At 66.0% G+C, this 226,195-nt stretch carries 203 protein-coding genes, 1 tRNA gene and 1 pseudogene (1 of these 205 running past the window's edge); 115 read left to right on the forward strand and 90 right to left on the reverse strand.

The genetic code is table 11. The features are described 5' to 3' along the window. The 9 genes in view from ACQR1D_RS18010 to ACQR1D_RS18050 are tightly spaced (at most 39 nt apart) and all read left to right on the forward strand, a layout consistent with a single transcriptional unit that may run on beyond the window. On the forward strand, positions 1-351 hold the 3' portion of the coding sequence (locus ACQR1D_RS18010) for a (2Fe-2S)-binding protein (RefSeq protein ID WP_434838935.1). Its footprint begins 129 nt before the window's first position; the window shows 351 of its 480 coding nt (coding positions 130-480); its start codon lies beyond the left edge, outside the window; the stop codon is at positions 349-351. 12 nt (positions 352-363) lie between these two features. After that, on the forward strand, positions 364-1,938 hold the full coding sequence (locus ACQR1D_RS18015; protein WP_434838936.1) for a xanthine dehydrogenase family protein molybdopterin-binding subunit: 1,575 nt from the start codon (positions 364-366) through the stop codon (positions 1,936-1,938). Position 1,939: 1 nt separating this feature from the next. Then, positions 1,940-2,962, forward strand: coding sequence for a xanthine dehydrogenase family protein molybdopterin-binding subunit (locus tag ACQR1D_RS18020; RefSeq protein WP_315802958.1), 1,023 nt, complete (start codon positions 1,940-1,942; stop codon positions 2,960-2,962). Between the two features lie 6 nt (positions 2,963-2,968). Further along, positions 2,969-3,850, forward strand: coding sequence for an AAA family ATPase (locus tag ACQR1D_RS18025; protein WP_434838937.1), 882 nt, complete (start codon positions 2,969-2,971; stop codon positions 3,848-3,850). Beyond that, entirely contained in the window at positions 3,847-4,965 is a 1,119-nt protein-coding gene (locus ACQR1D_RS18030; RefSeq protein WP_434838938.1) for a VWA domain-containing protein, read from the forward strand. The genes ACQR1D_RS18025 and ACQR1D_RS18030 overlap by 4 nt, the downstream gene beginning before the upstream one ends. Then, positions 4,962-5,849 carry an amidohydrolase family protein gene (locus ACQR1D_RS18035; protein ID WP_434887624.1) on the forward strand — a complete coding sequence of 296 codons (888 nt, stop codon included), beginning with the start codon at positions 4,962-4,964 and terminating at the stop codon, positions 5,847-5,849. Before ACQR1D_RS18030 ends, ACQR1D_RS18035 begins: the two co-directional genes overlap by 4 nt. 39 nt (positions 5,850-5,888) lie before the next feature. Then, on the forward strand, positions 5,889-6,737 hold the full coding sequence (locus ACQR1D_RS18040) for an MBL fold metallo-hydrolase (RefSeq protein ID WP_315802962.1): 849 nt from the start codon (positions 5,889-5,891) through the stop codon (positions 6,735-6,737). An 18-nt stretch (positions 6,738-6,755) separates the two neighbouring features. Further along, positions 6,756-8,330, forward strand: coding sequence for an isochorismatase family protein (locus ACQR1D_RS18045; RefSeq protein ID WP_316237903.1), 1,575 nt, complete (start codon positions 6,756-6,758; stop codon positions 8,328-8,330). A 3-nt stretch (positions 8,331-8,333) separates the two neighbouring features. Then, positions 8,334-8,960 (forward strand): FMN-dependent NADH-azoreductase, encoded by a 627-nt coding sequence (locus tag ACQR1D_RS18050; RefSeq protein ID WP_434893931.1) that lies wholly within the window; start codon positions 8,334-8,336, stop codon positions 8,958-8,960. Between the two features lie 105 nt (positions 8,961-9,065). On the opposite strand, the gene ACQR1D_RS18055 is transcribed toward ACQR1D_RS18050, so the two are convergent. The 7 genes from ACQR1D_RS18055 to ACQR1D_RS18085 are packed head-to-tail and all read right to left on the reverse strand — an operon-like array spanning position 9,066 to position 17,990. Beyond that, positions 9,066-10,064 carry an FAD:protein FMN transferase gene (locus ACQR1D_RS18055; protein WP_434893932.1) on the reverse strand — a complete coding sequence of 333 codons (999 nt, stop codon included), beginning with the start codon at positions 10,062-10,064 and terminating at the stop codon, positions 9,066-9,068. Next, a complete protein-coding gene (locus ACQR1D_RS18060) occupies positions 10,061-10,618 on the reverse strand; it encodes a nitrous oxide reductase accessory protein NosL (RefSeq protein ID WP_434893933.1) in 558 nt (185 codons plus the stop codon). Before ACQR1D_RS18060 ends, ACQR1D_RS18055 begins: the two co-directional genes overlap by 4 nt. Next, positions 10,615-11,445 carry an ABC transporter permease gene (locus ACQR1D_RS18065; protein WP_434893934.1) on the reverse strand — a complete coding sequence of 277 codons (831 nt, stop codon included), beginning with the start codon at positions 11,443-11,445 and terminating at the stop codon, positions 10,615-10,617. The genes ACQR1D_RS18060 and ACQR1D_RS18065 overlap by 4 nt, the downstream gene beginning before the upstream one ends. Next, positions 11,442-12,362: an ABC transporter ATP-binding protein gene (locus ACQR1D_RS18070; protein ID WP_316180584.1), complete on the reverse strand. Its 921-nt coding sequence runs from the start codon at positions 12,360-12,362 to the stop codon at positions 11,442-11,444. The genes ACQR1D_RS18065 and ACQR1D_RS18070 overlap by 4 nt, the downstream gene beginning before the upstream one ends. Then, positions 12,359-13,750, reverse strand: coding sequence for a nitrous oxide reductase family maturation protein NosD (locus ACQR1D_RS18075; RefSeq protein WP_316180586.1), 1,392 nt, complete (start codon positions 13,748-13,750; stop codon positions 12,359-12,361). Before ACQR1D_RS18075 ends, ACQR1D_RS18070 begins: the two co-directional genes overlap by 4 nt. A 3-nt stretch (positions 13,751-13,753) precedes the next feature. After that, complete coding sequence (gene nosZ, locus ACQR1D_RS18080; RefSeq protein ID WP_316180588.1) at positions 13,754-15,679, reverse strand: TAT-dependent nitrous-oxide reductase; 1,926 nt, start codon at positions 15,677-15,679, stop codon at positions 13,754-13,756. A gap of 10 nt (positions 15,680-15,689) precedes the next feature. Beyond that, complete coding sequence (locus ACQR1D_RS18085) at positions 15,690-17,990, reverse strand: 4Fe-4S binding protein (protein ID WP_410051956.1); 2,301 nt, start codon at positions 17,988-17,990, stop codon at positions 15,690-15,692. Positions 17,991-18,195: 205 nt separating this feature from the next. Between ACQR1D_RS18085 and ACQR1D_RS18090 the strand changes: the two genes are divergently transcribed. Then, the gene (locus ACQR1D_RS18090) at positions 18,196-19,065 is read left to right on the forward strand and encodes a ferritin-like domain-containing protein (RefSeq protein WP_316180736.1); all 870 of its coding nucleotides are present in this window, start codon (positions 18,196-18,198) and stop codon (positions 19,063-19,065) included. Between the two features lie 73 nt (positions 19,066-19,138). Here ACQR1D_RS18090 and ACQR1D_RS18095 read toward each other — a convergent pair whose 3' ends face one another. The 4 genes from ACQR1D_RS18095 to gspD all read right to left on the reverse strand — a co-directional run bounded on the left by ACQR1D_RS18095 (position 19,139) and on the right by gspD (position 25,444). Then, positions 19,139-20,257, reverse strand: coding sequence for a hypothetical protein (locus ACQR1D_RS18095; RefSeq protein ID WP_434838943.1), 1,119 nt, complete (start codon positions 20,255-20,257; stop codon positions 19,139-19,141). Positions 20,258-20,500: 243 nt separating this feature from the next. Continuing rightward, positions 20,501-22,375, reverse strand: a complete 1,875-nt coding sequence (locus ACQR1D_RS18100) for an alkaline phosphatase family protein (protein ID WP_316237898.1) — start codon at positions 22,373-22,375, stop codon at positions 20,501-20,503. A gap of 245 nt (positions 22,376-22,620) precedes the next feature. Beyond that, the gene (locus ACQR1D_RS18105; RefSeq protein ID WP_434838944.1) at positions 22,621-23,169 is read right to left on the reverse strand and encodes a tetratricopeptide repeat protein; all 549 of its coding nucleotides are present in this window, start codon (positions 23,167-23,169) and stop codon (positions 22,621-22,623) included. Further along, positions 23,141-25,444, reverse strand: coding sequence for a type II secretion system secretin GspD (gspD, locus tag ACQR1D_RS18110; RefSeq protein ID WP_434838945.1), 2,304 nt, complete (start codon positions 25,442-25,444; stop codon positions 23,141-23,143). The genes ACQR1D_RS18105 and gspD overlap by 29 nt, the downstream gene beginning before the upstream one ends. Before the next feature lie 255 nt (positions 25,445-25,699). On the opposite strand from gspD, the gene ACQR1D_RS18115 reads away from it, so the two are divergent. From ACQR1D_RS18115 to ACQR1D_RS18160, 10 genes are read left to right on the forward strand one after another with little or no spacing between them, the layout of a single operon-like run. Beyond that, a complete protein-coding gene (locus tag ACQR1D_RS18115) occupies positions 25,700-27,355 on the forward strand; it encodes a GspE/PulE family protein (RefSeq protein ID WP_434838946.1) in 1,656 nt (551 codons plus the stop codon). Positions 27,356-27,363: 8 nt separating this feature from the next. Next, complete coding sequence (locus tag ACQR1D_RS18120) at positions 27,364-28,575, forward strand: type II secretion system F family protein (protein WP_434838947.1); 1,212 nt, start codon at positions 27,364-27,366, stop codon at positions 28,573-28,575. A gap of 20 nt (positions 28,576-28,595) precedes the next feature. Beyond that, on the forward strand, positions 28,596-29,078 hold the full coding sequence (gene gspG, locus ACQR1D_RS18125) for a type II secretion system major pseudopilin GspG (RefSeq protein WP_434838948.1): 483 nt from the start codon (positions 28,596-28,598) through the stop codon (positions 29,076-29,078). After that, the gene (locus tag ACQR1D_RS18130) at positions 29,071-29,535 is read left to right on the forward strand and encodes a prepilin-type N-terminal cleavage/methylation domain-containing protein (protein WP_434838949.1); all 465 of its coding nucleotides are present in this window, start codon (positions 29,071-29,073) and stop codon (positions 29,533-29,535) included. The genes gspG and ACQR1D_RS18130 overlap by 8 nt, the downstream gene beginning before the upstream one ends. After that, positions 29,528-29,926 (forward strand): PulJ/GspJ family protein, encoded by a 399-nt coding sequence (locus ACQR1D_RS18135; protein ID WP_434838950.1) that lies wholly within the window; start codon positions 29,528-29,530, stop codon positions 29,924-29,926. Before ACQR1D_RS18130 ends, ACQR1D_RS18135 begins: the two co-directional genes overlap by 8 nt. Further along, positions 29,926-30,648, forward strand: a complete 723-nt coding sequence (locus ACQR1D_RS18140; RefSeq protein ID WP_316180605.1) for a PulJ/GspJ family protein — start codon at positions 29,926-29,928, stop codon at positions 30,646-30,648. Before ACQR1D_RS18135 ends, ACQR1D_RS18140 begins: the two co-directional genes overlap by 1 nt. Further along, the gene (locus ACQR1D_RS18145) at positions 30,648-31,592 is read left to right on the forward strand and encodes a general secretion pathway protein GspK (RefSeq protein ID WP_315802983.1); all 945 of its coding nucleotides are present in this window, start codon (positions 30,648-30,650) and stop codon (positions 31,590-31,592) included. Before ACQR1D_RS18140 ends, ACQR1D_RS18145 begins: the two co-directional genes overlap by 1 nt. Continuing rightward, a complete protein-coding gene (locus tag ACQR1D_RS18150; protein WP_316216193.1) occupies positions 31,589-32,659 on the forward strand; it encodes a PilN domain-containing protein in 1,071 nt (356 codons plus the stop codon). Before ACQR1D_RS18145 ends, ACQR1D_RS18150 begins: the two co-directional genes overlap by 4 nt. Then, positions 32,656-33,219: a type II secretion system protein GspM gene (gene gspM / locus ACQR1D_RS18155; RefSeq protein WP_434838951.1), complete on the forward strand. Its 564-nt coding sequence runs from the start codon at positions 32,656-32,658 to the stop codon at positions 33,217-33,219. Before ACQR1D_RS18150 ends, gspM begins: the two co-directional genes overlap by 4 nt. After that, the gene (locus ACQR1D_RS18160) at positions 33,219-33,851 is read left to right on the forward strand and encodes a hypothetical protein (RefSeq protein ID WP_434838952.1); all 633 of its coding nucleotides are present in this window, start codon (positions 33,219-33,221) and stop codon (positions 33,849-33,851) included. Before gspM ends, ACQR1D_RS18160 begins: the two co-directional genes overlap by 1 nt. 19 nt (positions 33,852-33,870) lie before the next feature. Here ACQR1D_RS18160 and ACQR1D_RS18165 read toward each other — a convergent pair whose 3' ends face one another. Genes ACQR1D_RS18165 through ACQR1D_RS18185 form a run of 5 tightly spaced genes read right to left on the reverse strand, consistent with a single transcriptional unit; the run spans position 33,871 to position 37,516 of the window. Beyond that, positions 33,871-34,362: a prepilin peptidase gene (locus tag ACQR1D_RS18165; protein ID WP_315802987.1), complete on the reverse strand. Its 492-nt coding sequence runs from the start codon at positions 34,360-34,362 to the stop codon at positions 33,871-33,873. A 46-nt stretch (positions 34,363-34,408) separates the two neighbouring features. After that, positions 34,409-35,029 (reverse strand): HupE/UreJ family protein, encoded by a 621-nt coding sequence (locus ACQR1D_RS18170; protein WP_316180613.1) that lies wholly within the window; start codon positions 35,027-35,029, stop codon positions 34,409-34,411. Further along, positions 35,026-35,637 (reverse strand): HupE/UreJ family protein, encoded by a 612-nt coding sequence (locus ACQR1D_RS18175; protein ID WP_434838953.1) that lies wholly within the window; start codon positions 35,635-35,637, stop codon positions 35,026-35,028. The genes ACQR1D_RS18170 and ACQR1D_RS18175 overlap by 4 nt, the downstream gene beginning before the upstream one ends. A 17-nt stretch (positions 35,638-35,654) precedes the next feature. Then, complete coding sequence (locus ACQR1D_RS18180) at positions 35,655-36,635, reverse strand: HupE/UreJ family protein (protein ID WP_434838954.1); 981 nt, start codon at positions 36,633-36,635, stop codon at positions 35,655-35,657. Beyond that, positions 36,632-37,516 carry a peptidylprolyl isomerase gene (locus ACQR1D_RS18185; RefSeq protein ID WP_315803165.1) on the reverse strand — a complete coding sequence of 295 codons (885 nt, stop codon included), beginning with the start codon at positions 37,514-37,516 and terminating at the stop codon, positions 36,632-36,634. The genes ACQR1D_RS18180 and ACQR1D_RS18185 overlap by 4 nt, the downstream gene beginning before the upstream one ends. Before the next feature lie 281 nt (positions 37,517-37,797). Here ACQR1D_RS18185 and ACQR1D_RS18190 point away from each other — a divergent pair, with 281 nt between their 5' ends. From ACQR1D_RS18190 to ACQR1D_RS18200, 3 genes are all read left to right on the forward strand, one after another. Further along, complete coding sequence (locus tag ACQR1D_RS18190; RefSeq protein ID WP_434838955.1) at positions 37,798-39,822, forward strand: hypothetical protein; 2,025 nt, start codon at positions 37,798-37,800, stop codon at positions 39,820-39,822. Between the two features lie 121 nt (positions 39,823-39,943). Then, entirely contained in the window at positions 39,944-40,273 is a 330-nt protein-coding gene (locus tag ACQR1D_RS18195; protein ID WP_434838956.1) for a hypothetical protein, read from the forward strand. A gap of 93 nt (positions 40,274-40,366) precedes the next feature. Further along, the gene (locus ACQR1D_RS18200; RefSeq protein ID WP_316216197.1) at positions 40,367-40,990 is read left to right on the forward strand and encodes a 2OG-Fe(II) oxygenase family protein; all 624 of its coding nucleotides are present in this window, start codon (positions 40,367-40,369) and stop codon (positions 40,988-40,990) included. A 4-nt stretch (positions 40,991-40,994) separates the two neighbouring features. Here ACQR1D_RS18200 and ACQR1D_RS18205 read toward each other — a convergent pair whose 3' ends face one another. From ACQR1D_RS18205 to ACQR1D_RS18215, 3 genes are all read right to left on the reverse strand, one after another. Further along, positions 40,995-43,622, reverse strand: a complete 2,628-nt coding sequence (locus ACQR1D_RS18205; RefSeq protein WP_434838957.1) for a spermidine synthase — start codon at positions 43,620-43,622, stop codon at positions 40,995-40,997. Positions 43,623-43,868: 246 nt separating this feature from the next. Beyond that, positions 43,869-44,558, reverse strand: coding sequence for a tetratricopeptide repeat protein (locus ACQR1D_RS18210; RefSeq protein ID WP_434838958.1), 690 nt, complete (start codon positions 44,556-44,558; stop codon positions 43,869-43,871). Between the two features lie 178 nt (positions 44,559-44,736). Beyond that, positions 44,737-45,639 (reverse strand): LysR substrate-binding domain-containing protein, encoded by a 903-nt coding sequence (locus ACQR1D_RS18215; protein ID WP_316216200.1) that lies wholly within the window; start codon positions 45,637-45,639, stop codon positions 44,737-44,739. Positions 45,640-45,747: 108 nt separating this feature from the next. Between ACQR1D_RS18215 and ACQR1D_RS18220 the strand changes: the two genes are divergently transcribed. The 6 genes from ACQR1D_RS18220 to dusA all read left to right on the forward strand — a co-directional run bounded on the left by ACQR1D_RS18220 (position 45,748) and on the right by dusA (position 52,640). Further along, a complete protein-coding gene (locus ACQR1D_RS18220) occupies positions 45,748-46,497 on the forward strand; it encodes an SDR family NAD(P)-dependent oxidoreductase (protein WP_315802997.1) in 750 nt (249 codons plus the stop codon). A gap of 15 nt (positions 46,498-46,512) precedes the next feature. Beyond that, on the forward strand, positions 46,513-47,361 hold the full coding sequence (locus ACQR1D_RS18225) for a transketolase (RefSeq protein ID WP_316216201.1): 849 nt from the start codon (positions 46,513-46,515) through the stop codon (positions 47,359-47,361). Further along, positions 47,361-48,374, forward strand: coding sequence for a transketolase family protein (locus tag ACQR1D_RS18230; protein WP_434838959.1), 1,014 nt, complete (start codon positions 47,361-47,363; stop codon positions 48,372-48,374). The genes ACQR1D_RS18225 and ACQR1D_RS18230 overlap by 1 nt, the downstream gene beginning before the upstream one ends. Before the next feature lie 78 nt (positions 48,375-48,452). Continuing rightward, positions 48,453-49,469, forward strand: a complete 1,017-nt coding sequence (locus ACQR1D_RS18235; RefSeq protein ID WP_434889836.1) for a TRAP transporter substrate-binding protein — start codon at positions 48,453-48,455, stop codon at positions 49,467-49,469. Continuing rightward, positions 49,466-51,325, forward strand: a complete 1,860-nt coding sequence (locus ACQR1D_RS18240; protein WP_434838961.1) for a TRAP transporter large permease — start codon at positions 49,466-49,468, stop codon at positions 51,323-51,325. Before ACQR1D_RS18235 ends, ACQR1D_RS18240 begins: the two co-directional genes overlap by 4 nt. Before the next feature lie 295 nt (positions 51,326-51,620). After that, positions 51,621-52,640: a tRNA dihydrouridine(20/20a) synthase DusA gene (gene dusA, locus ACQR1D_RS18245; RefSeq protein WP_434838962.1), complete on the forward strand. Its 1,020-nt coding sequence runs from the start codon at positions 51,621-51,623 to the stop codon at positions 52,638-52,640. 75 nt (positions 52,641-52,715) lie between these two features. Here the strand turns inward: dusA and ACQR1D_RS18250 are convergent, their stop codons facing one another. From ACQR1D_RS18250 to ACQR1D_RS18275, 6 genes are all read right to left on the reverse strand, one after another. Beyond that, positions 52,716-53,252: a TIGR02281 family clan AA aspartic protease gene (locus ACQR1D_RS18250; protein WP_315717625.1), complete on the reverse strand. Its 537-nt coding sequence runs from the start codon at positions 53,250-53,252 to the stop codon at positions 52,716-52,718. Positions 53,253-53,280: 28 nt separating this feature from the next. Next, positions 53,281-53,478 carry a DUF1289 domain-containing protein gene (locus tag ACQR1D_RS18255; RefSeq protein WP_315803053.1) on the reverse strand — a complete coding sequence of 66 codons (198 nt, stop codon included), beginning with the start codon at positions 53,476-53,478 and terminating at the stop codon, positions 53,281-53,283. Positions 53,479-53,525: 47 nt separating this feature from the next. Then, positions 53,526-55,121, reverse strand: a complete 1,596-nt coding sequence (locus ACQR1D_RS18260; protein WP_315803054.1) for a sensor histidine kinase — start codon at positions 55,119-55,121, stop codon at positions 53,526-53,528. Between the two features lie 137 nt (positions 55,122-55,258). Beyond that, the gene (locus tag ACQR1D_RS18265; protein WP_315803055.1) at positions 55,259-56,689 is read right to left on the reverse strand and encodes a PepSY domain-containing protein; all 1,431 of its coding nucleotides are present in this window, start codon (positions 56,687-56,689) and stop codon (positions 55,259-55,261) included. Between the two features lie 7 nt (positions 56,690-56,696). After that, positions 56,697-59,087 carry a TonB-dependent receptor domain-containing protein gene (locus ACQR1D_RS18270; RefSeq protein ID WP_315803056.1) on the reverse strand — a complete coding sequence of 797 codons (2,391 nt, stop codon included), beginning with the start codon at positions 59,085-59,087 and terminating at the stop codon, positions 56,697-56,699. Between the two features lie 339 nt (positions 59,088-59,426). Then, positions 59,427-60,296 carry an NAD(P)-dependent oxidoreductase gene (locus tag ACQR1D_RS18275; protein ID WP_315803057.1) on the reverse strand — a complete coding sequence of 290 codons (870 nt, stop codon included), beginning with the start codon at positions 60,294-60,296 and terminating at the stop codon, positions 59,427-59,429. 259 nt (positions 60,297-60,555) lie between these two features. Here ACQR1D_RS18275 and ACQR1D_RS18280 point away from each other — a divergent pair, with 259 nt between their 5' ends. The 4 genes from ACQR1D_RS18280 to ACQR1D_RS18295 all read left to right on the forward strand — a co-directional run bounded on the left by ACQR1D_RS18280 (position 60,556) and on the right by ACQR1D_RS18295 (position 64,798). After that, complete coding sequence (locus tag ACQR1D_RS18280) at positions 60,556-61,002, forward strand: VOC family protein (protein WP_315803058.1); 447 nt, start codon at positions 60,556-60,558, stop codon at positions 61,000-61,002. Between the two features lie 132 nt (positions 61,003-61,134). Then, a complete protein-coding gene (locus ACQR1D_RS18285; protein ID WP_316180639.1) occupies positions 61,135-62,259 on the forward strand; it encodes an Mrp/NBP35 family ATP-binding protein in 1,125 nt (374 codons plus the stop codon). Positions 62,260-62,438: 179 nt separating this feature from the next. After that, positions 62,439-63,533: a TRAP transporter substrate-binding protein gene (locus ACQR1D_RS18290; protein WP_315803060.1), complete on the forward strand. Its 1,095-nt coding sequence runs from the start codon at positions 62,439-62,441 to the stop codon at positions 63,531-63,533. A 176-nt stretch (positions 63,534-63,709) separates the two neighbouring features. Beyond that, on the forward strand, positions 63,710-64,798 hold the full coding sequence (locus ACQR1D_RS18295) for a TRAP transporter substrate-binding protein (RefSeq protein WP_316180641.1): 1,089 nt from the start codon (positions 63,710-63,712) through the stop codon (positions 64,796-64,798). 99 nt (positions 64,799-64,897) lie between these two features. Here the strand turns inward: ACQR1D_RS18295 and ACQR1D_RS18300 are convergent, their stop codons facing one another. The 12 genes from ACQR1D_RS18300 to ACQR1D_RS18355 form a co-directional block, all read right to left on the reverse strand. Next, positions 64,898-66,574, reverse strand: coding sequence for a TRAP transporter large permease (locus ACQR1D_RS18300; RefSeq protein ID WP_434893935.1), 1,677 nt, complete (start codon positions 66,572-66,574; stop codon positions 64,898-64,900). 23 nt (positions 66,575-66,597) lie between these two features. Further along, positions 66,598-67,179 (reverse strand): TRAP transporter small permease subunit, encoded by a 582-nt coding sequence (locus tag ACQR1D_RS18305; RefSeq protein ID WP_315803063.1) that lies wholly within the window; start codon positions 67,177-67,179, stop codon positions 66,598-66,600. Positions 67,180-67,497: 318 nt separating this feature from the next. After that, positions 67,498-68,388 carry a cation diffusion facilitator family transporter gene (locus ACQR1D_RS18310; protein ID WP_434893936.1) on the reverse strand — a complete coding sequence of 297 codons (891 nt, stop codon included), beginning with the start codon at positions 68,386-68,388 and terminating at the stop codon, positions 67,498-67,500. 235 nt (positions 68,389-68,623) lie between these two features. Continuing rightward, a complete protein-coding gene (locus tag ACQR1D_RS18315; RefSeq protein ID WP_316180645.1) occupies positions 68,624-68,896 on the reverse strand; it encodes a hypothetical protein in 273 nt (90 codons plus the stop codon). Between the two features lie 329 nt (positions 68,897-69,225). Beyond that, positions 69,226-71,487 carry a DUF2235 domain-containing protein gene (locus ACQR1D_RS18320; RefSeq protein WP_434893937.1) on the reverse strand — a complete coding sequence of 754 codons (2,262 nt, stop codon included), beginning with the start codon at positions 71,485-71,487 and terminating at the stop codon, positions 69,226-69,228. Positions 71,488-71,705: 218 nt separating this feature from the next. Next, positions 71,706-72,092: a nuclear transport factor 2 family protein gene (locus ACQR1D_RS18325; protein ID WP_315803067.1), complete on the reverse strand. Its 387-nt coding sequence runs from the start codon at positions 72,090-72,092 to the stop codon at positions 71,706-71,708. A gap of 228 nt (positions 72,093-72,320) precedes the next feature. Continuing rightward, entirely contained in the window at positions 72,321-72,998 is a 678-nt protein-coding gene (locus ACQR1D_RS18330) for a spermidine synthase (RefSeq protein WP_434893938.1), read from the reverse strand. Positions 72,999-73,134: 136 nt separating this feature from the next. Beyond that, positions 73,135-73,956, reverse strand: coding sequence for a DUF2182 domain-containing protein (locus ACQR1D_RS18335; RefSeq protein WP_315803069.1), 822 nt, complete (start codon positions 73,954-73,956; stop codon positions 73,135-73,137). A 36-nt stretch (positions 73,957-73,992) separates the two neighbouring features. Next, complete coding sequence (locus ACQR1D_RS18340) at positions 73,993-74,625, reverse strand: DUF1326 domain-containing protein (RefSeq protein WP_316180653.1); 633 nt, start codon at positions 74,623-74,625, stop codon at positions 73,993-73,995. Positions 74,626-74,807: 182 nt separating this feature from the next. Then, positions 74,808-75,839 (reverse strand): GTP 3',8-cyclase MoaA, encoded by a 1,032-nt coding sequence (moaA, locus tag ACQR1D_RS18345; RefSeq protein WP_434846613.1) that lies wholly within the window; start codon positions 75,837-75,839, stop codon positions 74,808-74,810. A gap of 210 nt (positions 75,840-76,049) precedes the next feature. Next, positions 76,050-76,442, reverse strand: coding sequence for a hypothetical protein (locus ACQR1D_RS18350; protein WP_315803169.1), 393 nt, complete (start codon positions 76,440-76,442; stop codon positions 76,050-76,052). Positions 76,443-76,708: 266 nt separating this feature from the next. Then, positions 76,709-77,395 carry an HAD-IA family hydrolase gene (locus tag ACQR1D_RS18355; RefSeq protein WP_434838970.1) on the reverse strand — a complete coding sequence of 229 codons (687 nt, stop codon included), beginning with the start codon at positions 77,393-77,395 and terminating at the stop codon, positions 76,709-76,711. A gap of 173 nt (positions 77,396-77,568) precedes the next feature. Between ACQR1D_RS18355 and rpiA the strand changes: the two genes are divergently transcribed. The 5 genes from rpiA (at position 77,569) to ACQR1D_RS18380 (ending at position 82,490) form a co-directional block, all read left to right on the forward strand. After that, entirely contained in the window at positions 77,569-78,261 is a 693-nt protein-coding gene (gene rpiA, locus ACQR1D_RS18360; protein ID WP_434839087.1) for a ribose-5-phosphate isomerase RpiA, read from the forward strand. Positions 78,262-78,309: 48 nt separating this feature from the next. Then, a complete protein-coding gene (locus tag ACQR1D_RS18365) occupies positions 78,310-78,831 on the forward strand; it encodes a DUF2059 domain-containing protein (protein ID WP_315803073.1) in 522 nt (173 codons plus the stop codon). Positions 78,832-78,864: 33 nt separating this feature from the next. After that, entirely contained in the window at positions 78,865-80,250 is a 1,386-nt protein-coding gene (gene gorA, locus ACQR1D_RS18370; protein WP_434838971.1) for a glutathione-disulfide reductase, read from the forward strand. A 152-nt stretch (positions 80,251-80,402) separates the two neighbouring features. Beyond that, on the forward strand, positions 80,403-81,113 hold the full coding sequence (locus ACQR1D_RS18375; RefSeq protein ID WP_434838972.1) for a DUF4336 domain-containing protein: 711 nt from the start codon (positions 80,403-80,405) through the stop codon (positions 81,111-81,113). Between the two features lie 153 nt (positions 81,114-81,266). Then, on the forward strand, positions 81,267-82,490 hold the full coding sequence (locus tag ACQR1D_RS18380) for a caspase family protein (RefSeq protein ID WP_434838973.1): 1,224 nt from the start codon (positions 81,267-81,269) through the stop codon (positions 82,488-82,490). Positions 82,491-82,575: 85 nt separating this feature from the next. On the opposite strand, the gene ACQR1D_RS18385 is transcribed toward ACQR1D_RS18380, so the two are convergent. From ACQR1D_RS18385 to ACQR1D_RS18400, 4 genes are all read right to left on the reverse strand, one after another. Continuing rightward, positions 82,576-82,794 carry a hypothetical protein gene (locus ACQR1D_RS18385; protein WP_316180663.1) on the reverse strand — a complete coding sequence of 73 codons (219 nt, stop codon included), beginning with the start codon at positions 82,792-82,794 and terminating at the stop codon, positions 82,576-82,578. Positions 82,795-82,834: 40 nt separating this feature from the next. Next, positions 82,835-83,245 (reverse strand): SRPBCC family protein, encoded by a 411-nt coding sequence (locus tag ACQR1D_RS18390; RefSeq protein WP_434838974.1) that lies wholly within the window; start codon positions 83,243-83,245, stop codon positions 82,835-82,837. After that, positions 83,242-83,565 (reverse strand): ArsR/SmtB family transcription factor, encoded by a 324-nt coding sequence (locus ACQR1D_RS18395; protein ID WP_434838975.1) that lies wholly within the window; start codon positions 83,563-83,565, stop codon positions 83,242-83,244. Before ACQR1D_RS18395 ends, ACQR1D_RS18390 begins: the two co-directional genes overlap by 4 nt. A gap of 194 nt (positions 83,566-83,759) precedes the next feature. Further along, positions 83,760-85,472 carry a jacalin-like lectin gene (locus ACQR1D_RS18400; protein WP_434893939.1) on the reverse strand — a complete coding sequence of 571 codons (1,713 nt, stop codon included), beginning with the start codon at positions 85,470-85,472 and terminating at the stop codon, positions 83,760-83,762. Positions 85,473-85,800: 328 nt separating this feature from the next. Here ACQR1D_RS18400 and ACQR1D_RS18405 point away from each other — a divergent pair, with 328 nt between their 5' ends. Then, complete coding sequence (locus ACQR1D_RS18405) at positions 85,801-85,992, forward strand: hypothetical protein (RefSeq protein ID WP_316180668.1); 192 nt, start codon at positions 85,801-85,803, stop codon at positions 85,990-85,992. 42 nt (positions 85,993-86,034) lie between these two features. Beyond that, positions 86,035-86,763 (forward strand): sulfite exporter TauE/SafE family protein, encoded by a 729-nt coding sequence (locus ACQR1D_RS18410; RefSeq protein ID WP_434893940.1) that lies wholly within the window; start codon positions 86,035-86,037, stop codon positions 86,761-86,763. Between the two features lie 601 nt (positions 86,764-87,364). Here ACQR1D_RS18410 and ACQR1D_RS18415 read toward each other — a convergent pair. After that, positions 87,365-88,240: an alpha/beta hydrolase family protein gene (locus ACQR1D_RS18415; RefSeq protein WP_434893941.1), complete on the reverse strand. Its 876-nt coding sequence runs from the start codon at positions 88,238-88,240 to the stop codon at positions 87,365-87,367. Positions 88,241-88,413: 173 nt separating this feature from the next. Between ACQR1D_RS18415 and ACQR1D_RS18420 the strand changes: the two genes are divergently transcribed. The 3 genes from ACQR1D_RS18420 to ACQR1D_RS18430 are packed head-to-tail and all read left to right on the forward strand — an operon-like array spanning position 88,414 to position 91,586. Then, positions 88,414-89,802 carry a class II 3-deoxy-7-phosphoheptulonate synthase gene (locus ACQR1D_RS18420; RefSeq protein ID WP_316180675.1) on the forward strand — a complete coding sequence of 463 codons (1,389 nt, stop codon included), beginning with the start codon at positions 88,414-88,416 and terminating at the stop codon, positions 89,800-89,802. Beyond that, the gene (locus ACQR1D_RS18425) at positions 89,802-90,155 is read left to right on the forward strand and encodes a diacylglycerol kinase (protein WP_315776898.1); all 354 of its coding nucleotides are present in this window, start codon (positions 89,802-89,804) and stop codon (positions 90,153-90,155) included. The genes ACQR1D_RS18420 and ACQR1D_RS18425 overlap by 1 nt, the downstream gene beginning before the upstream one ends. Positions 90,156-90,167: 12 nt before the next feature. Further along, a complete protein-coding gene (locus ACQR1D_RS18430) occupies positions 90,168-91,586 on the forward strand; it encodes a nitrilase-related carbon-nitrogen hydrolase (RefSeq protein WP_434893942.1) in 1,419 nt (472 codons plus the stop codon). 26 nt (positions 91,587-91,612) lie between these two features. Here the strand turns inward: ACQR1D_RS18430 and ACQR1D_RS18435 are convergent, their stop codons facing one another. Both ACQR1D_RS18435 and ACQR1D_RS18440 read right to left on the reverse strand, forming a co-directional pair. Continuing rightward, positions 91,613-92,776, reverse strand: a complete 1,164-nt coding sequence (locus ACQR1D_RS18435; protein ID WP_315803087.1) for a DUF2865 domain-containing protein — start codon at positions 92,774-92,776, stop codon at positions 91,613-91,615. A gap of 153 nt (positions 92,777-92,929) precedes the next feature. Continuing rightward, complete coding sequence (locus ACQR1D_RS18440; RefSeq protein ID WP_315803088.1) at positions 92,930-93,238, reverse strand: hypothetical protein; 309 nt, start codon at positions 93,236-93,238, stop codon at positions 92,930-92,932. A gap of 390 nt (positions 93,239-93,628) precedes the next feature. Between ACQR1D_RS18440 and cysS the strand changes: the two genes are divergently transcribed. From cysS to ACQR1D_RS18460, 4 genes are all read left to right on the forward strand, one after another. Then, positions 93,629-95,038, forward strand: coding sequence for a cysteine--tRNA ligase (cysS, locus tag ACQR1D_RS18445; RefSeq protein ID WP_434838979.1), 1,410 nt, complete (start codon positions 93,629-93,631; stop codon positions 95,036-95,038). Between the two features lie 113 nt (positions 95,039-95,151). After that, a complete protein-coding gene (locus ACQR1D_RS18450) occupies positions 95,152-95,655 on the forward strand; it encodes a GNAT family N-acetyltransferase (protein ID WP_315803090.1) in 504 nt (167 codons plus the stop codon). Beyond that, positions 95,652-97,265: a citramalate synthase gene (gene cimA, locus ACQR1D_RS18455; RefSeq protein ID WP_434838980.1), complete on the forward strand. Its 1,614-nt coding sequence runs from the start codon at positions 95,652-95,654 to the stop codon at positions 97,263-97,265. Before ACQR1D_RS18450 ends, cimA begins: the two co-directional genes overlap by 4 nt. Before the next feature lie 115 nt (positions 97,266-97,380). Then, a complete protein-coding gene (locus ACQR1D_RS18460; protein WP_315803092.1) occupies positions 97,381-97,758 on the forward strand; it encodes a VOC family protein in 378 nt (125 codons plus the stop codon). Between the two features lie 3 nt (positions 97,759-97,761). Here the strand turns inward: ACQR1D_RS18460 and ACQR1D_RS18465 are convergent, their stop codons facing one another. After that, a complete protein-coding gene (locus ACQR1D_RS18465) occupies positions 97,762-98,364 on the reverse strand; it encodes a TIGR00730 family Rossman fold protein (protein ID WP_315803093.1) in 603 nt (200 codons plus the stop codon). A gap of 245 nt (positions 98,365-98,609) precedes the next feature. On the opposite strand from ACQR1D_RS18465, the gene ACQR1D_RS18470 reads away from it, so the two are divergent. From ACQR1D_RS18470 to ACQR1D_RS18530, 13 genes and pseudogenes are all read left to right on the forward strand, one after another. Beyond that, positions 98,610-100,583: an ABCB family ABC transporter ATP-binding protein/permease gene (locus tag ACQR1D_RS18470; protein WP_434838981.1), complete on the forward strand. Its 1,974-nt coding sequence runs from the start codon at positions 98,610-98,612 to the stop codon at positions 100,581-100,583. Between the two features lie 124 nt (positions 100,584-100,707). Further along, positions 100,708-101,412: pseudogene (locus ACQR1D_RS18475) on the forward strand (phosphatidylserine decarboxylase); the annotation flags it as partial. An 87-nt stretch (positions 101,413-101,499) separates the two neighbouring features. Beyond that, positions 101,500-102,390 (forward strand): CDP-alcohol phosphatidyltransferase family protein, encoded by an 891-nt coding sequence (locus ACQR1D_RS18480; RefSeq protein ID WP_315803095.1) that lies wholly within the window; start codon positions 101,500-101,502, stop codon positions 102,388-102,390. A 110-nt stretch (positions 102,391-102,500) separates the two neighbouring features. After that, on the forward strand, positions 102,501-103,220 hold the full coding sequence (locus ACQR1D_RS18485; RefSeq protein ID WP_315803096.1) for an RraA family protein: 720 nt from the start codon (positions 102,501-102,503) through the stop codon (positions 103,218-103,220). 289 nt (positions 103,221-103,509) lie between these two features. Then, on the forward strand, positions 103,510-105,699 hold the full coding sequence (locus tag ACQR1D_RS18490; protein ID WP_315803097.1) for a hybrid sensor histidine kinase/response regulator: 2,190 nt from the start codon (positions 103,510-103,512) through the stop codon (positions 105,697-105,699). Beyond that, positions 105,696-106,058, forward strand: a complete 363-nt coding sequence (locus tag ACQR1D_RS18495) for an Hpt domain-containing protein (RefSeq protein WP_315803098.1) — start codon at positions 105,696-105,698, stop codon at positions 106,056-106,058. The genes ACQR1D_RS18490 and ACQR1D_RS18495 overlap by 4 nt, the downstream gene beginning before the upstream one ends. A gap of 164 nt (positions 106,059-106,222) precedes the next feature. Further along, on the forward strand, positions 106,223-106,996 hold the full coding sequence (locus ACQR1D_RS18500; RefSeq protein ID WP_315714499.1) for a motility protein A: 774 nt from the start codon (positions 106,223-106,225) through the stop codon (positions 106,994-106,996). 36 nt (positions 106,997-107,032) lie between these two features. Next, a complete protein-coding gene (locus ACQR1D_RS18505) occupies positions 107,033-107,863 on the forward strand; it encodes a flagellar motor protein MotB (RefSeq protein WP_315803099.1) in 831 nt (276 codons plus the stop codon). 280 nt (positions 107,864-108,143) lie between these two features. Beyond that, positions 108,144-110,042 (forward strand): potassium transporter Kup, encoded by a 1,899-nt coding sequence (locus tag ACQR1D_RS18510; RefSeq protein ID WP_315803100.1) that lies wholly within the window; start codon positions 108,144-108,146, stop codon positions 110,040-110,042. A 151-nt stretch (positions 110,043-110,193) separates the two neighbouring features. Then, positions 110,194-112,116: a potassium transporter Kup gene (locus ACQR1D_RS18515; protein WP_316216235.1), complete on the forward strand. Its 1,923-nt coding sequence runs from the start codon at positions 110,194-110,196 to the stop codon at positions 112,114-112,116. 108 nt (positions 112,117-112,224) lie between these two features. Next, positions 112,225-112,554, forward strand: a complete 330-nt coding sequence (locus ACQR1D_RS18520; protein WP_315714496.1) for a rhodanese-like domain-containing protein — start codon at positions 112,225-112,227, stop codon at positions 112,552-112,554. Between the two features lie 9 nt (positions 112,555-112,563). Further along, complete coding sequence (locus ACQR1D_RS18525) at positions 112,564-113,727, forward strand: aminotransferase (protein WP_315803102.1); 1,164 nt, start codon at positions 112,564-112,566, stop codon at positions 113,725-113,727. Positions 113,728-113,739: 12 nt separating this feature from the next. Then, entirely contained in the window at positions 113,740-114,846 is a 1,107-nt protein-coding gene (locus tag ACQR1D_RS18530) for a polyamine ABC transporter substrate-binding protein (RefSeq protein ID WP_315803103.1), read from the forward strand. 102 nt (positions 114,847-114,948) lie between these two features. On the opposite strand, the gene ACQR1D_RS18535 is transcribed toward ACQR1D_RS18530, so the two are convergent. From ACQR1D_RS18535 to ACQR1D_RS18565, 7 genes are all read right to left on the reverse strand, one after another. Further along, positions 114,949-115,326 (reverse strand): VOC family protein, encoded by a 378-nt coding sequence (locus ACQR1D_RS18535; RefSeq protein WP_315803104.1) that lies wholly within the window; start codon positions 115,324-115,326, stop codon positions 114,949-114,951. 158 nt (positions 115,327-115,484) lie between these two features. After that, the gene (locus tag ACQR1D_RS18540) at positions 115,485-116,417 is read right to left on the reverse strand and encodes a lipid A biosynthesis lauroyl acyltransferase (RefSeq protein WP_434838982.1); all 933 of its coding nucleotides are present in this window, start codon (positions 116,415-116,417) and stop codon (positions 115,485-115,487) included. A 16-nt stretch (positions 116,418-116,433) separates the two neighbouring features. Further along, positions 116,434-117,708: a beta-ketoacyl-ACP synthase gene (locus ACQR1D_RS18545; protein ID WP_434838983.1), complete on the reverse strand. Its 1,275-nt coding sequence runs from the start codon at positions 117,706-117,708 to the stop codon at positions 116,434-116,436. 38 nt (positions 117,709-117,746) lie between these two features. Then, on the reverse strand, positions 117,747-118,952 hold the full coding sequence (locus tag ACQR1D_RS18550) for a beta-ketoacyl-ACP synthase (RefSeq protein WP_434838984.1): 1,206 nt from the start codon (positions 118,950-118,952) through the stop codon (positions 117,747-117,749). Then, positions 118,949-119,419, reverse strand: coding sequence for a 3-hydroxyacyl-ACP dehydratase FabZ family protein (locus tag ACQR1D_RS18555; RefSeq protein WP_434838985.1), 471 nt, complete (start codon positions 119,417-119,419; stop codon positions 118,949-118,951). Before ACQR1D_RS18555 ends, ACQR1D_RS18550 begins: the two co-directional genes overlap by 4 nt. Positions 119,420-119,428: 9 nt before the next feature. Next, positions 119,429-119,710: an acyl carrier protein gene (locus tag ACQR1D_RS18560; RefSeq protein WP_006609130.1), complete on the reverse strand. Its 282-nt coding sequence runs from the start codon at positions 119,708-119,710 to the stop codon at positions 119,429-119,431. Between the two features lie 217 nt (positions 119,711-119,927). Next, on the reverse strand, positions 119,928-120,278 hold the full coding sequence (locus ACQR1D_RS18565) for a hypothetical protein (RefSeq protein WP_315803108.1): 351 nt from the start codon (positions 120,276-120,278) through the stop codon (positions 119,928-119,930). 239 nt (positions 120,279-120,517) lie between these two features. Between ACQR1D_RS18565 and ACQR1D_RS18570 the strand changes: the two genes are divergently transcribed. After that, on the forward strand, positions 120,518-121,144 hold the full coding sequence (locus ACQR1D_RS18570; protein ID WP_315803109.1) for a ParB-like protein: 627 nt from the start codon (positions 120,518-120,520) through the stop codon (positions 121,142-121,144). A gap of 5 nt (positions 121,145-121,149) precedes the next feature. Here the strand turns inward: ACQR1D_RS18570 and ACQR1D_RS18575 are convergent, their stop codons facing one another. After that, entirely contained in the window at positions 121,150-121,734 is a 585-nt protein-coding gene (locus ACQR1D_RS18575; protein ID WP_315803110.1) for a peroxidase-related enzyme, read from the reverse strand. A 158-nt stretch (positions 121,735-121,892) separates the two neighbouring features. Next, the gene (locus ACQR1D_RS18580; protein WP_315803111.1) at positions 121,893-123,647 is read right to left on the reverse strand and encodes an ATP-binding protein; all 1,755 of its coding nucleotides are present in this window, start codon (positions 123,645-123,647) and stop codon (positions 121,893-121,895) included. Positions 123,648-124,134: 487 nt separating this feature from the next. On the opposite strand from ACQR1D_RS18580, the gene ACQR1D_RS18585 reads away from it, so the two are divergent. The 3 genes from ACQR1D_RS18585 (at position 124,135) to ACQR1D_RS18595 (ending at position 126,431) form a co-directional block, all read left to right on the forward strand. Beyond that, entirely contained in the window at positions 124,135-124,656 is a 522-nt protein-coding gene (locus ACQR1D_RS18585; protein WP_315714485.1) for an Hsp20/alpha crystallin family protein, read from the forward strand. 170 nt (positions 124,657-124,826) lie between these two features. Further along, positions 124,827-125,744 (forward strand): 3,4-dihydroxyphenylacetate 2,3-dioxygenase, encoded by a 918-nt coding sequence (gene hpaD, locus ACQR1D_RS18590; protein ID WP_315827378.1) that lies wholly within the window; start codon positions 124,827-124,829, stop codon positions 125,742-125,744. 168 nt (positions 125,745-125,912) lie between these two features. Next, positions 125,913-126,431: a hypothetical protein gene (locus ACQR1D_RS18595; protein WP_434838986.1), complete on the forward strand. Its 519-nt coding sequence runs from the start codon at positions 125,913-125,915 to the stop codon at positions 126,429-126,431. A gap of 26 nt (positions 126,432-126,457) precedes the next feature. On the opposite strand, the gene ACQR1D_RS18600 is transcribed toward ACQR1D_RS18595, so the two are convergent. After that, complete coding sequence (locus ACQR1D_RS18600; protein ID WP_315803114.1) at positions 126,458-126,613, reverse strand: hypothetical protein; 156 nt, start codon at positions 126,611-126,613, stop codon at positions 126,458-126,460. A gap of 232 nt (positions 126,614-126,845) precedes the next feature. On the opposite strand from ACQR1D_RS18600, the gene ACQR1D_RS18605 reads away from it, so the two are divergent. Beyond that, entirely contained in the window at positions 126,846-128,183 is a 1,338-nt protein-coding gene (locus ACQR1D_RS18605) for a sulfotransferase family protein (protein WP_434838987.1), read from the forward strand. A 20-nt stretch (positions 128,184-128,203) separates the two neighbouring features. On the opposite strand, the gene ACQR1D_RS18610 is transcribed toward ACQR1D_RS18605, so the two are convergent. From ACQR1D_RS18610 to ACQR1D_RS18620, 3 genes are all read right to left on the reverse strand, one after another. After that, positions 128,204-130,432 (reverse strand): tetratricopeptide repeat protein, encoded by a 2,229-nt coding sequence (locus tag ACQR1D_RS18610; RefSeq protein WP_434838988.1) that lies wholly within the window; start codon positions 130,430-130,432, stop codon positions 128,204-128,206. Between the two features lie 227 nt (positions 130,433-130,659). Further along, positions 130,660-130,733: transfer RNA gene (locus ACQR1D_RS18615), tRNA-Gln, on the reverse strand. Between the two features lie 181 nt (positions 130,734-130,914). Continuing rightward, positions 130,915-131,625: a TetR/AcrR family transcriptional regulator gene (locus ACQR1D_RS18620; RefSeq protein WP_315803117.1), complete on the reverse strand. Its 711-nt coding sequence runs from the start codon at positions 131,623-131,625 to the stop codon at positions 130,915-130,917. Positions 131,626-131,793: 168 nt separating this feature from the next. On the opposite strand from ACQR1D_RS18620, the gene ACQR1D_RS18625 reads away from it, so the two are divergent. Further along, the gene (locus ACQR1D_RS18625) at positions 131,794-134,073 is read left to right on the forward strand and encodes a sulfatase-like hydrolase/transferase (RefSeq protein ID WP_434838989.1); all 2,280 of its coding nucleotides are present in this window, start codon (positions 131,794-131,796) and stop codon (positions 134,071-134,073) included. A gap of 26 nt (positions 134,074-134,099) precedes the next feature. Here ACQR1D_RS18625 and ACQR1D_RS18630 read toward each other — a convergent pair whose 3' ends face one another. Both ACQR1D_RS18630 and ACQR1D_RS18635 read right to left on the reverse strand, forming a co-directional pair. Next, a complete protein-coding gene (locus ACQR1D_RS18630; RefSeq protein WP_434838990.1) occupies positions 134,100-137,246 on the reverse strand; it encodes a multidrug efflux RND transporter permease subunit in 3,147 nt (1,048 codons plus the stop codon). Continuing rightward, entirely contained in the window at positions 137,243-138,424 is a 1,182-nt protein-coding gene (locus ACQR1D_RS18635; protein ID WP_409997941.1) for an efflux RND transporter periplasmic adaptor subunit, read from the reverse strand. The genes ACQR1D_RS18630 and ACQR1D_RS18635 overlap by 4 nt, the downstream gene beginning before the upstream one ends. A gap of 146 nt (positions 138,425-138,570) precedes the next feature. Here ACQR1D_RS18635 and ACQR1D_RS18640 point away from each other — a divergent pair, with 146 nt between their 5' ends. The 7 genes from ACQR1D_RS18640 to ACQR1D_RS18670 all read left to right on the forward strand — a co-directional run bounded on the left by ACQR1D_RS18640 (position 138,571) and on the right by ACQR1D_RS18670 (position 145,294). Further along, positions 138,571-139,032, forward strand: coding sequence for a MarR family winged helix-turn-helix transcriptional regulator (locus tag ACQR1D_RS18640; protein WP_434838991.1), 462 nt, complete (start codon positions 138,571-138,573; stop codon positions 139,030-139,032). A gap of 375 nt (positions 139,033-139,407) precedes the next feature. Continuing rightward, positions 139,408-139,668: a hypothetical protein gene (locus ACQR1D_RS18645; RefSeq protein ID WP_316237838.1), complete on the forward strand. Its 261-nt coding sequence runs from the start codon at positions 139,408-139,410 to the stop codon at positions 139,666-139,668. A 259-nt stretch (positions 139,669-139,927) separates the two neighbouring features. Beyond that, positions 139,928-142,348 carry a TonB-dependent receptor gene (locus ACQR1D_RS18650; protein WP_434838992.1) on the forward strand — a complete coding sequence of 807 codons (2,421 nt, stop codon included), beginning with the start codon at positions 139,928-139,930 and terminating at the stop codon, positions 142,346-142,348. A 2-nt stretch (positions 142,349-142,350) separates the two neighbouring features. Beyond that, the gene (locus ACQR1D_RS18655) at positions 142,351-143,040 is read left to right on the forward strand and encodes a Fe2+-dependent dioxygenase (RefSeq protein ID WP_434838993.1); all 690 of its coding nucleotides are present in this window, start codon (positions 142,351-142,353) and stop codon (positions 143,038-143,040) included. An 11-nt stretch (positions 143,041-143,051) separates the two neighbouring features. Continuing rightward, positions 143,052-144,011: a tonB-system energizer ExbB gene (gene exbB, locus ACQR1D_RS18660; protein ID WP_316180714.1), complete on the forward strand. Its 960-nt coding sequence runs from the start codon at positions 143,052-143,054 to the stop codon at positions 144,009-144,011. A 6-nt stretch (positions 144,012-144,017) separates the two neighbouring features. Further along, positions 144,018-144,488, forward strand: coding sequence for a biopolymer transporter ExbD (locus ACQR1D_RS18665; RefSeq protein ID WP_434838994.1), 471 nt, complete (start codon positions 144,018-144,020; stop codon positions 144,486-144,488). Positions 144,489-144,502: 14 nt separating this feature from the next. Beyond that, on the forward strand, positions 144,503-145,294 hold the full coding sequence (locus tag ACQR1D_RS18670; RefSeq protein WP_316237833.1) for an energy transducer TonB family protein: 792 nt from the start codon (positions 144,503-144,505) through the stop codon (positions 145,292-145,294). 42 nt (positions 145,295-145,336) lie between these two features. Here the strand turns inward: ACQR1D_RS18670 and ACQR1D_RS18675 are convergent, their stop codons facing one another. The 7 genes from ACQR1D_RS18675 to ACQR1D_RS18705 form a co-directional block, all read right to left on the reverse strand. Next, positions 145,337-145,741, reverse strand: a complete 405-nt coding sequence (locus ACQR1D_RS18675) for a hypothetical protein (RefSeq protein WP_316180740.1) — start codon at positions 145,739-145,741, stop codon at positions 145,337-145,339. A 61-nt stretch (positions 145,742-145,802) separates the two neighbouring features. After that, a complete protein-coding gene (locus ACQR1D_RS18680; RefSeq protein ID WP_316180718.1) occupies positions 145,803-146,483 on the reverse strand; it encodes a site-2 protease family protein in 681 nt (226 codons plus the stop codon). A gap of 54 nt (positions 146,484-146,537) precedes the next feature. Then, positions 146,538-146,927 (reverse strand): GFA family protein, encoded by a 390-nt coding sequence (locus ACQR1D_RS18685; RefSeq protein WP_316180720.1) that lies wholly within the window; start codon positions 146,925-146,927, stop codon positions 146,538-146,540. A gap of 98 nt (positions 146,928-147,025) precedes the next feature. Further along, positions 147,026-147,772 (reverse strand): SDR family NAD(P)-dependent oxidoreductase, encoded by a 747-nt coding sequence (locus ACQR1D_RS18690; RefSeq protein ID WP_434838995.1) that lies wholly within the window; start codon positions 147,770-147,772, stop codon positions 147,026-147,028. Between the two features lie 126 nt (positions 147,773-147,898). Continuing rightward, on the reverse strand, positions 147,899-148,633 hold the full coding sequence (locus ACQR1D_RS18695) for an SDR family oxidoreductase (protein ID WP_434838996.1): 735 nt from the start codon (positions 148,631-148,633) through the stop codon (positions 147,899-147,901). A gap of 141 nt (positions 148,634-148,774) precedes the next feature. Next, on the reverse strand, positions 148,775-150,598 hold the full coding sequence (locus ACQR1D_RS18700) for an IlvD/Edd family dehydratase (protein WP_434838997.1): 1,824 nt from the start codon (positions 150,596-150,598) through the stop codon (positions 148,775-148,777). Between the two features lie 138 nt (positions 150,599-150,736). Beyond that, positions 150,737-151,816, reverse strand: coding sequence for a LacI family DNA-binding transcriptional regulator (locus tag ACQR1D_RS18705; protein WP_316237831.1), 1,080 nt, complete (start codon positions 151,814-151,816; stop codon positions 150,737-150,739). Positions 151,817-152,104: 288 nt separating this feature from the next. On the opposite strand from ACQR1D_RS18705, the gene ACQR1D_RS18710 reads away from it, so the two are divergent. From ACQR1D_RS18710 to ACQR1D_RS18740, 7 genes are all read left to right on the forward strand, one after another. Further along, the gene (locus tag ACQR1D_RS18710) at positions 152,105-153,166 is read left to right on the forward strand and encodes an ABC transporter ATP-binding protein (RefSeq protein ID WP_315803134.1); all 1,062 of its coding nucleotides are present in this window, start codon (positions 152,105-152,107) and stop codon (positions 153,164-153,166) included. Between the two features lie 69 nt (positions 153,167-153,235). Then, entirely contained in the window at positions 153,236-154,558 is a 1,323-nt protein-coding gene (locus tag ACQR1D_RS18715; RefSeq protein ID WP_315803135.1) for an ABC transporter substrate-binding protein, read from the forward strand. Positions 154,559-154,805: 247 nt separating this feature from the next. Continuing rightward, positions 154,806-155,762 (forward strand): carbohydrate ABC transporter permease, encoded by a 957-nt coding sequence (locus ACQR1D_RS18720; protein ID WP_315803136.1) that lies wholly within the window; start codon positions 154,806-154,808, stop codon positions 155,760-155,762. Continuing rightward, positions 155,759-156,694, forward strand: coding sequence for a carbohydrate ABC transporter permease (locus ACQR1D_RS18725; protein ID WP_316180726.1), 936 nt, complete (start codon positions 155,759-155,761; stop codon positions 156,692-156,694). The genes ACQR1D_RS18720 and ACQR1D_RS18725 overlap by 4 nt, the downstream gene beginning before the upstream one ends. Positions 156,695-156,965: 271 nt before the next feature. Continuing rightward, complete coding sequence (gene denD / locus ACQR1D_RS18730) at positions 156,966-157,949, forward strand: D-erythronate dehydrogenase (protein WP_434838998.1); 984 nt, start codon at positions 156,966-156,968, stop codon at positions 157,947-157,949. A 75-nt stretch (positions 157,950-158,024) separates the two neighbouring features. Continuing rightward, entirely contained in the window at positions 158,025-159,194 is a 1,170-nt protein-coding gene (locus ACQR1D_RS18735) for an acetyl-CoA acetyltransferase (RefSeq protein ID WP_434838999.1), read from the forward strand. Between the two features lie 168 nt (positions 159,195-159,362). Further along, positions 159,363-159,917, forward strand: coding sequence for a GNAT family N-acetyltransferase (locus tag ACQR1D_RS18740; protein ID WP_434839000.1), 555 nt, complete (start codon positions 159,363-159,365; stop codon positions 159,915-159,917). An 84-nt stretch (positions 159,918-160,001) separates the two neighbouring features. Here the strand turns inward: ACQR1D_RS18740 and ACQR1D_RS18745 are convergent, their stop codons facing one another. After that, positions 160,002-160,565, reverse strand: coding sequence for a DinB family protein (locus ACQR1D_RS18745; protein ID WP_434839001.1), 564 nt, complete (start codon positions 160,563-160,565; stop codon positions 160,002-160,004). 165 nt (positions 160,566-160,730) lie between these two features. On the opposite strand from ACQR1D_RS18745, the gene ybaL reads away from it, so the two are divergent. After that, positions 160,731-162,479: a YbaL family putative K(+) efflux transporter gene (ybaL, locus tag ACQR1D_RS18750; RefSeq protein WP_434839002.1), complete on the forward strand. Its 1,749-nt coding sequence runs from the start codon at positions 160,731-160,733 to the stop codon at positions 162,477-162,479. A gap of 768 nt (positions 162,480-163,247) precedes the next feature. On the opposite strand, the gene ACQR1D_RS18755 is transcribed toward ybaL, so the two are convergent. Beyond that, positions 163,248-163,673, reverse strand: coding sequence for a GFA family protein (locus tag ACQR1D_RS18755; protein WP_011926088.1), 426 nt, complete (start codon positions 163,671-163,673; stop codon positions 163,248-163,250). A 264-nt stretch (positions 163,674-163,937) separates the two neighbouring features. Here ACQR1D_RS18755 and ACQR1D_RS18760 point away from each other — a divergent pair, with 264 nt between their 5' ends. The 4 genes from ACQR1D_RS18760 (at position 163,938) to ACQR1D_RS18775 (ending at position 168,150) form a co-directional block, all read left to right on the forward strand. Continuing rightward, positions 163,938-165,143, forward strand: coding sequence for a CaiB/BaiF CoA transferase family protein (locus ACQR1D_RS18760; RefSeq protein WP_316216305.1), 1,206 nt, complete (start codon positions 163,938-163,940; stop codon positions 165,141-165,143). Between the two features lie 4 nt (positions 165,144-165,147). Further along, positions 165,148-166,314 (forward strand): acyl-CoA dehydrogenase family protein, encoded by a 1,167-nt coding sequence (locus ACQR1D_RS18765; RefSeq protein ID WP_434839003.1) that lies wholly within the window; start codon positions 165,148-165,150, stop codon positions 166,312-166,314. A 346-nt stretch (positions 166,315-166,660) separates the two neighbouring features. Further along, on the forward strand, positions 166,661-167,797 hold the full coding sequence (locus ACQR1D_RS18770) for a thiolase family protein (protein ID WP_434839004.1): 1,137 nt from the start codon (positions 166,661-166,663) through the stop codon (positions 167,795-167,797). Next, a complete protein-coding gene (locus tag ACQR1D_RS18775; protein WP_316216307.1) occupies positions 167,794-168,150 on the forward strand; it encodes a Zn-ribbon domain-containing OB-fold protein in 357 nt (118 codons plus the stop codon). The genes ACQR1D_RS18770 and ACQR1D_RS18775 overlap by 4 nt, the downstream gene beginning before the upstream one ends. 674 nt (positions 168,151-168,824) lie before the next feature. Here the strand turns inward: ACQR1D_RS18775 and glsA are convergent. Beyond that, on the reverse strand, positions 168,825-170,684 hold the full coding sequence (glsA, locus tag ACQR1D_RS18780) for a glutaminase A (protein WP_316237824.1): 1,860 nt from the start codon (positions 170,682-170,684) through the stop codon (positions 168,825-168,827). Between the two features lie 384 nt (positions 170,685-171,068). On the opposite strand from glsA, the gene ACQR1D_RS18785 reads away from it, so the two are divergent. Then, entirely contained in the window at positions 171,069-172,055 is a 987-nt protein-coding gene (locus tag ACQR1D_RS18785) for an IclR family transcriptional regulator (protein ID WP_434839005.1), read from the forward strand. Then, positions 171,985-173,544 carry an acyl-CoA carboxylase subunit beta gene (locus ACQR1D_RS18790; protein ID WP_434839006.1) on the forward strand — a complete coding sequence of 520 codons (1,560 nt, stop codon included), beginning with the start codon at positions 171,985-171,987 and terminating at the stop codon, positions 173,542-173,544. Before ACQR1D_RS18785 ends, ACQR1D_RS18790 begins: the two co-directional genes overlap by 71 nt. 2 nt (positions 173,545-173,546) lie before the next feature. Here the strand turns inward: ACQR1D_RS18790 and ACQR1D_RS18795 are convergent, their stop codons facing one another. The 3 genes from ACQR1D_RS18795 to ACQR1D_RS18805 form a co-directional block, all read right to left on the reverse strand. After that, on the reverse strand, positions 173,547-174,830 hold the full coding sequence (locus tag ACQR1D_RS18795; protein ID WP_434839007.1) for an MFS transporter: 1,284 nt from the start codon (positions 174,828-174,830) through the stop codon (positions 173,547-173,549). Between the two features lie 86 nt (positions 174,831-174,916). After that, positions 174,917-176,104 (reverse strand): thiolase family protein, encoded by a 1,188-nt coding sequence (locus tag ACQR1D_RS18800; protein WP_434839008.1) that lies wholly within the window; start codon positions 176,102-176,104, stop codon positions 174,917-174,919. A 137-nt stretch (positions 176,105-176,241) separates the two neighbouring features. Then, entirely contained in the window at positions 176,242-177,012 is a 771-nt protein-coding gene (locus ACQR1D_RS18805) for an enoyl-CoA hydratase (protein ID WP_316183651.1), read from the reverse strand. 154 nt (positions 177,013-177,166) lie between these two features. Here ACQR1D_RS18805 and ACQR1D_RS18810 point away from each other — a divergent pair, with 154 nt between their 5' ends. The 9 genes from ACQR1D_RS18810 to ACQR1D_RS18850 all read left to right on the forward strand — a co-directional run bounded on the left by ACQR1D_RS18810 (position 177,167) and on the right by ACQR1D_RS18850 (position 187,489). Beyond that, entirely contained in the window at positions 177,167-177,823 is a 657-nt protein-coding gene (locus ACQR1D_RS18810) for a TetR/AcrR family transcriptional regulator (protein ID WP_315803152.1), read from the forward strand. A 186-nt stretch (positions 177,824-178,009) separates the two neighbouring features. Further along, a complete protein-coding gene (locus tag ACQR1D_RS18815; protein ID WP_434893943.1) occupies positions 178,010-179,506 on the forward strand; it encodes a CoA-acylating methylmalonate-semialdehyde dehydrogenase in 1,497 nt (498 codons plus the stop codon). 202 nt (positions 179,507-179,708) lie between these two features. After that, the gene (locus ACQR1D_RS18820) at positions 179,709-180,854 is read left to right on the forward strand and encodes an isobutyryl-CoA dehydrogenase (protein ID WP_315803154.1); all 1,146 of its coding nucleotides are present in this window, start codon (positions 179,709-179,711) and stop codon (positions 180,852-180,854) included. Then, on the forward strand, positions 180,851-181,927 hold the full coding sequence (locus tag ACQR1D_RS18825) for an enoyl-CoA hydratase/isomerase family protein (RefSeq protein WP_434893944.1): 1,077 nt from the start codon (positions 180,851-180,853) through the stop codon (positions 181,925-181,927). Before ACQR1D_RS18820 ends, ACQR1D_RS18825 begins: the two co-directional genes overlap by 4 nt. Positions 181,928-181,955: 28 nt before the next feature. Next, positions 181,956-182,846, forward strand: a complete 891-nt coding sequence (gene mmsB, locus ACQR1D_RS18830; protein ID WP_434893945.1) for a 3-hydroxyisobutyrate dehydrogenase — start codon at positions 181,956-181,958, stop codon at positions 182,844-182,846. Beyond that, entirely contained in the window at positions 182,846-184,576 is a 1,731-nt protein-coding gene (locus tag ACQR1D_RS18835; RefSeq protein ID WP_434893946.1) for an AMP-binding protein, read from the forward strand. The genes mmsB and ACQR1D_RS18835 overlap by 1 nt, the downstream gene beginning before the upstream one ends. Before the next feature lie 6 nt (positions 184,577-184,582). Further along, the gene (locus tag ACQR1D_RS18840; protein ID WP_434893947.1) at positions 184,583-185,059 is read left to right on the forward strand and encodes a MaoC family dehydratase; all 477 of its coding nucleotides are present in this window, start codon (positions 184,583-184,585) and stop codon (positions 185,057-185,059) included. A gap of 132 nt (positions 185,060-185,191) precedes the next feature. Then, the gene (locus tag ACQR1D_RS18845) at positions 185,192-186,109 is read left to right on the forward strand and encodes an SDR family NAD(P)-dependent oxidoreductase (protein ID WP_315803159.1); all 918 of its coding nucleotides are present in this window, start codon (positions 185,192-185,194) and stop codon (positions 186,107-186,109) included. Between the two features lie 153 nt (positions 186,110-186,262). Then, positions 186,263-187,489, forward strand: a complete 1,227-nt coding sequence (locus ACQR1D_RS18850) for an NAD(P)/FAD-dependent oxidoreductase (RefSeq protein WP_434893948.1) — start codon at positions 186,263-186,265, stop codon at positions 187,487-187,489. Between the two features lie 239 nt (positions 187,490-187,728). Here the strand turns inward: ACQR1D_RS18850 and ACQR1D_RS18855 are convergent, their stop codons facing one another. The 3 genes from ACQR1D_RS18855 to ACQR1D_RS18865 all read right to left on the reverse strand — a co-directional run bounded on the left by ACQR1D_RS18855 (position 187,729) and on the right by ACQR1D_RS18865 (position 191,270). Beyond that, entirely contained in the window at positions 187,729-188,808 is a 1,080-nt protein-coding gene (locus ACQR1D_RS18855) for an alanine racemase (RefSeq protein WP_316182622.1), read from the reverse strand. Between the two features lie 151 nt (positions 188,809-188,959). Further along, positions 188,960-190,771 carry an ABC-F family ATP-binding cassette domain-containing protein gene (locus ACQR1D_RS18860; RefSeq protein WP_434893949.1) on the reverse strand — a complete coding sequence of 604 codons (1,812 nt, stop codon included), beginning with the start codon at positions 190,769-190,771 and terminating at the stop codon, positions 188,960-188,962. A gap of 4 nt (positions 190,772-190,775) precedes the next feature. Continuing rightward, entirely contained in the window at positions 190,776-191,270 is a 495-nt protein-coding gene (locus tag ACQR1D_RS18865; protein WP_315805062.1) for a YaiI/YqxD family protein, read from the reverse strand. A gap of 125 nt (positions 191,271-191,395) precedes the next feature. On the opposite strand from ACQR1D_RS18865, the gene ACQR1D_RS18870 reads away from it, so the two are divergent. Next, positions 191,396-192,193, forward strand: a complete 798-nt coding sequence (locus tag ACQR1D_RS18870; RefSeq protein WP_315805061.1) for a hypothetical protein — start codon at positions 191,396-191,398, stop codon at positions 192,191-192,193. A gap of 304 nt (positions 192,194-192,497) precedes the next feature. Continuing rightward, positions 192,498-194,153 (forward strand): helix-turn-helix domain-containing protein, encoded by a 1,656-nt coding sequence (locus tag ACQR1D_RS18875; protein ID WP_434889884.1) that lies wholly within the window; start codon positions 192,498-192,500, stop codon positions 194,151-194,153. A 102-nt stretch (positions 194,154-194,255) separates the two neighbouring features. On the opposite strand, the gene ACQR1D_RS18880 is transcribed toward ACQR1D_RS18875, so the two are convergent. The 12 genes from ACQR1D_RS18880 to ACQR1D_RS18935 all read right to left on the reverse strand — a co-directional run bounded on the left by ACQR1D_RS18880 (position 194,256) and on the right by ACQR1D_RS18935 (position 204,084). Next, positions 194,256-195,812, reverse strand: a complete 1,557-nt coding sequence (locus ACQR1D_RS18880) for a hypothetical protein (RefSeq protein WP_434889885.1) — start codon at positions 195,810-195,812, stop codon at positions 194,256-194,258. A gap of 178 nt (positions 195,813-195,990) precedes the next feature. Then, positions 195,991-196,713 (reverse strand): hypothetical protein, encoded by a 723-nt coding sequence (locus tag ACQR1D_RS18885; protein ID WP_434839022.1) that lies wholly within the window; start codon positions 196,711-196,713, stop codon positions 195,991-195,993. Between the two features lie 122 nt (positions 196,714-196,835). Next, positions 196,836-197,519, reverse strand: coding sequence for a hypothetical protein (locus tag ACQR1D_RS18890; RefSeq protein WP_316182633.1), 684 nt, complete (start codon positions 197,517-197,519; stop codon positions 196,836-196,838). 26 nt (positions 197,520-197,545) lie between these two features. Continuing rightward, positions 197,546-198,601, reverse strand: coding sequence for a hypothetical protein (locus tag ACQR1D_RS18895; protein ID WP_316216324.1), 1,056 nt, complete (start codon positions 198,599-198,601; stop codon positions 197,546-197,548). Between the two features lie 6 nt (positions 198,602-198,607). Further along, entirely contained in the window at positions 198,608-198,952 is a 345-nt protein-coding gene (locus tag ACQR1D_RS18900; RefSeq protein WP_315805055.1) for a hypothetical protein, read from the reverse strand. 98 nt (positions 198,953-199,050) lie between these two features. Then, positions 199,051-199,683 carry a RebB family R body protein gene (locus ACQR1D_RS18905; RefSeq protein WP_315805054.1) on the reverse strand — a complete coding sequence of 211 codons (633 nt, stop codon included), beginning with the start codon at positions 199,681-199,683 and terminating at the stop codon, positions 199,051-199,053. A 1-nt stretch (position 199,684) separates the two neighbouring features. Beyond that, positions 199,685-199,906, reverse strand: a complete 222-nt coding sequence (locus tag ACQR1D_RS18910; protein ID WP_434889886.1) for a RebB family R body protein — start codon at positions 199,904-199,906, stop codon at positions 199,685-199,687. Between the two features lie 68 nt (positions 199,907-199,974). After that, positions 199,975-200,247 carry a RebB family R body protein gene (locus ACQR1D_RS18915; protein ID WP_172108192.1) on the reverse strand — a complete coding sequence of 91 codons (273 nt, stop codon included), beginning with the start codon at positions 200,245-200,247 and terminating at the stop codon, positions 199,975-199,977. Between the two features lie 74 nt (positions 200,248-200,321). Continuing rightward, entirely contained in the window at positions 200,322-200,591 is a 270-nt protein-coding gene (locus ACQR1D_RS18920; RefSeq protein ID WP_172108194.1) for a RebB family R body protein, read from the reverse strand. Between the two features lie 72 nt (positions 200,592-200,663). After that, positions 200,664-200,933, reverse strand: a complete 270-nt coding sequence (locus ACQR1D_RS18925) for a RebB family R body protein (RefSeq protein WP_315805052.1) — start codon at positions 200,931-200,933, stop codon at positions 200,664-200,666. Between the two features lie 61 nt (positions 200,934-200,994). Then, entirely contained in the window at positions 200,995-201,285 is a 291-nt protein-coding gene (locus tag ACQR1D_RS18930) for a RebB family R body protein (RefSeq protein ID WP_315805051.1), read from the reverse strand. A 423-nt stretch (positions 201,286-201,708) separates the two neighbouring features. Beyond that, the gene (locus ACQR1D_RS18935) at positions 201,709-204,084 is read right to left on the reverse strand and encodes a xanthine dehydrogenase family protein molybdopterin-binding subunit (RefSeq protein WP_316216325.1); all 2,376 of its coding nucleotides are present in this window, start codon (positions 204,082-204,084) and stop codon (positions 201,709-201,711) included. 200 nt (positions 204,085-204,284) lie between these two features. On the opposite strand from ACQR1D_RS18935, the gene ACQR1D_RS18940 reads away from it, so the two are divergent. The 11 genes from ACQR1D_RS18940 (at position 204,285) to ACQR1D_RS18990 (ending at position 216,448) form a co-directional block, all read left to right on the forward strand. Further along, positions 204,285-205,358: a Ppx/GppA phosphatase family protein gene (locus ACQR1D_RS18940; protein ID WP_434839023.1), complete on the forward strand. Its 1,074-nt coding sequence runs from the start codon at positions 204,285-204,287 to the stop codon at positions 205,356-205,358. A 146-nt stretch (positions 205,359-205,504) separates the two neighbouring features. Next, on the forward strand, positions 205,505-206,200 hold the full coding sequence (locus ACQR1D_RS18945) for an RlmE family RNA methyltransferase (RefSeq protein WP_316182643.1): 696 nt from the start codon (positions 205,505-205,507) through the stop codon (positions 206,198-206,200). Between the two features lie 100 nt (positions 206,201-206,300). Beyond that, positions 206,301-206,579 carry a DUF3551 domain-containing protein gene (locus tag ACQR1D_RS18950; RefSeq protein ID WP_315805047.1) on the forward strand — a complete coding sequence of 93 codons (279 nt, stop codon included), beginning with the start codon at positions 206,301-206,303 and terminating at the stop codon, positions 206,577-206,579. Between the two features lie 80 nt (positions 206,580-206,659). Next, a complete protein-coding gene (locus ACQR1D_RS18955; protein ID WP_316182646.1) occupies positions 206,660-207,022 on the forward strand; it encodes a hypothetical protein in 363 nt (120 codons plus the stop codon). Between the two features lie 244 nt (positions 207,023-207,266). Beyond that, positions 207,267-208,235, forward strand: a complete 969-nt coding sequence (locus ACQR1D_RS18960) for a Bug family tripartite tricarboxylate transporter substrate binding protein (RefSeq protein WP_434839024.1) — start codon at positions 207,267-207,269, stop codon at positions 208,233-208,235. Beyond that, the gene (locus ACQR1D_RS18965; RefSeq protein WP_315805045.1) at positions 208,232-208,726 is read left to right on the forward strand and encodes a tripartite tricarboxylate transporter TctB family protein; all 495 of its coding nucleotides are present in this window, start codon (positions 208,232-208,234) and stop codon (positions 208,724-208,726) included. The genes ACQR1D_RS18960 and ACQR1D_RS18965 overlap by 4 nt, the downstream gene beginning before the upstream one ends. Further along, entirely contained in the window at positions 208,726-210,225 is a 1,500-nt protein-coding gene (locus ACQR1D_RS18970; protein ID WP_315805044.1) for a tripartite tricarboxylate transporter permease, read from the forward strand. The genes ACQR1D_RS18965 and ACQR1D_RS18970 overlap by 1 nt, the downstream gene beginning before the upstream one ends. 197 nt (positions 210,226-210,422) lie before the next feature. After that, complete coding sequence (locus ACQR1D_RS18975; protein WP_434893950.1) at positions 210,423-211,898, forward strand: HlyD family secretion protein; 1,476 nt, start codon at positions 210,423-210,425, stop codon at positions 211,896-211,898. Positions 211,899-211,909: 11 nt separating this feature from the next. Next, complete coding sequence (locus ACQR1D_RS18980; RefSeq protein ID WP_434893951.1) at positions 211,910-213,112, forward strand: hypothetical protein; 1,203 nt, start codon at positions 211,910-211,912, stop codon at positions 213,110-213,112. After that, positions 213,112-215,088, forward strand: coding sequence for a glycosyltransferase family 2 protein (locus tag ACQR1D_RS18985; RefSeq protein WP_434893952.1), 1,977 nt, complete (start codon positions 213,112-213,114; stop codon positions 215,086-215,088). The genes ACQR1D_RS18980 and ACQR1D_RS18985 overlap by 1 nt, the downstream gene beginning before the upstream one ends. Before the next feature lie 301 nt (positions 215,089-215,389). Continuing rightward, complete coding sequence (locus ACQR1D_RS18990; protein WP_315805040.1) at positions 215,390-216,448, forward strand: acyltransferase family protein; 1,059 nt, start codon at positions 215,390-215,392, stop codon at positions 216,446-216,448. On the opposite strand, the gene ACQR1D_RS18995 is transcribed toward ACQR1D_RS18990, so the two are convergent. Continuing rightward, complete coding sequence (locus ACQR1D_RS18995) at positions 216,433-217,812, reverse strand: O-antigen ligase domain-containing protein (protein WP_434893953.1); 1,380 nt, start codon at positions 217,810-217,812, stop codon at positions 216,433-216,435. The two genes, ACQR1D_RS18990 and ACQR1D_RS18995, sit on opposite strands and share 16 nt — an antisense overlap. Positions 217,813-218,030: 218 nt before the next feature. Between ACQR1D_RS18995 and ACQR1D_RS19000 the strand changes: the two genes are divergently transcribed. Continuing rightward, positions 218,031-219,206 carry a sialate O-acetylesterase gene (locus ACQR1D_RS19000; protein WP_434839030.1) on the forward strand — a complete coding sequence of 392 codons (1,176 nt, stop codon included), beginning with the start codon at positions 218,031-218,033 and terminating at the stop codon, positions 219,204-219,206. 15 nt (positions 219,207-219,221) lie between these two features. Here ACQR1D_RS19000 and ACQR1D_RS19005 read toward each other — a convergent pair whose 3' ends face one another. After that, positions 219,222-220,709: a DHA2 family efflux MFS transporter permease subunit gene (locus ACQR1D_RS19005; protein WP_315805037.1), complete on the reverse strand. Its 1,488-nt coding sequence runs from the start codon at positions 220,707-220,709 to the stop codon at positions 219,222-219,224. Positions 220,710-220,843: 134 nt separating this feature from the next. On the opposite strand from ACQR1D_RS19005, the gene ACQR1D_RS19010 reads away from it, so the two are divergent. The 5 genes from ACQR1D_RS19010 to ACQR1D_RS19030 all read left to right on the forward strand — a co-directional run bounded on the left by ACQR1D_RS19010 (position 220,844) and on the right by ACQR1D_RS19030 (position 225,839). Further along, entirely contained in the window at positions 220,844-221,092 is a 249-nt protein-coding gene (locus ACQR1D_RS19010) for a hypothetical protein (RefSeq protein WP_315749790.1), read from the forward strand. A 263-nt stretch (positions 221,093-221,355) separates the two neighbouring features. Beyond that, positions 221,356-222,843: an IMP dehydrogenase gene (guaB, locus tag ACQR1D_RS19015; RefSeq protein WP_316182664.1), complete on the forward strand. Its 1,488-nt coding sequence runs from the start codon at positions 221,356-221,358 to the stop codon at positions 222,841-222,843. Positions 222,844-223,028: 185 nt separating this feature from the next. After that, positions 223,029-224,051: an NADP-dependent oxidoreductase gene (locus ACQR1D_RS19020; RefSeq protein ID WP_434893954.1), complete on the forward strand. Its 1,023-nt coding sequence runs from the start codon at positions 223,029-223,031 to the stop codon at positions 224,049-224,051. Positions 224,052-224,194: 143 nt separating this feature from the next. Beyond that, positions 224,195-224,527 carry an MAPEG family protein gene (locus ACQR1D_RS19025; protein ID WP_316216338.1) on the forward strand — a complete coding sequence of 111 codons (333 nt, stop codon included), beginning with the start codon at positions 224,195-224,197 and terminating at the stop codon, positions 224,525-224,527. Between the two features lie 13 nt (positions 224,528-224,540). Then, complete coding sequence (locus ACQR1D_RS19030) at positions 224,541-225,839, forward strand: RsmB/NOP family class I SAM-dependent RNA methyltransferase (RefSeq protein WP_434839033.1); 1,299 nt, start codon at positions 224,541-224,543, stop codon at positions 225,837-225,839. The last annotated feature ends 356 nt before the right edge of the window (positions 225,840-226,195 follow it).

A 226,195-nucleotide genomic window follows, 5' to 3' on the forward strand; every position in this document is an offset into this window, starting at 1 on the left:
CAGGGCGGATGCGGCGCCTGCACGGTGCTGATCGATGGCGATGCTCATCTCGCGTGCCTGACCCTGGCGGAGTCCGTCGAGGGCCGTGCGGTCGAAACGCTCGACGGCATCAAGGCCGGGCCGAACCTGCATCCACTGCAGCGGGCGTTCGCCGACGGCTTCGCCGCGCAATGCGGCTATTGCACGCCGGGCATGATCATGGCGGCCAAGGCCCTGCTCGACAAGGCCCCGCAGCCGAGCCGCGAGCAGGTCGTCGAGGCCATCTCCGGCAATGTCTGCCGCTGCACCGGCTACGAGCCGATCATCAATGCGGTGTTGGCGGCGGCCGCGTCGCTGCGCGCGAACGCGTGAGGAGGTATCGCCATGCTGGAATTGCGCAAGGACATCTTCGCCGACGAGCGCGACGACAATCTCAACGAGGTCGGCAAGGGCACCCAGCGCCAGGACATGCTGGGCCATGTCACGGGAACCTCGACCTATTTCAACGATCACAAGCTGCAGGGCATGCTGCATCTGAAGGTCGTCAGATCCACGCAGCCGCATGCGCGGCTGCGCCGCATCGACACCAGCGAGGCCGAGCGGAGCGAGGGCGTGCGGCGGATCATCCGCGGCGCCGACGTGCCGCGCAATCTCAACACGCTGCTCAGCCTGATCAATTTCGGCAAGGACGACGAACCGACGCTCGCCGTCGACAAGGTGCGGTACCGCGGCGAGCCGATCGTCGCCGTGGTCGCCGAGACGCCGCGCGCGGCGGCCGAGGCGGCGGCCAGGGTACGCGTCGACTATGAGACCTTGCCGGCGGTGTTCGACGTCGAGGAGGCGCTAAAGCCGGGGGCGCCCGTCGTCAACGAGACCTATCCGAAGAACACATTCACCTATCACGAGCGCTACGATCATCAGAAGCTGCGCTTCGGCGACGTCGAGCGTGGCTTCTCCGGCGCCGATCATGTCTTGGAACAGCGCTACCAGATGTCTCCGATCGAGCATGCGCCGGTCGAGACCAACGGCTCGATCGCCGCGCCCGACACCAACGGCCGCTACGTGGTCTATACCTCGACCCAGGCGCTGTTCTTCTCGCTCGACACCTGCGCCAAGATCCTCGATCTGCCGTCGAACACATTCCACTTCATCGGCGGCACGGTCGGTGGCGGCTTTGGTGGCAAGGTCGACACGCTGACCGAGCCGCTCGCCATTCTCGCTGCGATGTTGACGGGGCGCCCGGTGCGCTACGTGCTCGGGCGAGAGGAGGAGATGCAGTTCGGGCCGCCCCGCGGCGCCGAGCGCATCTACATCAAGGACGGGGTCATGCGCGACGGCCGCATCGTGGCGCGCCAGATCCGCGGCTATTTCGACTCTGGCGCCTATACGCGGCTGTCGAGCTACGCGGTCGTCAAATGTGCCGCGCACCTGCCGGGGCCCTACACGATCCCGAACGTCCATGGCGACATCTACTGTATCTTCACCAACCGCACGCCGGCCACCGCGATGCGGGGCTTCGGCATCACCGGTATGGACTTCGCGCTCGAATGCCAGATGGACAAGCTCGCGCATCTGATCGGCATGAACCCGATGGAGTTTCGTATCCTCAACGCCTATCGCGACGGCGATATGAAGGCGCATCGCCGCGAGGCCAAGAACACCGCCCTGATCGAATGCGTCCAGGTTGCGGCCGAGAAGGCCAAATGGCCGATCCGCGAGGAATTCCGCCGCATGTCGTCGCGCAAGGACGGCGGCGGCGCGCGGGCCGCCGTTCCCTCCACGCCGCGTGAGCCGGTGAGCGCGCGGCCTGCGCCGGCGCAGCAGCGCACGAGCTATGACCGGGGGCTCCCGGTTTCTCCACCTCCTGAGCCGCCGTCACCACCCCCACAGAGCCCGGCACCGGCTCCCGCACACGGCGCGACGCGGTTCTCGTCGGTATTCGGCACGAGGAGGCGCTGACATGACCAGGCACCGCGGCCGCGGCATGGCGGCGATCAACTATCCCATCGGCATGAATCTCGGCGGCGATCCGAGCCAGGCGCTGGTGCACTCCAATCCCAGCGGCAAGTTCACCGTGGCGCTGTCTTCGATCGATCTCGGACAGGGCATGAAGTCGGTGACGCGGCAGATCTGCGCCGAGACGCTCGGCGTGCCGGTCGAGGACGTCTATGTCGACACCGCCGATTCCGACACCGGCCCGCATTGCATGGGCTCGTTCGCCTCGCGCGGCACGCATCGCGTCGGCAATGCCGTGATGGCTGCCGCCAAGGAGGCGCGCGGCGTCATGATGGAGGCGGCGGCCGAGGAGCTCGAGGTCAACGCCAGCGATCTCGAGACCGATGGCCGCGGCAACATTCACGTCAAGGGCGCGCCGCATCGCTCGATCTCGGTGAAGGACGTCGCCATCGCCGCGCAGTTCCGTCAGGGCAAGACGATCTCCGGCCGTGGCATCTTCCTGGTGCCGCTGTCGGAGGTGGATCCCGAGACCGGCGAAATGTCCCCGGCGACCTGCTACGCGCATGCGTGTCTGGTTGCCGAGGTCGAGGTCGATGACGAGACCGGCGAGGTCGGTGTGGTCAGGATGGACAGTGCCTATGAGCTGGGACGCGCGCTCAATCCCCGCCTCGTCGAGCAGCAGCTGGTCGGCGGCGCCTGGATGGGCATGAGCCACGCGCTCTACGAGACGACGGAGCCGTATTACCCGGACCCGAAGCAAGGACCGCGCGACTTCGTCGAATACCTGATGCCGGGACCTGGCGACATCTGTCCGCACGACATCGCCGTGCTGGAGCGGCCGGCGCCCGACGGGCCGTTCGGCGGCAAGGGCCCTGGCGAAATGTGTGCCAATCCGGTGCTCCCTGCCATCGCGAATGCGATCTTCAACGCCGTCGGCGTGCGCATCGACGAGCTGCCGATCACGCCGGAGAAGGTGCTGCGCGCGATCAGGGCCCAGGGCGGCGCCCGGCCACAGACGCGGCGGTGACGCAGCATGGTGGTCCGCAGCAACATCGTCGGCATCGACTCGCCGCAGGCGCTGGAAAAGGCACTGCGGGCGGCCTACTATCTCGCCGATGACGGGCTCTCGACCGCGGCCTATCTCGCCCTCGCGCTGGGCAAGCCGCTGCTCTTGGAAGGCGCACCCGGCGTCGGAAAAACCGAGGCGGCGAAGGCGATCGCTGCAGTGCTCGGCCGCAAGCTGATCCGGCTGCAATGCTACGAAGGCATCGACGCCGCGGCGGCGCTCTACGAGTGGAACTATCCGCGCCAGATGCTCGCGATCCGCCAGGCCGGCGAGGAGAGCATCGACATCTATGGTGAGACGTTCCTGATCGAGCGGCCGATGCTGGCCTGCCTGCGTGCGCCCGACTCGACGGTGCTGCTGATCGATGAGATCGATCGCGCCGACCAGGAGTTCGAGGCCTTCTTGCTCGAATTCCTCTCCGACTTCCAGATCTCGATTCCAGAGCGCGGCACAATCCGTGCCGCGGAGCGGCCGATCGTGGTGCTGACATCGAATCGGACCCGTGACCTGCACGAAGCGCTGCGCCGCCGCTGTGTCTATCATTGGATCGACTATCCCGATGCGGAGCGCGAGGCGCGGATCGTGATGATGCGCGCCTCCAGTGTGGCCGAGGCGACCGCGCGGGCCGTGGTGGCTGCAGTGGCGAAGCTCAGGCGCGAGCCGCTGAGCAAGGCGCCGGGGATCGCCGAGGCCGTCGACTGGGCCGAGGCCGCGACCTTGCTCAACCAGACCGGCGCGCGCTGGCCGGATGCGTTCAGGCGATCGATCGGCGTGGCGCTGAAGGACGAGGAGGATCTGTCCTTCATCGCGCCGCGGCTCGACGCGCTGCTCGCGGAGGCGATGACATGAGCGAGCTCCGGCTGCCACGGGCCACCGAGATTTTTGTCTCATTCGCTGCGCTGTTGCGGCGAAACGGCTTCGCGATCGCACCCGAGCAGACCACCGCCTTTCTCGCTGCGATCGAACTGCTGGGGCCGACCAGCCTCGACGATATCCGGCGGGCCGGGACGGCGACCCTGGCGCCGCCGCCCGAGCGGCTTGCGACCTACAATCTGCTGTTCGACATCCATTTCGGCGTTGCCGAGGCGACGGCCTTCGGCGAGAGCGACAGGCAGGATGATGTCGTGCGTCTCCAGGAGGAAGGGAGCGGCGCTGTCGATCCCGATATCGCCGAGGAGCAGAACGAGTCCGGTCTGGCGGCCACGCGTGCCGAGGCGCTGGTCGCGCGCCGCTTGGCTGCGACCACAGGCGGCAACGTCCTGCAGCGTCTCGCGCGCCAGGCGCGTGCCAAGCTGCCGAAGCGGCGCGGCCATCGGCGCATGCGCGTGCGGCGCGGCAGTTTCGTCGACCTGCGACGGACCCTGCGTGAGAGCGTAAGGCGCGACGGTGAGGTGCTGTCGCTGCGGCGGCTGAAGCGACGACCTCGATTGCGACGATTGCTGCTGCTGATCGACGTCTCCGGCTCGATGAAGGCGCGGACCGAGGACAACATGCGGCTCGCCCACGTGATGGTGCAGGCCGTACCCCAGGCCGAGGTGTTCACGCTTGGGACACGGCTGACACGCGTGACGCGGCCCTTGCGGCTCAAGCGGCGCGAGCAGGCGCTGCTCGCTGCCTCTCATCTCGTCAGCGACTGGGACGGCGGCACGCGTATCGGCGAGGCGCTGCAGGCCTTCCTCGCGGTGCCGCGGTTCTCGACCTACGCGCGGGGCGCCGCCGTGCTGGTCATCTCGGATGGGCTCGAGCGTGGTGACCATCACGTGCTCCGTGACGCAGTGTGGAAGCTGTCGCTGCGCGCCTGGCGCCTGAGCTGGCTGACGCCGCTCGCGACGGGGCCCGGATTCAAGCCTCAAACCGAGGCGCTGCAGGCGATCGCGCCATTCGTCGACGACATCGCAGCCGGCGGGTCGGACGAGGCCATCGTCGCGCATGTGCTGTCGCTGGCACAGAGGAGGGCGGCATGACCGGATACGTCGATGCACATCATCACATCTGGCGGCAGGCCGATCTGCCCTGGCTGGTCGGGCCGATGCAGCCGCGGATTTTTGGCCCCTACGAGCCGATCCGGCGCGACTACGCGATCGGGGAATATCTCGACGACATCGCCGGCAGCGGCGTCAGGAAGTCGGTCTATGTGCAGACCAACTGGGCGAAGGACGGCTTCGAGGACGAGGCCGCCTGGGTGCAGCGAACTTCTGAGCAGCATGGCTTTCCGCATGCGATCGTCGCCTATGCCGATCTGAGCGTCGACGATGCGCGGCCGCAGTTCGACCGGTTGGCGCGCTACCCGCTGCTGCGCGGGGTCCGGATGCAGCTCCACTGGCATGAGAACCCGCTCTATCGTTTCGCTTCGTCACCAGACCTTTGCAGCGATAACCATATCCGCTCCAACATCGCGCGGCTCGCCGACTACGGCTGGTCCTTCGACCTGCAGGTTTTCGCGCCGCAGATGGCTGGCGCCGCGGCGCTTGCCGAGAGCTGTCCGTCCGTGACTTTCATCCTTCAGCACGCCGGCATGCCGGAGGACCTGTCCGCACATGGTCGCGATCAATGGCGAGCCGGAATGCAGCGGCTGGCGAACTGCAGCAACGTCGTCAGCAAGCTCTCGGGCCTCGGCACCTTCATTCGCCGCAACGATCCGGCGCATGTTGTCGAGGTGGTGCGGGAGACGATCGGAATGTTCGGGCCCGAGCGCTGCCTGTTCGGTTCGAATTTTCCGATCGAGAAGCTCTGGACCGACTATCGCGCACTGGTGGGAGCCTATGAGGCTGCCATCCAAGACCTCGACGAGCATGCACGCGCGCAGGTCATGGGAGGGACGGCGCAGCGCGTCTATCGGCTGGGATGATACCGCCTGCAACGACAACAAAAGCAACAGGGAACGCTCATGGCGCTGGAAATCAAGATTCTCGACTATGGTGACATCGAGCTCGAATCGAGCTTCCTCGTGCTCGGTCGTGATTGCGGCCGCACCCGCCGGGTGCTGACGCTCGGCTTCCTGATCCTGGGCGGCCCGTATCCGGTCGTGGTCGATACCGGCTACCGCTCCAACCAGATCATGGAGACGCTGGGCATGCGCGGGCTGCAGTACCATGAGAACATGATCGAGAACCAATTGGCGCGCCACGGCGTCCGCATGGGCGACGTCCGCTATGTCTGCCACACCCATCTGCACATCGATCATGCCGGCAAGGACGACCTGTTCCCGATGAACACGACGGTCGTGCTCAACCGCCGCGAGCTCGAATACTCCGTCTCCGGCCTGATGCATCCGCAATATCCGGCGCCGGACATCAAGCATCTCATCGACCGGCTGCACACCAAGAGCGCGCTGCGCTTCCTCGACCTCGAGCTCACCGGGCCGGTCGAGCTGATGCCGGGCGTCTATTGCGATGCTGCGAACGCCCATACCGAGGGCTCGATGAACATCCACGTCCACACCGCCGACGGCATCGCCACCATCTGCGGCGACGTCATCTACGATTTCAACGACCAGATCGTGACGCCGTTCAACGAGATCCAGGATGGCGAGCCGCGCACCACCGGCAATCACGGCACCACCAAGCGTGCCGAGAAGGCGGCGATCAAGAAGCTGTTGTCGAGCTCGCGCTATCTGCTGCCGGTGCATGATCGTCCCGCCAAGATCGAAGGCGGCGTCGTAACGGGGCGGCTGCACGACCAGGTGCCGGGCCCGATCGTGCAGTCGCTGCCGCAGCGGCACTGGTTCCCGGCGTGATCCGCACGAGGCACAACGATGACACACGTGACCTTGCGCCCTGAGTTCGAGACCCTGGTCGACCCCTACGCGCCGGTGGCGCAGGTGGCGACCGGCTTCGAGTTCACGGAGGGGCCGATCTGGCATCCCGTCGAGCAGTTCCTGCTGTTCTCCGACATGCCGGCTGATGTCCGCCGCCGCTGGGATGCGAAGCGCGGCGTGGTCGAGATGCGGCGGCCCTCGAACAAGTGCAACGGCATGACCTATGATGCCGAGCTCAACCTGATCGTCTGCGAACACGCGACGTCGTCGCTGGTGCGCGAGCGTCCCGACGGCCGCCGCGAGATCCTGGCGTCGCATTTCGAGAACCAGGAACTCAACAGCCCCAACGACGTGTGCGTCCACTCGAGCGGGGCGATCTACTTCTCCGATCCGTGGTATGGCCGCATGCCGGTCTATGGCGTGGAACGGCCGCGCCAGCTCGGCTTCCAGGGCGTGTACCGGGTGGCGCCGGGCGGCGGGCCACCGCGGCTGCTCGTTGACCGCCATCTGTTCGACCAGCCCAACGGGCTGTGCTTTTCGCCGGACGAGAAACTGCTTTACGTCAACGACACGGTGCAGGCGGTGATCCGCGTGTTCGACGTCGGCGGCGATGGTGCGCTGTCGAACGGACGCATCTTTGCAAGCGGCATCCGTTCCGAGCTCGAGCCCGGCGTGCCCGACGGTATGAAATGCGATCAGCGCGGCAATGTCTGGGTCACCGCTCCCGGCGGCGTCTGGGTCTACGCGCCCGGCGGCGAGCTGCTCGGCAAGGTCCGCGTGCCGGAGCTCGTCGCCAACCTCGCCTGGGGCGGGGCTGATTTCCGCACGCTCTATCTGACCGCGACGCATTCGGTCTACGCGATCGCAACCAAGATCGGTCCGCGCCACGAGACGTATATGAGCGGGCGGACTGGCAGCAACGCCGCGCCGGCCACCGCGTCTTCGGCCCCGCAGCTCGCTGCTGGCGACATGCAGCTCGACCCGCGCCGCTGCGCCATGATCATCCAGGACCTGCAGAACGACGTCATCATGGACGGCGGCGCCTTTGCCGAGTCCGGAGCGCCGGGGCACGCCAGGCAGCAGCGTGTTATCGACAATGTCCGGCGGCTCGCTGAGGCCGCCCGCGCGCGCGGCGTCGTCATCATTCACGTCTGGTTCGTGGTCGAGCCCGGCGCCCCCGGCGTGACCCTGAACGCGCCGTTGTTCGAGGGTTTGGTCGACAGCAGGGCGATGGTGCGCGGCAGCTGGGGGGCCGCGCCGGTCGCGGGGCTGGAGCCGCGGAGCGGGGACTTCGTCGTCGAGAAGATGCGGATGAGCGCCTGGGAGGGCACGCGGCTCGAGACCATTCTCAAGGCCACCGGGCGCGACGTCATCATCAACACCGGCGCCTGGACCAACATGTCGGTCGAGCACACCGCGCGGACCGGGGCGGACAAGGGCTACTTCATGGTGGTGCCGGAGGATTGCTGCTCGACCATGAACGCGGACTGGCACAATGCGTCGATCAACTTCGCCATGCAGAATGTTGCTGTCGTGACCACGGCCGACGCGGTGATCAGGGCACTTGGGTGAGGCATGCCAAAGCTGCTGCATCTCGTCGCCTCGCCGCGGGCGGATTCGGAATCCAGCGCCGGCGCGCGCGCCTTCCTGGACCGCTTCAGGCAGGCGCGGCCGGGATGGGACGTCGACGAGATGAATCTGTGGCGCGAGAATCTGCCGGAGTTCGACGGTGAGATTTTGCAGGCGAAGTATGCCCGCATGGGCGGCCGCGCCTTCACCGACGGCCAGCGCGAGGCGTTCGCGGCGGCCGAACGCATGGCGGTGCGGCTCGATCTGGCCGAGCGCGTCGTGATCTCGACGCCGATGTGGAATTTCGGCATTCCCTACAAACTCAAGCACTGGCTCGACATCATCAATCAGCCGGGCCTCACCTTTCGCTTCGATCCGTCGCGTGGCTACCTGCCGCTTCTGAAGGATCGTCCGACGCTGGTGATCCTCGCCAGCGGCGGCGACTTCACCACCGGCATCAGCCGGGGGCGTACCGACCTCGCGACGCCCTATCTGCGCGAGGCGCTGCGCTTCATGGGCCTTCGCGACCTGCACTTCGTGGCGATCGGGCCGACCAGCGGGCCGGCGGCGCACACCGGCGTGGCGCGTGAGCGGGCGCACAGGCGGCTCGTCGAGATGGCCGCGCGATTTTGACGAGGCAGCCGCGCGGCGCGCATCAGGTCCTAGCAGCAAGCGGTGCAGCCTTCGACCGGCGACCGTCGTCCTCTAGCCGCGCTCTCGACCGATTCGACCGCGAATTCAACCGACAAGCTCGACTGTCGCTCCGGTCGCGTCGATCAGGTGGACACGTTCGATCTCGGTGCGGGGCAGCAGGGCGCGAATCTCAGGCTCCGACATCAGGCTAAAGGCGGTCGAGAGCGCGTCTGCCGCCGTTGCATTGCCGGCGACCGTGGTCACGCTGCGATAGCGCTGCGCACAGCCGCCGTCGTGCGGATCGAACAGATGATTGAAGCGGCCTCGCGGATCGAAGCGGAAGCCATAGGCGCCCGATGTCGATACGGCGCGATCGATGATCGGAAGCAGTGCAGCGGTCCGGTCGGGAATGTCCGGATCGGCGATTGCGATCTCCCAGGGCTGAGCGTCCGGCCGTGCGCCGATGGCGCGGGCTTCCCCCATGTCGACCAGGCTGTGCTGCACGCCCTCGCTGCGCAGGAGCTCGACGATCCGGTCCGTGACATAGCCCTGTGCGATGCCGTTAAGGGTGAGCGCCATGCCGCGCGGCATGACGATGCGATCGCGGCTGACGCTCAGCCGCTGATGGCCGACCCGCGCCAGCGCCTCTTGCACGGCCGCTTGCCGCGGCCCGTCGGGATTGGCATCCGGGCGCGAAAAATGATCGGCATAGAGCGTCCACAGCGGTTGCACCGTCGGGTCGAAGCGGCCGTCGGTCATCGCGGCGTAGCGCTGCGAGCGTGTGAGGATATCGACCAGCTCGGGCGCGGGGTCCACCAGCACGCCGGTGCGGTTCAGCGTCACCAGCGCCGATTGCTCCAGATACAGGCTGAACAGGCGCTCGAGCCGCCGGGCTTCGCCGATCGACGCCGTGATCAGCCGCTCGGCTTCGCGCCGGTCGTGGTGATGAAGCTTGATCGTTGCGACGGCGCCGAGCAGCGTGCCGCGCCATTCGACCGTTCCGCTTGTGCCGTCGGCCGCGTGCGCCCTGGAAGGAGCGACCGCGAGGCCCGCCAATGCGGCGCTGATGCGGATGAAGCGCCGGCGCGAGAGCTGATTTGTCATCGTTGCACCTCAGGCGTGTCCTTGTGGCCCGGCTCGATCGTGCCGGCGTTGTCGTCGGGCGAGCTCAGCACATAGTCGCGCGGCACCTCGGTGAAGCCGACGATGCGGCCGCCGTGCTCGGCAGCGAACCGCTCGGCCGTGGTCCGATCCGAGAACGGCACCGCCTCGTCGCTGCCCATGCCGCTCCTGACCCGGCTGCCGATCACGAACACCGCCTTGCGCGCCTCGACCCAATTGTCGGCGCCCGGATTGTCCCAGCTCGCGGCTTTGCCCATGTCGGAAACGTAGATCGCCTGGATGTCCTTGGGCTCGTCGGGCAGCATCGTGAAGGCGATGGCGTCGCGCACGGAGGAGAACCACACCGGCTCGATCAGGCTGGCGGCGAAGATCTGTCCCTTGGGGCCGGAATGCTCGAGCAGGTTCATTCCGCAATAATGCCCGATCGCCTCCGCCGTCAGCTTGACCGGCGGCGGCGGCGCGGCGGCCTGCTTGTCGTTGCAGGCGGCGAGCGCAAAGGCGACGATGAGCGCGCCGGCGTAAGCGAGGCGTTTCATAGCTCTCTCCGGGAGAAGGCCAGCGCGGCGCCTGCGAGCGGCACCAACGTCCACAGCACCAACGCGGTGAGCAGCACCCCAACCGACAGCGTACTGCTGCCGGCGAGCCCGGCCATGCCGGAGAACAGGCTGACATTGGCGAAGCCGGTCAGGTTGAGCAGCCGGTAGGCGTCGGTCGGGTTGAGCAGCAGCAGCGCGCTGAGCAGGCCGCCGGAGACGTTGCGGCCCTGGTCGATGACCAGAAGGCCGAGCAGCGCCATGTCGTAGATCAGGACGAGCGCGAGCCACAGGCCAATGCAGACACCCGCTGCGGTGCCGCGGTCGCGCACGACTGCGCTGACCAGATAGCCGATCGCGACGAACACCGCGCCAAGCAGAACGGAGGAGCCGATCATCGCGGCGAAGGCCGTGAGCCCGTCGCTGTCGAAGTGGCTGCCGGCGATCAGCAGCGCCACCGCAGCGGCGCCATAGCCGAGGCAGGTCGCGAAGGCGAGCACCGCGAGATGACCGAGGAACTTGCCGAGCAGCACCTGCCAGCGCGCCACCGGATAGCTCAGCAGCAGCAGCATGGTGCCGCGCTCCATGTCTCCAACGATGGCGTCGTGCGAGATCAGAAGCGCGATCAGCGGGATCAGGAAGATGGTCAGGCTCGACAGGCTGACGATGACGACGTCGAGCGCGCGCGCGCCCACGGTGCCGGTCGGCGCGCTGCCGAGAAAGGTCAGCGACAGCGCGAGCCCTGCCAGCAGCAGGGTCGACGCCAGCACCCAGCGGTTGCGGATCGCCTGCTGGATTTCCTTCGCGGCGATGGTGATCACGGCATTCATTGCGAACGCTCCGCGTGGCGCAGGAAATGCGCGTAGAGCTCGTCGAGGCTGGGCGGGATGAGCTCGAGATCCTGCACGGCGGCGCCCTCGGCCGTCGCACGGCGCAGCAGAGCGATCTTCTCGTCCGGCGCCGCGTCGATCTCGACAATGTGGCCGTTGATCCGACGATAGGAGGTCGCCTCCGGCAGCCACGAGGGCCGGCCGGATAGCGGCAGGTCAGCGACCTTGACCCGGATCCGAGTCGGCAGTCGCGCGAGGCGGCGCAGTTCGTCGAGCGTGCCGTCGGCGACCTTGAGGCCCTTGTTCATGATGATGACACGGCCGGCCCTCTCCTCCAGCTCGGTCAGCGCATGCGATGACAGCAGCACCGTCGTGCCCTCGGCGGCGAGCTTCTGGATCACCTCGTAGAACGTCTGGCGCAGCTCGGGATCGAGACCGGTGGTCGGCTCGTCCAGCAGCAACACGCGTGGCCGGCCGATCAGCGCCTGCGCCAGGCCAAGCCGCTGGCGCATGCCCTTCGAGTAGGTATTGACGCGGCGCCCGGCAGCGTCGCCCAGCCCGACGACATCGAGCAGCGCCAGTGCGCCGCTCACCGGCTCGCGTTTGAGGCGGGCGTAGAAGGTTTGCGTCTCGCGGCCGGTGAGCGCGGCATCGAAGGCGACGTTCTCCGGCAGATAGCCGAGCCGACGCCGCGAGGAGAACTCGCCGGCGGCCGGGTTTTCGCCGAGCAGCGCGATCGTGCCCTTGGTCGGCCGGATCAGGCCGAGCATCATCTTCATCAGCGTGGTCTTGCCGGCTCCGTTGTGGCCGATCAGGGCCACCATCTCTCCGGCCGCGAGATCGAACGACACGCCCTTGACGGCTTCGACCTTGCCGTAATGCTTGATCACGTCGGCGATATGGACGGTCGCGCTCATCGGGCGCTGCTCCCGGCGGCAGTGCGGCGCGCCGGCGGTGGCGACATCAGCGGATGGCTATCGACCACCCCGCCGGGCAGGATCGCCGGAAACTGCGCCTGCGCCCAGCGGATGACCTGCACGGCCGGGCTGTTGATCAGGACTTTGGCGGCCGGCGCCGTCCACAGCACGCGGTCGATCAGATCGTTCGGCCGGTAGGCGGTGTCGGCAACGCCGTCGCCGTTGAGGTCGAAGCCGGGATTGTCGCTCCAGTAATTGCCGCGGCCGTTCTTCGACCAGTCGAGATGGCGGGTGCCGACATATTTGATCTGGCTGGCGTTGTTGACGAAGGCATTGCCCCGGATGTCGTTGCCTTCGGAGCCGGCGGTGAAGTGCACGCCGATCTCGCAGCCCTCGAACCAGTTATTGGTGATACGATTATTGTTCGTGTTGTAGATGAACACGCATTTCTCGGGGCCGGGACGGACGCCGCCGCTCGGCGTGAACACGCTCTTGTCGGTCAGCGGCACGCCTTCGTCGGTGCCGCGGTTCTCGGCGGTCGCCCAGCGCTCCGCCGGCTGCAAGCCGCCGATCACGCTGTTGCCGGAGATTTGCGAGCCGTTGGTCGCGTTGAACAGCATGCCGCGATCGCGGTCGTGGTCTGAGACGTTGTCCTTCACGACCAGGTTCTTCGAGAACATCATCGCATAGCCGATGATGTTGCCGACCGAGACGTTGCCGGTGATCTCGCCGTCATTGGCGTACATGTAGTGGACGGCAAAGCGCAGCTCGCTGAAGCGGTTGTGGCTGAACGTGTTGTTGCGGCTGGTAATGGCGAACACGCCATCGCGGCCATAGCGGATGTCGTTGTCGATCACCTTGGCGCCCGGCGCGTTCCAGACCGAAACGCCATTGCCGGTGCCGCCGGGCAGCGTCGCGCGCAGGCCGATGATGCTGTTGTGGCGGACCATGGCATTGGCTGATCCGTGCAGATAGACGCCGAACAGATTGCCTTCGATCCGGTTGTTCTCGATCAGCGTGTCGTGCGCGCCCTGGTCGACGAAGATGCCGGAATCCATCTTCTCGAGCGAGCGGCCGGATCCTTTGAGGACGAAGCCTCGAATGACGGTACCCGGTGCCGTGACGGTAATGACGCTCCCATGCCCATCGCCGGTGATCACCGCGCCGTGCGCGCCTGTCAGTGTCAGGCGATGGGTGATCCGCAGCGGCCCACGATAGGTGCCTGCGGCCAGCGCGATCTCATCGCCGTCGGCGGCGCGATCGAGGACGCCCTGCAAGTCGGCAATATCGGCCGCGATCTGTCGTGTCGCCGCTGTTGCGCGGAAGGGCAGGCCGGCGACGACGAGCGCCGCCAGCCCCAGAGTCTTGATATGGCGCATGCGCCGCATCGCTCACGCGTTCTGCGGCGAGACCAGCATGCGTCCGCGCATTTCCATGTGCATGGCGTGACAGAACCATGTGCAGAAATACCAGTACACGCCGGGCTTGTCGGCGATGAACGTCACCGATGAGGTCTGCTGCGGATCGATCTCCATGTTGACGCCGTAGTTCACGATGCAGAAGCCGTGCACCAGATCCTCGACGTCGTCGATGTTGGTGACATAGACGGTCACCTCGTCACCCTGCTTGACCTCGAACTTCTCGAGCGCATAGGCGGGCGCGCTGGACCACATATAGACGCGCACCTTGTTGCCGTCGCGGATCACCTTGGCGTCGCTCTCCAGTGTGACGCCGTCGGCTGCGGCCTGCTTGCGGGCGTCGGCGAAGAACGGGTCGTCGCGCTTCCAGATCGAGGTCACGCGGCCCTCGAGCTTGGAGCGGTGCACGATGACGGCGTCGTGCGGCTCGGCGAAGCTCGGGCCGTCGTGCACCAGCTCCATCTTGTCGCCGGTGATGTCGATCAGCTGGTCGTTTTCCGGCTTCAGCGGCCCGACATTCAGGAAGCGGTCCTTGGAGAACTTGTTCAAGGACAGCAGCCATTTGCCGTCGGCTTCGTTGGTCTCGCCCATCGAGGCGTGGTTGTGGCCCGGCTGATAGTGGACGTCGAGCTTCTGGATGATGGGGTTGACCTTCTCGCCCTTGAAGGCTCGTTTGGCGAGATCGATGCTCCATTTGCAGACCTGGCTGTCGAGGAACAGCGTAGTGTAGGCATTGCCCCGGCCGTCGAAGGCGGTGTGCAGCGGCCCGAGGCCGAGCTCCGGCTCGGCCACGACGACGTCGCGCGGCTTGATCTTGTCGTCGAACAGGTTGTCGATCAGGCGGACGTCGATCACCGTGACCGTCGGCGCCAGCTTGCCATTGGCGACGACATGGATGCCGTCGGGGGCGGTGTTGAGGCCGTGCGGGCTGTTCGAGACCGGAACGTAGCGCGTGTAGGGCGAGCCCTTGCGGCCGTCGATGACGGGAACGCCGTTCATCTCCTTGAAGTCGCCCTTCTTGACGGCTTCCTCTATGCGCTTGATGTTGAAGATCGTCACCCAGTCCTGCTCGCTTGCCGTCATCTCGGCCAAGGTAACGCCCTTTTCCGAGTTGTAGCAGGTGGAGAAGGCATATTTGCCCTGGTAGTCGCAATCGGTGTTGTCGAGATTGCCGTCGACGATCACCTGCCAGGCAACCTTCATGGTATCGCCGTCGACGGCCGAGAACATCGACCAGTATTTAGACTTGTCGTCGAGCACCTTGCCGTCATTCGGTAGCGGCACCTCATATTCGCCGTTGCAGAACACGTAGCCGGTGCGCGGGAACTTCTGCGGCCGCATGCCGTGGATGGTGTACTGGTTCGGCAGCTCGATGATCTTGTCGCATTTCATCACGTCGGTGCGAATGCGCGCGAGGCGGGTGTTGGCCTTGTCGTTGATAAAGATGTAGCGGCCGTCATATGTGCCATTGGTGAACGACATGTGCGGATGGTGGCAGTCGCCGTTCATCCAGATGCCGAGCCTGTCCTTGAGCCGCTCGCGCGTCTCCGGCAGCAGCCCCTCGGTCATGATCTTGCGGCTCTCGTTGGTCTGGCCCCAGCCGGTGGCGCTGCACCGGTTGAAGACGGGGATGCGCATCAGCTCGCGCATCGACGGCATGCCGATGATCCGCAGCTCGCCGGTCTGGCCGCTGGAGAAGAACACGTAGTATTCGTCGAGCTCGCCGGGGGCGACCTCCGCCTTGCCGGCGCCCTGGGCCGAACGTGGTTGCGCGGCGGCCGGCGCGGTCTCGACGCTCTTGCCAAGTCCAATGCTGCCGGCTACGCCGGCCGCGCCCAGTGCGGCGGTGCCGACGATCTGCCGGCGGCTGATTTTTGTCTGGTCGTCGTCTTGCGCCATCGTCGTCTCCTTATGATGGATGGGTGAGATCGTTGGAGGGGGCCGTCGCCGCCATCGGCTGGCCGGCATGGGTGATCACGGTCTTCGGACCGGATTTCGCGGCGCGCATCGACGGCGATGACATCGCCTCGAATTTCTCGCGCTTGAGCCGGACCTGGATCATGTGCGGGCAGCGCTGATCGTCGTAGTAGAGCTCCTGGCAATGCATGCAGTAGATGCATTCATTGACGTTGATGTGTCCCTCGGGATGGATCGACTGCACCGGGCATTCCTTGGCGCAGCGCTGGCAGGGCGAGCCGCACTCCTTCCAGCGACGCAGCCATTCGAAGGTGCGGATGCGTCCGGGAATCGCCAGTGCCGCGCCCAGCGGGCAGAGATAGCGGCAGAAGAAGCGTTCGATGAACAGGCCGATGCCGAGCAGCGCCGCGGCATACAGCACGAACGGCCAGCTGCGCGAGAATTTCAGGATGATCGCGGTCTTGAACGGCTCGACCTCCGCGACCTGTTCGGCGAGCGCGACCGAATAAAGCGACAGGCCGAACAGGCCGAGGAAGATGATGTATTTGATCGGCCAGAGACGCTCATGCAGACCCCAGGGTACCGTGATCTGCGGCACCTTGAGCCATTTTGCCACTGTGTTGGTGAGCTCCTGCAGCGCGCCGAACGGACAGAGCCAGCCGCAGAACGGCCCGCGGCCCCAGAACAGCAGTCCAGCCGCCGTTGCCGCCCACAGGATGAAGATCAAGGGCGCCGCGAGGAAGAACTCCCAATGGAAGCCGGTCAGCAGCGCGTTGACGAAGGTGACGACGTTGACGACCGAGAGCTGGGCGTTGGCGTACCAGCCGAGCCAGACCAGCACGAACAGGAGATAGGCGCGGCGGACCCAGGTGTAGAGCCGGGGACGGCGCACCAGAACGTTCTGGAAGAAGAAGATCCCCGTGAGCACGGCCAGCGCCAGCGCGGTGATGCCGATGGCGACCATCTGCGAGCGCCAGATGCGCATCCATAACGGCTCTTCGGTGTCGTCGGCGACCGGTTGCGCCGTGGCCGGGGCGGGACGTGCGGTCGTCGCCTTCGCTGCCGGCACAGCGGGGCGCGTCTGCTGCTTCAAGTAGGCGTCGGGCACCGTGTAGTCGATATCGAAAGTCAGGAACGCCTTGTCGTGGCTGCCTGTGCTTCGTTGCACCAGGAGCTGGAGCTGCCATGGCTCGGTCGGGTCGAGCGTGAATTCGGGCGGCGTGACGAACAGTCCGATCTCGCGCAGGGCAGGGGCGCCGGCCGCGGCCAGCGCACCGAGGCGCATGTGGTTCTTGTCGCGGAACCGTGTGCTTCCGCCCTCCTGCAGCACCTCGATGCGGTCGAAGATGCCGCCTCGGACATAAGCGGAGCCCTTGAACGAGTAGATGCCGTCGCCGGCGACGACGATCGCCTGCTGTCCGGGCTGCAATCGCTGCTTGAGTCGCTGATAGCCCTCGTCGCCGAGCAGGCTGCGGCCGATGGTGGGCACGCTGACCATGGCCACATACAGATCAACGAAGGTGTCGCCGGCATCGCCGGGCTCCGGATTTTGCGCGGCCGCCGCATTGCCCGACTTGGCGAACGCATCGTTGACGTCGCCGATGCTGAGGTGCAGGCGCCGCACCGAGCCGTCGCCGAGCAGGCTGCTCCAGTCGCGGATCTCGCTCTTGTCGGGATCGACCGTCTTGGTCACGCCCGGCTTTGCCGCGGCGGCGCTCGCCGCAGCGCCGGCACCGATGCGGCCGCTGCGGATCAGGCGCGTGGCCGCGCGCACGATGCTGTCGTGCATCACCAGCACGGTGACCGTTGCACCTGAGACGATGTCGGCCTGCGGCGCGTGTTCTGCGCCTTGCGCAATCGGCATCATGTCCTTGCCGAGCAGGCCGTTGAGTGCGGCAACGATGCGTGGCTCGGGAATGCCGATCAGCACGATCGGCTCCTTGTGATCGACCAGCTTCAGCCCGGTGATGACGCCCTTGGGATCGATGCCGACGAGGATGTGGATCGGCTTGCCCGAATAGCCGACGGAATTGGCGAAATCGGAGTTGAGATAGACGTAACCCTTGAGCTGATCGCCGCGATACACCGGGATGATCGGCGGCTCGCCTTGCGGCACGCCGAAACGGTCCGCATTGGGGAAGAGATCGCCCGGCGTGATCTTCGAGAGGTAGGTTGCGAGATCGCCGGCCGCATGTGCTGCGCGCGGGGCCGCGATGGCGCAGAGCCCGATGAGGATTGCTACCAAGATAGCAGGCATGCGCCACCGATTGGTGGCGACATCACTCGCAACCATGATCACCTCAAGCGGAACGGCCGGCCCACGAAGGAGCCGTATTCCAGTCAGGACTGTTTCGGGAAGGAAGGATCGTCGCCATTGACAATCCCTGAAATAGAGTCAGGCTAAATTGACTCCTTATCGTGCCGGTTGTCTAGTGGGTCGCAATCCGACGGACGTTGCGCTGGATCAAACAGGCCCGGACAATCAGGCGGACTATTATATGTTGTTGTCACGCACGCTCTCGCTCAAGTCGGAACCGGCCGGGAACCTGCATTCGATCGACGAGCTGTTCGCGCTCGCGAATGCGATGGAGCAGGAGGCGGCCGATCGCTACGACGAGCTGTCCGGAGAGATGCAGCGTCAAGGCCGGCTCGATCTGGCCGACGTCTTCGCGAGGCTGGCTGCGGCCGAGCGCGAGCATGTCGACAGTGTCGCGCAATGGTCGCAAGCGCGTACGGGGCGTGCCCCCGATGCGTCGCTGGTGCGCTGGCGGCCGCCGGAGACCTTTGAGCCCGGCGCCGCGCGCGAAATTCAGGATTCGCGGTTGATGACTCCTTACCGCGCGCTGTCGATGGCGGTGCGCAACGAGGAACGGGCCTTTGCGTTCTGGTCCTATCTCGCCGCATTTAACGATGTTCCCGAGGTCAAGAGGGCGTCCGAGGCCATGGCGCGGGAGGAGCTCGGTCATGTCGCGACGCTGCGCAAGGAGCGGCGCCGTGCCTATCATCTTGAGACCGACGCCAGGCGCGCGGCGTCAGTGGCGTCGGACGCCGGCACGATCGACGCCGGCCGGCTGGAGCGTCGACTCGCCGAGCTGCTCGACGCGATGGCGGCGCGCGCCGCAGGCCGCCCGGCAGATCGCGTGGGCGAGCTTGCGCGCGAAGCCGCGGCAATGGCATCGGACGTTGCGGGCCTGTTGCGCCTGCCGGCTGGGCTCGCGCAAGCCGATGCAGCCGTGCTGGCGGAAGCGCTGGCGGACGCGTATCTGGAGCATGGGGAGCGAGCGACCGAATCGGACCGGCTCGGTCTCATGCAGCGGCTGGCGTCGCAGGCGATCGCGCGGCTGGCCTGGCTGCGGTCGCTCGGTTGAGTCCGACTGCAGCGCTGCTCGGCGAAAGACAAGGGTCGCCCAGCCAGGCTGGACGACCCGGTCATCATGAGGCTCAGTTGCGGGTCGGCGCCGGCACGGCGGTGCGGTTCGCCGGCACCGTGACGGGCTGGAAGGAGAACACGTCGCGACTGCGCGGATCGACGGTCACCTTGAGCCAGCGCACGTCGTTGTTGCCATTGCCCTGATTGTCGCCGAACGTTTCGACGCGAACGAAGTTCTCAAGCCGCTGGCCGGCAGCGTTGAGGAACGGCTGGTCGATCCGGAAGTAGTGGGAATCGCCGTGGACGTAGGCGACCGGCTTGCGGAACGCCTCGACCTCGGTACGCAGCGCAGTCAGGAAGCTGACGAAGCCATCGGGCTGCCCGTCGGTTTCGGCGAGCGTCTTGGGATCGCGCAGCGGCGCACGCGTCGGGTCGGCCTGGTCCCAGCCCGGGTTGCCCTGGGTGATGAACATCACCGCAGCGGAATTGCGCCTCTTGGCTTCAGCGAAGGTCTGCTGCATCCACAGAATCACGGCCGTATTGCGTGCATTGTATTCGTCCGGATCGGGGTTGGTGTCGCAGAGATTGTTGCAGGATCCCTGGATGTTGAGCGTCGCATAGGTCACGCGGCCGAGGGTCCAGCGGCGATTCTCGACGCAACCGACCCTGGTGCCATTGGCGCTGAGGCACAGCGGATCGGTCTGCACCTCCTGGCGCAGCTTGCGCTGGCCGAGCGAGAACGGTGTCGAGAAGAATATCTTGCGCTCGTAGTCGAGCCGGTCGCGCGAGTTGAAGCCGCCGTTCGACGGGCGATCGCAATCGACCCAGTCGTTGTCGCCCGGCGTGAACATGGCCGGTGCCTCCAGGCTGTTGAAGAAGGCGAGCGCCTGGGCGTAGAGGCCGGCATCGCAGGCGGAATTGGAGCCCTGCTTCAGGTCGCCGTCATGCGCCGTGAACTTCAGCCGGTGGGCGTTCATGTCCGCGATCAGGTTCGGGACGCCGACGGTGGCCTGCAAGGTGGAGTAGGGTAGGTCGCCCCAAAGGCCGATGGCGTAGCTGTCGTCATCGTCGTCGAAGCCGTGGTCGTGCGCGAGGCTTGGCGCGGCAGCGGCGAACGCGAGCAACGACACCGTGACCGACAATGTGAGCAGTTCGTGAAAGGCAGATTTGAATGATGATCGAAGTGACATTCTGCAAGATCCCCCAAGACCTCGGTTGTATCGCGCCGCTTCACTCAAGCGGCGGCGGGACGATGCGGAGGGTCGATAACGGGGGCGTGACGATCAGCTTACAATCCGCTGACGGATTCACGATGTTGCGGATCGGTGCGTCACTGAGAGATTGTCGCAGCTGGCGACGCAAAAAGGCCCGCCGCATCGTCTGCGGCGGGCTGTTTTTCACGGCAATGATGTCAGCCGTGGACGCTCGGTCGATCAGCGATCGTCGCCGGAGTGTCCGTCGTGGTCGTGGTGGTGCCAGCCGCCGTCATGATCGTGGTCACCATCGTCGTCGCTGAAGGCGAACAGGTTCATCAGGTCGCCGATCGCCGGACGGTTCTTCGGCACATAGCGGTGGTCATCCCGGTCATGGATCGGGTTGGGCAGCCGGTCGCGGCTGACGGCGGAGATCGTGGGCAGCCGCCAGTTGCGCTCGATGAATTTCAGCAGCGACACGTGATCGTAATAGGTGTGGTCGACATGGCCCTTCTTGGCCAGCGGCGAGACCAGGATGAAGGGGATCCGGGTGCCGTCGCCGAGAAAGTCGACCGGCTGGACATAGCCGGAGTCGTAGTAGCCGCCGCCTTCGTCGGTCGTGATGAAGATCGCAGTCTTGGCCCAGAGCTGAGGATTGGCCTTGACCCGATTGATCAGCGCCTCGAGGAATTTCTCGTAGAGATCCGTGGTCGAATCGGCGGGATGACCGGCGAGCGCCTCGAACGGACGCACGAACGACACCGCCGGCAGCGTGTTGTTCTGCACGTCCTTCACGAAGGCGCCGTAGTTCTGCAGCTTGGCTTCCTCCGCCGGGGTCTTCATGATCTTGTTGAAGCCGGTGAGCGGGTCGCAGATGCCGCAATAGGAGTGGAACAGCAGCGGCACGCCGTCGACGCTGCTGGCGAAGGTGGTGGTGTCGTCACCGCGGTCGGCGCTGTAGTACTTCCAAGAGACGCCTTTCGCCGTCATCACGTCGGCGATGGTCGGCGCGCTCTGCGGCGGCAGCACGAACTTGTCCGAGCCGAGCGCGTTCGGCTTGGCGCTGGTCTGGTTCCAGAACATGCTATAGTTGTTGACGAGGTAATAGTGGTTCGGCGCGCAGTTGTTGCTGGTGACGCCGTTCTTGAACAGCTGCTCGTTGACGGCGGCGACGCCGGGCGCGCTTGGGTCGGAGCAGTTGACGTAGGATCCGCCGCTGTAGCCGTCCTGCTTGTAGTAGTTGTTGGTGCCGGGGACGGGATCGGGATTCTCGATCTGGTTGGCGTAGGGCACGGCGGGGGTGCCGTTCAGCGTCTCGGGATTGGTGAAGAACGCAGCGTGGCCGGTGACGAGGGCCTGGAAGTTGGCCCCGGTGCCGCCCATGATCGCTTGGTGATAGTTGTCGCTGATTGCGTACTCGTCGGCGAGCTGCTTGAAGAACGGCGCGTCACCCGGCTGGGCCTTGCCGGAGGCGTCGGTGAACGGGTTCATGTTGTAGAAGCCCATCGAGATGGCGCCTTCCATCGGGTTGAACCCGCCGGACGGATAAGGCTGCCCGTTCGACCCGGTGCCGATGGTCTGCTCGACCCACACGAACTTGTCGTGCCTGCCGCCGTCGATGTCCTGCCACATCTGGAAGAAGCGGTGTACCGGATCTCCAGTATAAGAGGCGTATGAGACATATTTCGAAATCTGGTACGGCCCATTGGGAAGATTGGCCGGGAAGCGGGTGTCGAGGACGTTCTGCGGCAGGCCGATTCCATAGGTGGTGTAGGGTTGCGGCAGCGTCGCATAGGCGCCCGTGGACGCGGTCTCGGCCGTGTAGCGAACCTCGTCGCGGCCGATCCGCTGCTCCGCCTTCTTGAAATGCCGGCCCGGCGTGCCGTCTTCGTTGACGATTCCCTTGCTGAGCAGATTGTCGATCGTCTGCCCCGGCATTGGCTTGTACGTGCCGAACAGATTGTCGAACGTGTGGTTCTCGCCGACGATGATGATGACGTGCTCGATCGGTGTGCTCGTCGCCGCTCCGGCGAAGGCTGGCGCGACGCTGGTCGCGGTGAATACGGCGGTGGTCGCAAGGGCGAGCGCCTTGGATCGTGTGACTGTTCTGGTCATGAGATCTCCAGACGGAGGAGGGTGGTGGCGCGCGCATGCTGATGGACGCTTGCCTGCGACGATCTATCGCGGCAACAAATTGCAACGTGGTGTCGGTCTTGCTTCGGTTTTGTGAAATGCGCCGAGTAGTGCGGATACTGGACACGCACATCACAGCGCCAGCTTGGCAGCGCGTGTGCCGCCGGAGCTTGACTCCATTGCTATCGGGAGCCAGCTCTCGCCGAGCTATGGACCGGTGATACTGGTCAGAGCTGGCCGGGCACCCAGCTCAGCGCGAGGGCTTGGCCTTGCGCGATCTGGCTGGCCGACATTTTGGATGCGACGGCGTTGCGAAGCCGCAGGAAGTAGCTTCGCTGGGTCGACTTGGCATGTCCGGCAGCAAGGTTCAGCCATTTGTAGGCGAGCACGACGTCCTGCGGAACGCCATGTCCCTTGTCATACATCAAGCCGAGCATCGCCTGGCCGAACGGATTGCCGGCTGCCGCGGCCTGGCAATAGAGATCGCTGGCGACATCATAGGCCTGCGGCGTCCCGAAGCCGTTTTCATACATGAAGCCTAGCATCGCCTGGGCGCGCGGATCGCCGCGCAGCGCTGGCGCTGTCAGCACGCGGACGGCGCGGACGAAATCGCCGCGCGCATAGGCGATCCGTGCGGTGCTGACCGAATCTGCGCGAACCGGCGAGGCCAGTGCACCCAGCAGCAGGCTGGCTACGGTGCAGACGACGCCGACGCGCCGTATCGTCGACCGAATCACTTGGTTGGGGTTAGCGGGTGGTGCGGACACGCAAATCATCCGTGATGCTCGCTCCGACCGATCCGCGGAGCTTGGAACGGAGTTCTTCGGCCACCTGATGCGCATCGCTGCCGTCGCGAATGATTTGCGGCCGGATGAAGATGATGAGCTCGGTGCGCGTGCCCTTCTTGCCCTGATGCGAGAACGCGTCGCCAAGCACGGGGATCTCGTCGAGGCCCGGAATGCCGTTGCGATTGCCGTTCTGCTGCTCGCTGATCAGGCCGGCCAGCAGCACGGTCTGGCCGTTGGCGACGGAGATCGCGCTCTTGACCTTGCGCTGCGACACCGTCGGCGTGAGACTCGTGGCGGTCTGGGTCGCGACGTTGCTGATCTCCTGCTCGACCTCGAGCCGCACATTGCCGTTGGCGGCGATGCGCGGCACGACGCGCAGGATGATGCCGGTGTTGCGATAGTCGATGGTGTTGACGACAGTATTGCTCGACGACAGCACGGTCGCGCTGCCGGTCGAGACCGGCACGACGTCGCCGACCTGCAGGGTGGCGGTCTGGTTGTTGATCACGACCAGCGAGGGATTGGAGAGCACCTTGACGCTGGTGACAGTATGGAGTGCGTCGAGGATCATGTTGGGCGAGGCTTCGTGCCCGATCAGGAAGTTGAAGCCAGGCAGAGCGCGGTTGATCAAGGCCGTCGTCGCCGCGGATGTCGTGGCCGTGGCCACCGACGTGGCTTGCGTATTGGTGATCGACCCCTTGTCGGTCCCGAGGCCGAGCACCTTGCTCGAAAGATAGGCCTGCACGCCGTAGGACAGCTCGTTGGTCAGCGTCACTTCGGCAATCGTCGCGTCGATGCCGACCTGCAGCACCGGCTGGTCGAGCTGCTGCAGCGTGCTGGAGATGATGCGGTAGTTCTCGCGGTCGGCATAGATGAGCAGCGAGTTGTTCACCGTGTCCGGGGTGATCCGGACATTCGGCATGATGGCTTGGCCTCCGCCAGCACCACTGCTGCGAGGCTCCAGCCCGGTCGAGGACGTCGTGCTGCTGGAGGACGTCGTGCTCGAAGATGACATGCCCGAGAGACCACTGCCTTGGGATCTGCTCGTCGGATTGGCGCTCGAACTTGGTGAGCCGGCTGCATTGGTGTTGAAGGACAGCCGGTCCGCGACGGACGTCGTGGTGCCGTCGGACCCTGGCGCGGTCTGGCCGTCGGCGCTGTCGGTGGAGGACGAGCCGGCACCGCCGAACATGTCGGTGAGCACCTTGGCGAGCTGGCGCGCGTCGCCGTAGCGTACCCGGTAGACGTGGACGCTGGTGCGCCCGGAGTCGGCCTGATCAAGCCGGCGGATCCAGGTTGCCGCGCTCTGCAGCAGCGCCGGCTTGCGCGTCACGACCATGATCGCGTTCAGGCGATTGACGACCTGCAGCTTGACGAGATTCTGGCTCAATCCGTTCTCACCGGAGTCCATGATCTTCTCCAGCTCCGCTATCAACGGCTCTGGCGCCGAATTGCTGACCGGGAAGATGCCGACGGACTGACCGCGCATCCAGTCGACGTCGAAGCTCATCACCGTTTCGATCGCGGAGCGTCGCTCGGCTCCGGTGCCCTGGATCAGAAGCAGGTTCCGGGTGGTGTCGGCGCGCACGCTGCCGGCGCGGGTCGCGAAGCTGTCCATCAGCTTGAGGATCGTCTGCGCACCGACATATTGCAGCGGCACGACTGAGATGCCGTAGCCGGGCTCGGCGCGGCCGGCCTCGCCGTCGACGCGTCCGGCGCCGATGGCGTCGCCGAGCGGGGTCAGCTTGTAGCCGCCGCCTTCGCGGACCAGTACGACGCCAGACAGGCGCAGCGCGCTCTCCAACACGAACAGGATGTCCGATTTTGGCACCGGCCGCGCCGACACCAGGCTGACGCTGCCCTGCACGCGGGGATCGATCGCGTAGCCCGCGCCGAGGATGTCGCCGATCACGACCTTCGCGACCACCGCGATCGGCGTGTTCTCGAAATTGAGGTCATAGCCCTTGCCATCGGCCGCCGGAAGCGGCCTGACCTCGGCGACTTCCTGAACCGTGGTCCCCTGATAGGTCCGCGCGTTCGCGCGCTCGACCTCAGGGCGCCCCTGGATCGATGCGACCGGTGCGTTGTCGCGCGGCAGGATATCGAGCGAACGCACCTTGTCGATGACGTCGACATCGGCCGGCGCGCTGGCCTGGGAATTGAGCGTTGCCATGTTGCAGGAGGCGAGCAGCACCGCAATCGCCAGCAACGAGGCATGTCTGACAACCGCAGCGGACTGGCTTCGATTGCCGATACCAAACATGGACTTACCGATCTACTCGTGTTGACCGGCCGAAACGGGGCAGCGCCTCGGTTTGACCGCGCAGCCTGCATAACGGTCCAATATGACACTTATGTATAATTGGCGGCTGCCGTCCGACCTTTGCGCCGCGTGTGTGTCGGAAATGTCGGCGCCTCCGGCATTCGTACGGCCGTCATGTTCGCGATCAATAACGTGGGTCACCAGTAGCGGCGTGCCGAGACGATGGGCCGGCACGGGCGCCACCCGGATCACGCCATGAGCGGTACACTGTCGACCCAATTCCATGCCTATCTTCGCGAGCGCCATCCCCAGGCGGCGGGCGAAGGCGGAGCTGCGGCCGAAACGCAGATCGCGCTCTGGGACAGGTTCGGCCTGACCGCCGACGTTTTCGCGGAGGAGGTCGCCGGCTTCACCGGATTGGAGCGCGTCGCACTGCGCGAACTGCTGGCGGCACTGCCCGCGGTGAGCGAGTTCTCCGACCGCTTCCTCCGCGAGGTGCTCGGCTATCCCTACAAGGATTCTGACGGCGCCGCCGTGTTCGCGATGGCCGATCCGACCGATCAGGCCGTGCGCCGGGCCGCGGAGCTGGTGCTCGGCCCGCAGACTCTCTTCAAGGTCGCCTCGCATGAGGATATCGCCGTTGTCCTGGACCAGCGGTTAGAGGATTCCGGCGAGCCCGACATCTCGCCGGCGCAGGAGCTGCGCGACGACGACATCGAGAGTCTCCGCGATCTCGCCAGCGGCGCGCCGGTCGTCCGCGCGGTGAACGATCTGATCGAGAAGGCCGTAGAGATGCGCGCCAGCGACATCCACATCGAGCCGTTCTCGACCGGGCTCGTGGTCAGGCTGCGCGTCGACGGCCTGTTGCGTCCGATCGCGGCGCCCGCGGGCGTGTTGCCGCAGGCGGTGATCTCGCGCATCAAGATCGTTGCCGGCCTCAACATTGCCGAGCGGCGGCTGCCGCAGGACGGCGCCGCGCGCATCCGCGCCGGCCGCGCCGAGATCGACGTTCGCGTTGCGATCATGCCGACCCAGCACGGCGAATCGGCGGTGCTGCGCATCCTGCCGAAGGATCGCTCGCAGCTCGTCGCGAGCCGTCTCGGTCTCGCCACCCAGGACGACGCCGCACTCCGGCGCCTGATCACGCTACCCCACGGCATGATCGTGATCACGGGGCCGACCGGCAGCGGCAAGACCACGACCCTGGCGACGATCCTGTCGCTGCTCAACACGCCGGAGCGCAAGATCCTCACCGTCGAGGATCCGGTGGAGTACGAGATTCCCGGCATCAACCAGTCGCAGATCAAGCCGGCGATCGGGCTGACTTTCGCGAGCGCGCTGCGTTCCTTCGTGCGTCAGGACCCCGACGTCATCATGGTCGGCGAGATCAGAGACAGCGAGACGGCGCATGTCGCGGTCCATGCCGCGCTGACCGGCCATCTCGTGTTGACCACGCTGCACACCGAAACCGCGGCCGCGGCGGTGCCGCGCCTGCTCGATCTTGGTGTCGAAGGCTTCTTGTTGCGCTCCACCTTGCGCGCGGTGATCGCGCAGCGGCTGGTGCGTCAGCTCTGCGATCATTGCAAGGCGCCGGAGGCGCTCGATGAAGAGACATGCCGCCAGGATCCTCGTCTTGGTCATCTCGGCCTCGTCCCCGGCGACATCACCTGGCACCCGAGGGGATGCGAGCGATGCGGCCAGAGCGGCTATCGCGGCCGGGTCGGCGTGTTCGAGCTGCTCGAGCTGACCAACAGCCTGCGCGAGCTGATCGCGGACAGTGCCGACGGCCTCGCGATCGATCGGCTGGCGATCCGGGAAGGCATGACGACGATGCTCGACGACGGCGTCTCCAAGTGCCGCGCCGGCGTCACCTCGGCCTCCGAGCTGCTTCGTGTCCTCGTGGCGCGGTGAGGTGGATCGTGCCGAGCTACCGCTATCGCGCTCTGACGCAGTCCGGTGAAATCGTCGTCGGATCTCTCGTCGCGCCGTCGCGCAGCGAGGTCGAACGGCGCATCTCGTATCTGCAACTTCTGCCGATCGAAACCGTGGAGGAGAAAAAGGAGCGGACCGGCGCTGCGTCCGGGCTCTCGTTCGGCGCTCCGTCCGCGACTGAAGTGACCACGTTCACGCGCGACCTGGCCCTGCTTCTCAAGGCCGGCGCGCGGCTCGACGACGCGCTCGATCTGTTGTCCGGCGATTCCGATATCGGCCGCCTCCGTCCCGTGGTGGCGCGGCTGCGTGCGGCGATCATGGCCGGTGAAAGCTTCGCCGATGCGGCGGCCGCCCAGCCGCAGTTGTTCTCGCCGATGTATGTCGCGCTGATGCGCGTCGGCGAATCGTCGGGAACACTCGATCACGTGCTGACCGCGCTGGCCGGCGAACGCGAGCGGTCGGAGGCGACGCGCCGCAAATTGACCGACGCGATGCAATATCCTGCCTTCGTGTTCCTCGCGGCGATCGGCGTGATGCTGTTCTTTCTCGTGGCCGTGCTGCCGAATTTCTCGGCCGTGCTGCGTGACTTCGGTGGCCGTACCGATACGGCGCTCGGCTTCTTCATGACGCTGTCGGATCTGCTGCGCGCCAATGCAGCCGCGATCTCACTCGGCTGTGCGGCGCTGCTCGCGGCAGGCTGGTGGCTGTTGCGTCAGCCCGCGGTTCGCGCCGGCCTGGCCAGCGTCGTGGCCGTCATGCCCGGCATCGGCAGCCTGCTGCTGTTCTATCGGACCAGCCTGTTCTGTCGCAATCTCGGCCTGCTGCTCGGCTGCGGCGTCAATTTGAGCACTGCACTGCGCATCCTCGTTGACGTGATGTCCGTGACGTCTTCGCGCGCACCATGGTCGGCGGCGGCGGATCGCGTCCGTCACGGTGGCAAGCTTTCCCAGGCGCTGTCGGCCGACAACATGCTGCCGCCGATGGCGCTGCGCATGCTGCGGCTTGGTGAGGAGACCGGCCAGTTGCCGACGCTGTCGACACGGATCGCCGAGTTCTACGAAGCCAAGCTGCAGCGCGGGCTCGACCGCGTCGTCGGCATCGTCGGCCCCGCCGCCATTCTGCTCATCAGCGTGGTCGTCGGCGGACTGATCGTCTCGATCATGACGGCTTTGCTTTCTGTGACGCAACTGGTCGGCTGACCGACATCAAGGAGAATGACATGAGATCGGACATGCAGATCGGGTCCGCCAAGCGGGCGGGGCGCGAGCACGAGCGCGGCTTCACGCTGGTGGAAATGCTGGTCGTGATCACGATCATCGGACTGATCATGGGGCTGATCGGTCCGCGCGTGCTGAATTATCTCAGCGAATCCAAGACCAAGGCGGCGCGGATCCAGTTGCAGAGCTTCTCGGCGGCGCTCGATCTGTTTTATCTCGATGCCGGCCGCTATCCCTCGACCTCGGAAGGTCTCGGTGCGCTGGCGCAACGGCCGGCCGGATTGAGCGCCTGGAACGGTCCCTATCTCAAGGGCGGAGCAGTGCCGAAAGATCCGTGGAATACGGCCTATGTGTATCGGGCGCCAGGCGATCACGGCCCGTACGACATCCTGTCCTATGGCGCCGACGGCCAGGAGGGCGGCAGCGGGACGGCGGCGGACATCGTGCTGGGAACGCCGACGCAGACGAGCGCGCGCAGTGAGTGACGGCGGCCAGCGCGGCTTCACGCTGCTCGAGATGGTTTGCGTGCTCGCGATCGTCGCGCTGCTGGCGTCGGTCTCGCTGCCTTATTTGCCGCGGCAGACGTCGCGGCCGCGGCTGCAGGCCTACGCGTTGCAGGCGGCGACACTGTTGAAGTCGGACCGTGCCTCATCGATCCGGAGCGGCACACGCATCGACACGGAGATCGACACGTCGCGCCGATTGATCCGCTCCGGCAGCGGCGCGGCTGCGCTGAGGTTGCCCGACGACGTCGCCTTCCTGGCGACGCTGCCGCGCAGTTGCCAGCATCGACCGGTGCTGGCGACCATCACTTTCTTTCCCGACGGGCTGTCCTGTGGCGGAGCCATCACCTTGTCGCGCGCCGATCTGAGCCTGGAGATCAGGGTGAATTGGCTGACGGGGAGAATCGACATTGTCTCGCGCGCGCTCGCCAATGGTTGAGATCGACGGCCGGAGTGAAGCCGGTTTCACGCTGATCGAGGTGCTGGTCGCGCTTGCCATCGTCAGTGTGTCGATCATTGCCATCGGCGCCGTGGTGTCGCGCAATGCCGCCAGCGTTCGCAAGCTCGAACAGCATGTCACCCTGGTCACCGACATGAGGCTGGCACTGGCCACACTGCTGGCCGATCGCGGCCGGCTGCAGCCGGGCAGCATCGATCAACGCTCCGGCTCCGGATCGGTGGTGCTGCAGGTCAGGCCGCTCGGCGGCGATTGGAATGAGCCGGCCGGACAGACCGGCTGGATTCCGGAGGCGGTGACCTTGCGCGTCAAGACCGGCTCGGGCGCGGTCGCCGATGTGCAGACGGTTCGCCTGGCGCGAGGAGCGCGATGATGACCGCCCGATCCGATCGATCCCGAGAGCAGGGCTTCGCACTGATCGAGGCACTCGGCGCGCTCGCGATCGCCGGCATCGTGTTGTCGGCGCTTGCCGCGGTGACGTCGCAATGGCTGCCGGCGTGGAAGCGCGGATTGGATCGCGTCCAGCGCGCCGAGATGGTGGCCGCTGCGCTGCGGCGGGTCGGCGATGATCTCGCTGCCGTGCAGTTCGTCTCGGCCAATCGCGAGCAGAAGGGACCGTTGTTCGTGGGCGACGAGGTCTCGGCGATGTTCGTGCGCGCCGAACTCGGCCCCAATGCCGGACATGGTCTCGACATCGTGCGCATCGGCGAGGAAGGGAGCAGGGGCGAACGCGCTCTGCGGCGATCGCGTGCCATGTTCGAGCCCGTGCCGGTCGGCCAGCCCGTGACCGAGCATTTCCGGTTCCGCGATCCCGTGGTGCTGCTGTCGGCGCCGTTCCGGATGTCGTTCGCCTATGCCGACGGGACGATGGCGTGGACGTCGGAGTGGCGCGATGCGACCAAGCTACCATCCGCCGTGCGCATGACGGTTTATGACGACAGCCGTGGCGGTGCCGCCGTTCTCGTCAGCGCAGTCCGTATTCACGTCGATGCGCCGGGCGGCGGCTTTGCGGATCCCGGAGCGGCAGGCACCGCGAATCCGTCGGCGGGTGCGGGCGAGCCGCCGCAGCTGAACAAGAGCGAGCCGATCGACTAATGCTGGTTCGCTCCTTTACCAGAGGTTCTGCCCAGAGGCGCGGCGCGCAGGATGGCTTCATCCTGATCGCGGCGCTGTGGATGCTTGCGGCGTTGGCGGCCCTGGTCGTTGTCGTCTCGCAGCAACTCGGCAGCTCGGCGCGGTTGCTGCGGCTCGAGGACGAGGCGGTCGAGGCCGATGCGCTGGTCTCGGCGGCCATCGAACTGTCGGCGTATCGTCTGCTGCTGTCCAAGGACGAGGAGCGGCCGAGGCAGGGCGGTTTCCGCCTGGCGCTTGCAGGCAACGACATTGCGGTCTCGTTCGTCAACGAAGCGGCGCGGATTGATCTCAATACCGCGTCCAAGGACATGCTCGAAAATCTCTTCGTCACGCTGGGCGTCGAGCGCGATGCTGCCAAGGATCATGCCGAGCGGATCGTTGCGTGGCGCTCCAAGCCGTCCGACACCGCCAAGGCGCAGGCGGAGGAGGCGCGCTATGCGGCGGCCGGTCTCAAGCGGGTGCCGCGCCTGGCGCCATTCGCGCATGTCGGCGAGCTGTCGCTCGTCCTCGGCCTTCCCGCATCGCTGGTTGATCGGGTGCTTCCGCTGGTCACCGTCTTCAACGGTTCTCCGGGAATCGATCCGACGATCGCGGCGCCGGAGGTCGTTGCCGCATTGCCGGGAATGACGCCGCTGATCCTGAAGGATTTCCTCAACGCACGGGCGTCGTTGTCACAGGATGCCGATACGCTCGCCAAGATGTTGGGGCCTGCTGCGAAGGACGCCGCCAAGGGCAAAAGCAAGGCTTATCGGCTGCGCATCGTCGTCGGTCCGGCGGGCGGGCTTCGTCACACTGCGACGGCGGTGATCGTTCCCGGCGAAGGCGAGGAGCCCTATCGGCTGCTGGCGCGCCAGGACGAGGGACCGCAGCCGAGGGGAGCGCTTCAGGCGCGGAGGATGCCATGAAGCTGACCGAAGCGATCGAGCGCGGACTGACGGTGTGGACGGAAAGCGTCGCTACAGCGATCGAGGCCGTCGCCGATCGGCAGCTCAGACGCCCGCGAGTCGTGATCCGCTACGATCAGCCAGAAGCGATCGTCATGACGGTACAGACGCCGCCGAAGGCGAGACCGATGCTGGCGGCGGCACGGCTGAATCCGGCTTTGGGAGCGGCGCAGGTCGGGCTCTCGCCGGAGTGGCTGCGAACCTTGCGCGGTGCTGTCCTGGACATCCATCTGGCCGCCGAGAACGTTCTGATCCGGCCTCTCGACTTTCCCAAGCAGGCGGAGCCTTTTCTGGACGGCATGATCCGGACCCAGATCGGCAGGTTGACGCCGTGGAATCTCGGACAGGTCCTCTACGGCTACAGCGCCCCGCGCGCAGCCAGTGATCGGATCGCGTTGACGCTCGCGGCAACGCCGCGCGCTCTGGTCCAGCCCTTGCTCGCCTTTGCCGATCAGGTCGGCATTGCCAAGCTCGTCATCACCGCCGACGTCGGCCCAACCGATGGCGGTCCGATCCAGATCTTCAAGACGTCGCTGCGTTCGTCGCTTGCCGGCGGCCGTGATCTCGGGCGCGTGCTCAAGCTCAGCTGGCTGTCGGTCGCTGCGACCACGGCGGTGCTGCTGATCGCGACGACGCTGATCGGTGGATATCTCGATGGCGAGATCGAGGACGCACAGGCGCAGGTCACGCGGCTGCGTGCGGCGCTGCGGCCCGCGATGGGCGCCACCGCCGCCGACGGGCTGCTCGCCAAGCGCAAGCAGACCAGCCCCGCCAGCGTGATCGTGCTCGACACGTTGTCGAAGATCCTCCCCGACGGGACGTATGTCGTCGAGATGCATGTCGAGAACGATCGGCTGCAGATATCCGGCCTGACCCAGGATGCACCCGCGCTGATCCGGCTGATCGAGCAGTCGCCGCAGTTCAGCCGCGCCACCTTCTACGCGCCGACGACGCGCACCGCCGGCGAAGCGGGCGAGCGCTTCCACATCGAGGCGCGCATCAACGCCTATTTCGGAGACCGGGCATGAACTGGTCGAAATCGCTGCGCCGCATGTTCGTGAACTCACCGGCCGTTTCTGCGATCCTCTATGCGGCGACCATTGTCGCACTGCTCTGGCTTGGTGCCGCTGGGGTCGTCGATCTCGTCGCCAGGCGCGACCAGCTCAATGACACCAACGCGCAACTGGCGCAGTTTTCCGGACGCAAACGGCCAGCCGGCAATTCCGCCGCAGGCAGCGCGACGGCTCCGGGTGGATCGGTGTTCGTGGAGGGACGAACGGTCACCATCGCGGGCGCGACGCTGGTCCAGCGCCTCACGGAGGCGATCAGCAAGGTCGGCGGCAGCGTGCTGTCGACCCAGGTCGAGCTGCCGGCGGCACGCGCCAACACCAACCTGATCAGCGTGGTGGCAAGCTGCGAGCTCGAACAGCCGGCGTTGCAGCAGCTGCTCTATGATCTCGAGGCCGGATTGCCGTTTCTCTTCGTCGATCAACTGCATGTGCAGCAGCCGCTGGCCGCCGCGGCCGGCGGCGTGGGACGATTGACCGTGCTGGTCACCGTGTCGGGTCAATGGCAAGGAAAATCGTGATGCGATCGTTCGTAGGCTCGGGCCTCGTCACCTTTGCCACCGTGTGCGTGCTTGCAGCTTCGCTCAGCCGTGCCTGGAGCGAGACGGCGGATGGTCTCGAGCCGGCCACGCCCGTCCAGGCCGCGCCCGGCGCCTCCGAACCGCCGGCCGCCATGTCAGAAGCTCCCAGCGCAGAAGCTCCGGGGGGCAGGAGTGCCAACCCGCTGTGGGATGTTCCGATCAGTACCCTTTCGGCGACACGTGATCGTCCGATCTTCTCGGCGTCGCGGCGGCCGCCGCCGGTTGCCGCACCCGTCACGGTGATGCGGGCGCCGCCGCCTGCGCCGCCGAGGGAGCCGGAACGGCCAAACCTGCAGCTCGTCGGCACGGTGATCGGCGACGAGGAGAGCTTCGGCATCTTCGTCGACGCGGCGTCGCAGGCATCGCTGCGCTTGCGGGTCGGCGCTTCGCATGAGGGATGGGTGCTGCAGTCGCTGCGACCGCGTGAAGCCTCGCTGCTGAAGGCGCCGGAGACCGTCACTCTGCAAATGCCGCAGCTCGGCACAGCCGGCAGCGGCGACGTGCAGGCGGGACCGATGACCCCGCCGGCGCCGCAGGCCGGACGCGAGCGGATGGCGCGGCGGGCGCGCTGAGGTCAGTGGCTTACGGCAATCAGAAGGTCACGAGCAATTCGCGGCCGGTGGCCTGCAGGGCGAGTACGGCCAGCAGGCCGAGGACGAGGAACGGGCCGAACGGCAGCGCCGTCTGGCCCGTCAGCCGTCGTCCCATGACGAAGAGAGCGAGCGCCGCAGCGAGTGCCGTCGTCGTGGCGATGAGCAGCAGGATCGGCAGATTTGGCAGGCCGGCCCAAAGCGTTGCAGCCATCAGAAACTTGACGTCGCCGAGGCCCAGTCCCTGGCGGCCGCGGGCCATTGCGTAGAGCAGCCGCAGCAGCAGCAGCGCCAAGCCGATCGCGAGGGCTGCGGCGCAATTCCACAGCGCCTCGGGCAGGTCGACGAGCGTCGCCAGTCTTGCGAAGCCGCTGGCGGCGACCAGCGCATTCATCCAGTCGGGCAGCAGCCCGCTGCGCAGATCCGTCCAGATCAGGCCGGCGCAGGTCAGGAGCAGCACGGCAATGGCTGCGATATTGATGGCGTCGGTCACGCGAGGTGGGGATTGGCGGTGTCGGATCGCCCGAGCATAGGCCTGCTCAGGACGCGAGCGATAGTCCCGCCATCATCAGGCCGATCGCGGCGACCCAGCCACCGACCGCGCGCACGGCGATTCCGCGCCAGCTCGATACCGGCTCGGTTTCAGGACGCCGGAAGGTGAGCGCGAGCGCCATCACGAGGGTGATGGCGACATAGCCTGCACTGGCGAGCCCGGCGGCGTACAGGAGACGGTCGGTCTGCGGCACGAGCTCGCCGGCATTCGCTGCGCCGCGCATCAGCCCGAGCATGAATGCGATCGCGCTCAGCAATGTCACGGGAATGCGCAAGGCCGCGGCCAGCAGCAGCCCGAGAATGAGAATGGTCGCGGCGTCGACGAGCGGGGAAGCCGGGGCGAGCCCCGACCCGGCGGCGAGCGCCAGCCCCGCGCACAGGCCGAGCGGAAACACCACGACCAGCCAGCGTCCGCTCGCCGCACCGAGCGAGCCGGCCAGCAATCCCAGCGCGGCCCAGACCACGACGTCTTGCAGGGTGAGCAGCGGATGCAGGGCGCCGGCGTAGAAGTCACCGAGCCGGGCCGATACGATATGCGCATCGGCGAGCTGCGCTTGCGCCAGCAGCAGCACGGATGCGAGAAGGGCGGTCCGGTGGTACGTCCTCATGCCGCGACTCCGAGGCTCGCGATCAGGAAGTAGCCGCCGAGCGCGGCGATGGCTGCGCCGACGCCCTGGATGATACGCTCGCCGCCGGGCCAGCGCGCGAGCGCGCCGATGGTGATGCCGCAGGCGTGGAGAAGACCGGTCGCGACCACGAAGCCGCAGCCATAGGCCAGGGGATTCGCCGCCGTCGGGAGCTCGATGCCGTGCGCGTGGCCATGAAAGATGGCGAAGATCGCAACAATGATAGCCGCAATCGCGAACGGGACACGGGCGCGCAGGGCGACAGCGAGGCCAAGGACCAGCGCTGACAGCGCGATGATGAGCTCCGGGACGGGCAGACCGATCTTGAGGATTCCCAGGACGGCTCCGAACGCCATCACCAACGGGAAGACGACCGGCAGGATCCAGATCGCCGCGCCGCCGAGCTGCGCGCCCCAGATGCCGACTGCGACCATTGCGACCAGATGATCCAGCCCGGTCAAGGGATGCAGCAGACCACTGGCGAGGCCGCCGCCGACGCCGGTCTGCTCATGGGCAAAGCCAGGATTCGCAGTCAGCAGCGAGAGCAAAGCCGCACCCGACACGGCGTGCAGGAGTTTGCGCGCGATCATGTTCGTCCCATTCATCATCATGCGGCCGCCAGAACCCGCACCAGGCGGCCCAGGAACCAGAACATCGAGACCGAGCCGATCGCATAGGCCGGCAGCTCGGCGCCCCAGCGCGGCAGCGCCGCGCCGAGCCGGCGATGCGCCCAGATCAGTGCCAGCACCAGCAGCACGAACAGGATCTGCCCGACTTCGACGCCGACATTGAAGAAGAGCAGCGCCGCGGGCAGGATTCGCCGCTCCAGGCCGAGGCCCGCGAGCGCGCTGGCGAAGCCGATGCCGTGGACGAGACCGAAGCTGAAGGCGACGGCCCAGGGGTAGCGGGCGGTCAGCCCGATCTCGCCGCGCTGCTGCTTGATGATCTCGACGCCGACGAACACGATGCTGAGCGCGATGCAGGCGTTGAGCGGGCCTTCGGGAACGCCGATCAAGCCGAACGCCGTTGCAGCCAGCGAGGCGCTGTGGCCGATCGTGAAGGCCGTGATCGTCTTGAGCAGGCGCCAGCCGCCCTGGACGATCCAGATCAGCCCGAGCACGAACAGCAGGTGATCGGCGCCGAGCAGGATGTGGTCGATGCCGAGGTTGACGTAGGTCTTGGCAAGCTCGAGCCAGGTCTCGAGCGTCGGCGCATCGGTGCCCAGCACCGTCACGACCGGATTGGCCGCTGAGATCGTGTAGCTGCGCGTCTCTCCAGCGAGCGACGTCACGCGGATGATGGCAGCCGACATGTCCTCGCCGAGATTGCCGATCGTCATCTGTCCGACGAGGCCCTTGTCGCCGCAATTGAGTTCCGGCAGGCGCAGGTAGCAATGCGGCGGCATCTTGAGCTCGATGCGGTTGACGCCATCCTTCGGCAAGGTCGTCCATCGCCCGATATACGCGCCGGGCCGCATCTCGCGAAATTCGAGCACGGCGATCGTCGCCTGATGCGCAGCCGCCGGCAGCCCAGGCAGCAGCGCTGCGAGCGCGAGCACGATGGCGATCAGGGCGCGCGCGCCGGTCACGGCTCGTACCTGATCGTGTAGTTGGCCTTGAGCCGGCTCACCGCCTCCCAGGCCCGTTTCCGTGTCTCTTCAGTGTGCCAGATCTTGGCTGCCTCGGCGCGGATGTCCTCGAGTTTCGCAGGCGCGCCCGGCGTCCGGGCGTCGAGACGAACCACGTGCCACCCGTCTTTCGACTGCAGCAGGATCCATTCCTGGAGGGGCGCCTTGAGCAGGCCTTCGCTGAAGCCGTCGCCGAAGCCGGCGGCCAGGCTCGGCACCGGCCGGTCGAGAACCGCGCGAGTCTGATCGCGCAGCTCCTCCGATTCGCGCTGCTCGCGAATGTCGTCCAGATAGCGCCGCGCCGTCGGTTCGTCGCTGGGTGGCGTCATGAAGAAGCTGACACGCTCGGGCTCGTCGAACCGCGCATGATTGTCGGCGAACCAGGCGCGCAACTGCTCGTCGCTTGGCTGCGGCACGCGCACCTGATCGAAGATCAGATATTGCAGCTTGAACGCGACACGGTCGCGGATCATCTCGTCGCCGCGGTCGACGCCGAGCGTCTTGCCTTCCCGATAGAGGATTTCGCTGGCGACCCAGGCCTCGACCATCTTCTGCAGCTCGGCCTCGCTCGGGGTGCGCTGCTTGTCCTCGTCGAACGTGTCGATGAAGGACTGGCGCAGCGCCTTGGTCACGGTGATGACCTTCTCGTCCTTCGCTGGCGGATGGATGATGGCGTCGGCCGCGAAGATCAGTCCGCCCAGAACAAGGAAATGCAGGAGCGGCTCCCTGCCGAGCCCACGCAGGGCGGTCACGAATGATATTCGCGCTGGGGAAGAGCTGTTGCCATCTTGCTGATTGGAGCGTGCAGAGGCGCTCTCGAAGGTCTGCGCCGCATTCGACATGGCAGGGGCTGACATACGTTCTTTACAACTCGGGCTGCGCTCGTTGCGCGGCGCGTATATGCAACGGCACAGTTGCCGTTGTCACCGGGCAAACGTCAGTGTCACAAAAATTTCGCAACGATTGCGGATCGCGATGGCCGTGGAGATGGCACCAGCAAAAATAAATCCTTCAACAAACTGTCTCCGAGTTTTGGTTTGGTCGCGCCGCGAATGACGACGGCGCATCGGTCGCGTTGTCATCTCGGTTTGGAGATCGATCGAATTCTTTAGGGGCGACGATAATGGTTCCATCTACCAAGAAAATCCTGCTGACAGCGGCCTCGGTCTCGCTGGCTCTGTCACAAAGCGCCGACGCCGGGGAACGTTGGGGGGAAACGAGCAAGAACAATCCGTATGTCGCGGGCGACATGCACAACCACAACACCTGCACCGACGGCTCGGTCGCAGCCGGCTATGCGATCGATCGCTCGGTCGGCAAGGGCACCGCGGCTGCTGGCGGCAATAATTTCGATCTCGACTGGTTCACCCTGGGAAACCACGGCGGTTCGGGCAACCGCGATTGCCGCTTCAGCGATGCGAGCGCCAACATCCCGGGCGACAACACCACGACGTATTGGAGCCAGACGCTCGGCAAGACCATCGACGGCATCACGATCACCAGCCTGAAGGGCACGCCGAACGGCACCGACACCAACGCCAAGATGTGGCGCTGGCAGTCGATCAAGGAAGTCGAGTATCCGACCATCGTCAATCGCACCGCGACCTACAACAAGGTGCTGGTCGAAGGCCTCGAGTGGATCCTGCCCGGTCACGAGCATGGCGACGTCGCCGTGATCGCCGGCCAGAACCCGCGTGGCTACGGCAATGCCGACAAGATGGCCGAGTTCGAATATCGTTTCGACCGCGGGGACACTGACGCGATCGGTCCGGTCGATGCCAGCAACAACCCGGTCTGGGCCGGCAAGGACAATGTCAACAATTCCGGCACGGCCGGTCACCAGAAGGCCGTTGCCGGCATCGCCTGGCTGCAGGCGAACCATCCGCTGCAATCCTACGCGGTGCCGACCCATACCGAGCGGCAGGGACCGTTCAACCCGAACGGCTCGGCCGGCTACAACATCGAGCACTTCCGTGACTTCAACAATGCCGGCCCGACGGTCGCGTTCGGTATCGAAGCCCCGGGTCACATGGCCGAGGGCGGCGTGAACGGCGGCTCGGGCTCCTATGGCTCGGGCGCGGTCGGCGGCGGCACCTACGGCATGCAGGGCGTCTACACCGCCAAGGTTGGCGGGCTCTGGGACGGTCTGCTCGGCGAAGGCCGCAACTTCTTCCTGTTCCAGAGTTCGGACTGGCACAGCCGCGGCGTCTATGGCGCGCGCGATCCGGGTACGACGGCGGACTTCATCCCCGGCGAGTACACCAGGCTGTACGTGCCGAACGAGCGGCGCTTCTCCCAGCAGTCCATCATCGACGGCATGCGCTCGGGCAACTCCTATTCGGTCAACGCCGACATCATCGACTCCGACATGGAGTTTCGTGCGAAGGGTGAATGGGACTACGACTGGAAGACGATGGGCGAGACGCTGGTCGTGCGTCCCGGCGAGAAGGTCACGCTCGAGATGGAGATGACCGTTCCGGCGTCCAACAACAGCCCGTACAGCTTCAACAATCCGCTGCTGCTGCCGGTCGGCATCAAGCAGCCGTTGAACAAGCCCTCGCTCGACCACGTCGATCTGATCACCGGTGACATCACCGGCCCGATCGCGCCGGGCGCCCCGGGCTATGCCGTGGCCAATGCGAGCGGCGTCGCCGGTGCGGCCATCGTCTACAACCCCTCGGTCAAGATCGCGAAGCAGATCCAGGCGACCAAGATGCAGAGCCGCAAGCTGCGCGACGGTTCGGTCCGGCTCAGCTTCAGGACCACCTTCATCGCGGGCAAGACTCCCTTCTACATCCGCGCCCGCGGCACCAACATCCCGCCGGCCACGCCGAACGTGTCCGACAGCGCCGGCAATCCGCTGCTCGATGCCAACAACGCCACCGTCAGCTGCACGGATCCGGCATGTCCGTCGCACCTCGGCACGGTCGGCGGCGTGAAGAAGGTGACCAACGACGTGCAGGCCTGGTCGAACGTCTGGTTCTATGCGAACCCGATCTTCGTCCGTCCGTACGGTGCGCCCGAACTGCTGGTCGAGAAGAACAAGGAGCTGGCACGCAAGCTGGCTCACGATCATCACCACTGGCACGACTGGGATCATTGGGGCCATTGGGGCCACTGGGGTCGCTGGGCCTTCAACCGCGACTGATTGATCGGCATCGATCCGGCGGGACGATAGCGTCCCGCCGGATCCAGCTTACTCGGAGCGCCGGTTTGCGAACCGGCGCTTCGTCTTTGCAACCTGCTTTGCCCTGGGGTTCCTCGACGTGATGCCTCGCTTGTCCGCTGTGATTCTCGCCATCCTGGCTCTCACGACCGTTGTCGCATCGGCGCATGACGAGGAACCGACGCAGGAGGCATGCGATGCCGCGGTGGCCGAGGCACGCGCACAGGCGGCGACCTTGCCGGCGGACGACGTGTCGCGCTATTTCGCCGAGCGGGACATTCAGCAGGCGCTGGTCGAGGCCGGCAATGGCGAGTTCGATGACTGCGTCGAGAAGGCCGAGCGGGCCGTGCTGGAAGTACGCGACCGGCCCCACAGCCTGAGGCCCGGCGAGCGGCTCAATATTCTTCGTGCCGACGAAATGCCGACGCGCTGACGGGCGCGCACCGCGTCTCGCCTCTCGTCATCCGGCTGTCATGCAAGTCGGCAATTTGTCGGTCCTGTTGCGGCGCATGCAAGGCCTTGAGACATGGACCAGATCGAAGCTCTTTTTCCAATACCGTTGTTGCGTTCGCCTGGGCTCTTGAGCGCCGAGCTCAAGGACGCGGCGGTAGCAGCGATACGCAATTCGAAGATCGAGAACAATCTGCGGTCCGGACAGTTGTTTCACACCGAGGTCGCCGATCCCCGCGCCAACAACCTGTTTCAGACCATCGCCGAGCTCGCCGTGCCCAAGCTGGTCGATTTCGGCGAGCTGCTGTTCGGCGAGAAGCTGCGCTGGACGGTCAAGGAGATGTGGACGAACATGCTGGAGACCGGCGGCAACCAGACCCTGCACGCCCACGCCAACAGCTTCATCTCCGGCATCTTCTATCTGACGCCGTCGCATCCTGGTAGCCGCACCGTGTTCGTGCGGCCGCCGGGCGGCAGCGACTTCTCGTTCCGCCACCATACCCGCAGTGCCGCCGTCGGCCCGTTCAATGCCGGCAAATATGTGCTGCCCGAGGCGGAGCCCGGCGATCTCGTGCTGTTCCCGAGCTATCTCTACCATGAGGTGCCGCGCAATCAGGGCGACCAGCGCATCACGATCGCCTTCAACGCGATTCCTGATCATCTGGATTGCTGGGGCTACCGCGTCAGCTTCGCGTCCTGACGCGCTATTGTTCGAACTCGCGCGACCGCAGGTCGCGCGCCTCGTGTCGCGACGGCGCGGCGGCATCGATCGCCCGAAGCAGGCGTTCTGCAGCCGCGCGATCCGATCCGAGCAGCGCTTTCACCATGCTCATCAGCGGCGCATAGGCCGGCTCGAACTCGGCGCTGGCGCGAATGGAATCCAGGAGGCCGGGCGCGGCGGCTGCAATGAGCGCCGGTCCGCGCGGTTCGCCGGTCAGCGCCGCGCCGGCCTGGATGAATCGGTTGCGAGCCTGCCAATAAGCGCCGAGCCGCTGCTCCCAGCTTCCACGCTTCGAGTCGCCCAGCAGTTCGCCCGCGTCCGTCTTTGTCTGATTGAGGACCGTCAGCAGCAACTGCCATGGGGCCGCGGAGAGAGCGTGGACGTTGCTGCGCGCGTCGAACGTGACGAACGGGAAATCGTCGGTGTTGTGCGGTCCCGGACCGGCGAAGCTCGCGAGTGCTTTCGCGCCGGCGACATACTGGCCGAGAAGGTCGATCGGCTGATCGAAGCCGAGCGGTTGAATGATCGGGTGAAGCTTCCGGTCGGAAAACCGTGCGGCGAGGAGCTCGGGATCGATCGGGTCCGGGGCCGCCGATCCGATCAGGGCCAGCATCGGCGTGCGCACGCTGTAATGGTTCAGCCAGGCTGACCCGTGTGGGAAGACCGCGAGAAAGCTTCTGATGATCGCCCGCAGCGACGGTGCATCGAGCTGATAGAGCGGCAGCCACTGGCAGAACACGCCCTCGGCCGCCAGCCTCCGCTTGACGGCCGCGAAATGTTCGACCGTGTACAGCGCGCCGCTGCCATCCAGCGCCGGGTGGAACAGGTCGGCCACGATCACGTCGTAGCGTCCGTCGTCGGCGACGATGAAGCGCCGGGCGTCGGCAACGGCGATCGGCGGTCTTTCCTTCTCGGCCGCGGGGTTGTCGAACCAGGACAGCAGCGCGACGACCTCGGAGGAGAGTTCGACCGCGCGCACGTCGAGATCCGGCATCTGCGCTGCGCCGAGCACGGTCGCGCCGGTGCCGACACCGAGGAAGAGCGCGCTGCGCGGCGCCGGATGCAAGAGCAGCGGCAGCATGGCCTGGCGGAAATCGGACCGCACAGAGCTGGTACCGCCCATGCGGAAGTGGCCGTTCACTTCGAGATAGCGTGCCCCCGAGGCGTCGTCGACGACGCTTGCCGTCGCCATCGATCCCTCGCGCACGGCGAGAAGCTTGCCGCCCGGCGGGACCTTGATGAGCAGGGGGGCGGGAAGGCACAACAGCGCGAGCGCAAGCAGAGCGGGCGCCGCGGCCCACCGCAGCACGACGCGTTGCGGCTGCAGCAACAGCAGATATCCGACGGCAACGAGGATCAATGCCCTCCAGATACCGAAAGCGGGAATCAGCAGCTGTGCTGCGGCCAGCGGTGCAATGGCTGCGCCGACGCTGTTGATGCCGACGGCCCAGCCGACCGATCCCCGGCCGTCACGGACCTCCTGCATGAGCTGGCCGAACAAGGCACCCATCGCCATCGCGGGCAGTAGCAGCAGCGCCAGCGCGATGCCGAGCTCGCCGGCGACGCCGAGGCTCGCCGCGCTATCGGCGAAGCCGCCAAGCAAGGGCGTCATGATCGCCGTGCCGAGGCCAACGAGTGCGGTGAGGCTGATCAGAACGGTTCTGCCGCGTGCAACCGTGGGCCCCAAACGCTGCCAGATCATGCCGCCGATCGCGGTGCCCAGCAGGTAGGCCGCGAGCAGACAGGCGAAGCTATAGACCGTATCCTGCATCATCTGCGCGGCCAGGCGCACGACCAGCACTTCGAACACGATCCCGAGCAGGCCGGTGACGAACAGAGTTGCCGTCAGGCGGAGGCCGGTGACAGCATGCCTGCTATCGTCACGCGCGCGAGCGTCGGCCTGCACGGCTCGGCCGAGGCGAAGCGCTGCGAGCGCGCAGGCCGCGTTGACGGCTGCCAGGCAAAGCAGCGTCGTCGACAATCCAAGCGCGGGGATCAGCACGAAGGTGGACAGCAGCGTGCCGGCGACGGCGCCGGCGGTGTTCGCGCCATAGACGCCAGCGCTGACGGACCGCGTGCCGTGCGCTGCGGACGTCATGCGTTCCAGCGCGGTCAGCGTGCCGCCCATTGCCACCGTGGCCGGCAACAGCACCAGCGTCGGCAGCAGGAAGCTCGCGCTCCACAACAGGAGGGGGGAGGGAGCCGTGCCGAGCAGCGGCGCCAGGGCGCGCGCGCTCGCCGGAAGCAACCAGATCGCACATAGCCCCCACAGGCCGATGACCGCTTCGAGGACGGCATAGAGCCGGTGCGGATTGGCGACGCGGCGGATCCGGCCATCGAGGACGAAGGCGCCCACCGCGAGCCCAGCAAAAAATCCGGCGATGGCGCCGAGCACGGCCATCATCTCCGTGCCCAGGGCGAGGGCGAGCTGGCGCGTCCAGACGATCTCATAGCCGAGCCCGGCGAGGCCGGATGCCGCAATCAGCAGCTTCAGCGCCCCCAGCCGGGCCGTGCTCTGGCGGGCGACGAGATCGACGCCGGATGACCTGGCACCTTGCTTCTCCGCGACCAGATCATTGTCGCGCGGGTCTGCGTGGCGTGCCTCGGTCAAGGTTTGGTACCTGCAATTCCCGTGATCGGTCTTCGGATGCAGCGCGCCGTGCGGAGTACTGGTCCGAGCGCTGGATCAAGCTCGGCGGCACGGGCCGCCAAGGTCGAGATCGTTTCCTTGTGTTCGTGTTTCGTGACGGTGGTTTGACAGAGGCCGCGGGAGCACTAGCGTCGTCTGAACGATTCCAGGGGCAATGATTTTTGGTGAGACTGCCACGCGTGCGGATCGTGGATCGGGCTGGTCGCCCTATTGGGCCGGCAGGCCCGCGTCGACCATGAGCTGAACGATCCTGGCCGCGGCCTCGCGATACACCGGACTGGTGTTCTTCATCGGCGGCGCAACGTTGAGCGCGGTCGTGCCGGGCCGCAGCTTCAGTCCCTTCTGGATCGCGGCTCTCGCTTCATCGATCTGTCCGGCCCTCTGATAGGCGGCCGCCAGCAGCATATAAGGACGCCCGGACGCGGCCGTGATGGCGATCGAGCGCCGCAGCCACGGCAGGGCTTCCTCCGCGCGATCCATCATCATGTGCGCCCACCCGACGCCCAGGAGCCATGTCCAGCGTGAGACCGCCGGCGTGTCATAGCGGTCGGCCTGCTGGAAGGTCGCCAGCGCATCCTCGAAGCGGCCGAGATGGAGCTGCCCGAGGCCGACCAGATACAGCGCGAGGCCGTCCCATGGATCGAGACTCAGCGTTCTGGCGCAGATGACCAGGCTTTCGACGAAATGATTGGTTGCGCTGAGGGAAGCGGCAATAGGTCTCGAGCACCGCCCCGACAACCATGACGATCTCGCCGGCCCGGTCGTCGCCTCAGCGGCGGAGGCGGCGGCGACGTCGAGCACGGTGGTCGGGGCGGGGGAGGGAAGGTCCACCTCGGGCGAAGAGACCTTGATCTCTGCCTCCGACGCGATGTCCGCGGTAAAGACGTATCCCCCCATTGGCCGCGCAGGACACGCTGCCCGAACAGTTGATCAAACGACGGCCGAGTAATGATCTGAAAGATCAACCTGGGCTGCTTGGCCTGCCTCAAGGTGAGCGTTTCAGCCTCGGGACGCAATGCGTTCCGAGAGCCCCAATCAGCGAGCTCGGTCGAAAGAAAGCAGGGACGGCGCGAGATCAATCGAACGATCGTCGCCCTCCGCGTTCCGGACTGAGCTCGGATGTGATCCAGTCGGCAAAGGCGCGGACAGCCGTGCGTTGGTGAGCATTGCGGGGAAATACCAGGCGATGGCCGACGTAGCGGACGTCGGTCGCGCGGCCGGCTAGCGGCGCCACCAGCCGGCCGGATGCCAGCTCACGCTCGGCCAGCAGGGTGGATTCAAGGGCAACGCCGAGACCTTCGGTCGCGGTCGCAAGCGCCAGGAAGCTGCGGTCGAAGCGCATGCCATGAAGAGCGGGAGGCTCGAGACCGTTGGCGGCGAACCATTGATGCCACTGGATCTGCTTGACATCGGAGCGGATCAGCGTTCGTTCCAGCAGGTCGGCAGGCCGCTTGATCGTGGCCGCCAGTGCCGGCGAGCAGAGCGGCGTCACCGTTTCCTCGGCCAGCGGAACGATTTCGACACCTTCCGCATGCGGCTGGCCATAGACGATATCGATGTCGAAATCGTCGTTCTTGAATCGCGCATAGTCGGTGTTCGCCGCAAGCCGCACCTCGAGCTTGGGGTGGGCGGCGAGAAATCGCGCCAATCGCGGCGTCAGCCACTGCGCAGCGAAGCTCGGCGCCGAATGGACGCGGACCAATTGGGGACCGCGCGCGGCGACCTCCTCCAGGCCGCGGCGCAACTGGTCGAAGGCGGCGCCGGCATGGCGCATCAGGTTCTCGCCGGCAGGTGTCAGCCGCACCGAGCGGGCGGTGCGCTCGAACAGCACCGTGCGCAGGGTCGTCTCCAGCTTGCGGATGGCGTGGCTGACTGCGCTCGGGGTCAGGTGAAGCTCATTCGCTGCATCGCGAAACGAGCCAGTCCGTGCAGCGGCCTCAAACGCTTTGATTGACGAAATCGGGACGTTGGATAGCATCGGATGAGTGAACCAGATTCATCTATCCGTGACAACTGCGCGTTTGTCCCCGCCGGTCAGGCCCGCCATGGTCAAGCCCAACACAACGACACTTTGGGAGGACCAAGGATGCTGCTCAGCGGCAAGACGGCGATCATCTCGGGCGCAGCTTCCAGGCGCGGTATTGGGCTGGCCACTGCGCGACGGTTCGCCGCCGAAGGGGCGCGCGTCGCCATCCTCGACCTCGATGCGGCGGCGGCCGCCGACGCGGCGGCCACGCTCGGCCACCAGCATCTCGGGATCGGCTGCAACGTCGCCGACAACAACTCCTGCAACGACGCCGTCGCGCAAGTCATCGCCACATTCGGCGTCATCGACATCCTCATCAACAACGCCGGCATCACCCAGCCGGTCAAGCTGCTCGACATCACGCCCAACGACTGGGATCGCATCCAGGACGTCAATCTCAAGGGCGTGCTGTTCCTGTCGCAAGCGGTGATCCCCCACATGCGCGCGCGCAAGCAGGGCTCTATCGCCTGCATGTCGTCGGTTTCGGCGCAGCGCGGCGGCGGCATCTTCGGCGGGCCGCATTATTCCGCGGCCAAGGCCGGCGTTCTCGGTCTCGCCAAGGCGATGGCGCGCGAATTCGGCATCGACGGCATTCGCGTCAACTGCGTCACGCCGGGCTTGATCGGCACCGACATCACGGCCGGCAAGCTGACCGACGAGATGAAGGCCAAGATCCTCGAGGGCATTCCGCTCAACCGGCTCGGCACCGCCGACGACGTCGCCGGCATCTACACCTTTCTGGCGTCGGACCTCTCCGCCTATGTCACGGGCGCGGTCATCGACGTCAATGGCGGCATGCTGATCCACTAACCAAGGTCTCAAGAGATGGACACCGCAACCAGCCGGCTCGCCAACGCGCCGACATTGGCGCAGCGCGCCTACGACATCCGGCGCAACGCGCTTCGCATGGGCGAGGTGCAAGGGCAGGGCTACATCGCCCAGGCTCTCGACATCTCCGACGTGCTGGCAGTCGCCTACTTCCACGCCATGCGCTACCGGCCCGAGGATCCCAACTGGGAGGAGCGCGACCGTTTCCTGCTGTCGAACGGACACTATGCGATCGCCCTGTACGCCGCGCTGATCGAGGCCGGCATCGTTCCCGAGGCCGAGCTGGAAACCTATGGCAGCGACGACAGCCGGTTGCCGATGTCCGGCATGGCGTCCTACACGCCGGGCATGGAGATGTCGGGCGGCTCGCTCGGCCTCGGCCTCAGCATCGCCGTCGGCATGGGCCTCGGACTGAAGCGCAAGACGTCGAGCTCTCGCGTCTACACGCTGTTCTCCGACGGCGAGCTCGACGAGGGCTCGGTGTGGGAGGCGATCTCGTCCGCCAGCCACCACAAGCTCGACAACCTCATCGGCATCGTCGACGTCAACAATCAGCAGGCCGATGGCCCTTCGACCCAGGTCATGGGCTTCGAGCCTTTGGTGGATCGGCTGGAAGCGTTCGGCTGGTTCGTGCAGCGCGTCGACGGCAACGACCTCGACGCCGTGGTCGCCGCCTTCGATGCCGCCAAGACCCACGCGGCGCCGAAGCCGCGCATGATCGTGGCGGACACGCTGATGGGCAAGGGCGTGCCCTTCCTCGAACAGCGCGAGAAGAACCACTTCATTCGCGTCGAGCCGCACGAGTGGCAGCTCGCGATTGCCGCACTCGACGCCGGGAGGCCGTGATGAAATCGACGAGACCCGCACCGGATCTGAGCAAGCCGCGCCTGACGACCTCGGCGATGATCGCCTCGATCGCTTCCGAGGGCCAGCGCACCAGGCCGGCGCCGTTCGGCCACGCGCTGGTCGCGCTGGCGCGCAGCCGGCCGGAGGTGGTCGGCATGACCGCCGATCTCGGCAAGTACACCGACCTGCACATCTTCGCGAAGGAATTCCCCGAGCGCACCTACCAGATGGGCATGGCCGAGCAGCTGCTATTCGGCGCCGCATCCGGCATGGCGGCCGAAGGCTTCATGCCGTTCACCACGACCTATGCCGTGTTCGCCTCGCGCCGCGCCTACGACTTCATCCACCAGACCATCGCCGAGGAAGATCGCAACGTGAAGATCGCCTGCGCGCTGCCCGGCCTGACCTCCGGCTACGGCCCGAGCCACCAGGCGGCCGAGGATCTCGCGCTGATGCGCGCGATGCCGAACTTGACGGTGATCGACCCCTGCGATGCGCATGAGATCGAGCAGGTCGTGCCGGCGATGGCCGCCCATCAAGGCCCGGTCTACATGCGGCTGCTGCGCGGTCAGGTGCCGCTGGTGCTCGACGAGTACGACTACACATTCGAGCTCGGCAAGGCCAAGCTGCTGCGCGACGGCCGGGACGTGCTGATGATCTCGTCCGGGCTGATGACGATGCGCGCGCTCGAGGCCGCCAAGGCGCTGTCCGATGATCGCGTCGACGTCGGCGTGCTGCACGTGCCGACGATCAAGCCGCTCGATGCCGAGACCATCGTGCGCGAATCCGGCCGCTCCGGCCGTCTCGTCGTCGTCGCCGAGAACCATACGGTGATCGGCGGACTGGGGGAGGCGGTCGCCGGGGTGCTGATGCGCGCAGGCGTGCACGTACCGTTCCGGCAGATCGGCTTGCCCGACGAATTCCTCGACGCCGGCGCGCTGCCGACCTTGCACGATCGCTACGGCATCTCGTTGTCGGAAGTCGTCAAGCAGGTCAAGGGCTGGCTCAAATAGCGGACCAGCCGCTGACATGACCCGCCGGCGCGCGGACGCGCCGGACCATAACAACAATTTCATACTGGAGGGACGGGAATGCGCAAGGCAATGACGCGTCGGCGATTCATGGCAGGAGCAATGGTGGGGGCTGCGGTGCTGCCGTTCACCGGGCGATTCGCCAAGGCAGCGGAGTTCACGATGAAGCTCGCGACCGGACAGGATCCGTCGCATCCGGTCAACAAGCGGGCGCAGCAGGCGGCCGATCGCATCAAGGAGGCGAGCGGCGGCCGGCTCGATATCAATCTCTACCCGGCCAACCAGCTCGGCTCCGACACCGATCTGATCTCGCAGGTCCGCGTCGGCGCCGTCGATGCGATCAACATCGCGAGCTCCGTGCTTGCCACCCGCGTGCCGCTCGCCGGCATCGTCAACACCGGCTTCGCCTTCACGTCCTACGACCAGGTCTGGAAGGCGATGGACGGCAGCCTTGGTGATCACATCCGCAAGGACATCGAGAAGACCGGCGTCATCGCGCTCTCCAAGCCCTGGGACAACGGATTTCGCCAGGTCACGTCCTCGACCCGCGAGATCAAGACGCCGGACGATCTCAAGAGCTTCAAGATCCGCGTGCCGGCGGCGCCGATCCTGACCAGCCTGTTTCAGGCGCTCGGTGCCGGTCCGACACCGATCAACTTCAATGAGGTCTATACGTCGCTGCAGACCAAGGTGGTCGAGGGCCAGGAGAACCCGCTGCCGATCATCGCCACCGCCAAGCTCTACGAGGTCCAGAAATACTGCTCGCTGACCAGCCACGTCTGGGATGCCTACTGGATTCTTGGCAACCGCGCTGCCTTCGGCAAACTGCCGTCCGACCTGCAGACGCTGGTCACGAAGGAATTCAACAAGTCGGCGGATGACGAGCGATCCGACATTGCCGCGCTCAGCCAGAGCCTGCGCGCCGATCTCGCCGCCAAGGGCTTCACCTTCGTGGATGTCGACAAGGAGGCATTCCGTGGCGCGCTCGGCAAGAGCAGCTTCTACAAGGACTGGCGCGGCAAGTTCGGCGAGGAGGCCTGGAAGATCCTGCAGTCGAATGTGGGAGAGCTCGGATGAACTCGGTCGACGCGTCTCTGGCAGCCTCCACGAAGCACGGCGTCGTCGAAAGCCTCGAGCGGGCGCTGACGAAGCTGATCGAGATTCCCGCGATCGTCGCGCTGGTCGCGGAAGTCGGAATCCTCTTCACCGGTGTGACGGCGCGCTTCGCCTTCAACCGGCCGCTGACCTGGGCTGACGAGCTCGCGTCGATCACCTTTCTCTGGCTCGCGATGCTGGGCGCCGTGCTCGCGCTCAGCCGCGGCGAGCACATGCGGATGACCGCGCTGATCGACCGCGTCGCACCGCGCACCCGCGCGGTGCTGGAGAGCGCGGCGCTGATGGCGCCGGCGCTGTTCCTGGCGATCCTGCTGCATCCTGCGATCGACTATGCGAGCGGACAGGCGTTCGCGGAGACGCCGGCGCTCGGCCTGCCCGACAGCGTGCGGGCCGGCGCGGTGCCGGTCGGCATCGGCCTCATGCTGGCCACCGCCCTGCTGCGCATGGCGCGCCACGGCTCGCGCGACATCGCGATCACGCTGGTGATCCTGGCGGCCACGGCGCTCGTGTTGTGGGGCGCGGCGCCGGCGCTCAAGGCGCTCGGCAACTGGAATCTGATCGTCTTCTTCGCGATCCTGCTTGGCGCGGCCGTGCTCGCCGGCGTCCCGATCGCATTCTGCTTCGGGCTCGCCACGGTGGCTTATCTCCTCACGGTCACCTCGGCGCCGCTCGAAGTCGTCACCAGCCGCATTGACGAGGGCGTCTCATCCCTCGTTTTGCTCGCGATTCCCTTGTTCATTCTGCTCGGCCATCTCATCGTCATGACCGGCATGGCGGCAGCGATGGTCGGCTTCCTGGTGTCGCTGGTTGGCCATGTCCGGGGCGGCCTGTCCTACGTGCTGCTCGGCGCGATCCTGCTGGTCTCGGGCATTTCCGGCGCCAAGACGGCCGACATGGCGGCGGTCGCGCCGGTGCTGTTTCCGGACATGAAGCGCCGCGGCATTCATGACGGCGAGCTGTTGTCGCTGCTCGCAGCCTCGGGCGCGATGGCCGAGACCATTCCGCCCTCGATCGTGCTGATCATTATCGGCTCCGTCGCCGGCGTCTCGATTTCGGCCTTGTTCACCGGCGGCATCCTGCCCGGCCTGGTGCTGGCCGCCGCGCTGGCGGTGGTCGCCAAGCGCCGCATGGTCGAGCCGGAGGGCGTGATCCGACCGCGGCCGACCTGGGCCACCATTCGCTCGGCGCTCATCACGGCGCTGCCGGCACTGCTGCTGCCGGTGCTGATCCGCACCGCGGTCACCGAGGGCGTCGCCACCGCGACCGAAGTCTCGACCGTCGGCATCGCCTACACGATCCTGGTCGGACTGCTCGTCTATCGCCGCTTCGACTGGCGCAGGCTCTATCCGGCGCTGGTGCATACTGCCGCTTTGTCGGGGGCGATCCTGTTCATCATCGGTGCGGCCACCGCGATGGCCTGGGCGCTGACGCAGTCGAACTTCTCGCATGCGCTCGCGGCGATGATGGTTTCGGTGCCCGGTGGCAAATACGGCTTCCTGCTGATCTCGATCGCCGTGTTCATCCTGCTCGGCAGCATCCTCGAAGGCCTGCCGGCCATGGTGCTGTTCGGCCCGCTGCTGTTTCCGGCGGCCAAGCTGCTCGGCGTGCACGAGGTGCACTACGCGATGGTGATCATCCTCGCGATGGGCATCGGCCTGTTCGCGCCGCCCTTCGGCCTTGGGTACTACGCGGCGTGCTCGATCGGACAGATCCATCCCAACGCCGGACTGACCCGCATCTGGCCCTATCTCGGCGCGCTCGTGCTCGGCCTGCTGCTGGTTGCCTTCGTGCCGTGGCTGTCGATCGGCCTTCTCTGACCCCCCGGGTCGGCTGAAAACGTGAGGACCGAGATGCCAGTCGCGAGCTCGAGGCCCAGGACATCGAAAAGAGCTTCGGTGCACCCACGTCCTGCGCGGCGCCAACCTGCGGATTCGTTCCGGCGAGATCCACGCTCTGCTGGGCGGCAATGGATCTCCCGCAGCGGCACCAATCGACGGCTGCCTGATCGATCTCCGGTACAACATTGTTTTACCGGGAGACCAAAAATGGGTCGAAATCAGCGGAAATCGGCGTAAATGGACGCTGATGGGATGCTTCCGGCGCGACTTCTGAATGACTGATATCTCAAATAAAATTGCAAAATCAAACGCTTGGCGTTTCTCCGTCGCCCCCATGATGGACTGGACCGATCGGCACTGCCGGGTGTTCCATCGGCTGCTGTCGCGCCGGGCGTTGCTCTATACCGAGATGGTCACGACCGGCGCCGTCATTCATGGCGACCGGCAGCGGCTGCTCGGCTTCGATGCCAGCGAGCATCCGGTGGCGCTGCAGCTCGGCGGCTCCGACCCCGGCGATCTCGCGACGTCGGCCAGGATCGGCGAGGATTTCGGCTACGATGAGATCAACCTCAATGTCGGCTGTCCGTCGGACCGGGTGAAGGACGGCCGCTTCGGCGCCTGTTTGATGGCCGAGCCCGCGCTCGTGGCCGCCTGCGTCGCCGCGATGAAGCACGCCGTTCGCATTCCCGTCACCGTGAAGTGCCGCATCGGCATCGACGATCAGGATCCGGAGGTCGCGCTCGATGCGCTGGCGGACGCGGTCGTCGATAGCGGCGCCGACGCGTTGATCGTGCACGCGCGCAAGGCGTGGCTGAACGGCTTGTCGCCAAAGGAGAACCGTGACGTTCCGCCGCTCGACTACGACAGGGTGTACCGGTTGAAGGCGAGGCTGCCGCACGTGCCCGTCATCATCAATGGCGGCATCGGCAGCATCGAAGCTGCGCAAGGTCATCTCGCGCATGTCGATGGCGTGATGCTTGGGCGAGCGGCCTATCAGGAGCCGTGGCGGCTGCTCGATGTCGATCCCGTCCTGTTCGGCGAGGTCGCGCCGCATCGGACCATGAAGGATGCGTTGGCGGCGCTCGAGCCCTACATCGTGCGCCAGCTCGGGCAGGGCGCGCGGCTGCACGCGATCACGCGGCATCTCGTCGGCGCCTATCACGCGGTGCCCGGCGCACGCGCATTCCGCCGCCATCTCGCCGAGCGTGGCGTCAAGCCAGACGCCGGCATCGAGGTACTGCGCGAGGCGGTCGCGATGGTCGAGGAGCGCCCAGCGGTTGCTGCGCTGGCCTGAGCGGCTCAGGCCAGCGGCAGTTCGGCGACGGCCTGGCGCGCGATCTCTCTGCTGGCTGCGACGAGGCCCAGCTCCTCAGCTGCGGTCGGGAAAGCCGTGCAGCATCAGCCGGTCGGAGCGCACTTCCCAGCGCTCCAGCCGGTCGAGGAAGCTCATGCCGAGCAGGTTGGTCTTCATCTGGCCGTGCGGCACCACCAGCGCCGGCACCGAGCGCTCCACCAGCTTGCCGATCGCGAGCCGGTCCAACGTCAGCCGCGCCGCCTTGGTATGGCCACCGGCAGTTTCGACGTCGACGTCGTAGGCGAGCAGTTCGAGCGGCAGGCCTGCGGCCTTGGCGGTCTCGTAGGTCAGCACCACCGATGTGGCGCCGGTGTCGACCACCATCGGCGCGGTGACGCCGTTGATCTTGGCGCGCAATGCGAACTCGCCGCCTCTGGTGCGCTCGATCTCGACCGCGTTGGTCGGAGGGCTCGCCTTGGCGCGGAGCGCGCGGCTGCGCAGAACCTCCGACACGGTGTCGCTTGCGAGCGCTGCCTGCTCGGGGTCCTTGTAGACGATCACGGCGCCCGCGGTGAGCACCATGGTGACGAAAACGAGCACGACCTTGTTCATGCCGCGCCTCCCGTCGGCACCGAGGCGCTCAGTCGCGCCGACGCGCCAGCGCGGGCAGGCCGGCGTCGTGCATGCGGGACGGCAGCCCGTCCATCAGCGCCAGCCGCTCGTCGGTCGACATGCGGCCCCAGCGGGCGATCTCCGGCAGCGTGCGTCCGCAGCCGAAGCAGAGCTTCGTCTTCGGGTCGATCATGCAGACGGCGATGCAGGGCGTCTCCTGGCTCATGGCGCGAGTTTGAAAGGTTCTGCCACTGTCGTGCAAGTGCAATCATCTCACAGTCCCGTTCCGGCATTCATGATCGGCTTGCGGACCCGACGCTTCTCCTGAGCGGGGGCGATCGCGTGTTCCGGCTGCAATGGCGGTGCCTCGTCCGACAGCGGAGCGAGCGCCGACATCACCCGCTCCGGCGGGAAGGTGACGATCACCTCGGTGCCGATGCGGACCTTCGATTTCAGCGTGAACGTGCCGCCATGCATCTCGATCAGGTTCTTGGCGATGGGCAGACCTAATCCTGCGCCCTGTTCGGCCGACTTGATCGAGTTGGAGCCCTGGCCGAATGAGGCGAGCACGATCGGAATCTCGTTCTCGGGGATGCCCGAGCCGGTGTCCTTGACGCTGAGATATTGTCCGCCCGAGGCCGTCCAGCCGGCCTTCAGCCAGATGTCGCCGCCCTGCGGCGTGAACTTGATGGCGTTGGACAGCAGGTTGAGCACCACCTGCCGGATCGCGCGCTCGTCGGCCCACAGCCGCGGCATCTTCTGCTCGAACACCTCGCGAATGGTGATGCCGCGGCTCGTGGCGCGCAGCTTCAGCAAATGGTGGCAGTCGGCGATCACGTGCACCAGCGCCACGGCTTCCTCGTTCAGCTCGTAGCGGCCGGCCTCGATGCGCGAGAGATCGAGGATCTCGTTGATGAGGTTGAGCAGGTGGACGCCCGAATTGTGGATGTCGGCCGAATATTCCTTGTAGACCGGCACCGCATGCACGCCGAAGATCTCGCTCTTCATCACCTCGGAAAAGCCGAGGATGGCGTTCAGCGGCGTTCGCAGCTCGTGGCTCATCTGCGCGAGGAATCGCGACTTCGCGACGTTGGCGGCCTCCGCACGGTAGCGCGCCTCGTCGGAGATCGCCTTCGCCTGCTCGAGCTCGCCGATCAGGGCGTCCTTCTCGGCGCGTGCTTCGAGCGTGGCGAGCGTCGTCGCGTGCAGCTGATGGGCGAGCAGCACGAAATAGCCTTCGGCCGCGACGGCGAACCCGGCGAGCAGGTAGTTGTCGAACGTGCCCGACAGCGCGAGGCTCAGCGTGATCGCGACCGTCACCGGCGCGGTGACGGCGACGGCTGCGATCGGCAGGTTGGCGGCGAGCATGCTGGAGACCGCGATCACCAGCAGCATCAGGAACATCATCAGCGTGCCCGACACCGCCGCGAGCGCCGGATGGATCAGGATCGCCATCCAGCACACGCCGTAGAGCAGGTCGAGCAGCACGAAGCGCGTGCGCCAACGCCGCGTCGCCGCCAGCGACGGCTGGTCGGCGAGGAAGTTCGAGCAGTTGCGCACGATCGCCGCATGAATGCAGAGCACGCCGAGCGTCCAGGCGCCGGCCGCGATCGTATGCAGCCACACGCTGAGCATCAGGCCGGTTGCCACCACCAGCAGCACGACGATGTAGGAGGCGGAGATGCGGGTCTGCGCGTATTGGCGCAGCAGCTCGCGGTCGAAGGCCGGACGCGTTCCCGATGTCGACGTTAACCGGTCGCGCGCCTCGCGCACCCGCTGCTGCGCGGCCCGGCGCTGGCTTGCTGGTGCAAGCGCCGGCGGATCTGCCGGAAGCTCGACGACCTCAGGCTTTTCAGCGGGTTTACTCATCAAACAACACAAATCCTGCCCGCGAGGTACGGGCTGCTTTCTGCATTGTCTATAACTGGGCCCAAATCCTTAAGACGGATTATAGACAACGAAAAATTTGCGTTAACCGCGCGTTAAATTAACCATTGTGGCGAGGCTCAGCGGAGCTGCATGCGCAGGCGGCGCCAGCCGATCACCACGCCCGTGATGCTGAAGACGAGGCCGATCGCGCAGAGGCCGACGATGAGAAACGTACGCAGCGCCGCCTGCGCAAGCAGGGCCGGAAAGTCGAGCGTGTGCAGCGCCTGATAGAGCCACCGATAGGCGCGCCGGGATGGGTCGAGCTTCTCGAGCACCGCGCCGGAGGCGGCGTCGACCTGATACCAGGTGTCGCCGCAGATCACGCGATGGACCGGCGCGCCCGGCACATCGGAAACAAACGGATAGTCGTCGCCCGGCTCGACTTCGGACGAGCGCGCGCAGTCGCCGCGCAGGCGGGACGCCGCGGCATTGACGTCGGCCGGCTGCAGGAAGCGGCCGACGATGCGTGCCGATGCGCCGTCCAGCAGCGAAATCTGCTGCTGACTCGGCGCGCGCCGGATGCGCTGATAGAGGCGGCCGCCGAAGGCGAACCACTCGATCTCGCGGACCCCGCCATGCACCGCCGCGAGCGCGCCCGCGGTCGCGTCGGTCCAATCCGGCGCGCCGACGAGAATGGCTTGCTCGAACGGCGTCAGACGGCCGGTCGCAAACAGCCTGCCATGGTCCATCGACAGCCAGCCGCTGACCATCCACGTCAGCACGAACTGCATGCAGATCAGGCCGCCCCAATGATGCCACAGGTGCCAGCCGCGGTAGCGCGAGCACAGCCGCGCCTCATGATATCTCAGCCGCATCGGGCCGAGCAGGGCGCCGCTCACGGCGGCGACGACCGCCGCGAGCGACAGCCACCACACGACAGCGTTCCAGGCCGCCCAGTCCTTGCGCAGGATGGTCGGATAGATCCAATGAACGACGCTGCCGACGTAGTTCCAGGCGCGTTCGAACCGAGTCGTGTCGAGCACGACCTCGCCGGTGCGCGAGGAGACATAGAGCTCGGTGCCACCGGGATCGTTGAGCGCGATCCGGTGCAACGGACGATGCACGTCGAACCGGTTCGGCACCGTCCATTGGTCGTAGTCGTCCAGAGCTGCAACGGCGGCGCCGTCGGCTTCGAGCCCGCGCCGCTGCGCTGCTGCGCGTGCGATCGACAGGGCGATGTCGGGGGCGCTCACCTCGGCTGTGGCCAGCGTGTCGGCATGAATGGCCGTGCTGCGGCCGGCGGTCGAGATGACATAGACCGGGCCATCCATGCGCTGCACCAGGCGGACGCGGTCTGGATGGTCGATTCCAGCCTTGGCGAGGGCCTCCGCGGGACCGTGCAGCGACATGGCGACGTCGAGCACGGGCAGCGCGGCGAAGCGCTCGCTCTCGGTCTGCGCCGGGAATGGCACGTAGTGCATCACGATCCCAGTCGCGAACCACAGCACGAGCAGCGGACCGAGCGGGATGCTCAGCCAGCGGTGCGTGAGGATCAGCGCCCGGATCATGCGGCCATCAGAACTTGAACGAGGCTTCGACCTCGTAGGTGCGGGGCGCGCCGAGGAAGATCTGGTCGGGATAGAACGGATCGCTCCAGGCCGCGTAGCGCCGGTCGGTGACGTTGCGGACCCGGAAGGCGAGCCGCGTGCTGGTCGCGGTGGCGAACAGCGGCACCTTCGGCAGGTCGATGAAGGCGAACAGGTCGGCCGTGGTGTAGGCGAGCAGTTTCACCGTGTTGGCATCGGTGCTCCAGCGGTCGCCCACGTGGCGGACGGAGAAACCGAGCTCGACCGGCCACCAGCCGGGATTGAGGAAGCGGTAGGAGCCGCCGCCATTGACGATGACGGCGGGGATGTTGGGCGGCGTGTTGCCCGAGAACGAGCCGCCGCCGGCGAGATCATAATCGGCATAGCGGGCGCGGACATAGGCGAAATTGCCCCAGAGCCTGCTCTCCGGCGTCGGCCGCACCGCAGCCGACAGCTCGATGCCTTGCGATTTGACCTTGCCGGCAAGGTTGAGCTGCTGGCCGGCCTGGGCGCTGTAGACGTTGTTGCGCTCGATGTCGAAGGCCGAGAAGGTCCATTCCGCGCGGCCGTTCCATGCGAGCTGCTTGACGCCGGTCTCGTAGCTGCGCGAATCCGACAGCGTCAGGTTTTGCGTCGGAGTGAGGATGAAGATGCTGTCGGCCGAGATGTCGGTTGCCGTCGCATATTGGCTGTAGAACATCGTGCCCGGCAGCGCCTCCCAGGTATAGCCGATGCGTCCCGTGACCGGTTGCCAGCTCTTGGAATAGGGGAAGCCGGGCCGCTCGGCGCCATTGCGGATCCAATTGCGGTCGAGCGTGAACGGGTTGTAGCGCAGCCCTCCGACCAGCGCGAAGCTGTTGGTCAGCCTCAAGCGGTCTTCGAGATTGAGCGCGACGCTGTCGATCGTGGCGGTCTGAAGCTGTGTCCTCAGCTTACCATAGGTGCCGCGATCGAAGCCGATCAGCGGGACTGAATCGCCGGGAAAATTGGCCGCGCCGGGTCGCGTGAAGTCGGTATGCGAGCTCTCGACCGAGGTGACGAGCCGGTTGGCGAGACCGAAGATGCTGCCGTTCCATATCACGTCGGTGATGTTGCCGACCATGTTGTGGTTGTGATGGACGAAGAAGCGCTCGCGATCGACCAGATTGGTGTTCGCGTTGAAGGCCGAGACCTCGTTATTGTACCAGTCGCGGCTGGCATTGTAGTTGTAGATCTGGCTCCGCAGCGTGACTGCGTTGTTCAGGTCCCATTCGAAGCCGCTGCGGACCCAGGATTCCTTGATGGTCTTGTGGCCGTCGACCACGTTGTAGTTGGTCGACAGCGTGCGGCCGTCGATCGTGACGGCGCCGAGATCGCTGCCGTTGTAGGCGGAGATCTTGGAGCCCGAGACGATGCCGCTGGTTGCGTTCGCGCCGCTATAGGCCACCGGCACCAGCGGCGTGCCCTCATAGGGCTTGGCCTTGTAGTCCTTGAACTCGGCGGCAAAGAAGGTCTTGAAGCTCTCGGACAGCCGGTAGTCGAGCTGGCCGGAGACATGGACATTCTTGAACTCGGTGTCGTCGATGAAGCCGACCTCCTTGGTCCGGCTGATGTCGAAACGATAGTCCAGGCCCTTGACCGTCGTGCTGCCGCCGGAGCCGAAGCCGCTGCGGAATGTGCCGCGCTGGTCGAAGCCGACGAAGGCCTCGCTCTCGACCGGGCCGCTGTGCGGGGTCTTGGTGACGAAATTGATGGTGCCGCCGACCGCCCCCTGGCCTGAGATCAGCGAGGAGGGGCCCTTGAGAAACTCGACGCGGTCGAGGTTGAAGGTCTCCATCGTCAGCGCGCTGAATCCGGTCGGCCCGATGTTGATGCCGTTATAGAGGACGTTGACCTGGTTGCCCTGGAAGCCGCGCATCGCAAAGCCGACGTCGTTCGGCGCATCGCCGGCGCTGACGCCGGTGGCACCTTTCACCGCGTCGACGGTCGTGTAGTAGCCCTGCTCGCGCAGCGTCTCGGCGCCGATCACCTCGACCGTCGCCGGCACCTCGCGCGCGGCCAGGCCGAGCCGGCTGCCGGCTGCCGGGATGGCGTTGCCGTTGAGCGGGGTCGCGGTCGCGTTGGTGGCCTGTGAGGGAACGGATGGCGCTGCCTGCGCTGGCGCGGTCCCGCGTTGCTGGACGGGACGGGTGGTCCGGTCCGCCGTTCGGCCGCGCGATTGCGTCCGGTCGGACACTGGCCGCTGCCGCGGCGCGTCGACCGTTACATCCGGAAGCAACGTGTTGGCCGCCGGTGTTACGGCGGGGCTTGCCGTTTGCTGCGCGTGAGCCATGTGGCCGGCTGACCACCCGGCCACAAGTCCCGCCAACGATATCGACCCCCAGATCGTCCGCACGCTCATTCTGATCCCCACCGCAGGTCCGGACTGAGCCGGCGCCTGCGCCCGTAACGTTCACGATGCCCGGACGAGAGTTAGCTTAAACCTCCGGAAATGAAATGTTATAACATTTCAAACGGGCGATTCCGGCTGAAGGGCGTCTCGATCTGGCAACACATGCGAACGATTAGCGATTGCAACGGGTATCAGCGAGTCGCAGGGGGCGCAATGGAGCGTTCCGATGCCATTCAGAGCATCTGGCGTCGACGACAGGGCGGGTCCGGCTCGCATACCGAGTCCAATGCAAAACGGCCGCCCGTCGAACCGAGGGCGGCCGCTTGATGGTGTCGACAAGCCCCGGGACTACTTCTCCAGACGGGCCAGCAGGCTCGACGTGTCCCAGCGCTTGCCGCCGAGCTTCTCGACCTCGGAATAGAACTGGTCGACCAGCGCGGTCACCGGCAGATGGGCGCCGTTGCGGCGCGCTTCGCTGAGGCAGATCGACAGGTCCTTGCGCATCCATTCCACCGCAAAACCAAAGTCATATTTGCCATCGTTCATGGTCTTGTAGCGGTTCTCCATCTGCCACGACTGCGCGGCGCCCTTGGAGATGGTCTCGATGACAGCGGGAACGTCGAGGCCGGACTTCTTCGCGAAATGGATACCCTCGGACAGGCCCTGCACGAGGCCGGCGATGCAGATCTGGTTGACCATCTTGGTCAGCTGGCCGGAGCCCGCCGGCCCGAGCAGCTTGCACATCCGGGCATAGGCCGCGATCACCGGCTCGGCGCCGGCATAGGCGTCGGCGGTGCCGCCGCACATCACCGTCAGCACGCCGTTCTCGGCGCCGGCCTGGCCGCCGGACACCGGCGCATCGATGAATTTGAAGCCGGCCTTGGTGGCTGCGGCGTCGAGCTCACGTGCCACTTCAGCCGAGGCGGTGGTGTGGTCGACGAAGGTCGCGCCCTTGGCCATGCCGGCGAAGGCGCCGTCCGGGCCGATCGTGACCGAGCGCAGGTCGTTATCATTGCCGACGCAGCACATCACGAACTCCTGGCCTTCGGCGGCCTGCTTCGGCGTCGGTGCTGCCTTGCCGCCGAACCTGTCGGCCCATTCCTTCGCCTTGGCCGCGGTGCGGTTGTAGACCGTGACCTCGTGACCGCCCTTCTTCACGAGGTGTCCTGCCATGGGGAAACCCATGACGCCGAGACCGATGAAAGCGACTTTAGCCATATGAGCTACCTTGACCTTGGGGTTCTGCCGGCGGCCTTGAGAGGGCCGGGCTGTTCTTGAAAGGAACACATCAGCACCCGGCGCGGTCGCGGCGGTGCTGGACGCCGCACCATACCGGCTTGCGAGGCGGGGGCAACGGCTTCGTGACGGATGCGAAAGCGCCGCCGCGTGCTAAAGAGGCATCATCATGACGGCTTGCAAAGCCGCCATCCGGCAACGAAATCCAGTCAACCAACGAACCAGCCAGGGAGTGTCTCGCATGGGCGTCAGCGTCGGCGTGCTCGATCATTTCAACATCCGGACCCGCAACCTCGCCGAGACCGTGCGCTTCTATGAAGACGTGCTCGGGCTCGAGAACGGCGCCCGTCCGGACTTCGCCTTTCCCGGCGCCTGGATGTACAGCGAGGGCCGCCCGGTGGTGCATCTGGTCGACATCTCGCCGACCTCCGAGGCACAGAAGCCGGACTCCGGCGTCGTCCACCATGTCGCCTTCGTCAGCCGCGGCTTCGCCGGCATGAAGGCCCGGCTCGCCGAGAAGGGCATGCCGTTCGAAGCGCGGCAGGTGCCGGGCGGGGAGCTGTGGCAGATCTTCGTGCGCGACCCCAACGGCGTGATGATCGAGCTCAATTACGAGGCAGCGAAAGAGCGGGCTGAGGATGCGCCGGTGGAGACCGCCTCCGACATCGGAACCATGGTGGCGTTTTGAGCCGGTCGGCTTTATGAAGCGGCGCAACGCAGGGCCGGAGCGGTGCCGTCGCAGACGACGGAAGATCATGTCCGGCCAACAGGATAGGGCGCGACGATGTGGCGCGTTCTGAGCTATTTCAGGAGACGCGCCGTGAGCGTGACGCAGCAGCAGGTTATCGAGGCACTCAAGCGGGTCCGCTCGCCACGTGGCGTGGCGCTGCCGGACGCCGGCGTGCTGTCGCCGATCACGGCCAATGACGGCAAGGTGTTCTTCTCGATCAATGTCGAGGCCAGCGAGGCTCGCGCCTGGGAAGACACCCGGGCGCAAGCCGAAGCCGCCGTGCGCGCCATTCCCGGCGTGACCATGGCGATGATCGCGCTGACCGCCGAGCGCAAGGCGGGCGCTGCCGCCCCGCCGCCGCGGCAAGGCGGGGTGCAGCCGGTCTCGGCGCATCGTCCGCACCAGCATCCGGCGGACTCGCCGATGTCCCGGCAGGCCGCGATTCCGGGTATCGCGGCCGTCATCGCCGTGGCCTCGGGCAAGGGCGGTGTCGGCAAGTCGACCACCGCGATCAATCTCGCGCTGGGCTTGCGCGATCTCGGCCTCAAGGTCGGGCTGCTCGACGCCGACATCTACGGCCCGTCGGTGCCGCGGCTGACCGGGCTGCAGGAAAAGCCCAAGCTCACCGACGACAAGAAGATGATTCCGCTTTCGCGCTTCGGCCTGTCGATCATGTCCATCGGCTTTCTCGTCGACGAGGACAGCCCGATGATCTGGCGCGGCCCGATGGTGATGTCGGCGATCAACCAGATGCTGCGCGACGTCGCGTGGGGCACGCTCGACGTGCTCGTCGTCGACATGCCGCCGGGCACCGGCGATGCCCAGCTGACGCTGGCGCAGAACGTGCCGCTGAAGGGCGCGGTGATCGTGTCGACGCCGCAGGACCTGTCGCTGATCGACGCCCGCCGCGGGCTTGCGATGTTCCGCAAGGTCAACGTGCCCGTGCTCGGCATCATCGAGAACATGAGCTACTTCCAGTGCCCGCAATGCGGCACCCGGTCCGACATCTTCGGTCATGGCGGCGCGCGCCACGAGGCCGAGCGGCTCGGCGTGCCGTTCCTCGGCGAAATCCCGCTGCACATGGACATCCGCTCGACGTCGGACGCCGGCAACCCGGTGGTCGAGAGCGAGCCGAAGGGTCCGCATGCCGCGATCTACAGGACCATCGCCGCGTCGGTGCGGGATCAGCTCAAGGACGCCATCGCCGCTGCTTGATGCACTGCAGCGAAGCGCGTGCGACTATTGGACCGTTTGTCATTCCAACGTCGCGTTTTCGCTTAACCGGTTCCGTGCTAAAGCCCGGCCCGGATCGCCTTCGACCGTGTGCGGCCAATCGCATCGGCGGATAAATGCTTTTTCAACGGGAAACGCCCCCAACAAGGAGATGCCTTAATATGAAGCGTCGTGATTTTCTGAAGGTTTCGGCCGCCGGTGCCGCGGCGACGGCTGCGGTGGCCTCGCCGGCGATCGCGCAGTCGATGCCGGAAATCAAGTGGCGGTTGACCTCGAGCTTCCCGAAGTCGCTCGACACGATCTATGGCGGCGCCGAGTACCTGGCGAAGCAGGTCGCCGAGATGACCGACAACAAGTTCCAGATCCAGGTCTTCCAGGCCGGTGAGCTGGTTCCGGGTCTGCAGGCGCTCGACGCGACCTCCAAGAACACCGTCGAGATGTGCCATACGGTGTCGTATTATTACGTCGGCAAGGACCCGACCTTCGCGATCTTCGCGTCGGTGCCGTTCGGCCTCAACGCCCGGCAGCAGAACTCCTGGCTGTATCAGGGCGGCGGCAACGAGCTCGCCAACGAGTTCTTCAAGAAGTCGGCCAACGTGATCGGCTTCCCCTGCGGCAATACCGGCACCCAGATGGGCGGCTGGTTCCGCAAGGAGATCAAGACCGTCGCCGACCTCTCGGGCCTGAAGTTCCGCATCGGCGGCATCGCCGGCCAGGTGCTGCAGAAGCTCGGCGTCGTGCCGCAGCAGCTCGCGGGTGGCGACATCTACCCGTCACTGGAGAAGGGCACCATCGACGCGGCCGAGTGGGTCGGTCCGTATGACGACGAGAAGCTCGGCTTCCAGAAGGTTGCCAAGTACTACTACTATCCGGGCTTCTGGGAAGGCGGTCCGACCGTCCACGCCTTCGCCAACCTCGACAAGTATAACGAGCTGCCGAAGCACTATCAGTCGATCCTCGCCAACGCGACGGTCAACGCCAATACCTGGATGGCCGCGCGCTACGACCAGGTGAACCCGGCGGCGCTGAAGCGCCTGGTTGCCGGGGGCACGCAGCTGCGTCCGTTCACCAACGAGGTGCTCGAAGCCTGTCTCAAGGCGACCAACGAGCTGTGGGGCGAGATCTCGGCCAAGAACGCCGACTTCAAGAAGGTCATCGACGCGATGCAGGCCTACCGCTCGGATGAGTATCTGTGGTGGCAGGTCGCCGAGTACACCTATGACAGCTTCATGATCCGCTCGCGTACCCGCGGCTGATCGTAGCTTCAATCGGCGGATCGACTTGAGCCCGGCCTCGCAAGAGGCCGGGCTTTTGCGTTGCGGCAACGTTTCGCAATGGCACTCCGACGCACTTTGATCCACACTGGAACTGAAGCCTCACAAAGAAGGCTGCTCAGGAAACGAACACAATAACCCCCAGGGAGGGAAGAACTATGAAGCGGAGAGACTTCATCAAGGTGACCGGGCTTGGCGCCGCTGGCGCGGCCGCGATCGCAGCGCCGGCCATCGCACAATCGATGCCGGAGCTGAAATGGCGCATGCCGACGAGCTGGCCGAAATCGCTCGACACCTTGTATGGCGGCGCCGAGATCATGGCCAAGGTGGTCGGCGAAGCCACCGACAACAAATTCCAGATCCAGCCGTTCGCGGCCGGCGAAATCGTGCCCGGCCTGCAGGTCCTCGACGCCGTGCAGAACGGCACCGTCGAAATTGGCCACACCGCGTCGTACTACTACTTCGGCAAGGACCCGACGTTCACCTTCGGCTCGTCGGTCCCGTTCGGGCCGAACATGCGCATCAACCAGGCCTGGTACATGCTCGGCGGAGGACGTGAGATCCTCAACGAGTTCTACACGAAGTACAATGTCGTCTCGCTGCTTGCCGGCAACACCGGTTGTCAGATGGGCGGCTGGTTCCGCAAGGAGCTCACCGGCGTCAACGATCTCAAGGGACTGAAATTCCGCATCGGTGGCTTTGCCGGCCGCGTGCTGCAGAAGCTTGGCGCGGTGCCGCAGCAGATCGCCGGCGGCGACATCTATCCTGCGCTGGAGAAGGGCACGATCGATGCGGCCGAGTGGGTCGGTCCGTACGACGACGAGAAGCTCGGCTTCGTCAAGGTCGCGCCGCATTACTACTATCCGGGCTGGTGGGAAGGCGGGCCGATGCTGCTCTCCTTCGTCAACCAGGATCGTTGGAATGCGCTGCCCAAGAACTATCAGAAGATCCTCGAGCATGCCGGCCATTATGCCAACAACTGGATGATGGCGAAGTACGACCAGAGCAATCCGGCGGCGCTGCGCCGGCTGCTCGCCGCCGGTGCCAAGCTGCATGCGTTCTCGCCGGAGATCATGCAGGCATGCCTGAAGGCCGCCCGCGAACTGCACAGCGAGGTCGCGGCCACCAACCCCGACTTCAAGAAGACCTATGAGTCGTTGTCGGCCTTCTCCGGCAATGGCTACTCCTGGTTCCAGGTCGCCGAGATCGGCTACGACGCCTTCATGGCGCGCAACTCGCAGAGCTGAGGCCGGCGCCGTATCGCGTCAGGAGGCAGCGACAAAACAAAACCCCGGCGCATTGCGCCGGGGTTTTTCGTTGTCGGGAGCGATCGAGCGCCCCAGGCATCACTGCTTCGGCGGTCCGACATCGATCTGCGGCGGGCCGAAGTCGAGCGGCGGCGCATCGATCTGCGGAATCTCGATCTTGATCGAGTTCGGATCGACGGTAGAGGCCGCGCCCTTGTAGTGCATGACCATCGAGGGGAACAGGATCACCAGCATCACCATGACCAACTGAATCACGACGAACGGCACGGCGCCCCAGTAGATCTGGCCGGTCGTCACCGGCTCCATCCGCTTGCCGGTGACGCGGTCGAGATAGGACTCCTTCGGCGCCACCGAGCGCAGATAGAACAGCGCGAAACCGAACGGCGGATGCATGAACGAGGTCTGCATGTTGACGCCGAGGATGACGCCGAACCAGATCAGGTCGATGCCGAGCTTTTCGGCTGCGGGCCCCAGCAGCGGGATGATGATGAAGGCCAGCTCGAAGAAGTCGAGGAAGAACGCCAGCACGAACACGAAGGCGTTGACGAAGATCAGGAAGCCGATCTGGCCGCCGGGTAGGGAAGTCAAGAGGTGCTCGACCCAGACATGGCCGTTGACGCCGTAGAAGGTCAGTGAGAACACGCGCGCACCGACCAGGATGAAGACCACGAAGGCCGACAGTTTTGCGGTGGACTCGACGGCCTGGCGGACCAGGTCGAAGCTGAGCCGCCGCTTGATCGCGCCGAGGATGATCGCGCCGGCTGCACCCATCGCGCCGCCTTCGGTCGGCGTCGCGAGCCCGATGAAGATCGTGCCGAGCACCAGGAAGATCAGGAACAGCGGCGGCACCATCACGAAGGTGGTCTGCTGCGCCATGCGGGACAGGAAGCGGTATCCGGTGGTGCGCTCCAGCACCCAGTTCACGACTGCGACGGCGAAGGCAAACACGATGCCGTAGAACATGCTCAGCACGACGAAGTCGGCGCCGTGATATTCCGATCCGCGCATCATGAACCAGCCGAACACGCAGCTCGCCAGAAACAGCACGCCCAGCGATTTCAGGCCGCGGTCGCCCGAGTCCTCGCGAAAGCCGATCGCATCGGCCGGCAGGCCGGGCGCCGATTTCGGAAAGATCATGCTGGTCAGGAAGGCGTAGCCGGCATAGATCGCCGACAGCACGAGGCCGGGGATGAAGGCGCCCTCGTACATGTCGCCGACGGACTTGCCGAGCTGGTCGGCCATCACGATCAGGACCAGCGACGGCGGGATGATCTGCGCGAGCGTGCCGGAGGCGGCGATGATGCCCGAGGCAAGCCGGCGGTCGTAGCCGTAGCGCAGCATGATCGGCAGCGAGATCAAGCCCATCGAGATCACCGAGGCGGCGACCACGCCGGTGGTGGCCGCGAGCAGCGCGCCGACGAACACGACCGCATAAGCAAGGCCGCCACGGATGGTGCCGAACAGCTGGCCGATGGTATCCAACAGGTCCTCGGCCATGCCGGATCTTTCCAGCACCAGGCCCATGAAGGTGAAGAACGGAATCGCCAGCAGCGTGTCGTTGTTCATCACGCCGTAGACGCGTTCCGGTAGCGCCTGCAGGAAGTCCGGCCGGAATTCGCCGAGCTCGATACCGACGAGGGCGTAGAACAGGCCGACGGCGCCGAGCGAGAAGGCTGCCGGATAGCCGAGCAGCAGCATCACGACCAGCGAGCCGAACATGATCGGCGCCATGTTGGCGATCAGAAAAGCTGTCATTGAAGTATCCCCCAGCCCGCCGCTTACTTCTTTTCGATCGCTTCGACGAGGTGCTCGACCTCGGCCTCGATCCCGTGGGATTTCGCAGCGTGGGGATCAGGGATGAGCCCGCGCATCACGGCGATGCGCTTGATCAGCTCGGAGATGGCCTGCGCCAGCAGGAACACGAAGCCGATCATGATGAGCGATTTCGCCGGCCATTGCGGCAGGCCGCCGGCATTGCTCGACTGTTCGTTGATTTCGAACGAGCGCAGGAAGAACGGCACGCTGGTGATGATCATCACGACGCAGAGCGGAATCAGGAAGAGCACGTGGCCGACGACGTCGATGGTGTCACGCAGCCATTTGGGCATCATGGCGTTGACGATGTCGATGCGGATGTGCTCGTTGTCGAGCAGCGTCCACGGCGAGCACAGCAGGAAGACCGCTGAGAACAGCACCCACTGTAGCTCGAGCCAGGAGTTCGACGAGGTGTCGAGCGTCTTGCGGACGATGGCGTTGATCGTGGAAATGATGACGGCCAGCAGGATCAGCCACGCCAGCCGCTTGCCGGTCCAGGTCGTGAACGCATCGATCCCACGGCTCAATTTCAGCAACGCTTGCAACGCAATCCTCCCCCAAATGTCTTGCGACGTCCCATGGCCCGTTCTGGCTGCGCAGCACATGGCGCAACGGCCTATCCGGCCCGGCAGGCTCAAAAAACGAGGGCACCATTTCAGCGCCTCGTGTTGCCGTCAATCGGAAAAATGGGCAAAAAGGGGCGTTGCCGCAACATGTTGCGGGAGTGGCGACGCCGCGCCACAGCCGTCTCCGGTTGCCGGAGCCGGGCGATCGGCGGCCGGTGCCGGGAGCTGAACGGGCGGCGTCCGAGGGCGGAGGGCGCGCGAATGCGGCCGACCGAGCGCGTCCTGCGCGAGGCGGTCTTACAGCACCACCACGCCGGAATGCTTGGCTTTGTTTTCGGGTTCGACGTGGATGGTGATCCAGCTGTGCTCGTCGTCCTCGCGCAAGGCCGCCTCGATCCGGTCGCAGATCTCGTGCGCCTGGTTGACTGACATCTCTCCGGGCACCACGAGGTGGAACTCGATGAAGGTCAGCTTGCCGGCATGGCGGGTCCGGACGTCGTGCGCCTCCAGCGCCCCGTCGGCATGCGCGCTGATGATCTGGCGGATGCGCGCAAGCGTGGTGTCGGAGACCGCCTCATCCATCAGCCCGCTGGTGGATTCCTTCAGCACCTGCCATCCCGACCACAGGATGTTCACCGCGACCAGCACCGCCAGCGCCGGATCGAGGATCGGCAGCTGCAACATCACCGCGAGGCCGAGGCCGACCACGACGCCGCCCGAGGACACGACGTCCGTCAGCAGGTGCCGGCCGTCCGCCACCAGCGCCGGCGATCGCAGCCGCTTGCCGCGCGTGATCAACAGCCAGCACCAGACCGCATTGATCGCGCTCGCCAGCGCGTTCACCGCGAGGCCTTCCGCAGGCGCCGAAAACGCGCGCGCATTGAAGAAATTCCCGTAGGCCTCATGGATGATGAGCAGCGCCGCCACGACGATCATGACGCCCTCGATCACCGCGCTGAAGTACTCGACCTTGTGGTGGCCGAACGGATGGTTGGCATCCGCGGGCTTGGCGGCGATGCGCACCGCGCCGAGCGCGACCACGGCGGTGACGACGTTGACGATGCTCTCGACGGCATCGGAGTAGAGCGCGACCGAGCCGGTGATCCAATAGGCAAGATATTTCAGGCCGAGCACGATCGTTCCGACCATGAGGCTGCCGATGGCGAGCTTGAGCGATTGCGAGGCCATGATGTCCTGATCCGATCCCGCGCTGGGGTACTCAACGCTGCGGCGGAACGCAACCAGGGTGGAAGCGGTTCGGTGTCGGGAAGGAGCTGATGCCCCCGGTTTTTATGGCCGTCGAGACCGCCTATAGCGGCGGTGTCGCTCCGATGGAGAAGTGATCTGTGGAAAACAGAAAGGTCGCGCCCACGGACATGGGCGCGACCTTGTCGGCAAACGCCAACAGGAATGACGCCGCCGACTACTTCTCTTTGATGACCGTGGTGGTGCTGGTGGAGCTGCCGACCGTGCCCTCGTCCTCGCAGACCTTGGTCTGGCGGATGCGGTCCTCGGCTTCCACGCGGCTGGTGAACGCCATCGGTCCGATCTGCGTGACGACCTCGCGGTCGGCGGGGCGTGTGGTGGTGATGGTGCAGCGATGGCTCGGTCCCTGCACGATGTAGTATTCGTCAGCAAGCGCCGGAGCGACCGATCCGATGATCACTGCGCCGGCAAGAAGAAGGGGTGCTTTCATCGTCGCCTCTCTTTTCCAAGAACAGCCAAAAGGGGAGCGAGGGGGCGATGAGGAGATCTTGTCCTCATCGTTCGACGCTCTCCGCGTTTGCAACTCGGTCGACTGGTCGGGGTTCCGGCACGCCAGACGCAGCCTGTGTTGATGCGATGCAGTGTCGGCAACGATGGACGCGAGATTTCGTCAGGGCGCAGCGACGCGGGCGCATGCGGGCGGGGACGCGCTAGCCGCCGATGATGACGTTATCCCTGCATCGGCATCCCTGCATCGGCGAAGTGCGTGATGGACATCGCGATTTCGACGAGCCGGTCCGCGCCGATGGCGATCGTGATTCAGAGCAGCCTGACGCTCACCTTCGCCTTGCCGGCGTTGTTCGGATAGAATGCACCGTACATCCAGGGCAGCCCGATCACCGCGTCGTTGACATAGAGGAACAGCTCGCCGCCGCGGTCGGCCTTGAACCTCGCCTTGTAGGCTTGAGGTGTCGTGTTGGGGGCGGGAACGGGGTCGAGGAAATATTCGTCGACGCCGGTCTCGCCGACCCTGGCGATCAGCCGATACCAGGGCCGGAACAGAACGCGGCGCAGCAGGATGCCTGCGTAGAACTTGAAGCGGGCGTAACCCTGGACCGTCGAGGTGCGATAGCCGGCCGGCGTGACCGGCCGCCCGGCGTCCTCCCACGGATCGGTCATGGTGACGACGATCTCGTAGGAGAAGCCGGGACGGACGCTCAAGCCGGTGGGCGCGCAGACCGCGTCGGTCGAGAAATCCCGGGCATCCTGCGGAATGCCCTTGTCGACCGCGACGAGCTCGCGGGCAGGGGTACCATGGCAGAAGGCGCCCATCGAGTCCGCGGCGTTGAACAGGAAGTGACTGATCAGCGTGGCCGCAAGCCAGACGGTGCCGACAGCGAGGAAGAACGGGCCGACATGCCGCTTGCCGTTCCTGATGACGAACTGATAGGCGCGATTGGTCCGGAGCGCGTAGATGGTCCGATGCACCAGGCCGGACGGCATCGGGGGCGATGCGCGTTCGCGCCAGATCACGCGCATCCGGTCGCCGATGCGGTCGCTGAGGCCTGTCCCGAGCGCGGTCAGCACGACCAGGATGATGATCCCGAGGGCGAACCATTCGGGATTGGCGGCGTACCAGTCCGTCCACCAGTGCAGGGAATTCGGCAGGAACGATTCGACCAGCCGGACCGCTTCGGAGACCATCCTGATGGGAGAGTCGTATTCGTGCGTGCGATCGAGGTCGTGGAACAGCCAGAAGGCCGCGAGGTGGAGGGAGGCCGCCAGCGTTGCGAAATAGGCGAGGCGCCTGAACCACACCAGATTCCACAGCTTCTCCTGGGCTGCGAACCGGGCGGCCGCGCCGGCCGGCGTCTCGAACGTGGTCGGCCCGAGCGGCGTCAGCGTGCCGTCGTAGCGGACGATCAGGTAGTTGTCGGGCAGCCCGATGGGCGCGTAGGCGTTGCAGCCGCTGTCGATGCGGTCGAAGACGCTTTCGTGGATCTTCGGCATCGGCACCTGCACGCCCGCGGCCGGGTCGTTGCAGAGATCCGACACCTTGCGCGGGCCGTAGCGATAGTAGGAGCCGAGCCCGGAGCGCGAGTTGTACAGGCGTCCGTCCTTGTCCTGGGACGTGACGATCGACCTGATCGCATCCGGATCGGCCTCGGGCGCGGTCTTGAAGATCAGGCCGCGCTTGATGGCCTCGCCGACCAGCCAGGTCAGCGGGACGTAGGAGACGGAATCGTCCGGATAGCCGCCGCCGACATTGCCGTGCATGCCGACGAACCAGACCTGAACCAGCCGTTCGTCATCGATCGTCCTGGCATCCTTCGGCTTGGTCTCGCCCGCCTCGGTCCAGAGCACCGGATGGAAGGTCGTCCTCTCGTCGTCGAGCGCGAGCGCGTGGCGCGCGCAGGTCACCCGCGGGTTGAGCACGCGGTTGGGAAGCTCGAGCGGCCACACCCAGTTGGAGATGCCCCGCGTCATCTCGTCGATCGGCAGTCCGTAGGCGGCGACGGTGTCCCACAGCCCGATGAACTCGATCGCCGGGAGGCGTTTTCGCTCGAGGAGGTCGAGAGATTTGCGGCCCATGATGCGGTCGATCACCGGCACCAGCACATGATCGCGAAGCCAGCGGAACGGCACCTCGATCCGCCAGATCGAATGGTAGCCCTTGGCGCGATAGGCGCGATAGGCCTTCACGGCGCCATCGTGCAGCTCGGCCTCGGTGCCGGCAACGATCAGGCCCTGGTCGAGCATCAGCGCGGCCAGCACCCGCACGGTGAAGGCGCCGCGGCTGAAGCCGAACAGATAGATCTTCGAGCCATGCTCGTGGTCGTAGTTGCGACAGACGAACTTGTAGGCGTCGAGGATGTTGCGCTTGAGACCGAATCCGAACGCGCCGCCGAGCAGGGCGAGAGGGATGAACGACGATGTGCCGACGCCGTCGTCGTACTTGGCCGCCTGGGCATTGCTCTGCAGGTCGAGCGCCTGGAACATGCGCCAGACGTTGGTCCGCCACACGCTCGACGCGGCGTTGCCGGTCCCGTCGGACAGGATGATGATCTTGGGACTCGCCATGCAAAGGACCCCGCTCGACATTCCCCCGGTCGAGAGCCGGGAGCGTAATACGGACGATCGAGAAAGCAACCTGAGATGGTGTGGGGCTTTCGGCGGCGTGGCCGGAGGATGCAGGGCGCCGCTGCAGCGACGCGGCGACCCGAGGACGAAAATGCACTGCGCTGCTACCGAAATGCCGACGTCACCGAAATGCGGTTGCCGTCGCCGTTCATCACCCTTCAGGCGGGGTTGATGTGCTCGACGAGATGCGCGCGTGAGGGCGCTCGGTCGAAGGGATCGCTGAAATATTGCGTCTCATGCACCACTTTGCCGTCGCGGAATTCCATGATGCTCACCACGTAGGAGGGCACGCCGTCATAGGTCAGGACCAGTTCAGTGACCCAGAGATCGCCGCCGCCGATGATCCGCTGCACTGTGAAGCGCTTGTGGTTGGGCTGGACGAAGCGGCTTTCCTGAATGTTGCGCCGGCTGCGGATACGCTCGCCCGATTGCGGATAATCGAGCACGGCATCGTCGCGATAGATGGCGTGCTCGGCGTCGAAATCGTTGGCGTCCGATGCATCCCAATGGTGCTGCAGGGCAGCGCGCGTGGCGCGGTCGTCCATGGCAATCTCCCATTCAGGCACGCGCTCTCGTTGCAGAGCGTCCGTCGACACGCCAGAGAACGGCGCATCCTCGCGGCGTTCGCGCGTTGATGCGGGCATCCGCCGGCTTCGCAGCCGTGATGCATCATAGGACGATGGCTGGCGCCTCACCACTCCGATGCGAACGGCGGGAGATGCGAAGGAACGAGCTCTCCGCCTGAGTGGCTCCCCGCAACAACGCTGCCGCCGTCACGCCGGCCGCGTCGCGATCCAGATCACGTGGCGGGCGCCGCCGCCGCGGCCGGTGGCGCGGATGTTGATCTCCTCGGCGGCAAAGCCTGCTTTGCGCAGCCGCGGCGTAAAGCGCTCGTCCGGGTGTGACGACCACACCGCCAGCACGCCGCCGCGGCGCAGGGCGGTGAAGGCGGTGCGCAAGCCCGAGGAATCATACAGCGCGTCGTTGGATTGCCGCGTCAGGCCCTGGGGGCCGTTGTCGACATCGAGCAGGATCGCATCATAGGCGCTGCGCCCCGCGGTGATCAGCTTCACGACGTCGCCCTCGTGGATGTCGACGCGCGGATCGGCGAGGCTCGCGCCGGACAAGTCGGCCATCGGGCCGCGGGCCCAGGCGATCACCGCGGGCACCAGCTCGGCGACGGTGACGCGGGCCTGCGGACCCAGCACCTTCAGCGCGGCCCGCAAGGTGAAGCCCATGCCGAGGCCGCCGATCAAAAGCCGCGGAGCGGGCTCGGCCTTGATGCGGGCGCAGCTCAGGGTCGCCAGCGCCTCTTCGGATCCGTGCAGCCGGCTGTTCATCAGCTCGTTCGCGCCGAGCTTGATCGAGAACTCCTTGCCGCGCTGCATCAGCCGCAGCGGCTCGCCGCCGCCGGGGACGTCCGCGGTGTCTATCAGCTTCCAGGGAATCACGGGCGTCTCGCGTCAGTTGGATTACGCTATGTCAGGCGGCAGAGTCGTCGCGCTGGGCCGCTGCTTACCACATTGCCTGCATCCAGCACCAAGGGCGACGCCACTGTTGCGACGGCCTGCATGGCGCCGTCGCGCATCATTGCGGTGGCGACACCAGCATCCAGACGCCCGCGGCACTGAAGGCGATCCCGGCCGCGCGCGCGACCCATCGTCCGAACGGAGCGACTTTCTCAAACAGCACGAGCAGGGTCAGGAGGGCGATCCACGTTACGTTCATGACGCCACCGACGAACAGCAGCGCCATCAGAGCCCAGCAGCAGCCGACGCAATAGCCGCCGTGCCGGAGGCCCAATAGCAGGCACCCGCGCAGGTCGCCGCGAAAGCCGCCGTGGCGCATCAGGAACAGGAGCGGCGACTGGCATTGGACGAGGCAGGCGCCCTTCAGCGGTGTCCACTGATAGACGCCCGCGGCGATCAGCACGGTGGCGCCGAGCACGTGGCTGTCGATCGCCATCCGCGAATCCAGCAGGGCCGTCCGCTCCACACCCCATTGCAGCACGGTCGCCAGCAGCGAAAAGCCGCTCCAGGCGAGCAGATAGCCGGCCGCAAACCAGCCGGTCGCAGCGAACGGCTGGCCCTGCGCGCGGCCCTGTCGACCGACACGGGCGTACATCAGGATCATCGGCGCGGCCGACGGCGCCATCATCCCGACCATCATCACCACCCACATCAGGAACACATAGGCAAACTCGATTGCGCGCCACGACTCGCTGGCCGGCAACATGATGCCGATGCCGGCCGGGATCATGCGGAAGCCGGTCATGTCCATGCCGCCCATGTCCATGTCGTTGGCGAGCCAGACAACATAGGCCCATGACAGGGCGACCATGATTGCGATCGCGCCGCCGACGATCCAGCGATCGCGCCGCAGCACGGCTTCGAGGGCGCTGCCAGTCATCTGCAAGGCGGGTTGCCGGCCTTGCGTCACGTCGAATTAGGCCTGGTTGGACCAGCTGATCGACGCGTACAGGCCGTTCTTGCCGGAATTGTCCCAGCGCATGCCGTGATCATTGTAGGTGTTGCCCGCCGCGCCGACGGCCAGCGCCATCCTGTCCGGGCTGACGGGATGGCCGATGTTCACCCACATCTCGCCGCTCGGATGCATGGTCGGCAGCGGTTCGACGGACATGTGCAGGATGTCGGCGATCTCGGCGGATCGCGTCTTGCCGTCGATCCGGAAGGTGATGGCGGCTTTGCGCACGCCGAGATTGGTGCTGATCAGCGGCGTGAACGCAGCCATCGGGCCGCCGGCGGCGCCGGTGAAGATCGCGGCCATCGCCTCGGTCTGCGGATCGTCGGCGCGCTGATCGACGTATGCGGCGATCGACCAGTCTCCCTCCGCCATCACGCCGGGCGCATGGAGCATCACCGCCGCGTTGAGGCCGTCAAGCGCGACATCGCCATAGCGGCCGGTGTCGATGTGGAACAGCAGCGGCACGTTGCAGAACCCCTCGGTCGGCTGCGCGGTCAGGGGAGGCGCGGCCGACATCAGGCACGGACACAGCAGGCTGCAGCTGCAATTCTCGAAATAGTCACCGGACAGGTGCCAAGCGACTGGGTCTGCCATCGCCGCCTCCCGCTAGGTCTCACCGACAACGTGCTCTGGAACGCACGATCTCAGGTTGAAAGCTACGCCGCGTCGGGACGTGCCGCAAGCCGGTCGTTTGTTCCTCTCCACGTCAGGGGGGCCGGCCCACTGGCTGGCTCCGGCCGCGATCGGTCGCAGGCCGCGGTGGTCGAGGACTCCGGTCAGCCGCCCGTCACGCTCATGTGCCGGCTGACGCTCGGGCGGTTGTGGCGGCGGTCGATGATGAAGTCGTGGCCCTTCGGCTTCAGGCCGATGGCGCGGTCGATCGCGTCGCTGAGCTGCTCGTCGCTGGCCGAGGCGCGCAGCGGCTTGCGCAGGTCGGAGGCGTCCTCGTGGCCGAGGCAGGTGTGCAATGTGCCGGTGCAGGTGACGCGGACGCGGTTGCAGCTCTCGCAGAAATTATGCGTCATCGGCGTGATAAAGCCGATCGTGCCGCCGGTCTCCGCGACGCGGACGTAGCGGGCGGGGCCGCCGGTGGTCTCGTCGAGATCGGTCATGGTGTAGGTCTGGGCGAGACGGCCGCGCAGCAGCGACAGCGGCAGATACTGGTCGATGCGGCCTTCGCCGATCTCGCCCATCGGCATCACCTCGATCAAGGTCAGCGCCATGCCCTTGCCATGCGCCCAGTCGATCAGCGCGGGGATCTCGTCCTCGTTCATGTTCTTCAGCGCGACCGCGTTGATCTTCACGGCGAGACCCGCAGCGCGCGCCGCCTCGATGCCGGCCAGCACGCGGTCGAGGTCGCCCCAGCGGGTAATGGCGCGGAATTTGTCCGGGTCCAGCGTGTCGAGCGAGACGTTGATGCGGCGGACGCCGCAATCGGCGAGCTCGGCGGCGTATTTGGCGAGCTGCGTCGCATTGGTCGTCATCGTCAGCTCGCTGAGCGCGCCGCTCTTCAGGTGCCGCGACAGCGAGCGGACCAGGCCCATCACGTTGCGCCGGACCAGCGGCTCGCCGCCGGTGAGCCTGAGCTTCTTGACGCCCTTGTGAATGAACGCCGAGCACAGCCGGTCGAGCTCTTCGAGCGTCAGCAGGTCGGCCTTCGGCAGGAAGGTCATGTCCTCGGACATGCAGTAGAAGCAGCGCAGGTCGCAGCGGTCGGTCACCGAGACGCGCAGATAGCTGATGCGGCGGCCGAACGGGTCGGTCATCGGGCGCGTCAGGGCGGTGTCACTCAACGTCTCTGCGGTCATGGAAAGCCTTGATGGAAAGCCTTGATGCAAGCCTTGGCTGGTGGCGGCCCAGGTGGCGGCGATGCCACGCGGCGGCCGCGCAAGCGCGGCCGGATGTCGGTCTCACGATAATCTAATCATGATCGCCGCGCCTCACAATCATCGACGTTGAAACGTCGATGCTGCAATGCAGCTTCGCCTTGGCAAGGGGACGCGCGGGACGATGGCCCGTTATTGCCGTCCCGGCGCGGGGGCGGGGAAGGCGGACCCGGTGGTCGCCGGTGCTTCCGGCGCAGCGGCGGATTTCGGCGGCTTCGGCTTCTTCGGCCGCATGTGCTTGACGGCCTTGGGCGGCGCACCCGGCATCGGCTGCAGCTCGGCGACGACCGGGCTCGGATCCATCACCACCGGCGGCGAGGTGTTGAAATCGCCAGAGTTGCGGATCACCTGCACCGGGATGGTCGCGGGCTGGTACTTGTCCATCGTGAAGGTGACGCTGAAGCCCGCATCGGGCGCCGGCACCGAGACGGTGCAGGGCGTCTTGCAGCCCGGTCCGAGCGAGGTCTTGGCGTCGGCGCCCGGCGGCACGGAGTCGAGCTGCACGGGTACCTCGGGCGCGGCCATCTTGAAGCTGTCCATGGAGAAGGACGAGCAACCGGCCAAGCCGGCTCCCGCAACCGCAATTGCGATGACACGCCGCATCATGATGTCCGCCCCACAACCCTGCGGCCATCGGCCGCAATCCCAAGGCGACCATAGGAGCGTCAGAACAGCGGCGCAACTGCGGTCAACCCTATTCTCAACAGAACGTTAACGCACCCGAAGGTGCCGATTCAGGTCGATCGGGCAGGGAGTTAGGGCGCGATGCGGCAGTCGAATCGCAAGTCCGCTCAGGTGATCCGGAGCGATGAGCTGAGGGCCGTGACGGCTGCCGGCAGCTCGCGCATGTGGTCAATCAGGTGGTCCGGATTGAGCTCCGCGATCGGTACGTCGGTATAGCCGAAGGTGCAGCCGATCACCGGCACGCCGGCGCGGCGGGCGGCGCCGACGTCGGTGCCGGCATCGCCGACCATGATCGCAGCCCTGACCTCGCCGCCGGCCTGCGCGATGGTCTGGCGCAGGATCGTCGGATCCGGCTTGGCAACGCCGAACGTGTCGGCGCCGCAGATCGCGGCGAAGCGGGAGGACAGGCCGAGCTGGTCGAGCAGCCGCCTGGACAGCCATTCCAGCTTGTTGGTGCACACCGCGAACTGGCAGCCGCGGCCGGCGAGCTCGTCGAGCGCCGCCTCCAGCCCCTCGAAGGGGCGCGATTCGATGGCGATGTTCTCGGCGTAGAAATCGATGAAGTCGACCGTGAGCCGCTCCATGTCGGAGGGACTGGCGAAGCGGCCTTCCGCCTCCAGCCCGCGCTCGAGCAGCTTGCGCGCGCCGTGCCCGATCATCTTGCGGGCCGAGGCCAATGGCACCGGCCGCAGCCCTTCGCGCTGCAAGATGTGGTTCAGTGCGTTGATGAGGTCCGGCGCCGTGTCGACCAGAGTGCCGTCGAGATCGAAGACGATAGTGCTGGAGATGGCCATCGGTATCCGCTAGCGGCCGGCTCGCGTCCGTGCAAGGGCCTCGCAATGGCTTTTTGTCCGATTTCGTGGCCGGCGAGAGCTAGGCCCCGCGTCAAAACATCGCTAGATATGCGCCGGCTTTCGGCCCCGGCTTGTGGGGGCCCTGGGTGCGAAGGGCGGGTTCCTTGGTCGACATGGATGCATTGAAGCGGCAGGCGGCGGCGCGTGCGCTGGAGGAGGTCGAGAGCGGCATGAAGCTCGGTCTCGGCACCGGTTCGACCGCGAAGCATTTCGTCGATCTGCTCGGGGAAAAGGTGCGCGCCGGCCTCAAGATCGTGGGCGTGCCGACCTCGGAGGCGACGCGCGCGCAGGCGCAGGCGTGCGGCGTGCCGCTGACCACGCTCGACGAGATCGACCGGCTGGACATCACCATCGACGGCGCCGACGAGATCGATCCGGCGCTCGATATGATCAAGGGCGGCGGCGGCGCGCTGCTGCGCGAGAAGATCGTCGCCAGCGCCTCGGATCGCATGATCGTGATCGCCGACGACAGCAAGTGGGTGGCGCAACTCGGCCGCTACCCGCTGCCGGTCGAGGTGGTTCCGTTCGGCCTCGCCGCGACCCAGCGCGAGATGCGTGACGCCTTCGCCACGGCCGGCGTGTCCGGGCCGATGAGCCTGCGCAAGTCCGCAGACGGCCACGTTTTCGTCACCGATGGCGGCCACTGGATTATCGACGTCCGCCTTGGGGAGATCGTGGATCCCCCGCGTCTGGCGGACCTTTTGAGCGCAATTCCGGGCGTGGTCGAGCATGGGCTGTTCATCGGCCTCGGCAGCACGGCGATCCTGGCAGGCGCACAGGGAATTCGCGTTATCCAGCGGCCCTGAGCGCGGCACGAGGCTGCGCTCAGGGCGGCAACTCACAGGAGACTTGGAATGAAGAGCGTGTTCAGAATCTTGCCGGCCGCCGGACTCGTGCTGGCCCTGGCCTCGGCAGGCCCGGTTGCGGCGCAGGGCCAGGCGCCGGCGCTGAAGCCGGCTTCGCCCGCCTGCATGGCCGGCGCGCGCGAGATTCTGGGGATGAAGAACGCGGCTGCGATGTACGCCAATGCCGTCCCCGGCATCGTGCAGCAGACCAAGCAGGCGCTGCTGCAGTCCAATCTCAACTACCAGAAGGACCTCGACGAGGTCGCCGTGGTGGTCGCGCAGACCTATGCCGGCAAGGAGAAGGAGATCGGCGAGAAGATGGCGCAGATCTACTGCAACGAGTTCTCCGACCAGGAGATCGCCAACCTCGTCGCTTTCTACAAGTCAGCCATCGGCCAGAAGCTGCTTGCGGCGGAGCCGAAGGCGATCCAGATGAGCATGCAGGCGATGAACCTGTGGGCGGCGGAGTTCTCCGACACCGTCACCGCACAGTTCCGCGCCGAGATGCGCAAGCGCAACAAGCCGATCTGAGGCTTGCGGCCGAAAGGCCAGGTCGGGGGAGAGATGGCTGAATTCGACGTCGACCTGTTCGTGATCGGTGGCGGCTCGGGCGGCGTGCGCGCCGCCCGCATCGCGAGCGGCTATGGCGCTCGCGTTGTTGTCGCCGAGGAATACCGCATGGGCGGCACCTGCGTGATCCGCGGCTGCGTGCCCAAGAAGCTGTTCGTGATCGGCTCGCATGTCCGCCAGGAGATCGCCGACGCCGCGGGCTTCGGCTGGACGATCCCGACCGCGACCTTCGACTGGCCGACGCTGATCAGGAACAAGGACAAGGAGATCGCGCGGCTCGAGGCGGCCTACACCAGCAACGTCGAGAAGTCCGGCGCCAGGATCGTCAAGACCCGCGCGGTGCTCGAGGACGCCCACACCGTGCGGCTGACGACCGGCGAGACCATCCGCGCCAAGTACATTCTCATCGCGACCGGCGGCGCGCCCAACCACGGCACGCCGATTCCCGGCATCGAGCACGTCATCTCGTCCAACGAGGCGTTTCATCTCGACGAGCTGCCGCGCCGGATCGTGATCCAGGGCGGCGGCTACATCGCGCTCGAGTTCGCCTGCATCTTCGCCAATTTCGGCTCCGACGTGACCGTGGTCTATCGCGGCGACAACATCCTGCGCGGCTTCGACGAGGACGTCCGCAAGCATGTCCGCTCGGAGATGGAGAAGGAAGGCATCACCATCCTTACCGGATGCACCGTCACCAGCGTCGACAAGCACGGCCAGGACTACACCACCCATCTGTCGAACGGCTCCAGCATCGCCTCCGACAAGGTGATGTTCGCGATCGGCCGCCATCCCGCGGTGGCCAATCTCGGCCTGGAGAAGGCCGGCGTCGCCATCAATCCCCGCAACGGCGGCATCGCGGTCGACGCGTTCTCGCAGAGCTCGGTGCCGAGCATCTACGCGATCGGCGACGTCACCCATCGCTTCAACCTGACGCCGGTCGCGATCCGCGAGGGCCACGCCTTTGCCGACACCGTGTTCGGCGGCAAGACCGTGCGCGTCGATCACGCGGACATTCCGACCGCCGTGTTCTGCCAGCCCGAGGTCGGCACCGTCGGCCTGACGGAAACCCAGGCGCGCGAGCTGTACGACCGCGTCGACATCTACAAGACGAATTTCCGCCCGATCAAGGCGACGATGTCCGGCCGAGACACCCGCGTGCTGATGAAGCTCGTCGTCGACGGCACCAGCGACCGCGTGCTCGGCTGCCACATCGTCGGCGACATGGCTGCGGAGATCACCCAGGCCGTCGCCATCGCCATCAAGATGAAGGCGACCAAGGCCGATTTCGACGCCACCATCGCGCTGCATCCCTCGGCTGCCGAGGAGCTGGTGACGATGCGCACGGTGACCGAGCGCCACGTGCGGCAGGCGGCGGAGTAGGACGCCGTCTGCTTCTTGGCGCTCGTGCGCAGCCGGCCTCCGTAGCGACTGCGGTGGCCAGTGCTCACGGTCTGACGACGGTCCACACCATGGCCGATCGGGCTTGCCATCTTGGAGCCGTTCAGTGAACGGGCGGTTGGAGAGCGACCAGCATGTCCCAGGATGATTGCCTTGCGACCTATCCGCCGCTCAACACCCTGAAGCCCGTTGCCGAGAACATCTGGATCGTCGACGGGCCCGTGATCCGCTTCGGCATTCCCGGGCTGAAATTTCCGTTTCCCACCCGCATGACCGTGGTGCGCTGCGCCTCCGGCGATCTGTTCATCCACTCGCCCACGCCGTTGACGCCGGCGCTGCGGGCTGAGATCGACCGGGAAGGCCGCGTGCGCGACATCATCGGTCCGAATCGCATCCACTATTGGTGGATCCCCGACTGGCAGGCGGCCTTTCCCGACGCGGCGATCTATCTGGCACCTGGCATTCGCGCGCAGGCGAAGGGCCGCATCGACTTCGAGGGCAGGCCGCTGGATCGCAGCACTGGCTATCCTTGGGATGATGAGATCGCGACCTTGCCCGTCCTCGGCAGCTATATGACGGAGGTCGTGTTCTTCCATCGGCCGTCGCGCAAGCTGATCCTGACCGATCTGATGGAGAATTTCGAGCCGGCCAAGATCGGCGCCGGCCTGGCGCGCTACCTGAGCTGGATCGGGGGCGTCGGTCCGCCGCATGGCGGCCTGCCGCGCGATCTCCGGCTGACATTTACCTGGCGGCACCGACGCGAGTTGCGGGCGGCGGTCGAGACCATGCTGGCGTGGCACCCCGAGCGGATCGTGATCGCCCATGGCGCCTGCCACCCCGGCTGACGGCACCGAGATCCTGCGCGAGGCATTCTGCTGGTTGCTGCGGCCTCGAACGGCCGGCATGGCCTCACGAGACCGGCCGTCGTGAAGCCGTGCTTTTCTCCTCCCGCCACGGACGTATAAGCTCGTGCCATCGAGGTTGGCGAGGGCGGACGGATGCGGCAATGGATGAGGCTGGTGCTGGCCGGATGCAGCGTGCTGTTCCTATGCAGCCCGGCGCTCGCCGACACCCGCATCGCGCTCGTCATCGGCAATTCGGCCTATCGCGCCGTCAGCCGGCTCGACAATCCCAGACATGATGCCGCGCTGATGGCGCAGACGCTGGCCGGGCTCGGCTTCACCCTGGTCGGCGGCGGCGCCCAGCTCGATCTCGACGAAACCGCGATGCGCAGGGCCGTGCAGGAGTTCGGCGCCAACGCGCGCGGCGCCGACGTCGCGCTGGTGTACTACGCCGGTCACGGCGTGCAGGTGCGCGGCGCCAACTATCTGGTCCCGGTCGACGCCAATCCGACCCGCGAGGCCGACGTCGATTTCCAGATGCTCGACGTCAATGTCGTGCTGCGCCAGATGGAGAGCGCGGGCACCAAGCTGAACCTCGTCATCCTCGATGCCTGCCGCAACAATCCGTTCGGCGGCCGCGGCCTGCGCGACGCCGGCAGCGGGCTTGCGCAGATGCGCGCGCCGGAGGGCACGCTGATCTCGTTCGCGACCCAGCCCGGCAACGTCGCGCTCGACGGCCGCGACGGCAACAGCCCGTTCACGAAGGCCCTGGCCGAGACGATCAAGCAGCCGGGTCTCGACATCTTCAAGACCTTCAACCAGGTCGGCCTGGAGGTGAAGCGGGCGACCGCTGGAAGCCAGCAGCCCTGGGTGTCGAGCTCGCCGGTCGACGGCGACTTCTACTTCGCGGGCCAAGCGTTCGCGCCGGCCTCGACCGCGCAGCCGGCGCCGTCGTCATCCGATCCGGCCGAGCGCGCCTGGGCGGTGACGCAGAACACCAGCAGCATCGCCGTGCTCGAGGATTTCGTGCGCCAGTTCGGCAGCACGCCATACGGCTCGATGGCGCGCGCCCGCATCGAGGAGCTGAAGAAGACCCAGACCGCGGCGCGTCCGGCGGAGACTCCGACCGAGCGTGCGCAGGCGATCCTGCCCAACCCACACCTTATGCCGCGCGTGGTCAAGCGCAACGTCTCGCAGGGCTATCTCAACCTGCGCAGCGAGCCCGGGCAGAAATCCAGCATCCTGACCCGCATTCCGGCCGGCGAGACCGCGATGGTCGGCGGCTGCGTGATGCCGGGCGACGGCATCAGCCGGTTTCCGTCGTGCCGGGCGGTGTGGAACGGCGTCGTCGGCTGGGTGTCGTCGAACGGGCTGGAGTGAGCAGTCCCGCACCCTCAGCGCATCGCCGCTCAGATCGCGCTTGTACACCACCCGGCTCGCAATGACGGGCCAAGCTGCTGTCTCGTCAACCGGCCTGCCGCGCGTTGCGCGGTCGTGCGAGATAGGGCAGCGCGAACATGTAAAGCCCCGTGCAGAGCAGCACGATCAGCGGGACAAGCGCGAGCAGGCCGATCCAGAAGGCCGGCTGCGTCTGCGTCATCGCCGCGATGTTGACGATGACGCCGAGCGTGAAGGCGATGGACACCCAGCGATGCACCTGCCGGATCGTGTTGCTCCAATTCATCTGTTTCTTTCCTTGATGATGAGTTTTCGTCCGGTTCGGCTCAGTCGAGCCGCGCCAGAGTCTGCTCCAGGCCGTCGAAGAACTTCGGCCAGCCGTAGCTTGCGCCCTGATAGGCGCGGGTCTGATCCGGTCCGAAGCCGGTCTGCTCCATGCGCAGATGCGTGCCCGCCGCTGTCGGCGTCAGCGTCCAGGTCACGACGCTGTCGAGGCCGAGCGCCGCCCAGCTGTAGGACAGCGTCCTGTGCGGCTCGACAGCCGTGACCTGGCAGTCGACCACGCCCCAGTCGGCCTTCAGCTTGAAGCGATGACCGGCCGCCGGCACGAAATCATTAGCCATCAGCCACTCCGCGATCAGATGCGGCTGCGTCAGCGCGCGCCAGAGCTTTTCCGGTGGATGCGCGAACTCGCGTTCGACGACGACGGTGCGGGTTTCCGGCGCGGCTTTCGTCATTGATCCATCCTGTTGAGAAGATTTTCCAGGTCATCGAACCGGCTCTCCCAGAACACGGCCATGCGGCTGGTCCAGTCGAGCAGGGGGGCGAGCGCCTTCGGCTGCGCGCGATAATGCGTCTGGCGGCCTTCGTGGCGCTCGCGCACGAGGCCGGCTTGCTTGAGCACGCCGAGATGTTTCGACACGGCTGGTTGCGACACGCCGGCCTTGGCCGTCAGCGCGCCGACGGTCTGCTCGCCATGCCGGCACAGGCCCTCGAAAATGGCCCGCCGGGTCGGGTCGGCAAGTGATTTGAACAGGAGGTCGGGCGATCGCGCCATTTTATCCATAACCCGTTGGTTATGGATAAACCCATAACCGCAAAGTTATGAATAGGTCAAGCATGAATTCTCGTTGGAGCGATCGGTCCGCAAGTTCGACGGGTGGGGCGCGGACGGCTTCGGTGGACTTCCGGGACCACCGCAGCATGATCCGGCCGGCGCGACCGCCCGGATCATCTGCGTTCATGGTCGGCTCAAGGCGCCAACGTCCATTGCTGCGATCCCGCCGCCGAGGCCGAGGTGGTCAGCAGCTGGTTGCCCACGGAGGTGCCGTTCTGGCTCATGACCTCGACCGGATAGCTGCGCACCGCGATCGTGCCGGCCGCGGCGTCGTAGCGGAAACGCTGGTTGTTGTTGCCGGTGCAGGTCCAGATGACGAGTTGCGCGCCGTCGCCATAGCTGCCGTTGTTGTCGAGGCAGTAGTGCGGGTCCTGCATGCTGCGGATCATGCCGCTGGCATCGTCGTAGCTCCAGGTCTGGTTGGCGGCGCCGGTGCAGTACCACTGGATCACGGCGGTGCCGTCGGCCATCGCGCCGCCGCTGGCGTCCATGCACAGCGCCGACGTGCGATTGACGATGCGGACCGGCTGGCGCGCTGGCGCTGTGGCGGTGGGGACCGGCGCGTAGACGACGCCGAGCTTGTCGATCTCGTCGCCGGACCGGCCGTGGAAGCCGGTGATCTGCCAGCCGCTCGGTGCGGTGTAGCTGGTGCAGCTCGACGTCGTCGTGCCGCCCGACAAAGTGCGGCCCGCGCTGGTGCCGAACGCGACCCGGAAGATGCGCGTGTGGCCCTCATACTGATCACTGCACAGATTGACCGAGGTGAGATATTCGCCGCTGCCGAGCGCCAGGCTCTGCGCCGTGCCGCCGGTGCCGCCATGGCTGTAGACATAGCCGTTGGACAGCGTCAGCTCGACCTGGTCGACCCGGGCTCCGGTGCGGATGGTCAGCTTGCTGACCACCGGATTGGCCGGCAGCGCGGAGACGTCGTTGTAGCTCGTGCCGTGCGGGCCGCCGAACTGGTCGCTGAGCCTGCGGCTCGCGGCCGTGGCGAAGCTCCAGTCGACCTCGATCGGATGATGATCGGAGAGCTGCGCGCCGTTTGAATCCAGCGCGTCCTGGCGGTCGGCATAGTTGGACGCCTGCAGGTTCAGGAAGCCGTTGTTCCGCCACAGCACCTTGTCGACGATCTCGCAATCCGGCCGCGCCGTCTGGGTATCGCCGCAGACCAGCGCATCGCCGATCGGCGGCACGCTGCCGCCGCGCACCGTCTCGATCCAGGCGTCGCTGAAACCGTGATGCAGGAATTCCCACATGTTCTGGCCGGCCCGGGTATAGCGCGTGTTGGTGTCGCCCATCACCATGACGGCGTTGCCGGCCGAGTTCGCCTCGATGTAGCTCAGAATCTGCGCCACGTCGGACTCGCTGTAGGCGAGATCGGTGGAGGACGTGCCGGACTGGGCGTGCAGGTTGTAGAAGTCGAGATAGACGCCTTCGGCCAGCCGTGTGCGGATCAGCGAGAAGCCCTTCGGAGTCAGCGCGTCCGAATCGGCGCGCTTGGTCCAGGTCACGCGATCGAGATCGTCGAACGAATAGGCGCTGAGCGTATTCATGCCGTCGCCGATGCCGGCCGTGCCCGAGGTCGGCGTGCGATAGGGATGGTTGTCGCAGGTGTCGTAGAGCGCGGCGTGCCAGAGAAAATCTTCCTGCACGTTGACGATGCCGAACTGGCGCAGATAGCAGCTGATCACGCGCGAATGCGCGTCGCTGCCGCCATTGTAGGCGGTCGGCGTTTCCGCCACGTTGTAGGTCAGCGTGCTGAACGTTCCGTCGGCGGCGTGCAGCGCGCTGCCGAGCAGGCTGGTGCATCCAAGCGCGATTGCGCCCGCCCATAGGCGAAGTGTCATTGGTCGATTCCCCTCGATGATGCCGGATAGCGGGGCGCGCGATATCACCTGCCGCGTGTCGGCCTGATGACGGATCGATGCATGTTCTGCGCGCGGCGTGTCGGGATGGCAGATGCGAGCGGGGGTTGCGTCGTGTGCGCACGACCGATCCGCCTGCGCTCTGCGATCGACCGCGGCCATGGCAGCGGTTGCGAATGACGAGCGCCGAGGAACTGACCGACGCCGACTCCTCCTCGCCCTGCACGGAAACACGCCGCACGCCATACTCTGCTCGGGGGACGCTGAGGGGACGCTGAACTGCTAGCAAGCCCGGCATCAGGTGATGGAGATGACGGACATGCAGTCCAACGAGGCTCGGCCGCGGCGCAAGCTGCCGATGATCCCCCGCGCGGTGTTGGCCGCTAGCGTCCTCGCCGTCTTCCTGTTCCTGCACGTCGTCGCAGCCACGATGCTGCGGGGCGATGCCACGCGAAGCGGAGCGCAGGCCGATGGGACTGCAACGCTCCAGCCCTACGATTGACGATCCCCGCTCATTTTCAACTTCATCAGCCGGAGCTATTTCATGGCCGGATCAGGATCATTTCTGCTGCTCAGCGCCGCCGTTTTCTTTGGTGCCTTCGTTTCCGGCCTGGCCGGGTTCGCCTTTTCCGCCGTGGCCGGCGCGATCCTGCTGCACAGTCTGCAGCCTTTGGAGGCCGTGCCGTTGATGATGGCGTGCAGCGTCGGCGTGCAGGCGACGAACCTCTGGGCGCTTCGCAGCAGCATCCGCTGGAAGGACAGTTTCGTCCTGATCCTGGGCGGCCTGCTGGGCGTCCCCCTCGCGCTTTGGCTGCTGCACAATGCGGACGCGCGCGTGTTTCAGCAGGTGTTTGGCGCGACGATCTCGATCTACGCCGGCTACATGCTGTTCAAGCCGGCGCTGGGCAGTCTTCAACCGATGAACCGAGGCCGCACCGCCATCGTCGGCTTCGGCGGCGGTCTCATCGGCGGCCTCACGGCGATGCCGGGTGCGCTACCGACGATCTGGTGCGAGATGCACGGCCTGCCGAAGACCGAGCAGCGCGGCGTCGTCCAGCCGTTCATTGCCGCGATTCAGCTCGCCTCGCTGGCGGCGATGCTGGCCCGGCATGATCTGTCGTCCAAGGTGATCATCGATCTCGCCTTGAGCATCCCGGCGCTGTTCGCCGGCACTGCGCTCGGCATCCTCGCCTTCCGCAGGATCAACGACGCGCTGTTCAGGAAGATGATCCTGGGCATCCTGCTGCTGTCGGGTCTGTTGCTGGTCGTATGACGGAGAGGCGTCGTCCCCTTCGCGCGCAGCCAAGCTATCGTTGCTGCATTCCGGGACGTGCCGCGAAGCGGTGCGGGTCCGGACTACTCCCGATCGCGGTCATGGACGAAAGATTTCTCTTTACGAATATCAGAAATCATGCTTTAGTGTCGCCATCCCGCCTCACTCGGAAGGGGCGTTGCGCGCGATCGTCACGACACGCGGGGCGGGGAGCGATGGCCGCGAGGGAGCCGCAGCATGTCTTCGGGCGTGCGGACGAACGGCTCGGCGCGGACGTGAAGTCGCAGCGTGCTGACACCCCGACGCTGGTGTCACGTTACGCGGAGCCTCGCTTCGCGTGGCAATGGTGGCCAACAAGCCCGGCGCACCAGGCAGACTGCGTATAAGCGTGAAGACCGTCGCGCAGGGAATGCCGGTTGACCGGCTGAACCTGTGGTACCTGCCGCCTGCACTTTCTTCCGCAGGCGGGCCATGGGCGAGGCCATCGTCCGGCATTCCCTGCGCCCTCCGACTATTGGAGGGTGAGCAAGACCAGTCCAGCTCGGGCACCATGGCGCCGCGAGAACGTTTGCTCATGGGCAACGGCGAGCCGACCCCTGACTCAGCTTTCGAGCAGCCACTCCGTCGCGCTGCGCCACAGCGTGTCGCGATGCGCGGCGCGGAAGAAGCCCATATGGCCGATCGCGGAGGCGCCGACGTCCTGTGGCGCGATGCTGAGCAGCTCTGGCGTCGTGCCCGTATAACCGGCGCACAGCTTCTCGACCGCGGGCCGTGTCGCCCAGGGATCGTCGGCCAGGCACAGCGCCCGCAGCGGGGCGTTGAAGCTGGCGTAGTTCGCGAGGCCCGGCAGCGATGCGTCATCGAACAGATAGCGCGGGCTCATGATCCAGCGCACCCATTGCAGGAACACCCCCTTCGGCAGGTCCTCGCCGACGCCGCTCCATCCCGGCGTGTAGCCGAGCGCATGCGTCAGCGGAACACCGATGCCGTTCAGCATCGCCGCCACGCGCCAGCGTTCACCCGGGGCCATCAGCTTCCAATAGCCGGCCTGCGAGGCGATGAAGAGCGCGCGCGACACCTCGGTGTTGTTGGCGAGCAGGCCGAGCGTCTGGCCGCCGAAGGAGTGACCGACATAGCGCAGCGGCAGCTCACCGAAGCTCTCGCGCATCCAACCGACCGCGCCGGTGATGTCGAGTGCGGCCCAGTCGGCCATCGAGGCCGCAAAGCCCTTCAGGGAGCGGGGACGGCTGCCGCCGATCCCGCGATAGTCGTAGGTGAGGACCGCGCAACCCTGCTGGGCGAGATGGGCTGCGAAGCCACGATAGATCCGGCGTGGGATTGCCGCCCCGGAATTGATCAGCACGGCATGCGCCGGCCTGCCGCGCGGCATGAACAGGCTGCCGGCGAGCGCAAAGCCATCGACGGCCGGAACGGTCAGATCCTCGCTCGAAACGCCGTCGGATTCCGTCTCGCCCACGCCTCGTTCTCCCGTCCCTTGCCCTTCCGCAGCAAAGTCAAATTCCGGTTGCGGTGCAAGCCCTTGTGTCCGCGCTTTAAATTCCAAGTGGCGGCACGGGGACAGGCTGTGTATAAGGCGCGCGCCGCCGTGCGGGGAACAAGTGTGCGGCCGTCCAGAGGGAGTAGAAAGCCATGACGGAGCGCTGGAGCCCGGAGAGCTGGCGGTCCAAGCCGGTGCAGCAGGTGCCCGACTATCCCGACCAGAAGGCGCTGGCCGAGGTCGAGGCGCAGCTTGCGACCTTTCCGCCGCTGGTGTTCGCCGGCGAGGCGCGCAACCTGAAGAAGGCGCTGGCGCGGGTGGCGGCCGGCGATGCGTTCCTGCTTCAGGGCGGCGACTGCGCCGAGAGCTTTGCCGAGCACGGCGCCAACAACATCCGCGACTTCTTCCGCGTGCTGCTGCAGATGGCGGTGGTCATGACCTATGCCGGCGCGGTGCCGGTGGTGAAGGTCGGCCGCATCGCCGGCCAGTTCGCCAAGCCGCGCTCCTCGCCCACCGAAAAGATCGATGGCGTCGAGCTGCCGAGCTATCGCGGCGACATCGTCAACGACACCGCCTTCACCGCCGAGGCGCGCATCCCCAATCCGCAGCGCCAGCTCGATGCCTACCGGCAGTCGGCGGCGACCTTGAACCTGCTGCGAGCGTTCGCCACCGGCGGCTTCGCCAATCTCGGCAGCGTGCATCAGTGGATGCTCGGCTTCGTCAAGGATTCACCGCAGTCGCGCCGCTACAAGGAGCTCGCCGACCGCATCTCGGAGGCGCTCAACTTCATGCGCGCCTGCGGCCTCGACCTCGAAAGCCATCCGGAGCTGCGCGCCACCGACTTCTACACCAGCCACGAGGCGCTGCTGCTCGGCTACGAGCAGGCCTTCACCCGTGTCGATTCCACCACCGGCGACTGGTACGCGACCTCTGGCCATTTCATCTGGATCGGCGACCGCACCCGCCAGCTCGATCACGGCCATGTCGAATATTTCCGCGGCATCAAGAACCCGATCGGCCTGAAATGCGGCCCATCGCTGAAGCCGGACGAACTGCTCAAGCTGATCGACATCCTCAACCCCGACAACGAGCCGGGACGGCTGACGCTGATCAACCGCTTCGGCGCCGACAAGGTCGGCGATCATCTGCCGGGACTGATCCGCGCGGTCCAGCGGGAAGGGCGCAAGGTGGTGTGGTCGTGCGATCCGATGCACGGCAACACCATCACCTCGACCTCGGGCTACAAGACGCGGCCGTTCGACCGCATCGTGTCCGAGGTGCGCGCGTTCTTCGCGGTGCATGCCGCGGAGGGCACCCATGCCGGCGGCATCCATCTTGAGATGACCGGCAAGGATGTCACCGAGTGCATCGGCGGTGCGCGCGCGATCACCGACGAGGATCTCAACGACCGCTATCACACGGTGTGCGATCCCCGGCTGAACGCCGAGCAGTCGATCGACATGGCGTTCCTGATCGCCGAGCTGTTGAAGCAGCAGCGCGGCGGCAAGTCCGCACCGATGCCGGCGGTCGCGGGCTTCTGATGCTGCGTTTGTGGCGCGCGACGGTCAACTCGCGCAACGGCCTGGCCTTCGCGCTGCGCTCCGAGCAGGCGGTGCGCGAGGAGGTCGTCGCATTCCTGCTGGCGCTGCCGCTCGCCTATGTGATCGGCGCGACGCCGATGCGCAGCGTCGAGCTGGTCTGCGCGGTGGTGCTGGTGCTGGTCGTCGAGCTGCTGAACACCGCGATCGAGAAGCTCGCCGACCGCCTGACCACCGAGCACGATCTGCAGATCGGCCGGGTCAAGGATCTCGGCTCGGCCGCAGTCGGCGTCGCGCTGCTGATGTCGGGCTGCTTCTGGCTGTTCGCGATCGCCGAGCGGCTCGGGCTGCTGTGAATGAGTTGAGCGATGGCCGCTGACTTCTTCAGGATCACGCTGGCCCAGCTCAACCCGACGGCCGGCGACATCGCGGGAAATGCCGCGAAGGCGCGCGAGGCGCGGGCGAGGGCGGCGGCCGACGGCGCCGATCTCGTGGTGCTGCCGGAGCTGTTCCTGGCGGGGCATCCATCCCGGGACCCGGTGCTGAAGCCGGCATTTCAGGCCGCGTGCCGGGCCGCGATCGAGGCGCTCGCGCGCGAGACCGCCGATGGCGGGCCGGCGGTGCTGATCGGCACGCCCTGGACCGAGGACGGCAAGCTCTACAATGCCTGCGTGCTGCTCGACGCCGGCCGCATCGCCGCGACGCGCTTCAAGGCCAACCTGGCCGATGGTGATCAGAAGCGCGTGTTCACGCGCGGCCCGGCGGCCGGCCCGCTCAGCGTGCGGGGCGTCCGCATCGGGGTCGCGATCGGCGAAGACATCTCGCTCGAAGACTCCTCGAACTACGAAAACGTCGTCGAGACGCTGGCGGAAACCGGGGCCGAGCTCATCGTCGTGCCGAGCCGCTCATGCTACGTGCGCAGCGGCGGCGACCGGCGCCTGTCGGCCGCCGTGGCCCGCGTCACCGAAAGCGATCTGCCGCTCGTCTGGCTCAACCAGGTCGGCGGTCAGGACGGCGAGGTGTTCGACGGCGCGTCCTTCGCGCTGAACGCCGATCTCTCGGTGGCGGCACAGCTCCCGGGCTTCGTCGCTGAAGTCGCGACCTTGGCATGGAGCAGGGGAGACGATGGCTGGCAGTGCCGGGGACCGGTCACCACGCTGATCGAGGGCGAAGAGGCGGACTACGCGGCCCGCATGCTCGGCCTGCGCGACCACGTCGAGAAGCACGGCTTCACCGGCATCGTGCTCGGCCTGACCGGAGCCATCGAGTCGGCGCTGGCCGCAGCCCTGGCGGTCGATGCGCTCGGGTCCGGCAAAGTCCGCGGCGTGATGCTGTCCGGACCCGGCACGTCGCAGGCGTCGCTGGATCAGGCCATGGCGGTCGCGGCGCGACTCGGCTTCGCCGCCGAGCGGGTACCGATCGCGGCCGCCGTCGAAGGCTTCGAGCGCGCGCTGCCCGGGCCGCTTGCGGGAAGCGGCCGTCATCAATTGCTGGCCCGCGTCCGCGCGACGCTGCTGATGGCACTGGCGAGCCTGTCCGGCGCGCTGGCCGTTGTCGTCGGCGCCACGGCCGAGATCGGCGACGTGGCTGGCGGGTTTGCGCCGCTCGAAGGCATCGGCCCGGCACAGTTGCGTCGTCTCGCAGCATTGCGAAACCGCTGGCGGTTCGCTGACGCGCTGGGACCGTCGGGCGAGGTCATCTCGCCCGCTCTGATCACGAGTCCGCTGGAGGCGCGCGACGACCGGGCGCTTGCCGACCGCGCGTCATCAGACGCGTTCGAGGGATGACGCCCATGGCCCGGCGACTGACTCGATCAGCGCTGCGGGATGAAAGTCGGTCCGACCGTGCGGATCTGCTTGTCGCCGCCAGCGCTGGTCGTGATGTCCGCGGTCGCTGGCGCTGCGGCCTCGGCCGGCGCGGCACCCTTCCTGGCGGCGTTCGCCGGCGCCCTGCCGGTCTGGCGCTGCTGCATGCGCTTGGCGCTCTCCTCGGTGACGATGATGTCGCCCTGCTCGGCGGCGGTGGCTCGGTCGTCGATCGACTTCAGTGCCTCCGCCCAGGTCTGGCCCGGCGCCTTGCAGGAACAGCTCGGGTTGAACTCGGTGCGGAACTTGAAGGCGTTCGGCAGCGCGGTATAGGGCTGACCGTTGACCGAGACCGCCTGGTTCATGTCTTCGCCGGGATTGCGATAGGTGAACAGCGTCGCGTCGGCGGCAGGGCATTGCGCCTTGCAGGCGCGCTCGTCGTCGGCGAAGCGGCCGGGAACGGTGGCAAACGAGATCGGGAAATAGGCGCCGTCGCAGCTGCGCACGCACACGGTCCGAAAGGTGCCCTGCGGCGCCGCGAGATCGGCGCTCGGCGGCGGCAGCGATGCGGCGGGATTGCTGTCGGCCCCGCCGCCGAACAGGCTGGTCAGGAAGTTGCCGCCGCCGCTGCGATTGGCGTTTGCATTGGCATATTGCTGGTACTGCGGGCCGCAATTGTTCTGGCCGAGGGCAACCAGCACCGAGCGGCGCTGGTTGTCGCGCTCACCGCCGAACCCACCGCTGCGCAGACGCTCCAGGCTGCCCATGATCTGGTCGAGGTTGGAGCGCATCTGCTGGATCTGGTTGTTCACCGGCTGGCATTCGGCCGCGCGGCCGTTGAAGATCGAAAAGAAGCCGGGGCTGTCGCAACCCATGCGCTTGGCCTGCATGCTGACGCGGTCGAGCTCGCCTTGCTGCTTGGCGGCCGCGTCCTGATAACGCCGGATCTGGTCCTCACGCGCGGGATCGCCGCCACCGCCGCGATCGATCGAGGCGAGCTGCGCTTCCAGACGTGGGCAGATCGGATTGACGCCGGCCTGCGGCCCGGGCGGGCCCGGCGGCATCTGCGCATAGGAATCGGAGCTGGATTGCGCCAGGGCGTGCGAGCCGGTCAGGGTCAGTCCGAGCAGCGCAGAGAGGGCCAACAGGCGCGGAGACAGGGATGCGATCAAGATGCGGTATTCCGGTCCATGGGTGCAGCCGCGGGACTAGCACAGAATTCGGAAAAATCGCGGCAGCGGCGGGCATCCCATAGCCGCTTTGTCGGGCATCGTCACGTCGTTTCCGGGGCGCCGGGGTGGCGGGAACAGCCGTTCCCGGCCGTCTCAGCGCTGGCAGGTGATCGCGACAAAGTCTCTGCAGCCGCCATGGGCGCAGTTTGCCCCGGCTTTCGGCACCGATCCGGTGATTTCATCGGGGTCGACGCGGCGATAGGAGGAGGCCTGTGCAAAATCCCGTGATTGGCAGTACGAGCGCGCAGCCGAGGCGCCGCAGCGGTCGCCCTTGGCGAGGCACTGGTCGACGCCGTAGCCGTCGGCTTCGTTGGCGATGATGAAGATGCGGCTCTCCGCCGTGGCGGTGGTCGCGGCGGCGAGGAGAACACAGCAGGCGAGCAGCGCCGGGGAGATTCGCATGGTGCACCGGTGGGTGTAGGAGACAACTCATGGTTAGGCCCAAAAGGTTAAAAATGATTAACCATGAGGCGGGGCGCGAGCATTTGGGCAGTGAAAGCGGCCGTTTTGCGGCTCTTGACGGAGACAGCCTGCTGCATCATGGTGAGTTTCATGAACGGTTTCCTCGCCATCTGCTGCATTTGCCGCGAGATTACGCGCTAGCGATTCGCTGGCTGAGGCCGTCTTTTCTCAACAGAGATGATCAGGACGCCCGGCCGGCAGGTCGGAAGCGTGATTCGTGCCGTAACGGCCGCGCTAGCGGGCGTCGTTCGGCGTAGGACACCCGTTGCGCCTCGTCATGGACCTGTCGGTCCGGCGAGGCGGTGAGCACAGGGCATTCGGGGACGGACCATGGACTTGCGTTTGTACGACACCGCATCGCGGGAGAAGCGCCGCTTCGTGCCGCTCGATCCCAACAACGTCCGCATGTATGTCTGCGGACCGACGGTCTACGACTTCGCCCATATCGGCAATGCGCGCCCGGTCATCGTCTTCGACGTGCTGTTCCGGCTGCTGCGGCATCTCTATGGCGAGAAGCACGTCACCTATGTCCGCAACATCACGGATGTCGACGACAAGATCAACGCCCGCGCCGCGCGTGACTTTCCCGGGCTGCCGCTGAACGAGGCGATCCGGAAGGTTACCGAGGTGACGGCCAATCAGTTCCGCAGCGACGCGGCTGCGCTCGGCAGCCTGCCTCCGACCTTCGAGCCACGCGCCACCGAGTTCGTGCTGCCGCGCCCCGATGGCAAGGCGGATATGGTGACCCTGATCAAGCAACTGATCGCGCGTGGCCACGCCTATGAGGCGGGCGGCGAGGTGTTGTTCGACACCCGATCAATGCCGGACTATGGCGCGCTGTCGGGTCGCAAGCTCGACGAGCAGCTTGCCGGCGCGCGCGTGGCCGTCGATGCACATAAGAAGAATCCCGCCGACTTCGTGCTGTGGAAGCAGTCGTCGGAGGACGAGCCGGGCTGGGACAGCCCGTGGGGCCGCGGCCGCCCGGGCTGGCACATCGAGTGCTCGGCGATGAGCGCGGCCTATCTCGGTGAGGTCTTCGACATCCATGGCGGCGGGCTCGACCTGATCTTCCCGCATCATGAGAACGAGATCGCGCAGTCGCGTTGCGCCCATGGCACCTCAGTGATGGCGAACTACTGGCTGCACAACGAGTTCGTCCAGGTCGAGGGCGCGAAGATGTCGAAGAGCCTCGGCAATTTCGTCACCATTCGCGACCTGCTGGCGGACTGGCCCGGCGAGGTGCTGCGCCTCAACATGCTCAAGATGCATTATCGTTCGCCGGCGGACTGGACGGTCAAGGGCCTGGAGGAGAGCGCCAAGACGCTCGACGACTGGTATCGCGTTGCGGCCGATGCGCCGGGCGAGCAGCCGGAGCCTGAGATCATCGCGGCGCTCGTTGACGATCTCAACACGCCGCTGATGATCGCAGAGCTGCACGCGTTGCGGAGCCATGCGGCGTCCGGCGGCGAGTTGGATCGCGCTTCCTTTGCCGGCTCGCTTCGCTTTGCGGGTTTCCTGTCGGAGACCGCCGTGCAATGGGAAGCGCGAAAGCAGCAGGCCAAGGGCGTGGACGCCGCCGAGGTCGAAGGACTGATCGCCGAGCGTACCGCGGCCCGCGCGCGGAAGGACTTCAAGGAGTCCGATCGCCTGCGCGACGCGCTCGCGGCGATGGGCGTTGTATTGAAGGATGGCAAAGGCGCCGACGGCAAGCCGGTCACGACCTGGGAGATTGCGCGATGAGCAAGCCCGACACCCCGTTTCCGCGGCACTGGCTGTACTACATCCTGCTCAAACTGGTGCTGATCGCGGGCGCAGTGGCGCTGGTCACGAAACTCTACGGCATGTGGTGACACATGGGACAGGCTCTCCCGAGGCCCGCACTGCGGCCGTTTCTTCCGGCTGATACGCCGCTGCTCGCCGCGATCTTCGTCGCCAGCATCCAGGGGCTGACAGGTGACGACTACAGCGAGGAGCAGCAGGAGGCCTGGGCGTCCGCTGCGGAGGATGAGACGGGCTTCGGCAAGAGGCTGGCATCCGAGCTCACCTTGATTGCGACCCTGCAGGGCTCGCCGGTCGGCTTCGCCGCGCTGAAGGGAAACGATCACATCGACATGCTCTACGTTCATCCGAACGCGGCGGGGCAGGGCGTCGGCGCCCTGCTATGCGACGCACTGGAAAAGCTGGCGGGCGCGCGCGGCACGACCGGTCTGTCGGTCGACGCCAGCGACACGGCGGTCGAATTCTTCCGCAAGCGCGGCTATGTCGCGCAGCAGCGCAACAGCGTCTCCATCAATGGCGAGTGGCTCGCCAACACCACGATGAAGAAGACGCTCGGCTCCGGGGGAGCGCAGGCATGAGCAGGGCAGGCACAAGCAGAGAACGACTTTATCTGTTCGACACCACCTTGCGCGACGGTGCGCAGACCAACGGTGTCGATTTCACGCTGGCCGACAAGCAGGCGATCGCGCGCATGCTCGACGATCTCGGCATCGACTATGTCGAGGGCGGCTATCCCGGCGCCAACCCGCTCGACACCGAGTTCTTCGCCGCCAAGCCCAAGCTCGGCCATGCCCGCTTCACTGCCTTCGGGATGACGCGCCGGGCAGGACGCTCGGTGTCCAACGATCCGGGCGTCGCCGCACTGCTGGACGCCAAGGCGGACGCGATCTGCTTCGTCGCGAAGTCATCCGCCTATCAGGTGCGCGTCGCGCTGGAGACCACCAACGAGGAGAACCTCGCCTCGATCCGCGACAGCGTGACGGCCGCAAAGGCCGCGGGACGCGAGGTGATGCTCGACTGCGAGCATTTCTTCGACGGCTACAAGGAGAATGCGGCGTTCGCCCTGGCCTGCGCACGCGCGGCCTATGAGGCCGGCGCACGCTGGGTCGTGTTGTGCGACACCAATGGCGGCACCATGCCGCACGAGATCGAAGCGATCGTCGGCGAGGTCGCCAAGCAGGTGCCGGGCGATCACCTCGGCATCCACGCCCATAACGACACCGAGCAGGCAGTCGCGAATTCGCTGGCCGCGGTCCGCGCCGGCGCGCGCCAGATCCAGGGCACCTTGAACGGGCTCGGCGAGCGCTGCGGCAACGCCAATCTGTGCTCGCTGATCCCGACATTGAAGCTGAAGACCGAGTTCTCTGAGCGCTTCGAGATCGCCGTCTCCGACGAGCAGCTCAGCGGCCTCGTGAAGGTCTCTCGGACGCTCGACGACATGCTGAACCGCGCCCCGAACCGGCACGCGCCTTATGTCGGCGAGAGCGCCTTCGTGACCAAGACCGGCATCCATGCCTCGGCCGTGCTGAAGGATCCGCAGACCTATGAGCATGTTCTGCCCGAGAGCGTCGGCAATCGCCGCAAGGTGCTGGTGTCGGACCAGGCCGGCCGCTCCAACGTGATCGCAGCGCTGGAGCGCGGCGGCATTCCTTTCAGCAAGAGCGATCCGAAGCTGACGCGCCTGGTCGAGGAGCTGAAGGAGCGCGAGGCTGCGGGCTATGCCTATGAGTCCGCGAATGCCTCGTTCGAGCTGCTGGCCCGGCGCACGCTGGGCTCGGTGCCCGAGTATTTCCGGGTCGAGCAGTTCGACGTCAATGTCGAGCAGCGCTACAACGCGGTCGGCGAGCGCGTCACGGTGGCGCTGGCCGTTGTCAAGGTCGACGTCGCCGGCGAGCGGCTGATCTCCGCGGCCGAAGGCAACGGTCCGGTCAATGCGCTCGACGTCGCGCTGCGCAAGGATCTTGGAAAATACCAAGGCTACATCGACGGCCTCAAGCTGATCGACTATCGCGTCCGCATCCTCAATGGCGGCACCGAGGCGGTCACGCGCGTGCTGATCGAGAGCGAGGACGAAAAGGGCGAGCGCTGGACCACGGTCGGCGTGTCGCCCAACATCATCGACGCCTCGTTCCAGGCGCTGATGGATTCGGTGTTCTACAAGCTGGTGAAGTCGGGCGCGCCGGGGTGAGGTGATGCATCCATCATGGCGAGCGAAGCGAAGCAATCCGTGGCTGAATGCACGACTCTGGATTGCTTCGTCGCCTCGCTCCTCGCAATGACGTGGAGAGGGTAGGAGCAAACGCATGATCGACCACGTCTCAGTCGGCGTCAGCGATCTCGCCCGCAGCGCGCGGTTCTACGAGCGCACGTTGGCGCCGCTTGGTTTGACGCGCTTGGTCGAACGTCCCAGCACGATCGGCTTCGGCAAGAGTTATCCGGAATTCTGGATCAATCTGCGCGCCGGCATGGCGCGGGTATCCGCCGAGACGGGCTCGCACCTTTGCTTCCGTGCCAGGAGCTCCGACGACGTCGATGCATTCCACGCCGCGGCGCTGGAGGCAGGCGGTGTCTCGGACGGCGCACCGGGGCTGCGGCCGCATGACCGCGTGCGCTATTACGCGGCGTTCGTGCTCGATCCCGACGGCAATCGGATTGAGGCGGTGACGTTTCCGGCCGAATAGGGATCAGAGCCGCTTGGCGATCTCTGGCGCCATCTCGGTCTCTTCCTTGGCGACGCGGGCGGCGGCCTCGCGCAGGCGCGGCAGGATGTCCTCGACGCGTTCGGCCTTGAGCAGCTCGATTTGGAAGCCGGGGCGGATGAACTCGGTCTCGCGCATGTGGGCCAGCAGCGCGAACAGCGGTTCCCAGAAGCCGTCGATATTGGCCATCAGCACCGGCTTGGCGTGGCGTCCGAGCTGCTTCCAGGTCAACTGCTCGACCAGCTCTTCGAGCGTGCCGATGCCGCCGGGCAGGGCCACGAACGCGTCGGAGTGCTCGAACATCAGCCGTTTGCGCTCGTGCATGTCCGGCGTGATGATGAGATCCTTGAGCGGCATCATGACCTCCTTCTTCACCAGGAAGTCCGGAATGATGCCGGTGACGTCGCCGCCATGGTCGAGCACCGCCTTGGCGACCGCGCCCATCATGCCGATGGAGCCGCCGCCATAAACGAGCCTGACGCCGTTCTCGGCAAGCGCCTTGCCGAGTGCCTTCGCCGATTCGATGAAGCTGGGATTCGTCCCCGGGCCGGAGCCGCAATAGACGCAAACGGTGCGGATTTCAGTCATTGGAGCGGTGTGACACTGCAGTTGAAAGGCGTCAAGACGAGGGCGGAGGACGTGGATTCGCGGGCTTTCACGGGATGATGCAGGCTGAATGGGTCCATTTGTCCGAAAACGAGTATGCAAATACTGCGCCGCGGTAACGGATTCCGTCGACGTACCGGTGCATCCGGCGCCCGGACACTCTATATGACGCAGGCAACGCCCCGGCATCACAACATGCCAAAACACTCGCTGTTCCAGAACGTTTGATGCCGCCCGATTCCTCCTCCGAAGCAGCCGCCAACCAGCCGCCATCGTCCCTCGAGCAGGGAACGCTGGCCGGTACGCTGCGCCATTTGTGGCCCTTCATCTGGCCGAGCGATCGCGCCGATCTGAAGATGCGCGTGCTGTGGTCCGTGGTGCTGCTGCTCGCGGCCAAGGTGGCGACGCTGGTTCTGCCTTTCACCTTCAAGTGGGCGACCGACGCGTTGACCGGCGCCAACACCGCGCCGATCGCGCCCGATAACTGGGCGTTCTGGCTGGTGGCCTCGCCGATCGTCATGACGGCAAGCTACGGCGGGATTCGGGTGCTGATGGCGGTGCTGACGCAGTGGCGCGACGGTATTTTTGCCCGTGTCGCCATGCATGCGGTGCGCAAGCTCGCGACCATCACCTTCGTCCACATGCACGAATTGTCGCTGCGCTTCCATCTGGAGCGCAAGACCGGCGGCCTGACCCGCGTGCTCGAGCGCGGCCGCAACGCGATCGAGACCATCGTGCGCATGGTGATCCTGCAGCTGATCCCGACCATCGTCGAGGTCTCGCTGCTGACGGCGGTGCTGCTGTGGCAGTTCGACTGGCGCTACGTGCTGGTCACGCTGACCATGGTCGCGGCGTATCTCTATTACACCTACATCGCGACCGAGTGGCGCATCGAGATCCGGCGCCGCATGAACGACTCGGATACGGACGCCAACACCAAGGCGATCGACTCGCTGCTCAACTACGAGACGGTGAAATATTTCGGCGCCGAGGCGCGCGAGGCGGAGCGCTACGACCGTTCGATGGAGCGCTACGAGCGGGCCAGCGTGAAGACCTATACCTCGCTGGCGGTGCTCAACGCCGGGCAGGCCGTGATCTTCACGGTCGGGTTGACGGTGGCCATGCTGATGTGCGCCCAGGGCGTGCGCCAGGGACGCAACACCGTCGGCGACTTCGTCATGATCAACAGCATGATGATCCAGCTCTATCAGCCGCTGAACTTCATGGGCATGGTCTATCGCGAGATCAAGCAGGCCATCATCGATATCGAGAAGATGTTCGGCGTGCTCACGCGCGATGCCGAGGTGAACGACGCGCCCGGAGCGGCGCCTTTGCTGGTCACCTCCGGCAACGTCCGCTTCGAGGACGTCCGCTTTGCCTATGAGCCGGAGCGGCCGATCCTGCAGGGGCTCAGCTTCGAGGTGCCGGCGGGCAAGACGGTCGCGATCGTGGGGCCGTCCGGTGCTGGCAAGTCGACCATCTCGCGGCTGCTGTTTCGGCTCTACGACGTCTCCGGCGGCCGCATTCTGATCGATGGCCAGGACATCCGCGATGTTACCCAGATGTCGCTGCGCGCCCAGATCGGGATGGTGCCGCAGGATACCGTGCTGTTCAATGACACCATCCGCTACAACATCCGCTACGGACGCTGGGATGCGGACGACGCCGCTGTTGAGGAGGCGGCGAGGCTGGCCCAGATCGACGGTCTGATCCGGATGGCGCCGAAGGGCTACGAGACCCAGGTGGGAGAGCGCGGCCTCAAGCTCTCCGGTGGCGAGAAGCAGCGCGTCGCGATTGCCCGCACCATCCTGAAGGGGCCGCCGATCCTCGTGCTGGACGAGGCGACCTCGGCGCTGGACAGCCATACCGAGCACGAGATCCAGGAGGCGCTCGATGGCGTGTCGCGCAACCGCACGTCGCTCGTGATCGCGCACCGGCTTTCGACCATCGTAGCGGCCGATGAGATCATCGTGCTCGACCGGGGTCGCATCGCCGAGCGCGGCACCCACGCCGAGCTGCTGGCCAAAAGCGGGCTGTATGCCGGCATGTGGAACCGGCAGCGCGAGGCCGAGGAGGCGCGCGAAAAACTGGCGCAGATTGGCGATGAGGCCACGGCGCCGAACCGCAATCCGCCTGATCGGGGCGAACCGGATGTCGCCGGGCCGGATCTGGCGGGACGGGTAGCCAGCGCCGCCGAATGATGCTGCGGACCGCCCTGATCTGAACTCAAGACTGCATTAAGGATTCATTTTGACCTTCGCCGGCCATCGACCTAGTCAAGGCGGCGGTCCGCTCTGAGGGTCAGAGCGACAACACTCAACGAAGCAGGCCATGTCGATCAGCAATTCCATCCGCGCTCAGATCCCGCCGATCCACCCGGAAGGCTACCCCTTCATCGGGGGATTTGCCCTCGTCAGCCTGATCCTGTTCTGGATATTCACCCCGCTCGGCTGGATCGGCACGCTGCTCACCGTCTGGTGCGCGCTGTTCTTCCGCGACCCGATCCGGGTCACGCCGCAGCGGGAAGGGCTGGTGGTGGCGCCGGCCGACGGACGCATCTCCATGATCACGCGCGCCCTGCCGCCGGCCGAGCTCGGCCTCGGCGACCGGCCGCTGCTGCGGGTCTCGATCTTCATGAGCGTGTTCAACGTGCATGTGAACCGCAGCCCGGTGGCCGGCCGGATCGAGAAGATCTCCTACCGTCCGGGTGCCTTCATCAATGCCGAGCTCGACAAGGCGAGCGAGGACAACGAGCGCAACTCGCTCGCGATCTCGACGCCGCATGGCCGGATCGGCGTGGTCCAGATAGCCGGCCTCGTGGCGCGCCGGATCGTGTCGTTCGTGCGCGAGGGGCAGACCATTGGCGCGGGCGAGCGCTTCGGCCTGATCCGCTTCGGCTCGCGGCTCGACGTCTATCTTCCTGACGGCACTGAGGTTCTGGTCTCGGAGGGGCAGACCGCCATCGCCGGCGAGACGATCCTGGCCGATTTCGACGTGCCTGTGCCCGGCCTGACGTTCCGGAGCCAGTGAACCGTCGCTGCCCGCTGGTGACCCATTAAGGAGACCTTGAGCCGTGTTCAGGCACAAGGTCCCGGACAAACCACACGTGGTGTGATCATGAGCTTCGATCTGAACTCTCCCGAACTGCGCCGCCGCCGTTTCCGCCCGATCCCGGTGCGGCTGCTGGTGCCGAACATGATCACCTTGCTGGCGATCTGCGCCGGCCTCACCGCAATCCGGCTGTCGACCGAGGGGCGGATGGAGCTCGCCGTCGGCGCCATCGTCTTCGCCGCCTTTCTGGACGGCATCGACGGCCGCATCGCCCGCATGATCAAGGGCCAGTCGAAGTTCGGCGCCGAGCTCGACAGCCTGGCCGACTTCGTCAATTTCGGCGTGGCGCCCGGCCTGATCCTGTACTTCTGGCAGCTCCATGAGCTGCACGACGGCGGCTGGATCGCCGCCATGATGTACGCCATCAGCGGCGGGCTGCGGCTGGCGCGCTTCAACGCCAGCATCGACGATCCCAACAAGCCGCCCTTCGCCGCCAATTTCTTCACCGGCGTGCCGGCCCCGCTCGGCGCCATCACCGTGCTGCTGCCCGTCTATCTGGCTTTCCTGGACCTGCCGAGGCCGCCGGCGCTGCTGACGGCGTTCTACACGCTGCTGATCGCCTTCCTGATGGTATCGCGGCTGCCGGTGTTCTCCGGCAAGACCGCGCGGATGCGCGTCTCGCCCGAACTCGTGCTGCCGGTGTTCGCCGCGGTGGTGTTCTTCGTCGCGCTGCTGGTGGTCTATCCCTGGCACATCCTGTCGGCCGGATCGATCCTCTACATCCTGAGCCTTCCGTTCGGCTGGCGGCTGTATCGGCAGCAGGCGGCGCGGCACGCCGCGGTCCTTGGTGCCGCGGCTGCAGCGTCGCACGCCTCGTCTTCATCCACGACGGCTTTTGCGCCGACCGGCGTGCCGGCGGCGGAGCAGGGGCAGCGGCCGCCGGAACGGCTGCACTGAGCGCAGGGCGCCCCGACCGAGCCCGCGCTTTGCCGGCTTCGGCGCCTCAGTTATACCGGATGGCCAAGGACGGCCCGCGAATGCCGTCCGCATCATCCGGAGAAACGCCCGTGACAAGCACTGCCGCCGCGCCCCTCGCTGCTTCCGTCCTCGAGGCGCTCGCGCGTTATGACACGCCGACCATCTGCAACGCGATGGAGATCGTGGCGCCCGAGCGCCGCCTGATCGGCTACACGACCAAGCCGCTGGTGTGCCCGTTCCCGGACCTGCCGCCCATGGTCGGCTACGCGCGGACGGCGACGATCCGGTCCGTCGTCAAGTCGGGCCTGCCGGCGGACGAGCAGGCGAGGCGGCGCACCGACTACTACGAATATGTCGGCACCGGTCATGGTCCGCGCATCGTCGTGATCCAGGATATCGATGGCCCCGACATCGGCTACGGCGCGTTCTGGGGCGAGGTGCAGAGCAATGTCCACAAGGCGCTCGGCTGCCTCGGCGTGATCACGGATGGATCGATCCGCGACATCCCGCAATGGGCTGCTGGCTTCCAGGCTCTGGCGGGCTCGATCGGTCCGTCGCACGCGTGGGTGCATGCCGAGAGCTTCGGCGGCGAGGTCCGCGTCGCCGGGATGACCGTGCGCTCGGACGACCTGATCCACTCCGATCGCCATGGTGCGATCGTCATCCCCGCCGACATCGCCGCGAAGCTTCCCGAGGCGGCCGAGCTGTGCGCGCGCCGTGAAACGCCGATCCTGGACATCGCGCGGTCTGCGGATTTCTCGCTCGAGAAGCTCAAGGCCGCCTTGAAGCGGTCGGCGGAGATTCATTGAGCGTCGCTTCGCTCCGGTCCAAATGAGCGAGCCGTGCCGCTCGACGGTGCGGCTCGCCGCCCTTGCGCGGGGCGCTCGCCGAACTGCGACGCTGCAACCGCATCCGGATGACTACGGGGTGACGACTGAGCTTCGGCCGAAAATGTCGAACGCGGTGACGAATTACCCGCAAACAGGCCGGGACTCGCCGAAGGTTAAGCGGCCGTCGCTCGTTGAGAAGATTTTATCCATCAAGCTTTACCTGATGGCTAGCCCGTCCCGATAGGCATGTCGCCCGAGGGCGAAGGACATGCGCAGGCTGATATCGAAATCGAGGCCGTTGTTCGGGCGGGTCGACCGGACCGTCGACAGGATGGTTCGGCTGATCGGACATTTCGGCAGTGCCGCGATCGGCCTCTCGGCGATCGCGCTGGTGTGGGCCGGCATCTTCTACACGATCTCCGAAGAGTATACGCGCACCGAGCAGTCGGCGCTGAAGAACGGCGCCAATCTGGCCCGCGCGTTCGAGGAGCAGATCATCCGCTCGATCCGCGCGGCAGATCAGACCTTGCTCTACGTCCGCGACTCCTATGCCAGGGACCCGCACAACTTCGACATGTCGCTATGGTCGAAGAACAGCCAGTTCCTGTCCGACTTCTCGTTTCAGGTCGTCGTGATCGGCAAGGACGGCATCATGCTGTCTAGCAACATCGATCCGAAGATGCGCGGCCTCGACCTGCGCGACCGCGAGCACTTCCGCGTTCATGCCGACGGCAAGGATGATTTTCTCTTCATCAGCAAGCCGATCTTCGGCCGTGTCTCCAACAAATGGTCGATCCAGTTGACCCGCCGCATCATCATGCCGGACGGTTCGTTCGGCGGCGTGGTGGTGGTCTCGCTCGACCCCGAATATCTGTCGAGCTTCTACAATTCGGTCGATCTCGGCAAGAAGGGCAATGTCACACTCCTCGGTCTCGACGGCATCGTGCGCGCACGGGCCTCGGCCGGTCCGGGGGGCGTGGGATCCTCGCTCGCCGGCAGCCCGGTGATGAGCGCCATTCAGCACAGAAGCAGCGGCTTCTACACCTTCAAAAGTCTGATCGACGGCATCACGCGCATCTACTCGTTCCAGCGCATCAAGGATCTGCCGCTGGTGGTCATCGTCGGTCAGGCCTCCGAGGAGATCTTCAGCGCCTTCAAGCTCAACCGCGATCGTGATCTGCTGGTCGGGGCGTTGCTGACGGTGGTGATCGGCATCATCACGATCCTGATTGCGCGCTATCAGGCGGGACTTGCCGCCTCACGCGATGCCGCCGAGGCAGGTACGCGGGCGCGCTCCGAATTCCTGGCGATGATGAGTCATGAGATCCGCACGCCGATGAACGGCGTCATCGGCCTTGCCGATCTCTTGCTGTCGGCGGACCTCGCGCCGGAGCAGCGCAAGATCGCGACCACCTTGCGCGAGTCGGCCGATTACCTGCTGCAACTGCTCAACGATGTCCTCGATTTCTCCAAGCTCGATGCCGATCGTCTGGAGATCGAGCACATCGAGTTCGACCTGCACCGGTCGGTGACGGCGACCGCCGAGTTGCTGGTGTCCCGCGCCAGGGAAAAGGGCCTGCAACTGACGACGTCGATCGCGCCGGACGTGCCGAACTACGTGGTCGGCGATCCCGCGCGGCTGCGCCAGGTGCTGTTCAACCTGGTCGGCAATGCGCTCAAATTCACCGAATCGGGCGGCGTCCATATCGATGTGCGTGCCGAGAACCTTGCCGGGCCGAACCTGACGCTGGTGTTCTCGGTCGCCGATACCGGCGTCGGCATTCCCGCAGACGCCGTCAGCCGGCTGTTCAAGCAGTTCTCGCAGGTCGACAATTCCATCTCGCGCCGCTTCGGCGGCACCGGTCTGGGGCTCGCGATCTGCAAGCGCCTCGTCACCTGCATGGGCGGCGACATCAAGGTGCAGAGCAAGGTGGGCGAGGGCAGCACTTTCACCTTCTCGATCCAGGTCCAGCCGCAGCCGGACGTCGAGCAGGTGAGCGCGCCCGAGGCGACCATCGTGCCGGTCGGCGAGACGATCGCCGAGGAACGTCCGGGCAGCCTCGCGCCGCTGAAGATCCTCGTTGCCGAGGACAATCTGACCAATCAGTTCGTCATCAAAAAGCTCCTGGACAAGCTTGGTCACGGCTACGACATCGTCGAGAACGGCACGCAGGCGATCGCAGCCGTGCAGAAGCAGCCTTACGACCTCGTGCTCATGGACATGATGATGCCCGAGATGGACGGGCTCACGGCGACGCGGATGATCCGTTCGCTGCCGCCGCCCGCGCAGGACATCTACATCGTCGCTCTGACGGCCAACGCCACCAGCCAGGATCATCTGGCGTGCACCGACGCCGGCATGAACGACTTCGTGACCAAGCCGGTCACGCGCGATCGACTGAATGCCGCTCTGCTTCGCGCGGCCGCTGCTACACACAAGGAAAGGCTTGTCGCATGACCGACTGGGTGCAATTCGACGAATCCGTCTATCAAATCCTGGTCTCCGAGCTCGGCGAGGAGGATGCGCTGGAGGTCCTGCGCACGTTCCTCGACGACACGTCCGGAAAGTTCGGCACGCTTGCGGCCAAGTTCGAGGATCGCCTCGAACTCAGGCGCGAGGCGCATTCGATCAAGAGCTCGTCGGCGACGTTCGGTTTCTCGGCGCTGTCGCGCCTGTCGCGCGAGCTCGAGGTGGGATCGGCGACGATGGAGCCGGCGCAGATGCTGGAGATGGTCCACAAGATGCAGCGATCATTCGATCAGTCAGCCGTCTTCGCCGCGGCGAACCTGCTCAAGTCCGGATCGTCGGTCGCTTGAGCGAGGTCGGCGTCGTCTGCGGCGCTGCTGTTTACCTTTCATTATGCCTACCGAATTCAGTAACTCGTCCTTAATGGCGGACATTTAGTGTCGTGACATGCGGTCCAGAAGCACCGCGTCGGTCCGGCAGGGTCCGTGGTTTGCGTACGCGGTGGAGTTGACTCATGGATATTATGACGAGTGCGGGGCTCGTGGCTGGCGTGATCGTCATCGCGACGATGATGCTTCTGGGCGGCGATCTCGAGATGTTCGTCAGCGAGCACGCCGCAATCATCATCTTCGGCGGTTCGATCGCAGCCACCATGATTCGCTTCCCGCTGGGCGTCATGCTGCACGGCGTTCCGCTTGGAATGAAGTACGCCTTCACCATGAGCCGCCTGTCGGCCCGCGAGCTCGTCGACGAGCTCGCCCGCATCGCCGAGATCGCGCGCAAGCAGGGCCCGGTCGGCCTGGAAAAGGTCGAGACCGACGAGCCGTTCCTCGCCAAGGGAATCCGATACGTGGCCGACGGCTACGACCTCGAATTCATCCGCGACAATCTCGAGCGTGACCGCGACAATTTCCTGATGCATCTGGACGAAGGCAGCAAGATCTATCGCGCCATCGGCGACTGCGCCCCGGCGTTCGGCATGGTCGGCACGCTGATCGGCATGGTGCAGATGTTCGCCAACATGACCGACCCCTCGAAGCTCGGCCCGTTCATGGCGACCGCGCTGCTCGCGACCCTGTACGGCGCGCTGGTGTCGAACCTGATCTGTCTGCCGATCGCCGACAAGCTGCATGGCAAGCTGCTGGACGAGGAAACCAACCGGACGCTGATCATCGACGGAATCCTGATGATCCGCGACTCCAAGAGTCCCGCCCTGGTCCGCGAAATGCTCCTGGCCTATCTGCCGGAGAAGCATCGCCACGCCGAAGGCGAGCCCGTGCCGGCCTGATCGGCTGCGGCGGGGCGATCCGGGGTGGGGTAGGCAATGGCCAAGAAGAAGAGGGGCGATGCGCATGGCGGCGGTCACGGCTGGTTCGTGACCTTTGCCGACCTGATGGGACTTCTGGTCAGCTTCTTCGTGATGCTGGTCGCGTTCTCGACCATGGACAACGCCAAGCTGAAGGTCGTCGCAGGCTCGATGCGCGACGCCTTCGGCGTGCAGACCGAGTCGCGCTATTCGGGCATCGTGGAATCCGACGGCCTGCCGACCCGGCCGAAGCTCAAGAACGCCGCCCACATCTCGCCGGAGGAGACCGCGCGCGAGCCGAGCCCCGAGCAGGAGGAGCGCCAGCATACCAATGGCGCCAAGCTAAAGATCGATCGCCAGTTCGCGCTGGCGTCCGCCTCGCTGCGCCAGGCGCTGCAGGACATGCCGGAGATGACCGAGATCTCCAAGCACATCATGTTCGAAGAGACCAAGCAGGGTCTCAACTTGGAGATCGTCGACCAGGACGGGCGGTCGATGTTCGCTGATGGCTCGAAGGTGCCGTTCGACCGCACGCGACGCCTGATAGAGAAGCTGGCTGCCCCGCTCAAGGCGACCCCGCTTCGGGTCCAGATCACCGGGCACACGGCCGCCGGCTTCGTTCCCGCCCGCAGCGACTATGGCGGCTTCGACCTGTCGGCGGACCGCGCCAATGCGGTGCGCCAGATCCTGGAGCGGGAAGGGCTGCCGGCGAGCCACATCTATGCCGTCTCCGGCAAGGCGGACACCCAGCCGCTGTTTCCCGACGACCCGTCGCTGGCAGCCAACCGCCGCGTGACGATCACCCTGATGCGGGAAGACCCGCCATTGCCGCCCGATCTGAAGCCGTAGCCGGGATGCTTCGCTTGCCGCATCATAATGCCGCATGGCGGCTTGCGAACGGCAACGAAGAGCATCAGCGGGCACTTGATTCGCCGGGGGTAGATCCGACATCTGCCTCAGGATGCCTAGGCTAAAGGCACTTGCCGCGATGCGGCATGCGACATCCGTGTCAGCCATGCCGTTTGGTTGCGACCTGGGAACAGCGGTCTGCTTACGCTAGAGACTTGACCTGCGAACGGTCTACGTTCACACGCGCCGGGCCAAACAGGGAAGATGCGTTCCGAGCAACATGACGGCCAGCGCGACATCGACCGAAGGACAGGACACCGCGAGCACGTCGGGGTTCTGGGGGCTGACGCTAGGCAGCATCGGCGTGGTGTTCGGAGACATCGGCACCTCGCCCCTCTACGCCTTTCGCGAGGCCGCGCACGGCGCCGCTCAGGGGCAGCCGGTGTCGCGGATCATCGTGCTCGGGGTGCTCTCGCTGATCCTCTGGTCGCTGTTCATCGTGGTGACGGCCAAATACGTCCTGCTGCTGCTCCGCGCCGACAACAACGGCGAGGGCGGAACGCTGTCGCTGATGGCGCTCGGACAGCGGGCCTTGGGTCGGCGCAGCCTGTTCCTGATGTCGCTGGGCGTGATCGGCGCTTCGATGTTCATCGGAGACTCGATGATTACGCCGGCGATTTCGGTGTTGTCGGCGGTCGAAGGCCTCAAGCTCGCGGCGCCCGCGCTCGAGCACTACGTCGTGCCGCTGACCGTGTTCATCCTGGTCGTACTGTTCGCGGTCCAGAGCAAGGGGACGGCGCGCGTCGCCTCCGCCTTCGGCCCGGTCATGGTCACATGGTTCACCACCCTCGCCGTGATGGGACTCGTCCACATCCGCGACGACCCCTCCGTGCTCGCGGCGATCAATCCCTATTATGCGGTGCAGTTCCTGCTCTCGCACGGCACGATCGGCCTGGTCACCCTGGGCGCGGTGTTCCTCGCGGTCACCGGCGGCGAGGCACTCTATGCGGATCTCGGTCATTTCGGCCGCAAGCCGATCCAGTCGGCCTGGCTGTTCTTCGTGCTTCCGGCGCTGCTGATCAACTATTTCGGGCAGGGCGCACTGGTGCTGTCCGATCCCGCCGCGATCGAGAATTCGTTCTACCGGATGGTGCCCGAACTGCTGCTGCTGCCGCTGGTGGTGCTGGCCACCGCCGCGACCGTCATCGCGAGCCAGGCCGTGATCACGGGCGCCTATTCGCTGGTCAGCCAGGCGGTCCAGCTCGGCCTGCTGCCGCGTTTCGAGGTGCGCTATACGTCCGAGAGCCATGCCGGCCAGATCTATCTGCCGCGGGTCAACCGGTTGCTGCTGATCGGCGTGCTGCTGCTGGTGCTGCTGTTCCGGACCTCGAGCAATCTCGCCTCCGCCTATGGCATCGCAGTGTCCACCACCATGGTCGCCGACGGCATCATGGGCTTCGTGGTGATCTGGAAGCTGTGGAACTTGCGCGCGGCCGTGGCGGCCGCCGTGATCGCTCCCTTCGTCATCGTCGACATGACCTTCTTCAGCGCCAACCTGCTGAAGCTGCTCGAAGGAGCCTGGGTTCCGCTGCTGTTCGGTGCCGCGATGGTCGTGACGATCTGGACCTGGCGGCGTGGTTCGGCGATCCTGGTGCTCAAGACGCGCAAGATCGAGGTTCCGCTGGATGACCTGATCACCAGCCTGGAGAAGAGGCCTCCTCACATCGTCAAGGGCACGGCGGTGTTTCTCACCAGCGACCCGACCTCGGTGCCGACCGCATTGCTGCACAATCTCAAGCACAACAAGGTGCTGCACGAGCATAACGTGATCCTGACCATCGAGACCGCGCAGACGCCGCGGGTCGATGTCTCGGAGCGCGTGCGCATGGAGAAGATCAGCGAGAAGTTTTCCAAGGTGCGGCTGCGCTTCGGATTCATGGAATCCCCGAACGTGCCGCGCGCGCTCGCGGTGGCGCGCAAGCTCGGCTGGCAGTTCGACATCATGTCGACGTCGTTCTTCGTCTCGCGCCGCTCGTTGAAGCCATCGTCCCAGTCGGGCATGCCGACCTGGCAGGACCATCTCTTCATCGGTCTGAGCCGGTCGGCCAACGACGCCACGGACTATTTCCAGATTCCCACGGGCAGGGTCGTCGAAGTGGGTACCCAGGTAACGATTTGATCGGCTGGACTTCCCTGACGGCTCGTGCATGCTTAAATGCATGGCTGAGGCGCATTCCCGACGGGTCCGTCGTAACGCGCTGCCGCTATAAGCCGCGCGCTCTGCCGCGTTGTGCAGTGAAGCATTAACGAGTCCTCGAGGGGGCTACCTCATGACAGTCGACGTCGCAGCTACGCCCGCGGAAGCGCCGGCGACCAACGGGCATGGCAACGCCCATTCCACGGCGAGCTTCGCGGCGCTGACACTGGGAAGCATCGGTGTCGTCTATGGCGACATCGGCACCAGCCCGCTGTACGCGCTGCGTGAAGCAGTCTTGGCTGCGAGCAGCAGCGGCGAGCCTGCGCCTCACGCCGTGATGGGGGTGATCTCGCTCATCCTGTGGGCTCTCATCGTCGTCGTGACCCTCAAATACGTCGTGATCCTGCTGCGCGCCGACAACCACGGCGAGGGCGGCACCCTGGCGCTGATGGCGCTCGCCCAGCGCGGAGTCGCGCGCGGCGCCAGCATCATCGTGCTGCTCGGCATCATCTCGGGCGCGCTGTTCTATGGCGATGCGGTGATCACGCCGGCTCTGTCCGTGCTGTCGGCGATCGAGGGCATCAAGCTGGTCACGGCGGCGTTCGAGCCCTACGTCGTGCCGTTGACCGTCGTGATTCTGGTCGCGCTGTTCGCTGTCCAGGCGCGCGGAACGGCCAAGGTTGCTGCGTTCTTCGGCCCGATCATGCTGATCTGGTTCCTGGTGATCGGCATCGCGGCGCTGCCGCCGATCCTGCGCCATCCCGAGGTGCTGTGGGCGATCAACCCGCTGAATGCCGTGACCTTCATGCTGCATCACGGCATCATCGGCTTCATCACGCTCGGCGCGGTGTTTCTGGCCGTCACCGGCGCGGAGGCGCTGTATGCCGACCTCGGCCATTTCGGCAAGCGGCCGATCCAAACCGCCTGGCTGTTCATCGTGCTGCCGTCGCTGGCGCTGAACTATCTGGGGCAGGGCGCGCTGGTGATCGCCGACGCGAAGGCGATCGAGAACCCCTTCTTCCTGATGTTTCCGGACTGGGCGCTGATCCCAATGGTCGCGCTCGCCACCATGGCGACCGTCATCGCGAGCCAGGCCGTCATTACCGGTGCCTATTCGCTGACGCGTCAGGCGATTCAGCTCGGCCTGCTGCCACGCTTCGAGATCCGCCACACCTCCGAGGCGCATTCGGGCCAGATCTACATTCCGCGCATCAACAAGCTGCTGCTGATCTCGGTCATGCTGCTGGTGCTGATGTTCAAGTCATCGAGCGCGCTCGCCTCGGCCTACGGCATCTCGGTCACCGGCACCATGGTCGTCACCGCCATGATGGGCTTCGTCGTGATCTGGAAGGTCTGGCGATGGTCGCCGATTGCGGCGGCCGCCCTGATCGCGCCGTTCCTGTTCCTGGATCTGACCTTCCTGGCGGCGAACCTCCTGAAGGTGTTCGAAGGCGGCTGGGTGCCGCTGGCGCTGGGCGGCTTCGTGATGACGCTGATGTACACGTGGCGGCGCGGCAGCCGGCTCTTGTTCGACAAGTCGCGCAAGCTCGAATTCCCGCTCGCCGATCTCGTGACCATGCTTGAGAAGCGTCCGCCGCAACGGGTGGCCGGCACCGCCGTGTTCCTGACCAGCGATCCCTTGAGCGCGCCGACCGCGCTGATGCACAGCCTCAAGCACTACAAGGTGCTGCACGAAAAGAACGTCATCCTGACGATCGAGACCGCGCCGACGCCGCGCATCGAGCCGTCCGAACGGGTTCGCCTCGAGCAGATCAGTCCGACGTTTTCCAAGGTGACGTTGCGCTTCGGCTTCATGGAATCGCCCAACGTGCCGCGCGCACTTGCGATCGCGCGCAAGCTCGGCTGGCAGTTCGACATCATGTCGACCTCGTTCTTCCTGTCGCGCCGTGCGCTGAAGCCGGCTGCGCATTCAGGCATGCCGCGCTGGCAGGATCACCTGTTCATCTCAATGAGCCGCTCCGCCAACGACGCGACCGACTATTTTCAGATCCCGAGCGGACGGGTGGTGGAGGTCGGCACCCAGGTTACGATCTGAGCTCGAGACCCGTCTCCTCAGCGTGCCGAAGCGCTTGATTTTCGGTGCGTCTGGGGTGAGTTTGGCGACCGGATTGGGGCCGATATGGCCCTGCTGAAGGCTTGGAGGATGGGCGTGGCTGTTGTGCACGATTTGACCCCGCAGGACGTGGCCCAGGGGATCGCGGAAGGGCGAATTCTTCTGGTTGACGTGCGCGAGCCGAATGAAGTTTCTGCGGAAGCCTATCCCGACGGCGTCGTCGTTCCGCTGTCGGGCTTCGACCCGAAGCTGATCCCGGATCCGCAAGGCAAGGACGTCGTGTTCGCCTGCCGCTCCGGCAAGCGCTCGGTCACGGCCTCGCTGGCCGCGCAGGCCGCCGGTCTGCCCTACGACAAGCATCTCCAGGGCGGTATGCTCGGCTGGAAGGCGGCTGGCCTGCCGACCAGGACTGGCGGCTGACAGGCGATCATGATCTCGCAGAACAAGGTCTTTGCCGACCTGCCCGTCACCATTTTCGAGCAGATGTCGCAGCTCGCGCGCGACAACGACGCGATCAATCTGGGGCAGGGCTTTCCCGACGATCCGGGTCCGGAGGATATCCGCCGTGCCGCGGCCGACGCGGTCCTCAACGGCTACAACCAGTATCCGTCGATGATGGGCCTGCCGGAGCTGCGCCAGGCCATTGCCGCGCACTACAAGCACTGGCACAAGCTCGATCTCGATCCGATGAGCGAGGTCATGGTCACCTCCGGCGGCACCGAGGCGCTGACGTCGGCGATCCTGTCGGTGGTGGAGCCGGGCGACGAGGTGATCTGCTTCCAGCCGGTCTATGATTCATACTTGCCGATCATCCGCCAGGCCGGCGGCATTCCGCGCCTCGTCCGTCTGGAGCCGCCGCACTGGCGGCTGTCGGAGGAGATGCTGCGGCAGGCGTTCTCGCCAAAGACCAAGGCGGTGCTGTTCAACAACCCGCTCAACCCGGCCGCGGTGGTCTACCCGCGCGAGGATCTCGAGCTGCTGGCGCGCTTCTGCCAGGAGTTCGACGCGGTCGCGATCTGCGACGAGGTCTGGGAGCACGTCGTGTTCGACGGCCGCGCCCACATCCCGCTGATCACCATTCCCGGCATGCGCGACCGCACCATCAAGGTCGGCTCGGCCGGCAAGATCTTCTCGCTGACGGGCTGGAAGATCGGCTTCGTCTGCGCCGCGCCGCATCTGCTGCGCGTCGCCGCCAAGGTGCATCAATTCCTGACCTTCACGACGGCACCGAATCTGCAGGTCGCGGTCGCCTACGGCCTCGGCAAGTCGGACGACTACTTCATCAACATGCGCAGCGAGCTCGCGCGCAGCCGCGACCGGCTCACGGCCGGTCTCGAAAGCCTGGGCTTTCCCGTGCTGAAGGCGCAGGGGACCTACTTCCTGACCGTCGACCTTTCGCCGCTCGGCCTCAACGAGACCGACGAGCAGTTCTGCCGCCGCATCGTCAACGACTACAAGGTGGCCGCCATCCCGGTGTCGGCGTTCTACGAGACGGATGCCGTGACGTCGGTGGTGCGGTTCTGCTTCGCCAAGAAGGACGCAACCCTGGATACGGCGCTGGAGCGCCTCTCGGACGCCATCCACCGGCGCTAGGAGACACGAGTGATGACGCGCGGCTGCATGGGTTCGGCTCTGGCGCTGGCTGTCGCGGCGCTGACGCTCACGGGGGCGGCCGGTCGCGCAGAGGAGCGCGTCGTCAACTTCTACAACTGGTCGAACTACATGGCGCCCGGTGTCCTTGACGACTTCACCAAGGAGACCGGCATCAAGGTGGTCTACGACACATTCGACGCCAACGAGACCCTGGAGACGCGGCTGCTCGCCGGCAAATCCGGCTACGACGTCGTGGTGCCGACCGCGTACTTCCTGCAGCGCCAGATCAAGGCCAAGATCTTCCAGCCGCTCGACAAGTCGAAGCTGCCCAATCTCGTCAATGCGTGGCCCGTCGTGACCGAGCGTCTGGCCACCTACGACCCCGGCAATCAGTTCGCCGCCAACTACATGTGGGGCACGACCGGGATCGGCTACAACGTCAAGGCGGTCGAGAAGATCCTGGGGCCCGGCGCGCGGATCGACAGCTGGGACATGGTGTTCAAGCCGGAGAACCTCGCCAAGTTCAAGGACTGCGGCGTCCACATGCTGGATTCCGCCGACGACATCTTTCCGGCGGCGCTGAACTATCTTGGCCTCGACCCGAACTCGACCAGGCAGGCCGATCTGGAGAAGGCGGCCGAGGTGGTCGGCAAGGTCGCACCATCCGTGCGCAAGTTTCATTCGTCGGAATACTTAAGCGCGCTCGCCACCGGCGAGATCTGCCTCGTCGTCGGCTGGTCCGGCGATATCATGCAGGCGCGCAGCCGCGCGGAAGAAGCAAAGAACGGCGTCGAGATCGGCTACGCAATCCCGAAAGAGGGCGCGCAGATGTTCTTCGACAATTTTGCGATTCCCACTGACGCTCCGCACGTGGCCGAAGCCTATGCGCTGATCAATTATCTCTACCGGCCCGAGGTCGCGGCCAAGAACTCCGACTTCCTGTCCTATGCCAACGGCAACCTGGCGAGCCAGAAGCTGATCGATCCAAAAATCTTTGGCGACAAGAACATCTATCCGGATGAGACGACGCTGAAGAAGCTGTTCGTCATCACCGCCCGCGAGCCCGCGACGCAGCGCGTCATCAACCGGCTCTGGACGAAGGTGAAGACCGGGCGGTAGCCAGCGCTGCTGCCGGCATTGCGAACGCTGCGAAGCAATCCAGGGCTGAGAAGAAGATCTGGATTGCTTCGTCGCGTTGCTCCTCGCAATGACTCCGCGGGATTACCCCAGCCGATGCATCGCGCAGAGCTTGTTGCCGTCGAGGTCGCGCAGATATGCCAGATAGAGTTTGCCGGCGGAGCCTTCACGAACGCCGGGCGGATTTTCGCAGCTGGTGCCGCCGGCTTCGAGCCCGGCTGCATGCCAGGCGTCTGCCTGCTCAGGTGAGTTGCAGGCAAAGCCGATCGTGCCGCCATTGGCGTGCGTGGCCGGCTCACCGTTGATCGGCTTCGACACCCCGAAAATGCCGGTCGGCGTGATGTAGAAGATGCGGTGGCCGTCGACCCGTGCCGGCCTCACGCCGAGCGTTCCCAGCAGCTTGTCGTAGAAGGCCTTGGCCTTGTCGAGGTCGTTGGTGCCGATCATCACATGCGAAAACATTCGCGCTTGTCCTCCCTGCAGCTTCCGAACAGCCGTCGGATACGCGACCAAGGTAGCGAGCGTCGATGGATGAGGTAAGCGTTTTCTTTCAAGGGCCCGTCAGCGGTAAGTGGTGCTGCAGCGCTGCTTCCCCGCAGCGGAATTTGTCCGGGCGCGGGCTACCGCCAGCGCCGATGCAGCCAGAGCCATTGCTCGGGATATTCGCGCACCCAACTCTCGACGACGTCGGTGATCGCCTGCGTCGTGCCCTGGATGTCGATCTGACCATCGGCCGTCCGGACCGGCTTCACCTCCTCCGAGACTTCGGCGCGGAAGCGATTGCCGGGGAGGCGGATGATGCGGACGCCGTGCACCGGGCATTCGACCTGGCGCAACAGGCGGGCGAGCATCGGATTGGCGCGGGTCTTGCGGCCGAAGAAGGTGACCTCGACGCCGCCGGTCAGGTACTGATCGACCAGCATGGCAACGTGCTGGCCGTTCTTGAGCGCCTGTGCCAGCCGCAGCGGTGCGTCGCGGCCGGCCGGGACCAGTGTGCCCATCTTGACCTGCCGCATCTCCTGGATGATGCGGTCGGCGGCGGCGATGTTGGGCCGGCGATAGAGGATCGCCGTATCGAGCTTATGGGCGACCGCCGCCAGCGCCGGCATCTCCCAATTGGCGAGGTGGCTGGCAAAGATCAGCGCCGGCTTGCCGTCGAGACGGAGCTGATGAAACAGCTCATGGGTGCGCGGCGACAGCTCGATCCGGCTGCGCTCCGGATGAGCCTCGTCGTAATCCCAGATCTTGTCGAGATGGGCGAACTCGGCGCCGACGCGGCCGAGATTGTCCCACACGCCGGCGAGGATTTTCTCGATCTCCTCGGGCGATTTCTCCGGAAAGGCCGCCGTGAGATTGTCGCGGCCGATGCGCTGCTCGCGCAGCCGCGGACCGATCCACTGCGCGAGGCGCGCGAAGCGGTCGGCCGTCTTCTGCGGATCGAAATAGCGTGTGGTCCTGAGCATGCCGACCGTCAGCGCGCCGACGGCGGACGCCCCGGCCGACTTCACGGCTCGGCGGATCACGAGCTTGGTCCGGAGGGGCAGGAGACTCATCGATGTGACAGGCGGATCAGGCCGGTTCGCGCGTCAGGATCAGCGAGGCGTTCTGGCCGCCGAAGCCGAACGAATTCGACATCACGGTGGTGACGCGCGCATCGCGGGCCTTGTTGCCGACGACGTCGAACAGGATCGCGGGATCCGGAATGTCGTAGTTGATGGTCGGCGGAATACGCTGATGCTCGAGCGTCTGCAGCGAGAAGATCGCCTCGACCGCGCCGGCCGCCGAGATGGTGTGGCCGACCATCGACTTGTTCGACGACACCGGGATCTTGCCGGTGTGCTCGCCGAACACGGCGGAGACGCCGACATATTCCATCTTGTCGTTCTCGGGCGTGGCGGTGCCGTGGGCATTGATATGGTCGATCTGCTCCGGCGCCATGCCGGCATCGGCGAGCGCCTTGCGGATGCAGCCGATGATCGGCTTGCCGTCCGGCGAGGAGCGGGTGCGGTGGAAGGAGTCGGTCAGCTCGCCGCAGCCGGCGACGACACCGAGGATCTTGGCGCCGCGCGCCACGGCCGCGTCGTAGCTTTCCAGCACCAGCGCTCCGGCGCCCTCGGCCATCACGAAACCATCGCGGTTCTTGGAGAACGGCTTGGAGGCGGCCTGCGGCGGGTCGTTCTGGGTCGACAGCGCCGACAGCAGCGAGAAGCGCACGAGCCCTTCCGGATTGACCGAGCCTTCGGTGGCGGCGCATAGCGCGACGTCAGTCTCACCGCGCCGGATGGCTTCGACGCCGAGCTGGATCGCGGTCGCGCCGGAGGCGCAGGCAGTCGACAGCGAGATCGGCGAGCCCTTGGTGCCGAAGGTGTCGGACAGCGAATCGGCGACGGAGCCGAACAGGAAGCGGTGGTGATAGTTGACGAACTTGCCGCCGCCGCAGACCTTCAGCAGGTCGTCATAGGTGAACTGAGTGCCGCCAACCTCATGCGCGAGCTCCAGGCGCTGCGGCCACTCGATCTCGACGGGCGCCACGGCGAGAAACAGCGGGCCCGGAAAGTCGCCCTTGCTGCCGATTCGAGCCTGCGCGATGGCTTCCTCGACGGCCATGTGACCGAGCCGCTCGGACAGTCCCGTGGACGTGAACGGCGCCACGGGGACGAAATCGACCGTGCCGGCCATGGTCGTCTTCAAGCCGTCGATCGGAAAGCGCGTGATGGTGCGGATGCCGGACTCGCCGGCCACGAGCTTGTTCCAATTATCGGATTTGCCGGCCCCAAGGGACGTGACGATGCCCATCCCGGTCACGACCACGATGGGGCGTCCAAACTTGTCGCGTACACTCATGATGTCCCCCGTCGCGTCTTCTTAAGGCCGTACCGTGTTCACTTGACTGCTTCGACCAAGGCCATGCCCTCGCCGCGGTAGTGGCCGGCGCCGACCACCACGATCTGGGTCGGAGCCTCCTTCATCTCTGCCTCCACGCCCGAGTCGTCGCCCGGTGCGAACAGGGCGCCGCGCGAGATCGAGAGTGCGGCAAGCGCCAGATCAAGAGCGAAATGCGCTTCCATCGTGTGGCCGAAACGGGTCCCGCTGGAGCGCACCGCGAACGCCTTGTGATGGTCGAGGAAGGCGCGCTCTTCCGAGGTCACCGGCTCCGCACCGGTCGCACCCGTGATGATGGCGCCGGGGGCCTCGTGGACGTCAAGCGCCGACCACAGCCGGTCCAGCGTTCCGGTCACCGCGCCAGCCTCCTTGCGGCGGGCACGGTCGGCGACGACCTTGCTCAGCCGCGCCAGCGGCTTGGCGCCGCGGGCCTCGGCATGCGGCTTGGATTCCAGCACCAGGAACGCGCCGGCCGATCCGAGCGCGAAGCCCGGATGGTCCTTGCGGGCCCAGACCGGCTTGAATTCGTTCTTCAGATTGTAGTCGCCGAACTCATACAGCACGAGCAGGTCCTTGCGCTCGCCATTGTGCGAGCCGCCGACCAGCGCGATGTCGCTCTGGCGGCCGGCGATGCGGGCCAGGGCGATCTTGAATGCGTCGACGCCCGCGACCTCCTCGCCCATGAAGGTGCGCGACGTGCCGCAGACGCCGTGCGAGATCGCGATGTTGCCGGCGAGCAGGTTGGACAACTGCGCCAGGAACAGGGTCGGGCGCAGGTCGCTCATCAGCCGGTCGTTCAGGAAGCCGGGCGTGCAATTGCCCTGGGCTTCCGCGTTGAGGATCGCGGTGTCGACGGAGATGTCGCGCTCGCCGCCGCCCGCGGCGACGATCATATCCATCCGGGACAGGATGTCCTTGTTGCCCTTGAGGCCGGCGGAATCCAGCGCAAGCCCGGCGGCATAGGTGCCGATGCGCTGCCACGCCTCCATCTGGCGCTGCTCCTTCTTGGGGATCTGCGCTTCCAGATTCACCTTGGCCCAGGGATGCACGATGTAGGGCGCGAAACCCTGCTCATCGACGTTGATCTGGCCGGCGTTGAGGGCCTCCCAGTTCGCATCGAGTCCCTCGCCGAGCGAGGTCGCAAGGCCGATACCGGTGATCCAGACTTCGACGGGCTCGGAGGTCACGGCTGTCGTCTCACTCATCGCTGTAGGACCTGTTGCGGAAAGCCGATGCGCTCGGCGACGGCGTCCATGTGTCCGCGCAGCTCCGGATTGGGGAAGGGGACGTGGCTGAAGGTGATCGTCGCGTTCGAGCGTAGCTTGCCGCCGACCTTCACGCGCGCTTCGGTCATGGCATAGCCGGAGCCCTCGTGCAGCACGTTGGCCTCGACGGTCAGCACCTCGCCCGGCGACACGAAGCCGCGCATCTTGGCCTCCTTGACCGCGGCGAGGAACGGCATCCGCTCGAACTTCATGAGCGCGAGCAGCAGCCAGCCCGATGTCTGCGCCATCGATTCGATCAGGAGAACGCCGGGCATGATCGGATAGCCCGGGAAATGTCCTTCGAAGATCGTGCTTTCGGTGGGGACCTTGGCTTCGACAGTGATGGCCTTCTCGTCCAGCCGAAGATCGAGAATGCGGTCGATGAGCAGGAAGTATTCGATCTGCATGGCAGGCGCTCACGCGCCCTTGGCGGCGACCAGCTCGTCGATGCGGGCGCACAGGTTCTTCAGCACGAAATACTGCTCGGTGCTGGCTTTGCCGTCGTTGACTTCCTGCGTCCACTTCTCGAGTGGCAGCTTGATCCCGAAGGCCTTGTCGATCGCAAACGCGATGTCGAGGAAATCGAGGCTGTCGATGCCCAGATCGTCGATGGCGTGGCTATCCGGCGTGATCGTGTCGCGCGGGATGTCGCAGGTTTCAGCGATGATCGTGGCGACCTGATCGAATGTTGAGGACATCACTAAGCCTTTGATATTTTGGAGCTAATCCGGTAGGTGGCGACGGGAGGACACCGCGCCCCCGGGGGCGTCTGATGCGAGCCCTTTTACCCCCGTCGCCCGGGGAGTCGTGTGCCCGTATATCGGAGCGACGCGGTGAGTTCAATGGAGCCGGACACGGCGGTTGTGGCGGGATTGTGATGCCCCGCCGGCCGCGGCAGCCGCGTCCAGCAGGGGATCAGGGCGTGTAGGTCTCGGTGATGATGCGGGCGCAGTCGCGCCGTCCGGTCAGCAGGCAGTCCTGGGTCTTGCGCAGGTCGGCAATGCTCATCGCCAGCCAGATGCCGATCGCGGTCAACGCGACCGTGAAGGCGATGGCGGCGATGTTGGCCAGGATGCGGTGGCGGAAGTCATCGGGCTCCTCACGCGGTTGCTCATACCGGGAGAGATCGAGTGTCGGCTGCTCGCGCCGGTGCAGCTGAATCGGCGGACTGCCGCCCTCGGCCGCGCGCCGCACCGGACTGCTGCGCGGCCGGAACGGCACCACGCGATGCTCTTCCTCCGCTGCAATGGGGCGCTGGGACTTCATGCCTCGACTCCGATGGTCCTTTTTAGCACGCGGGCCCAACCTCTCACAAAGAAACTTTGCCATAATTGAGCTGCATCAGCAAAACATCTCCCTCCTCGGATGCATCCAGTCGGCGCCTGCTCCGCGGGTGATTGGAACCTGCCGCGGTCGGTCCGAACGGCGTCGCAGCTCGGGGAAGATGCGCTGGAACGGCTCGGCAGGCGTGGCATAATGCTGATCATCCCCCTGGAAGCCCAGCCATGGCCAATACCCGCGAGCCGCTGCTTCATCCCGTGCCGATCCTGTCGCTGCGCCCGACCCAGATGACCGTCGGCATGCGCGAGGTGAAGGAGAAGCGCGAGCGCTGGCGCGAGCACAAGTCGAAGAAGAAGCAGGCCGAGCTGCTCGGCAAGCACATGATCCCGGTGGTGCTCGGTCCCGACGAGCGGCACTACGTCGTCGACCACCATCACCTCGCCCGCGCGCTCCATGACGAGGGCGTCAAGGATGTGCTGGTCACGGTGATCGGCGACCTCTCGATGGTCGATCGGGAGGCGTTCTGGGGCGTGATGGACAACAAACGCTGGGTCTATCCTTACGACGCCAAGGGCGTGCGGCGGCATTTCAAGGACCTGCCGAAGACCGTCGCGAATCTGAAGGACGATCCGTTCCGCAGCCTGGCCGGTGAGCTGCGCCGCGCCGGCGGCTTTGCCAAGGACACGACGCCGTTCAGCGAGTTCCTATGGGCCGACTTCCTGCGCCGCAAGGTCAAGCGCAAGACGGTCGAGACCCATTTCGCCGCCGCCATGGAGCACGCGCTGGCGGCCGCAAAGAGCCACGACGCGGTCTATCTGCCCGGCTGGTGCGGGCCGGCGTCGGACGACTGATCGTCTCACTTGGTCTTCGGCAGCCGCCCCATCAGGTAGAACTCGTCGTTGGGCCGCATGCCTGTGACATTCGCCATCCGGTTCGACAGCGCGAAGAATGCCGCGATTGCGGCGATGTCCCAGATGTCGTCGTCGCTGAAACCGTGGCCGGCCAGCGCCTTGAAATCGGCGTCCCCGACGGTCTGCGCCTCGAGCGCCACCTTCATCGCGAAATCGAGCATCGCCCGCTGCCGCGGCGTGATGTCGGCCTTGCGGTAGTTGATCGCGATCTGGTCGGCGATCAGGGGACTCTTGGCGCGGATGCGCAGGATCGCGCCATGCGCGATGACGCAATACTGGCACTGGTTGGCGCTCGAGGTCGCCACCACGATCATCTCGCGCTCGGCCTTGGTCAGCCCGCCGTCCTTCTCCATCAGCGCGTCGTGATACGCAAAGAACGCGCGGAACTCGTCCGGCCGGTGCGCGAGTGTCAGGAACACGTTGGGCACGAAGCCGCTCTTCTCCTGCACGCCGAGCAGCCGGGTGCGGATGTCGTCCGGCAAGGCGTCGATTGCGGGAACGGGAAAGCGGCTGATGGGAGCTTGCGTCATGGCAACGGGTCCGGCGTGCGTGGCAGGGGGCGAACCTTAGTCGATCGCCGCGCAGGCGCAACGGTCCAGCTCAGCCCATCACCTTGCTTTTGGCGACGTGCCCGCAACGCCTCCTCGGGGCGTCATCGACCGGGATTTGAGAGCGGCGGCCGCCGTGTTTAGCGCAGCGGCTTCTTCAACAGGGAGAAGCGGTCCGGATCGAGCCCCATCGACGGCTGCAGCATTGGCGCGTCCAGCGATGCGGACATACTTCCTCGATCCCCGAGGTTGCCGGCGCCGCCGTCGCCGCTCGAGGCGTCCCGGCTCGAGGTCGCTCCGCGCCAGCGCTCCAGCACGGCACTGACGAAATGCATGTCGTGTCCGGCATTCACCGAGCGGACGGTGGCGATCGTCGCCTCGCTGCGCGGCAATTGATGCAGCGGCACCTCCTTGAAGCGCAGCCGGGTCGGCAGCGCGACGCCTTCGCCGAACGCCAGCACCTCGCGGGTGCCGAGCGAGGGGACGAAGGAGAGCAGGTTGGCGGCGGCGTCCGACACCGCCGAGCGCAGCAGCGACTGGTCGCGCTCGTTGGCGAGGCGCATCGTGAACAGCGTGTTGCACTGGGAGATGATGGTGGCGTCGAGCTCGGCCGGCCGCTGGGTGATCAGGCCGAGATAGACGCCGTATTTCCGGCCTTCCTTGGCAATGCGCGAAATCGCCTTGCGGGTCGGGCCGAAGCCGATCGAGCGGTCGGCGGAGGCGTAGCGGTGGGCCTCCTCGCAGACGAACAGCAGCGGCGAGACGCCGTCGCTCCACAGCCCGAAATCGAACGCCATGCGGCACACCACCGACACGACGGAATCGACAACCTCGGCCGGGAAGCCGGCGAGCTGCATCACCGTCATCGGCCGGCCGTTGGCGGGCAGGCGGAACAGGTGGCTGATGACCTCGGCCATGGTGTCGCCGCCGACATTGGCGTTGTCGAACATGAAGGCGTAGCGCGGGTCGTTGCGTACGGTCTCGATGCGCGAGATCAGCTTGTGATAGATGATGCGCGAGGAGCGGTTCTCGAGCTTGCCCATCCGCTCGTCGATCAGGTTGATCAGGTCGACGAGGCGGTAGGGCACCGGCGTATCGACGGTGTAGCCGACCATCTTGGGGTCGACGCGCTTGAGCCCGATGCGGTCCGTGTTCTGGTACTGGGTGTAGATGCCCTTTGCCAGCGGGATCACTTCGGCCAGGATGTCGAGCTCTTCCGGCACGCCGGGCCGGCCGCCGAACAGGACGTCGACGATCTCCTCGAAATTGAACAGCCAGAACGGCAGCTTCAGGTTGCGCGGGTTCAGCACCAGCGCCTTTTCACCAAAGCAGCGGCCGTATTCGTTGTGGACGTCGAGCAGGAAGATGCGCAGGTTCGGCCGCGCCTTCAGGATCTCGTTGAGCAGCAGCGACACGCCGGTCGATTTGCCCACGCCGGTCGATCCAAGCACCGCGAAATGCTTCGACAGCATTTCCTCGACATTGACACAGGCGCGCACGGAGGTGTCCTGCTGCAGCGCGCCGATGTCGATGTGGTCGCCGGCGGTCGGCGTGTAGATCGTGCGCAGCTCCTCGCTCGTGATCATGTCGACGGCGTCGCCGATGGTCGGGTAGTGGGTGACGCCGCGTTGGAACTTGGGCCGTTCGGCCGGCCCGAGAATCTCGCCGAGCAGGTCTACCGACGCCGTCGCGACGTATTCGCTGGCATGCGAGAGGTCCTCGCTGGTCACCTCGGTGATGATCGCAATGATCGTGGCGCTCGGGCAGCGAATGCTGATGAAACGGCCGACTGTCGCGCGGATATCGGAGACGTTCATCTGCTGTTTCGACAGAATGCCGACGCGGGCCTGGGAGCCCCGCACCGAGATCACGCGTCCGAAGGATGTCACGGTCATGAAACCTGTGGTGAATTGTTGAGCTGACACCTTCTCTGCTGGGACTGGAAAATTTGTTAAGCGGGCAATGTTTGTGAACGCGCCGGCGCCCGGTCCGGCCGTCGGAGGGGCGCGCGGAGCGTTGCGATCGCGCCTCCTCAATGGGGCCTAACACTTTGGAGTGTAAGGATTTCTGCATCCTTCCCTAAAGCGTTGCGCGAGCCGTTCGGGTTAACGTCCGGTTCACCATCTCCAAGGCTCTTCCTTCAGGGCTCTTCGGCGCTGGACGCCCCGACCCCGAAAGCAACCTGGATGGGTTGCCGCACCGATCCGAAAGCCGTCCGGCCGCTCAGCGATTTGATCGCAATCAATCTGGAACCCGGGCGTGCCGGCTATATCTTTCCCGTCAAGCGCGAGGGAGCGGATGCCGGCCGATCTCGTCGGATGACATTGGTCGCGCCCATGCCGTTGCAGACCTGATCCTCGCGTGAAGCAGGAGGATGATGTTATGGCTGAACCTACCAAGCTGCCCGTCAACACCGAGAAGGCAGGTGCGCCCTCCATGCAGGGATGGCGGCCGTTCGAGAATCTGCGCCGCGAGATCGATCGCGTGTTCGAGGACTTCCATGGCGGGATCTGGCGCACACCGTCGCTGTTCGACCAACTGCCGGGTCTGGCCCGCGCACGGTCCTTTGCCGTGGCGCCGGCGGTCGACGTCGCCGAGCACGACAATGCCTATGAGGTCACGGCTGAGTTGCCCGGCCTCGACGAGAAGAACGTCGAGGTGAAGGTTGCGAGCGGCGTGCTCTCGATCAAGGGCGAGAAGCAGGAGGACAAGGAGGAGAAGAAGAAGGACTATTACGTCCGTGAGCGCAGCTTCGGCTCGTTCGAACGCTCCTTCCAGATCCCCGACGGCGTCGACACCGACAAGATCGAGGCCGTGTTCAAGCAGGGGGTGCTCAAGGTCACCCTGCCGAAGAAACCCGAGGTACAGAAGGCCGCCAAGACCATCGACATCAAGGCGGCGTGACCGCATCCTGTGGCTTTCTGTCCCATGATCATGGGACAGACGATGGATCGGACGCCGAGGAAGGGCCGCGCGCGCGGCCCTTTTTTTCGCGGAGCTGCAGGGGTAATCTGCCTCCCAAGCAAACGGTCGGCGATGCCGGACCGGGGAACGACCGGAAGGGAGACGAGAGGATGGGCAAGCTCGCACTGGCGGCCAAGATCACGCATGTGCCGTCGATGTATCTCAGCGAGCTGGATGGTCCGGCCAAGGGCAAGCGACAGTCGGCGATCGACGGTCATATCGAGATCGGCCGGCGCTGCCGCGAGGCCGGCGTCGACACCATCGTCGTGTTCGACACCCATTGGCTGGTCAATGCCGGCTACCACATCAATTGCGCGCCGCATTTCGAAGGGCTCTACACCTCGAACGAGCTGCCGCACTTCATCGCCAACATGACCTATGAATACGATGGCAACCCGGAGCTGGGCCACATCCTCGCCGAGGGCGCCAACGCCCATGGTGTTGCCACCATGGCCCACGATGCGACGTCGCTGGCGCTGGAATACGGCACCTTGGTGCCGATGCGCTACATGAACCCCGACCGCCACTTCAAGGTCGTCTCCGTCTCGGCGCTGTGCACCTCGCATTATCTCGCCGACAGCGCCAAGCTCGGCTGGGCGTTCCGCCGCGCGGTCGAGGATCATTACGACGGCACGGTCGCCTTCTTCGCCTCGGGCTCGCTGAGCCACCGCTTCGCCCAGAACGGCACCGCCGACGAGTATCGCGACCGGATGTTCAGCCCGTTCCTGGAGCGGCTCGACCACGAGGTGATCCAGATGTGGGAGCACGGCGAGTGGCCGGATTTCTGCGACATGCTGCCGGAATATGCCAGCAAGGGCCATGGCGAGGGCTTCATGCACGATACGGCCATGCTGCTGGGCGCGCTCGGCTGGAACCACTACGACCGCGGCGTCGAGGTGGTGACGCCGTTCTTCCCGTCATCAGGGACGGGCCAGATCAACGCGGTGTTTCCGGTCTCGCCGATGCCGCAGGCGCTGGACGACGTCGGCCGGCCGCGCGCCGCCGCGCTCGCGGGCGGTCGGCTGTAGCGCCGCTCACCAGACCTCCGGATGCCGGAGCATCTCGATGATGTCCTCCGGATAGACCTGATCGGCGGTCGCCGTGAGCCCGGCTGGTCGCCGCCATCTGCTCGGTGTTGAACCGCGGCGTCGGCGGCGCGACCAATGCGGGATGGACCGGAGGCCGGTGACCGCTCAATGCTGACGAGAATTCTGTTGCTGACCGCGATGCTCATCGTGCCGGGCATGGCGGCGGCGCAAGTGCCGCATCGCGAGGCCTGCAACGTCGAGGCCGACATCATCGACCGCGATCCGAACGGCGCCAATGTCCGCGCGGAGCCAGGCGGCGGCATCGTCAATGCCTTGAAGAACCCGACCAGCGACGGCTGGATCGTCGTGCATCTCACCGCGCAGCAGGGTGACTGGTTCGAGATCGACCGGGCCGTGCTGAACGACGTCGAGCAAGGCAAGGAGACCGTGATCTTTCAGGGCAGGGGCTTCCTGCATCGGAGCATCGTCGGCGCCGGCGGCCTGCAGAACGGCGCGGCGATCTACCGCGGTCACGCCACATCGAGCGCGAAGCTCGACCCGCATGCGAGCGGTGACCAGGCGGTCGAGCTGCTCGGCTGCTTCGGCGACTTCGCCAGGATCCGCGTCAAGAAAGGCGTCGGCTGGACGCGGCAGCTCTGCACCAACATGGTGACGACCTGCTCGTGAGCGGCTGCGCCCTCTGATGCGATCCTTCAGGCCGCGTGGCGTTGATGCGACAGCCGCTCGCGCTCGCACCGGCACTCGGCCGCGAACTGGCGCAGCCGCTCGATCGTCAGCGTGTCGGTGATGCTGCGCGCGAGTCGCTCGGCGCGTTCGATCTGGTCTTCGAGGTCCATCAGCTTGGTCATGTCCCGTCTCCCTGGCCAGACAATTTGAAGCAAATTGCATCGTTCCGGCCGGATGAGGATCGTGGTGAATGACGGGTTAATTCCGTGATCGGGCGCACCTTGGCGAGATCGTGAAGTCGAGGAGACGATGCGAGGCGGGGACCGGCAGGACAGCGTCGTCGACGCAGCGCAAGCGTCGCATTCAGCCTCGATCGCGGCGCCTCTGTTGTGATCGGGCGGGCCGTTCGCTAGCATGGACGCCTCACCGCGCCCAGGGAAGCGTTCCATGCCTCGCCGGAAAGTCGATTCCGACGAAACCATCGTCGTCGCTCCAGAGCTGCGCTCGCCCAAGGCTGTACAGCTCCTGACGAGGATGCTCTCCCTGGATCGCGAACTTGGCGCGAGGCAAGTGCTGGACGTCGATCAGTTGCTCGACCTGGCGCAAAGCCGCGTCGGCTCGGTGCCGCTGGGGACGCACAGCGAACTGCATCTCGAAGGGATCAGGCGCCTGGCAGGCTCGATCGCACGCGATACCCACTATGACGATCTCGGCCGCTACATGGCGAGCCACTACATCTATGGCTGGCTCGAGCGGTACCTTCAGTTCGAGCAGGATCTGGCCGACTTCCCCGACATCGTCGACGTGCCCGTTGCAAAGCCTCTGTTTCTCGTCGGTTTCGGCCGGACCGGAAGCACGTTTCTGCATCATCTGCTGGCCCTCGATCCCCAGGCGCGGGCACCGCGGCTCTGGGAGTTGCAGGAGCCGTCGCCACCGCCTCGTCGGGAGACGTATGAGACGGATCCGCGGATCGACCGGCTTCGCGTGCACGCCGATTTTAGGTCGGCCGTGATGCCGGATCTGCACAAGATCCATGAGTTCGCCCCCGCGGCCCCCGAGGAGTGCCAGCTCATGATGTGGCACGGCCCGCAGCACATGATCCTCGGGCTGAGGTCACCGGACTATTGGCAATGGTTCCGAGGGGTGAGTCCGTCAGAGTTGGACATGCTGTACGCCGGCTACAGACGTCAGGTTCAGCACCTGCAGCTGTTTCATCGCGGCGGGCACTGGGTCAGCAAGTCGCTGGCTCATGCGCAGTTCTTTCCGGTGCTGTTCAAGAGCTTTCCCGACGCACGGATCGTTCGGCTGCATCGGGATCCCTGCCAGATCATTCCGGCCCTCGCCAGCCTGATCGCGCAGATGCAGATCGCCTATACGCCGCGCCTCGATGCCCACGACCTCGGCCAGCGCATGCTCGAGCTGTTCGAGCAGTCGATGGCCCGGATGATGCAGGCCGACGAGGAGGCGAGATCCGGCCAATTCATCGATGTCCTGTTCGAGGATTTGACTCGCGACCCGATCGCGACCGTTCGCACCATCTATGCGAAGTTCGGCTACGATTTCACGGGCGAGTTCGAGACCCTCATGCGACGGCACTTGCAGGCGGAGTCCATCAGCCGCCGTTTCAAGCATGTCTACTCGCTCGAGCAATTCGGATTGTCGCGGGCGCAGGTGCTGGCCCGGTCGGAAGAGTATCTCGCATGGGTGGAACGGCGCACGGGCGCGAGGCTCTGCCGGCCCGGTCGGTCCTGATCCAATCAGAACAGGAAACGCTAGCGGATCGGCGCTTGCCGGCAATAGTCGCGCCAGAACGTCCGATATCCCTGTTCCACATGCTGCGTGTAGAGCGCGCCGTTTCCGGCCGCTGAATGCGAGATCATGGCCGGCAGCTCAGCGCGGAGCGCGGCAAGCTCGGCAGGCCGCGAGCAGAATTTCAGCGCGATCGCGAGATAGCCGTCGTCGTTTTCGGCGACCCACGCATCCAGGCCCACTGCCTTGGCGATCGCGCCGCCCGCGCGGGCGGCAGGGCCGCTGCCGAGCTTGGTGACCACAGGCACGCCCATCTGCAGCGATTCCCAGGTCGAGATGCCGCCATTCTGCGGGAACGGATCGAGCGAGATGTCGATCTCGGCGAACATCGCAAGATGCTCCTGGCGCGTCGTCTTTCCTGCACAACGGACGCGGTCCGCGGTAATGCCGTGAGCGACGAAGCGTGCAACCAATCGGTCGCGCAGCAGGGGATCGCCCATCGAGTGGTTTTTGACGACGATGATCGAGCCGGGCGTTGCAGCCATTAGCTGCGACCAGAGTCTGAGAGCAGGTTCGGACATCTTTTCGATGCGATTGAACACGCCGAAGGTGACGTGGCCGTTACGAAGCATCGGCAGCGGCGATGGCGGAATGGGAGGCGGGGGTTCGATCGTGATCAGCGACGGCAGGTCGTAGATCTTTTCGGCGAACAGATGCCGGACTGCGGGTGGAATCGTCACCGGATCGGCCAGCAGATAATCCATGACGGGCAGGCCCGTCCCAGTGACGCTGCCGACGGCCGAGACCTGGACCGGGGCGGGCTTGCGCGCAAACATCGTGAGCCGGTGGCCGGCGGAATGCCCCGAGAGGTCGACGAGGATGTCGACCTTGTCGGCCTGGATCTGATCGGCGAGCTTGTCGTCGCCCCACAGCGAGGCGTCGACAAAGCGATCGACCAGCGAGCGGCACAGGTCGGTCTTGGCATCCTTCATCGGCGAACAGGAATAGGCGACGATTTCGAACTTGTTGCGATCGTGGTGGCGCAGGAGGGGGAGGAAGGCAAAGGCCGCTGAATGGTCGCGGAAATCGGACGAGACGTAGCCGACGACAAGCCGCCGGTCGGGGTCGATGTTGCGCACGCCGAGCGAGCGGCGCTCCAATCGCGAGCCGATCGCATCCCACCAATATCTCCGCGCTTCCTGAAGACGTTCCACCCCGGTGTCGGGCAGGAAATCCAGCGCAAAGATCTTCTTGGTGATCGCGTCCTCATGGTTCGGTCGGATCGCGAGAGCCCGGTCGTAATGTTCGATTGCCGTGGCGGTGTCGCCCTGCGCCGCAGCGCAGACGCCGAGCAGGGTCCAGGCGATCTCCGAGTCCGGGTTCTGTGCCAGCACCTTGTTGATAACGGAGATCGCCAGCGCGATATTGCCATGGACGAGAGTGACCGCGGCCTTGCCGCAAAGTGCTTCTTCCAGCAGCGGCTCGAGCGCGAGCGCGGCGTCGAAATTGGCTTCCGCCTGGTCGAACTTGCCCAATTCCTGATACGCCCGGCCGCGCTGGGCGAGCACGGCGGCGGCCTTCGGATTGATCGCCAGCGCCGCATCCAGCGCGGCCAGCGCGGAATCGAACTCCCGCAGGTTCATGCTGGCCACGCCCTTGCCGAACAGGGCCGTCAGCAACCGCGGCTGCAGCGCCAGCGCGCGATCGAAGTTCTGACCGGCCTCGTCGTTGCGGCTCGTGAACAGCAGCGCCATGCCGCGATTAGCGTAGGCCTCGGCATAGTCGGGCTTCAGGGCAATGGCGCGGTCATGCGCTGAGATCGCCTCCTCGAAACGGAAGAGGCTCATCAGCGCGTTGCCCAGATGCGTGAGCGCGGCCGGGAAGTTCGGCCTGAGCGCGATGGCGCGCTCGAAGCGGGCGCGAGCGTCCTCGTGGCGGCCGAGCCGGGACAGCGACAGGCCGAGATCAGACTGGGCGTCGGCCGAGCGCGGGTCGATCTCGGTCGCGCGTGTCAGCACGCGCACCGACTGGTCGAAGCGGCCGCAGTCCCGTTCGGACACGCCGAGCAGATGCAGGGCTCCGAAATGGTGCGGCAGGTCCTGCAGGATCTGCTGGCACAGGGCCTGAGCCTCCGGATGCCGGCCCTCGCGGTAGGCCTTGACCGCCGCCGGCAGCAGCACGTCCGCCTGCTTCTTGGCCCGCTTTTGCAGCCTTGCGTTCTGGAAGGCGCGGGAGCCGACGCTGCTTTGCAAGTGCTTTCCTCCACGGAACCGGTCCATTGCTCGCAATGGTTGTTCCGTTCTCGCCGATTCGCAATGAGCAGACGTTAACGCGCGGGACCGCGTGCCGAAGGGGCGGACGCCGCAGCGTGTCCCGCATGGGCATGCAATCTCGGGCGTAGGGCAAAACCGAGCCGGATGCTTCTCAGATCACAAGGACGAGGCGGTGGAGCTTCAAGCCGTCGCGGCAATGATCAAGCTGGCTGGGGAACCTGGATTCGAACCAAGACAAACAGAGTCAGAGTCTGTTGTGCTACCGTTACACCATTCCCCAACGGAATGCCCTGCAGTTTCAAGCAATTGCCGGACTGTTTGGCACCGTTCTGCGCGCCGGCCGGCAAAGCTCGGGCGGCGGCGACGCGTCCTTCTACCCGCATGTATCAGGCTTTGGCAAGCCGCTGGATGACGGATTTCCAACGTGCTCTGCCGCCCGTCGCGCCACGGGCTGGCCGGGTCTAGCGCTCGGCTCTCGCGGCCCGCGGCTTTCGCGGCGCGCCGTCCGGGCCGCCGCGCACCAGCAGGACCAGACAGGCGCCGAGCCGTTCCGCGATCTCGTCGTCGTCGATCGACAGCGGGCCGGGATCGTTGAGGATGGCGTTCACCAGGGTGCCGAGCACGACCTGGACGCCGAACGCGACCGTCTTTCGCGCGTCCGCTGTTCCCGACCGCGTGCGCGACGCCGCGCCGGCGCGCCCGCCCCCAGGCAGCAGCAGCGCCGCACGCTCCGACAGTGCCTGTGCCAGCTCCTTGAAGCCGCTCCAGTGGTTCGCGCCGCGCTCGCTGCGCACCAGCGCGGCGCGCAGCACGCCCTTGTGACGGCGCATCCACAGCACGGTGCCGCGCACCAGCAGGTGGCATTGCCGGTTCAGGTCGCCCGCGCGGGCGGGATCGGGCGGCTGGAGTCTCAACAGCTGCTTCCGCCCGTCCGCCAGGGTGAGCGAGAGCAGGGCGTTGAAGTAGGCCTCCTTGCTGTCGAACCGGCTGTAGAAGGCGCCGACCGTTGCCCCGATATGCGCACAGAGGTCGCTGATCGACAGCTCCGCGAGGCCGCGCGTGTGCAGCAGCTCCGCGCCGGCCGTCAGCAGGGCAAGCGTCGTCTCGCGGCTGCGCTGCTGCCGCGACGGGGTGACGCCGGGCAGGTGGTCCGGCGCGATCCGCTGAGGCATGTCGCTGGCTCCCTCTAGAACAATAATCATAATTATGATTATGATCTGAGGCAAGCTTGGCCGTGCCGCCCCTGCCCGGGACGTCGCGGATCCCAGAGCCATCAGAACGATACAACTCGTGCGGGCTGCCAGGCGCGGCCGGGACGCGAGCAAGAGGGAGGACGAGGCATGAGCGAGCCCGCATTCGGTGGCACGATCGGCAGGACCATTGCAGGCTCCAGGCCGTGGTGGCCGGCACCGCAGCAGCCGCCGAAGGGCGCGCCCAACATCCTGGTGGTGCTGTTCGACGATGTCGGCTTTTCCGATTTCGGCTGCTACGGCTCGCCCATCCGCACCCCCGCGATCGACGCGCTGGCCGCGCAGGGCCTGCGCTATTCGGGCTTCCACACCACCGCGATGTGTTCGACCACGCGGGCGGCGCTCCTCACCGGCCGCAACCATCATTCGGTCGGCGTCGGCTGCCTTGCCAATTTCGACTCGGGCTATCCCGGCTATCGCGGCAAGATCGCGCGCGAGGCAGGGACGCTGGCGGAGATGCTGCGCACCCATGCCTATCGCAACTACATGGTCGGCAAGTGGCACGTGACGCCCTTGACCGAGAGCGGCGCGACCGGGCCGTTCGACGGCTGGCCGCTGGGGCGCGGCTTCGACCGCTTCTACGGCTTCCTCGACGCCGAAACCGATCAATATGCGCCGGAGCTCGTGCTCGACAACACCCATGTCAGTCCGCCCGGCAGCTACGCCGACGGCTATCACCTGACTGCCGATCTGGTCGATCAGACCATTCGCTTCATCGCCGACCACACCGCCGACCGACCGGAATTGCCGTGGCTGACCTGGCTCGCCCTCGGTGCCTGCCACGCGCCGCACCAGGCGCCCCGCGAGATCATCGAGAGCTACGACCCGGCCTTTGCTCATGGCTGGGACGCCGAGCGCGCGCAGCGGCTGGCACGGCAGAAGGCGATGGGGCTGGTGCCGGAAAATACCGATCTGCCTCCGCGCAATGACGGCGTGAAGGCCTGGGACGCGCATTCCGACGACGAACGGCGCGTCTTCACCCGGCTGCAATCGGCCTTCGCCGGCATGCTCGATCATGCCGACCAGCATCTGGCGCGGCTGCTCGCCTTTCTCGACAAGACCGGCCAGCGCGACAACACGCTCGTGATCGTCATGTCCGACAATGGCGCCAGCCAGGAGGGCGGGCCGCTCGGCTTCGTCAACGCGATGGGACCATTCAACTTCAAGCCGGAGCCGGTCGCCGAGAAGCTCGCGCGGATCGACGACATCGGCGGGCCGGATACGCACTCGAACTTCCCGCATGGCTGGGCGATGGCGTCGAACACGCCGCTGCGCCGCTACAAGCAGAACACCCATGGCGGCGGCATCCGCGATCCCTTCATCGTCTCCTGGCCGCAGCGCATCGCGGCGCGCGGCGAAGTCCGCCACCAGTTCGTCCATGCCTGCGACCTCGTGCCGACCCTGCTCGACCTGATCGGCATCGATGCGCCGGCCACGATCGCGGGTGTGCCGCAGATGCCGCTCGAGGGCGTGAGCTTCGCCGCCTCCATCACCGATCCGTCCGCGCCGTCGAAGCCCGTGCCGCAATATTTCGAGATGTTCGGCCATCGCGGCCTCTGGCACGACGGTTGGAAGGCGGTGGCCTTTCACCCGTCGGGCACGCCGTTCGACAACGATAAATGGGAGCTGTTTCATCTCACGCAGGATTTCTCCGAGACGCATGATCTCGCCGCCGCCGAGCCGGAGCGGCTCGCGGCACTGGTGAAGCTGTGGTGGGAGCAGGCGGAGGCGCACCAGGTACTGCCGCTCGACGATCGCTTCGGCCCGCGCTTTGCCGAGAACGCCGCGCGTTTCCACGGCGCGCGTACGCGCTTCACGTTCCACGCCGGCATGGGCCATGTGCCGACCGACGTCGCCCCCGACGTGCGCAGCCGCGACTATCTGATCGAGGCCCATGTCGAGATCGATGCAGAGGGCGCATCCGGCGTATTGATCGCCCATGGCGATGCCACGTCAGGCTACAGCCTCTACGTCAAGGACGGCCATCTCGTGCACGATCTCAACATCGGCGGCCGCCACGAGATCGTCAGCTCGGCCCGCCCGGTGCCGGCGGGATCGCATCGCCTGGGCGTGCGCGTCGAACGTCTGAGGCGGCAGACCGAGCCGGCCAAGGGCGCGCGCACCGGCATGAGCCAGTACACGTTGCTGATCGACGGCCAGGAGGCCGGCGCGCTGACGACGCAGCTGGCCTTTCACACGCTGATCTCATGGTCGGGGCTCGACATCGGCCACGACCGCGGCAGCCCGGTGTCGGACTACGCGGCGCCGTTCGCATTCACCGGACGGCTGTCGCACGTGACCGTGACGATGCAGAATGAGCAGAGCCTGGATGGCGAAAGCGTCGGCAACGCCGAGATGGCGCGACAATAGTCGACGACCAGGGAAGCGGCGGATCGTTATTCCGCCGCTTCCTTCACGGCGCCTCCGGGAGCGGCCGCGTCGGGCTCGTGGTCGATATGCGCGCGCCCCCAGCGCGCGAAGGCGTTGTTGACCTTGTCGAGATAGAGATAGATCACCGGCGTCGTGAACAGCGTCAGCATCTGGCTGACGATCAGGCCGCCGACCATCGCATAACCGAGTGGCTGGCGGATCTCCGAGCCGGTGCCGTTGCCGAGCATCAGAGGCACGCCGCCGAGCAGGGCTGCCATCGTCGTCATCATGATCGGACGGAAGCGCAGCAGGGCGGCTTGGCGGATCGACTGCTCGGGCGGCAGGTGCTGGTCGCGTTCGGCGGCAATGGCGAAGTCGACCATCATGATGCCGTTCTTCTTCACGATGCCGATCAGGAGAATGACGCCGATCAGCGCAATCAGGCTGAAATCGTAGCCGAAAGCCATCAGGATCGCGAGCGCGCCGACGCCGGCCGAGGGCAGCGTCGAGAGAATCGTGATCGGGTGGATGTAGCTCTCGTAGAGGATGCCGAGGATCAGATAGACCACGACGAGGGCGGCGAGGATCAAGAGCGGCACGGTCGACAGCGACTGCTGGAACGCCTGCGCGGTGCCCTGGAAGCTCGAGTTCAAGGTTGCGGGCGCGCCGAGCTCGACCATCGCGCGCTGCACCGCATCGGTGGCCTGGCCGAGCGCGACGCCCTGGGCGAGGTTGAAGCTGATCGTGATCGACGGGAACTGACCCTGGTGGCTGATCGACAGCGGCCTCACCGGCACGTTGGTCCAACTGGCGAAGGTCGAGAGCGGCACCTGGTCGCCGGTGGTCGGCGATTTCACGTAGAGCTTGTTGAGCGTGTCGATGTTGCCCTGCAGCTCAGGCAGGATCTCCAGGATCACGCGGTAGGAGTTGAGCTGGGTGAAGTACTGCGCGACCTGGCGCTGGCCGAAGGCGTCATACAGCGTGTCGTCGATCAGCTGCGGCGAGATGCCGTACCGCGAGGCGGTGTCGCGGTTGATCGTGAGCTGTACGGTGGTGCCGTCGGCCTGCTGGTCTGTGGCGACGTCGCGCAGCTGCGGCAGCGAGCGCATCTTCTCCAGGATCTTCGGCGCCCACTCGTTGAGCTCGGCGAGATTGGAGTCCTGCAGCGTGAACTCGAACTGGGTTCGGGACGGCCGGCCACCGAGGCGGACGTCCTGCGCGGCCTGCATGTAGAGCCGGGCTCCCTCGACCTTCTCCAGCTGCGGCCTCAGGCGTGTGATGATCTGCTGCGCCGATGCATCACGCTCGTCACGCGGCTTCAAGGTGATGAACAGATTGCCGGTATTGCCGGCGCGGCCGGAGCCGCCGATCGCCATTGCGACGCTGGCCACGCCCGGATCATCCTGCACGATCTTGGCCAGCGCCTCCTGGCGCGACTGCATCGCCTTGAAGGAGATGTCCTGCGACGCCTCCGACGCGGCGGTGATCAGGCCGTTGTCCTGCTGCGGGAAGAAACCCTTGGGGATCAGCACGAACAGGTAGATCGACAGGCCGAGCGTGGCGAAGAACACCATCAGCGTGGTGAAGCGCCAGCGCAGTGCGATGTCCAATCCCTTCTCGTAGGCCCTGAGCAGCGCCTCGAAGCCGCGCTCGCTCCATTGGTAGAATTTGCCATGAGCCTGGTGGCCGCCGCGCAGGAAACGCGAGGCCATCATCGGCGTCAACGTCAGCGAGACGAACATCGAGACGAAGATCGTCATCGCCAGCACGACCGCGAATTCGCGGAACAGGCGCCCGATGATGCCGCCCATCAGCAAGAGCGGGATCAGCACGGCGACCAGCGAGATCGAGATCGAGACAATGGTGAAGCCAATCTCCTTGGCCCCCTTGTAGGCGGCAGCCATCGGGGACTCGCCTTCCTCGACATAGCGAGAGATGTTCTCGAGCATGACGATGGCGTCGTCGACGACGAAGCCGACCGCGATCGTCAGCGCCATCAGCGAGAGGTTGTCGAGTGAATAGCCGACCCCCCACATCATCGCGCAGGCGCCGAGCAGGGCGAGCGGCACGGTGATCGTCGGGATCACCGTGGCCCAGAAGCTGCGCAGGAAGATGAAGATGACCATGACCACCAGAAAGATGGTCAGGAGCAGCGTGAACTGGACGTCTTCGACCGCGGCACGGATGGTCGTCGTGCGATCCGACATCAGCTCGACCTTGATGGCCGGCGGGATCGCCGCAACCAGGCGCGGCAGCGTCGCCTTGATCTTGTCGACGGTTTCGATGACGTTGGCGCCAGGCTGCTTGAAGACCACCAGGAACACGCCGCGCTTGCCGTTGGCCCAGGCGGCCTGCTTGGCATCCTCCGATCCGGTCACCGCCCGGCCAATGTCACGGATGCGCAACGGACCGCCATTGCGGTAGGCGATGATGACGTCGTTCCAGTCCTTCGACTCGGTGAGCTGGTCATTGGCGTAAATGGTGTAGGCCCGACGCTCGCCGTCGATGTTGCCCTTCGGGCTGTCCACCGTGGTGATCGCGATCTGGCTGCGCACGTCCTCCATCGAGAGGCCCTTGGCGACCAGCTTGGCCGGGTCGATCTGGATACGGATCGACGGCTTCTGCTGGCCGCCGATGATCACCTGGGCAACACCCGAGATCTGGCTGATCTGCTGCGCGAGCTGCGCATCGACGGAGTCGGAGACCGTCGTCAGCGGCAGCGTCTCGGACGTGGCGGACAAAATCAGGATCGGCGCGTCCGCCGGGTTGACCTTGCGGTAGGTCGGCGGCGACGGCAGGGTCTTGGGCAACTGGCCCGAGGCGGCGTTGATGGCGCCCTGGACGTCGTTGGCGGCGCCGTCGATGTTGCGATTCAGGTCGAACTGGATCGTGACCGATGCAGTGCCCAGGTAACTGGTCGACGTCATCTGGGCGATGCCGGGAATCTGTGCGAATTGCCGCTCCAGCGGCTGGGCGACCGAGGTCGCCATGGTCTCAGGGCTGGCGCCCGGCAGATTGGCGGTCACCTGGATGGTCGGGAAGTCGACCTGCGGCAGCGGTGCGACCGGCAGCAGCGGGTAGGCAACCAGGCCAATGAACAGGATACCTGCCATCAGCAGCGAGGTGCCGATGGGGTATTTGATGAAGGGTGCCGAGATGCCGCCGCCGTTCATTCCTGCCGGACCTTAGCTGGCGCCGGCTCCGAGCTGGCCACCGCGGTGGTCACGACCGAGCCTGGCTGCACTTTGAATTGACCGCCGGTAATCACCTGCTGGCCGGGCGTCAGCCCTTCTTCGACGACGGTCCGGCCATCGAGCGAAACGCCGACCTTCACCTTGCGCAGCTCGGCCTTGTTGTCCGGGCTCACCGTGTAGGAATACAGCCCGCTGGTCGAATGCTGGACCGCGTCGTCGGGAACCACCGTGGCGTCCTTCAGCGTCCGCACCAGGAGCCGCGTCGAGACCGACTGTCCGGGCCACAGCACGTGGTCCTTGTTGTCGAACACCGCTTTCAGCCGGATCGTTCCGCTGGACGTGTCGACCTGGTTGTTCACGACCATCAGCTTGCCCTCGGCGAGCTGCTTCCTGCCGTCGGTGGTGAACGCGATCACCTTCAACGGGGCGGTCTTCTGCGCCTCGTTGATGTAGGGCAACTGCTCTTCCGGCGCGGTGAAGATCACCGCGATCGGTTCGATCTGCGCGATCGAGACGATGCCGGTCTGGCTCGAGGCGTTGACGATGTTGCCGATGTCGACCTGGCGGAGGCCGGCGACCCCGGAGATCGGCGCCTTGACCTGGGTGTAGCTGAGCTGGGTCTGGGCATTGGCGATCGCGGCGTCGTCGGCGGCGATCTGCGCCGTGAGCTGTGCGACGGTGGCGCGCTGGGTGTCCTGCTGCTGCCGGGTCGCGAACTCGCCGAGCTTGGTGGTGCGCTGCAGGTCGAGATTGGCGTTGTTGAGATTGGCCTCGTCCTGCGCCCGCTTGGCCTTGGCCTGGTCGAGCGCGGCCTGGAACGGCCTCGGGTCGATCTCGACCAGCAGGTCGCCTTCCTTGACGAGTTGGCCTTCGGTGAAGGCGATCTTGTCGATCTGGCCGTCGACGCGGGTGCGGACCTGGACGGTGTTGAAGCCTTGCACGGTCCCCAGGCCGGTGAGGAAGACCGGAAAGTCCGTCTTCTCGACCGGCACGGTCGAGACCCGAACCGCCTGCGGTCGGGCCGATTTCTGCTCAGCGGTCTTCTTCGCTGCCTCGGCGCCCTGATGACGCTGCCAGCCATAATAGCCGGCGCCGCCGAGAGCCGCGACAAGCAGGATCCAACCGAGGGTTCGTGATGTCTTCATGCTGGCCCACATGCTGAGACGAACAGGATAACCGGTCTTTAAAACCATTCCCAGCATGCCAGATATAGTACGCACGCAATTAATGTGTAAACACACGAGCGCGTGGACAAACCTAAACAATCGGCAAGCTTCGAGGGATCGCAAGGGAGTTCACAGCCATGTCGCTGGATATGAGACGGCAGCTCGTTACGCAGCTTGTCGAAAGCTCGCGCATCCTGCGCAACTATATTGATCATCGTGCCAAACAGCGCGGCACGACCCGCGCCCAATGGGTGGTGCTGTTTCGGCTGCGCGCGCATGAGGGGATGTCACAGGTCGATCTCGCAGAAGTGCTGGAACTGCAGCCGATTTCACTGGTGCGTCTGCTCGACAGGCTGGTGGAGCAGGGGTTGCTGGAGCGCCGGCACGATCCGAGGGATCGCCGCGCGAACCGTCTCCATCTCACCGCCGCGGGACGAGAGCTCGTCGATGATCTCGACGAGCTGCGCGATGCGATCGCCGGCGACGTTCTGCACGACATTCCGGACGAGGCCGTCGCCACCAGCCTGTCGACGCTCAGGAACCTGAAGGATCGGATCAAGACGCTGTCCGATCCGAAAGCCGAGGTGGCGCTCAAATAGCCGAGGCGCAGCGCAGACCGGTCTCATCTTGAGTTGTGTCGTATCGTAAAACATCTTGAGTGCGAAAAGCCGCGGACAAGCTTGGCCTTGCCGCGCAGCGTGGCCTGCGCGAGAGCAGGGCGGTCTGTGGCGATCCTCTGCCGCCATCGTCGGGCAGCGCGCCGCTCCGGACCATTCGCGGGCCGCGCGGGTCTCTCGTGCGAACGCCGCACTCCGACCTATTCTCGCCGTCTTGTCGCGCCCGATGGGAGCTGATTAGAAGCCGATGAGTCCGGCCGCCGTCATGGCGCCGTCGGGCAGCGGCAGGATTCAACCGGAGCGAGGCCGCGTCGTCCGACGATGCGCCGTGCGACGATAGCGAATGGGGAGCTCACGATGGAAGAACTGAATGGAAAGATGCTCGCGTGCCAGATCCTGGTCACTGGCCTGATCGCGCGCGTCGCCAACGAGCAGCGCGATCCCTTGCGCTTCCTGAGCGATTTTCGCGATGAGATCAGGGCCGTCGTCAAGGGCGTGCGGATCGCGGGGATCGATGATTCCGACCGCGTGCGCCAGATCGCGGTGCAGACCGTAGACGAGCTGTTCTCGTTGATGAAGCCGCCGAGCAGCGACGAGCCGGCTGGCTCGTCGAACTGACCTGCGCCGGAGTTGGGCGCGACGCAGTGGTGATTCGACGACAGCGCGAGTCAAAATCGCGCTGTTTAGAACGATTTCAAGTTCCGTATGTTGTTAGTTGAGCATTTTTAGAATTGTTTTGATCTGGAACTATTCAAGGCCAAATTAGGGCTCCTCAAATTGACCCCCTGAAACGCGCCCGATACCAACGACCCATCGTCGCACTGCGAATGATCCGCGTGAGCGATGTGGAACGAAAATCTGGGGCGCGTGAAAATAAATGGGACAAGTGAGAGCACCGCTATCGCTGCGTGGGGTCGCAGCGATGAAGTTCAATGACGGACGAGGAGAGGGGCCTTCCGTCACCAAGGTGTCGGCGGTGGCCGGGCTGATGGCGGTGGCGTCGATGTCGTCGGCCGAGGCGCAGCCGGCGTCCGACCTGCCGCCCGTCAACGTCGATGCGCCGATCGCGCGGGCCAAGCCGACGTCCTCCAAGCCGACCGCCGAGCAGGTCCGCGCGCGCAATGCCCTGCGCCGCGCGGCGGCCCGCCAGCAGGCGGCGCAGCAGGCCGCGGTCGCGTTTCCGAACGCAGGCGGCCTGTCCGCGCCGGACGCCAACCCCTACGCGGACGCAGCCGAGCCCTACAAGGTCAACCGCGTGCAGGCATCGGGCAAGTTTCCCGAGCCGCTGCTGAACACGCCCAAGACCATCACGGTGATGAGCAAGGAGGTGCTTGCCGACAAGCACGTCACCGCGCTCAAGGAAATCGGCCGCTCGACCGCGGGCGTCACGCTCGGGTCGGGCGAGGGCGGCAATGCGTTCGGCGACCGCTTCTTCATCCGCGGATTCGACGCTCGCAACGACGTCTTCATCGACGGCATCCGCGATCCCGCGGTGTCGATCCGCGAGAACTTCTTCACCGAGCAGATCGAGATCCTGCGCGGTCCGGCGTCGTCCTATGCCGGGCGCGGCACCGCCGGCGGCGCCATCAACATCGTCACCAAGCAGGCTGGCGATACCAATTTCAAGCGGATGGATACCGAGTTCGGCACCGATCAGCAGAAGCGCGTCACGCTCGACGTCAACCAGGTGATCTCGCCGACCGTCTCGGTGCGCACCGGCGGTCTGTTCCAGGACTCCAACGTCGCCGGGCGCAATTTCGTCACCGACGACCGCTGGGGCGCCTTTCTCTCGACCAAGTGGACGCCGATCGACGATCTCAAGATCACGACCAACTACGTTCACACCGATCTGTCCGGCTATCCCGATTTCGGCGTGCCCTACTACAAACAGGGCAACGTGCCGGTGACTTCGGCCGGCATTCCGCGCGGCACCTGGTACGGGTTCCTCAACCGCGATTTCCAGACCGCGCGCCAGGATTTCGGCACCGCCGCGGCCGAGTACAAGGTCAACGAGGCCATCACGCTCAGCAGCAAGTTCCGCGGCGAGCACTCGCTTCTCAACTATATCGGCACGCTGCCGCAGGGTCCGAACACGACCAACGCGAATCCGCTGCTCTGGACCACGACGGCGAGTGCGCAGAGCCGCTACCAGACGGTGGACGTCTGGGCCAACCAGAACGATGCGACGTTCAAGCTCGACACCGGCGGCGTCAAGCACACTGCGGTGCTCGGCACCGAGTTCTCGAACGAGAACATCTCGATCGACCGCTACACCGGACTGTCATCGGAGCTGTTCGGCGGCGGCTCGACCAGCAACGGCGCCGTCACCGGCGTCAACGTTTACTCGCCGCAATATACCTACATTCCGTTCAGCAACACACCGTCGCTGTCCGGCAACCCGACGCGCTACGGCGTCAACACCAACAGCGTCTACGCGATGGATACCGCCAATTGGCGGGACATCATCATCCTGAACGGCGGGGTGCGCTATGACGGCTACAACATGAGCTCGTCGACCAATTCGCCGAAATACCTCAAGATGAACGCCGACCTGGTCAACTACAATGTCGGCCTGGTCTACAAGCCGATGCCGATCGGCAGCATCTACGCGGCCTATGCGACCTCGGCCAATCCGTTCGGCTCCGAGCTCGACGCCACCGGTACCGACTACGGTGGCGTGCCCGCCAACACCGCCGTCCTGCTCGGGCCGGAGCGCAACAAGGCGGCCGAGCTCGGCACCAAATGGGAGCTGGTCGATCGCCATCTGCTGGTCTCAGCCGCGCTATTCCAGACAACCAAGGACAATGCCCGCGAGACCGTCGGCGGCCTGCTCACCTCGGGCGCGGCCTACCGCATCCAGGGCATCGACATCGAGGCGGAAGGCAAGCTTACCGATCGCTGGAGCATCTTCGGCGGCCTGGTGCTGATGCAGTCGAAGGTCACGCAGAGCGGCGTCGCCTCCAACATCGGCTTACAGCTCGCCAATATCGCCCACCAGTCGTTCAGCATGCTGTCGAAGTACAAGCTCGACAATGGCTGGGAGATCGGCGGGCAGGCGGTCTACCGCTCCAAGGTGTATGGCGGCACCTTCGCGGCCAACACCGGCAACGAGCTGCCGAGCTACTGGCGCTTCGACGCCTTCGTCGAGAAGCAGCTCGACAAGAACTGGACGATGAAGCTCTACGCGCAGAACCTGACCAACAAGCTGTACTACGACACGCTGTATCGGAGCGCGGTGCCGTTCGTCGCCGTGGCCCCGGGGCGCGCCTTCTATATCGTCACCACTGCGAAGTTCTGATCATGCTGATCTGCATCCCGGACGTTCTGTCGAAAAACGAGGTGGCCGACTTCCGCCGCATCATGGATGCGGCGGAGTGGGAGGACGGCCGCTCGACGGCCGGGGCGCAGTCGGCCATGGTCAAGCGCAACGAGCAATTGCCGCCCGGCGGCGAGGCGGCGCGGGTGCTGGGCCAGCGCATCATCACGGCGCTGACGAAAAATCCGCGCTTCCTGTCGGCGGCGATCCCGCTGCAGATCTTTCCGCCCTTGTTCAACCGCTACACCGCCGCGCGGGGCGACCATTTCGGCATCCATGTCGACAATGCCGTGCGTGGCGATCCCTTGACAGGCCTGCGCATCCGCACCGATCTGTCGATGACCTTGTTCCTGGCCGAGCCCGACAGCTATGACGGTGGCGAGCTTGTGATCGAGGACACCTACGGCTCACACGAAGTCAAGTTGCCCGCGGGGCACGCGGTGCTGTATCCGTCATCGAGCCTTCACATGGTCACGCCGGTCACGCGCGGCGCCCGGGTCGCCTCTTTTTTCTGGATGCAGAGCATGATACGGGATGCCCACGTCCGGAGCATGATCTTCGATCTGGACACGGCGATTCAGAGCTTGGCGGAACGCCTCGGGAGGGACGATCCCGATGCTGTCAAGCTGACCGGCATCTATCACAATCTGATCCGGCAGTGGGCCGAGGTCTAATGGGCCGAGATATGATGACATCGTTCCTCGTTAGGTTTGCAATCGTCCTGTCATGTCTGTCTGTTGCTGCGGGGCTACCTGCACATGCGCAGCAGGAGCCGGCCAGGTCCGCGCCGGCGGTCTCGACCGATCTCTCCGCGCCGGCACCGGGCACAGCGCAGACGATGGCTCCTCCTGCGTCGGGCCAGACGGCCGCAACGACCGCTGCGCCGGCGGGCAGTGAGAGCGCCACCCGAGCTGGCAAGTCGGTGAGCACCGGGCTCGACGAGCTGTCACCGCTCGGCATGTTTCTCAAGGCCGACATCGTCGTCAAAGCGGTCATGATCATGCTGGCGCTGGCCTCGGTCGCGAGCTGGACGATCCTGATCGCCAAGAGCCTCGAATTTTCCGTCCTGCGTCGCCGGCTGGTCGGGGCGTTGCGCAAATTGTCCGCGGCGAAGTCGCTGGCCGAGGCCCAGCTCGCGCTCGGACAGAGCAAGAACGTCGCGACCGTGCTGCTGCAGGCTGCGATCGCCGAGGCGCGGCTCTCGGCCGGGCTCGGCAGTGACGAGGGCATCAAGGAGCGCGCGGCCTCGAGCTTCACCGAGATCGTCCGCGCCGAAGCGCGCCGCGTCCGCACTGGCATGGGCCTGCTCGCCACCGTCGGCGCGATCTCGCCGTTCGTCGGGCTGTTCGGCACCGTCTGGGGCATCATGAACAGCTTCATCGGCATTTCCAAATCGCAGACCACCAACCTCGCGGTGGTCGCGCCGGGCATCGCGGAAGCGCTGCTGGCGACCGCGATCGGTCTCGCTGCCGCGATCCCGGCGGTCATCATCTACAACCACTTCTCGCGGGTCACGAAGGGCTATCTCGAGCTCGTCAACCGCGCCTCCGGCACCACCGGACGATTGCTGTCGCGCGATCTCGATCGCGGCTCCCGCGATCTCGATCGCAGCCATGGCGGTCTTCACGTCCGGGCGGCGGAGTAGCAGGCGATGGCCGTCTCGCTCTCCGAAGGCGATCTCGACGACGATTTCGACGAGACCCACGACATCAACGTGACGCCGTTCATCGACGTCATCCTGGTGCTCTTGATCATCTTCATGGTGGCCGCGCCGCTCTCGACCGTCGACCTGCCGATCGACCTGCCGTCCTCGAGCGCCACGCCGCAGAAGAAGCCGGACAAGCCGACCTACGTCTCGATCAAGCCCGACCTCACGCTGGCGATCGGCGAGAGCCCCGTGAAGCGGGTCGACCTGCTGTCCGAGCTGAACAGGGTGATGGCCGATCACGCCGCGGACGACCGAACCGTGTTCCTGCGCGGCGACCGCGCGGCGCCCTATGGCGAGGTCATGGAGGTCCTGGAGCTGCTGCGCAGTGCCGGCTATAAATTCAAGCTGGTGGCGCTGGAGCGCGTGCCTAGCGCGGCGGGTGACGCCGCCGCGGCGCCGGCCCCACAACCCTGAGCGGCCGTTCTGAGATGAGTGACCTCGAGACCGGACTTTCGACTTCGCGGGTCGCCTGGTTCGCGGCCGCAATGGTGGCCGTCGCGCTCCATGTCGGGGGCGTCGCGGTGGCGCTGACCACGGCCCATGGCGACGATGACGGCGGCGGGCTCGGCACCGCCGCTGACGTCATCGATGTCGAGCTGGCCGCACCGAAGGTCGAGGAGAACGATCTGCCCAACGGCGTCGATTCCGTCGCGGAGACGGCTTCGGTCGCGACCCCGGAGCAGAAGGCCGAGACCGAGCAGGCGGATCTGCAGAAGGGTGTTCCAACCACCACGGAGGAGGCCGACCAGCGGGTCTCGCCCACCGAGGTCAAGAAGCCGACGGAGGAGGAGAAGGTCGCCGCCGTCGAGACCAACGCCTCCGAGGCGCATGACTCGGCCATCGACAGCTCGCGGAAGACGCTCGATGCGAAAGTGCCGGACGCCGAGCGGGTCAAGGCGCCCGATCCGACCGGCATGGGCAAGGACCGGGATCCGCAGACGACGAACTGGCAGCGCAAGCTCAGTCTGATCGTGAAGAAGAACCAGAAATATCCGGCCGGCAAGACGCAAGGCGGCAGCGTGCGGGTGTCGTTCAAGCTGAACCGCCGCGGCAACGTGATCTCTGTCGACGTGATCCAATCGTCAGGAGATCCGGACTACGACCGCGAAGCCGTGGCGATGGTCCGCCGCTCCGATCCGTTCCCCAAGCCACCGGCGCAGGTCTCCGACGACGAGATTCCCTTCAACATCGTCGTCAAGTTCCCGGCGACCAAGACCTGACGCCAGGACGAGCGGCCGACCTCTCACGGCCGGCCGCGAGCGTCACTGCCAATACAGCCTGATCCCGACATAGACCACGCAGAGCGCGGCGAAGATCAGCCCGACCGGCAGCTTGCGCGGAGCGGTCGTCCCGCTTTGCGCCGCCTTCGGCTTCGGCGGCAGCTTGCGGAAGGCGGTGACATTGTCGGTCACCGGCTCAGCTGTGACCGGCTTGACCTCGGGCGGGGCGCCGCCGCCGCCCATCTCGGCATAATAGGCCTTGTACATCTCGCGGATGGTGGCCTCGGTCGCCTCGTCCTCCGGCATGTCGCCAAGGCGGGCCTTGTAGCTGGCCAGGAATTCCTGCGCCGCCGGCGGCAGGCCGGAGGCGCCGTTCAGCTTGGCGATCATCTTCCAGGTCGCGAAATCGGCACGGGCGCGGGTGTCGGCGCGGCGTGCGATCATCATGTCAGCGGCTTTGACCAAGAGTGCCTCGGGGCTCGTTCGTTACCATCCCTGACGGGTAGATCTAGACATTACCCGTCAATAGCAGAAGCAGCTGCTTCAGAGAATCGGTCGTGGCGCGGAGCAGCCCCGACACAAGATCAAGATTGAGACCGAACTGGGAACCCGCCAGCGGCAGGAGGATCAGGCATCCGATCAGAATCAGCATGCCGTACGGCTCGAGCCGGGCCAGCGGCCGCGCCAGCACCGCCGGCAGGACACCGACCGCGACCCGGCCCCCGTCGAGCGGCGGTATCGGGAGCATGTTGAACACGGCGAGCAGAATGTTGAACGAGAAAATATTCCATAGATTGCTCGCCACCCACCGCGCGGCCTCAGGTGGAACCAGCGGAAGGGCGTGGAACGCCAGTCCCGCCGCCAGCGCGAGCGCGATGTTGGTGGCGGGTCCCGCCAGCGCCACCATCACCATGCCGGCGCGGAGCGGCTGCAGATTGCGAAAATCGACCGGCACCGGCTTGGCGTAGCCGAACAGGAACGGCGAGCCGGACAGCAGCAGCATGCCCGGCAGCAGAATCGTGCCGAACGGATCGATGTGCCGGACCGGGTTGAAGCTGACGCGACCGAGTCGCAATGCGGTCTCGTCGCCGAACCGCCAGGCGACGAAGGCGTGAGCAGCCTCATGAAAGGTGATGGCGATGATGATCGGCAGGATCCAGACGGAAATGCCGTAGAGCGAGATGTTCAAGGATCGGGTTTCCGGACGCGTTGTGCCCTACATAGGCACGATGGTTCCTTGATGCTACGCGGGATTTTCCGGAAATTGCGGCAGTCCGTCGCTGAGCTGCACCCAATCGATCTTTTCCGAGACCCAGATGTGCTCGGTCGGGGCAAAGGCGTTGCGGTCGTCGAAGCAGGCCAGGGCCACGCCGACCACCGGGCGCGTGGTGCGCCATGAGAACAGCCTGACTCCGCAGCGCGGGCAGAACATGCGGTCGAGCGCGTCGGAGGAGGGGAAGCGCGCGGTTTCGCCGGTGATCGTCAAAGCGTCGTGCGAGAACAGCGCGCGGGCGAAGAACGGCGCGCCCGTCGCCCGCTGGCAGTTGCGGCAATGGCAGACGCGCACATTGATCGGCTCGCCCGTGCATTGGAAGCGCACCGCGCCGCAGAAGCAGCCGCCGTGGTGGGTCATCAGGCAAGCTCCATGGATCGGGACATCCGTATCGCCAGCGAGACGAAGGTGGGCCCATCGCCGTCTGCGTTGGCACCTTTGCTCGCCCCGGCCGCAAACTAATAGGTCGCGCGGCCGCCGGAAATGTCGAACACGGCGCCGGTCGAGAACGAACACTCCTCCGAGGCCAGCCACGACACCAGCGCGGCGAGCTCTTCCACCAGCATGAAGCGGCCCTTCGGGATCTTCGACAGCATGAAGTTGATGTGCGCGTCCGTCATCTGGTCGAAGATCGCGGTCTTCGCCGCCGCCGGCGTCACCGCATTCACCGTGATGTTGTGCTGCGCCAGTTCCTTGCCGAGCGACTTGGTCAGCGCGATCAGGCCGGCTTTGGACGCCGAGTAGTGCGCGGCATTCGGGTTGCCCTCCTTGCCGGCGATCGAGGCGATGTTGACGACGCGGCCATAGCCCTGCTTCAGCATCACCGGCACGATCGCCTTGGCGCAGATGAAGGGACCGTCGAGATTGATGCGCAGCACCTTGCGCCACTCATCGAGATCGGTCTCCCACACCGTCTTGTTGATGCCGGCGATGCCGGCATTGTTGACCAGGATGTCGATGCTGCCGAACGCGGCCAGCGTCGCGTCGCGCGCGCCTTCGACCGCTTTGGTGTCGGTGACGTCGACCTGCAGCGCCAGCACCTCCGGACCGATCTCCTGCGCGGTCTTCTCCGCCAGCGCGATGTCGTGATCCCAGATCGCGACCTTGGCCCCGGAGGCCCTGAAGCGCTCGGTGATGGCGCGGCCAAAGCCCTGCGCGCCGCCGGTGACGACGGCGCAGCGATTGGCGAGATCGATGTGGTTCATGAAGAAAGACTCCTCTTTCGACCCTCATGGTTAGGAGCGCGCAGCGCGTCTCGAACCATGAGGCCCCTGACATCCGGGCCTCATCCTTCGAGACGCCGCTGCGCGGCGCCTCAGGATGAGGAGAAGCTACAGTGTCCAGCCGCCGTCGATGGTGTGCGCGACGCCGGTCGTGAACGCGCTCTCGTCGCTGGCGAGATAGACCGCGAGATGGGCGATCTCCTCCGCCGTGCCGAGCCGGCCCATCGGCTGGCGCGAGATGAACATCTCGAGCCCGTTCGGGCCGGCCGAGGCCGCGCGTCCGAGCATCGAGGGCGTTTCGATCGTGCCGGGGCAGATGCAGTTGCAGCGGATTTTCTTGCCGACGAAATCGGCTGCGACCGAGCGCGTCAGCGCCGCCACCGCCGCCTTGGTCGCGCCGTAGACGTAGCGGTTCGGTGCCGCCTTGAACACGCCGGCGGCGGAGGCGATGTTGACGATGGCGCCGCCGCCCTGATCGAGCATGTCAGGCAGGAAGGCGCGGATCGTGCGATGCATCGACTTGACGTTCAGGTCGAACGAGAAATCCCAGTCGTCGTCGGAGCAGTCGAGGATGGTGCCGTTGTGCACGAAGCCGGCAGCGTTGAGCAGGATCTCGACCTTGCCGACGCGATCGGCCATCGCGTTCACGGCCGCGGTGTTGCGCACGTCGAGCGTCGCGACCTCGGCAATGCCTTCGCTCTTCAGCGTGCTCAGGCCGTTCTCATCGATGTCGGTGGCGAACACGGTGGCGCCTTGACGCGCGAAGGCGACGGCACAGGCGCGGCCGATGCCGGCGGCGGCGGCGGTGACGAAGGCGCGCTTGCCCTTGAGGCGGTCGGACATGGGGTCTCCCTGGATGACGTTTCTATGCGTTGCCGTCATTCCGGGACATCGCGAGCAATGGGCCCGGAATCCATAACCACGATCGGGAGTATGGATTCCGGGCTCGCGCTCCGCGCGCCCCGGAATGACAGCGGAGTGCGTCTAGTGATTATGCCTGGCCACACCGACGGTGCCAGCGATGTTGTGATAGCGGGTGGCAAGCTCCATGCAGGCGCCGGTGGCCTGCTGGCCGACGGTGTTGCGATAGAGCTCCTGCCACGGCGTCTGGTTGGCGGGGTGTGGGAAGCCGCCCTTGGCCTTCAGCTCGGCGCGGCGCTTCGCAAGCTCCTCGTCCGAGATCAGGATGTTGGCGGAGCCCTTGTTGAGGTCGATGCGCACGCGATCGCCGGTCTTGAGGATCGCGAGCCCGCCATCGGCGGCGGCCTCTGGCGACGCGTTGAGAATTGACGGTGAGCCCGAGGTGCCGGATTGCCGGCCGTCGCCGATGCAGGGCAAGGACAGGATGCCGCGTTTGATCAGCGCTGCCGGCGGCTGCATGTTCACCACTTCGGCGCCGCCGGGATAGCCGATCGGGCCGGCGCCGCGGATGAACAGCACGCAGTGCTCGTCGATCTCGAGCGATGCATCGTCGATGCGGTCGTGATAGTCCTCCGGACCCTCGAACACGATGGCGCGGCCCTCGAAGGCGTTCGGGTCCTTCGGATTGACGAGATAGCGGTCGCGGAACTCCTTGGAGATCACGCTGGTCTTCATGATCGCGGAATCGAACAGGTTGCCGCGCAGCACCAGGAAGCCGGCATCCTTCACCAGCGGCTTGTCGTAGGACCAGATCACGTCGTTGTCCGGCTTCGGCGCCTCGCGGCAATTGTCGCCCATGCTGCGGCCGTTGACGGTGATGACGTCCTCGTGGATGCGCTTGTGCCGCATCAACTCGCCGATCACGGCCGGCACGCCGCCCGCGCGATGGAACTCCTCGCCGAGATAGAAGCCGGCCGGTTGCATGTTGACGAGCAGCGGTACGTCGTGGCCGACCTTCTGCCAGTCGTCGATGTCGAGCTCGACGCCGACATGGCGCGCCAGCGCGTTGATGTGGATCGGCGCGTTGGTCGAGCCGCCGATCGCGGAGTTGGCGACGATGCAGTTCTCGAATGCCTTGCGCGTCAGGATGTCCGACGGCTTCAGGTCTTCCCACACCATGTCGACGATGCGCGTTCCGGTCTCGTAGGCGATCTGGCCGCGCTCGCGATATGGAGCTGGAATCGCGGCGCAGCCGGGCAGGGACATGCCGAGCGCCTCGGCCAGCGCATTCATCGTCGAGGCCGTGCCCATGGTGTTGCAATGGCCGACCGACGGCGCCGAGGAGGCGACGATCTCCATGAACTCCTCATAGCCGATCTCGCCGGCGGCGAGCCGTTCGCGCGACTTCCACACCACGGTGCCGGAGCCGGTGCGCTGGCCTTCGTGCCAGCCGTTCAGCATCGGGCCGCCCGACAGCACGATGGCGGGGATGTTCACGGTCGCCGCGGCCATCAGGCAGGCCGGCGTCGTCTTGTCGCAGCCGGTGGTCAGCACCACGCCGTCGAGCGGATAGCCGAAAAGGATTTCGACCAGGCCGAGATAAGCGAGGTTGCGGTCGAGCGCGGCCGTCGGGCGCTTGCCGGTCTCCTGGATCGGATGGGTCGGAAATTCCATCGCGATGCCGCCGGCGGCGCGGATGCCCTCGCGGACGCGGTGCGCCAGCTCGATGTGGTGGCGGTTGCAGGGCGAGAGATCGTTGCCGGTCTGGGCAATGCCGATGATCGGCTTGCCCGACTGCAGCTCAGCCCGGGTCAGGCCGTAATTCAGGTAGCGCTCGAGATAGAGCGCGGTCATGCCCGGATTGTGCGGATCGTTGAACCACGCCTGCGAGCGCAGCTTGCGGCTCTTGTCAGCGCCGTTGCCGGCATGCCCGTTCGAGTTCGTCATGTGTTTTCTCCCGCAGTGCAAACGTGGCGAGGCCGGTCCGTCGTCTGTGCGCCATCGGCCCGCTGTCGAGGATCGCCTACGTCTTTCGTTCAAGTCGTTGTTGGTTCGAGTGGTTCTAGTGCATGGTTTTTGGTTGCGCTACCATTTTGTTCCGGCAGCGCGCCCCGACGCAGGCTGCGGATTTGCGGTGCCGCGCTGCAAGGTCGAGCTCTGCCGTTCGATCACCTCGAAGCCGAGATCGACGACACGCTGCGCCACGGGACGGCCTTCCACGGCGTCCATGATCATCGTCGCCGCACGCCGACCCATCTCGTAGCGATTGGTGCGCACGCTGGTGAGCGTCGGAACCGCCGCGGCCATGAATTCCATGTCATTGAAGCCGACGATCGCGATCTGCTCGGGCACCGCGATGTGCCGGCGCTGGCATTCGAACAGCACGCCGAGCGCGAGATCGTCATTGGCGCAGAACACCGCATCGAGATCCGGCGCCTTCATCAGCAGATCGGAGAACAGGCTGCCGCCCATCGTGGTCGAGGTCGGAACAGGCGCCGTGACGATGAGACGCGGGTCGAACAAACCGGCCTCCTTCATCGCGTTCTGATAGCCCTGCAGCCTGCGCTGCACCCTTGGGTCCATGCGGGCGCCGATGAAGCCGATGCGGCGGCAGCCCTGCGCGAGAAGGTGTGAAATGGCTGCAAAACAGGCATCGACGTGCGAAAATCCGATCATCATGTCGATCGGCTCGGCGCCGAGCTCCATGATCTGCACGACGGGACAGTCCGCCGCCTGGATGATCAACCGGCTCTCCGCCGTCTGGTCGAGACCGGTCACGATCAGGCCGGCCGGCTTCTGCATCAGGAACAACCGCAGCAGGCGCTCCTCCTGCAACACGCTGTAGCGGGTGTTGGCGAGCTGGATGCTGTAGCGGCTGCCTTCGAACGCATCATAGATGCCGCGCAGCACGTCGGAGAACACGTTGTTGGTGAGGGACGGTATCAGCACGCCGATCACTTCGGTGCGCTGCGATGCGAGCGCGCGCGCGGCGAGGTTCGGCACGTAGCCGAGCTCCTTGGCGGCGCTCTCGATCCGCGTGCGGCGGGCGGCCGAGACCGTGGCGGGATTACGGAAGAAGCGTGACACCGTGATCGGGCTGACGCCCGCCAGTGCCGCAACTTCGGTCAGCCGGACTTTGCCCGGCTCGATGCGTTTCCGTCCCATGCCTCGCTCATAGCATAGGCGGTCTGGTACACAAGCGATATTGACAGCGCTATCACGCGGTTGCTAAGCGAGACATTGCGGAAGCGAACTGAACTGCGGACAATGCCAGCCGAGCTGGCCCTGTTTCGGAGCCAGTCGGAGCGACCGGAGCCAACAACAAGACCACCAAGAACAAGACTGCACGACCAGGACTACAAAACGACAAACGGCCTGATCAAACGGCCGAGAACAACGGTCAGAATGCCGCCGGCAAGCAGCCAATGCTGTCGGTCTTTGAGGAGGAAATTGATGTCGTCGGTGCAAATTCGCGACGTGCGCAAATCATTCGGCGGATTCGAGGTGCTGCACGGCGTGACGATTCCGATCGAGGATGGCGAGTTCGTCGTGCTGGTCGGGCCGTCCGGCTGCGGCAAGTCGACGCTGCTGCGCATGCTCGCAGGGCTCGAGAACATCACCTCCGGAACCATCTCGATCGGCGAACGCGTCGTCAACAACGTGCAGCCGAAAGAGCGCGACATCGCGATGGTGTTCCAGAACTACGCGCTCTATCCGCACATGACCGTCGCCGACAACATGGGCTTCTCGCTCAAGCTGCGCGGCGCACGGCCCGAGGACATCAAGAAGGGCGTCGCGCGCGCCGCCGAGATCCTGGCGCTGACGCCGCTGCTCGACCGCTATCCGCGCCAGCTCTCCGGTGGCCAGCGCCAGCGCGTCGCGATGGGCCGCGCCATCGTGCGCGATCCGCAGGTGTTCCTGTTCGACGAGCCGTTGTCGAATCTCGACGCCAAGCTGCGCGTCGCGATGCGCACCGAGATCAAGGAGCTGCATCAGCGGCTCAAGACCACCACCGTTTACGTCACTCACGACCAGATCGAGGCCATGACGATGGCCGACAAGATCGTCGTCATGCATGACGGCATCGTCGAGCAGATGGGCTCGCCGCTCGATCTCTACGACAAGCCGGACAACCAGTTCGTCGCCGGCTTCATCGGCTCGCCGGCGATGAACTTCCTCAACGGCCACCTCAAGTCGAACGGCTCGGTCTATGTCGAGACCGACAACGGCGCCAAGCTGCCGCTGCTGACCGCGCCGGCCGCCTCCGACGGTCGCCCCGTGGTCTACGGCGTGCGGCCCGAGCATCTGGAGCTTGCCGATGACGGCATCGAGGCCGAGGTCGTCGTCGTCGAGCCGACCGGCTCGGAGACGCAGATCGTCGCCCGCATCGGCACCCAGGACATCATCGCGGTCTTCCGCGACCGCCACGAGGTCAATCCCGGGGAGAAGATCCATTTGCGCCCGCGCGCGTCGGCGGCGCATCTGTTCGACAAGGACAGCGGCCGGAGACTCTGATCCGGGCGCTCGAGGCGCAGAACTGACAACAAACAAAACAAGCAAATACTCAACGGGAGAAAACTTCAGATGACTCATTTCCCCACCGATCGCCGGTCCCTGCTCAAGGGTGGCGCGACCTTGCTGGCGGCCGCGGCGACGATGTCGGCCGACGAACTGCTCGGCTATGCCAAGGCCTGGGCGCAGACCTCGCCGTGGAAGCCGGAAGCCGGTGCCAAGATCAATCTTCTGCGCTGGAAGCGCTTCGTCGAGGCCGAGGACGTGGCCTTCATGAAGATCGTCGATGCGTTCCAGAAGGCCAACAACGTCACCATCAACGTCTCCAACGAATCCTACGACGACATCCAGCCGAAGGCCTCGGTCGCCGCCAACACCGGTCAGGGCCTCGACATGGTGTGGGGCCTCTACACCTTGCCGTTCCTGTTCTCCAACAAGGTCACCGATGTCAGCGACGTGGCCGACTATCTCGGCAAGAAGTGCGGCGGCTGGACCGACTCGGGCAAGGCCTACGGCATGCTCGACGGCAAGTGGATCGGCATCCCGGTGGCGGCCACCGGCGGCCTCGTCAACTACCGCATCTCGGCGATGGAGAAGGCCGGCCACAAGGAGTTTCCGAAGGATCTCGCGGGCTTCGCCGACCTTGTGAAGGGCATGAACAAGAACGGCACGCCGGGCGGCATGGCGCTCGGCCACGCCTCGGGCGACGCCAACGGCTGGCTGCACTGGGCGCTGTGGGCGCATGGCGGCAACCTGATCGACAAGGACAACAAGGTCGTCATCAACTCGCCGGAGACCGCCAAGGCGCTCGAATACGTCAAGGGCCTGTACGACAATTTCGTGCCGGGCACCGCGTCGTGGAACGACTCGTCCAACAACAAGGCGTTCGTGGCCGGACAGCTCTATCTGACGGTGAACGGCATCTCGATCTACGTCGCGGCGAAGAAGGACAATCCGGAAGTCGCGAAGGACATGAACCACGCGCATCTGCCGGCGGGCCTCGACGGCAAGACCCGCGAGCTGCATCTCGGCTTCCCGATCCTGATCTACAACTTCACCAAGTTCCCGCAGACCTGCAAGGCGTTCACGGCCTTCCTGCTGGAGCCGGAGCAGTTCAACCCGTGGATCGAGGCGGCGCAGGGCTACCTGTCGCATTTCCTCAAGGCCTATGACGCCAACCCGATCTGGACCGCCGATCCGAAGAACACGCCGTATCGCGACGTCGCGGCGACGGCTGTCACGCCGGCCGGCGTCGGCAAGCTCGGCGAGGCGGCAGCCGCCGCGATCGCCGACTTCGTCGTGGTCGACATGTTCGCGAACTACTGCACGGGCCGCGAGGACGTGAAGACGGCGATGGCGAGCGCCGAGCGCTCCGCCAAGCGCATCTTCCGCTGAGGTGATGACTGCGTAGGGTGGGCAAGGGCGCAACCCGCCGTGCTCGCCGTCATTGCGAGCGAAGCGAAGCAATCCAGGGCAGTGCGCTCGACTCTGGATTGCTTCGTCACGGAGCCTGCCCACGGGCTCGCCGACGGCGAGACCCGGGGGGTGTCTCGCAATGGCGGACCAGAACCATCCGTCCCGAACGCCGGTGGGCATGCTGCGGTTTGCCCATCCCAAGGTTCGAAGGGAGCTGCTCGATACGATGAGTACCATTCAGACTTCGCTGCCACGTGGCGCGGCCGTGACCGGCGAGCCCTCCGCGTGGGAACGCATCAAGACCAACCGCAACTTCGTCGCGCTCTGGTTCATGCTGCCGGCGGCAGCATTCCTGATCCTGTTCCTGGCCTATCCGCTGGGCCTCGGCGTCTGGATGAGCTTCACCGACGAGAAGATCGGCCGCGCCGGCGTCTTCGTCGGGCTGGAGAACTACGAGTGGCTGTGGGATGACGCGATCTTCTGGCTCGCGGTTTTCAACACGCTGCTCTACACGATCGTCGCAAGCGCCATCAAATTCGCGATCGGCCTCTATCTGGCGCTGCTGTTGAACCGGCGGATGCCGTTCAAGGCCATGGTCCGTGCGATCGTGCTGGTGCCTTTCATCGTTCCGACGGTGCTGTCGGCGATCGCGTTCTGGTGGATCTACGATTCCCAGTTCTCCATCATCTCCTGGTCGCTGATCAAGCTCGGCCTCATCAGCCAGAACATCAACTTCCTCGGCGACACCAACTGGGCACGCGCCTCCGTGATCATCGCCAACATCTGGCGCGGCGTACCGTTCGTCGCGATCACGCTGCTGGCCGGCCTGCAGACCGTCTCGCCCTCCCTGTATGAGGCCGCCACGCTCGACGGTGCCACCAGCTGGCAGCGCTTCCGCTTCATCACCTATCCGTTGCTGACCCCGATCATCGCGGTGGTGATGACGTTCTCGGTACTGTTCACCTTCACCGATTTCCAGCTGATCTGGGCGCTGACCCGCGGCGGTCCCGTCAATGCCACCCACCTGATGGCGACCTTGAGCTATCAGCGCGGCATCATCTCCGGCCGCCTCGGCGAGGGTGCAGCGATCGCCACCGCCATGATCCCGTTCCTGCTCGCGGCGATCGCGATCTCCTGGTTCGGCATGCAACGGCGCAAATGGCAGCAAGGATCCGACCAATGACCGAGACTGCTGCGCTGCAATCCAAGACGCAATCCAACGCCACGACGACGGCGGCCGCGCTCGCGGCCGACGACGACAGCGAGGGCATGAGCTATCTCGAGTCGCTGCCGCGACGGCTGATCACGCTGTATCTGCCGCTCGGCATCATTCTCCTGGTGCTGCTGTTCCCGTTCTACTGGATGGGGCTGACGTCGATCAAACCGGACGAGCAGCTGATCGACATGGAGAAGTACAACCCGTTCTGGGTGGTGCATCCGACCTTCAAGCACATCTCGAAGCTGCTGTTCGAGACGCAGTATCCGCGCTGGCTGTGGAACACGATGTATGTCGCGGTCGGCGCCACCACGCTGTCGATCTTCGCATCCGTGCTCGCGGCCTATGCGATCGTGCGGCTGCGCTTCAAGGGCGCCGACACGGTGGGCGTGCTGATCTTCTTCGCCTATCTGGTGCCGCCGTCGATCCTGTTCATCCCGCTGGCCTCGGTGATCCAGGCCTACGGGCTGTTCGACTCGCCGCTGTCGCTGATCCTGGTCTATCCGACCTTGCTCATCCCGTTCTCGACCTGGCTGCTGATGGGCTACTTCAAGACGATCCCCTTCGAGCTCGAGGAATGCGCCCTGATCGACGGCGCCAGCCGCTGGCAGATCCTGGTCAAGATCGTAGTGCCGCTCGCCGTGCCCGGCCTGATCTCGGCCTTCATCTTCTCGTTCACCTTGTGCTGGAACGAGTTCATCTACGCGCTGACCTTCCTGCAGTCGACGCCGAACAAGACCGTGCCGGTCGCCATCGTCAACGAGTTCGTCGACGGTGACATCTACAAATGGGGATCGCTGATGGCCGGCGCCCTGGTCGGCTCGCTGCCGCTGGTCATCCTTTACGCCTTCTTCGTCGAGCATTATGTGTCGGCCATGACCGGCGCGGTGAAGGAGTAGGGCGCTCGCACAGCACTTCAATCTCACCGCACGGGCGGTGCACCCTCTCCCCTTGTGGGAGAGGGTGGTGACGCGCGAAGCGCGCCGCCGGGTGAGGGGTCTCTCTCCGCGATGGCGGAGTTTGTGGGACCAAACCCCTCACCCAAGCGAGCGTGCGGCACCGGCAGTGTAGCCCTCTCCCACAAGGGGAGAGGGCGCAGTCATGAGCACCGCTTTGCGTCGATGATCGTCGTCGCGCATGGTGAAACAACAAGAAACAAGGAGCATCCCCTTGCATATTCTCGTTCTCGGCGCCGCCGGCATGGTCGGACGCAAGCTGGTCGAGCGTCTGGTCCGCGACGGCCGCCTCGGCCAGGCAGCCATCACCCGCATGACCTTGCAGGACATCGTGGCGCCGGCGAAGCCCGACACGCCCATCGCGGTCGAGACCATCGCCGGCGACTTTGCCGTGCCGGGCTTCGCCGAGAAGCTGGTCGCCGCGCGTCCCGACGTGATCTTCCATCTCGCCGCGATCGTTTCCGGCGAGGCCGAGCTCGATTTCGACAAGGGCTACCGCATCAATCTCGACGGCACGCGGATGCTGTTCGACGCGGTCAGGCTGATCGGCGACGGTTACAAGCCGCGCCTGGTCTTCACCTCGTCGATCGCGGTGTTCGGCGCGCCGTTCCCCGACGCCATCGGCGACGAGTTCGTCAATGCGCCGCTGCTCAGCTACGGCACCCAGAAGGCGATCGGCGAATTGCTGCTGGCCGACTACAGCCGCCGCGGCTTCTTCGACGGCGTCGGCATCCGCCTGCCGACCATCTGCATCCGTCCCGGCGCGCCGAACAAGGCGGCGTCCGGCTTCTTCTCCAATATCCTGCGCGAGCCGCTCGCCGGCAAGGAGGCCGTGCTGCCGGTGTCCGAGGACGTCCAGCATTGGCACGCCACGCCACGCTCGGCGGTCGGCTTCCTCCTGCATGCCGCGACCATGGATACGGCCAAGATCGGGCCGCGCCGGAACCTCACCATGCCCGGCCTGACGGCCACCGTCGGCGAGCAGATTGCCGCGCTCCGGCGCGTCGCCGGCGACAACGTCGCGGCCCGCATCAGGCGGGAGCCGGATCCGTTCATCATCGGCATCGTCGCCGGCTGGCCGCGGACTTTCGAGGCCAAGCGGGCCCGCGAGCTCGGTTTCACCACCGAGGAAAAGACCTTCGACGACATCATCCGGATCCACATCGAGGACGAGCTCGGCGGCAAGTTCGTCGCCTGAGACCGCCACCAGCCTCTGGACTCGCATGGCGCAAAGCGCCATGTGAGAGGCAGGGAGACATTCGGGAGAGACAGCATGACCGCCAGCATCGTCGGATGGGCGCATACGCCGTTCGGGAAGTTCGACGCCGAGACCGTCGAGAGCCTCGTCGTCAAGGTCGCCAATGAGGCGCTCGCCGACGCCGGCATTTCGGCGGGCGACGTCGACGAGATCGTGCTCGGCCATTTCAACGCCGGCTTCTCAGCCCAGGACTTCACGGCCTCGCTGGTGCTGCAGGCCGATCCGGCACTGCGCTTCAAGCCGGCGACGCGGGTGGAGAACGCCTGCGCGACGGGTTCCGCCGCCGTCCACCAGGGCATCCGCGCCATCGCGGCCGGCGCCGCGAAGATCGTGCTCGTCGTCGGCGTCGAGCAGATGACGCGCACGCCCGGGCCGGAGATCGGCAAGAACCTGCTCAAGGCGTCCTACCTGCCGGAGGACGGCGACACCGTCGGCGGCTTCGCTGGCGTGTTCGGCAAGATCGCGCAGGGCTATTTCCAGAAGTACGGCGACCAGTCCGACGCACTGGCGCTGATCGCGGCCAAGAACCACAAGAACGGCGTCGCCAATCCCTATGCGCAGATGCGCAAGGATTTCGGCTTCGAGTTCTGCCGCTCGGAGAGCGAGAAGAACCCGTACGTGGCAGGTCCCCTGAAGCGCACCGACTGCTCGCTGGTCTCCGACGGCGCCGCCGCTTTGGTGCTCACCGACAGCGAGACCGCGAAGTCCTTCGCGAAAGCGGTCAACGTGCGCGCGACGGCGCACGCGCAGGATTTCCTGCCGATGTCCAAGCGCGACATCCTCGCCTTCGAGGGCTGCACCGTGGCCTGGCAGCGCGCGCTGGAGAAAGCCGGCGTCACGCTGTCCGATCTCTCCTTCGTCGAGACCCATGACTGCTTCACGGTCGCCGAGTTGATCGAGTACGAGGCGATGGGCCTGACGCCGCGCGGGCAGGGCGCCCGCGCCATCAAGGAGGGCTGGACGCTCAAGGACGGCAAGCTGCCGGTCAATCCGTCCGGCGGCCTCAAGGCCAAGGGTCACCCGATCGGCGCCACCGGCGTCTCCATGCACGTCATGACGGCGATGCAGCTCACCGGCACCGCGCCCGAGGGCATGCAGCTCCCCAACGCCAAGCTCGGCGGCATCTTCAACATGGGCGGCGCCGCGGTGGCCAACTATGTGTCGATTCTGGAGCCGACGAAGTAGGCTACGTTTCAAGAGGGGCCATCCACCGTCATTGCGAGCGCAGCGACGCAATCCAGGGCCGCGCGCGGGATTCTGGATTGCTTCGTCGCTTCGCTCCTCACAATGACGGTGACCCAGGGGGGCTTCAAGGCAGGGTAATCTGGTCGTCAGCCTCCTCAGTGATCTGTCATGATCATCCAAACCGACCGCCTTATCTTGCGCAAATGGTGCGACGATGATCGCGCGCCGTTTGCGGCGATGTCGGCGGATACCGCGGTGATGCGATACTTGCGCGCGCTGCCGACGCGGCAGGCCTGCGATCAGTGGATCGACTTTCAGATCAAGCATTGGGCCGAGCACGGCTTCGGTTTCTGGGTGGTCGAAGACCGCGCCACCGGCAGCTTCCTCGGAGCAACCGGCTTATTCCGCGTGTTCTTCGATGCGCCGTTCACGCCGGCGGTCGAGATCGGTTGGCGGCTCGCGCGCGCGGCCTGGGGGCGGGGGATAACGACGGAAGCCGCGCGCGCATCGCTCGCCTTCGGCTTCGATCGGCTCGGTCTCGATGAGATCATCGCCTACGCCGCGCCGGCCAACGAAGCCTCGCAGAACGTCATGCGCAAGCTCGGCATGATCAGGGACGAGGCCTCCGATTTCGATCATCCGCGCGTCGAGGCGGACAGCCCGTTGTGCCGGCAAGTGATGTACCGGCTCCCACGCGCCCTGTGGGAAGGCGCCTCGCGCTGATCTCTCCTCCTCGTCGTTCCGGGGCTCGCGCAGCGCGCGCTCCGGAATGACGGAGAGAGTGTGCGTCGTGGGCAGTCATCTGGGCTACGGCTTCCAGATCTTCTCCTCGCTGAACCCCAACTCGGCGAAATCCTTCGCGCGCAGGCCGGCGTCATCGGCCGGAAAGAACTCATCCAGCTGCGGCGGCTTGACGGACGTCGCCGACAGCATCGCATGCGCCTGGCCGCGGTGATGGATGTCGTGCTGGAACAGATGCAGCAGCAGCCGGTCGCAGCGCTCGTTCTGCACCCGGCTCTCGCGGTTGATGCGAACGGTGTCGTCGAGGCGCGCGGGCGTCAGCGCCTCGCAGAACGCGATCAGCCGGCGGTCCATCGCGCCCTGCGCCTTCGCAAGATCTGCGAGGCGCGGGAACGGCACCTCGTTCTGCCACGCCATCGGGCCGAGCCAGCCGCCTTCCAGCGCGTCGACGTAGAACAGGTCGATGATGTAGATGTGGTTCAGCGTCTTCTGCAGGCTCGGGAAGAAGCCGGTGCGCTCGGCGGCGAAGTCCTCGGCGCTGAGCTGGCCGCAGGAGGTCAGCAGCCGGTGATTGGCCCAGGCGTTGTTATAGGCGAAGGCGCGAAACGTCTGAACGAGATCGGCGGGCATTGGGACAGGGCACCCCGTGATGGCTCGCTTCACATCATACGGAACTGATGACGCCATTCACCACCGATTTCCGCAGCCGTCCGTGCACCATCCCCATGCGCATTTGCGGAACTCTGCCACAATTGGTCGCGGTGCATCGCTGCGCCTCCTGTGCAACAAGTTGAGATGCCGCACGACACACCCCTCATCGCGACCATCGTCGCCGGCCTTGGACTGGCCTTCGTCTTCGGAGCGCTCGCGCAACGGTTCCGGTTCCCGCCGCTGGTCGGCTACCTCCTCGCCGGCGTCGCCGTCGGTCCGTTCACACCCGGCTTCGTCGCCGACCAGGCGCTGGCGACCGAGCTCGCCGAGCTCGGCATCATTCTCCTGATGTTCGGCGTCGGCCTGCACTTCTCGCTCAAGGACCTGATGTCGGTGCGCGCGATCGCCGTGCCCGGCGCGATCGTGCAGATCACGGTGGCGACCCTGATGGGCATGGCCTTGAGCTGGGCGATGGGCTGGTCGATCGGCGGGGGCCTCGTGTTCGGTCTCGCGCTCTCGGTCGCCAGCACTGTGGTGCTGCTGCGCGCGATGCAGGAGCGGCGGCTGATGGACACCGAGCGCGGCCGCATCGCGGTGGGCTGGCTGATCGTCGAAGACCTCGCGATGGTGCTGGCGCTGGTGCTGATCCCAGCCTTTGCCAGCCTGCAGAACGGCAATGGCGACGTCGCCGCCGCCGATCCGCTCGCCGCCCGCTTCGGGCTCGGGCTGACCGGCGTGCTGCTGCTGACCTTCGTCAAGATCGGCGTGTTCATGGCGGTGATGCTGCTGGTCGGCCGCCGCCTGATCCCGTGGATCCTGCACTACATCGCCCACACCGGCTCGCGCGAGCTGTTTCGCCTGGCGGTGCTCGCAATCGCGCTCGGCGTCGCCTTCGGCTCGACAAAGCTGTTCGGCGTGTCGCTCGCGCTCGGCGCCTTCTTCGCCGGCATGATGCTCGGCGAGTCCCCGCTGAGCCAGCGCGCCGCGCAGGAATCGCTGCCGCTGCGCGATGCCTTCGCGGTGCTGTTCTTCGTCTCCGCCGGCATGCTGTTCGATCCGGGAAGCGTGATCCGCGAGCCCTGGCCGCTGCTCGCGACCTTGTTCATCATCCTGTTCGGCAAGTCGGTTGCCGCGTTCCTGATCGTGATCGCTTTCCGCCGTCCGGCTTCGACCGCGCTGACGATCTCCGCGAGCCTTGCGCAGATCGGCGAATTCTCCTTCATCCTCGCCGAGATCGGCGGCGCCTCGAATCTCTTGCCGAAAGCCGGGCGCGACCTGATCCTGGCCGGCGCCATCATCTCGATCATGCTCAATCCGCTGATGTTCGCCGCGCTCGATTGGCTGATGCCGCGGCTGGAGCGCCGCCGGGCCGATGCCTCGACGCCTTCAGCAACACCGCCGGCCGAGATCCCGGTGACGCAACTGACCGAGCACACGATCATCGTCGGCTATGGCCGCGTCGGACGCCTCGTCGGCGAGGCGCTGCAGCAGCGCGGGCATCCGTTCCTTGCGGTGGAAACGTCGGAGGACATCCTGAAGCAGCTGAAGAGCGCGGGTGTCGAGACCATCACCGGCAACGCCGCGCGCAGCAACGTGCTGCGGGCGACGAATCTGGCCGGCGCGCATGCGCTCGTCATTGCCATTCCCGAGGCGTTCGAGGCCGGACAGATCGTCGAGCAGGCCCGCGCCGCCAATCCGGCGCTGCACATCGTGGCGCGCGCCCATTCCGATGCCGAAGTCGAGCACTTGAAGTCGCTCGGCGCCGACAGGGTCATCATGGGCGAGCGCGAGATCGCGCGCGGCATGATCGAGGAGCTGGACACGCGGCCGCCTGATGCCGCGCCCGAGCTGGTGCCGGAACGCGCGGCGGAGAGCGTGCAGGTCCAGGCGTAGCCCGGGCGCAGGCTTGTCACTACGGATTCAAGGGCTGCAGCTTTGTTTTGTGCCCATCTCCCTCAGCGTCGTCATGGCCGGGCTTGTCCCGGCCATCCACGTCGCTCGGCGTGCCGAGAACGACGTGGATGCCCGGGACGGAGCCCGGGCATGACGACGTGGAACCGTTTCGCAACAAACTCAGATTGGTGGAATGACGGTGACCGTGGCTGCGCCGAGCGGCGAATTTCTCGTGCGCGTTCAAGCTGATTTGGGCTGTCCAGTCCCTGCGCGGAAAATATTCATGTTTCGCTTTTCCAGAAAATATGTTTCACTCTCCCCATCCTGCTTCGCCACGAGGGGCGCTTCGCGATCGTCACGAACGTTGAGGCAGGGATGCGGTGGCCGCGACGTGTCGCAGCGCAGCTTGGCTCGCGTGGACGAACGGCAGGTTGCGGACGTGAAGTCGCGTGGTCCCGGCATCCCGACGCTGATGCCAAGCCTGCGGGTGATGATGAGCCCAAGGGCGACGGTGGCCAAAAGCCGGTGCACCGAGGAGAGCGCGAAATAAGCGTGAAGACCATCGCGCAGGGAGGGCCGGGTTGATCCGGCTGAACCTGTGGTTCTCTCCCCGTGCTTTCTTTCGCACGGGGGCCACGGGTGCCAGTCGGCACCCGGCCTTCCCTGCGCCCTCTTTTTCAAGAGAGGGCCACATCGATCAGCAGAGCTCGGACAAATCCTGTCGCGAGGCCGGTGATGCTTGCCCGCCTGTTGAAAGCGAACCTTGGCTCACTCCGGCATCATCTCGCCGGAGCCGCCGAACTCGGCCGGAAAATCCTTCAGCTTCGGCAGGCCGTCCTTGATGGGCAGCACGCTCTCCGCGTAGTTCACGTGGACGCCGGGCGTGAACTTCAAGGTCGGAATGGTCGCGGCATAGACGTCGATCATGCCGAGCGGCGGATGGTCGGTCATCAGATGACCGCCGCACTTGGTGCAGTACTTGCGGTGGCTCATGTCGGTCTTGTGATAGGTGCCGATCGCCTCCGCGCCCTTGGTGACGCGCACGTTCGAAGGCTTCCACAAGGTGAAGGCGTTGACGGGGCCGGCCGACCAGGAGCGGCAGGACGAGCAGTGGCAATAACCCATCGCCTCCGGCTCGCCATCGGCCTCGAGCTCGACCGTGCCGCAGAAGCATTTGCCCTGATACAGCGTCATGACAGCGTTCTCCCTCAATCGTCTTTTTGGATGTTGGACTGCCATGCTGACACAGCTGCCCGGCGAAAGGGAATCGCAGAATGCAGGTGTTGGCACGGAACATCTGGTGCGATGCAACGGCGGGCGTCCGGCAGTGATCCGCGCGGCGGAATGTTGCGACGGCGCAATCCCACGCATGGCCCCATACGCGCGCGCCCGCTTGCCCCGGAACCGGGTGTGCCGTTAGCTCTGTCCATAACGACGAACGAGGGAGCTGACGCCGCGATGGGACCGCTTGCCGGCATCAAGGTCATCGACATGACCACCGTGCTGATGGGGCCGTATGCCGCCCAGACGCTCGGCGACTACGGCGCCGACGTGATCAAGGTGGAATCACCCGACGGCGACGTCACCCGCAAGATCGGCCCCTGGCGTCATCCCGGCATGGGGCCGGTGACCCTCAACACCAACCGCGGCAAGCGCGTGATCTGCCTCGACCTGAAGAAGCCGGCGGGACGGGAAGCCGTGCTGCGCATGGTCAAGGATGCCGACGTCCTGCTCTACAACATCCGTCCGCAGGCGATGGCACGGCTGAACCTCGGCTACGAGGTGGTCGCCGCGCTGAATCCACGGCTGGTCTATGCCGGCGTGTTCGGCTTCGGCCAGAACGGACCTTATGCGGCCAAGCCGGCCTATGACGACCTGATCCAGGGCGGGGCGGCGCTGTCTCACCTGATGGCCGTCGCCGGCGACGGCACGCCGCGCTATGTGCCGAATGCCCTGGTCGACCGCATCGTCGGCCTGACGGCGGTCGGCGCAATCTGCGCCAGCCTTGTGCATCGCGACCGCACCGGCCGCGGCCAGCGCCTGGACGTGCCGATGTTCGAGACCATGTCGGCCTTCATCATGGGCGATCACATGGGCGGTCTCACCTATGAGCCGCCGCTGGACCGCGGCGGCTACGCCCGGCATCTGTCGCAGGACCGCCGGCCCTACAAGACCGCCGACGGCCACATCTGCGTGATCGTCTACAACGACAAGCAATGGGACGCGTTCTTCGAAGCATCCGGCCGCACCGACCTCCGCGCCGATGACCGCTTCAACAGCTTTGCCCGTCGCGCCGCCAACATCGACATCGTCTATGCCGAGCTCGCGCGCATCTTCCAGACCCGCACCACGGCGGAGTGGACCGCACTGCTGGACAAGGCGGACATTCCGGTGATGCCGATGCACGATCTCCAAAGCCTGCTGAACGATCCGCACCTCGTGGCGACTGATTTCTTTCCCGTGGTCGAACATCCGACCGAAGGCCCGATCCGCAGCACCCGCGTTTCCGCGACCTGGTCCGAGACCAAGGCCGAGCCGCAGCGTCTGGCGGCGCGGCCGAACGAGCATGGCGCGCAGATCCTGCACGAGCTTGGTTTCTCGGACGAGGAGATCGCCGCGATGATCCGCGACGGCGTGACCACGCCGGCGCCTGCCAGGGAGTGAGACGATGGATTTCGCGCTCTCCGCCAACCAGGAATCGATCCGTGATGCGGTGGCCAAAATCTGCGCGCGCTTTGACGATGCCTACTGGCTGAAGAAGGACAAGGAGGGCGGCTTTCCCGCCGACTTCCACAAGGCGCTGGCCGAGGCCGGCTGGCTCGGCATCTGCATTCCCGAGGAGTATGGCGGCTCCGGTCTCGGCATCCTCGATGCCGCGATCATGATGCGGACCATCGCGGAATCGGGCGCCGGCATGTCCGGTGCCTCGGCGATCCACATGAATGTGTTCGGGCTCAATCCGGTCGTCGTGTTCGGGACCAAAGAGCAGTGCGCGCGGATGCTGCCGCGCATCGTCGATGGCAGCGAGAAGGCGTGCTTCGCCGTGACCGAGCCGAACACCGGCCTCAACACCACACAGCTCAAGACGCGCGCCGTGCGCAAGGGCGACCGCTACATCGTCAACGGCCAGAAGGTGTGGATCTCGACCGCGCAGGTCGCCGAGAAGATCCTGCTGCTGGCACGCACCGCGCCTCTGGAGGAGGTGAAGCGCCCGACCCACGGGCTCAGCCTGTTCTACACCGATTTCGATCGCGGCCGCATCAAGGTGCACGAGATCGAGAAGATGGGCCGCAAGCCGGTCGACTCCAACGAGCTGTTCTTCGAGGATTTTGAAATTCCAGTCGAGGATAGGCTGGGCGAGGAGGGCCGGGGCTTCGACTACATCCTGCACGGCATGAACCCGGAGCGAATCCTGATCGCGGCCGAAGCCGTCGGCCTCGGCCAGCTCGCGCTGTCGCGCGCGTCAGCCTATGCGCGGACGCGCAACGTGTTCAACCGCCCGATCGGCCAGAACCAGGGCATCCAGCATCCCCTGGCCAAGAACTGGATGGAGCTGGAGGCGGCCTGGCTGATGGTGCTGCAGGCCGGCTGGCAATATGACCAGGGCATGGCGTGCGGCCCGGCGGCGAACGCGGCGAAATATCTCGCCGCAGAGGCGGGCTTCCATGCCTGCGAGCAGGCCGTGATGACTCACGGCGGCTTCGGCTACGCGCGCGAGTACCACGTCGAACGTTACCTGCGCGAATCCCTGATCCCCCGCATTGCCCCAATCAGCCCGCAACTGATCCTGAGCTTCATCGCCGAAAAGGTCCTCGGCCTGCCGAAATCGTATTGAGGATGAATTGCACTGAGATGGCGAACGCAGGCGTGATGGACGCACAATGCCAGCATTCCCTCCCCCCTTGTGGGGGAGGGGCAGGGAGGGGGGTACCCCACAAAGACTCGTTGTGTGGCTACCCCCACCCCCAACCCCTCCCCGCAAGGGGGAGGGGAGCGCAGTTGTCCTCGGAGCATCGTCCTCGATCAAAAATAGACTCTGTACGTCAGACCTCGTCATTCCGGGGCGCGACGAAGTCGCGAACCCGGAATCTCGAGCTTGTCGTGCACGATCGTCTCTCATTTCGAGATTCCGGGTTCATCGCTGCGCGATGCCCCGGAATGACGGGGGAGCGAGTGGCACGATGACCTACATCACCGGCACCGGCCTCACCTCGTTCGGCCGTCACGACGGCCGCTCCTCGCTCGACCTGATGAGCCTGGCCGCGCAGCTTGCGCTCGACGATGCCGGGCTGACACGGCGTGACATCGACGGCATCCTGTGCGGCTATTCCACGGTGTCGCCGCACATCATGCTTGCCACCGTGTTCGCCGAGCATTTCGGCATCACGCCCTCCTATGCCCACGCCGTGCAGGTCGGCGGCGCCACCGGCCTCGCGATGGTGATGCTGGCGCATCATCTGGTCGAAGCCGGCGTCGTCAGACACATGCTCGTCGTCGCCGGCGAGAACCGCCTGACCGGGCAGAGCCGCGACGCCTCGATCCAGGCGCTGGCGCAAGTCGGCCATCCCGACTATGAGTTGCCGCTCGGGCCGACGATCCCTGCCTATTACGGCCTCGTCGCCTCGCGCTACATGCACGAATACGGCGTCACCGAACAGGATCTCGCGGAGTTCGCCGTCCTGATGCGGACGCACGCGCTGGATCATCCCGGTGCGCAATTTCACGAGTCCATCACGGTGGCCGACGTCATGGCATCGAAGCCGGTCGCGCGGCCGCTGAAGCTGCTCGACTGTTGTCCGGTCTCCGACGGCGGCGCCGCCATCATCATCAGCCGCGAGCCGACCGGAGCGACGGCGGTGCGCGTGCGCGGCTGCGCCCAGGCGCACACGCATCAGCACGTCACGGCGGCGCCGGCCCTGAGCGCGCTCGGCGCCGAGATTGCGATCGCGAAGGCGAAGGCAGCAGCGGGTGTGGACATCAAGGACGTCGACTACGCCGCCGTCTATGACAGCTTCACCATCACGCTCTGCATGCTGCTCGAGGATCTTGGCCTGGCCGGCCGCGGCGAGGCGGCGGCGCGGGTCAGGGCCGGTCATTTCGGCCGCGACGGCGCCGTGCCGCTCAACACCCATGGCGGCCTCTTGAGCTACGGCCATTGCGGCGTCGGCGGTGCCATGGCGCATCTGAGCGAAGCGCATCTGCAGATGACGAGGCGCGCCGGACCTCGCCAGGTGCGCGAAGCAGAGCTGGCGCTGCTGCACGGCGATGGCGGCGTGCTGTCGTCGCATGTCAGCATGTTCTGGGAGCGTGTGCGATGAGCGAATCGGCGGACTGGACCAGGGGTGTTGCAGCGATTCGCTTTCAGCGCTGTGCGTGCTGCGCCCACCTGCAGTATTTCCGCCGCGACTTCTGCGCGGCCTGCGGCTCGCTTGCGCTCACCGATCACGCGGCGACAGGCGAAGGCACAATCTATGCGGCATCACTCGTCTGCCGCGCGGCGACGCCGGAGACGCGCGCGCACGTGCCCTACAACATCGTGCTGGTGGATATGCGCGAGGGCTTTCGCATCATGGCCCATGGCGACCACGAACTTGCGAACGGCGATCCCGTCACGGCCCGCTTCGTCACCTTCGCGGGCGGCATCGTGCCTTACTTCGGGAAAGCCAAATGATGATGGAAAACAGGGCGACGTCGGGAGAGGTCGACCGCGGGCGGCCGAGGCGGGACGATACGCATCACAAATTCGTCCCGACCCGGATCGCCGCGCGATTGACGCAATACTGTTACGCTACGCTCACTAACTCAAACGCAACTCAACTCGGTCGTTCGCGTGAGCAATCAAGCTCACAACCCTACCTACGGGCGATGAAGAAACTGCGACGCAGAACCTCCAGACAGCCCTTCATCGCCCGTAGAACAGGACGCTGGCGATGACGATCATGGACGTCACCGCCAGCATATGCGCGAGTGCCTCCGACGTTGCCCTCTTAGTGGCTTCCTTCATGCCGTTTCCTCCCTGGACACTGGACACGACTCTCCGTGGCGCAATTACACACGCTACGTCGGCTGGAATTTTACTCGGAACACCCCACTTCGATGTCCGCTTTGCGAGTCCCCACTCGGCGTTCATCGACGGTTCAGAACATCGTCGGGTAATGCGGCGCGAATTGGGCTCGCTTATGGTTGTCCTGCGACCGAGTCCCGGTAACGTTTGGGCGAGCCCGTACAAATACGAGTGATGAAAGATATCGACCGGAACTACTAACTACTGTGAAATGCAACCTTGAGTATTTGTCTGCTTCGGCCGCGTGCGACACGTCGATCACGAAGGCCGATGCAGCGAAATCAGTCTGCCGCGAGCAGGTTGAGCCGCGCATTGGCGATTGTCAGACGCTCGGCCAGCAGTTGCGCGAGATTGCGCATGATGCGCTCGCCGGCTTTCGGATGTCGCACGCGGAAACGTTCGAAATCCACCAGCGAGATCTCGAAGGCGGTGGCGGAGAAATCAGCGACGACGTCGGCGGAGCGCACGGGCTCAAGCAACGCCATCTCGCCGAAGCATTGCCCTGCCGTCAGCGTCGCCAACCGGATGCCGTCGGGCAGGGTGACGTGGACGACGCCGGAGCGCAGGAAGAACAGCGAGGCCGCCGCATCGCCGGCCGCCAGGATGCGTTCGCCCTGCTGATAGTGCCGGATGGTTGCCAGCGCCGCGAGCTCGTGGCGCTCGTCTTCGGTGATCCCCGCAAGCAGCGGCTGCTCGGCGAGCTCGGTGGTTTCGAGGAAGTCGATCGCCCCGCCATAGCGATAGACGATCTGGTCCTCGGCCCATTCGATCGCGGTGTCGAGCAGGTAGAAGTCGCGCACGTTCTTGATGTCGCCGGTGCGGGCCGCGATCTCCTGCCATTCCGGCGAGCTGCGGCGGATGCCCGACAGCACGACGGTGACGTGAAAGTCGGCCAGCTCGTGAAACAGCTCGGAGAGCAGGCGCAGTCCGGCTTGCGTCATCGCGGTGACGCGATGGAGGTCGACAATGACGAATTGCGGCCGTGTGCCCGCCGCAAGCTGGCGCGAGACGTAGTCGACGTTGGAGAGGGACAGCGTGCCGACCAGCTCGAGCACGCGAACCGCGTCGGGATGGGCGGCGAGGATGGTGCGCTCCTGCGCGCGGCGGCTGCGCCGCGACGGGCTGGCGCCGATGTCGTAGTCGGCGATGATCGTGGTGCGCGCATCGTCGGAGCGGTTGAGCATGTGCAGGCCGTAATGGGCCGACAGCGCCTCGCAGACCTTGATGCCGCGCACGCTATTGCCGTGGCCGTCGAGCCGGGGCGAATAGCTGCCGAGCCCGAGCCGCGCCGGCAGGCTCGCCAGGATGCCGCCGCCGACGCCGCTCTTGGCGGGAATGCCGACGCGGTAGATCCACTCGCCGGCGAAGTCATACATGCCCGAGGAGGTCATTACCGACAGCGTGCGCGACACCGCATAGGGCGTCACCACCTGCTCGCCGGTGACCGGATTGACGCCGCGATTGGCGAGCGTCGCCGCCATGATCGCGCAGTCGCGCGCGGTGACGAGCACGGCGCATTGTCGGAAGTAGACCGCGAGCACCTCGTCGACTGGCTCCCTGATGACGTCCGAGGTCCGCAGCAGATAGGCGATCGCGCGGTTGCGATCGCCGGTGGCGGCTTCCGATGCGAACACCGCGTCGTCGACATCGAGCTCGCGGCCTGCGAAGCGGCCGAGCGCGTCGCGGATGGTATCGAAGGCGTCGTCGTGCCGTGCCTTGCGGATCAGGCCGCTGCAGGCGATCGCGCCGGCATTGACCATCGGATTGAACGGATGGTTCTGCGCATTGAGCCGGATCGAATTGAAGGGATCGCCCGACGGCTCGACCCCGATCACGCGCTCGACCTCGTCGGAGCCGAGCGTATCGAGCGCGAGCGCAAACACGAACGGCTTCGACATCGACTGGATCGTGAACGGCACACGGCTGTCGCCGACCTCGTAGATGTGGCCGTCGAGCGTGGCGAGGCTGATGCCGAAATGCGACGGGTCGGCCTTGCCGAGCTCGGGGATGTAGTTCGCGACGGCGCCGTCATGATCGGGCCAGAAGTCGGCATGGCAAGCGGACAGGAAGCGCTGCAGCGGCGGCATGGCGGCCGTCGCCCAATGCTGAGGATTTCTGATCGGCGTCGGGTGGGTGGTCATCGGAAGCTCGGCGGGAACAAGGTTTCGCGCCGGTTATGTCGCAGCCGCGAGGGCGCAGCCAGCCCACACTTGTCGCAGGGCTGGTCAAATGTTGCCGCTGCCCACCGTTTGAGCGGGCTCGCGGGCGTGATGACCGCCCGGTGTTGCCATGCGCAGGAGGGGATGCCGATCGAAAGCCAGCGCTCCGGTACCGCCATTTGGAACCGGCGATGATCGTTACTCCCGCATCCCGCTGCCGATTGTGCGAGGGCGTCGAGTCTTGTGCCAACACGCTGAAGAACGGTGGCTTTTAGAGACGGTCTACTGTTGTGACGGCAAAATGGCTGGGCTAGCTTGTTCGATAAGCGGAATATCATTCCGCATGACGGAATTGGTGGGAAACGGATGGGACGACGGTCTGAGCGATTGAGCAGGGGCAGCATGCTGCCCGGAGATCTCGCCGGCGAGGGCGAGGTCATTCAGGTGGTGTCGCGGGCGTTCGACGTGCTTCGCTGTTTCGAAGGGCACGAGGCGCGGCTCGGCAATCTCGAAATCTCCAACCGCTGCGGCCTGCCGCGGTCGACGGTGTCGCGGCTCACGCACACGCTGACCCGCATGGGCCAGCTGGTTTACCTGCCGCGCGATCAGAAATACCGCATCGGCCCGAGCGCGGTGGCGATGAGCACGTCGATGACCCGCGGCTTGCAGTTGCGCAATCTGATCCGGCAGCGGCTGCAGGACGTCGCCGAGCAGTTGCCCGGCACGGTCGGCTTCGTGATTCCCGACCGCTTCCACCTCGTCTATCTCGAGTTCGGCCGCGCCGCCAACGCGCTCGGCCTGCATGAGACCACCGGCAGCCGCATCTCGATGGCCTCGACCGCGGCCGGGCATGCCTATGTCGCCGCGCTCGAGCCGGAGGTCGGCGACGCCTTGCTGGCCGAGATGGAGCGGGAGATGCCGGACGCGGCCAAGCTGCTGCGGCCGCGCCTTGAGCACAACAGGCAGTTTCTCAAGGAGCACGGCTACGTCGTGGCCTGCGGCCTGTGGAGTCCGCACATCAATGGCGTCGCGCTGCCGCTGTGGTCGCCGCAATACCAGACCTATGTCGTGCTCACGATCGGGCTGTTGTCGGCGATGTACGACGAGCAGCGGCTGCATGACGAGGTCGCCCAGCCGATGCGCGAGCTCGGCCGCAGCATCGCGGCGCTATTGCAGGGCGCGGAAGCCGACGTCTTCAACAGCCGGATGGAGAGGAAGCCGCTCCAGGTGACCACGAAGACCAATCATAAGAACAAGACCATCACCGGGGCAGGGGGAACGAATGAGTTGGCAGCCGGAGCTCGAGGAACTGGCCCGGCGCGAGGCCTTCGCGCGGGAGATGGGCGGGCCTGACAAGGTCAAGCGTCAGCACGACCAGGGCCGTCTCACCGTTCGCGAGCGCATCGACGGTGTCGTCGATCCCGGCAGCTTTCACGAGATCGGCGCCGTCGCGGGCCTCGGCGAGTATGACGAGCAGGGCGAGCTCAAGCACGTCACGCCTGCGAATTGTGTGTTTGGCCGCGCGCGCGTCGACGGCCGCACCGTCGTCGTGGTCGGCGACGACTTCACCGTGCGCGGCGGCTCGGCCGATGCGTCGATCGCCGCCAAGCCGCTAATGGCGGAGGAGATGGCGCACGACTTCCGCCTGCCTATCATCCGCATCATCGAAGGCTCCGGCGGCGGCGGCTCGGTCAAGACCATCGAGACCAAGGGCGCGGCCAATCTGCCCGGCGGTATCGGCGGCAATCGCTGGTACCGCTACACGACCGAGAACATGTCGCTGGTCCCGGTGGTCGGGCTCGGCCTCGGCTCGGTTGCGGGCCTGGGCGCAGCGCGGCTCGCGGCGAGCCATTACTCGGTCATGACCAGGCAGTCGGCGATGTTCGTCGCCGGACCGCCGGTGGTGAAGCGGCTGGGCCAGGACCTCGGCAAGATGGAGCTCGGCGGCGCCGATATCCAGACCAAGGCCGGCGGCGTCGATCACGCTGTCGATACCGAGGCAGAGGCGTTCGCCTGCGCGCGCCGCTTCCTGTCCTATCTGCCATCCTCCGTCTACGAGCTACCACCGACCATGCCGTGCACCGACGATCCGCAGAGGACCGACGAGCAATTGATCAGCGCGGTGCCGCGGGATCGCCGGCGCGTCTACAAGATGCGGCCGATCATCGAGTCTGTGGTTGATACCGGCTCTTTCTTCGAGGTGGCGCAGAACTACGGCCGTCCGCTCATCGTCGGTCTCGCGCGTCTCGAAGGCCGCGCCGTGATGGTTCTGGCGAGCGATCCCTATCACTTCGGCGGCTCGTGGACCGCGGACGCCTGCCAGAAGGTGATCCGCTGGGTCGACTTCGCCGAGACCTTCCATCTGCCGATCGTCTACCTGATGGACTGCCCGGGCTTCATGGTCGGTTTGGAGGCGGAGAAGGCGGCGACCATTCGCCATGGCGTGCGCGCGATGGCCGCCGTCAACCAGTCGACGGTGCCGTGGTGCACGGTGATCGTGCGCAACAATTTCGGCGTCGCCGGTGTCGTGCATCAGCCGGCCGATCGCTTCTCGATCCGCTATGCATGGCCGTCGGCTCATTGGGGCTCGCTGCCGCTCGAAGGCGGCATCGAGGCGGCCTATCGCGCCGAGATCGACGCCGCACCGGAACCGAAGGCCAAGCTCAAGGAGATCGAGGAGCGGCTGACCAAGCTGCGCTCGCCGTTCCGCTCAGCCGAGAAGTTCTGGGTCGAGGAGATCATCGACCCGCGCAAGACGCGCGCGCTGCTGTGCGAGTTCGCGCGCCTCGCCGAGCCGCTGCGCACGCCGGGGCCGCCCACGGCGATGACGACGCGGCCGTGAGCTCACGCCGCGGCAGGCTTGGCCTGCCGCGCGATCGCGAGCGCGAGGAGGGCCGCGACGAGGCAGAGCGCGCCGGCGGTGAAGAATGCCGGGAGATAGCTCTGCAACAGCGTGCGCGACAGGCCCGCGCCGAACGCGGCGGTGCCGGCGCCGAGCTGATGCCCGGCGAACACCCAGCCGAAAACCAGGTTGGCCCGCTCGGGCCCAAACCGCTGCGCCGTCAGCCGCACCGTCGGCGGCACCGTGGCGATCCAGTCGAGGCCGTAGAACATCGCGAACAGCGACAGGCCATAGAACGAGAAGTCCGTGAACGGCAGGAACAGCAGCGAGAGGCCGCGCAGGCCATAGTACCAGAACAGCAGCCAGCGATTATCGTAGCGGTCCGACAGCCACCCCGAGACGATGGTGCCGAAGAAGTCGAAGATGCCCATGGCGGCGAGCAGGCCCGCCGCCTGCACCTGCGGAATGCCGAAGTCGAGGCACATCGGGATCAGATGCACCTGGACGAGGCCGTTGGTCGAGGCGCCGCAGATGAAGAAGGTTGCAAAGAGCATCCAGAACACCGGTGTGCGCGAGGCGTCGCGGAGGGTGCCGAGCGCTGCGGCGAGGATCGGCGCGGTGACGGGCGCCGACGCGGCAATCGGCTCGGTGCCCTTGTCGCCGAAGGGACGCAGGCCGAGATCGCTCGGGCGATCGCGCATCAAGAGCAGCACGGCCGTGGCGGAGACGCCGAGCATGACGCAGATCAGCCCAAGCGCCACGCGCCAGCCGAGCCGCTCGGTCAGGCTGGCGAGCAGCGGCAGGAACACCAGCTGTCCGGTGGCGACGCTGGCGGTGAGAATGCCGACGACGAGGCCGCGACGCGCGACGAACCAGCGCGTGGCGATGGTCGCGCCCAGCACCAAGGCGGTCATGCCGGTGCCGATGCCGATCACGACGCCCCACAGCAGCACGAGGTGCCAGACCTGGCTCATCGCCAACGACGAAAGCAGCGCGGTGACCACGATCAGTTGAGCAAGCAGCGTGATGTTGCGCAGGCCATAGCGGTTGAGCAGGGCAGCGGCGAACGGGGCCATCAGCCCGAACAGCACGAAGCGGATGGAGAGCGCCGAGGAGATCTCGGCGGTGCTCCAGCCGAACTCCTGCTGAAGGGGCACGATGAACACGCCCGGCGCCCCCACCGTGCCGGCCGACACCAGGGCCGTAAAGAATGTTACGGCCACCATGACCCAGCCGTAGTGGATGTTGCGCCGGGCGAGTGCTGCCGCGAGCCGATTCGAGATCATGTGCTTCTCAGTCCGATGAAGATTGCGCCCCATCCTGCCAGGACGCATCGATGACATAAATGGCTAAGTTCCCTCGTTTCAGGACATCACGGCCGCTCGAGCGCAATGGCCGTCGCCTCGCCGCCGCCGATGCATAGCGCGGCGACACCGCGCTTCAGTCCACGGGCCTGCATCGCATGCACCAGCGTCACGATCAGCCGCGCGCCGGTGGCGCCGATCGGATGGCCCAGTGCGCAGGCGCCGCCGTTGACGTTCAGCCGGTCGCGCGCAATGCCGAGGTCGCGCTGCGCGGCCATGGCGACGACCGCAAACGCCTCGTTGATCTCGAACAGGTCGACATCCTCGACCTGCCAGCCGACCTTGTCGAGCAGCTTCCGGATCGCCGGGATCGGCGCCGTCGTGAACCATTGCGGCTCCTGGCTGTGCGTGGCGTGGCCCTTGATCTCCGCGAGGACAGGCAGCCCGTCGCGGTCGGCACGCGATCGCGTGGCGAGCACGAGTGCCGCAGCACCATCCGCATTCGCGGAGGACGCCGCGGGCGTAATCGTGCCATCCTTGCGGAACGCCGGCTTCAGTGCCGGGATCTTCGCCGGATCGACCTTCAGCGGATGCTCGTCATTGACGACCAGGCGGGGGCCGGATTTCTCGACGATCGTGATCGGGGCGATCTCGGCCTTGAATGCCCCGCCTTCGACCGCCTTGCGCGCACGCGTCAGCGTCTCGATGGCGTAGGCATCCTGGTCGGCGCGGGTGAACTGATAGGCCTCGGCCGTGGCCTCGCCGAAATCGCCCATCGAGCGTCCGGTCTCATAGGCGTCCTCCAGGCCATCCAGCATCATGTGATCGAGGATCCGGTCGTGGCCGGCACGATAGCCGCCGCGCGCCTTGGTCAGCAGATACGGCGCGTTGCTCATGCTCTCCATGCCGCCTGATACGACGATCTCGGCGGAGCCCGCCCGAATGATGTCGAGCGCCAACATCGTCGCCTTCATGCCGGAGCCGCAGACCTTGTTGATCGTGGTGGCGCCCGTGGCGTCCGGCAGGCCGGAACCGCGTGCGGCCTGCCGTGCCGGAGCCTGGCCCTGGCCGGCCGATAGTACGTTGCCCATGAACACCTCCTGGACCGCATCGGGCGAGACGGTGGCGCGTTCGAGCGCCGATCCGATCACGTGCGCGCCGAGCTTGTTCGCACTCAGCGGTGACAATTCGCCCATGAAACGGCCCAACGGAGTGCGGGCGGCGGACAGGATCACGACGGAATCGGATGAGGCCATGACAGGCTCCCTGATAAAAGATGATGACCATCATATAATAGCGTCTCGCAAAAGGAAACCCCGGCGATCCCTGCTGAACCATCGTGAAGCTGGCGCAAGACTGCCGGGCTCCGAGAGCCGAGACTTGGAGGAAATTGCTATCGCTTGCGGTCGATGAAATGTTGCATCAGCCGTTTTGGCTCATCGGTCAGGAACGACCGTCCGAAGGCGCCGATCGATATCTCGACCGACTCCTTCAGCGGCAGCTCCTCCCATTGACGCAGCAGGGCCTTCTGAGTCCGCAGCGCTTCGGGGCCGCAGGCGAGCAGGGATGCCACGGCCTTCTCGACCGCGATGTCGAGTTCTCCCTCGGCGGCGACGGCATCGACGAGGCCCCAGGCGAGCGCGGTCGGCGCGTCGATCGTCTCGGCGGTCATCAGCAGCCAGCGCGTGCGGCCCCAGCCGATGAGACGTGGCAACAGCGCGGCATGAATGACCGACGGGATGCCGACACGCACTTCGGGCATGCCGAACTTGGCATCATGCCCCGCGACGCGGATATCGCAGGCTGCTGCGACCTCCAATCCGCCACCCAGGCACCACCCCGGCATCCGCGCAATCACGGGGACAGGAAAATGTCGCACCGCTTCGCAGAGCCCGGCAAGTCGCGAGATGAACGTTTCCGCCGACGCCTGGTCCAGCGTCGCCATCTCCTTGATGTCGGCGCCGCCGATCATGCTCTTCCCGCTTTCGCCGGCCAAAACGAGAACGCGAATGCCGGCATCGGAGGCGAGTGATTGCAGGCCGGCTTCCACGTCGAGAATCGCCGCCGAACCGAGAATGTTGAGCGGGCCGGCATTGCAGATCGTCAGCCGGACCACGCCGCGGCCGTCACGACTCACGCCGCAGTGGGAATTGAGCATGTCCATCGTCGTCCTCGTCGGGTTCCTGGGCAACAGGGGTGTGTCGGGAATAAATCAGGCCAGCGAAGTTGATTTAGATCAACTCGAATTCATCAAATAGCTGCAGCGAGCAGGACGCAGAGCTGTTATAGTATGACCGCAGACATTCAATGGGACGGCAATGCGCTACTCTCCGGAACACAAGGCGGAAACCCACGCGCGGATCGTGCGCAAGGCATCGGTGCGGCTGCGCGAGCGCGGCGCTCACGGCGTCGGGGTTGCCGACCTGATGAAGGAGGCCGGACTGACTCACGGCGGCTTCTACGCGCATTTCGATTCGCGCGAGGCGCTGGTGGTGGAGGCGTTCGGTTATGCGATCGACCGTTCGATGGAGCATTGGCGCAAGCTGCTGGACCAGTTGCCGCCGCAGAAGCGGCTTGCGGCGATCGTCGATGGCTATCTGTCCGCGGGGCATCGTGACGATGTCGGTCACGGCTGCGCGGTTCCTGCGCTCGGGGCGGAAATCGCCCGTGAGAGCGCCAAGACCCGCAAGGCTTTTGCCGCGAAGCTGGAAGAGCTGATCGACCTGTTCGCCGAGTACATCGTCGACGTTCCGGCCAGGACGGCGCGAAAGCGCGCTTCGGCGATGCTTGCGACGCTGACGGGGACGCTCGTGATGGCGCGACTGACCGGCAGCGGCGAATTGTCCGACGATATTCTGAGCTCCGGGCGCGAGGTGGCGCTGGCCGTCGCCAGTGGCGGCGGACCGGCGGGGAAATCCCCCGCGCGAACGCCCGCGAACAGGCCTGCGAAGAAGACGGCCGCCGCAAAGCGCTGATCCCTCGTGTGGGGTCGGATGCTGGACGCGGCACGCTGCACGTCGCGGGGGCTGCCGTGATCGTGCCGACCGAGCGAAGGGGCTGCATTTTCGCAGCGCCGATCAGCGCCTAGACCCTTCCCAAACGCCGCAAAGACTGCAAGATGCCGGCCAAATCGGCACTGCTTACCCTGCGGAGGATACCCCATGCGTTCGATCGGTCATTTCATTGGCGGCAAAGAGGTCAAGGGCACGTCCGGACGGACGGCCGATGTCTTCGAGCCCATGACCGGCGACGTTCAGGCCAAGGTCGCGCTGGCCTCGCGCGCCGAGCTCCGGGCTGCGGTCGAGAACGCCAAGGCGGCGCAGCCGGCCTGGGCCGCCACCAATCCGCAGCGCCGCGCGCGCGTGATGATGAAGTTTCTGGAACTCGCCCAGCGCGATTATGACCAGCTCGCCGAGTTGCTCGCGCGTGAGCACGGCAAGACCGTTCCGGACGCCAAGGGCGATATCCAGCGCGGCCTCGAAGTCGTCGAGTTCGCCTGCGGCATTCCGCATTTGATGAAGGGCGAGTACACGGAAGGCGCCGGACCCGGCATCGACATCTATTCGATGCGCCAGCCGCTCGGTGTCGTTGCCGGCATCACGCCGTTCAATTTCCCGGCGATGATTCCGATGTGGAAGTTCGCCCCTGCCATCGCCTGCGGCAATGCCTTCATCCTGAAGCCCTCGGAGCGCGATCCGGGCGTGCCGATGAAGCTCGCCGAGCTGATGATCGAGGCCGGTCTGCCGCCGGGCATCCTCAACGTCATCAACGGCGACAAGGAGGCGGTCGACGCCATCCTCGAGGATCCGGACATCATGGCGATCGGCTTCGTCGGCTCGTCGCCGATCGCGCAGTACATCTATGAGCGCGCCGCCGCCCACGGCAAGCGCTGCCAGTGCTTCGGCGGCGCCAAGAATCACGCCATCATCATGCCCGACGCCGATCTCGACCAGGCCGTCGACGCGCTGATCGGAGCCGGCTACGGCTCGGCCGGCGAGCGCTGCATGGCGGTGTCGGTCGCGGTGCCCGTCGGCAAGACCACGGCGGACCGGCTGATGGATAAGCTGATCCCGCGCGTCGAAAGCCTCAAGATCGGCACATCCGTCGATCCGTCGGCCGATTTCGGCCCGCTGGTGACCCGCGAGGCGGTCGAGCGCGTCAAGAACTATGTCGAGATCGGCGTCAAGGAGGGCGCGACGCTCGCCGTCGACGGTCGCGGCTTCAAGATGCAGGGCTACGAGAACGGCTTCTACATGGGCGGCTGCCTGTTCGACAACGTCACCAAGGACATGCGGATCTACAAGGAAGAGATCTTCGGACCCGTGCTGTCGGTCGTGCGCGCCAAGGACTATGCCGAGGCGCTGGCGCTGCCGTCCGAGCATGATTACGGCAACGGCGTTGCGATCTTCACCCGGGACGGCGACGCGGCCCGCGACTTCGCGGCCAAGGTCAATGTCGGCATGGTCGGCATCAATGTGCCGATCCCGGTGCCGATCGCCTATTACACCTTCGGCGGCTGGAAGAAGTCCGGCTTCGGCGATCTCAACCAGCATGGCCCGGATTCGATCCGCTTCTACACCAAGACCAAGACGGTGACCTCGCGCTGGCCGTCCGGCGTCAAGGAAGGCGCGGAGTTCTCGATCCCGCTGATGAAGTGAGTTGAGGGTCCTTGATGGACTCTCGCCGTCGTCATTGCGAGGAGCGAAGCGACGAAGCAATCCAGACTGCCTCCGCGGGAAGATTCTGGATTGCTTCCGTCTCCGCCCAGAGGCTTCGGCGGACAAGTCGCTACGCTCGCAATGACGGAGTTCGGAGCAGCGCCAAAGCCAAACAACAAATCTAAGGAAACGCGGAGAACGAATGCAGTTCGCTCTCAATGAGGATCAGATCGCGGTGCGCGACATGGCGCGCGCCTTCGCCGCGGAGAAGATCGCCCCGCATGCGCTGCGCTGGGACGAGGAGAAGCATTTTCCGGTGGATGTGATGCGCGAGGCCGCAAGCCTTGGCATGGGCGGCATCTACATTCGCGACGATGTCGGCGGCTCCGGCCTGAGCCGGCTAGACGCTGCGCTCATCTTCGAGGCGCTGGCGACGGGCTGCCCCACGGTCTCGGCCTTCATCTCGATCCACAACATGGCCTCGTGGATGATCGACACATTCGGCACCGAGGCGCAGCGCCAGGCTTACCTGCCGAAGCTCTGCGCCATGGACCTGATCGCGAGCTATTGCCTGACCGAGCCGGGCGCAGGCTCCGACGCGGCGGCGCTGCGCACGCGCGCGGTGCGCGACGGCGACGACTATGTGCTCAACGGGCAGAAGCAGTTCATCTCCGGCGCGGGCGCGACCGACATCCTGGTCGCAATGGTGCGCACGGGAGCAGACGGTCCCGGCGGCATCTCGACGCTGGTGATCGACGCCAATACCCCCGGCGTGTCGTTCGGTGCCAATGAACGCAAGATGGGCTGGAATGCGCAGCCGACCCGCGCCGTGATCTTCGAGAATGCGCGCGTGCCGGTCGCCAACCGGCTGGGCGAGGAGGGCATCGGCTTCAAGATCGCGATGGCCGGGCTCGACGGCGGCCGCCTCAACATTGCCGCGTGCTCGCTCGGTGGTGCGCAGGCGGCGCTCGACAAGACGTTGGCCTATACGAAAGAGCGCAAGGCGTTCGGCAAGCGGCTCGACGAATTCCAGGCGCTGCAGTTTCGCATCGCCGACATGGCGATCGAGCTGGAGGCGGCGCGCACCTTCGTCTGGCGTGCGGCGGCCGCGCTCGACCGCAAGGATGCTGACGCGACCATGCTGTGCGCAATGGCCAAGCGCTTCGGTACCGATGTCGGCTTCGAGGTCGCCAACCAGGCGCTGCAGCTGCATGGCGGCTACGGCTATTTGAGCGAATACGGCATCGAGAAGATCGTGCGTGACCTGCGCGTACACCAGATCCTCGAAGGCACCAATGAGATCATGCGGCTGATCGTGTCGCGCAAGCTGATCGAGGCCGCGCGATGAGCGAGGTCCTCGAAGGCGACCTGATCGTCCGCCGCGAGGGCTCGGCCGGCATCATCCGGCTGAACCGGCCGAAGGCGATCAATGCGATGACGCTGGAGATGTCGATGGGCATCGACGCCGCGCTGGATCAGTTCGAGGTCGATCTGGCCGTCGCGGTTGTCGTGCTGGAAGGCGCGGGCGAGCGGGGACTTTGCGCGGGCGGCGACATTCGCGGGCTCTATGAAAGCTCGAAGGTGAATGGCGACCTTGGCAAGGTGTTCTGGCGTCAGGAATACATCATGAACGCGCGCATCGCGGCGTTCCCAAAGCCCTATGTGGCCTACATGGATGGGCTCGTGATGGGTGGTGGCGTCGGCCTGTCGGCGCATGGCCGCCACCGCATCGTGACCGAGAAAACGAAGCTTGCGATGCCCGAGGTCGGCCTCGGCTTCTTTCCCGACGTCGGCGGCACCTGGCTGTTATCGCGCGCGCCGGGCGAACTCGGCGCCTATTTCGGCCTGACCGGGCAGACCATGAACGGGCCCGATGCGATCCATGCGCGCTTTGCCGATGCCGTCGTGCCGACTTCGAGCTGGCCGGCGCTGCGCGAGGTCCTGACCAAGGTCCGGCCGGGCACGCTCTCGATCGAGATCGATCGGCTGATCGCGGGCTTCGCAACGGACGAGACGGCCGGGCCGGTGGCTGCGCAGCAGGCCAAGATCGACGCCTGGTTTGCCCAGGACAGCATGCACGACATCTTCGCGGCGCTGGACGCGGATGGATCGGAGCTGGCGCTGGCGACGCAGAAGACGCTCAAGGAGAAGTCGCCGCGCGGCATGGTCGTGACGCTCAAGCTGCTGCGGCTGGCGCGCGGAGCGGCGTCGCTGGAGGAATGCCTGGTGCGCGAGTATCGTGCGGCACTCGAAGTGTTCCGCAGCGACGACTTTCGCGAAGGCGTCCGCGCCGCGATCATCGACAAGGACCGCAATCCCAAATGGTCGCCGCCGGATGTCGATCAGGTGACGCCGGAGATGCTGGCGCGCTATCTAGCTGAGATCGGCGCCGACGAGCTGGCATTTCCGCAAACGAGATAACAATCAGGTCGAGGGGAGAGAACGAACCATGGCAACGATCGCATTCATCGGCCTCGGCAACATGGGCGGCCCGATGGCCGCCAACCTGGTCAAGGCCGGCCACAAGGTGGTGGCATTCGATCTGGTCGAAGCCTCGCGTGCGCAGGCCAAGGCCGATGGCGCCGAGATCGCCCACAGCGCCGTCGCGGCGGCCAAAGGCGCCGACGCCGTCGTCACCATGCTACCGGCCGGCAAGCATGTGCTGGCGGTCTGGAACGAGGTCGTGCCGGCGATGTCCAAGGGCGCTGTCATCATCGACTCCTCGACCATCGACGTCGAGAGCGCGCGCGCCGCGCATGCGCTGGCCGCCAAGCACGGCATCGCCGCCGTCGATGCACCGGTGTCGGGCGGTACCGGCGGCGCCAAGGCCGCGACGCTCACCTTCATGTGCGGCGGCGAGGAGGGCGCGTTCGCCGCAGCCCAGCCGATCCTGGAGAAGATGGGCAAGAAGATCGTCCATTGCGGCGGCGCCGGCGCCGGTCAGGCGGCCAAGATCTGCAACAACATGATCCTGGGCATTTCGATGATCGCGGTCAGCGAGGCTTTTGCGCTAGGCGAAAAGCTCGGCCTGTCGCATCAGGCGCTGTTCGACGTCGCCTCGACCTCGTCGGGCCAGTGCTGGTCGCTGACGTCCTATTGCCCGGTGCCGGGCCCGGTGCCGGCCTCGCCCGCCAACAACGACTACAAGCCCGGCTTCGCGACCGCGCTGATGCTGAAGGATCTCACGCTGTCGCAGGACGCCGCCAAGGCCGCCGGCGCGGCGACGCCGCTCGGGCAGCACGCGCAGGAGATCTACAAGGCGTTCGAGGCCGCCGGCCATGGTGGCGTCGATTTCTCCGGGATCATTCAGCACGTCCGCAAGCTCGCTGGGACCTCCTGATGACGACATTCAAGGACGCACGCGCGTTTCTGCTGGCGCATCGCACCGACTACGATGCCGCGGTGAAGGGTTTTCGCTGGCCCGATCCGGTGCCCTTCAACTGGGCGCTCGACTGGTTCGATAGCGAGCTTGCATCCGATCCGGAGAGCCGCGACCGCACGGCGTTATGGATCTTCGATGCCGCGCAGGACCGCCAGACCAAGCTGTCCTTTGCCGCGCTGTCGCGCCGCTCCAACCAGGTTGCGAATTTCCTGCGCGCGCAGGGGCTGAAACGCGGCGACCATCTGCTGCTGCTGCTCGGCAATGTCGTGCCGCTGTGGGAGACCATGCTGGCGGCGATGAAGCTCGGCGTCGTCGTGATCCCCGCGACCACGCTGCTCACCACCGACGAGTTGCGTGATCGCCTGGAGCGCGGCCGCGCGAAAGCCATCGTCGCCGCGCAGGATCAGGTGGCGAAGTTCGCCGAACTCGGCGCCGATGATCTCGTCCGCATCGTCGTCGGCGCGCCGGCGGCACCTGCCGGCTGGCTGCCGTTCGAGCAGGCGGCTGATACGGCCGAGGCGTTCACTCCGGATGGGCCGACGCAGCCGGATGATCCGATGCTGCTCTATTTCACCTCGGGCACCACGGCCAAGCCGAAGCTGGTGCGGCACAGCCATCGCAGCTACCCGGTCGGCCATCTCTCCACGATGTACTGGCTCGGCCTGCAGCCGGGCGACGTGCATCTCAACATCTCCTCCCCGGGCTGGGCCAAGCATGCCTGGAGCTGCTTCTTCTCGCCGTGGAATGCCGGCGCGACAGTGTTCGTCGTCAACCAGCCGCGCTTCGACGCCAAGGGGCTGCTCGCGATCATCAAACGTTGCGGCGTCACCACGCTGTGCGCGCCGCCGACGGTGTGGCGGCTGTTCATCCAGGAGCATCTCGCCGACTTCAAGGTCAGCCTGCGCGAGGCCTGCGGCGCCGGCGAGCCGCTCAATCCGGAAGTCATCGATCAGGTGCGCGCCGCCTGGGGGCTGACGATCCGCGACGGCTATGGCCAGACCGAGACCGCCGCCATCGTCGGCAACTCGCCGGGCCAGAAATTGAAGATCGGCTCGATGGGCCGGCCGCTGCCGGGCTATCGCGTCGAGGTCGCCGACACCGACGGCAATCTGGCAAGCGAGGGCGAGATCACGCTGGCGCTGTCAGGCGAGCGCCCGGCCGGGCTGATGCAGGGCTATCAGGGCGACGACGGCAAGCTGTCCGGCGCCGACGGCACGCGCTATCGCACTGGCGACGTCGTGTTCCGGGACGATGAGGGCTACCTCACCTTCGTCGGCCGCTCCGACGACGTGTTCAAATCGTCCGACTACCGCATCTCGCCGTTCGAGCTGGAAAGCGTGCTGCTGGAGCATGAGGCCGTGGCCGAGGCCGCCGTTGTGCCATCTCCGGATCCCATCCGTCTCGCTATACCGAAAGCCTATGTGTTGCTGACGGCGGGCGCGGAGCGCTCGCGCGCCACGGCACTGTCGATCTTCGAGCATCTCCAGGCGCGGCTCGCACCATTCAAGCGCATCCGTCGGCTCGAGCTGGTCAGCGAACTGCCGAAAACGATCTCCGGAAAAATCCGCCGCGTGCAGTTGCGCCGGCTGGAGCACGAGGACAACCGCACGGATCATCTGCGCGGCACAGAGTTCAAGGAAGAGGATTTCCCGGAGCTGAAGACCAGGCCGTCCGGGCACGAGGTGTAGGAACGCATGAACCAGATCTGGAAGAAGCCGCCGATTTCGCTCGAAGCCTATCAGGCCATGGTCGGCCAGGAGATCGGCGTGTCGTCATGGCACGTGCTCGATCAGAGGCGCATCGACACCTATGCCGATGTCATTGAGGATCATCAGTTCATCCACGTCGATCCGGAGAAGGCCAAGGCGACGCCGTTCGGCACGACCATCGCGCACGGCTTCCTCACCATGTCGCTGCTGTCGGTGATGTCCTACGAGGTCATGCCGGCGATCGAGGGCACGGCGATGGGTGTCAATTACGGTTTCGACAAGCTGCGCTTCATCTCGCCGGTGAAATCGGGAAAACGCGTGCGCGGTCGCTTCGTGCTGGCGGAAGCCACGCTGCGCAAGCCGAAGGAGTTGCAGTCGCGCACCCATGTCACGGTCGAGATCGAGGGCGAGGACAAGCCCGCGCTGGTCGCCGACTGGATCGGGCTGATCTATCTGAACTAACAATCTTCGTCACAATCCACCCATCGTCATCGCCGGGCTTGACCCGGCGATCCATCAAGACTGAGAGTCTTTCGAAGTGGATGGATGCCCGGGTCAGGCCCGGGCATGACGACCTCACTGAAGGAAAAGATCATGGCAATCAGATTCGACGGACGCGTCGCCATCGTCACCGGCGCAGGCAATGGTCTCGGACGCGCGCATGCGCTGGGACTGGCGAGCCGCGGCGCCAAGGTCGTGGTCAATGATTTCGGCGGCGCGCGCGATGGCACCGGCGGCTCGATGACCGCTGCCGAGACGGTGGTCGAGGAGATCCGCAAGGCCGGCGGCACCGCGATGGCCGACGGCGCCGACGTCTCGAATTTCGAGCAGGTCACGGCGATGGTCGAGCGCGCCACCAAGGAGTGGGGCAGCGTCGACATCATGTGCGCCAATGCCGGCATCCTCAGAGACAAGTCGTTCGCCAAGATGGAGGTGGCGGATTTCGCCAAGGTGCTGGACGTGCATCTGGTCGGCACCTTCTACTGCTGCAAGGCGGTGTGGAACGGCATGCGCGAGCGCAACTACGGCCGCATCGTCATGACGACCTCGTCCTCCGGCCTGTTCGGCAATTTCGGCCAGGCCAATTACGGCGCGGCGAAGACCGGCATGGTCGGCCTGATGAACGTGCTGGCGGAAGAGGGCCGCAAGACCAACATCCGCGTCAACATCATCTCGCCGACCGCGGCCACGCGCATGACCGAGGAGCTGCTGCCGCCGCAGGCGCTGGAGCTGATGAAGCCGGAATCGATCACGCCTGCGGTGGAGTATCTGCTCAGCGAGGACGCTCCGACCCGCACCATCATGGGCGCCGGCGCCGGCTCGTTCGCGGTGATCAGGATCCTGGAGAGCGAGGGCATCAACCTGCCGCCGGAGGAGTGGACGCCGGACGCGGTCGCCGCGCATTTCCAAGAGATCAGCGACATGTCGAAGGCGCGGGCGCTGCAGGGCGCGTTCGAGCAGACGCAGAAGTACGTGTCGCAGGCCGCGGCACGGCTGGGGATCAAGCTGTAGGGCACGAAGCCCGCTCCACACTCACCGTCATGGCCGGGCTTGACCCGGCCATCCACGTCTTTGGCACTGCGGCGTGGACGGGCGTGGATGCCCGGGACAAGCCCGGGCATGACGACCTTTGGCTTGGTGCGGTGGGGGGCCTAAACTGACGACATGTCCTCTTTAAAGCACATTGCGGTCATCGGGGCCGGCCCGGCTGGGCTCATGGCCGCCGAGGTGCTGGCGGGCGGCGGCGTCGCCGTCACCGTCTACGACGCGATGCCGTCGGTTGCCCGCAAGTTCCTGATGGCGGGGCGAGGGGGCCTCAATCTCACCCACAGCGAAGAGCTGCCGCTGTTCCTGTCGCGCTATCGCGACGCTGCGTCGTGGCTTGCGCCGGCCATCCAAGCCTTCTCGCCGCAACAACTGCGCGACTGGTGCGAGGCGCTGGGCGAGCCGACCTTCGTCGGCTCCTCGGGCCGCGTGTTTCCGGTCGCAATGAAAGCCTCGCCGTTGCTGCGGGCGTGGCTGCGCCGGCTCGATGCGCAGGGCGTGCGAGTCGCGCTACGGCATCGCTGGACCGGCTGGGACGACCGGGAACATCTGACCTTCGAGACGCCGAACGGTCCGCACACCGTGGCAGCCGACGCGACCGTGCTGGCGCTGGGCGGCGCGTCCTGGCCGCGGCTCGGATCCGACGGCGGCTGGGTGCCGATCCTGGCAGCAAAGGGCGTCGCGATTGTGCCGCTGCGGCCGGCCAATTGCGGCTTCACGGTCGCCTGGTCCGACATCTTCCGCGACCGTTTCGAGGGCCGGCCGCTCAAGAGTATCGCGCTGTCCTTTGGCGAGCGCAGCGTGCGCGGCGAGGCGGTCGTGACGCGGGACGGCATCGAAGGCGGCGCGGTCTATGCACTGTCGGCCGAGCTGCGGGAGGCCGTGGTTGTTCATGGCGAGGCTGTCCTGCACGTCGCGCTGCGGCCCGATCTCGCTGCCGCTGATCTGATCAAGAAGCTATCGGCTCCACGCGGCAAGCAGTCGTTCTCGAATGTGCTCCGCAAGGCGTTGCAGTTGTCGCCGGTCGCGATCGGCCTGCTGCAGGAGGCAGCAAAGACGCAAGGGCTGTCGTTGTCGTCGCTACCGCCCGACCGTCTCGCGGCACTGATCAACGCCCTGCCGATCAAGCTGACCGGCACCGCCGGGCTCGCGCGCGCCATCTCCAGCGCCGGCGGCATCGCCCGCGATGAGCTCGACGCTGACTACATGCTGCGGCGACTGCCCGGCGTGTTCGCCGCGGGAGAGATGCTGAACTGGGAAGCGCCGACCGGCGGCTATCTGCTGCAGGCGTCGTTTGCGACTGGCGTGGCTGCGGGGAAGGGCGTGTTGAAGTGGCTTAAATCGTAGGGTGGGCAAAGCGCAGCGTGCCCACCGTCAGCACCAACAGAGACAACGGTGGGCACGATGCGCCGAGGCGTTGCCGCGTCGCCTCTTTGCCCACCCGACGTCTTTGCCGTCATTGCGAGCGAAGCGACTTGTCCGCCAGAGCCCGACGGGCGACGGCGGAAGCAATCCAGGGCGGCACGTGCGGCTCTGGATTGCTTTGTCGCTTCGCTCCTCGCAATGACGGGCTGAGAGAGCGCCCCCTATCGCAGCTTCCCCCGCGCCGCGACCGGCAGCGTGCCCAAAATCTCCTCGCCGCGCACCATCACCACCTCGTCCATCATGTTGACGACGACGCAGACGTGGTTGGGGACGACGCGGACGACGTCGCCGACATGGGGGCGGGTGTTGCTGCGCGACAGATCGAGGAAGCCGTGCTCCTCGGCGAAGCGCGCGATCTTGGCTTCGGGGTGTTCCAGGATCAGGCCGTGGCCGTCGAGCCCGCCAGTGTCGGTCGTCAGCGTCTTCGAGCCGGCATCGAGAATGCCGCGCTCGGGCGCGGCGCGACTGACGACGGTCGAGTAGATGTGCAGCGCGCAGTCGTCCCAGGTGGCGACGCCGGCGGCGACCTGCATGCGGTCGTTGTAGATATAGGTGCCCGGCCGATGCTCGGTCGCGCCCCTGAGCTTGCCGAGATTCTTCAGGTTCGGCGAGCCGCCGGTCGAGACGATGGCAGCGTCCAGTCCCTCGGCGCGGACGCCGGCCAGCGCCTCGTCGTAGAAGCGTTGCGCCTCGTCCCAGCCGCTCTCGGTCGGGTACAGCATGAAGCCGGCGAAGCGCAGTCCCTCGGAGGCTTTGATCTGGCGCGCGAGCTGGATCGCCTCCGCCGGCGTCTCGACCCCGGCGCGCTTGCGCCCGGTGTCGCATTCGACCACGACCGACAGCGTGCGGCCCGACTGCTTCGCCGCCTGCGGCAGGCCGGCGATGACGGTCGCGTTATCGGCGGCGACGGTCATGTCGGCCTTGGCCTGCAGCGCGGCGAGGCGGGCCATCTTCTCCTCTCCGATCAGATTGTAGCTGATCAGGATGTCGGCGATGCCGGCGTCCGCCATGATTTCGGCCTCGCCGATCTTCTGGCAGGTGATGCCCTGCGCGCCGGCCTCGATCTGGAGTTTCGCCAGCACCGGGCTCTTGTGCGTCTTGATGTGCGGCCGGTTGGCGACGCCCGCGGCCTCGCACTGGGCCTGGATGCGCGCGATGTTGCGCTCGACCCTGTCCATGTCGATGACGGCGCAGGGCGTGCCGTACTCACGGGCGATCCTGGCGGCGAGCGGGGTGGTCATGTCATTCACTCCATGTTGCCGTCATTGCGAGGAGCGAAGCGATGACGGAGAGAATGTCGGGTGGGCAAAGCGAAGCGTGCCCACCGTCTTCTGTTGCGCAAGCTCGTGGTGGGCACGGCGCTTGCGCGCCTTTGCCCATCCTACGTAAACATCAAGCCCCCTCGATTTCCTCGCGCAGCACTTCCAGCTCCAGCCAGCGGTCTTCCGCGGCGGTGAGCTCGGCCTGCGCGGTGGCGATGGCGAGGGAGGCGGCGTCGAACTTTTTGCGGTCCTTGGCGTAAAGAGCAGGATCCGCGAGCACGGCCTGCTGCTTGGCAATCTCGGCCTGCAGCTTCGCGATCGTCTTCGGCAGGGTCTCCAGCGCGTGCTTCTCGTTGAAGGAGAGCTTGCGCTTCGGCGCGCTCGCCGGCGCTGTCGCAGCCGGCTTGGACTCCTTCTTCTCCTCAGCCGCCTTGGCATGCTCGCGCTTCAGGTCGGCGCCGCGCTGCGCCAGCATGTCGCTGTAGCCGCCGGCATATTCCTGCCATTTGCCGTTGCCCTCGGGCACGATCACCGAGGTCACGACGCGGTCCAGGAAGTCGCGGTCGTGGCTGATCAGGATCACCGTGCCTTCGTAGTCGCCGAGCATGTCCTCGAGCACGTCGAGCGTCTCGAGGTCGAGATCGTTGGTCGGCTCGTCCAGCACCAAGAGGTTCGATGGCTTGGCCAGCGCGCGCGCCAGCATCAGCCGGCCGCGCTCGCCCCCCGATAGCACTTCGAGCGGCGTGCGCATCTGCTCGCGCGAGAACAGGAAGTCCTCCATGTAGCCGACGACGTGCCTCGGCTTGCCGGCCACCATGACGTGATCGCCGCGGCCGCCCGTCAGCGCGTCGGCGAGCGTCGTCCGGGGATCGAGGCTCTCGCGGTGCTGGTCGAGCGTCGCCGTCTCCAGATTGACGCCGAGCCTGATGCTGCCGCTGTCGGGCTCGCTGCCGCCGGTGAGCAGATTGACCAGCGTGGTCTTGCCGGCGCCGTTGGGGCCGACGATGCCGGTGCGGTCGCCGCGCTGGATGCGGATGGAGAAATTGTCGACGATCCTGCGGTCGCCATAGCTCTTCGATGCGCCCTTGGCCTCGATCACCAGCTTGCCGGACTTGTCGGCTTCCGCCGCGGCGAGATTGGCGCTGCCGGCCGTACCGCGATAGTCGCGGCGCTGCTGCCTGAGCGCATGCAGATTGGCGAGCCGCTTGACGTTGCGCTTGCGCCGGCCGGAGACGCCGTAGCGCAGCCAGTGCTCCTCGTTGACGATCTTGCGGTCGAGCTTGTGCTGCTCGCGCTCTTCTTCCGCCAGCACCTCGTCGCGCCACGCCTCGAATGCCGCAAAGCCGCGATCGATCTGCCTGATCTGGCCGCGGTCGAGCCAAGCGGTCGCGCGCGACAGATTGGTGAGGAAGCGACGATCGTGACTGATCAGCACCAGCGCCGAGCTTCGGCCGTCGAGCTCGTTTTCCAGCCACTCGATGGTCGTGAGGTCGAGGTGGTTGGTCGGCTCGTCCAGCAGCAGGATGTCGGGGTTGGGCGCGAGCACGCGCGCCAGCGCCGCGCGGCGCGCCTCGCCGCCGGAGACTTCAGCGGGATCCTCTTCTCCGGTCAGTCCGAGCTGCTCGACGAGATAGCGCGCCTGATAATGATCGTCGCCCGGCCCGAGTCCGGCCTCGACATAGGACAGCGTGGTGGCATGGCCGGAGAAATCCGGCTCCTGCGGCAGATAGCGCACCGTGGCGCCCGGCTGCACGAAGCGGGTGCCGCTGTCGCATTCGACCAGGCCGGCGGCGATCTTGAGCAGCGTCGACTTGCCGGAGCCGTTGCGGCCGATCAGGCAGACCCGCTCGCCTGGCGAGACCGACAGCTCGACACCCTGCAGCAGGGCCGTGCCGCCGAAGGTCAGGCGGATGTCCTTGAGTTGGATGAGCGGCGGCGCCATGAGGTTAGCTCTGCTGCTGGGTCCGCGCCGCGCGCTGGCGCTGCAGGCGGCGGATCGTGGTGTCGAGGGTGGAAAGGAAGGTGGAGCGGTCGCGCGGCGTGAACGAGCGCGGGCCGCCGGTCACCTCGCCCGATGACCGCAGATCGGTCATGAGGTTGCGCACGGCGAGCGTCATGCCGATCGACTCCTCCGTGAACGGCTTGCCGTTCGGCGCGATCACGGCGCTGCCGGCCTTGACGCAGCGGCTGGCCAGCGGAATGTCCGCCGTGATGACGATGTCGTCAGCGCCGGTGCGCTCGGCGATCCAGTCATCCGCGGCATCCATGGCGCTGCCGGCCGCCACGCGCGTGATCAGGGGATCCTCGGGCACGCGGATGAAGCCGCCGGCGACGACGGTCACCGGCAGGCCATGCCGGATCGCAACGCGGTAGATCTCGTCCTTCACCGGGCAGGCGTCGGCGTCGACATAGATGCGGATCGGGGCGGTTTCGGTCGTCATCGGGCCATCGGTTGGAATGGTCCGGTTGGTACCCCATCGCGCCGGGAATTGCGAGCCAAACGCGCCGCTTGCCAGGGCCTTTCCGGCCGCTACCATCGCCCGAAAACGGTGAAAGGGAGGCAAGGATGTCGGGCAGAATCGCGGCGTATGCGGTCGAGGCGTTCAACACGGCCAAGCAGTCCGAGAACAAGATGCACGACGACAGTGTGGCGCGGCGATTCGGCTTCGCCGGCGGTCTCGTACCCGGCGTCGAGGTGCTGGCCTATATGCTGCATCAGCCCGTCGCACGCTGGGGGCGGGCGTTCCTGGAGCGTGGGCTGATCGAGGCACGGTTCACCAAGCCGGTCTATGACGGCGAGATCGCGGAGGTCGTCGCGAACGAGACCTCCGACGGGCTCGCCCTCGAGGTGATCAGCCGAGGGCAGCTCTGCGCCACCGGTTCCGCTTCGCTGCCCGCGTCGGTGCCGGATGTCGTGCTGGCCGAGTACCGGGATGTTCCGGCCGCGGCGGTGCGGCCGCTCGTCAGTGCGGAGTCTTTCGCTGTCGGCAGCTGGCTCGGCACGGCGCCGCGCGCGTGGCCAGGGCAGGCGGCCGCCGCCTATCTTTCTGAGATTCGCGAGCGCGATCCGATCTATGCCAACGAACGGCTCGGCCATCCCGGCATGCTGCAGCGGGTGACGAACCGGCTGCTCGTCGACAACGTCGTCCTCGGCCCCTGGATTCACGTCGGCAGCCGCATGCAACTGCTGTCGGCGATCGAAGAAGCCGACGAGATCACCGCGCGCGGCCGTGTGGTTGCCAACTACGAGAAGAAGGGTCACCGCTTCGTCGAGCTCGATGCGCTGGTGGTCGCCAATGGCGACCGCCCGCTCGCGCATTGCCATCACGTGGCGATCTATCAGCCACGCGAACAGCGCGGATAGCCGCGACGAATCGCATCAGTCATCAAGACCATTTGATGGCTCGCTTGTGAATTCATTCACACTCAATCTAAAATTGTGTATGGTTTGGTTGGCCCGTAGTTGTGAGGGGGAAGGGCCAATGATCGGACATGGGAGATGCGGCGTAGCCGTGGGCTGCGTCATGGGGGACCATGAATTCTGGCAAGCGATGCACAAGGTGGGCAGATCGGGCCGGCCGCTTCGGTCGGAAGCGGCGTCGGAGCCGCGGTAACGTGCCCGCCATGTTGGATCATCGACACAACGCGTCCGTGCACTGAGCCGGGTCATGAAAGACCAGCGGGGACTCGACGGCGGCGATCAGGCCTGGCGCGATCTGTCCAGGATGAGCCGGCCGTATCTCAACGTCGTCGATTTCCTGGCAAGCTATGCACAGCGTCTGGCGGAGCTGTCGCGGGCGGCGACTGTGGAGATTGCCGTCGCCGATCTCGGCCGCATCGTCCTGTCCCGATCCGGATCGGAAACCGTGCAGGACTGGCTCAGCGAAAGAGACGGCGGTGTTGCGGCCACCGCCGAGCGCGAGCCGCGGCGTGCGCCGGAATGGCGGCTCGGACCGACGCCATCCGTGACGGCGCCGCTGGTCTATGCCGACGTCGGGATCGGCCGTTTGACGTTGGCCTGGGAGGGGCGGCGGGGCGGGCCGGACCTGTCCGACGCGCTGGCGGATTGCGCGCGCCAGCTCGCCTTCGTGATCAAGCGCCACGAGGTCTGCGAGTGGGCACGGCAGCGCCTGGGCCGCTCGCTGCTGTTGGTGGGTGTGAGCGAGGCGGTCCGAAATCTCGAGATCTTCGTCGAGAAGGCGTCGCACAGCGATCTGCCGTGCCTGTTGCAGGGCGAGTTCGGGACCGAGACGCCGTATCTGGCCGCCGCGATCCATTGCTGCGGGCCGCGCCGCGATCTGCCGTTCGTGCAGGTCAATTGCGCGCAGCCGCGGGGGGCGCCGCAGGACTGGTTTCGGCAGGCCGAGGGCGGCACGCTGTTCTTCAGCGACATCGACATGCTGGCGCCCGGTCTGCAGAACGAATTGCCGCAGCACATGCATTCTCGCCTGGGGCAATGGCTGGACGTGTCGAACACGACGCGCGTGCGCGTGATCGCCTCGGCCGGCGGCGATCTGCCGCGCATGGTGGCCGAGCGCTCCTTCTCGCGCCAATTGCTGGCCGAGCTCGACTTTCTGCCCGTCAGCGTGCCGCCGCTGCGCGAGCGCTGCGACGACATCGAGCCGCTCGTCATCGCTGCGCTCGAGGGACATGGTCATCGCGCCGAAGACAAGATCAGCGCCGAGATGCTCGATCTGTGCCGCAGCTATCCGTGGCCGGAGAACGCGTTCGAGGTCGAGCGCGTGGTCGCCCGGCTCGCGGTCATGACCGGACGTGCGAGGATCCGTGCCGAGGACATCAGGCGCTATTTCCCGGCTCTCCACGCGCGGGCCGAGCGCGTGACGGTGACGTCGGCGGCACCGTCACCGGCGTTGCCGGCGGCGAAGCCGCCGGCCGAAGCCGTTCGCGAGCAAGCGTCCGCGAGGCCGGAAATCGGGGCGGAAGCGGATGATTGGATTCGCCACGTGCTCAACAAGGACATCACGGCGCTGTCGCGCCTGCATCCCAATCTGCGCCGGGCACTTCTGTATCTCGTCGATCACTATGCCGAGCCGATCCGGCTCGGCAGCCTGGCACGCCAGGCCCATGTCAGCCAGTCGCATCTGAGCTTCCTGTTTCGCCACAGCCTGCAGACCTCGTGCAAGGCAATGCTGTCGCGCATTCGGGTCGAGAAAGCCAAGGAGTTGCTGTCAACAAATGCGCGGCAGCCGATCACCGATGTGGCGCTACAGGTCGGCTTCGCCGATCTCAGCCATTTCGAGAAATACTTCCGCCGTCAGGTCGGCCGCACCCCGCGCGAGTACCGGCGCATGGCGGCGGAGTGAGGGGGGCGGTTGTCCTCTTTCACAGAGGCTTTGGAAACATGTAAGCGCCGCCGAGGGTTGGTATGAAAAAGACGCATTTCCACCCAAGGCATTCTCCGTCGCCTAATGCCGGCGATGCTCAACGAGGTACGTCCAATCACCGGTCGACGGCGAGGACTCCGGTAGTTTGATCGAAGACCACATGGTGTCGTAGCGTCCTTCCCACTTCGGTGCTCTGGAATAGTCAAGAAACGGGCGCGCATTTGGCGGCGGCAGATTGAAAGCAAGATCGGTGGATGGATTGCTCGCGTTCAGGAGCATTGCGCCCAGCGCTTTCTCCACCATGTTGATCGCTTTACAGAGAGATTTGACGTCGTACGTCGCGAGCCGTGAGTAAGGTTTCTTTCCGGCCTTCTCTATGTACTCGCGTTGAAACTTTGCGAGTGCGTCCAGCCAAATCGCAGCCGTTTCTCCCGACAAGAGAACTTCGCCGAGCTTGCCGCAAAACGTGCGATCAAAGTCTTCCTTGCTGATCACGTCCAGCAGCGCAGCCTTAAACCAGAGTGCCGTTAAATCCTTCAGGTAGCTATGAAATGGCAACCAGCGCCACCAGCCCGGGAATTGGTCCACTTGATATGAATTGATCTGTTCCTCAAAGGGGTATGGATCCCGAAAGATCAACGTCGATTTTTCGGCGTATGCGATTTCCTGGAGCTTGAGCTGATTCATCTCGCTCAGAGCGCCCATTGCACCGCATACCACCTTGTTCGTAACAAGGAAAACAAACGCGGACTTCTTGAGTTCTGCAATAGTCATGTTCAGTTCGACTGGAACTTTCGCCGGATCAATCTGACCGACGTCCTTATAGATCTTTGTAAGCAATGACATGTATCCGCTATAGACTTCGGCCATGACGTTCAACCAGATCCAGGATGGCCGTGCCACGCCCTTGCTGAAGCGCAGATTTTCACGAGGTAGTTTCCACGCCATTTGGTATAAAAAATAACCTTGCAAGGTCATGGGCATGTTGACCTGCGAAGAAAAGCCTTCTTTTGGGTCTTTCTGGCTGCGCCCAAGGAGGATGTTGTTGAGGTAATCGTTCCACGGTTGTGGATCTTGGGGGCTTCCCTCGTTCTTGGCGAACGTCCATAGGGCCGCGCCGACATTAGTCGTATCGTCAATGTTGTTTTCGTTCAGTTGAACAAGAACTTGAGTGGAGCTGCGATTCTTCGCCTCGGCTTTCTTCAACGCTTTGCCAAAGAAATTCTTGACGAGGGTATCGAAGGCCTCGCTTGCGAACGCCGCCTTCCATTGCAGGAAAGTCACATATTTTTGCGTCGATGTCCCGGATACAGAAGCGACGAGATATTCAGCAAGTCGGTCTTTGGCAAGGTAGGCGTCCGCGACGGTCGAAAACCACGTCTTGCCCGTCGTGAGTTCGAAGACGTTGTCCGAATCGGTCTCGATCGTCCAGACGGCTTTTGCTTCCGGCGAGTCTCCAACCGTCAATTCGATGTCGGCTGCTTCAACGTGAGTGAATTGGAACACCCAGCTGTTGTGGCTGCAGAATTCGATCTCGAAGCCGTAGCTGTTGGGGCTGATCTGCTCGCCTCCTGACGCGATGACGACTTGCCTGTCGTCCTTGGTCACGAAGATCGTTGGTTCGTCGCCTTTTGGCATCCTGATCGTCCTCTTCTCTTTGTTTGATGTGAGCGCCGTATGCCTGCGAGTTTCGCATCCCCCGGCGCAATCGAATTGGAATCAGTTCTGATGTTCACCGTTTTGCCGTTGGCGTTACGCTCGGGGTCGATCGGCACGGCCCGCGCGCTGCGGCGGGACGGTAGTCCCGCGGCGATCGTCAAAGCGCGCTTCCGTTGGCGATCGTGATGATCGTGAAGCCGCTGGTCGGGAATCCGAGCGCTTGGCATGCGCCCCACGACACAGCAACGATCATGCTGTTGCCGGTTGAATTCACGAACGCATTCAGACTTTTTTGCTTGTTTGTTAGAGTTCCGCCGCTGCCGATCGCCATCTTGAAGAATCGAATGAGTAGTTGTTCGACGTCGACTGTCGTTGAATCGATGTAGACCGTTGGATCTTTAAGGGAATAGATGGGATCGGCGACCCTGCAGGTTTCCATCGTGTTCATCTGCAGCGCGCTGGCGAAAGCATATTGTGGAGTTCCCGGAGCGAATTGGCCGGGCAAGAGGAGGTTGGCGAGGCGGCCATCGTTCGTTTGGGCGTTGTAGGTGATGCCGGCCTCGACCTTGAAGACTGGCAGTGGCGGCGAGGGAGGTTGCGGCGTGTTGAAGGCGTAAGCGACACCCCAGAACGCGCCGACGCCCCTGAGATTGTTGGTGCTCAGTCCGAACTCGTTCACGGTGAGCATTCGACCATCGAAGCGGTCCGCCAGATTGCCGGCTTTCCCGATGTATCTGTTGTTGGTGGGAACGTTGACGATCACGTAGAGGCCGCCTTGGGTTCCCATGCCTTGGGGCAGCGCGCCAGGGAGGCCGGCACCCGGCGAGGCGAGGGTGTCCAGGCCACCGGTGCTGGCGAGATCGAAGATGATGCAGCACATCGGATTGGATCCTTCCGCGTGATAGGCGGTGCCGGAGGCGGTGTTCTTACGACCGCTTCGGGAGTATCGCTGACACAGCAGGTCGGATCACCCGCAGCCGCAGCGAGGTGGTTTGCGTGGCGTCAGGCGGAAGCCGCCGTCTTCTGTGGCTGGCTCGCCGCCAGCGCGGCGCTGATCGAGCGTTCGGCGGCGATGACGCTCTGCTCGGCCGCCTGCTGGGCCTCGGCGATGATGGCGCGGCCGGTGGCGGCCATCGCCGCGAGCTGACGATCGGTGAAGTTGGTGGCCTGGCGCGTGGCGACGATCGAGGCCGCGACGGCCTGCTCGGCCGTCTCGACCGTGGGCGGCGCGTAGTCCGCGGGCGGCTGCAGCGGTTCGACCTGCGCCCGGCGTGACAGCATGGCGGCCTGCGCCGCGGCCATCTTGCGCTCCATCGAGGCCGCCGTGCGACCAACCGCTTCGTTGAACGCCTGCTGGGCCGCGGCGATCGCGCGGGAGGCCTCCAGCAGGCGATGCTCGATCTGGTGGATGGAGTGCGAGGAGAGGGGACTGGCGACCTGCTCGTCCACCTCGATCACAGCCTCGTCCATCTCGCCCAGATGCTCCTCGATCGACACGACCTCGTCGGTGGCGCTCTCGATCAGCTCGGCTTCGACTTCGGTATCGCGCGCCGACTGAGCCGCCGACTGCTCCTCGATCTGCTCGATGAATGCTTCAGGCAACATCGGGCTGGCATAGGGATTGTCGAGCAGGATGTCGGGCTCGTTCTCCGGCGGAGAGGTCTGGGACGGGGGCTGCTCGCTCATGATGCCTGCCTCATGGGGTGTCGGACTCAACTCTTTTCGGCGGGCGGCGCGATCCGCCTGAATTGGCGCAAGGTGATGTCGCCGTCGGCGCCGAGGTAGAGCTCGGCGTAGAGATTGCCGGATTGCGTCGGCAGGATGCAGGAGCGTCCGTCCTGGCTGATCCGGCCGGTCTTCGGATGATTGGCCGAGAGGAACGACTGCGCGTTGGCGAGATACAGCGTGACGACCTGCTGGGCCGCCGCGCCGGTCTCCTGCGTGAATGTCGTGCTCTCGATGATGCGGCAGACGCCCTCCGACAGCCGGGCGAAACCGAGCCGCCGTCCCTGCCGCAGCCAGTTGTTGACGGCCGCGGCGACCTCGTGCGGGGGCACTAGGCCCCGCACCTGCGGACAGTCGAGCGCGCCGAACATCATCGGCAGCAGCGTCTGAACCGCGCCATTGGCCTGGGACAGGCGTTGCTCGGCAGAGCTGGCGGCGGTCTTCAGCTTGGCCGTCAGCGCCATGTAGATGCGGTAGTAGTCGCAGAACTCCTCGGGCGTGCGGGCCTGCTGCACGGCGAAGGCGGCCGCGTCGTTGCGGATGTCGGGCTCGCCGTCCTGCGGCTGCGGCAGCGCAATCAGCTCCCACAGCGCGATCGTCTCGTTGAGGCCAAGACACTGGAACAGCGGCGACGTGGCCACGCCAAACTGCGAGAGCAGGGCCGGGACCGCTGCGAGATCCGACTGCGCATGGATGCCGTGGGCGTTGAGGATGCTCTCGGTCTGGCTCGCCGTCGCGGCGTCTTGCGCGCCGGTCTCTGCCTTGGCAATCGCGCGCAGGTCACCGAGATTGAAGGTCAGGAGCTTGACCGGGCTGACCTGCAGGCCCAGACCGGGCAGCAGCGCCAGCGGCGAGCCGTGCAGCCCGTCCTGGATTTCGGCCATCATGCTGGTTTCGTCGGGGAAGCTGTAGCTCGCCGTCGGCGCCCGCACCGCCCATTCGAGCCATTGCACGCCGCCGTCGATGAACGCCAGAACCACCGCGCCGATCTCGGAGAGGCCGCCACGGCCTTGGATCAGCCTGTTTGCGACCGTCACCGACATGACACATCACCCCGACGGGAAGTTCTTGAGGATCGTGGAAGCGGCCGCGCCGATCTGGGCAAAGTCGTCGGTCGCCGATTTCATCATGCTCTGCGCCGTCACCAGCGCTTCGGCGTATTTCGGCTCGCCGGTCGCCAGCAACTGCGCCATGGCGACGCCGGAGGCCGTGGTCGCGATGGTCGAGACGTTGCGCAGCGCATCGGCCGCGTCCTGGATGGCGATGGCCGCCGATTGCGCCACCGACTGATAGGCCTTGCCGGCGCCGCTGGTGAGTACGACCTGCGGCGCCATGGTCGCCTTCTGGACCTGGTTGATCACGTCGATGATCTGGGCGTCGACATTGCTGGGCATCTGCGTATCCTCAACCGATCCGAAGGCTGCGGCCGGTGCTGGTTGCGGCGCCCCGGATCATGGCGGTCTCGTCGTCGGGTCTTCGGCTCAGGATCTGGTCAGGTCTTCGGAGGAGCGGGCGGGGTGCCGCCGGCCTCGGTGATCAGCTTGTTGAGGTCGCTCTCCGCGGTCTGCGCCAGGCCATTCGCGGTCGCGGCCTGGGCCTTCAGCGTGTCGATCGCGCTCGCCGCATCCGCATAGGCGGTCGCGATCGAGCTGCTCGGGGGTGGCGGCGTCGAGGGCGTCGTGCCGCCGGCGTCGGTGACGATCTGGTTGAGATCTGCCTGCGCGGTCTGCGCCAGGCTGGAGGCCGAGCTGGCCTGCAGTTTCAGCGCGGTCACCGCGCTTTCCGCTTCGGCAAAGGCGGCGGCGACGGCTGCGCTCGGCGACGGATTGGGCGGCGGTCCGGGGAGCGGATCGACGGCGGGCGGCGGGGGCTTCGGCGCGGGCGGCGGTGCGATGGGAAGCGGCACGGACAGCATCTTGGCGCACGCCGCGGTCACTGCCGCCGAGCCGATCACGCTCGCGCCCTGCTGCCGCCCGATCGCATTGTGCATGGCCATGCCGAGCGTCTCGACCATCACGGCGTCGAGCAGTCCGAAGGCCTGCGACGGAGACTGACCGGTCAGAAGCGTGACCACGCCGGTCGTCGAGTCGATGATCTGGCCGTTGACCGTACCCGGATCGCTCATGTCACGAACTCCCTTGCGCAATGATCATCGCCAGGACCTGCGCGAGCGCCGCGCCGGCCAGGACCTGGCCACGTTGCTGATTGGCCGCGGCGTTCGCCATGGCGAGCCCGAGGCTGTCGGCCATCGCCACATAGGTCATGCCCATGGCGACCGATGGGGCGAGCCCGACATTGACGACGTTGCCGTCGACCACGGTCGTCAACGATGCGGAGGCGGCTGGCACGACGAACGGCTCCCTTGGCCGGACGCAAGCCTGCGGCTAGCCGGGTGGCACCGTCGGTGGACGGACCGCTACACCAGGCCGAGCACCTTTTCGGTGGCGATGCCGGTCGTGCCGGTATCGAGGGTCAGCAGGGTGGAGATGCCCTGCGTGGTCGAGGCCTGCATCGTCACGTAGGACTGCTGCTGGTTGTTGGTCGCGTTGTGGGCCGCGTTGGACAGCGCCTGGCTGGTGGCGATGAACAGGTTGCCCATCGCGACGGCCGGCGCGTCGCCGAGCACCTTGGTGTTCACCTGGCTGATGGAGTCGGTGATCTGACTGTTGACGGCGGTGGGGAATGCCATGATGTCTCTCCTTTGCGAGTGCTGTTGGCGTGGGGTCGTCTCTCGATCAGCCGGGCATCACGCGCGGATGGTGCCTAGCTCTTCAGGATGGTCGACGTCGCCAGTCCGGTCGACGCCGTGTCGAGTGAGTAGAGCAGCGCGACGCCTGCCGTCGTCGCTGCCTGCGCAGTGACGTACATCTGTTGCTGCGCCAGGGTGGCGTTGTGCGCGGCATTCGCCAGCGCCTGCGCCGTCGCCTGATACAGGTTGCCCATTGCGATCGCAGGTGCCGTACCGAGGACCTGGACGTTGCTCTGGGTCACGGAGTCCGTGATCTGACTGTTGACTGCCGTGGGAAATGCCATCTCACCAGCTCCCTGGGATCATGAGGCGAGGGCCAAGATCGGGGAGTGTCCCGATCCCGCGCTCGGGCCTGGTCAGGACGACAGGATGTCCTTGGTGGCGACGCCGGTGGAGGCGGTGTCGAGCGAGTAGAGCGTGGCGACGCCCATGGTCGTTGCCGCCTGCGCGGTCACATAGCTCTGCTGCTGCGAATTGGTGGCATTGTGCGCAGCGTTCGCGAGCGCCTGCGCGGTTGCCTGGAACAGGTTGCCCATCGCGATCGCCGGCGCGTCGCCGAGCACCTTGGTGTTCGCCTGGGTGACGGAATCAGTGATCTGATTGTTGACTGAGGTCGGAAATGCCATGGCTCGATCCTTTCAGGTGGAGGTCATTTCAGCAGGTGGGTGGTCGAACGGGACGTGCGCGTCAGCTCGTCAGGCCCTTGACGCCGGTGTTGAGGATGTCGGCCGTCGCGACGCCGGTGGTGGCGGTGTCGAGCGAGTAGAGCGTGGCGACGCCCATGGTGGTGGCGGCCTGCGTGGTCACGTAGCTCTGCTGCTGCGCATTGGTCGCGTTGTGAGCCGCATTGGCGAGCGCCTGCGCCGTGGCCTGATAGAGGTTGCCCATCGCAATCGCGGGCGCATCTCCGAGCACCTTGGTATTCGCCTGGGTGACGGAATCGGTGATCTGGTCGTTGACCGACGTCGGGAAAGCCATCTCGTCATTCTCCCTCGTTTGAGCCGACATCCACCGCGTGACGCAGTCGTGCGTCGTTTGGCGTGGCACCGGCGTCCGGCGTGTGTTGAAGATGCCAACCGGCGTTGCAGCAACCTAAGGAAGATCGGGACGCTCGCGATAGTCGAAAGGGATGGAACTCAGGGACGAATCCCGGCGAAAATAACCGGATGACTTCATCGGTTCTGCCGCAATTCAGCGATTTTTCCGCACGCCTGCTGCGGTGATCGCGACTGGCATCCCCCGCTGCGGGCAGGGCGATCGCGTATGGAGGGAGCGTGAGACCGGCGCGCGGCAACGTCGCCGTGCGAACGGATCCTCTGCCATCTGCGCAAACGAAAGCCCGGCCGTTCGGGCCGGGCTTGATCAGGCAAAAGCGACGGCGATGCGCCGAAGACGACGGTTCTACGCCGCGGTCCTAGCCTTGCCGTCCTGGATTGCGCGCCAGAGCTTCTCGGTGGTCAGCGGCATATCGAGATGCTTCACGCCGTAGTCGGACAGTGCGTCGATCACCGCGTTGATCACGGATGCCATCGAGCCGGCGCAGCCGGCTTCGCCGCAGCCCTTGGTGCCCAACGGGTTGGACTTCGCCGGCACCGGATGGTTGTCGACCGTCATCATCGGCACGTCGGAGGCGCGCGGCAGCGCGTAGTCCATCAGCGATCCCGTGATCGGCTGGCCGCTCTCGTCGTAACGCAGGTGCTCCATCAGCGCCTGGCCGATGCCCTGCGCGACGCCGCCATGGAGCTGGCCGGCGACGATCATCGGGTTGATCACCGTGCCGAAGTCGTTGATCGCGGTGTAGGCGACGATCTGCGCGACGCCGGTGTCGGGCTCGATCTCGACCTCGCAGACATGGCAGCCGTTCGGAAACGTCGACTCGGTCGCGGTCGAATTGTGGTCGACGTCGAGCGAGGCCGGCACGCCCTCGGGCATCTTGCCCTCGCGCATGCGCCGCGCCAGCTCCATGATGTCGATGCTGCGGTCGGTGCCGGCGATGGTGAACTGGCCGCTCGCGAACTCGATGTCGGCTTCCGAGGCTTCGAGCAGATGCGCCGCCGCCTGCTTGCCCTTGGCGATGACGAGCTGCGAGGACTCGACGATCGCCTGGCCGGTCGCGGTGATCGAGCGCGAGCCGCCGGTGCCGTTGCCGAAGCGAACGAGGTCGGAATCGCTCTGCTCCAGCCGGATCTTCTCGAAGGGCACGCCGAGCTGCGCCGACAGCACCTGCGAGAACGGGGTCGCGTGACCCTGGCCGTAATCGAGCGTGCCGGTGGTCAGCGTCACGCCGCCATCGGCGTCGAAGGTGATCTTGCCGAGCTCGCCCGACGGCGGCGCGGTCACCTCGAGATACGAGCCGACCGCGATGCCGCGCAGCTTGCCGTTCTTGCGGCTCTCGCGCTTGCGCCTGGCAAAGCCGGCGTAGTCCGAGACCTCCAGCGCCTTCTCGAACACCGCGGCGAAGTCGCCGGAATCATAGGTGACTCCGGACGCCGCCGGGAACGGCATCTGGCTCGGCTTGATGAAGTTGCGCTTGCGGATGGTGAGGCGGTCGATGCCCATCTCGCGCGCGGCGGTATCGATCAGCCGCTCCATGAAGTAGTTCGCCTCGGGCCGTCCGGCGCCGCGATAGGCGCCCATCAGGGTGACGTTGGTCAGCACCGTCTTGATGTCGACGCCGAGCAGCGGCGTCTTGTAGACGCTGGCGAGGTTCTTGCCGGTGTTGAGCGACAGCGGCAGCGGCGCCACGCCCATGATGTAGGCGCCGAGATTGCCGTAGCCGGACAGCCTGACAGCGAGGAACTTGCCGTCGGCGTCGAGCGCCAGCTCGCCATGGATGATCTGGTCGCGGCCCTGGCTGTCGGACAGGAAGGCGGTGGTACGCTCGTCGCGCCACTTCACCGGACGGCCCAGCGCCTTGGCCGCATGCAGGATGCAGACATATTCGGGATAGGAGACGTTCTTCATCCCGAAGGAGCCGCCGACATTGGTGGTGAGGATGCGGACCTTGTCCGGCGCGACGTTGAGGATCTTGGCGAGCGTTGCCTTGTTGCCGGAGACGCCCTGGGTCGGCACTTGCAAGGTGAAGCGCTCGGTCTTGCCGTCGAAGGCCGCCAGCGCAACGCGCGGCTCCATCGACACCACGGCGACGCGGGTGTTGACGATGTCGAGCTTGGTGACGTGCGCCGCCTTGGCGAAGGCCTCCTCGATCTTGGCGGTGTCGCCATAGTGGTAGTCGAGGGCGACGTTGTTCGGGATGTGGTCGTAGAGAAGCGGCGCGCCGGGCCTGGCGGCTTCCTCGGCATTGGTGACCGCGGGCAGGGGCTCGATATCGAGCTCGACCGCCTCGGCCGCATCGCGGGCCTGCGCGGCGGTTTCCGCCACGACGAAGGCGACGGGGTCGCCGACGAAGCGCACCTTGTCGGTCGCCAGCGCCGGGCGATTGGTCTGCAGCAGCGGTGAGCCGTCCCGGCCCTTCAGCGGCAGGCCGCAGGTGAACGGGCCATAGGCGGCCGCCGCGAGGTCGGCGCCGGTCCACACCCCGAGCACGCCGGGCATCGCCTTTGCGGCCGCGGTATCAATGCCCTTGATGATGCCGTGGGCATGGCTGGAGCGCACGATCCAGGCATGGGCCTGGCCGGGCAGGTTGAAATCGTCGGTATATTTGCCGTGGCCGCGCACCAGCGTGTCGTCCTCCTTGCGCCGGACCGGCTGCCCGACGCCGAATTTCTGCAGCGCGATCGCGTTTTCGAGGGAGGCCGGGGAGGTGTGATCTTGCATGGATGAGGACCCAACGGGCTGGATTGGTCGCAAATGCGGGCTGTTCCCAGATAGTGCAGCGCCCGCGGCCGGACAACGGTTGATTAGGAATGGTGCATCACGCCTGACGGAGGGGCTGTTGCGCCGGCGCTATCCACTGATAATGTCTAGGGAAAGAGAACTTCCATCTGGGCCGGTCCGGCCAGCGGAAAGACATTTGAATGATCAATGACACGCGGCTGCGGGAGAGTCCCACGCCGCGCGGGAACCTGAAGCCCGGCTTGCGTCCGGGTCTGGACGTCGCGACGCCTTCCTGCGCCAGCAATGGCAGCAGCGTCTACGCGGCCCTGGACCTCGGAACCAACAATTGCCGGCTCCTGATCGCCTGTCCTTCGGGCGACAGCTTCCGCGTGGTCGACTCGTTCTCGCGCATCGTCCGGCTGGGCGAGGGCATCTCGACCACCGGCTGCATCAGCGATGCGGCGATGGATCGGGCCATCGCCGCCCTCAGCATCTGCCGGGACAAGATCCAATCCAAGAAGGCCAGCCGGCTGCGCCTGATCGCGACCGAGGCCTGCCGCGCCGCCGCCAATGCCGACGGGTTCCGCAGCCGGGTGGTGGCGGAGACCGGCATCGAGCTCGAGGTGATCGACCGTGAGACCGAGGCGACGCTGGCCGTCAAGGGCTGCGCGCCGCTGCTCGATCCGGGCGGGCGCGGGGCCATCCTGTTCGATATCGGCGGCGGCTCCAGCGAGCTGGTCAGGATCGAGCGCGATCCGGCCGACCGCAACGCCGAGCCGCGCATCAAGGCCTGGATGTCGATCCCGCTCGGCGTCGTGACCTTGGCCGAACGCTTCGGCGGTCGCGACGTGACGCCGGAGATCTATGCCGTCATGGTCGAGGCCGTGGCCGAGCATGTCGGGCCGTTCGCGGCCGAGAATGGCCGCGACCTCTCCGGCATGCATCTGCTCGGCACCTCCGGCACCGTGACGACGCTCGGCGGCATTCATCTGAACCTCGCGCGCTACGATCGGCGCCGGGTCGACGGCATCTGGATCAACGATGCCGACATCACGACGACGATCGCCAAGCTGCTGGCAATGAGCTACCAGGAGCGCGCCGAGAACAACTGCATCAGCATCGACCGCGCCGACCTCGTGCTGGCGGGCTGCGCCATTCTCGACGCGATTCGCCTGGCGTTTCCCCTGCCGCGGCTGCGCGTCGCCGATCGCGGCCTGCGCGAGGGCATGCTGGTCGAGATGATGCGCGAGGACGGCGCGCTCAGGACGGCGTAGCAAGAATTGACGACGTCATTCCGGTGCGGTCGGACGAAAGCAGCGAAGCTGCTTTCGTTTGGCGCGAACCCGGAATCTCGCTCCGCAACTTCTGGATTCCGGGTCCCGCCCTGACGGGCGGTCCCGGAATGACCTCAGAGATCAAGATGGCAAAAGACACCACTGGCCGCATGCATGTGCAGGTCAAGACCGGGGGCAAGCGCAAGCTGTCCTCGAAACTCTGGCTGGAGCGCCAGCTCAACGATCCCTATGTCATGAAGGCCAAGCGCGACGGCTACCGCTCGCGCGCGGCCTACAAGCTGCTCGAGATCGACGACAAGTATCATTTGCTGAAGCCCGGCATGACGGTGGTCGATCTCGGCGCTGCGCCCGGCGGCTGGAGCCAGATCGCGGCGCGTCGGGTCGGGGCCGAAGCCGGGAAGGGCAAGGTGATCGCGATCGATCTGCTGGAGATGGGCGAGATCCCCGGCGTCACCTTCACCCAGCTCGACTTCCATGCCCAGGATGCGCCGGAAAAGCTCCGCGCCATGCTCGGCGGGCGTGCCGACGTGGTGATGTCGGACATGGCGGCCAACACCACCGGCCATCGCAAGACCGACCAGCTGCGCATCGTCGGTCTCGTCGAACTTGCCGCGCATTTCGCCAGTGAGGTGCTCAAGCCGGGCGGCAGCTTTCTCGCCAAGACGTTCCAGAGCGGCGCCGATGCCGACTTGATGGCGCAGCTCAAGCGCGATTACGCCAGCGTCCGCCACGTCAAGCCGGCCGCGAGCCGGCAGGATTCGTCGGAGCGCTACGTGCTGGCGATGGGTTTCCGCGGCGGAGAGCAGGCCGACCTGTTGTAATGGCGTCATTGCGAGCGGCCCGCGCCGGCGATACAGAGCAGATGCAACACGGTCTCGGGAATCGGCTTGGGCCGACGAGACCCCTTCCGGAGGTCCCCGAATGCGTGTCCTGACCTGCAGCGCTGTCGCGGTCGCTTTGATGGTGGGCTCGGCCATATCGGCGCCGGCTCATGCCCAGGCCTACGATCCGCGCTATCCCGTGTGCATGAAGGTCTATGAAGGCGGCCGGTTTGGCGGTGGCGAGTGGATCGACTGCAGCTACACGTCGCTGCCGCAATGCCGCGCCACGGCGTCCGGCCGCGCGGCGATGTGCGACCTCAATCCATTCTACGCGCCGCCGGCACCGCCGCCGCGCGGCAAGCACCGGCGGCATCGCTGAAACATTTCATGACGCTGCGGCCGTTGCCGTGCCGCAATCGGACTGAAGATTCGCGACCTCCTCTTCATCGGGCTGCCGCCATGCCGCATCGTTTCATCGTTTCGCTTGTGATGCTTCTGCTGCTGGTGCCCGCGCTTGCGACGGCCGCTCCGTCGCACAAGCGCAAGGCTCATCGCTGGCAGGGCTATGGCTTCCTGCCGGGCTATAAGCAGCCGCCGAACAACAGCCTCCCGCTGTACGCGGACAAGGAAGCGATGCGCAACGGCCCGCCGCGCGGCAGCCGCCGCCACTGGTACATCGACGGCACCCCGAAATACATGCTCTACAACGGCGAGTGGCATTATTTCGGCCAGCCCGGCTTCTATCGCGGCCATTACAATGGCGGCAGCTTCGGCCCGTGCTGGACGCGGACGCCGGTGGGAATGGTCTGGACTTGCGGCTGAGCCCTCCAGGCCACTGAGCGGCAAAGTGCCTCGCGTAAAGGGGGTGCGCCATCCTGTCGCAGGGTAGCGCCTTGAATGCCCCCTTTGGGCCTGTAAGCTTTTGCTGTGTCTCGAGAATCCAAGAGCTGATCTGACCGGTCCGTGCGCAGTCGATCGTGCCGCCGTGCGCGTCTTGGTGCCGCATGATCGGGGTTGAGACGCGGATAGAGAAACGTGAGCCGCCGGGGCGGCCGTGGAGGGGTCCTTGAAGTCATTCTGTGCGCGCCTGTTCGGCGCAGCTGTTGCGTTGACGTTCCTGGCCGGTGCACCGGTCTCTGCCCAGCAATTGGAACTGAAGGTGATGGCGCCGGCCGCGCCCGGCGGCGGCTGGGACCAGACCGCGCGGGCCATGCAGCAGGCCTTCGTGGCGTCGGGCGTGGCGCGCAGCGTCCAGGTGACCAACGTCGCCGGCGCCGGCGGCACCGTCGGCATCGCGCAGTTCGTCACCGGCGCCAAGGGCGACGGCAACCAGCTGATGGTGAACGGCTTCGTGATGGTCGGCGCGCTCGCCATGAACAAGTCGCCGGTGACGCTGGAGCAGGTGACGCCGATCGCGCGGCTGACCGAGGAGATCCAGGTCATCGTCGTGCCGGCCAACTCGCCGATCAAGACGGCGCAGGACCTCGCCGCGGCGCTGAAGGCCGATATCGCCAAGGTCACCTTCGCCGGCGGCTCGGCCGGCGGCGTCGATCACGTGATGGCGGCGCTGTTCGCCGGCGCCGTCGGCGCCGACGCCAAGAAGGTCAACTACATCCCGTTCTCGGGCGGCGGCGAGTCGCTGGCGGCGATCCTCGGCGGCAAGGTCACGGCGGGCATTTCCGGCCTGTCGGAATATGACGGGCAGATCAAGAGCGGCAAGCTGCGCGCGATCGGCGTGTCCTCGGAGAAGCGCATTCCCGGGGTCGACATCCCGACCTTCAAGGAGCAGGGCATCGACCTCGTGCTCGCCAATTGGCGCTCGGTGGTCGCGCCGCCCGGCATCACGCCGGAGCAGAAGAAGGTGCTCAGCGACGCCGTCGAGAAGATGGTGAAGTCGGATGCCTGGAAGGAGATCCTGAAGCAGAAGGGCTGGGACGACGCCTATCTTCCGGGGGATGCGTTCGCCGACTTCCTGAAAAAGGAGAACGTCCGTGTCACCGACGTGTTGAAGTCGGTCGGCCTCGTCAAGTCATGACGACGGAGCGCGCCGGCGCCGAGACACCCGCCTCGGGAGGCGTCGACAAGGCCGGCATCGTCATTGCGGCGCTGCTCGCGGCCGTTGCGCTCGTGCTGGTCTACGACGCCAATCAGATCCCGGCGACCACGATGTACGGCATGGGCCCGCAGGTCATGCCGGTCGTGATCGCGATCGGGCTCGGCATTCTTGCACTGGCCAATCTGATCGATGCCGTGAGAGGCAAGCTGCCGCCGCGCGAGAGCTCCGATCCGGTCGCGGTGCTGCTGATCCTCGCCGGCCTTGCGCTCTTGATCGCGATCATCGGCTTCGGTGGCGGCTTCATCCTGGCGACGACGACGCTGTTCGTGACGACGTCGGCCGCGTTCGGCCGGCGCGCCTTCGTCACCGATCTCGTCATCGGCGCCGTGCTGACGACCGTGATCTATCTCGCCTTCGACCGTCTCCTCACCCTGAGCCTTCCCGCCGGTCCGCTCGAAAGACTGCTCTGATGGACACCTTTGCCGCGCTCGCGCATGGGATGGCGATCGCCGTCCAGCCCATGAACCTGCTCTATGCGCTGGTCGGCGTGTTCCTCGGCACCGCCGTCGGGGTGCTGCCGGGCATCGGGCCGGCGCTCACGGTCGCCCTGCTGCTGCCGGTCACCTACAAGCTCGATCCCGGCGGTTCGCTGATCATGTTCGCCGGCATCTATTATGGCGGCATGTATGGCGGATCGACCACCGCGATCCTGATCAACACGCCAGGCGAGAGCGCCTCGATGGCGACCGCGCTCGAGGGCAACAAGATGGCCAAGTCCGGCCGCGGCGGCCCGGCGCTGGCGACCTCGGCGATCGGCTCCTTCGTCGCCGGCACCATCGCCACCATCGGTCTCGCCTTCCTGTCGCCTTACCTCGTCGACATCGCCGTGCGCTTCGGTCCGGAGGACTACTTCGCGCTGATGTGCGTCGCCTTCGTCACGGTGTCCGCGACCTTCGGCGATTCACCGATCCGTGGCCTCACCAGCCTGTTCATCGGGCTGACGCTCGGTCTCATCGGCATCGACAAGCTGACGGGGCAGGCGCGGCTCGCCTTCGGCGTGCCGGAACTGCTCGACGGTGTCGAGGTGACGACGTTGGCGGTCGGCCTGTTCGCAGTCGGCGAGGCGCTCTACGTCGCCTCGCGCCGTCACCATAGCGAGGAGAAGATCGAGGCCATCAAGGGCTCGCTGTGGATGACGCGCGAGGACTGGAAGCGGTCGTGGAAGCCGTGGCTGCGCGGCACGCTGTTCGGCTTTCCGATCGGCGCGCTGCCGGCGGGCGGCGCCGAGATTCCCACCTTCCTGTCCTATTCGGCCGAGCGACGGCTGACCAAATATCCTGACCAGTTCGGCAAGGGCGCGATCGAAGGCGTCGCCGGCCCTGAGGCCGCCAACAACGCCTCGGCCGCGGGCACCCTGGTGCCGCTGCTGACCCTCGGCCTGCCGACCTCGGCGACCGCCGCGATGATGCTCGCGGGCTTCCAGCAATATGGCCTCAATCCGGGACCGCTGCTGTTTGCCGAGCGGCCCGATCTGGTCTGGGGCCTGATCGCGAGCCTGTTCATCGCCAACACGATGCTGCTCGTCCTCAACCTGCCGCTGGTCGGGCTGTGGGTGAAGCTGCTCGCGATCCCGACACCCTGGCTCTATGCTGGCATCCTCGTGTTCGCGACCATGGGCACGATCGCGGCAAAGCCGTCGGTCGTGGAACTGTCGATGCTGGCCGGCTTCGGCGTGCTCGGCTTCCTGATGCGCCGGTTCGATTTCCCGATTGCGCCGGTCGTGGTCGGGCTGATCCTCGGACCGATCGCTGAGAGCCAGTTGCGGCGGGCGCTCGCGATCAGCCTCGGCGATCCCATGACCCTGCTGCAGTCGCCGATCTCTGCAACTCTTCTGGTCGTCGCGCTGATTGCGCTGATCGCGCCGTTCATCTTGAAGGGACTCGGGCGCTTCAAGGCGAATGAGGATTGAGTGCGGCCCGCAAGCGGAAACCGCGCCATCGCAGTGCAACATAACGTGACCGGAGGGGGGCGCGGAGATCGGGCGCGGCGTGAAACGATGTGCCCGCGATCCGGTTTGGGTTGAGCCATCGAGACCGGAGCCTGGAACTCCGGATCAGCTGAGGAAGCGTCTTTCGGGGCGTGTCACCCCAAACCGAAAGAGACCCGATGACCGATCGCTTCGATGACGGTTTCAAGCCAGTCCCCGCGCAACGTCCCGTCGCTCCGAAGACCGCAACCCGTCCGCCGCGCCATCCCGTGATCCTGAGGGTGTCGGCGCTCGGCGTGGCCGGCATCCTCTCGGCGCTGATGCTGACCGCGGTAGTGCCGCCGATCGTGGCCGACCAGTCCGATCGCGCCGTGGTCGATGCGCCGGTGGTGCTGCTGACGTCCCCGATCGCGGGCCAGGTCGATTCGCTCACGGCCAAGCCGGGTGGCGAGGTTCGGTCCGGCGACCGCCTCGCAGAGATCACCAATCCGCGGCTCGACCGCACCACGCTCATCTCGCTGGAAGAAAAGGCGGGCGACGCGCGTCAGAAGCTGGACGCCACGCGTGCCAAGCATCAGTCTGATGTCGCTTATGTCAGCTCGCTCGATCAGGAGATCGCGAGCCAGGCCGGTCAGTTGAAGGCGCAGTTGCAGTCCCAGATCGAGGAGCTGCGTGCCCGCGTCGCGCAGTCGAACGCGCAGAGCAGCGAGAAGAAGGCCATCGTCGACCGCCAGAACCGCATGGTCGCGCGCGATGCCGCCAGCGTCGAGATGCTGAAGCCGACCGAGCAGCAATATGCGGCGGCGCTGCACGACACCGATGCGCAGACTGCCAAGCTGAACCAGAAGCTGACGCAGCTGAAGGCGCTCGACGCCGGCGTCTATGTCGGCGAGGATCTGGTCGCGCTGAACATGCTCAGTCAGAAGCGCCGTGACATCGATCTCGATGCAAGGCGGATGGAGATCGAGGAGAAGCAGCAGGCGGCCGTGCTCGACGATCTCGAGGGATTGATCAAGTCGGAGCGCGCGCGGCTGGCGCGGCTCGCTGCCGCGGACGTGCTCTCGCCCGGTCCCGGCAAGGTGCTGGCGGTGGGCGCCGACACCGGACGCCACGTCAGCGCCGGCGATACGATCGCCTCGGTGGTCGATTGCGACAAACGCTTCGTGGTCGCGATCTTCTCCTATCGGCAGGGCGAAGCGATGAAGCCGGGCACCAAGGTGCGCATCGATGGCGGCGGCTTCCATAGCGGCATCGTCAGCGCCGTGCTGCCGAAGACGAGCGACAAGGTCGACGAGCGCTTTGCCGTGCCATTTCCGCAGACCGAGCGGCGCGAGCTCTACGTCATGATCACGCCTGACGCTGCCGACGAAAAGCCGGCAGCGCAGCCGACCTCCGCGGCGACGCCGGCCTGCACGGTGGGGCAGTGGGTCACCGTGACGCGCGACAATGGCATCGTGCCGTCGATGTCGGTGACTTGGCGCCGGCTCGGCCACCTCGTTGCGTCGCTGACCGATCTGGACCCGTCTGAGCCGGACGAAGCGACGCGCCGTGCCGGTGTCAGCAAGCTCGACTCCGCCTTGCGGTCGCAACCGGCGCAGCAGCCGGTCTTCGACGAGCAGTGGCTGCCGACGGCGCGCGCGGTCTCGGCACAATGAGGCTTCTCTCCATGACGATGGCGGTGATCGCTCTGCTCGGCGGAGCATCGCCGATGCGCGCCGAGGCGTCGCTGTGTGCGGGACTGATGCAGGCCGTCGAGCCCGGCCTCGCCGGCCGTGACGCGGCGTTCATCCGCAGCTACGAGCCGGGTGCCGACGAGGAGGGGCTGCCGCTCGGCCTTTCGACGACGGCGTTCACCTATGACAACGCCCTGGCCGCCATCGCGCTGGTCGCATGCGGTCGCGTCGACGAGGGCCGCGTGATCGGCAACGCGCTGGTGCATGCCGGCGCTCATGATCGCAGCTTCGGCGATGGCCGCCTGCGTAACGCCTATCGCGCCGGTCCTGTCGGCCCCGGCGCGGCGCTGCTGCCGGGCTGGTGGGACGACCACAAGAGGATCTGGGGCGAGGACGCCGCGCAGGACGGCACCGCGACCGGCAACGTCGCCTGGGCGGCGCTGGCGCTGCTGACGCTGCATCAGGCGACCGGCGAGGAGGGCTACCTGTCCGGCGCGCGGCGCCTGATGGACTGGATCATGGCCAACGCAACGAACGGCGCGGACGGCTTCAGCGGCGGTTATCACGGTTACGATCCGCAGCAGGTGCGCCTCAGCTGGATGTCGACCGAGCACAATGCCGATGTCTACGCCGTGGCCTCCTGGCTCTCTCGTATCACATCGGAGCCGCGCTATCGGGATGCCGCGCAGACGGCGCGCCGGCTGCTCGATCGCACGTTCCGCGGCGATCACTTCCTGCTCGGCACCAAGCCCGACGGCCACCTCGCCGACGGCAATCTGCTCGCGCTCGACGTCCAGCTCTGGCCGTGGATGGCGGTGACGGATGCGCCCGACTGGCGCAGGGCGCTGCGCTTTGCCGAAACTCATCTCGCCGTCGACGGCGGCTTCGATTTCAACGGCGATCGCGACGGCGTCTGGGTCGAGGGCACCGCGCAGGCGGCGCTGGCCTATCGCATGGTCGGAGATGCCGCCGCCGGCCAGCGGCTGCTTGCAGGATTGCGTGCCGACCGCACGGCAACGGGACTTCTGAACGCGACGCGCAACGCGCGCCTCACCACGGGGCTGTCGATCGATCCGACGGGCGCCACCACCATCCAGGACTTCTTCTACTACAAGCGTCCGCATCTCGGTGCCACCGCCTGGGCCGTGCTCGCCGAGACCGGCTGGAATCCTTTCACCGGCGCAAGGGTGCCCTGATGTTTCCGCTCCCCAGCAATGACGCCTCGGTGTTGACCACCGATCTCGGAGTCCTGCTCGGGCTCCTCGTGATGGCGCGCCTGCTCGATCCGACGCGCCGGCGCGACCGCCTGCTGTTCGGCGCCACCGCAGCGTCGTTCCTCCTGATCTACACGCTATGGCGCTGGCACGACACGCTGCCGGTGTTCGACCTGACCCTGCAGGCGCTGTGGCCGCGGCTGTTCATCACGCTCGAGATCGTGGCGATCTCCTACACGCTGATGTCGATCCTGATTCTGACCCGCAGCGTCGACCGATCGGGACAGGCCGACGCCGCGCAGCGCGCGCTGGCCGCACGGGGCGAGCAGCCGGCCGTGGACGTCTTCATCTGCACCTATGACGAGCCCATGGAGATTGTCGAGCGCTCGATCCTGGCTGCGCTCGCGCTCGACCATCCCAACAAGACCGTCTGGGTGCTCGACGACACCCGGCGCGATCGGCTCCGCGCGTTCTGCGACGAGGTCGGCGCGCGCCATCTGACGCGGCCCGACAACAAGGGCGCCAAGGCCGGCAATCTCAACAACGCGCTTGCGGCGACGGCGCAGCTGTCGAACGCGCCGGTGATCCTGGTGCTCGATGCCGACTTCGCCCCGCGCCGTGACTTTCTCCAGCGCACGGTCGGCCTGCTGCTGTCCGAGCCCGATATCGCCGTCGTGCAGACGCCGCAATTCTACTACAACCCCGATCCGATCCAGCACAATCTGCTGTCATCAGGCCATTGGGTCGACGACCAGCGCTTCTTCTTCGACGTGTTCCAGCCGGCCAAGGATGCCTGGGGCTGCGCGTTCTGTGTCGGCACCTCCTTCGTCGTGCGTCGCGAGCGGCTCATGGAGATCGGCGGCTTCCCGCATGCGGCGATCTCCGAGGATATCAACCTCACCTACACGCTGCTCAAGCGCGGCCATCGCACGGTCTGGCTGAACGAGCCGCTCAGCTTCGGCCTCTCGGCGGAAGGCGTGCCCGAATACATCACCCAGCGCGCCCGCTGGTGCCTCGGCACGATCCAGGTCGCGCTCTTGCGCGATGGCCCGCTGCGCAGCCGCGGCTACAGCTTCACCCAGCGCTGGCACTTCCTGCATGGCGTGCTCAACTGGGCCTGCAAGCCGTTCATGGTGCTGCTTCTGATCGCGCCGCCGATCTACTGGTTCGCCGGGCTGCCGGCGTTCGAGGCCGACTATCTGTCGTTCCTGCGCTACGGCGTGCCGGCGCTGCTCGGGACGATCATCTACATGGGCTGGATCTCGCGTTCCAAGACCCTGCCGCTGTTCATGGAAGCGACCCATGCAGTGACCTGCTTTGCCGTCACTGCCACCTTGCTCAGCGCGCTGGTCCGGCCGTTCGGCCGCCCCTTCAAGGTGACCGACAAGGGCGGCGACCGCTCCAAGCCGCGCGTCCACGGCAAGCTCGCCGCGATTTTCGGCGCGATCGCCGCGAGCTCGGCGGCGGCCATCGTCTGGGCGTTCGTGTCGCCGAATGCAGCCAGCGAGATCTCGTCGATCGACTACTTCAATCTGTTATGGGCCGGCATCGCGATGCTGATCGCCTTCATCGCGTTTCTCGTCTGCTTCGAGCTGCCGCGCGGCGAGGACCTGTTTCCGAGCGACGAGGCGGGCTGGCTGGCGCAGAACGGCGAGGTCGTGCCGTGCAAGATCGAGGCGCTGTCTCTGTCGTCGGCACGCGTGGCCCGGTCGCGCGGCCGCGGAACGATGCGGCCAGGGGCGCTGCTGCCGGTGCATCTCGACGGCCTCGGATGGATCGAGGCCTCGGTGAGCGATGTTTCCAGGACGACGATGCACCTCCGCATGCACCCGACCGAAGCGCAGCGGCGCCAGTTGGTCGTGCGCCTGTTCAGCTCCTCTTGCGGCGTCATCACCGGCCGCGCCCGCCTGCGCGGGGCCCTCGCAGGGTTGGCGCGCCGCGGCTTCGTCGGTCGCTGACGTTCCGGATCCAGCGGTAGGGGTGGGCAAAGCAGCCGCCGCAGGCGGCAGCGTGCCCACCGGCCGGGCGGGATGGCGAGCGTCTCCACCTCGTGCCTGGCTTCGGTCGCGATCCCCGGCGGAGGTGCAGCCATCCGGCAGAGGCTTATCGGTTGGTTAAGACTAACGCGAGAATACCCCCGATGTCCTTGCAGCCGCCGACGGCGTTGCAAAGCCGGCTGCGATATGACTTGGGGCGCGCTGACTTCGCAGCATCGCGGACTGGACGCGGGCTGCGCGACAGAAGCAGGACATGTCGGGCATGGACGCTGGAACGCAGAGGGCAACGGCTGACACCGCGCGCACGGCGTGGATCGATTTCGCGCGTGGCCTTGGCGTCATCCTGGTGGTGTACGGTCATGTGCTTGGCGGTCTCGTGCGCCCGGGCATCTTCCCGGATGGAGCCGTCGCGCGCTGGATGGACTACACGCTCTATACGTTCCACATGCCGCTGTTCTTCTTCCTGGCCGGCTTGAACGTGCAGCACAGCTTGCGGCGCGGCGCGCGTTCCTTCCTCACCTCCAAGCTCTGGACCATCGCCTATCCCTACGTGCTGTGGTCGTTGATCCAAGGCGGGATCACGATGCTGCTGGCGCGGGATGCCAACATCCCGATCCATCCCGGAGATCTCGCCGCGATATGGTATCGTCCGATCGCACAGTTCTGGTTCCTCTACGCGCTGATGATCTGCCATGTGTTCGCGGTGCTGGTTCCGTCGCGGACGGTTTTGATCACGCTCGCGCTGGCCGGGCTCGGCGTGTTCCTCGCGCTGCCGATCCGGCCTGACCTCGCACTCACCCTGCATCATCTGCCGTTCTACGTTGCGGGCATCTACGGCACCCGCGTGGTGGCGGAATGGCGGCCGTTCGGCTGGTCCTCTCCGGTCGTGATCGGGATTGCGTTTGCGGCCGCAGTGGCGCTGGGCGGCCAGCTGTCCGGCATGGACGCCAACGGGCTCGCCTCCCTGCCGGCCTGTGTGCTCGGGATCGCCGGCACGGTCGGGCTCTGCAAGCTGCTCGCGCCAACGCGCCATCGCTGGCTTGCGGCCGCGGGCGTCGCGTCGATGACGATCTATGTGCTGCACATCCTTGCCGGCTCGGGCGTGCGGATCATCATGCTGAAGCTGCACATCCCGCCATTGCCATGGGTCTACCTGCTGGCCGGAACGGTGGCCGGCGTGGTGCTTCCTCTGATCGCGCATGCCATCCTGCGGCGGCTCAATCTGCTGGCCGTCTTCGGGCTCGCACCACTGGCCTCCCGCAAGCCGCAGACTGCGGCGATCACGCCGCGCGTTGCAACGTCCGATCAGGCGCCGGCCTGATGCTGCCGCGCGGCGACGGTGCGCCGTGCTGCGCCGGCCGACTGGTCGAGCGGACAGGCCATGGCGACGAGCATCCAGAACAGCGCCGAGACCTCACCGGACGAGATGCTGGTCAGCGGCAGCTGAATCAAGAGCGCACTGATGGCGAGCGCGCCGAGCACGGCGCCCTCGCGCGTCGGCATCCGCCACGCGGCTCCGGTGGCGGCGAGCCCAACCCAGACATAGGCCGCGAGGCAGATCAGTCCGACAGGAATGCCCATCGTCACCCAGCTTGCGATGATCTGCCCGTCGATGGGCATCGCGCCGGCGACGCCGACGTCGGTAATGGTGAAGCCCGATCCCAGGACCATGCTGTTCGGCGCATTCCACAGCGTGACGAACTCATCCAGCCGCTCGCTGCCGCTGCTGTCCTGCGACACGCTGCCGAGCGATTCCAGACGGGAGGTGATGACCTCCGCGAACGGCGTGAACATGACGGTGACGATCACCGCGCCGACCAGTCCGACCGTGATCGATACGGCGCGACGCCGCGTCGCGGGGAACAGCATGCAGAACAGCACGCCCACCGCGAGCGTGATCCAGCTGGTACGATAGAGCGACAGCAACAGGCCGAGTGCTGCGGGCGCCATCGCCGCCATCGACAGCCATCCCGGGCGCAGGAAGCCCACCAGCAGCAGGCCGGTGGCCGTGAAGGTCGCGTAGCTGGCGGGGCCGTTCATCGTGCTGAACACGCGGACCATGTAGGGCAGCGGATAGCCGGCCGAGGTGATGCTGGCATTCACCATCCAGAACCGATCCCAGCCTTGCGGATCGACATATTGCCAGATGCCGTAGAGGCCGGTGACCGGCAGCACCAGCAGGAAGACACGCGTGATTGCATCGAGCAGGGCGCCGTCGGATCGCGACCGCTGCTGCAGGGCGATCGCATAGAGCACGGGCGCGGCCCATTTCATTCCGCCATTGGCGGCGTTGAACCAGTCGTTCTGGAATATCGACAGCGCGCCGCCATAAACGATGCAGGCGAGGACGATGAGGGGCGCCACGAGCCATGGATTGCCCGGCCTGTCCTTGTCCGAGGGCGAGAGCACCAGACTTGGAACTGGTGCGATGATGAACAGCAGCGGGCCGCTCAGCATGATGCCGGATGAATCGAATCCCGCGGAGATGTCGACCAGGCGGCGCACGAAGGGAGCGAAGGCGAACATCAGGATCGCCGACTGCACGTGGGCTGCGGGGCTGCGACGCCACGCGAACCAGCCGGCGACCGCGCAGCCGAGCACGAAGGCCGGCCTGACGATACCGCCGAGTGCCGGGACGGCCAGCGCCGTCGCTGCCAGGAGAAGCGCGGACGGCCAACAGTTCATCGCCATCGCCGCAAGCGGCTGCGGGTCGATTCGGCTCTCTTTCATGAAGTCGGACTATAATGGAAAACCCCGGCTCCCGAGGCACGTTCGAACGAGACCGTGCCGGCGAGCATGGCTGGGACAGCCGCATGGCTTGGAAAGTCAGAGGCCCGGCGCCCGAGGCGGCCGTCAACCGAGGCGACGAAAGAAGTGATCCGAGCATGATGCGACGCGTAATCATGGCCACGCTCGTCGCAGCGTGGTTGGTCGTCTCCTTGACTGCGAGGGCAGGAGCCGCGGAGGTGCTGCCGGCCCGCGACGTCTGCCAGCCGACCACCTCGGCCAAATCGCGCGACGGCAATTGCGTTCCCTGCGCCGTCGGACCCATCTCGAGCGCCCCAGGCTTCCTGGCACTGCTGGAGCAGGTGCGCTCGCGGCGCGCCGCCTTTGCCGACATCGACCGTCGTATCGATGGCGCCAGCGGAGATCCGGAGGTGCAGACCCTGCTGCAGGGACGCAACCTGGCCCGTGCGCTGTACGGTTCTGACGCGGATTTCATCGCGGGCGGCAGCGCCTCGCGCTGTCTCCTGCCGGACAACGAGGCGGTGCGCGCCAGGGCGACGCCGATTGCCTGCGACGCCATTCCGCGCGAGGGGCTGGTGGTGCTTCTGACCGCGGGCCAATCGAACATCTCCAACACCGGCGCGCCCGATCAGAGCGGCCGGCTCTATCAGCCGCACAACCGGTTCTACAATTTCGACCGCTTCGACGGCCGCTGCTACGTGGCGCGCAATCCCTTGCTGGGAACGCCGGGCGAGGGCGAGAACGTCGCCACGCGGCTGGGCGACGAATTGATCGATCGCGGGCTGGCGAAGACGATCCTGATCGCACCCGTTGCGATCGGCGGGACGTATATCGAGGAGTGGCGTGTCCGTGGCGGCAAGTATTTCGAGGTGCTGCTCGCGACCCTTGCCGGCCTGCGCGAGGCGGGTCTCGAGCCGAGCGCAGTGCTCTGGCATCAGGGCGAGTCTAACGCCTTCGCCTTCTCGACCAATGGCGCGGAGGACGGCACGCAATTGCAGGTCACCGCGAAGATGAAGGAGGCGGGACGGCTGTCCTACTTGCGGAACGATCTCGAGATCGTGGCCGGGCTGCGCGCGGCCGACGTGACCGCGCCGATCTTCGTTGCCGCGGCGACGCTCTGCGGCAGCGTTCCCGACGAGATCATCCGGTCGGCGCAGGCCGCCGTGCCGAACCCTGCGACCGGCGTCTATCCGGGGCCGGACACCGACCAGATCGGCCTTCCGCTGCGCCACGACAGCTGCCACATGAGCCACGCCGGCACCGAGCTTCACGCGCGGATGTGGGCCGATCGCCTGGCCGAATTCTGGAGGTCCGGCGCGCGGAGACCTTGACCGGAGAACCGTCCGCTACCCCAGCCGCTGATCCCGCGCATCCTGCGTGGTCTCGCTCGCCGACTTCCTGGCGGCCTTCTCCGCGCCCTTCTCGGCGCCCTTGCGGCTGGCGATCGCGGCGACCTTGCGGCCCGAGATCTCGCTGCCGGCGTCATCCGGCATCTGCCAGAACAAGATCGACGACAGCGCCGAGGTGATGGCGACGACGATGAAGGCGGGCGCGAAGGACGAGGCGGTGAGCTGGCTCGCGCCGTTCATCCACATCGTGGTCTCCACCGAGAACGCGCCGACCGCGACGCCGGCGGAGATCGCGAGCTGCTGGTTGACGCTGGTGAGCGTCGTGGCGCGGCTCATCTGGGCGGTCTCGACCTCGGCATAGGCGACGGTGTTGATCGCGGTGAACTGCAGCGAGCGGAAGAAGCCGCCGACCACGAGAATGATCAGGATCAGCAGCAGCGGCGTCGCCGGCGTGAACAGCGCGCAGGCGGCGAGGAAGACCGAGCTGACGACGGCATTGACCGTCATCAGATGGCGGAAGCCGAAGGCCTTGATCAGCCGCGCGGCCAGCGCCTTCATGCCCATTGCGCCGGCAGAGGAGCCGAAGGTGACGAGGCCGGACTGGAACGGCGACAGGCCGAAGCCGAGCTGCATCAGCAGCGGCAGCAGGAAGGGCAGGGCGCCGATGCCCAGGCGAAACATGAAGCCGCCGACGATCGAGGCGCGCAGGGTCGGCAGCCGCAGCAGCGAGAAATCGAGCACCGGCGAGTTGGTGCGCCAGGAGTGGCGGACGTAGAGCGTCATCGAGATCGCGCCGATTGCAACGAGACTCGCGACCACCGACCACGGCAGCAGGTTGAGACCGGCGACCGAGAGGCCGAAGGCGAGACCGGCGAGGCCGATGCCCGCCAGCACCATGCCAGTGAGGTCGAACGGCTCGGGATTGTCGCTCTTGATCGGATCGATGAAGCGCAGCGCCATGATGATGCCGACGATGCCGATCGGGATGTTGATCAGGAAGATCCAGTGCCAGGAGAAATAGGTGGTGATGAAGCCGCCGACCGGCGGCCCGATCACCGGGCCGATCAGCGCGGGGATCGTGACCCAGGCCATCGCGCCGACCAGCGCGCTCTTGTCGACGGACCGCAAGAGGACAAGACGTCCGACCGGCGTCATCATCGCGCCGCCCATGCCCTGCAGGATGCGCGCGAACACGAAGTTCTCGACGGAGTTGGCGAGCGCACAGCCGATCGAGCCGATCATGAACACGGCGACCGCGCTGGAGAACACCCGCCGCGCGCCAAACCGGTCGGCGGTCCAGCCGCTCGCCGGGATGAACACCGCCAGCGACAGCAGATACGACGTGATGGCGAGCTTCAGCGTCAGCGGGCTGGTGCCGATGTCCCTGGCGATCGCCGGCAGCGAGGTCGCGATCACCGTGGAGTCCATGTTCTCCATGAACAGGGCGGTGGCGACGATCAGCGGAATGACGCGTTGCTTGTTCATCGAATCTCGGGAGGGACGGGGAAGGCCGGCGCGGCGGCTGTAGCACCCTGCGACGAACGAGGCCATTGCGCTGCTGGCATGGCCCCCTAGATGCAGCGTGACGCTGCCGCGTCATCGTTATTGGAGATGTGCCGATGATCTATCTGCTCGCCGCCCTGGTGCCACCGCTGGGCCTGCTGCTCAACGGGCAGCCGTTCGCGGCCATCTTCAATCTGCTGCTCTGCCTGGTCTGCCTCGTCCTCGGCCTGTTCTTCCACGTGCTGCTGCTGGTGCCGTCGGCGCACGCGCTGATCGCCGTGCACATGCGGCGGGAGGACCGGCGCCACCGGGAGGTGGTCGAGGCCATCCGCCGCTATGGGCCGCCGCCGGGCGCCTGGCGCTAGAGGCGCGGAACTTCTGCTCCGGAATAGGGGCGTCCGCGACCTTTTGTTGCGCATTTCGGACCTGATCAGGGCCGGTCTGGGCCGTTCTTCGCAATCGCGGGAGGATGGCGGATCGGCCCTTTGATTCGTCACAGGCCCATGCTATCGACCCGCGTCAACCCCACCGATGGGCACCGATTCGACGGCGAGGCATGGTCTCGACGGCGGCGCCGCTCATCCGTAACCGCATCGCGGCCGTTTTGGCCGCAGACAAGGAGTTGACGATGGCGACCGTCCAGACACTTCGCGAAGCCTTTACCTTCGACGACGTGCTCTTGAAGCCGGGCCTCTCCGATGTGCTTCCCTCCGAGGTCGACATCCGTTCGCGCGTGACGCGCGAGATCCCGCTCAACATTCCGATCATGGCGTCCGCCATGGATACCGTCACCGAGGCGCGCATGGCGATTGCGATGGCGCAGGCCGGCGGTGTCGGGGTGATCCACCGCAATTTCGATCCCGAGGGCCAGGCCGCCCAGGTGCGCCAGGTCAAGAAGTTCGAATCCGGCATGGTGGTCAACCCGCTGACGATCTCGCCGGAGGCGACGCTGGCCGACGCGCTGGCGCTGATGAAGGACTACGGCTTCTCCGGCATTCCGGTCGTCACCGGCGGCGGCAAGGGCATCCCCGGCAAGCTGGTCGGCATCCTGACCAATCGCGACGTCCGCTTCGCCACCGATCCGCGGCAGAAGATCTCCGAGCTGATGACGCATGAGAACCTCGTCACCGTGCGCGAGGGCGTCGGCCAGGACGAGGCCAAGAAGATCCTGCACAAGCACCGCATCGAGAAGCTGCTCGTCGTCGACGACCAGTACCGCTGCGTCGGCCTGATCACCGTGAAGGACATGGAGAAGGCGGTCGCGCATCCCTTGGCCTGCAAGGACGCGCAGGGCCGCCTGCGCGTCGCCGCGGCGACGACCGTGGGCGAGGGCGGCTTCGAGCGCACCGAGAAGCTGATCGAGGCCGGCGTCGACCTCGTCGTGGTCGACACCGCGCACGGCCATTCCTCGCGCGTGCTGGAAGCCGTCAACCGCATCAAGCGCATCTCCAACGCCGTGCAGGTGATCGCCGGCAACATCGCCACCCGCGACGGCGCGCAGGCGCTGATCGACGCCGGCGCCGACGCCGTCAAGGTCGGCATCGGCCCGGGCTCGATCTGCACCACCCGCATCGTGGCGGGCGTCGGCGTGCCGCAGCTCACCGCGATCATGGATGCGGTGGAAGCCGCCAAGAAGGCCGACGTGCCGGTCATCGCCGACGGCGGCATCAAGTTCTCGGGCGATCTCGCCAAGGCGCTCGCCGCCGGCGCCGATGTCGCCATGGTCGGCTCGCTGCTCGCCGGCACCGACGAGACGCCCGGCGAGGTGTTCCTGTGGCAGGGCCGCTCCTACAAGGCCTATCGCGGCATGGGCTCGGTCGGTGCGATGGCGCGCGGCTCGGCCGACCGCTACTTCCAGCAGGACATCAAGGACACCTTGAAGCTCGTGCCGGAGGGCATCGAAGGCCAGGTGCCGTATAAGGGGCCGGTCGGCAACGTCATGCACCAGCTCGCCGGCGGCCTGCGCGCCGCGATGGGCTATGTCGGCGCCAAGGATCTCGCCGAATTCCACGGCAAGGCCGAGTTCGTCCGCATCACCGGCGCGGGCCTGCGCGAAAGCCACGTCCACGACGTGACGATCACCCGCGAGAGCCCGAACTATCCGGGCGGGGTGTAAACAACCACCGCTCTCTCCGTCATCGCGAGGAGCGAAGCGACGACTTGTCCGCCATAGCCCGAAGGGCGACGGCGGAAGCAATCCAGGGGTTGCGCGCGCGGCCCTGGATTGCTTCGCTTCGCTCGCAATGACGGCTCCCGTGGGGTCGGCGCCGAACGCCACATCAACAAACAAGAGGAAACACCATGTCCCAAGCCAAGCGCATCGTGCTCGCGTCCCGTCCCGTCGGCGAGCCCAAGCCGTCTGATTTCCGCCTCGAGGAGCACACCATCCCGACTCCCGGCGCCGGCGAGGTGCTGTTGCGCACGATCTGGCTGTCGCTCGATCCTTACATGCGCGGGCGCATGAGCGACGGGCCGTCTTACGCCCAGCCGGTGCCGGTCGGCGGCGTGATGGAGGCGGGGACCGTGTGCGAGGTGGCGGCCTCCAACAATCCCGGCTTCAAGGCCGGCGACATCGTGCTGGCGCGCGCCGGCTGGCAGACGCATGCGGTCTCCGACGGCAAGGGTCTTGCGAAGATCGACCCGAGCCTCGCGCCGATCTCGACCGCCGTCGGCGTGCTCGGCATGCCCGGCATGACCGCCTACACGGGCCTGCTCGACATCGGCCAGCCCAAGCCGGGCGAGACCGTGGTGGTCGCCGCCGCCTCCGGCGCGGTCGGCTCGGCGGTCGGACAGATCGCCAGGATCAAGGGCGCCCGCGCCATCGGCATCGCCGGCGGCAAGGACAAGTGCGACTACGTGAAATCCGAGTTCGGCTTCGACGACTGTCTCGACCATCGCGACCCCGATCTCGCCGCCAAGCTGAAGGAAGCCTGTCCGAAGGGTATCGACGTCTATTTCGAGAATGTCGGCGGGGCAGTGTTCGAGGCAGTGTTCCCGCTGTTCAACGCCTTCGCGCGCATGCCGGTCTGCGGCCTGATCGCCCATTACAACGATACCCAGTCGGTGGCGCCGAAATGGGCCGGCGCGCTGATGCGCAACGTCCTGACCAAGCGGCTCCTGATCCGCGGCTTCATCGTCTCCGACTTCGCCTCCCGCCACGGCGACTTCCTCAAGGACATGTCGGCCTGGGTTCGCGACGGCAAGGTCAAGTACAAGGAGCACGTCACCGAGGGCCTGGAGAACGCGCCCGCGGCGTTCATGGGCCTGCTCAAGGGCGCCAATTTCGGCAAGCAGCTGGTACGGGTCGGGCCGGACAAGGCCTGAAGCCACACTTGATGTGATTCTTCAGCGCGACCGTAAAATCACGGGAACCACAGCCCCTTATCGGGAGTCCTGAGGGAACCGGTTTATCCCACGAGGGCCCGGCATCATGCCGGGCCTTCACTTTTCCCAAGGGGGGATTGTCGATGTCGCTGCCCATGGTGCTGCTGCCCGTTTTCGTCGAGGTTGCACTGACCTTCGCGCTGCTGTTCTGGAATAAGAGGAAGGCGCAAGCCACGGATGCCGCCGATGAATTCGGCCTGCCGACCTTGTTCTATGCCCTGATCGCGCTGGCGCTGCCGCTGCGCCATGCCGATCTGGTGATCGTGCTGCTGTCCTGGGTGTTCGTCGTCACCCGCTTCGTCAATGCCGGCTTTATCAGTGGGGCAGACAAGCGCGGGCTGGCCTGGACCGCCTCGGCGCTGGTGCTGCTGGCGATGTGGCTGTATTTCGCCCTGAAGATGCTTCTCCTGATCTGAGACTGGATACTGAATGACCCCCGCCGCCCGGCTGTCCGCCGCCATCGACATCATCGAATCCATCGAGTCCCAGCGGGCGCCGGCGGCGAAGGCCTTGAAGGATTGGGGCACCAGCCACCGCTTCGCCGGCTCCGGCGACCGAGCCGCCATTGCCGGCCTGGTCTGGGACGTGCTGCGCCGCCGCGCCTCCAGCGCCTATGTCATGGAGGACGACACCGCGCGGGCGCGGGTGCTCGGCATGCTCAAGCTCGAGCGCGGCCTTGATGTGCCGACCATCGCCGCGATGTGCGACGGCAGCCGCTTCGCGCCGCCGCCGCTCACTGCCGCCGAGGAGAAGGCGCTGGCCGCGCGCACCACCGAGGGCGCGCCGCCGCCGGTCGCCGGCGACTATCCCGACTGGCTCGACCCGTATCTCGCCGCCGTGTTCGGCGACGACCGCGTCGCCGAGGCCATGGCGATGGCCAGCCGCGCGCCGCTCGACCTGCGCGTCAACACGCTGAGAGCGAAGCGCGAGAAGGTTCAGGCGTCGCTCAAGCATCTCGGCGCCGTGCCGACGCCGTGGTCGCCGCTCGGCCTGCGCATCACGCTCGGGGCCGACGCGCGCAATCCCGGAATCCACGCCGAGGAGGATTTCATCAAGGGCGCGATCGAGGTCCAGGACGAGGGCTCGCAGCTCGCGGCCCTGTTCACCGCCGCCAAGCCCGGCGAGCAGGTCATCGACCTCTGCGCCGGCGCCGGCGGCAAGACCTTGGCGCTGGCCGCGATGATGCAGGGCAAGGGCCGCCTGATCGCCACCGACGCCGACAAGCGCCAGCTCGCGCCGATCCACGAGCGGCTGTCGCGCGCCGGCGTCCACAACGCCGAGATCCGCACCCCGAAGGGCGACGCCGACCCGCTCGCCGACATCAGCGCCTCCGCTGATCTGGTGGTGATCGACGCCCCCTGCACGGGCACCGGCACCTGGCGCCGCAACCCCGACGCCAAATGGCGCATGCGCCCCGGCGCCCTGGAGATCCGCCTCAAGGACCAGGCCGAAGTGCTCGACCGCGCCGCCCGCCTGGTCAAACCCGGCGGCCGCATCGCCTACATCACCTGCTCGGTGCTGCAGCCAGAGAATGGCGACCAGGTTCGGGCGTTCGTGGCGCGGCACCCGGAATTCGCGGTCCAGCCCCCGGACCAGACCGCCACCGTCCTCTGGGACAAGGCCGAGGCGTTTGCCGAGGCCGCCCTGCAGACCCCGGAGGGCTGGCTGATGACCCCCCGCCGGACGGGCACGGACGGGTTTTTCGTGTCTGTGCTGAAGAAGGCCTAGCTGCCGCGAACACCCTCCGCTGTCGTCCCGGGCAAGCCCCGCGCGCGCAGCGCGTGGGGCGCCGACCCGGGACCCATACTCCGCGGCCGTTATGAGGCGCGAGATGGAGCGGCCAGCGTGCCCGAGCCCCGCATCCTGTGGTTATGGGTCCCGGCTCGGCGCGGTCCGGCGCAATGCTTGCGCATTGCCCGGCCCGATTGGCCGGGACGAAGGCCGGGGCCACAAAACAAGTGTCGGCCCGGGCAAGCCCCGCGCGCGCAGCGCGTGGTGCGCCGACCCGGGACCCATACGCCGCGGCCGTTATGAGGTGCGAGATGGAGCGGCCAGCCTGCCCGAGCCCCGCATCCTGTGGTTAT

Origin of the sequence: Bradyrhizobium sp. HKCCYLRH2047 (assembly GCF_051168175.1) — a bacterium.
Taxonomy (GTDB): Bacteria; Pseudomonadota; Alphaproteobacteria; order Rhizobiales; family Xanthobacteraceae; genus Bradyrhizobium.

Excerpts from the sequence above, each read along its gene's own strand:
- ACQR1D_RS18015 (WP_434838936.1), top strand. The coding sequence starts at position 364 with ATGCTGGAATTGCGCAAGGACATCTTCGCCGACGAGCGCGACGACAAT.
- ACQR1D_RS18020 (WP_315802958.1), top strand. The coding sequence starts at position 1,940 with ATGACCAGGCACCGCGGCCGCGGCATGGCGGCGATCAACTATCCCATC.
- ACQR1D_RS18025 (WP_434838937.1), top strand. The coding sequence starts at position 2,969 with ATGGTGGTCCGCAGCAACATCGTCGGCATCGACTCGCCGCAGGCGCTG.
- ACQR1D_RS18030 (WP_434838938.1), top strand. The coding sequence starts at position 3,847 with ATGAGCGAGCTCCGGCTGCCACGGGCCACCGAGATTTTTGTCTCATTC.
- ACQR1D_RS18035 (WP_434887624.1), top strand. The coding sequence starts at position 4,962 with ATGACCGGATACGTCGATGCACATCATCACATCTGGCGGCAGGCCGAT.
- ACQR1D_RS18040 (WP_315802962.1), top strand. The coding sequence starts at position 5,889 with ATGGCGCTGGAAATCAAGATTCTCGACTATGGTGACATCGAGCTCGAA.
- ACQR1D_RS18045 (WP_316237903.1), top strand. The coding sequence starts at position 6,756 with ATGACACACGTGACCTTGCGCCCTGAGTTCGAGACCCTGGTCGACCCC.
- ACQR1D_RS18050 (WP_434893931.1), top strand. The coding sequence starts at position 8,334 with ATGCCAAAGCTGCTGCATCTCGTCGCCTCGCCGCGGGCGGATTCGGAA.
- ACQR1D_RS18055 (WP_434893932.1), bottom strand. The coding sequence starts at position 10,064 with ATGACAAATCAGCTCTCGCGCCGGCGCTTCATCCGCATCAGCGCCGCA.
- ACQR1D_RS18060 (WP_434893933.1), bottom strand. The coding sequence starts at position 10,618 with ATGAAACGCCTCGCTTACGCCGGCGCGCTCATCGTCGCCTTTGCGCTC.
- ACQR1D_RS18065 (WP_434893934.1), bottom strand. The coding sequence starts at position 11,445 with ATGAATGCCGTGATCACCATCGCCGCGAAGGAAATCCAGCAGGCGATC.
- ACQR1D_RS18070 (WP_316180584.1), bottom strand. The coding sequence starts at position 12,362 with ATGAGCGCGACCGTCCATATCGCCGACGTGATCAAGCATTACGGCAAG.
- ACQR1D_RS18075 (WP_316180586.1), bottom strand. The coding sequence starts at position 13,750 with ATGCGGCGCATGCGCCATATCAAGACTCTGGGGCTGGCGGCGCTCGTC.
- nosZ (WP_316180588.1), bottom strand. The coding sequence starts at position 15,679 with ATGGCGCAAGACGACGACCAGACAAAAATCAGCCGCCGGCAGATCGTC.
- ACQR1D_RS18085 (WP_410051956.1), bottom strand. The coding sequence starts at position 17,990 with ATGGTTGCGAGTGATGTCGCCACCAATCGGTGGCGCATGCCTGCTATC.
- ACQR1D_RS18090 (WP_316180736.1), top strand. The coding sequence starts at position 18,196 with ATGTTGTTGTCACGCACGCTCTCGCTCAAGTCGGAACCGGCCGGGAAC.
- ACQR1D_RS18095 (WP_434838943.1), bottom strand. The coding sequence starts at position 20,257 with ATGTCACTTCGATCATCATTCAAATCTGCCTTTCACGAACTGCTCACA.
- ACQR1D_RS18100 (WP_316237898.1), bottom strand. The coding sequence starts at position 22,375 with ATGACCAGAACAGTCACACGATCCAAGGCGCTCGCCCTTGCGACCACC.
- ACQR1D_RS18105 (WP_434838944.1), bottom strand. The coding sequence starts at position 23,169 with ATGATTTGCGTGTCCGCACCACCCGCTAACCCCAACCAAGTGATTCGG.
- gspD (WP_434838945.1), bottom strand. The coding sequence starts at position 25,444 with ATGTTTGGTATCGGCAATCGAAGCCAGTCCGCTGCGGTTGTCAGACAT.
- ACQR1D_RS18115 (WP_434838946.1), top strand. The coding sequence starts at position 25,700 with ATGAGCGGTACACTGTCGACCCAATTCCATGCCTATCTTCGCGAGCGC.
- gspG (WP_434838948.1), top strand. The coding sequence starts at position 28,596 with ATGAGATCGGACATGCAGATCGGGTCCGCCAAGCGGGCGGGGCGCGAG.
- ACQR1D_RS18135 (WP_434838950.1), top strand. The coding sequence starts at position 29,528 with ATGGTTGAGATCGACGGCCGGAGTGAAGCCGGTTTCACGCTGATCGAG.
- ACQR1D_RS18140 (WP_316180605.1), top strand. The coding sequence starts at position 29,926 with ATGACCGCCCGATCCGATCGATCCCGAGAGCAGGGCTTCGCACTGATC.
- ACQR1D_RS18145 (WP_315802983.1), top strand. The coding sequence starts at position 30,648 with ATGCTGGTTCGCTCCTTTACCAGAGGTTCTGCCCAGAGGCGCGGCGCG.
- ACQR1D_RS18150 (WP_316216193.1), top strand. The coding sequence starts at position 31,589 with ATGAAGCTGACCGAAGCGATCGAGCGCGGACTGACGGTGTGGACGGAA.
- gspM (WP_434838951.1), top strand. The coding sequence starts at position 32,656 with ATGAACTGGTCGAAATCGCTGCGCCGCATGTTCGTGAACTCACCGGCC.
- ACQR1D_RS18160 (WP_434838952.1), top strand. The coding sequence starts at position 33,219 with ATGCGATCGTTCGTAGGCTCGGGCCTCGTCACCTTTGCCACCGTGTGC.
- ACQR1D_RS18170 (WP_316180613.1), bottom strand. The coding sequence starts at position 35,029 with ATGAGGACGTACCACCGGACCGCCCTTCTCGCATCCGTGCTGCTGCTG.
- ACQR1D_RS18175 (WP_434838953.1), bottom strand. The coding sequence starts at position 35,637 with ATGATCGCGCGCAAACTCCTGCACGCCGTGTCGGGTGCGGCTTTGCTC.
- ACQR1D_RS18185 (WP_315803165.1), bottom strand. The coding sequence starts at position 37,516 with ATGTCGAATGCGGCGCAGACCTTCGAGAGCGCCTCTGCACGCTCCAAT.
- ACQR1D_RS18190 (WP_434838955.1), top strand. The coding sequence starts at position 37,798 with ATGGTTCCATCTACCAAGAAAATCCTGCTGACAGCGGCCTCGGTCTCG.
- ACQR1D_RS18195 (WP_434838956.1), top strand. The coding sequence starts at position 39,944 with ATGCCTCGCTTGTCCGCTGTGATTCTCGCCATCCTGGCTCTCACGACC.
- ACQR1D_RS18200 (WP_316216197.1), top strand. The coding sequence starts at position 40,367 with ATGGACCAGATCGAAGCTCTTTTTCCAATACCGTTGTTGCGTTCGCCT.
- ACQR1D_RS18210 (WP_434838958.1), bottom strand. The coding sequence starts at position 44,558 with ATGGGGGGATACGTCTTTACCGCGGACATCGCGTCGGAGGCAGAGATC.
- ACQR1D_RS18215 (WP_316216200.1), bottom strand. The coding sequence starts at position 45,639 with ATGCTATCCAACGTCCCGATTTCGTCAATCAAAGCGTTTGAGGCCGCT.
- ACQR1D_RS18220 (WP_315802997.1), top strand. The coding sequence starts at position 45,748 with ATGCTGCTCAGCGGCAAGACGGCGATCATCTCGGGCGCAGCTTCCAGG.
- ACQR1D_RS18225 (WP_316216201.1), top strand. The coding sequence starts at position 46,513 with ATGGACACCGCAACCAGCCGGCTCGCCAACGCGCCGACATTGGCGCAG.
- ACQR1D_RS18230 (WP_434838959.1), top strand. The coding sequence starts at position 47,361 with ATGAAATCGACGAGACCCGCACCGGATCTGAGCAAGCCGCGCCTGACG.
- ACQR1D_RS18235 (WP_434889836.1), top strand. The coding sequence starts at position 48,453 with ATGCGCAAGGCAATGACGCGTCGGCGATTCATGGCAGGAGCAATGGTG.
- ACQR1D_RS18240 (WP_434838961.1), top strand. The coding sequence starts at position 49,466 with ATGAACTCGGTCGACGCGTCTCTGGCAGCCTCCACGAAGCACGGCGTC.
- dusA (WP_434838962.1), top strand. The coding sequence starts at position 51,621 with ATGACTGATATCTCAAATAAAATTGCAAAATCAAACGCTTGGCGTTTC.
- ACQR1D_RS18250 (WP_315717625.1), bottom strand. The coding sequence starts at position 53,252 with ATGAACAAGGTCGTGCTCGTTTTCGTCACCATGGTGCTCACCGCGGGC.
- ACQR1D_RS18255 (WP_315803053.1), bottom strand. The coding sequence starts at position 53,478 with ATGAGCCAGGAGACGCCCTGCATCGCCGTCTGCATGATCGACCCGAAG.
- ACQR1D_RS18260 (WP_315803054.1), bottom strand. The coding sequence starts at position 55,121 with ATGAGTAAACCCGCTGAAAAGCCTGAGGTCGTCGAGCTTCCGGCAGAT.
- ACQR1D_RS18265 (WP_315803055.1), bottom strand. The coding sequence starts at position 56,689 with ATGATCCGGGCGCTGATCCTCACGCACCGCTGGCTGAGCATCCCGCTC.
- ACQR1D_RS18270 (WP_315803056.1), bottom strand. The coding sequence starts at position 59,087 with ATGAGCGTGCGGACGATCTGGGGGTCGATATCGTTGGCGGGACTTGTG.
- ACQR1D_RS18275 (WP_315803057.1), bottom strand. The coding sequence starts at position 60,296 with ATGGCTAAAGTCGCTTTCATCGGTCTCGGCGTCATGGGTTTCCCCATG.
- ACQR1D_RS18280 (WP_315803058.1), top strand. The coding sequence starts at position 60,556 with ATGGGCGTCAGCGTCGGCGTGCTCGATCATTTCAACATCCGGACCCGC.
- ACQR1D_RS18290 (WP_315803060.1), top strand. The coding sequence starts at position 62,439 with ATGAAGCGTCGTGATTTTCTGAAGGTTTCGGCCGCCGGTGCCGCGGCG.
- ACQR1D_RS18295 (WP_316180641.1), top strand. The coding sequence starts at position 63,710 with ATGAAGCGGAGAGACTTCATCAAGGTGACCGGGCTTGGCGCCGCTGGC.
- ACQR1D_RS18300 (WP_434893935.1), bottom strand. The coding sequence starts at position 66,574 with ATGACAGCTTTTCTGATCGCCAACATGGCGCCGATCATGTTCGGCTCG.
- ACQR1D_RS18310 (WP_434893936.1), bottom strand. The coding sequence starts at position 68,388 with ATGGCCTCGCAATCGCTCAAGCTCGCCATCGGCAGCCTCATGGTCGGA.
- ACQR1D_RS18315 (WP_316180645.1), bottom strand. The coding sequence starts at position 68,896 with ATGAAAGCACCCCTTCTTCTTGCCGGCGCAGTGATCATCGGATCGGTC.
- ACQR1D_RS18320 (WP_434893937.1), bottom strand. The coding sequence starts at position 71,487 with ATGGCGAGTCCCAAGATCATCATCCTGTCCGACGGGACCGGCAACGCC.
- ACQR1D_RS18325 (WP_315803067.1), bottom strand. The coding sequence starts at position 72,092 with ATGGACGACCGCGCCACGCGCGCTGCCCTGCAGCACCATTGGGATGCA.
- ACQR1D_RS18335 (WP_315803069.1), bottom strand. The coding sequence starts at position 73,956 with ATGACTGGCAGCGCCCTCGAAGCCGTGCTGCGGCGCGATCGCTGGATC.
- ACQR1D_RS18340 (WP_316180653.1), bottom strand. The coding sequence starts at position 74,625 with ATGGCAGACCCAGTCGCTTGGCACCTGTCCGGTGACTATTTCGAGAAT.
- moaA (WP_434846613.1), bottom strand. The coding sequence starts at position 75,839 with ATGACCGCAGAGACGTTGAGTGACACCGCCCTGACGCGCCCGATGACC.
- ACQR1D_RS18350 (WP_315803169.1), bottom strand. The coding sequence starts at position 76,442 with ATGGCCGCGCCCGAGGTACCCGTGCAGCTCGACTCCGTGCCGCCGGGC.
- ACQR1D_RS18355 (WP_434838970.1), bottom strand. The coding sequence starts at position 77,395 with ATGGCCATCTCCAGCACTATCGTCTTCGATCTCGACGGCACTCTGGTC.
- rpiA (WP_434839087.1), top strand. The coding sequence starts at position 77,569 with ATGGATGCATTGAAGCGGCAGGCGGCGGCGCGTGCGCTGGAGGAGGTC.
- ACQR1D_RS18365 (WP_315803073.1), top strand. The coding sequence starts at position 78,310 with ATGAAGAGCGTGTTCAGAATCTTGCCGGCCGCCGGACTCGTGCTGGCC.
- gorA (WP_434838971.1), top strand. The coding sequence starts at position 78,865 with ATGGCTGAATTCGACGTCGACCTGTTCGTGATCGGTGGCGGCTCGGGC.
- ACQR1D_RS18375 (WP_434838972.1), top strand. The coding sequence starts at position 80,403 with ATGTCCCAGGATGATTGCCTTGCGACCTATCCGCCGCTCAACACCCTG.
- ACQR1D_RS18380 (WP_434838973.1), top strand. The coding sequence starts at position 81,267 with ATGCGGCAATGGATGAGGCTGGTGCTGGCCGGATGCAGCGTGCTGTTC.
- ACQR1D_RS18385 (WP_316180663.1), bottom strand. The coding sequence starts at position 82,794 with ATGAATTGGAGCAACACGATCCGGCAGGTGCATCGCTGGGTGTCCATC.
- ACQR1D_RS18390 (WP_434838974.1), bottom strand. The coding sequence starts at position 83,245 with ATGACGAAAGCCGCGCCGGAAACCCGCACCGTCGTCGTCGAACGCGAG.
- ACQR1D_RS18395 (WP_434838975.1), bottom strand. The coding sequence starts at position 83,565 with ATGGCGCGATCGCCCGACCTCCTGTTCAAATCACTTGCCGACCCGACC.
- ACQR1D_RS18400 (WP_434893939.1), bottom strand. The coding sequence starts at position 85,472 with ATGACACTTCGCCTATGGGCGGGCGCAATCGCGCTTGGATGCACCAGC.
- ACQR1D_RS18405 (WP_316180668.1), top strand. The coding sequence starts at position 85,801 with ATGACGGACATGCAGTCCAACGAGGCTCGGCCGCGGCGCAAGCTGCCG.
- ACQR1D_RS18410 (WP_434893940.1), top strand. The coding sequence starts at position 86,035 with ATGGCCGGATCAGGATCATTTCTGCTGCTCAGCGCCGCCGTTTTCTTT.
- ACQR1D_RS18420 (WP_316180675.1), top strand. The coding sequence starts at position 88,414 with ATGACGGAGCGCTGGAGCCCGGAGAGCTGGCGGTCCAAGCCGGTGCAG.
- ACQR1D_RS18425 (WP_315776898.1), top strand. The coding sequence starts at position 89,802 with ATGCTGCGTTTGTGGCGCGCGACGGTCAACTCGCGCAACGGCCTGGCC.
- ACQR1D_RS18430 (WP_434893942.1), top strand. The coding sequence starts at position 90,168 with ATGGCCGCTGACTTCTTCAGGATCACGCTGGCCCAGCTCAACCCGACG.
- ACQR1D_RS18440 (WP_315803088.1), bottom strand. The coding sequence starts at position 93,238 with ATGCGAATCTCCCCGGCGCTGCTCGCCTGCTGTGTTCTCCTCGCCGCC.
- cysS (WP_434838979.1), top strand. The coding sequence starts at position 93,629 with ATGGACTTGCGTTTGTACGACACCGCATCGCGGGAGAAGCGCCGCTTC.
- ACQR1D_RS18450 (WP_315803090.1), top strand. The coding sequence starts at position 95,152 with ATGGGACAGGCTCTCCCGAGGCCCGCACTGCGGCCGTTTCTTCCGGCT.
- cimA (WP_434838980.1), top strand. The coding sequence starts at position 95,652 with ATGAGCAGGGCAGGCACAAGCAGAGAACGACTTTATCTGTTCGACACC.
- ACQR1D_RS18460 (WP_315803092.1), top strand. The coding sequence starts at position 97,381 with ATGATCGACCACGTCTCAGTCGGCGTCAGCGATCTCGCCCGCAGCGCG.
- ACQR1D_RS18465 (WP_315803093.1), bottom strand. The coding sequence starts at position 98,364 with ATGACTGAAATCCGCACCGTTTGCGTCTATTGCGGCTCCGGCCCGGGG.
- ACQR1D_RS18470 (WP_434838981.1), top strand. The coding sequence starts at position 98,610 with ATGCCGCCCGATTCCTCCTCCGAAGCAGCCGCCAACCAGCCGCCATCG.
- ACQR1D_RS18480 (WP_315803095.1), top strand. The coding sequence starts at position 101,500 with ATGAGCTTCGATCTGAACTCTCCCGAACTGCGCCGCCGCCGTTTCCGC.
- ACQR1D_RS18490 (WP_315803097.1), top strand. The coding sequence starts at position 103,510 with ATGCGCAGGCTGATATCGAAATCGAGGCCGTTGTTCGGGCGGGTCGAC.
- ACQR1D_RS18495 (WP_315803098.1), top strand. The coding sequence starts at position 105,696 with ATGACCGACTGGGTGCAATTCGACGAATCCGTCTATCAAATCCTGGTC.
- ACQR1D_RS18500 (WP_315714499.1), top strand. The coding sequence starts at position 106,223 with ATGGATATTATGACGAGTGCGGGGCTCGTGGCTGGCGTGATCGTCATC.
- ACQR1D_RS18505 (WP_315803099.1), top strand. The coding sequence starts at position 107,033 with ATGGCCAAGAAGAAGAGGGGCGATGCGCATGGCGGCGGTCACGGCTGG.
- ACQR1D_RS18510 (WP_315803100.1), top strand. The coding sequence starts at position 108,144 with ATGACGGCCAGCGCGACATCGACCGAAGGACAGGACACCGCGAGCACG.
- ACQR1D_RS18515 (WP_316216235.1), top strand. The coding sequence starts at position 110,194 with ATGACAGTCGACGTCGCAGCTACGCCCGCGGAAGCGCCGGCGACCAAC.
- ACQR1D_RS18520 (WP_315714496.1), top strand. The coding sequence starts at position 112,225 with ATGGGCGTGGCTGTTGTGCACGATTTGACCCCGCAGGACGTGGCCCAG.
- ACQR1D_RS18525 (WP_315803102.1), top strand. The coding sequence starts at position 112,564 with ATGATCTCGCAGAACAAGGTCTTTGCCGACCTGCCCGTCACCATTTTC.
- ACQR1D_RS18530 (WP_315803103.1), top strand. The coding sequence starts at position 113,740 with ATGACGCGCGGCTGCATGGGTTCGGCTCTGGCGCTGGCTGTCGCGGCG.
- ACQR1D_RS18535 (WP_315803104.1), bottom strand. The coding sequence starts at position 115,326 with ATGTTTTCGCATGTGATGATCGGCACCAACGACCTCGACAAGGCCAAG.
- ACQR1D_RS18540 (WP_434838982.1), bottom strand. The coding sequence starts at position 116,417 with ATGAGTCTCCTGCCCCTCCGGACCAAGCTCGTGATCCGCCGAGCCGTG.
- ACQR1D_RS18545 (WP_434838983.1), bottom strand. The coding sequence starts at position 117,708 with ATGAGTGTACGCGACAAGTTTGGACGCCCCATCGTGGTCGTGACCGGG.
- ACQR1D_RS18550 (WP_434838984.1), bottom strand. The coding sequence starts at position 118,952 with ATGAGTGAGACGACAGCCGTGACCTCCGAGCCCGTCGAAGTCTGGATC.
- ACQR1D_RS18555 (WP_434838985.1), bottom strand. The coding sequence starts at position 119,419 with ATGCAGATCGAATACTTCCTGCTCATCGACCGCATTCTCGATCTTCGG.
- ACQR1D_RS18560 (WP_006609130.1), bottom strand. The coding sequence starts at position 119,710 with ATGTCCTCAACATTCGATCAGGTCGCCACGATCATCGCTGAAACCTGC.
- ACQR1D_RS18565 (WP_315803108.1), bottom strand. The coding sequence starts at position 120,278 with ATGAAGTCCCAGCGCCCCATTGCAGCGGAGGAAGAGCATCGCGTGGTG.
- ACQR1D_RS18570 (WP_315803109.1), top strand. The coding sequence starts at position 120,518 with ATGGCCAATACCCGCGAGCCGCTGCTTCATCCCGTGCCGATCCTGTCG.
- ACQR1D_RS18575 (WP_315803110.1), bottom strand. The coding sequence starts at position 121,734 with ATGACGCAAGCTCCCATCAGCCGCTTTCCCGTTCCCGCAATCGACGCC.
- ACQR1D_RS18580 (WP_315803111.1), bottom strand. The coding sequence starts at position 123,647 with ATGACCGTGACATCCTTCGGACGCGTGATCTCGGTGCGGGGCTCCCAG.
- ACQR1D_RS18585 (WP_315714485.1), top strand. The coding sequence starts at position 124,135 with ATGGCTGAACCTACCAAGCTGCCCGTCAACACCGAGAAGGCAGGTGCG.
- hpaD (WP_315827378.1), top strand. The coding sequence starts at position 124,827 with ATGGGCAAGCTCGCACTGGCGGCCAAGATCACGCATGTGCCGTCGATG.
- ACQR1D_RS18595 (WP_434838986.1), top strand. The coding sequence starts at position 125,913 with ATGCTGACGAGAATTCTGTTGCTGACCGCGATGCTCATCGTGCCGGGC.
- ACQR1D_RS18600 (WP_315803114.1), bottom strand. The coding sequence starts at position 126,613 with ATGACCAAGCTGATGGACCTCGAAGACCAGATCGAACGCGCCGAGCGA.
- ACQR1D_RS18605 (WP_434838987.1), top strand. The coding sequence starts at position 126,846 with ATGGACGCCTCACCGCGCCCAGGGAAGCGTTCCATGCCTCGCCGGAAA.
- ACQR1D_RS18620 (WP_315803117.1), bottom strand. The coding sequence starts at position 131,625 with ATGCCTCAGCGGATCGCGCCGGACCACCTGCCCGGCGTCACCCCGTCG.
- ACQR1D_RS18625 (WP_434838989.1), top strand. The coding sequence starts at position 131,794 with ATGAGCGAGCCCGCATTCGGTGGCACGATCGGCAGGACCATTGCAGGC.
- ACQR1D_RS18630 (WP_434838990.1), bottom strand. The coding sequence starts at position 137,246 with ATGAACGGCGGCGGCATCTCGGCACCCTTCATCAAATACCCCATCGGC.
- ACQR1D_RS18635 (WP_409997941.1), bottom strand. The coding sequence starts at position 138,424 with ATGTGGGCCAGCATGAAGACATCACGAACCCTCGGTTGGATCCTGCTT.
- ACQR1D_RS18640 (WP_434838991.1), top strand. The coding sequence starts at position 138,571 with ATGTCGCTGGATATGAGACGGCAGCTCGTTACGCAGCTTGTCGAAAGC.
- ACQR1D_RS18645 (WP_316237838.1), top strand. The coding sequence starts at position 139,408 with ATGGAAGAACTGAATGGAAAGATGCTCGCGTGCCAGATCCTGGTCACT.
- ACQR1D_RS18650 (WP_434838992.1), top strand. The coding sequence starts at position 139,928 with ATGGGACAAGTGAGAGCACCGCTATCGCTGCGTGGGGTCGCAGCGATG.
- ACQR1D_RS18655 (WP_434838993.1), top strand. The coding sequence starts at position 142,351 with ATGCTGATCTGCATCCCGGACGTTCTGTCGAAAAACGAGGTGGCCGAC.
- exbB (WP_316180714.1), top strand. The coding sequence starts at position 143,052 with ATGATGACATCGTTCCTCGTTAGGTTTGCAATCGTCCTGTCATGTCTG.
- ACQR1D_RS18665 (WP_434838994.1), top strand. The coding sequence starts at position 144,018 with ATGGCCGTCTCGCTCTCCGAAGGCGATCTCGACGACGATTTCGACGAG.
- ACQR1D_RS18670 (WP_316237833.1), top strand. The coding sequence starts at position 144,503 with ATGAGTGACCTCGAGACCGGACTTTCGACTTCGCGGGTCGCCTGGTTC.
- ACQR1D_RS18675 (WP_316180740.1), bottom strand. The coding sequence starts at position 145,741 with ATGATGATCGCACGCCGCGCCGACACCCGCGCCCGTGCCGATTTCGCG.
- ACQR1D_RS18685 (WP_316180720.1), bottom strand. The coding sequence starts at position 146,927 with ATGACCCACCACGGCGGCTGCTTCTGCGGCGCGGTGCGCTTCCAATGC.
- ACQR1D_RS18690 (WP_434838995.1), bottom strand. The coding sequence starts at position 147,772 with ATGAACCACATCGATCTCGCCAATCGCTGCGCCGTCGTCACCGGCGGC.
- ACQR1D_RS18695 (WP_434838996.1), bottom strand. The coding sequence starts at position 148,633 with ATGTCCGACCGCCTCAAGGGCAAGCGCGCCTTCGTCACCGCCGCCGCC.
- ACQR1D_RS18700 (WP_434838997.1), bottom strand. The coding sequence starts at position 150,598 with ATGACGAACTCGAACGGGCATGCCGGCAACGGCGCTGACAAGAGCCGC.
- ACQR1D_RS18705 (WP_316237831.1), bottom strand. The coding sequence starts at position 151,816 with ATGGGACGGAAACGCATCGAGCCGGGCAAAGTCCGGCTGACCGAAGTT.
- ACQR1D_RS18710 (WP_315803134.1), top strand. The coding sequence starts at position 152,105 with ATGTCGTCGGTGCAAATTCGCGACGTGCGCAAATCATTCGGCGGATTC.
- ACQR1D_RS18715 (WP_315803135.1), top strand. The coding sequence starts at position 153,236 with ATGACTCATTTCCCCACCGATCGCCGGTCCCTGCTCAAGGGTGGCGCG.
- ACQR1D_RS18720 (WP_315803136.1), top strand. The coding sequence starts at position 154,806 with ATGAGTACCATTCAGACTTCGCTGCCACGTGGCGCGGCCGTGACCGGC.
- ACQR1D_RS18725 (WP_316180726.1), top strand. The coding sequence starts at position 155,759 with ATGACCGAGACTGCTGCGCTGCAATCCAAGACGCAATCCAACGCCACG.
- ACQR1D_RS18735 (WP_434838999.1), top strand. The coding sequence starts at position 158,025 with ATGACCGCCAGCATCGTCGGATGGGCGCATACGCCGTTCGGGAAGTTC.
- ACQR1D_RS18740 (WP_434839000.1), top strand. The coding sequence starts at position 159,363 with ATGATCATCCAAACCGACCGCCTTATCTTGCGCAAATGGTGCGACGAT.
- ACQR1D_RS18745 (WP_434839001.1), bottom strand. The coding sequence starts at position 160,565 with ATGCCCGCCGATCTCGTTCAGACGTTTCGCGCCTTCGCCTATAACAAC.
- ybaL (WP_434839002.1), top strand. The coding sequence starts at position 160,731 with ATGCCGCACGACACACCCCTCATCGCGACCATCGTCGCCGGCCTTGGA.
- ACQR1D_RS18755 (WP_011926088.1), bottom strand. The coding sequence starts at position 163,673 with ATGACGCTGTATCAGGGCAAATGCTTCTGCGGCACGGTCGAGCTCGAG.
- ACQR1D_RS18760 (WP_316216305.1), top strand. The coding sequence starts at position 163,938 with ATGGGACCGCTTGCCGGCATCAAGGTCATCGACATGACCACCGTGCTG.
- ACQR1D_RS18765 (WP_434839003.1), top strand. The coding sequence starts at position 165,148 with ATGGATTTCGCGCTCTCCGCCAACCAGGAATCGATCCGTGATGCGGTG.
- ACQR1D_RS18770 (WP_434839004.1), top strand. The coding sequence starts at position 166,661 with ATGACCTACATCACCGGCACCGGCCTCACCTCGTTCGGCCGTCACGAC.
- ACQR1D_RS18775 (WP_316216307.1), top strand. The coding sequence starts at position 167,794 with ATGAGCGAATCGGCGGACTGGACCAGGGGTGTTGCAGCGATTCGCTTT.
- glsA (WP_316237824.1), bottom strand. The coding sequence starts at position 170,684 with ATGACCACCCACCCGACGCCGATCAGAAATCCTCAGCATTGGGCGACG.
- ACQR1D_RS18785 (WP_434839005.1), top strand. The coding sequence starts at position 171,069 with ATGGGACGACGGTCTGAGCGATTGAGCAGGGGCAGCATGCTGCCCGGA.
- ACQR1D_RS18790 (WP_434839006.1), top strand. The coding sequence starts at position 171,985 with ATGAGTTGGCAGCCGGAGCTCGAGGAACTGGCCCGGCGCGAGGCCTTC.
- ACQR1D_RS18795 (WP_434839007.1), bottom strand. The coding sequence starts at position 174,830 with ATGATCTCGAATCGGCTCGCGGCAGCACTCGCCCGGCGCAACATCCAC.
- ACQR1D_RS18800 (WP_434839008.1), bottom strand. The coding sequence starts at position 176,104 with ATGGCCTCATCCGATTCCGTCGTGATCCTGTCCGCCGCCCGCACTCCG.
- ACQR1D_RS18805 (WP_316183651.1), bottom strand. The coding sequence starts at position 177,012 with ATGGACATGCTCAATTCCCACTGCGGCGTGAGTCGTGACGGCCGCGGC.
- ACQR1D_RS18810 (WP_315803152.1), top strand. The coding sequence starts at position 177,167 with ATGCGCTACTCTCCGGAACACAAGGCGGAAACCCACGCGCGGATCGTG.
- ACQR1D_RS18815 (WP_434893943.1), top strand. The coding sequence starts at position 178,010 with ATGCGTTCGATCGGTCATTTCATTGGCGGCAAAGAGGTCAAGGGCACG.
- ACQR1D_RS18820 (WP_315803154.1), top strand. The coding sequence starts at position 179,709 with ATGCAGTTCGCTCTCAATGAGGATCAGATCGCGGTGCGCGACATGGCG.
- ACQR1D_RS18825 (WP_434893944.1), top strand. The coding sequence starts at position 180,851 with ATGAGCGAGGTCCTCGAAGGCGACCTGATCGTCCGCCGCGAGGGCTCG.
- mmsB (WP_434893945.1), top strand. The coding sequence starts at position 181,956 with ATGGCAACGATCGCATTCATCGGCCTCGGCAACATGGGCGGCCCGATG.
- ACQR1D_RS18835 (WP_434893946.1), top strand. The coding sequence starts at position 182,846 with ATGACGACATTCAAGGACGCACGCGCGTTTCTGCTGGCGCATCGCACC.
- ACQR1D_RS18840 (WP_434893947.1), top strand. The coding sequence starts at position 184,583 with ATGAACCAGATCTGGAAGAAGCCGCCGATTTCGCTCGAAGCCTATCAG.
- ACQR1D_RS18845 (WP_315803159.1), top strand. The coding sequence starts at position 185,192 with ATGGCAATCAGATTCGACGGACGCGTCGCCATCGTCACCGGCGCAGGC.
- ACQR1D_RS18850 (WP_434893948.1), top strand. The coding sequence starts at position 186,263 with ATGTCCTCTTTAAAGCACATTGCGGTCATCGGGGCCGGCCCGGCTGGG.
- ACQR1D_RS18855 (WP_316182622.1), bottom strand. The coding sequence starts at position 188,808 with ATGACCACCCCGCTCGCCGCCAGGATCGCCCGTGAGTACGGCACGCCC.
- ACQR1D_RS18860 (WP_434893949.1), bottom strand. The coding sequence starts at position 190,771 with ATGGCGCCGCCGCTCATCCAACTCAAGGACATCCGCCTGACCTTCGGC.
- ACQR1D_RS18865 (WP_315805062.1), bottom strand. The coding sequence starts at position 191,270 with ATGACGACCGAAACCGCCCCGATCCGCATCTATGTCGACGCCGACGCC.
- ACQR1D_RS18870 (WP_315805061.1), top strand. The coding sequence starts at position 191,396 with ATGTCGGGCAGAATCGCGGCGTATGCGGTCGAGGCGTTCAACACGGCC.
- ACQR1D_RS18875 (WP_434889884.1), top strand. The coding sequence starts at position 192,498 with ATGAAAGACCAGCGGGGACTCGACGGCGGCGATCAGGCCTGGCGCGAT.
- ACQR1D_RS18880 (WP_434889885.1), bottom strand. The coding sequence starts at position 195,812 with ATGCCAAAAGGCGACGAACCAACGATCTTCGTGACCAAGGACGACAGG.
- ACQR1D_RS18885 (WP_434839022.1), bottom strand. The coding sequence starts at position 196,713 with ATGTGCTGCATCATCTTCGATCTCGCCAGCACCGGTGGCCTGGACACC.
- ACQR1D_RS18890 (WP_316182633.1), bottom strand. The coding sequence starts at position 197,519 with ATGAGCGAGCAGCCCCCGTCCCAGACCTCTCCGCCGGAGAACGAGCCC.
- ACQR1D_RS18895 (WP_316216324.1), bottom strand. The coding sequence starts at position 198,601 with ATGTCGGTGACGGTCGCAAACAGGCTGATCCAAGGCCGTGGCGGCCTC.
- ACQR1D_RS18900 (WP_315805055.1), bottom strand. The coding sequence starts at position 198,952 with ATGCCCAGCAATGTCGACGCCCAGATCATCGACGTGATCAACCAGGTC.
- ACQR1D_RS18905 (WP_315805054.1), bottom strand. The coding sequence starts at position 199,683 with ATGAGCGATCCGGGTACGGTCAACGGCCAGATCATCGACTCGACGACC.
- ACQR1D_RS18915 (WP_172108192.1), bottom strand. The coding sequence starts at position 200,247 with ATGGCATTCCCCACCGCCGTCAACAGTCAGATCACCGACTCCATCAGC.
- ACQR1D_RS18920 (WP_172108194.1), bottom strand. The coding sequence starts at position 200,591 with ATGGCATTTCCCACGGCAGTCAACAGTCAGATCACGGACTCCGTGACC.
- ACQR1D_RS18925 (WP_315805052.1), bottom strand. The coding sequence starts at position 200,933 with ATGGCATTTCCGACCTCAGTCAACAATCAGATCACTGATTCCGTCACC.
- ACQR1D_RS18930 (WP_315805051.1), bottom strand. The coding sequence starts at position 201,285 with ATGGCTTTCCCGACGTCGGTCAACGACCAGATCACCGATTCCGTCACC.
- ACQR1D_RS18935 (WP_316216325.1), bottom strand. The coding sequence starts at position 204,084 with ATGCAAGATCACACCTCCCCGGCCTCCCTCGAAAACGCGATCGCGCTG.
- ACQR1D_RS18940 (WP_434839023.1), top strand. The coding sequence starts at position 204,285 with ATGATCAATGACACGCGGCTGCGGGAGAGTCCCACGCCGCGCGGGAAC.
- ACQR1D_RS18945 (WP_316182643.1), top strand. The coding sequence starts at position 205,505 with ATGGCAAAAGACACCACTGGCCGCATGCATGTGCAGGTCAAGACCGGG.
- ACQR1D_RS18950 (WP_315805047.1), top strand. The coding sequence starts at position 206,301 with ATGCGTGTCCTGACCTGCAGCGCTGTCGCGGTCGCTTTGATGGTGGGC.
- ACQR1D_RS18955 (WP_316182646.1), top strand. The coding sequence starts at position 206,660 with ATGCCGCATCGTTTCATCGTTTCGCTTGTGATGCTTCTGCTGCTGGTG.
- ACQR1D_RS18965 (WP_315805045.1), top strand. The coding sequence starts at position 208,232 with ATGACGACGGAGCGCGCCGGCGCCGAGACACCCGCCTCGGGAGGCGTC.
- ACQR1D_RS18970 (WP_315805044.1), top strand. The coding sequence starts at position 208,726 with ATGGACACCTTTGCCGCGCTCGCGCATGGGATGGCGATCGCCGTCCAG.
- ACQR1D_RS18975 (WP_434893950.1), top strand. The coding sequence starts at position 210,423 with ATGACCGATCGCTTCGATGACGGTTTCAAGCCAGTCCCCGCGCAACGT.
- ACQR1D_RS18980 (WP_434893951.1), top strand. The coding sequence starts at position 211,910 with ATGACGATGGCGGTGATCGCTCTGCTCGGCGGAGCATCGCCGATGCGC.
- ACQR1D_RS18985 (WP_434893952.1), top strand. The coding sequence starts at position 213,112 with ATGTTTCCGCTCCCCAGCAATGACGCCTCGGTGTTGACCACCGATCTC.
- ACQR1D_RS18990 (WP_315805040.1), top strand. The coding sequence starts at position 215,390 with ATGGACGCTGGAACGCAGAGGGCAACGGCTGACACCGCGCGCACGGCG.
- ACQR1D_RS18995 (WP_434893953.1), bottom strand. The coding sequence starts at position 217,812 with ATGAACTGTTGGCCGTCCGCGCTTCTCCTGGCAGCGACGGCGCTGGCC.
- ACQR1D_RS19000 (WP_434839030.1), top strand. The coding sequence starts at position 218,031 with ATGGCCACGCTCGTCGCAGCGTGGTTGGTCGTCTCCTTGACTGCGAGG.
- ACQR1D_RS19005 (WP_315805037.1), bottom strand. The coding sequence starts at position 220,709 with ATGAACAAGCAACGCGTCATTCCGCTGATCGTCGCCACCGCCCTGTTC.
- ACQR1D_RS19010 (WP_315749790.1), top strand. The coding sequence starts at position 220,844 with ATGATCTATCTGCTCGCCGCCCTGGTGCCACCGCTGGGCCTGCTGCTC.
- guaB (WP_316182664.1), top strand. The coding sequence starts at position 221,356 with ATGGCGACCGTCCAGACACTTCGCGAAGCCTTTACCTTCGACGACGTG.
- ACQR1D_RS19020 (WP_434893954.1), top strand. The coding sequence starts at position 223,029 with ATGTCCCAAGCCAAGCGCATCGTGCTCGCGTCCCGTCCCGTCGGCGAG.
- ACQR1D_RS19025 (WP_316216338.1), top strand. The coding sequence starts at position 224,195 with ATGTCGCTGCCCATGGTGCTGCTGCCCGTTTTCGTCGAGGTTGCACTG.
- ACQR1D_RS19030 (WP_434839033.1), top strand. The coding sequence starts at position 224,541 with ATGACCCCCGCCGCCCGGCTGTCCGCCGCCATCGACATCATCGAATCC.